Here is a 225,658-nt window from a genome sequence, read left to right on the forward strand (position 1 = left end):
TCTTCGCTGTTGACAGTCTTCGCGTCAGTGGTCCAGCGCACCGCCGTCGCCCGCGCATGCGGCGATCAGGATCCGATCGGGTGGACGTTCGGCACGATCATCGGCCGCCGCCGGTACTTCTCCGCCACCCAGCGCCCCACCACCCGGCGCACCGCCTGGGCGATCCGGTGAGTGTCGGTGATGCCCTCCGCCTCGGTGCGGGCCAGCTCCATCTCCACCAGCGGCACCACGCCGTCCAGCGCCTTCGGGTCGTCGGAGAACCCGCGCCCGGAGATCGTCGGGGAGGACACCGCCCGGCCGGTCGACGCCTCGACGGCGACCGTGATCGCGATGAACCCGCCCTCGCCCAGCACCAGCCGGTCCGACAGCGTGGACTCGCCCACGTCGCCGACCGACAGGCCGTCCACGTAGACGTGCCCCACCTCGACCCGACCGGCGACCGAGGCGATCCCGTCCAGCAGATCCACCACGACCCCGTCCTCGGCGATCACCACGCGATCCGCCGGGACCCCGGTCAGCCGCGCCAGCTCGGCGTTCGCTCGCAGGTGCCGCCACTCGCCGTGCACCGGCATCACGTTGCTCGGCCGTACCGCGTTGTAGAGGTACAGCAGCTCACCGGCCGAGGCGTGACCGGACACGTGCACCTTCGCGTGGCCCTGGTGCACCACGTTGGCACCCAACCGGACCAGGCCGTTGACCACGCTGAAAACCGCGGTCTCGTTGCCGGGGATCAGCGAACTCGCCAGCACGACGGTGTCTCCGGCTCGGATCCGGATCTGCTTGTGCTCGCCGCGCGCCATCCGCGACAGCGCCGACAGCGGCTCGCCCTGCGAACCGGTCGAGACGAACGCGACCATGTGCTCCGGCATCGACAGCGCCTCGTCGAGGTCGACCAGCAACCCGTCGGGCACGCGCAGCATGCCCAAGTCGGTCGCGATGCCCATGTTGCGCACCATCGACCGGCCAACGAAGCACACCTTGCGGCCGTGCATCTCGGCCACGTCCAGCACCTGCTGCACGCGGTGCACGTGGCTGGCGAAGCAGGCCACGATCACCCGCTGGGTCGCCTTGCCGATCACCCGGTCCAGCACCGGGCCGATCTCGCGTTCGGGCGTGACGAACCCGGGCACCTCGGCGTTCGTGGAGTCGACCAGGAACAGGTCCACGCCCTCGTCGCCGAGCCGGGAGAACCCGGCGAGGTCGGTCAGCCGGTTGTCCAGCGGCAGCTGGTCGAGCTTGATGTCACCTGTGTGCAGCACGACCCCGGCCGGGGTCCGGATGGCGACCGCCAGCGCGTCCGGGATGGAGTGGTTGACCGCGAAGAACTCCAGCTCGAAGCCGCCGTGCTGGCTGCGCTGACCCTCGGAAACCTCGACCAGCACCGGGTTGAGCCGGTGCTCGCGGCACTTCGCGGCGAGCAGGGCGAGGGTGAACTTCGACCCCACCACCGGCAGGTCCGGCCGCAGCCGCAGCAGGAACGGCACCGCCCCGATGTGGTCCTCGTGCCCGTGCGTGAGCACCAGCGCGTCGATGTCGTCGAGCCGGTTCTCGATCGCGGCGAAGTCCGGCAGGATCAGGTCCACGCCGGGGGCGTCGTCCTCGGGGAACAGCACGCCGCAGTCGACGATCAGCAACCGGCCCTCGTGCTCGAACACAGTCATGTTCCGGCCGACCTCGCCGATGCCGCCGAGCGCCACGACGCGCAGCCCACCGTCGGCCAACGGTGGGGGTGGGGCCGACGATGTCGGCGTCACCGGGTGGTACTCGGTGGCTGTCGCCTTTGCGCTCAACGCTGGTTCACCTCTGTGCGGCGTCCGGATTGACCAGTACCAGGCCAGCATCCCACAGGTCGGTGGTGATCAACCGCACCTGCTCCTCGGTGGCGGCCGGCAGCGGCAGCCGCGGCTGGCCGGTCTCGTAGCCGCAGAGCCGCAGCGCCGTCTTGGAGAAGATGACGCCGCCTACGAAGTTCATCGACCGGTACACCGGCAGGAGTCCATTGTGGACGTCCTTGGCGCCCGCTACGTCGCCCGCCTCGTAGGCGTCCAGCATCTTGCGCAGCCGGTCCCCCACCACGTGGCCGATCACGCTGACGAACCCGACCGCGCCGACCGACAACCAGGGCAGGTTCAGCGGGTCCTCGCCCGAGTAGTACGCGAGGTCCGTGCTGGCCAGCACCTCGCTGCCGGCGAATAGGTCGTGCTTGGAGTCCTTGACCGCCTTGATCCGCGGGTGCTCGGCCAGCCGCTTCAGGGTGTCGACCTGGATCGGCACGACGGAGCGCGGCGGGATGTCGTAGAGCATCACCGGCAGCTCGGTGGCGTCGGCGACCGTCCAGAAGTGCTGGAACAGCCCCTCCTGCGGCGGACGCGAGTAGTACGGCGTCACGACCAGCAGGCCGTGCGCACCGGCCCGCTCCGCGGCCTGGGCCAGTTCGACCGAGTGCTCGGTGTTGTTGGTGCCCGCGCCGGCCACCACGGTCGCGCGGTCACCCACCGCCTCGACCACGGCGTGCAGCAGCTGCTCCTTCTCGTGGTCGCTGGTCGTGGGACTCTCACCGGTGGTGCCGTTGACGACCAACCCATCATTGCCGACGCTGTCGACCAAATACGTGGCGAGCTCCTGCGCCAGCTTCAGGTCAAGCTTTCCGTCTTCGTCGAACGGCGTGACCATGGCGGTCAGGACGCGGCCGAACGGGCGGCCCGGAATGGCGGTGGGACAGACGGTCATGGCCCTGACGCTACCTGGTGAGTTCCCCGTTCAGAGCCACCGGACGGACCTCGAACCAGATCCCGGAAACCCGGCGTCCGAAGCCCCCGGAACGCCGTGTTTCTTCCTGCCGTGCGAGCATCACGCGAGCGAGTTTCCGGCGCGCCCTTAAGAGATCCCTAGAACGAACGGCGCAAGTCCTCGACCGCGAGCACGTCGGCCTCGTTGCCCTCGACGGTGACCTTCGCCGCACGGCGGCTGAAGGCGTGCAGGATCAGCTCGCTGGGCTCGCCGCTGAACCGCACCGTGCGCGGACCGCGCTTGGCCGCGATCTCGGTGCCGTCCGGGCGTCGCAGCACCACGCCCACCGGGCTGCGCCCGTAGAACATCTTCGCCACCCGGGTCAGCGACTTCCAGAGCCCTTCCTCGCGCACCGGGTCGGACGGGCGCGGCTGCCAGCCCGGCTGCGCACGGCGGACGTCCTCGTGGTGCACGTAGTACTCGGCGGCGTTCACCGCCTCGTCCACTCCGCCGAAGCTGAGCGGGTTCCACCTCGGCGGGCCCTGCCGGATCTGGTCGACCAGCTCCGGCCAGGACAGCGCGCGCAGTTCGTTCTGGATCCGCTCGCTGCGATTGACGAGCGCTTTCACGAACTTGCCTGCCACCGCGTCCGGACGCCGCTCGCGCACCACGAGGTGCACCGCGAGGTCCTTGGTGGTCCACCCTTCGCACAGCGTCGGCGCGTCGGGGCCGAGCTGCTCGAACAGGTCGCACAACTGCTGGCGTTCATCGCTGGCCACACCCATGCGACCACTCTAGCCAGACTCTAGCCACCGCCGATCGGCGCGGTGACGCAACCGATCATTTCGTCGCGGACGCCTGCAGCTTGTCGCCGGACGCGCTGTAAAGGGCGCAGTAGATATGCTGCGAACCCACCTTGCGGTCGCCTTCAGCCTGCCGGTGCGCGTTCCAGGACTGCGCCGAGGGGACGAGCGTGATGTAGCGCAACGTGGTCTGCTTGCCCGGCGTGACGACCTTGTCCGACGCGAAGTACATCGAGCAGTAGCCCTCGCCGTATACGGTCAGCGCGGCCTCCCCGGGATAGGCCGTGTCGTAGCTGGAGGAGCTGAACGCCGCTCCCGACGCGTAGAACTCGAAGTCGTGCGGGTCGGAGCAGGACGTCGTGTTGTTGACCGGCTTGCCCGGGGTGATCTTCCCGATGCCGCAGTCCTTGCCGTCCGGGTCGAATTCGTCGACGTCGCCGCCCTTGCCGAACACCAGGGTCGAATCCATAGCGGCCGGCGTACCGCCACCGACCAGCGCGAACCGTCCGATCAGGACGCCGGCGACGAACAGCACGACAGCGACGACGGCCGCAACGATGAGCCACGGACGCTTGGACCGCTTCTGCTGCGACGCCCCCTGGGCGACCCGGGTGGGCGGCCCGACCGGGTGGGTGGTCGGCTCCGGCGCACCGTTGGCGGGCGCGCTGTCCAGCAGCGCCCGGACCTGCGGCCCGGTGAACCGCGCCCGCGGGTCGCCGATCAGCAGTCCGGTGATCACCGAACCGATCACGCCGTGCGGGCGCGACAGCTGAGGCATCTCGTTGAGCACCGCGTGCAGCGTGGCTGCTGTCGTCTGCCGTTCGAACGGCACCCAGCCCTCGACCGCGAAGAACAGCGTCGCGCCGAGCGACCACAGGTCGCTGGCCGGGGACGCGTCGGCGCCCTTGATGCGCTCCGGCGCCATGAACGACGGCGAGCCGACGATCGCGCCGCTGGTGGTCAGCCGCGGATCGTCCAGGGTTTGAGCGATCCCGAAGTCGGTCAGCTTGACCCGCCCGTCGGCCACCATGATGTTGCTGGGCTTGACGTCGCGGTGCACGATTCCCGCCGCGTGCGCGGCCTCCAACGCGGACAGCACCTTGCGCGCCAAGTCCGCGGCCTGCTCGGGGCGCAGCGGACCCCACCGGACGATGTAGTCGCTGAGCGTGACCGCCTGCACGAGCTCCATCACGATGTAGGTAGTGCCGGACTCGGCCAGCACGTCGTGCACCGTGACCACCGCGGGGTCGTTCAGCCGCCCCGCGGTGCGCGCCTCGCGGAGCACGCGCGCCTCGAAGACCTCCCGTTCGGCCAGCGGCACGCCGTCGGGCAGGTGCAGCTCCTTGATCGCCACCTCTCGGCCGATAACCTGGTCCCAGGCCCGCCACACGATCCCCATGCCACCGCGCCCGAGCTCTTGGACGACCTGGTAGCGACCACCGATCACCCGAGCCTGCTGCCGCGGTCCGACCTGCTCCACCACTGCGCCGTCCTCCACCGAAGTCCCCGCGCGCGACCACGCAGCGCACACGTCCCTACGTCGCCGATCATCCAATCAGACGATTCCGACCGGCCCTTGGACTGTGCTGCCGAACGATCGGTTCCCGGCAGCGGAAAAGCCGTGCGAGCCGGCCGCGTGGCGGTGCCACCCGCGGATCTGCCGCGGCCCCGGACAACAGAACGCGGGCTTCCGGAACCCTTGACCGGGTTCGGCGGAAGCCCGCGTGCGCGCAGCTTCAGCCCTCGGTGACGTACGGGCTGGAGGCGACTTCGGTGCCGTCCTTCAATGTGGCGATCTCGAAGTCGCTGAACACGTTCGGCACGGCCTTCTGCAGTTGGCGGAGGCACTCGATGGCGAGGGCGCGAATCTCGACGTCGGCCTGCTCGGACGCGCGCATCGCGACGAAGTGCCGCCACGCCCGGTAGTTGCCGGTCACCACGATCCGGGTCTCGGTGGCGTTGGGCAGCACCGCGCGGGCCGCCTGCCGCGCCTGCTTCCGGCGCAGCGTCGCCTTCGGCTCGTCGGCGAACTTCTCCTCCAGCGCGGCGAGCAGATCGGTGTAGGCGGCGACGCTGGCCTCGGCGGCCGCCACGAACTTCTCGTGCAGCTCCGGGTCCTGGGCGATGACGTCCGGCTCGACCATCGCGGCGTTGCGCTCCGGCACGTACCGCTGGGACAGCTGCGAGTAGGAGAAGTGCCGGTGCCGGATCAGCTCGTGGGTCAGCGAGCGGGACATCCCGGACAGGTAGAAGGACACGGAGCCGTGCTCCAGCACGGACAGGTGTCCGACCTCGAGGATGTGCCGCAGGTAGCCGGCGTTGGTGGCGGTGGCCGGGTTGGGCTTGCGCCACGACTGGTAGCACGCGCGACCGGCGAACTCGGCCAGCGCCTGCCCGCCGTCGGCGTCGGTCGACCAGTCCACGTCCTCCGGCGGGAAGAACTCGGTCTTGCCGATCAGCTGCACTTTCGGCCGCACGATCTCGGTCACGACGGGCGGGCCCCTTTCCTGCTCTGCACGGCGGTCGGCGACTGCCGCGAACGACTCCCCAATGTGTGCATCGAGCGTAACCGGCGGACCTGACAAGATCCCATGACGCCAGTTGACACCATCGGGTCATTGCATGACGCCATTCATGCCGTCATAGTGGTGTCATGGATCTGAGCCCTTACATCGAACAGCTTCGCGAGGACCTGACCTCCGCGGCCTCCGCTGGCAACGAGCAGACCCGGCAGACCGCGGCGGCGCTGTCCGGCGCGATCGAGCCGGCCGCGCGGCTGGCGATCATGAACGCACTGTCCGACCTGGCAGCGGAGGTGACTACCCAGCTGGACGGCCAGGTCGTCGACATCCGCCTCGACGGCCGCGACGTCAGGGTGGTGGTCAGCGGCGGCACCACGCCACCCACGGTGGACGACGAAGCGGAGCCACCGCCACCCCCGCCGAGCGGCGAGAGCGGCGATATAAGCCGCATCACGCTGCGCCTGCTGGAAGAGATAAAGACGCAGGCCGAACAGGCCGCATCGAGCCAGGGCGTGTCGCTGAACACCTGGGTCGCCCAGGCGGTCCAGGGCGCGCTGCACACCGGGCGTCCGCGCGGCCCGTGGGACCACCCCGGGCACGGGCGCGGCCGACCATGGGGACCGCCCGGCGGCGGCCCGCGCGGGCGGTGGCGCGGCGAACCCGGCTCACGAGTGCGCGGCTGGGTGGAAGGCTGAGAGGAGGTATCGCGATGGCGAACGACGAGACAACGGGCAACGGCCCAGCAGGGCCCGAGGACCGGCCGGGCGCCGAGGAGCGGTTGGCCGAACTGGTGCGCAGCCAGGACTTCGACACCGGCGGGCCGATCCGCATCGACATCGGCAACAGCCTGGGGCCTGTCGTGGTCGAGTTGGCCGAAACCGCGACCACCCACGTCGAGGTCCGGCATGATCCCGGCGCCAGTGGGCCGGACTGGCGCAGCGGCCTGACCGGGCTGCTGAGCTGGGTCACCGAGCAGTTCGGCGAGGCGGGAATCCGCACCGGCGGCGACGCCGAGCGCGGTCGCGGGCCGCAGGAGCCGGTCTCCGAGGCCGTGCGGCGGACGCGGATCGACCTCACCGGCAACCGGCTCGCCGTCCGAACTCCGGCCAACGCGCCGCTGCGCAGCATCCCGCTGGCGGTCAAGGTGCGCGCCCCGCTGGACTCCGAGGTGGGTGTGCATTCCAGCTCCGGCGAGGTGCACGTGACCGGCGCCGCCGGGCGGGTCAGTATCCAGGCCGGTTCCGGCACCGTGTGGGTCGAGCGGGCCACGGATCGGGCCACGGTCCGGACCGGTTCCGGCCAGCTACGACTCGGCACAATGGCCGGCGGCGTGCACGCGCGCAGCGGCAGCGGCGACGTCGAGATCAGCGCGATCGAGGCGGCGTCGTCCGTCGCCACCGGCAGCGGCGACGTTTGGCTGGGAACCGTGTCCGGCGACGTGATGGTGCGTTCGGGCAGCGGCGATCTGACGGTCGCGGACGCAACTGCCGGGCAGGTCGAGCTGATCACCGGTTCCGGCGAGCTGCAGGTGTCGATTCACCGCGGAACCGCGGCGGAGGTCGACCTCACCTCGTCCACCGGCACCGCGAGCAGCGACCTGGCGGTGTCCGAAGAACCTCCCGAGAAGGAGCCGAGGTTGCAGATCTTCGGCCGCACAGGAACGGGTGATGCCGTATTGACAACCGCTACATGAGGCCGGGCGTCTGCTCCGAAGTGGTGTCGCTGGATCGGCCGGGAGCCAGCCGACCCAGCGACACCGCGAGGCCGAGCATCGAGGCCGATCAGGCCCCGGTGGCGTACTTGTGTGGAGGCAACATCGCTTGCGTGTCGACGCCGCCGAACCACAGGCCGATCAGGAACGCGGTGGTGGCTTCCAGCAGTGCCGCACGTTCAAGCCGACCGCCCTCGGCAGGTTCGCAGCCGATGTCGGTTACCAACGACCGGACGGTTGCGACCGCGTCGGGGTCGTCCCCGCACAGCGGAACGATCAGCGGTCGGCCGTCGAAAGCCGGTGAGGCCAAACGCCAAACGGACTCGTGGCAGGTATTGAAGGCCTTGACGACGTGGGCCCCGACTGCCTGGGCTGCGAGCTGTTCGGGCATCGACGTGCCAGCGGGGAGATCAAGGACGAAGCGATCGGAAACGACCGCATTCGTGCAGTCGGTCAACACCTTGCGGCGCAAGGCCTCGTCCTCGGCTCCGGCGGTGGACAGGACGTCGGCGACCGCCGAGTGCAGCACGGCGACGAGGACGACATCGCCGAACTCGACGGCTTCCGCAAAGATTCCTCTCTGCGCCGACGACCCGAGCCGCTCCGCGAGCGCACGCGTCTTCGCCTGGTCGCGACCGCTCAGCTCACCAACACTTGGTGACCGGATCGCGTCCACTATGTACCGAACGCACCGCTCACGAGGCCGCCGCCCGCACGGTCACCGATCTGCCGCGCGCGTGGTCGCGGTCAGCGGCTGGCCGCGCGGAGGGGCTTGGCCAGGTCTCCCCTGCCGCCGATGACAACGTCGTCGAGGCCCAGCCACGACGCCATGTCGCGCAGCGCGGCGGACAGTTCCGGCACCACCTCGCCCGCATCGCGGCCGGGTTCGAGGAACGCGCCGGGTACCCGGAGCACGCCTGTGGCCCGGTCTGCCTTCAGGTCGACGCGGGCCACCAGTTCGCCGTTTAGGAGGAACGGGAAGACGTAGTAGCCGTACTGCCGTTTGGGTTCGGGCACGTAGATCTCGATGCGGTAGCGGAACTCGAAAAGCCGTTCGGCGCGGGAACGTTCCCAGATCAGCGGGTCGAACGGGCAGAGCAGCGCTCGGCCGGTGATCTTCCTGGGGATGCGGGCCGCCGCGTAGCGGTACGCGGGCTGCCGCCAGCCGTGCACCGCGACCGGCTCCAGCACGCCGTCCTCGACGAGCTCGGCCACGGCCTGCTGGGACTGCGCGGGCGAGAGCCGGTAGTAGTCCCGCAGATCCGGTTCGGTGGCGACGCCGAGCGCGTGCGCGGAACGCTCCACCAGTGCGCGGATAGCTTCGTCGTCCTCCGGCTCGTGCGCGAGCACGTGCGCGGGCAGCACGCGTTCGGGTAGGTCGTAGAGCCGTTCGAAGCCGCGCCGGGTGCCGGTGGTCAGCTCGCCCATCGCGAACAGCAGCTCACAGGCCCGTTTCGTATCGGTGCGGTTCCACCAGGGGCCGCGCCCCTGGCGTTCACCGCCGCCGAGTTCGCGTTCCAGGCTGCCCGCGCCGATCGGCCCGAGTTCCTTGACCGCGATCAGCACGTCGTCGACCAGCTGCGGCGAGCGTTCCAGCAGTTCGCGGCCCCGCTGCCGCCAGGCACCGCCGTAGTCCCGCATCCGCCACCGCAGCAGCGGCCAGTCCTCGATCGGGATGAGCGAGGCTTCGTGCGCCCAGTACTCGACCAGCAGCCGCGGTTGCCGCGCCCGGTGTGACCAGGCCGCCGCGTCGAGGAGCTCCGGTGCGTAGCCGCCGAGTCGGCTGAACAGCGGCATGTAGTGGGCTCGGACTGCCACGTTGACCGAGTCGAGCTGCAGCAGTTTGGTGCGGGCCAGAGCGCGCTGCAGGTATCGGCGTGTCACCTCGCCGCGCGGCGGTGGGTCGGCGAAGCCCTGGGCTGCGACGGCGAGTCGGCGTGCGGTGTCGCGGCTCATGGTCTGCATCCGGCAGATAGTGCCAGCAATCCCCGACAGCCGGATATCCACCGAGCAACGACGCCCCGGTAGTTGGAGCGAACGGCCCATTCGCTCGCCCTATCGAATCGAACAGCCCGTTCGCCCCACCCAGATCCGGCACGGAGGCGTGCCTCGGCAACTCCTGCGGAAGGCGGGCGGCTTCCTGAACGGGTCCCACCGGCCGGTTGGGCGATCGGCCGGACACGTTAGGTTGTCGCCATGGCCGATGCCGACGTGCGGGAAGCGGTGCCTTCCGATGCCGCGGAGATCGCTCGCATCCAGCTGACGACGTGGCGCACCGCCTTCAGCGAGTTGTTGCCGGCGGAGGTGCTGGACGGGCTCGAAGGCGCGGCGACCGAGCAGGAGTGGCACCAGACCCTGACTGGCGGGCCCGCCTCGGTGCTGGTCGCGACGGAGGGCCCGTGGATCGTGGGGTTCTGCGCGGCCGGTCCCGCCCCGGAAGCCGAGGCGGCTGCGGCCAACGGCACTCCGCCGCCCGATGCGGCCACGGTCGCGCTGGTCAGCGCGCTACTGGTGGAACCGCGCTGGGGGCGACGCGGTCACGCCGGGCGGCTGCTCGGCGCGATGGCGAAGCGGCTCGCCGAGGGCGGTGCCACGCGGGGCATCACGTGGGTGCCGGAGGCCGACACCGCGTCAATGGCGTTCTTCCGCAGCGCGGGCTGGGCACCGGACGGTACGGTACGCACGTTGGACGCCGGGGGACGGCCGTTGCGGGAGTTGCGGTTGTCGGGCCCGATTGAAATGCAGTTCGAGGATCGATGAACTCGGGCGGCGCTCGCTCGTTCCCGGCGAACGCTGGTTGTTAGTCTCTCCGCCAACTGGGGTTCAAGCGCGCTGGGAGCGATCGTGCTGGCCATGATCGGTTTGCTGTCCACCACCTTCGGAGTGTCGGTGGCGTCGGCGCTGCTCCCGTTGATCAGCGTCGAACTGTTCGCGATCGGGCTGGTGCTCAACGGCACGGATCTCCCGTGGTGGCTGTTGGCGCTGGTCATCGCCGCTGGCCAGATCGCCGGAAAGTTGCTGCACTTCTACGCGGCGCGCGGCGCGATCCGGCTGCCCAGGCTGTTCCGGTGCAAGGACGGCGAGCGCGAGCAGAAGGGCCGCTGGCGCGAGTGGTTGGAGAAGTTCCGGTCGAACTGCCAGCAGCGGCCGGTGTGGACTGGCGCGGTGTTGCTGATCAGCGCGGCCGTGAGCCTGCCGCCGTTCGCCGCGATCGCGGTGATCGCGGGTTGGGCGAAGGTCCCGCTGACCATGTTCGTGGTAACGGGCTTCATCGGGCGTTTCGTCCGGTTCGGCGCGCTCGCGATCGCTCCGGGCGTCGTCATCGGTTGGCTTTGACTTCTCTCCTCCCTGAAGGAAGGAGATTCAGTCCTCGCGGACTGAGTTTCCTGCTTCAACGACCGCAGCGTCCCCACCGTGGCGGTTCGGTCTCACACGATCTCACTCAGGCGTTCGGACCGGGGTGGTCCGGGTTCCCACTCGACCAGCGGTACCCACGTACTTGCTCGGGTGCTCCCACTTGCGTGGGGGTGGTAGGTCTCACCTACCGAAATCAAGACTATCAGCGGTCGCTACGCGACCGACACGCGAGATCTGCTCCTCCCCACCCTGAAGGACGGGGCATCCGCAGATTGGAGATCAGGTAAAGCCCGACTCTGCCACCTGGAGTCGGGGCCTCGAAAGTTGAGCGCGTAGCCCTGGTCGCGGTTGGCGATATCGAGGGCTTCCGCAGCGCGCGCCCAGTCGGACACGAGGAGCAGCGCGCCTTCCGGATCGTCGCGCACCGCAAGACCACGTTGCTGCGCCTGGGAGATCATCACATCGGTGGCACCACGAAATCGCTGCTGCCGCTGGGCAGCGGAAAAGGGCAGCACGCGTCCGCGTTCACCCGAAAAGCGGTAGAGGAGTTAACACGGCCTCTCTACTTTTCCGCCGTTGCGCGCATTTCGTTCCGCAACGCAGTCTGCCCCGAAGAAAGAATGCCACAACGAGCACGTGAGGTTTGAGCGCTTTGTCCAGTTCAACTCGGGGCGCGCAAACGGGATCTTTACGCCCCGCGAGGCCTTCAGAGGAGGGAAACCCGCGTCACTCGGCGGATTCCGCGCGTTCGAGTTCGATCGCGCGGCGCATCGCCTTGCGGCCGCGGTTGCGGTCACCGGCCAGGTCGTAGGCCTGCGCCAGTGCGAACCAGCGGCGCCAATCCTGCGGCGCTGCTTCGAGTTCAGCCTGCTTCTCGTCGAAGTAAGCGTCGGCCGCCTCCCGCTCCACGCGGCCGGAGGGGCGGCGCGGCAGGTGCGAGACGTCCGGCAAGGCGTCCTCATCGTAGAGCCGCTGCGCAAGCCGCTCGGTACTCACCCCGAACCGCAACTGGTCGACGACCAGCACGGCGCCGAGCACCGGCAGCACGAAAACCGCCACCCCGAGGGCGATGAACACCGGCTGCCCGCTGGTGATCATGGTGACCGCGCGGCCGCCCATCAGCACCAGGTACACCAGCAGCACGGTCGCGACCACGAACGCGGACGTCCGCGGGTTCATCAGCTTGCGCCGCTCGGCCACTCAGATCCCCAGCAGCGCGTCGAGGCCGACGGTCAGGCCCGGCCGGGCGCCCACCTCGCGGATGGAGAGCAGCACCCCGGGCATGAACGAGCGGCGGTCGTAGGAGTCGTGCCTGATGGTCAGGGTCTCCCCCTCGGTGCCGAACAGCACCTCCTGGTGCGCGACGAGACCGGTCATCCGCACCGAGTGCACCCGGACGCCGTCGACGTCCGCGCCGCGGGCGCCGTCGAGCTCCTTGGTCGTCGCATCCGGCGCCACACCCAGGCCCGCCTCGGCGCGCGCCTGCGCGATCACCTCGGCGGTGCGCGCGGCGGTGCCCGACGGGGCGTCGGCCTTCTTCGGGTGGTGCAGTTCGACGATCTCCACGGACTCGAAGAACTTCGCGGCCAGCTCGGCGAACCGAATCGACAGGACCGCGCCGATCGCGAAGTTCGGCGCGACCAGCACGCCGACCTCAGGCCGGTCGGCCAGCCAGGAGCGAACGGTGTCCAGTTCCGGGGCACCGAGCCCGCTGGTGCCGACGACCACGTGGATACCGTGCTCGACGCAGAACCGGATGTTGTCGAGGACCGCGTCTGGGTGGGTGAGATCGACGGCGACCTGTGCGCCGCCCTTGACCAGCCCGGTCAGGCTGTCCTCGCGGTTGATCGCGGCAACCAGTTCGGTGTCGGGGGCCTCTCCGACGGCGCGAACCGCCTCGGATCCCATCCGCCCGCGGGCCCCCAGCACGCCGACCTTGATCGGGCTGTTCACGTGACGACTCCCTTCCCACCTCGACGTCGAAGCCACCTCGGAGTCTATGCAGCTCAGCTGCACAATCCGCGTCCGGGTACCGCACGCCGATGATCTGGAGCGAACGGACCAGTCGCGCCGCTAGACGAGGCAAACGGTCCGTTCGCTCCACGTCACACCCCGTCGGGCAGATCCGCCGGCGAGTCGTACGGCCCGACGATGGTGGTGGTGAGCGGGCGCCGCAGGAGCTCGGCAGCCAACTCCGCCACCTCCGCCGCGGTGACCGCCTCGATGCGCTCCAAAGTTTGCTCGACCGTGAAGTGCCTGCCGTAGTTGAGCTCGGTCTTGCCGATCCGGCTCATCCGCGAGGCGCTGTCCTCCAGACCGAGCACCAGGCCGCCGCGCAGCTGCCCGCGGCCGCGCTCCACCTCGTCCTCGGTCAACCCGTCGGCCGCGACACCGGCCAGCACGCCGCGGATAACCGTCGCGACCTCGCCGAGCCTGTCCGGGGTGCAGCCCGCGTATACCGAGAACGTCCCGGCATCGGAGTACGCGGTGGTGGTCGAGTACACCGAGTAGGCCAGGCCCCGTCGCTCGCGGACCTCCTGGAACAGCCGCGAGCTCATGCCGCCGCCCAGCGCCGCGTTGAGCACCCCTAGCGCGAACCGGCGCTCGTCGTGGCGGTTGAAGCCGCGGCAGCCCATCAGCAGATGCGCCTGCTCGGTGTCGTCCGTCTGCAGCGCCAGCGGCTGCTGCTTCGGCAACCGGGCCCGGCCCATGCGCGGCGGAGCGGGCCGCACCTCGCCGTCCAGCCGGTCACCGAGCGCCTTGCGGAGCAGCCGCAGCACGCGGCCGTGGTCGACGTTCCCGGCCGCGGCGACGACCATCTTCGGCATCTCGTAGCTGCGCCGGTAGAAGCCGTGCACCCGGGCCCGGGTCATGTTGGCGATTGAGTCCTCGGTGCCCAGCACCGAGCGGCCGAGCGGGTGGTCGCCCAGCACGGCCGAGGTGAACAGCTCGTGCAGCAGGTCCTCGGGGTCGTCGTCGCGCATCGCGATCTCCTCTAGGACCACGCTGCGCTCGACGTCCACATCGGACTTCGCGTTCAGCGCGTCGAAGACCACGTCGCAGAGCATGTCGATGGCCAGCGGCAGGTCCCGGTCCAGCACGTGTGCGTAGTAGCAGGTGTGCTCCTTGGACGTGAACGCGTTCAGCTCGCCGCCGACCGCGTCGATCTCCTGGGCGATGTCCACCGCGGTGCGCTTGGCGGTGCCCTTGAACAGGAGGTGCTCCAGGTAGTGCGCGGCGCCTGCCTGCGGCCGCCCCTCGTCGCGCGAGCCCACCGCGACCCAGATCCCGACGGAGGCCGAACGCACGCCCGGCACGGGTTCGGTGACGACCCGCAGCCCGCCAGGCAGCACCGTGCGGCGCACCGCGACGTCGCCGTTTCGACCGAGGACTCGAGTGGTTCCGGGGCGCTGAAGGTGCCCGGCGCGTGTCTGCTTTTGCTTCATGTCCCTTTAAAAGTGTGCGGTCGTTTTGCGTAGCGGTGCGGGTAGCGGCGCCCCTGCGGGAGTTACCGTCGCCCCTCGGTCCGGGATCCCCGACTCATGTATGACCAATACGCCACGCTGGGGCAGGTCCTCCCAGAGGAACCCTTCGGGGCGGGCACAGCCTGAGAACCCGCGACGGTGCCAGTTGCGTGCGTGGCAGAAAGCGGCCGACGCCGCTTGCCTGACGCCAACGTCGAAGTTGAACACGTCGCCACACCCCTGAACCGCACGAGCTCCAAACCACCCAAGACGATACGGCCCGCCCCGGGAGTCCGGGACGGGCCGCATCGAACTGTGCGTTTTCCGATCACTGCGCCGGGGTCTCGGCCTCCGGCTTGGCCTCGCCCTCGGCCTCGTCATTGACCAGCACCAGGCTGATCTTGCCGCGGCTGTCGATGTCGGCGATCTCCACGCGCAGCTTGTCTCCGACGTTCACCACGTCCTCGACCTTGCCGATGCGCTTGCCGTTGCCCAGCTTGGAGATGTGCACCAGGCCGTCCTTGCCCGGCAGCAGCGAGACGAACGCGCCGAAGGCCGCGGTCTTGACCACGGTGCCCAGGAAGCGCTCGCCGACCTTCGGCAGCTGCGGGTTCGCGATGGCGTTGATCTTGTCGATCGCGGCCTCCGCGGACGGGCCGTCGGCGGCACCGACGTAGATCGTGCCGTCGTCCTCGATGGTGATCTCCGCGCCGGTCTCCTCGGTGATCGAGTTGATCATCTTGCCCTTCGGGCCGATGACCTCGCCGATCTTGTCCACCGGGATGCTGATGGAGGTCACCCGCGGGGCGTGCGGGCTCATCTCGTCGGGCTTGCCGATCGCCTCGGCCATCACCTCGAGGATGGTGAACCGGGCGTCGCGGGCCTGGCCGAGCGCCTGGGCCAGCACCTCGGACGGGATGCCGTCGAGCTTGGTGTCCAACTGCAGGGCGGTCACGAAGTCCTTCGTGCCGGCGACCTTGAAGTCCATGTCGCCGAAGGCGTCCTCGGCACCGAGGATGTCGGTCAGCGCCACGTAGTGGGTCTGACCGTCGACCTCGTCGGAGACCAGGCCCATCGCGATGCCGGCCACCGGCGCCTTCAGCGGCACACCCGCGTTGAGCAGCGACAGCGTCGAGGCGCAAACCGAGCCCATCGAGGTTGACCCGTTGGAGCCCAGCGCCTCGGAGACCTGCCGGAGCGCGTACGGGAACTCCTCGCGCGACGGCAGCACCGGCATCAGCGCCCGCTCGGCCAGCGCACCGTGGCCGATCTCGCGCCGCTTCGGGCTGCCGACTCGGCCGGTCTCACCGGTCGAGTAGGGCGGGAAGTTGTAGTGGTGCATGTACCGCTTCGTCGTCTCTGGGGACAACGAGTCGATGGTCTGCTCCAGACGCAGCATGTTCAGCGTGGAGACGCCCAGGATCTGGGTCTCGCCGCGCTCGAACAGCGCCGAGCCGTGGGCCCGCGGGATCACGCCGACCTCGGCGGACAGGCTGCGGATGTCGGTCAGCCCGCGGCCGTCGATGCGGACCTGGTCGCGGATGATCCGCTGGCGCACCAGCTTCTTGGTCAGCGACCGGAACGCGGCGCCGATCTCCTTCTCGCGGCCCTCGAACTGCCCGCCCTCGCCGGTGCCGGCCTTCTCCAGCACCGCGGCCTTGATCTCGTCGAGGCGGTTCTCCCGCTCCTGCTTGCCGGCGATCTTCAGCGCCTCGGCGAGCTCACCGGAGACGGCCTGCTCGACGGCAGTGAAGGCGTCCTCGGCGTAGGCCGGGAACACCGGGAACTCCTGGATGGCCTTGGCCGCGGCCTGCGCGAGCTGCTGCTGCGCCTGGCACAGGGTCCGGATGAATGGCTTCGCAGCCTCCAGACCGGCGGCGACGACCTCCTCGGTCGGCGCCTGCGCACCACCGGCAACCAGCGCGACGGTCTTATCGGTGGCCTCGGCCTCGACCATCATGATCGCCACGTCGTCGCCGACGATGCGGCCCGCGACGACCATGTCGAACACGGCCCGCTCCAGCTGTTCGTGGGTCGGGAATGCCACCCACTGGCCGTCGATCAGCGCCATCCGGGTGCTGCCGATCGGGCCGGAGAACGGCAGACCGGACAGCTGGGTGGACGCCGACGCGGCGTTGATCGCCAGCACGTCGTAGAGGTCGCCCGGCGCCAGGCTCATCACCGTGACGACGACCTGGACCTCGTTGCGCAGGCCGTCCACGAAGGACGGGCGCAGCGGCCGGTCGATCAGCCGGCAGGTCAGGATCGCGTCGGTGGACGGGCGGCCCTCGCGGCGGAAGAACGAGCCGGGGATGCGGCCCGCGGCGTACATCCGCTCTTCGACGTCGACAGTCAGCGGGAAGAAGTCGAAGTGCTCCTTCGGCTGCTTGGAGGCCGTGGTGGCGGACAGCAGCATGGTGTCGTCGTCGAGGTAGGCGACGACACTGCCGGCGGCCTGCTTGGCCAGTCGGCCAGTCTCGAACCGGACGGTCCGGGTGCCGAACGCGCCGTTGTCCAGCACCGCGGTCGCCTCGTACACGCCCTCATCGATCTGGGGTTCAGTCAAGGTTGACTCCTCGGGTTCACGAGGCCCACGGCAGGAGCATCCGGATCGTGGTCCGACGAGGCCGGCCATCGATCGAAGCCCCCGGGAACGTCTGTTGCGACGACTTGCCCGGCAGCCACTACCGAGGACCGGCGGACGCCTGTCCGGTGCGTGCCACCGTGAGCGCTCTTCAGTTGCGACGGCGCCGGGCGCCGTCCGTCTTTCATGCACCGGGGGGAGCGGCCCGTTGGCCGCTCCCCCCGGTTTTCGTCAACGACGCAGACCGAGTCGCTGGATCAGCGAACGGTAGCGTTCGATGTCCACCTTGGTCAGGTAGTTGAGCAGCCGGCGGCGGCGGCCGACCATCAGCAGCAGGCCACGACGCGAGTGGTGGTCGTGCTTGTGCTGCTTGAGGTGCTCGGTCAGCCCGGTGATCCGCTTGGTCAGCAGGGCCACCTGGGCCTCCGGCGAACCGGTGTCGCCGTCCTTCAGGCCGTACTCGGCCAGGATCTGCTTCTTGTCTTCAGTGGACAACGCCACGAGTTGACTCTCCTTCGATGTCCCGTGTCAGCTGCACCAGACCAGCCGGTCGGGTAGCGGGTCGACGCGCAGTCGACCGGATTCGGCCACCACGGACTGCAGCCGTTCCACAGGCCAGGATAACAGGGAGGACTGCTACTACCGGGTTAGCCCGCGCTTAGCCCGGCGTCTCTCGCGTCACCGCGACGCGGTGCACCGTCCGGTAGTCGTGACCGCCTTCCCGCAGGTCACTGCGCACCACGGCCAGCTCGCGCGACTGCCACCAGGGGCCGGCGTAGCCGGCGAACAGCCCGGGCAGCAGCTCCCGGTCGGCGCGCCCGGCGGCCCATCGGGCGATGGTGAGGTGCGCTGTGTAACCGCGCGGATCGCCCCCGGCCGCGCGCACCAGCGCGCGCAGCGCGGCGTCGTCGGAATCGGTGCCCGGCTCGACACCGATCCACAGCACGCCGCGGAACGTTCCAGCACCGGCCAGCCGGAGCTGCGGCGGCGCCGGGTCTGCCGCCAGCAGGCGGGCGACCCGGTGGTCCAGTCTCTCGATCACGTGCTGCTGGTCGGCGTCGTCGCCGTGGAAGCGCAGCGTCAGGTGCCAGCGCTGCGAAGGCGTGAAGCGGAACTTGCGCAGTCCAGCGGTGGCCTCGGCCACTCGGTCCGGGCGGAGCCTGTCGACTGCCGACGCCAGGTGCCGCACCGCCTCTTCCGACGGCCACAATGCGGTGAACAGACGCATGTTCCCCAGTGTCCGTGCGACTTCAATGGAAATCGACCCGCCGACTTCTATTGAAATTGGACCTTCGATTTCAATGGAAATTGCGGACCGTCGGCGTGTCGCGCCACGACACGCCGACGGCTGTGGGGCCAACCTCCGCAACTTCCATGGAATTCGCACCCGGGGAAGTGGTCAGTTTTCGTCGGCGGCGCGGCGGAGCAGCTGCGCCAGCGCCGGGTAGCGACCTTCGAGCAGCGACGCCGCCGCCTCCAGTTCGCCGGGCTTGGCCACCTCGCGCAGCACCGGCCAGGCGGCTTCCTCGCCGTTGGCTGCGTGCATGACCGGGAGGTTGTCGCGCCCCACCGACGGTTGCGACTGCCGGACGTCCTCCAGGGCCTGCTTGATCGCGTCCGACTCGCCCGCGGCGACCCCGGGGATGAGCACCTTGCGCTCCAGCATCACGAGCCGGGCCAGCACCGACGGGTTGCCGATCTTGGCGCGGCGCCCGCTCATCACCTGGCTGAGCATCGGCGCGCTGATCCCGAGGACCTCGGCGAGCTGGGCCTGCGAGATGCGGAACGCAACGACCAGGCGGCGCACCCGGTCCCCCAGCGGCTCGCCGTACCACTGCCGCTGCAGCTCCAGGTTCCGCTGGACGTTGCTGCTCTCCGCCACCTTCGCTCCCCCCATGTCTGCGCCGACCCGGCCGCGGACGGCTGCTGGTCCGGCTGTGAATACTGCCAGGTCACCGGCCCGGCGCGGACGGGAATCCGAAATATGTTCCGCTCGCGGTGCGCCAGGCAGCCGACGCGACTGCCCCGTTCGGGGGACCGGACCGCCGGATCTCACCCGTTCGCCCCCAGGATGCGCCGCGTTTCGGCGACGTCCAGGTGCATCTGATCGATCAGCGCGTCGACCGTGTCGTAGCGCTCCATCGACCGCAGGCGCTGCACGAAGTCCAGGTCGACGTGCTCGCCATAGAAGTCGGCGTCGACATCCAGCACGTACGCCTCGACGGTGCGCTCGGTGCCGGAGAAGGTCGGATTGCTGCCAACCGACACCGCCGCCGGCAGGGTCTTCCCCTGCTCCTTCGAGCCGCGTCGGCGGTGCGTGAACCACGCCGCGTACACGCCGTCGGCCGGGATCGCCGCGTGCGGCGGGGTGGACAGGTTGGCGGTCGGGAAGCCGAGTTCCTTGCCACCGCGCCCGGCGCCGCGCACCACGATGCCCTCCAGCCGGTGGTTTCGGCCCAGCGCGGAGGCGGCCGCGACGACGTCGCCGGCGTCGATGCAGGAGCGGATGTAGGTCGAGGAGAAGGTCACCGAAGTTCCGTCCGCGTCATCGGAGCGCTGCACCGGCCCGGAGACCAGCGCATCGGACTCGACCTCGAAACCGAACCGCTCGCCGAGCTTGGCGAGCAACTCGATGTTGCCGGCCGCCTTGTGGCCGAAGGTGAAGTTCTCGCCGACCACGATCTCCGCCGCGTGCAACCGCTCCACCAGCATCGCGTGCACGAATTCCTCGGCCGGGATGCGCGAGACCTCGCGGGTGAACGGCAGCACGCAGAAGACATCCACGCCGAGCTGTTCGACGAGTGCGGCGCGCCGCCGCAGGGTGGTCAGCTGCGCCGGGTGACTACCAGGGCGGACCACCTCGGAGGGGTGCGGGTCGAAGGTCATCAGCACGCAGGGCACGTTGCGGCGGTGGGCCTGCTGCACGGCGTGCGTGATCAACTGCTGGTGCCCGCGGTGCACCCCGTCGAAGACGCCGATGGTGACCACGCACCGGCCCCAGCCACCGGGGATCTGCTCCAAACCACGCCATCGCTGCACGACCAGGAAGCCTACTGCGCCGCCAGCCGGTCGCTCGAACGCCACCGCCCGTGCCGCAGATCACGCGGCGCGGGCGGTCGACCGGGACGGGTTGCGCCGGGGCGCGGTGGGCGGGCTTTGCCTTCGAACTCCGGTATGGCCGGTGCTGGGTGCCGTTGCCGCAGGTCAGCTGTCGTGAGTGCGAGATCGGGTTCTTACCGGTTCTCGCACTCACGACTCCTGGTTCGCGCACACCCGCATGCTGTTGTCCGCGCCCGCGTTGACCGGCTGCTCCAGGGAGTCGTTGGCGCCGGGCAGGGTGACCGAGACCGCTCCCGGCGTGTGGCACCCGCCGTCGTCACCCGACGCCATCCAGCGGATGAGGAAGGACGCGCGCGCCTTCTCGCCGTAACCGTCTGCTAATCAAGGGGGTTCGTCCGGCTTCGATCAGTTCGCCGGAAGGATCACCAACACCGCCTTCGCGGTCCGGCCGCGGTCGCGGACCAGGGCGACCGCGCGACCGTCCGGATCGAACATCCCGTAGGTGCCCTCGACCCCGGCCGCAGGCACGACCTGGCCGTAGGAGAGGGCCCTGGCGACGGTGGAATCCACGTTGCGGCGCGGAAAAGCGGCCTCGACCGCCTGGTCAAGGCTCATCGACAACCCGGGCTCGGACTCCAACTGCTCCAGGGTGCGCGCCGTGACCAGCCCGAACGGACCGACCCGGGTGCGGCGGAGTTCGGCGAGGTGCCCGCCGACACCGAGCCCGGCGCCCAGGTCCCGCGCCAGCGCGCGCACGTAGGTGCCCGACGAGCATTCGACGAGCACGTCCAGGTCGGTCGTCCGCTCGGTGCGGCGCAGCGCCAGCACATCGAAGCGCGACACCGTGACCGGACGCGCGGCCAACTCCACGCTCTCGCCGTTGCGCGCCAGTTCGTAGGCGCGCCGGCCGTTGATCTTCACCGCGCTGACCGTGCTGGGCACCTGCTGGATGTCGCCGGTGAGTTCCGCGAGCCCGGCCCGGATCGCCTCCTCATCCACTGCGGACGCGTCCACTTCGGACACCACGTCGCCCTCGGCGTCGTCGGTGGTGGTGGCCGCGCCCAGCCGGATCGTGGCGAGGTAGGCCTTGGTGTCCAGGGCGAGGTGGCCGAGCAGCTTGGTGGCCCGCTCCAGGCCGAGAACCAGCACTCCGGTGGCCATCGGGTCCAGCGTCCCGGCGTGGCCGACGCGACGGGTGCCCATGATGCGGCGAACCCGCGACACTACGTCGTGCGAGGTCATCCCCGCCGGTTTGTCGATCACCAGCAGGCCGGGCGGAACGGTGGGACGCGTTTTGCGGGAGCGTTCGGACACGAGGCACCATCTTCCCCGACCCGGAACGGGGCGCGTCGCCAGGGTGGCGGCGCCGTGACGAGGAGGTTTCCCGGTGGCGTTCCGAACGATCAGGCGCTTCGGCGACCCGGTGCTCCGCATGGCGGCCGAGCCGATCACGGTCTTCGACCAGCGGCTGCGCACGATCGTCGCGGACCTGCTGGACACGTGGACGCGCCCGGGCACGCCGGGGTCGCCGCGCCGCAGATCGGCGTCGGGGTGCGGGCGTTCGGCTTCCGCATCGACGGTGAGATCGGGTACGTGCTCAACCCGGAGGTCGTGGAGCTCTCCGACGAGGCGCAGGACGACGTCGAGGCGTGCCTGTCGCTGCCCGGGCTCGGCTTCGAGACCCGCCGCGCCCAGCATGCCGTCGTGCGCGGCGTCGACGTGGACAACGAGCCGATCACGGTGTCGGGCAGCGGCCTGATGGCGCGCTGCCTGCAACACGAGACCGACCACCTCGACGGCGTGGTCTACATCCAGCGCCTCGACCCGGAGCACCGCCGAGAGGCCTACCGCCAGGTCCGCGAGCAGGACTGGTTCTGGCAGTGACCACCCGGCGGCCTGCGCGTTCCCGCTGGCCCCGGACCTGCGCTTACGCGGTGGCCGGTGCGGGTGTTGCGCCGACTACGGCCCAGCGGCCGGAGCGGGACCGCAGCAGCAGCGTGATCAGGCGGAGGACCATGAACAGGCTCAGGCCGGTCCAGATCCCGGCCAGGCCCCAGCCGAATGCCAGCGACAGCCAGATCAGCGGCAGGTAGCCGATGGCCGCGCTCAACAACGTCGCGGTGCGCAGGTAGGCCGCGTCGCCGGCGCCGAGGAAGACCCCGTCCAGCGCGAACACCACGCCCGCGACCGGCTGCAGGAACACGAAGAACCACCACGCGTGCGGGATTTCCGACAACACCGCGCCGTCGGTGGTGAACAACGTCGGCAGCAGACCGGACAGCGCCGTGAACACCAACCCGAGCACGGCGCCGAACACCAAGCCGTACCAGGTGACCTGCCTGGCGATCCCCTTGGCGCGCGGCGCGGAACCGGCGCCTAGCGCCGCACCGACCAGCGACTGAGCCGCGATCGCCAGCGAGTCAAGCACGAGCGCCAAGAATGTCCACAGCTGCCACACCACCTGATGCGCGGCCGCGCTCTCCGCGCCGGTCCGCGCCGCGACCGACGTCGCCGACAGGAAGCACGCCTGGAACGCCAGCGTCCGCAGCACCAGGTCACGGCCGAGCCCGAACTGGGCGCGCATCTTCGCGGGATCCGGCCTCAGCGGCGCCCGCTCGACGACCAGCGCCCGCATGAACAGCGCGGCGGCGATCGTCTGGCCGATCAGGTTCGCGACCGCCGAACCCTCCAGGCCCCAGCCGAAGGGGTAGACGAACAGCGGGCACAGCACCGCCGACACACCGTTGCCGACCAGCACGTAGCGCAGCGGACGTGCGGTGTCCTGCACGCCGCGCATCCAGCCGTTGCCCGCCATCGTGATCAGCACCATCGGCGCGCCGCAGAGCGCGATGCGCATCCAGGTGCCGGCCGCGTCGGCCACCGGCCCGGGCCCGGCGAGCAGTTCGGCCACTGGGACCGCCACCAGCTGCGCGAGCAGCAGGAGCACCACGCCGACGCAGATCCCCAACCACGTCGCCTGCACGCCTTCGGCGACGGCGTCCTTGCGGCGCCCGGCACCGTGCAGCCGCGCGGTGCGTGCCGTCGTGCCGTAGGTGAGGAACGTCAGCTGGCTCGACACCAGCGTGAACAGCGTGCCGCCGAGCGCCAGTCCGGCCAGCGGGACCGCGCCGAGGTGTCCGACGACGGCGGTGTCGACGAGCACGTAAAGCGGTTCGGCGGCGAGCACGCCCAGCGCCGGCACCGCGAGCGCCAGCAGTTTGCGCGGCGCTACGCGCTCCCCCAGATCGGACACGCTGCCTCCCGGTAAGCTGTGATCGACGGGTTCACCCCTGACGCGCCAGGGTACGGTAAGGACCGCACATGGACAACGCTGATTACGCTACGGTGGCGCTCAGGCTCGCCAGCGCCGACCTGAGCACCCTGGACTCGGTGCGCGCAGCACTCCACGACGAGCCGTGGTGGGCCGACCGGTTGCACGAACCCGACCTGCCGGTGCTGCGCGGCGTGGCCGACGGGCTGCGCCGGGCACTGGACGCGATGGTGTTCGACGATGGCGAGACCGTGCTCGCGGAGATCAACGCGCTGCTGTCGGCGCACCCGCCCCGGCCCAGGCTGTCCGGGCACGGAGGCCGCGACGGCAACCCGAACTGGCACGTCCACGTGGCCGGACCGGACGCACCCGCGGTCGACGAGGTCGCCGCGGCCGCCGCGTGGGGCTTGGCGCAGGGTGTCGTCCAGCACGGCACGACGCGCTGGGGACGCTGCGGAGCCGAGGGCTGCGGCACCTACTTCCTAGACACCTCGACGAACCAGGCCAAGCGCTTCTGCAGCCCCCGCTGCGCGAACCGGATGCACGTCGCAGCCTTCCGAGCCCGCCGCCGAGCCTGAGCTGGCGCCGATCCGGAGCCACCCACAACCGTCACCAAGTCGGGCCCCTACCTGCCGAAGTCCCGCCGGAGAAGTCCCGCCGGAGACCGCCGGAGTCCGCAATTTCCATTGAAATCGAAGCTTCGATTTCAATGGAAATTGCTCCCGAACGGGGACGCGTCAGTCCAGGAGTGGGGCTTCGTCTAGGGCTTTGCGGAGCGCCGCGATGATGTCCTCGGCCGGGCCCTGCGCCGTGAAGCCGGACGCGAGCCGGTGCCCGCCACCGCCGCAGGCAGCAGCAGCGTGACCGACGTCGACGCGACTGTCGGCGCGCAGCGACACCGACCAGTGCTGCGGCGCGGTCTCCTTGAGCACCGCCGCGACCTCTGCCTCGCTGGTCGTGCGAACCACGTCGATGACGCTGTCGACGTCCTCGCTGCGCAGGCCGTCGGATTGCGCCAGCCGGACCGTCGCGTGTACCAGCCCCAGTCCCTGCGCCGCGGCCGACTCCAGCTCGGCTTCGCCCAACACGCCGGAGAGCATGCTCAGCCAGCCGAACGGATGCGTGTCCAGCAGCGGCCGCGTCGTCGCTTCCGGGTCCACCCCGGCCTCCAACAGCCGCGCCGCCACCCGGTGCGTCCAGGCGCTGGCGTGCCGGAACGAACGGGTGTCGGTGACCAGGCCCGCGTAGAGGCACCGAGCGATAGGCAGATCGAGCTCCTCGCCGAGCTCGTCGAGCAACCGCAGCACGATCATCACCGTCGCCTCGGCGTGCTCGTCGACCACGTGCAGCGTGCCGTAGCGGGTGTTCGAAACGTGGTGGTCGATCACGATGACGTCACCGCCGGCGGCGATCGTCGCAGGCACCCGATCGGCGAGCCGACCGAGCCGCTGCAGGCTCCCGGTGTCGCAGACGACCAGTAGCGGCGGCGCGGCAGGCACCTCGTCCGCGGGCACCACCAACCCGTCGCCGTCCAGATCGCGTAGCGAGAACGGCGGCAGCTCCGGTTTCCCGAACGACACGCGGACCGTGCAGCCCCGCCGCCGCAGCACCCTACCCAGCGCCAACGCGCTGCCGAGCGCGTCGGCGTCCGGGTTGATGTGCGCGAACAAGGTCACGTCCGAGGCTTCGGCCAGCTTGCGGGCGGCCTCGGCAACGGCTGGTGCGACCGGGTCGACGCCGGCCGACGGACCGCCGCCGGAACGGCCGGATTCGGATTGCCCGCGCACAGGTTCACCTCCACGACATCGGCGGCCTTGCTGACCGCCTCTGTCCAACGCACCTGATGCTGCGTTGCGACTCAACCACTCTGTGGCCCACGACGCACATCGGCGTCGGAAAACGACTCCAGGTCTGCACCGTCGGTGGCGAACTCGTCATCGTCGGTGCTGGTGCGGTACGGGTCGGCGTCACCGGCGGGCATCGCGCCGGAAGCCAGTCGGGCCACCTCATCGTCGGCCTCCTTGGCCTTGGCGAGCAGCTCCTCCATCCGCCGCGCGTTGTCCGGCACGGTGTCCGCGACGAAGGTCAGCGTCGGGGTGAACCGGACGCCGGTCTGCTGGCCCACCCGGGACCGCAGCACCCCGGTCGCGCTGGCCAGCGCCGCGGCGGTCGAGGCGTAGTCGGCGTCGTCGCCGAACACGGTGTAGTACACAGTGGCGTCCCGCAGGTCGGGGGTGACCCGCGCGTCGGTGACCGTCACCATCGCCAGCCGCGGGTCCTTCACCTCGTGCTCCAGCCCGGATGCCACGATCTGCGCGATGCGCTTGGCGAGCCTGCGGGCGCGCGCCGTATCAGCCACAGCGCACCTCCTTCGGGGAAAGTTCAGTTCATCTGACAAGCGGTGCCAGCCGCTTGCGGTGTGGGACTCCGTTCGCACCGCCGCGGGGGCGACGGTAACTCCCGCAGGAGCCGGCACCCGCACCGCGACGCAAAACGACCGCGAAAAGCTCCTAGTCCTCCGGCCCCAGCATGCGCTGCCGGGCCGAAAGCAATTCGAGTTCGGGGCGTGCGGCGACCAGGCGCTCGCATGCGTCCAGCACATCGCGCACGTGCGCGGCGTCGCCGGAGACCGCCGCTACGCCGAACAGCGCGCGGCGGTGCAGGTCCTGGTTCCCGGCCTCGGCGACGGCAACCTCGAAGCGCCGCCGCAACTCGGCCATCACGGGCCGGACGACAGCACGCTTCTGCTTCAGGGAGTGGACATCGCCGAGCAGGACGTCCAGTTCGAGCACACCAACGTACATGGGTGGTCCTCACGCAGGAACGAACCGCTGCGCAGGGGGCCGCCGAAGTGACGACCCCCTGCGCAGTACCGGCTCAGTCGCGCGGCTTCTCGCGCATCTCGTAGGGCTCGATGACGTCCCCGACCTTGATGTCGTTGTACGACCCCAGGGTCAGACCGCATTCGAAGCCTTCGCGGACCTCGGTCGCGTCGTCCTTGAACCGCTTCAGCGAGTTGATGCTGAGGTTCTCGGCGACCACCACGTTGTCCCGCAGCAGGCGTGCCTTGGCGTTGCGCTTGATGATGCCCTCGATGACCATGCAACCTGCGATGGAACCGACCCTGGAGGACTTGAAGACCTCGCGGACCTCGGCCCTGCCCAGTTCGACTTCCTCGAACTCGGGCTTGAGCATGCCCTTGAGGGCCTGCTCGATGTCCTCGATCGCGCGGTAGATCACCGAGTAGTACCGGATCTCCACGCCCTCACGGTTGGCGACCTCGGACGCCTTGCCCTCGGCCCGGACGTTGAAGCCCAGGACGATGGTGTTCTCCGCGGTGGCGAGGTTGATGTCCGACTCGTTGATGCCACCGACCCCGCGGTGGATCACCCGGAGCTCGACCTCTTCGCCGACCTCGATCTTCATCAGGGACTCTTCGAGCGCCTCGACGGTACCCGAGTTGTCACCCTTGATGATCAGGTTCAGCTGGTTGGTCTCCTTGAGCACCTTGTCCAGGTCCTCGAGGCTGACCCGCTTGCGCTTGGCCGCGTTCTGCGCCTCGCGGATGCGGGCCCCGCGGCGGTCGGCGATCTGCCGGGCCACCCGGTCCTCGTCGACTACCAGGAAGGTGTCGCCCGCACCCGGCACCGACGTGAAGCCGATGACCTGCACCGGCCGCGACGGCAGCGCCTCGGAGACGTCCTCGTCGTTCTCGTTGATCATCCGGCGGACGCGACCGTAGGCATCGCCGGCCACCACCGAGTCGCCGACCCGCAGCGTGCCGCGTTGCACCAGCACCGTGGCCACCGGACCGCGGCCGCGGTCGAGATGGGCCTCGATCGCGACGCCCTGGGCGGGCATGTTCCGGTTGGCCCTCAGGTCCAGCGCCGCGTCCGCGGTGAGCAGGATCGCCTCAAGCAGGTTGTCGATGTTGGTGCCCTGCTTCGCCGAGATGTCGACGAACATGGTGTCGCCGCCGTACTCCTCGGCAACCAGGTTGTACTCGGTCAGTTGCTGACGGATCTTGGCCGGGTTCGCACCCTCGACGTCGATCTTGTTGACCGCGACCACGATCGGCACACCGGCCGCCTGGGCGTGGTTGATCGCCTCCACCGTCTGCGGCATGACGCCGTCATCGGCGGCCACCACCAGCACGGCGATGTCGGTCGACTTGGCACCACGGGCACGCATGGCTGTGAACGCCTCGTGACCGGGGGTGTCGATGAACGTGATCGGCCGCTTGTTGCGTTCCAGCTCGGTGATGACCTGGTAGGCACCGATGTGCTGGGTGATGCCACCGGCCTCGCCGGCCTGCACGTTCGTCTTCCGGATGGTGTCCAGCAGTCGCGTCTTACCGTGGTCGACGTGACCCATGACGGTCACCACCGGCGGACGGGCCGCCAGCTCGTCCTCGGAGCTGCCCGGGTCGCCGTAGCTGATGTCGAACGACTCCAGCAGCTCCCGGTCCTCGTCCTCCGGACTGACCATTTCGATCTGGTAGTTCATCTCCTGGCCGAGGAGCTCCAGCACCTCGTCGGAGACGGACTGGGTCGCGGTGACCATCTCACCGAGGTGGAACATCGCCTGTACCAGCGAGGCCGGGTTGGCGTTGATCTTCTCGGCGAAGTCGGTCAGCGAAGCACCGCGGCGCAGGCGAACAGTCTCGCCGTTGCCGCGCGGGAGGCGGACGCCGCCGACCGACGGCGCCTGCATGTTCTCCATGTACTCCTGGCGCTTCTGCCGCTTCGACTTGCGACCGCGCTTGGCCGGACCGCCGGGGCGACCGAACGCACCGGCCGCACCGCCGCGACCACCGGGACCGCCCGGACGGCCACCGCCGCCGCCGGGACGACCGCGGAAGCCACCGCCGGCCGGGGCGCCGCTGGGCGCACCGCCGCCGCCACCGCCACCGCCGCGGAAGCCGCCGCCCCCACCGGGACGACCGCCGCCACCGCCGGGACGACCGCCACCGCCGCCGCCCGGTCCACCACGACCGCCGCCACCGCCGCCGCCACCACCACGGCCGCCGCCGGGACCGCCACCGCTGCGCTGCGGCCGGGGCGGCATCATGCCGGGGTTCGGACGGGGCGGCATCATGCCCGGGTTCGGGCGCGAGCCACCGTCACCGCGCGGCGCGTTGCCCGCGGCCGGTGCCGTGCCGGCACCCTGACCGCCGCCCTGGCGCTGGCCGCCAGGACCACCGTGACCGCCGTGCTGGCGGCCGGGGCCCTGCCCGCCGCCCTGACGGCCACCCGGGCCCGGCCGCGGCGGCCGCTGCTGCGGCGCTCCGCTGCCGACGCCGAACGGGTTGTTGCCGACGCGCGGCTGCCGCGGGCCTGGCTTCGGCGCCTTCGAGCGCGGCGGGACCACGCCGGCGTCGCCGTCGCCGCCCGGCTTCGGGCTCGGCTTCGGGCTGGGCTTAGGGCTCGGCTTCGGACCGGGCTTCGGGCCCGATGCAGGCCTGTGCTCGGTCTTGGGGCCCGGCGCCGGTCGGGTCTCGGCCTTGGCGGCCGGGACCTGCTCGACCGGCTTGAACTCCGGCTCGGGCCTGGGGATCGGCTTCGGGCCCGGCTTGGGGCCGGGCTTGGGACGCTCACCGGCCGGCCCCTCGGGGCGCGGACCGGGCTTGGGTCCAGGCTTCGGCGCCGCCGCTTCGGCGCGGGACGGCCTGGGCTCTGCCGGAGCGGGCTTGCCGCCGCCGCTGGCGTCGCTCTTCTTCGACGCCGAGGGCTTGGCGAGCGCGTCACGGAGCCTGCGCGCCACCGGGGCTTCCACGGTGGACGACGCGGACTTCACGTACTCGCCCTGCTCGGCGAGCTTGTTCAGAACTTCCTTGCTGGTAACACCGAGCTCTTTGGCGAGCTCATGTACGCGGGCCTTGCCTGCCACTGCTCTCCTCATCTGGGTGAGGCCGGGCGGCAGTCCCGCTCGACCTCGTCCTATCGCCGATGCGCGTTCATGGCTTCAGCTTCACGGCTGATTCATGACGGGTCGACCTGCTTTCCTTCAGTTGCCTGGCGCGGGACGGATCCCGCGTCGGTCATGTCTTGAGCTGCCAGCGGCGGTTGCCCGGCACTCAGGTGAGCCTGCACGGCTGAGGTGTCCAGGGCTCCCGGCGCACGCAGTGCACGCGGAAAAGCCCGGCGCCGCTCGGCCAGACGAAGGCACGCCGGATCAGGGTGCAGCCATGCTCCCCGGCCCGGTTGCCGACGTCGTGGATCGGGAACAGCGACGGGACCCGCCCGACCGACCTTAGCCACCACTCGCAGCAGCTCCGAGGACGACGTCCGGGCACGGCACCCCACGCAAGTACGCACCGGCCCACGGCTCTCGCCGCGTTCGCCGGAGACACATGTGCGGATTGTCGCTCCCCTCGCGTCGACCTCCTGTGATTCTAACCCGACGAGGTTACTCGGCCGAACCCACGGTCGGCAGACCTTCCACCGCGGGGTCAAGCCCGGACGCCTGCGCCGGGGGCTGGCCCGCCGCACTGGTGGGTTCACCGGGGTCGGCGTCGCTGCGGATGTCGATCCGCCAGCCGGTCAGCCGCGCCGCCAGCCGGGCGTTCTGGCCTTCCTTGCCGATCGCCAGCGAGAGCTGGAAGTCCGGCACGACCACCCGAGCGGTCTTGGTCCGCTCGTCCACGACCTCCACCGAGACTACCTTGGCCGGCGACAGGGCGTTGCCGACAAAGGTGGCCGGGTCGTCCGAGTAGTCGATGATGTCGATCTTCTCGCCACCCAGCTCGCTCATCACGTTGCGCACCCGGGAGCCCATCGGCCCGATGCAGGCGCCCTTGGCGTTGACGCCGCTGACCGTCGAGCGCACCGCGATCTTGGAGCGATGCCCGGCCTCCCGCGCCACCGCGGGGATCTCCACGGTGCCGTCGGCGATCTCCGGCACCTCCAGCGCGAACAGCCGCCGCACCAGGTTCGGGTGGGTGCGCGACAGCGTGATCTGCGGTCCGCGCGAGCTCCGGGAAACCCCGACGACGTAGCACTTGATCCGGGTGCCGTGCTCGTAGTTCTCGCCGGGCACCTGCTCAGCGGAGGGAATCACACCTTCGCTGTCCCCGACCTGCACGATGACCATGCCGCGGGAGTTGGCCCGGGCGTCACGCTGGATGACGCCGCCGAGGATCTCACCTTCCTTGGCGGCGAACTCGCCGAAGGTCCGCTCGTGCTCGGCATCGCGCAGGCGCTGCAGGATGACCTGCCGCGCGGTGGTCGCCGCGATCCGCCCGAAGCCCTCCGGGGTGTCGTCCCATTCCTCCTCCACGCTTCCGTCGGCGGCCAGGGTGTGCGCGATGACCCGCACGACACCGGTCTTGCGGTCCACCTCCACCCGCGCGTGCGACTGGTGCCCTTCGGTGTGGCGGTATGCGGTGAGCAGTGCCGATTCGATCGCTTCCAGGACCGTCTCGAACGGGATGTCCTTGTCGCGTTCGATCGCACGCAGCGCCGCGATGTCGACGTTCACCTCGACTCCTCCGTGTCTTCCTGGTCGTCCCCCGCTTGGGAAACGCCGCCCGCAGCACGCTCCAGCTTGACCAAATCCTCCGCCGGTGGCTGCTGGAACTCCACCTCGACCACCGCGCGTTCGACATCACGGTAGGCCACCCGGCGCAGCTCGCCGCCGACCAGCACCGTGACGCCTTCATCATCGGCTTCCCCGACCCGCGCCACAAACTTCTCGCCGCCGGTGAACCTGATCTTGACCAGCCGGTAGCGCGCCCGCCGCCAGTGCCGCGCGCGGGTCAGCGGCCGGTCCACGCCCGGCGAGGTGACCTCCAGCGTGTAGGAGCCGGCCAGGACATGCTCGTGCGCGTCCAGCACCTCCGACACCGCGCGGCTGACGACGGAGATCTCGTCGAGGCCGACCCCGTCGTCGGAGTCGATGACGACCTTGATCAGCCGGCGGCGGCCGGCCTGCTGCACGTCGAACTCCTCCAGGTCGAAGCCCGTTCGAGCCACGGCCTCGGCTACGACGGGCTCCAGCTGCGCGGTGATCGCACCGCGCGGCGGGCTGGACACGTTGGCACTCCCTAAATTTCGATCGGGGTCTGTACAGACCTGGCAACATCGCGGCACCGGTCGCGGGGCCGGTCAGCCCGCGGTGCCGACACGACCATGCTGTCTGTGCCGGCCGCGGTCGACCAGGGTATCGCGTCCACCCGCACCCGAGCGCGGCATGGGACCCCAACGATCGGCGGATCGAGTCGGCGACCATGCGGATCCCCACCGGCGGTGCCGGGGCGTTCGGCCGGGTGATCGCCTGGCAGGATACGACGGCGTGGAATCCTCCTCGCGAGCCAGGTCGGTGCTGGGGCGGCGGAGCGTGCTGCGGCTGTTCGCGGCCGTGCCAGCAGCCGCCGCGTTGACCGCGGCGTGCAGCTCGGCACCCGACGAGCCCGACCCGTTGTTGGCACTGGCGGCGGCGGCGAAATCCGACGCCCAGCTCGCGAAGGCGATCGCGCAGTCGCATCCCGAACTGGCCGACGCCGCCAACGAGATCGCCACCGCGCGGAGCGTGCACGCCGACGCGATGCAGCGCGAAATCGACCGGCTCGCCCCGCGCGATCCGAAAGACCCGCCGTCGGTGCCTGATCCGGCGCCGAAGCAGGCCCCGGGATCGGCGAACGCAGCGGCGCAGGCGCTGCGCGATGCGCTGACCGGGGCGCAGGACGCGGCGGCCAAGCTAGTACCGGGGCTGCCGCCCTACCGGGCCGGGCTGGCGGGGTCGGTCTCGGCGAGCTGCGCGAGCCTGCGGGAGGTGCTCGGATGACGGAGCTTTCGGAGGAAGCGGGCAATGCGCTGCGAAGCGCGTTGAGCGCGGAGCACGCGGCCGTGTGGGTGTACGGGCTGGCGAGCGCGTTCGTGGGCGAACCCCGCGTGCGCAGCGCGATCGACGACGCGATGAAACAGCACCAGAGGCTGCGCGACACCGCGGAGCGGACGCTCCGCGACGCGGCGCAGACGCCGCCGGCGGCTCAGCCGGCGTACTCCGTCGGGGGGCCGGTGAGCGGCCAGGAAGCGGCGATCGGGCTGTTGGTCACGGCGGAGAACGACTGCGAGATCGGCTGGCGGTCGGTGCTGGAGAACTCCGAGGACCCCGCGCTCCGCGGCATCGCGCTCGATGGCCTCACCACCTCAGCGGTCCGGGCCACCCGCTGGCGGCTCACCATCGGCAGGCAACCGGCCGCACAACCCTTCCCCGGCCAGCCATGACCTCCCCGGCCGCCGACGCGGGTGCGCGGGTGGGCCCGTGCGCGGTTTTACGGACTCGCAGGAACTGACCAGCGGAAACGCGGCGCTACCGGGAGCGAACCGGGGCGTGTGGGACCTGCCGGGAAGTCCGGGTGTCAGCGCGGGGTCTGTTCCTGGGGCCAGCCGAGCTTCAGGACTTCGCGGGTCACGTCGAGCAGGGCCGGGTCCTTCTTCGGCGTGTTCTTGTCGTAGTAGGCCGAGTCGCCGATCACCACGAGCCGGAACTGGCGGTCCGAGGCGTAGGCGTCGTCTTCCAGCGCGGGCATGCCCTTGGTGCCGTCCCGGCCGTCGTCGACCAGGTCCCGGATGTTGCCAGTGCCGTCCTTGGTGGTCAGGTCGTTCAGCTGCTGGGCGGTCGCAGCGTCCGGCATCAGGACGGTGACCAGCGAGGTCAGCACACGGGTGCCGTCGGGCAACGTGGTGCTGTAAAGCGCCCGCGTGAGGTGCGTGCACTCCTGCTTCTGGAAGAAACTCTTGATCTTGGCGGTGGAGACGTTCTGGCAGCCCTGGAACGCCTCTTCGCGGTGGATCGGCGTGAACTGGTAGCGCGGCAGGTCCGGCGGCGGCGGCGCGGCCTCCTCGCCGCTGTCCGGCTTCAGCATCAGCCAGATCAGGCCGGACAGCACCGAGATCACCAACAACCCGAGCCCTCGCAGCAGCCAGCTCGCCGACGTGATGCGGCGCGGTTGCGACACCGGGGCGGCCCGCCGACTCGTCGGCTGGTGCACCTGCGGTCGCGGCGCATCGGGGCGTGGCGGTTCGGGGTGGGGCGGTCCGGGGTGGGGCGGCAGGTCCTGGCGGGGCGGCGCGGCGAACGCAGGCCGGGTGGCCTCTCCCGGTGGCACCGCCGACGCGCGATCAGGCCTGATCAGCGAATTGTCGCGGCGCAGCGGCGTGGTTTCACGCTGCGTGTTGTCTTGTGCTCCCGTCATCTCTTCGGGCACACCTGGTCGGTCCGGCACGAGCACCAACGGTAGCGGGCGCGGATTACAAGATGGACACCCCTGATGTTCATCGCAACGCGAGCACCGCGCGCTCGACGTCGGCACCGGTGTTGTAGAGGTGGAACGACAGCCTGGCCCGGCCCGCCCGCGCCGCGCAGGCGACCCCGGCCGCGGTCAGCTTCGACACCGCGTCGGGCACCTGCACCGAGACGATCGCCGAGCCTGCGGCGGGCAGGTCCAGGGCCGTCCGGAACTCGTCGGCCAGCCCGGCGCAGTGCTTGGCGACGGCGGTCATGTCGATCCCAGCCAGCCAGTCCATCGCCGCGGCCGCCCCGACCTGCGCCAACCACGTGGGCGAGAGGTCGAGCGCGCGGGCGCCGTCCGCCAGCCGCAGGGGCAGGCCGTAGGTGGAGCTCCACGGGTCCTGGCCCGCGTACCAGTTCGCACTGCTCGGCCGGATCTCGGGCGCATCCGGGTGGACCGCCAGCCAGGCGGCGCCGCGCGGCGACAGCAGCCACTTGTAGGCCGCGCCCACGACCCAGTCGGCCCAATCGAGCTGCAACGGCAGCCAACCGAGTGCTTGCGTGACGTCGAGCAGCACCCGCGTCGAGTTCGCCGCGGCGACCTGCCGCAGGGCGTCGAGATCGGCGATCCGGCCGTCGCTGGACTGCACGACGCTGACCGCGACCACGTCGTGATCGGCGGCGTGCTCGGCGATCTCGGACAGCTCGACCTCGGTCACCCGCACTCCCCTGTCCCGCTGCGCGGCGAAGGGGAAGACCACGCTGGTGAACTCGTTCGCGGCGACCAGCACGCGGGCCCCGGCCGGCAGGCTCGCGGCGACCAGGCCGACGAGTTGGGAGGCGGTGGATCCGATCGCCACCCGGTCCGCGGTGGTGCCGATCAGGCGGGCGAACGCGGCCCGCGCGGTGGCCACGGCCGGGTCGAAGTCCTTCGGTCCGTCGAGGCCGCTTCCCCAGCGCGCCACCGAATCGGCGACCGCGCGGGCCGCGTCGACGGGCGGGATGCCGATGCTCGCGGTGTTCAGGTAGCCGTCCGGGACGTCGAAGGTCGAACCGAATGCCTCTCGCATGCCCGCATCCTCGCACCGGCTGGGCCGATTCGATACGGCTGCCTAGTGTAGAACCCATGCACAGCGAGGAAATCGAGGTCCGGACCGGCTCCGTGGAGGTCGTCTACGACCTGGGCGCGGAGTGCGACCGGTTCCTGTGTTCGGCCGGGGCCCGCGACGGGCTGCTCAACGTCTGGGTGCCGCACGCGACCGCCGGGCTGGCGATCATCGAGACAGGCGCGGGCAGCGACGACGACCTGCTCGCCGCGCTGCGGGACCTGCTGCCTGCGGACGACCGCTGGCGGCACCGGCACGGTTCGCCGGGGCACGGCCGGGACCACGTACTGCCCGCGTTCGTCCCGCCGTACGCGACAATCCCGGTGCTGGGTGGCGAACTCGCACTGGGCACCTGGCAGTCGGTGTGCCTGGTGGACACCAATGTGGACAATCCGGTTCGCCGAGTCCGCCTGAGCTTCCTACCCGGCTGAGCTCGGACTCGCCAATTCGAGCGAAGATCTTGTGCGGGGCGTTCCCGGGCGCGCAATCTTTGCGTTCGTGACGACAACAACTGGTGGCACCCGCCGACTCGCCCGCGTGGTGTCCGCGGGCGTGGTCGGAACCACCGTCGAGTTCTACGACTTCTTCCTCTATGGGGCCGCCGCGGCCACCGTCTTCGGGCCGGTCTTCTTCCCGCACCAGGACGGGCTCCTCGCCGTGCTGCTTGCGCTGGTCACCTATGCCGTCGGGTTCGCCGCCCGACCGCTGGGCGGGCTGGTGTTCGGCCACTTCGGCGACCGCGTCGGCCGCAAGCGGCTGCTGGTGGTCAGCCTCGTCCTGATGGGCTCCGCGTCGGTGCTGATCGGCCTGCTGCCGGGTTACGAACAGATCGGGGGCGCCGCGCCGCTGTTGCTGACGTTGTTGCGGCTGGTGCAGGGCTTCGCACTCGGCGGCGAGTTCGGCGGCGCCGTGCTGCTGGTGGCCGAGCACGGTTCCCGCGACCGGCGCGGCTTCTGGACCGCTTGGCCGCAGACCGGTGGGCCGCTGGGCAACCTGCTCGCGACGGCGGCCCTGGCCGCGGTGGCAGGCAGCACGACCGGTGCGCAGTACTCGGCGTGGGGCTGGCGGATCCCGTTCCTCGCGTCGATCCTGCTGGTCGTCATCGGTTTGTGGGTGCGGCTGCGGGTCGCCGAGTCACCGCTGTTCCGCGCCGTCGCCGAGGAACGCCGGGAGGCGCGAGCGCCCGTGTTCCAGGCGCTGCGCCAGTACCCGCGGCAGGTGTTCGCGGTTTTCGCGGCACGCGTGGGGGAGAACGCGGCGTTCTACGTGTTCACGATCTTCCTGCTGGTCTACGCGGGCAACATCGGAGCGCCCACGGCGCTCACGACCACTGCCGTCACAGTCGGCTCCCTCGTGCAGGCGTTGGCGATGCTCGGCGGCGGGGCGTTGTCCGACCGGCTCGGCCGCCGCCCGGTGGCGGTCACCGCCGCCATCGGATGTGCACTGTGGACGATCACCTTCTTCCCCATGGTCGCGAGCCACGACCCGGTGCTGGTGTTCCTGGCGGTGGCGGTCGGCCTGCTGCTGCACGGCACGATGACCGGGGCGCAATCCGCCTTCTACGCCGAGCTTTTCGGCACTTCGGTGCGCTATTCAGGTGTTTCGGTGGGGTATCAGGCCGCCACGGTGTTCGCCGGTGCCGCCGCGCCGCTGGCCGGCGCGGCGCTGCTGCGGGCGACACATTCGGCGATGCCGGTGGCGATCATGCTCGTCTGCTGCCTCGCGCTGACGGTGGTGGGCATGTCGATCGTCACGGAAACGGCCCGCAGCGACCTCGCGTCCTGACACCTGGGATGGCCCGCTCCGGGCGTTCGGCTGGCAGGATGGTGCGGTGACCCGACTCGTGCTGTGGGACATCGACCTGACGCTGATCGACGCCCGGGGCTTCGGCTCCCGCTGGTACCGCCGCGCGCTCGCGGACGTGACCGGCAAGGCGCTGCACCGCATGCCGGACACCGCCGGCCGCACCGAGCTGGCGATCACCACCGACGTGCTGGAGATCCACGGCAGCACCCCCGACGAGCCCACGATCGCGGCCATGTTCGCGGCGCTGACCAGCGCGGTCGCCGAGACGCGCGACGAGCTGTCGCATCGTGGCAGCGCGCTGCCGGGAGCCGCGCGGGCGCTGACGGCGCTGGCCGCCGAGCCGAGGTTCACCCAGACGCTGGTCACCGGGAACCTCGCGGAAGTCGCCTTCCACAAGCTCGAGTCGTTCGACCTGCACCACCACATCGACTTCGAGATCGGCGGTTTCGGCGCCGCCTCGGTGCACCGCCACGACCTGATCGCCGACTCCGTCGCCAAGACCGAAGACCGCCACGGCAAGCCGATCTCCCCCGACTCCGTCGTGGTCGTCGGCGACACGCCGCACGACATCGCGGGCGCGCTGCGCTTCGGCGCCGTCGCGGTCGGCGTGGCCACCGGTTCCAGCAGCGAGGACAACCTCCGCGCCGCCGGTGCCCACGCCGTGCTGCCCACCCTCGCCGACACCGACGCGGTGCTCGCCGCGCTGTCGTGAGCTCACCGTTCACGAAACGTGTCAAAAGTCCGGGGCCCGTGAGTGGTTTTCGGCGCTATAGCACCGAAAAACGCTCACGGACCCGAGATCGTCAGCCGCGGATGACCTCGATGAGGTGCGGCACGGCGTTGCCGGCCTCGACCTCCGCGCGCTCGCCCGAACGCCGGTCGCGGACCTCGACGACGCCCTTGGTCAAGCCCTTGCCGACCACCAGGACCGTCGGCACCCCGAGGAGCTCGGAGTCGGCGAACTTCACGCCCGGCGACACCGTCCGGTCGTCCAGGATCACCTGCACGCCGGCCGCATCGAGCTCGGCCGCGATGGCCTCGCCGCGCTCCCGGATGCTCTCGTCCTTGCCCGCGATCACCACGTGCACGTCGGCGGGCGCCACCTCGCGCGGCCACACCAGGCCTTGCTCGTCGTGGCTCTGCTCGGCGATCGCGGCGACCAACCGCGAAACCCCGACGCCGTAGGAGCCCATCGTGATCCGCTTCGGCTTGCCGTCCTGGCCGAGCGCGTCCAGCGAGAACGCGTCGGCGTACTTGCGACCGAGCTGGAAGATGTGGCCGATCTCGATACCCCGCGCGGCGACCAGGGTGCCCTGGCCGTCCGGCGACGGGTCGCCCTCGCGGACCTCGGCGGCCTCGATGGTGCCGTCCGGGGTGAAGTCCCGGCCGCACAGCAGGTCCACCACGTGGTGGTCGGCCTTGTCGGCGCCGGTGACCCAAGCCGTCCCGGTCACCACGCGCGGGTCGACCAGGTAGCGAACCCCGTTGTCCCGCAGCGCCTTCGGGCCGATGTAGCCCTTGACCAGGAACGGGTTGGCGGCGAAATCGGCCTCCTCCAGCAGCGCCACCTCGGCGGGCTCCAGCGACGCCTCCAGCCGCTTCATGTCGACCTCGCGGTCCCCGGGCACGCCCACGGCCAGCAGCTCCCAGTCCTGCGAGCCCGGCTGCCGGGTCTTGACCAGCACGTTCTTCAGCGTGTCGGCCGCGGTGAACTTGCGTTCGGTGTTGGCGTTGAGAAAGTCGACCAAGGTCTCGATGGTCGGCGTGTTCGGGGTGTGGTGGACCTGGGCGGCCGCCTTGCCCTCGATCGGCTCGGCGGGCGGCGCGGGGGTGACCACGGCCTCGACGTTGGCGGCGAAGCCCGACCCGGTGCTGCGGACGAAGGTGTCCTCACCGGTCTCGCTCTCGGCGAGGAACTCCTCGGACGCCGAGCCGCCCATCGCGCCGGAGGTGGCCGCGACGATCACGTAGCGCAGCCCGACCCGGTCGAAAATCCGGATGTAGGCGTCGCGGTGCAGCTGGTAGGAGTTGGCCAGCCCCTCGTCGTCCAGGTCGAAGGAGTAGGAGTCCTTCATGACGAACTCGCGGCCGCGCAGGATGCCGGCGCGGGGCCGCTCCTCGTCCCGGTACTTGGTCTGGATCTGGTACAGCATGACCGGGTAGTCCTTGTAGGAGCTGTATTCGCCCTTGACCGTGAGCGCGAACAGCTCCTCGTGCGTCGGGCCGAGGAGGTAGTCGCCGCCCTTGCGGTCCTTCAACCGGAAAAGGTTCGGGCCGTACTCGGTCCAGCGGTTGGTGGCCTCGTATGGCTCCCTCGGCAGCAGCGCGGGGAAGTGGATCTCCTGCGCACCGATCGCGTTCATTTCCTCGCGCACGATCTCCTCGATCTTGCGCAGCACCCGCAGGCCCAGCGGCAGCCACGAGTAGATGCCCGGCGCGATCCGGCGGACGTAGCCGGCGCGGACGAGCAGCTTGTGGCTCGGCACCTCGGCGTCGGCCGGATCCTCGCGCAGGGTACGCAGGAACAACGTCGACATCCTCGTGATCACGGCTACTAGCTCCTCATCCGGCCTGATTCGTCAACGGCAGGGTAGCGACCCACCCCGGGGTCACCACCAGCGGATTACCCACGTCACCCGGCGAGTGTCGGGGTCAGCGCATATCTTCCGCGCCATGGCATTGAGTATCGGCATGGTGACGATCGACTGCGCATCACCCCGGGAGCTGGCCGAGTTCTGGACGCTGGCCTTGGACACCTCGGTCGTCTTCGACGACGATAAGTTCGTGATGCTCGCCGCGAACAAGGAGGGCGGTGTGGCGCTCGCGCTGCAGCGGGTGCCCGAGCCGCGCGCCGGGAAGAACCGGGTGCACGTGGACCTGGACACCACCGACCGGCGGGCCGAAGTGCGCCGCCTCGTCGAGCTGGGGGCGACGGAACTGGGTGAGCACGACGGGCCCGACGGCCTGCGGTGGACCGTGCTCGCGGACCCGGAGGGCAACGAATTCTGCGTCGCGAGCGGGCACTGATCCGGTTGGCCCCTCGTCGAGCCGCCGCGCCTGCGGTTACCTCGAAGTAGGTCCGTTTCGCGGAGGGGGGCCGATGTCCGTTCAACAGGCCCGCACCGCCAACAGCCGGTGGGCGGAACTCGGCCTCCGCACGCGACTGCTCGCGCCGGGGCGCGCTGACCTGGTTCTTGGCCAAGCGCGGCGAGGACATCGTAAGCGATCTGGTGGCGGCGCTCGTCGGACCACAGTTTCAATTGAAACTGTGGTTCCTGGGGGTTGGTGCACAGTTTCAATTGAAACTGTGGTTCACCTGCCCACGAGGGGATGAAGTTGTCCAAGGATTTGGCGACCGGTGTATCTGGCGGCCGAAGACCTGCCTCTTATAGATGTGATGGCAATCAGCAGCGCCCCCCTGGGCAACGAGCACAGGCTTTTCCTCCGCTCCGAGGCATTGGCCGCAGGACTGACCGACAACCACCTCCGCAGCTCGGCGTTCCTCCGCGTCTTGCACGGCGTGTACACGATCAGCGGAACACCACTCACACACGAACTCAAGTGCCTTGCCGCCGCGATGCGACTTCCCCCGACCGCAATGCTCACCGGTCTGTCGTCGGCCACCCTCCATGGAGCCGCCCTAGCCGACTTCTCGACCCCGGTAGATGTGATCGTGCCCCGCGAGTACGGCATGCATCGGCGGCAAGGACTTCGCTGCTCCGCAGTGCGGACCTACGATTTCGAGCACTCGCCCTGGCATGGCATCAGGCTGGCGGGCATCGAACGCACTGCTTTCGACCTGCTGAAACGTCGTTCGATGGCACTTTCGATCGCACACTGCGATGCCCTGCTGCACGCTAACTTGATCACCGCCGAAGGGATCGCGAAGTTTGTTTCCGGACGTGGCGACGACGGGGTCGTGCTCGCACGGCAGCGGATCCCTTACCTGGATGGCCGAGCCGAGTCGATCCCGGAATCAGTCCTACGCGTCGAACTCAATCTGCGCGGCCTGGATCCGGTTCCCCAGTTCGAGGTGATCATCCGGAGGCGTTTCGTCGCGCGCGTCGACCTGGCGTTCCCCGCGGAGCGCGTCGCTGTCGAATACGACGGACATTGGCACGCTGATCCGGACCAATTTCGCCAGGACGAGGCGCGCCGGAAACGTCTCTTCGAATCGGGGTGGATCGTCATCGTCGTGACGAACAAGCACATCCAGAGATCCATGGAACCGGTAGTCGAATCAATCCACGAGGCTCTCGCGCGCCGGAGAAACCACAGTTTCAATTGAAACTGTGGTCCAAACCGCGCAGGAGTGGAGCACCGGGCTCGTTGGCGTTGGACTGGGGGCGCTTACCCTGGTGGGGTGTTGATTCTGCTTCCTCCTTCGGAGACCAAGTCGGTCGGCGGGTCGGGCTCGCCGCTGGACCTGGACGGTCTGTCGCACCCGGAGTTGACTCCCACCAGGCGGAAGCTGATCGAGGCACTGTCCACTTTGGCCGACGACGTGCCCGCCAGCCTGGAGGCGCTCGGGCTGTCGGAGCGGCAGGGCGACGAGGTCCGGCGCAACTCCGAGCTCTGGGATTCGCCCACCGCGCCGGCCTTGGAGCGCTACACCGGGGTGCTCTACGATGCCCTCGACGTGCGTTCGCTGTCGGCGGTTGAACGCAAGCAGGCCGATGCTCGGCTCGCCGTCGCCTCGGCGCTGTTCGGCATCGTGCACGGCACGGACTCGATTCCGGCCTACCGGCTCTCCGGTGGCAGTTCGCTGCCCGGCCTGGGCACGTTGCGCAGCGCGTGGCGGCCGGCGCTGGAGCCGGTGCTGGCCGCGGCCGATGACCTCGTCGTCGACCTGAGGTCCGGCGCTTACGCCGCGTTGGCCAGGGTTCCCAGCGCCGTGGAGGTGCGCGTGCTGTCCGAGGACGCGACGGGCAAGCGCAAGGTGGTCAGCCACCACAACAAGGCGCACAAGGGGAAGCTGGCGCGGGCGCTCGCCCAGTCGCCGGACGAGCCCGCCGAGGTCGAGGACGTCATCGACGTGGTCAACGACGCCGGCCTGCGCGTGGAGCGCGAAGGCACCCGCAAGCTCTGCGTCGTCGTCCGGGCCTGATCACCGGAGGACGGGAGCACAATGGTCGGACCGCTCGCCTCGCACGCGCAGAACCCTGCGGATGCCTTTGCGATCCTCGTCGTGACCGGACCGGTGTCGGTGCTGTTTGCGGCGTGATCTGGTGGATGTTGTTGCGACGTTGGCCGAGCAGGGATTCACCCACGGCGACCTGTCTGCGTACAACGTGCTGGTGCACGACGGCCGGCTGATGTTGATCGACCTGCCGCAGGCGGTCGACCTGGCGGCGAATCCGCTGGGGCTCACCTACCTTCGACGTGACGCGGACAACATCGCCGGCTGGTTCCGCGCCCGCGGCACCGACGAGCACCGGGCAGACCCGGAGAAACTCGCGGTTCTCCTTGCCAAAGCGGGAAATCTGATGTGATCGCGGTCTCAGGGCCGGGTCTGGCCACCGCACACGCCAGCCACCGGCGACCGTGCGCGATCGGCTAGACTCGGCGCTGAACCGGCCGGGAGAACCACCGGCCCATCCGCGAGTCGACGGACTCGAAATCCACCTATCGGCGCGAACGCGCCGGGCTCGTCCTTGAGATCGCACGCGGCCCCCCGCGAAGCCTCCCCGTGACGCGCCGTCTTCCGGGAGTTTCTTCGTGTCACCAAGTTCGTTCACCACGCCCGCGCGCTCGTCCCGCCGACCCCGCCGACGCCGCCCGCAGGCGCAGCAGCCAACGCCGAAGCGAAGCCTGTTCGACGAGGTCGGCGTCACCGCCGTCGACCCGGCGCCCTTCGACCAGCTCGGGCTGCCCGACCGCCTGGTGCGCGCCCTGGCGGACAACGGGATGGTCGAGGCGTTCCCGATCCAGGCGGCGACCATCCCGGACGCGTTGACCGGCCGCGACGTGCTCGGCCGAGGCCAGACCGGGTCCGGCAAGACACTCGCCTTCGGCCTGCCCCTGCTGGCGATGCAGCAGGGCAACGCCCGCCCGCTGCACCCGCGCGGGCTGGTGCTGGTGCCCACCCGCGAACTGGCCACGCAGGTCACGGACGCGCTCAAGCCGCTGGCCAAGTCGCTCGGGCTCTACGTCCGCGAGGTCGTTGGCGGCACGTCGTTCACCCGGCAGGTCGATACCCTGCGCCGGGGCGTGGACGTGCTCGTCGCGACGCCCGGCCGCCTGGCCGACCACGTGCGCCAAGGCACGTGCGTGCTGTCCGAAGTGGAGCGGACCGCGCTCGACGAGGCCGACCAGATGGCGGACATGGGCTTCCTGCCGCAGGTCCGGGAACTGCTCGACCTGGTCCCCGCCGACGGCCAGCGCCTGCTGTTCTCCGCGACGCTGGACGGCGACGTCGACAAGCTGGTCGAGCGCTACATGACCAACCCGGTGGTGCACTCGCTCGCGCCGCCGGCGGCGAGCGTGGACAGCATGGAGCACCACCAGTTCCTGGTGTCCGCAGCCGAGAAGCAGGCTGTGCTCGCCCGCATCGCGGCCCGCGAGGGCCGCACGATCATGTTCGTGCGAACCAAGCACCATGCTGACCGCCTGGCGAAGAAGCTGCGCGCGGCCGGAATCCGCGCCGGGGCACTGCACGGCGGAAAGGCCCAGAACGCGCGAACCCGCATCCTCGACGAATTCAAGAGCGGCGAGACCGAAACCCTGGTGGCGACGAACGTCGCGGCGCGCGGCATCCACGTCGACGACGTCAGCCTCGTGGTGCACGTCGAACCCCCGACCGACCCCAAGGACTACCTGCACCGAGCGGGCCGCACGGCCCGAGCGGGCGCGACCGGCACTGTCGTCACCCTGGTCACCGACGACCAGAAGCAGGCCTTCCGAACCATGGCGAACCAAGCCGGCGTGACGGCCACGACCACCACGGTCAGCCCGGAAGACGCCGAACTGACGCGCCTGACCGGTGCCCGCGAACCCATCGGCGTCGCCATCGCCACCCCGAAACGCGAAGCACCGCGCAACCGCGGTGCGCAGCAAGGCGAAGCGCGGCGTAGCCGTGGCGCGAAGCACGGTGAAGCGTCGCGCGGGCGCGACGCGGGCAGAGCGCAGCGCTCGTCCCACGAGCCCGGCGAACGCCGGGGCGAGCCCCGCGGGCGCGGGCCGCGCCGTGCGGAGCGCGGCTTCGGCGGCCAGAGCCCCCGCGGCGGCGCCGACGGCGGACGCGCAGCGGCCGGAGGCCACAGCGAAGCCGCAGGCCGCGGCAGCGGCGGAGGCGGCCGCAACGCGCACGGCCCGTCGGGCCGGAGCGGGCGGGGAGGCCACGGCGCCCGCAACGACCGCGGCGGAATGCGACGCGACCGCACGTAGGCGCCGAGCCCGCTGCGAACCGCACCGACCTCAAGACATCGGCAGCTTGGGCGCAGTTCCACGAGGGATTGCGCCCATGCTCCCTTGAAGTGCTCTTCCAGGAGTGGCGTCGTCACGTAGACCGGGATGAACGTCGATTGCCAGCGAGACCTCGATCTCCCGGGCGATCGTGGCATCGCGGCTACGGCCGGTGGCCGAAAGCCCGGTCAAGAGCTCGGTCGCAACGCGGGACCAGCCAGCTGCCTATGCGACTGTCCGTCCACTGAGGACCAGGGGATGCCAGTCCTGGACCACCAGAACGGGCGCTTCAGCGGGCCGCATTCCCGTTTCCGCAGGCCAGGTGCCGTAAGCCTGTCGGTTGCCATAGCAGCCCAAGAGGCTCACGGGGTGCACCTGCGCAGCTAACGTCCAGGCAGGAGTCGTCGTGCTCAGCTGACCGACGTCCCGCTCACCTGGTCACCACTACCCGCCTCCACCCGATCCGAGAGCTCCCTATTTCAGGGCTGCGACCGGGCCGATGACGACCACCGCCGGGGGCTTGATGTCGTTGGCCCGGACTTCTTCGGCGACCGCTGCGAGGGTGGTTCGCAGGGAGCGCTGGGTGCTGGTCGTGCCTTCCTGGACCACCGCCACCGGGGTGTCCGCCGGGCGGCCGTTCTTGATCAAGACCTCCGCGAAGGCCTCGATGCGCTGCACCGCCATGAGCAGCACGAGGGTGCCGCGCAGCCGCGCCAGCGCCGTCCAGTCCACCAGGCAACGTTCGTTGTCGGGCGCGACGTGCCCCGAGACGACCACCACCTCGTGGGCGACTCCCCGATGCGTCACCGGCACGCCGGCGACCGCCGGGGCTGCGAAGGCGCTGGTCACACCGGGCACGACCGTGACCGGCACGCCGGCTTCGGCGCACGCCAGCAGTTCCTCGAAACCGCGACCGAAGACGTACGGGTCGCCGCCCTTCAGGCGCACCACGAACTTGCCCGCCCGCGCGTTGTCGATCAACGTGCGGTTGATGACCTCCTGGTTTGCGGCCCGGCCGTAGGGGATCTTGGAGGCGTCGACGACCTCGACGTGCGGACCCAACTCCTCCAGCAGCTCCCGCGGCGCGAGGTGATCGGTGATCACCATGTCCGCCTTGGCCAGCAGGCGGCGCCCGCGCACCGTGATCAGGTCCGGCGCCCCCGGGCCGCCGCCGACCAGCGCCACACCCGCCTCCGGCGGCTCTGCGTGCTCGTCCGCGACTCCCGCCTGCAGCGCCTCCAGCAGCGCGTCGCGCACCGCCGCGCTCCGCCGCGGCTTGCCGCCGGCGAGCACGCCGAGCAGCAGCCCGTCGTGCTCCGCCACTGCGGGCGTCACCGCACTCCCTTCGGTCGCGCGGTCCGACCGCACGCAGAACACGCGGCGCCGCTGCGCTTCCGCGCCGACCGCGGCGTTCACCGCGTCGTCGGACGCGGCTGCCACCGCGTACCAGGCTCCGTCGAGGTCGCCGTCGCGGTACCCGCGCCGGCTCCAGGTGATCTCCCCGGCGTCGGCCAGGGCCTCCACCGCCGGGGTCGCCTCCGGGGCGATCACCTCGACCGCTGCTCCGGCGCTGATCAGCCGGGGTAGTCGCCGCTGCGCGACGGTGCCCGCGCCGATCACGACGACTCGGCGCCCGGTGAGGTCGAGTCCGGCGAGGTAGTGATTATCGGGTTGTGTGGCCATGTGCGTGTCCGTGTCCGTGACCGTGTCCGGTCGGATCGTCGGGGTGGTGGTGCGGTGTCTGCGGTGCGCCCAATTTGTCCTCGAACCCCGGCAGCAGCACCCGGTAGGCGCAGGTGTCGCAGTTCATCCGGATGTCGCCGTGCAGGGCCTCGTGGTAGCGCTCCACGACGAGATCTACCAGGGCGTCGCAGTCTCCCAGGTATCCGGCGACGCGGACGTCGATGTCCGGCGCGGAGCTCGCGTACTCGCGTGCCTGGTCGACCACGCGCTGCGGAAGCACGCCGTCGAACAGGAAGTACGGGGCGACCACGATCCGCTTCGCCCCGAGCCTACGAGCCCGTTCCAGCCCACCGGCGACGTCCGGTGGTGCCAGGGAGATGAACGCGGTTTCTACCGTGTCGAAGCCGCAGGTCTCTTGCAAGAGCCGTGAGACCTTGCACACTTCGGCGTTGGCGTCGGGGTCGGTGGAGCCGCGGCCGACGAGCACCACGGCGGTGTCGGGCCAGTCGGCGCGCGGCACCACGGCCTCGATCCGTTCGGCGAGCAGTTCCAGGAGGATCGGGTGCGGTCCGAGCGGGCGGCCGAACACGAACGACGTGCCGGGGTGGCGGCGGACTTCGCGTTCCAGCGCGGCCGGGATGTCGCCCTTGCCGTGCCCGGCGGCGACGAGCACGAGCGGCACGGCGGCCATCCGGCGGTGGCCGCGGGCGGTGAGCTCGCTCCAGGCTTCGGTGACCGCGGGGGCGGACAGCTCGATGAACCCGCCTGCGGTGTCGACGCCTGCGGCCGACATCCGGGTGCGCAGGCGGTCGAGGAAGGCGTGGAACTCCGTCACACCGCCTTCGTCCACCGTGCCGTGGCCCACGACCAGCAGCGGTTCGGTCACCGGTTACCTCCAGGTTCTGCCCAGTAGAGGAGGGCGTTGATCGCGGCGGCGGCGATGGCCGCACCGCCGCGTTCGGTCAGGGTGGTCACGGCCGGTAGGCCGCTGCGCCGCAGCGCGGCCTTGGCGTCGACCGCGCCGACGAAGCCGACCGGGACGCCGACGACGAGCGCCGGGTTGAGCCGGCCGGTCTCGGCGAGGCGGATCAGCTCGAACAGCGCGGTCGGGGCGTTGCCGATGGCCCACACCGCGCCGTCGGGGTGTTCTTCGGCGGCCAGCCGGATGCCCGCCGCGGATCGGGTCAGGCCGGCGGTCGCGGCGAACTCGGCGACACCGGAGCGGTCCAGGCCGATTTCGGCCGGGCGCGCGGTGATCCCGGCCGCGACCATGCGCACGTCGGTGATCAGCGGCGCGCCGTCGAGCAGCGCCGCGCGCCCGGCCCGCAACGCGGTTTCGCCGGCGACGACCTCGCCGGTCCAGCTCGGGTCGGCGGTGGTGTGCACGACGCGCTCGACGACCGCCCTGGCCAGCGGCGGGAAGTGGGCGAAATCGGCCCTGGACCGCATGATCCGGTAGGACTCGGTCTCGATCGGGTGCACGGTGCGGTCGGCTGGAGTGCCACCGCTCTCCCCTGCTGGAGTGCCGCCGCTCTCCCCGGCTGGTGCGAAACCGCCGCTCTCCCCTGCTGGCGCGAAACCGCCGCTCATTCGACTTCCGGCTCCTTCCGGGATTTGAGGTGCCACCACAGCGCCGCCCCGCCCCAGACCGCCAGGAACAGCCCGAGCGTGATGTAGCCGAGCAGTTCGAACTGGTCGCTCACGGCCGCGATCCCGTCCAGGAACGACAACCCGTGCTCCGCCAGCAGTCCACAGAGGACGATGAAGGCGATCACGGCGGCCAGCACGACGGTCAGGGCCGTGGTGGTCACGTTCACCCACAGCCGCCGTAGGGGCCGCGCCAGCGACCAAGTGTAGGCGCGGGACATCAGCATCCCGTCCACGCTGTCCACTGTGCACATTCCGGCGGCGAACAGCAGCGGCAGGCTCAGCACCGCGATGGCGGACTGGTGTTCGGTCGGCGACACCATGGCCAGCACCGTGATCTCGGTGGCCGTCTGCATGCCGAGCCCGAACAACAGCCCGATGCCGAACAGGTGCCAGGAGCGGCCGACGCCGCGCATCCGCCCGCGCAGCAGCCGGGCGAGCAGGCCGCGCCGCCCCAGCACCAGCTCGACCTCGGTCTCGTCGACCGCGCCGCGGCGGGCGCGGCGCAGCAACCGCAGGGCGTCGCGCAGCACCAGCGCGTTGAGCACCGCCAACGAGCTCAGCACGGCAACCACGATCAGGTCCACGACGGTGGCGACCTGCACCCCGGCCTGCTCGGCCCACTGCTGCGCAGCGGGTCCGGCAATGAAGGCGATCGCGGCGGCGAGGAACAGCACGACGCTGGCGTGCCCGAGCGCGAACCACATGCCGGTCGACACCGGTCGGCGGCCGCGCTGCATCAGCAGCCTCGTCGCGTCGTCGATCACCGCGACGTGATCCGCGTCGAACCCGTGGCGCAGGCCGAGCAGGTACGCCGTCGTCCCGGCGGCGGCCAGCCCGCCGACCGCGCTGAACGATTCTTGTTGCAAAAGGTAGGCGCTCCAGCCCGCTAGGTGGAGCACTCCGACGGCGGCCAGTACGACCGCTGCTTTCCGGCGCTCGGCGGCGCCCCAACCGGCCTGCGGCCGACTCGCTTCGGCATCCCAAGACATGGGATCTCCGACCTCCTGGGTTTCCCGCCCGAGGGGCTCGGTGTCCGCGCGTCGCGGCGCGACGCGGGGCCGACGCGCAGTCTCCTGACTCCCGGATCGACGCGGTTCCCCTGCCTTCCAGCTGTTGGCAGCCGTGGCAACGAGTGAGGCCCACTCCCCGGTCACAGTGGCGGGACCGTCCCGGATTCGCACCGGGTTCCTGCACTGTCGGCGGCCGTATCTTTCCTTGCCCACCACCCAAGGTCAAACCCCGTGAGGTCGATCACCGATCCGGCCAGCGGATACCCAAATGGGTGAATTCGACTCTTTCGCCGTTCCGGTCGGCCAGCGCATGCTTGGGCTACGGCGACCTTGAGAGCCCGGTTTTCCTGGGCTTATCTGATCAAAAACGGGAGAGATCGAGTAGGCTGCCAGGCGTCGGGATGTTCCCGGCAACGGCCCGGTCAGGACCCAAGGATCACACGTATCAGCCAAGGCTGGTGCACCGTTCGTTCGGGGTCCCTGGCAAAAGATCGGGACGTAGCCATCACCGCAGCTCGCGGAACGATGGCCGATCGGCTGAGACTGCCCAGCCTGGACTCCAGCCGTGCACCAGTGGTACGGCGGCGAGCGAAATGTCCTGCTCGAACAAATAACAGCAACGAGTAGGAAGCAGGCGACCATGAACGAGACCCACACCATCACGTTGAACCTGCAGGTCGTGGAGGCGGGCGCGAAGACCACCGCAGACGTCGGTTTCACCACTCCGGGCGGTCAGGCGCTGCACGGCCACGGCACGGCGCGGCGCCACCCGGACGACCCGGAGGTACCGCAGATCGGCGACGAGATCGCGATCGCCCGCGCCCTGTTCGAGCTGGCGCACAAGCTACTGGACAACGCGGCGCAGGACATCGGCGACCGCCTGCACCGCCGCGTGCACCTGCCCGCCTGACGCACAGGTGAAGGGCACCTTCGGCGGTCCGGGGTGCCCTTCACGTCGTCCGCAGCGCGATCACGAGTGCCGCGATCGCGGGTGGGTGGCCCGCGCCGACGCACGTGTTCGTGCCGGTCGGCTACGCGCTGCTCGCGGGCAGGTCAGCCCACCGCCTCCTGGATCCGCTTCCAGGCCGCCAGCACGTGACGCCGCTCGGTCTGCGGCGAACCGACCGCGAGCCGCAGCAGCGTCCCGCCGCCCACCTTGGTGTGGGTCAGGTACAGCTCCCCCGACTCGTTCAGCGATTCCATCAGCCGGTGGACCCGATCACCAGCGTCCTCTGTGGACAGTTCGGGGAACAGCGGCCGGAAGCAGACCAGGCCCAGCGGGTGCGGCTCCAGGAGCTCGAAGCGTGGGTCGTCGCGGACCCAGCCGGCGAACTCCTGGGCGAGGCCGACGGTGGTGCGGATGTGCTCGCGCAGCCCTTCCGCGCCGTACCAGCGCAGCACCGACCACAGCTTCAACGCCCGGAACCGGCGACCCAGCGGCACCTGCCAGTCCCGGTAGTCGATCACCTCACCGGACGCGGTCGCCGGGTTGCGCAGGTACTCGGGCAGGATCGACAGCGCGTCGATCATGGGCCGCCGGTCGGCCATCCACAGCAGGCTGCAGTCGAAGTTGGTCAACAGCCACTTGTGCGCGTTGGTGCAGTAGGAATCGGCGAACTCGGCGACGCCGTCGTTGATCCAGCGCAGCTCCGGGCACACCGCGGCAACACCCGCGTACGCCGCGTCCACGTGCAGCCAGACCCCGCGCGCCCGGCACACGTCGCCGACCTCACGGACCGGATCGATCGCGGTCGTCGAGGTGGTGCCGATCGTCGCGCACACCAGTGTGGGCACCGCGCCGGCGGCGAGGTCCTCGGCGATCAGGGCGTCGAGGTGCTTCGGGTCCATGCCGAGCGAGTCCGGGTCGACGTCGACGATCCGGACGTTGTCCGCGCCGATGCCGACCATCCGCGCCGCGCGCTCCAGGGACGAATGGGTGTGCGCGGAGACATAGAGCATGTGGCGCCGGGTGATGCCCCGGCTCGCGACCTGTCCGTCGCTGACCCGCTGCAATGCCGCTAGGCAGGCGACCAGCGCAGCGCTGGAGGCGGAGTCCTGGATCACCCCGCCGCCGACGGCATCGGTCCGGAAGTGCTCGGGAAGGCCCAGCAGCTCGGCCATCCAGTCCACGACCACGGTCTCCAGCTCGGTGCACGCGGGACTGGTCGCCCAGACCATGCCCTGCACGCCGAGCCCGCTGGAGAGCAGGTCACCGAGGATCGACGGGCCGGTGGCGTTGGCCGGGAAGTAGGCGAAGAAGTTCGGGTGCTGCCAGTGCGTCACGCCCGGCATCAGCACCGCGTCGAGGTCGCTCAGCACCCGCTCGAACGGCTCGCCCTGCTCGGGCGGATGCGCCGGGAGCTGCGACCGGACCTCACCGGGCCGCACCTGCGACCGAACCGGATGCTTCTCGACACCGGCGTAGTAGTCGGCGATCCAGTCGACGACCTGCCGACCGAACGCCCGGAACTCCTCCGGCGACATGTGGCCACTCATCACAGCCAGCTAAGCACGCCCCCGCACCCGAAGCCAGGGACGAAGAAGCCGCGGCAGAGGAGGGCGAATCATCCGTCTTGGCTCAGTCTTCCTGCTCCGATTCGGACAACCGCCCGACACGCGCGTCGGTCGGGAGGCCGTAGCGGCCCGCCGCCTCGGACACCCGCACCATTTCGTCCAGCCCTGCCGCTTCGTCCAGCCCTGCCGCTTCGTCCAGCCCTGCCGCGCGGGCACGTCGAGCGCGCTCGCGGTACGCCAACAGGTCGTCCAGCCGAGTCCGGCGATGGCGGCCCGGCTGTTCGAAAGCGATCTCGCCTAAACGAACAAACGAACGCGATCAGCGGAGCAGGTCGATGGCATCCGCCGGGCAGATCTCGACGCATTCCCCGCAGACCGTGCAGCGGTCCGCCAGGACCACCGGGCGGCCCCGGGCCGGGCGGAGGGCGTGCTCCGGGCAGGTCAGGAGGCAGGCCCCGCACGCCGTGCAGGCCGTCGAGATCACCAGCGGGTCAGCGGGCATCCGCCGCCATCCACCGGTAGCCCCGGGGCGTCACCATCCGACCACCGACCACGCTGGACTGCGAGGAGCCGACGAGCACCGTGGTGAACATGTCCACCTCGGCCGGGTCGAATTCGCCGATCGGGGCGCACCACACCCGCTGCCCGGCACGGCTGGCCTGGCGGACCGCGCCGACCGGCGTGGTCACCGGGCGGTGCTCCGCCAAGATCTCCAGGGCCCGGCCGAGCTGCCAGTGCCGCTGCTCCGAACGCGGGTTGTAGAAGCACACCACCAGGTCGCCCTCGGCCGCCGCCCGGACGCGGCGCTCGATGATCTCCCACGGCGTGTGCAGGTCGGACAGGCTGATCAGCGCGTGGTCGTGGCCCAGCGGCGCGCCCAGCAGCGCGGACGCGGCCAGCGCCGCCGTCACCCCCGGCACGCCAACGACCTCGATGTCGACGTCGGCCTTCTCCAGCGCCGGGCTGGCCATCGCGTACACCCCGGCGTCACCGGAGCCGATCAGCGCCACCGCGCGGCCCGCCCGGGCCAGCTCCACCGCCTCGGCGGCGCGGGCCTCCTCGGCGCCGAGCCCGGTGGCGCGCACCTCGGTGCCGGGGCGCAGCAGGTGCCGCACCTGGTCGAGGTACTGGTCCAGACCGACGACCACGGAGGCGCGGCGAAGCTCGATGTCGGCGCGCGGGGCTCGCAGGTCGGGCGCGCCCGGGCCGATGCCGATGATGGCCAGTCGACCGCGCGGCCGGATGCGAGCGGCGGCGACGGTCACGTTGTCGCCCTTGATCTTCGGCACCACCAGCTCGACGGGCGCCCCGGCGCCCAGCCGGGCGGCCGCGTGCAGCGCGGATGCCTCCGCGACGGAGGGCGTGCCGACCTCGGCGCGCACCACCTCGCTGGGGTTGGGCACCTCGACACCGGCCAGCGCGCCCGCCGGATAGGTCAGCAGCGACAGCTCCTCGCCGCCGGCGGAGTGCCAGAAGCTCAGGTCCTGCACGGCTTCGAGGATGCCGTCCTCGTCGGCCTTCAGGTCGACGCTGGCCACCGCGCGGATCGCCCTCGGGTCCAAGCCGTGCTCGCGGTCCAGCCGGGCGACCGTCTCGGTTACCGCCGTCCGCGAGACGCCCCGCGCAGACCCGATGCCGACGACCAGCGTGCGCGGGATGAGCCGCAGCGTCCGCTCCTCGTCCTGCGTCGGCCGCCGGTCGTCGATCACGACCGTCCACAGTGGCGCTTCGGCGTCGGTGGCGACGTTGCGCGGCAGGGCGGGAAGCGGGAAGCCGTGCGGGTTGACCAGGCGTACCGGCCAGCCGTCCAGGATCGCGACGCCGCAGGCCGCCAGGTCACCGTCCACGCTGGCGTCGAGCTGGTCGACGAGTTCGTCCAGCGGGGTGGTGCCGATGCTGTCGGTGGCGGTGGTGACCACCGGGGTGCAGCCGAGCACATCGGCGACCTGCTCGGCGAGCGCGTTCGCGCCTCCGGCGTGGCCACCGGCCAGGGAGATGGCGAAGCGGCGCGCCTCGTCGACGCAGACCACACCGGGATCGGTGTGCTTGTCCCGCAACAGAGGCGCGACCAGCCGCACCGCGGCGCCGCTGGCCAGGAAGAACACCGCCGCGTCCAGGTGGTCCCAGAGCCGGCGCACGGCGGGGCCGATCGGCCCGTCGGCGACGACCGCGTCCGGCCCCAGCCGTCCGGCCAGTTCGGCGGCCGCCCGCCGTCCCGCCGCGGTCACCGCGAACAGACCGATCACTGCTGCTCCTCTACCTGGTCGACTGCTTTCATCAACGAGCGCCTTCGCATGTTGCCACCCGCGTGGTTCCCGCCTGCGTGGTCCCCGCCTGCGTGGTCCCCGCCTGCATGGGCCAGACCACGGTGACCGCAATTTCCATTGAAATCACGTCTCCGATTTCCATTGAAATTGCGGAAGTTGTCCACAGCCGTCGGCGTGTCGTGGCGCGACACGCCGACGGTCCGCAATTTCCATTGAAATCGAAGGTGCAATTTCCATTGAAGTTGCGGCCCGACGGGAGGACGGCCCGACGGGATGACGGGAGGACGGGAGGACGGGAGGACGGGAGGACGGGAGGACGGCCCGACGGGAGGACGGGATGACGGGATGATGACGGGAGGACATGGGGTCAGCGTTGTTTCCGGTATCCGGAGATCAGCACGACCGGGTTGGCCGCTTCCAGGCGGGACGCGCCGTCGGGCAGTTCCGCCAGCCTTGCCGCCGACAGCTGCACGCCCTCCACCTCGTAGTCCGCCGCCCGCAGCGCGTCGCGGGTCGGCCCGACCCGGTCCAGCGCCGCCAGCGCAACCACGACGCGGGACGCTCCGGCGTGCGCGCACGCCGTGACGACCTCGGTGCCGCCGCCGCCCACGAAGATCGCGTCGGGCCGCGGCAGGTTGCGCAGCGCTTGCGGCGCCGCGCCCTCCTCGATCCGGACGTCCACGCCGTGGCTCGCCGCGTTGGTGACCAACCGCACTACCTGGGCCTCGTTGGACTCCACCGCGATCGTCGCCGCGCCCATCCGGGCGCACTCCACCGCCACCGAACCGGATCCCGCCCCGACGTCCCAGACCAGCGTCCCCGGCCTCGGCGCGAGCTTCGCCAGCGCCACGGCCCGCACCTCGGCCTTGGTGATCATGCCGTCGCGGTGCGAGAACTCGTCCTCGGACAGCGCCCAGCCGGTCGCCGGCGGTACCGGCTCGCCGCTGGCGATCCAGCCCCGGTGCGGCACGTCGTCCAGATCCGCCAGGGAGAGCACGATGTTCGGCTCGTACCAGGTGCGCTTGGCCGCCTCGGCCGGTTCGATGGTGACCACCGACTCGTTCGGCCCGCCAAGGTCCTCGGCGACGACCATGGTCCGGCGCCAACCGGCCAGCCCGGAGGCGATCTGGGCCGGGCCGGCCTTCGGCGCGGTCAGCACCGCCACCGCCGGTCGCGCGCGGCAGACGTTGATCGCCTGGCGGAGGTCGCGGCCGTGCGCGCTGACCACCACGACGTCGTCCCAGGAGCGGCCGACGCGCGCCATCAGCTGCTGCACGCTGGAGGTCGAGGGCAGCACCGTGCACCGGATGCCGCGTTCGCGCAGCGCTCGGACCGCGCCGAAGAAGCCGGGATCACCCGAGGCCAGCACCACGCCGTGCTCGTCACCGGACAGCGACGACAAGGCGTTCAGCGCCGGATCCAGCGGCCCAAGTTCGAGCTTGCGCGCGTGTTCCGGCGCGTGCGCTTCGAGGTGCCGTCTGCCGCCGACCACGAGCCGTGCCGACTCCAGCGCTTCGGCACCGCCCTTCGGCAGATCCCCACCATCGACCCCGATCACCGTGACTGCCACGTCACCCACCTTGCCTCGGTGGCCGCCACCACGTGTTCGCCCTGGAAGTCCACCATCGCGACCCGAACACGCAGCCGACGGCCGCATTCCTCGCTGAACCGCTCCAATACTCCTGCCACCTGCCCGCAGAGCCGGTGCGCACACGCCGAGAGCAGCCCGCTGTGCTGCCACACCTCGTACGCCCGGCGCGCTGTGGCGGCCTGCTCGATCTCGGCGACCTGCTCGGGGTCGCCACCGAACTCGCCGGTCAGCCGACCGAGCAACGCCGTGTCCACTTTGGACCTCGTGTAGTGCGTCATCACCACGCCGGAGGCGAGCTTGGTCAGCTTGCCGATCATGCCGACGAACACGACCTCGTCCAGCCCGTGCTCGACGGCGCGACGCAGCGCCGCACCGGTGAAGTCGCCGACCTCGATGAACGCCACCTCGGGCTCGTCGGGCAGCAGCCGCATCGCGGCCTTCTCGGTGCGACCGCCGGTGGACAGCACCGCAACCCGGCCGCCCTGTGCGGCGAGCACGGAAACCGCCTGTTCGACGCTGGACCTCCAGGACGCGGTGGAGAACGGCCGCACGATGCCGGTGGTGCCGAGGATCGAGATGCCACCGAAGATGCCCAACCGCCGGTTGGTGGTCTTGTAGGCCATCTTCTCACCACCGGGCACGGTGATCGTGACGTCCGCGCCACGCTCGCCGAGCGCCTCGCGCACCGCGTTGGTGATCATCTCGCGGGGCACCGGGTTGATCGCCGGACCGCCGACCTCCAGGCCGAGGCCCGGCTTGGTCACGACGCCGACGCCTTCGCCGCCGTGCAGCAAGATCTCGCCGTCATCGCGGGCGGTGACCGACGCGGTCATCCGAGCGCCGTGAGTGACGTCGGGGTCGTCGCCCGCGTCCTTGACGACCACTGCGGTCGCGGGCCCGATCGACCCCGAATCCACCTGGAAGCGCCGGTACCTGCCGTCCGGGAACGGGACGTCCACGGTGGCCGGGAGGTGCCCGGTGGCGAGCAGTTGGGCCGCCGCACGCGCCGCCGCCGCGGAACACGCACCCGTGGTGAACCCGGTGCGCAGCGCCTTGGGCCGGACCTTCGCGGTGCGCGGCAGGTCCGGCTCCCGCAGCGGCGGCTGCGCCTCGTTACTCGCCCTGCTCATCCGGCTTCGCCGGGGACTTGCGCCGCCCGGCGGGCGTCGCCTTCGCCGCTGCAGTGGTAGTGGTCGCGGACTTCGTCCGCTTCGCCGCAGACTTCGTCGCCGCGCTCTTCGCCCCGGACTTCGTTCCGCCGCGCTTCGCGGGAACGGCCTTCGCCGTGGCCCGGGTAGCCGTCGTGCTGGCCGCCGAGGTCTGGCGCGGCTTCGGCTCGGGCGCATCGGAGCGAACGGACCGTTCACTCACCTCTACCGCACCAACAGGCCGATCGCTGCCAACCACATCAGCACCCGCATCGGAAGGAACGGACTGTTCACTCGCCTCTACGGCGTCAACAGGCCGTTCGCCCGCCGTCACGTCGTCGGTGAACAGCTGGGACTGCGCGGCGTCGACCCGACGGGCCGGGGACGCGCGGTTCGCCGCGACCCGCGCCGCGCCGCGGGCGCTCTCCTGCCAGTCGCGCACCGCCCACCAGGCGACGTCGGAGTCGCGTACCCGCTCCCCCGAGTCCTCGGCGCGCGGGCCGGGCTTCGAGTCGCTCTCCGCGCGGCGGCGCGCAGCGGTGGGGCGCTCGGCCCGCAGCGCGCGGCGCGCGGCCGGGTCGGCTCGGCGGTAGGTGTGGAAGTGCCCCGCGTGGTAGAGGTGCGAACGGGTTCCCGAGCTGGCGAGGCCCTTGCCGACGATGAACAGCGTGTGCCGCCACAGCTTGTGCTGCTTGACGGTCTTCTCCAGGTCGGCGAGGTTCGTGCGCAGCAGCAGCTCGTCGGGCCAGGTGACCTTGTAGGCCACCAGCACCGGGGTGTCGTCGGGGTAGCCGCCGGCCCGCAGTTCCTCGACGAGCTGACCGGTGCGCGCGGCGGAGAGGAACAGCGCCATCGTGGTGCCATGCTTGGCGAACTCGCGCACCTTCTCGCCTTCGGGCATCGGCGTCTTGCCGCCCTCCAGACGGGTCAGCACCAGCGACTGGGCGACTTCCGGCACGGTGAGCTCGCGACCGATGGCGGCCGCGGCGGCGGAGAACGCCGGAACGCCGGGCACGATCTCGACTTCCAGGTTCATCCGCGCGCACGCGTCGTGCTGTTCCTGAACCGCGCCCCACAGCGACGGGTCGCCGGAGTGCACCCGGGCGACGTTGAGCTTGTCGCGCTCGGCGCGGCGGTAGATCTCCAGCGCCTGCTCGTGGGTCAGCCGGGAGGAGTCGACCAGTTCCGCGTCGCTGCGCGCGTGCTCCTGGATGCATTCCGGCGCGACCAGGCTCGCGGCCCACACCACGATGTCGGCCTCGGCGATCCGCCGGGCACCGCGGACCGTGATCAGGTCGGCCGCGCCCGGTCCCGCACCGATGAACGAGATCCGGCCAGTCACCATTGTTCTCCTCTTCCGCCTCGGGGTGGAAGTACTACCACAGTGGACAGATAAGGCGCGTCGTCCACTTCGGACACATCGGACAACGGCAGCACCCGCGCGTCCGGCGTGCCCAGGTGCTCGGCGTAGACCGCGCGTTCCAGGGCTCCGCTCTCGGCGATCGCGGTGCGCAGTTCGCCGAGCCGCCGGCCGCCTTTGTAAGCAACGACCGTACCGCGTGCCCGCAGCGCCTCCCGCAGCGCGGTCACGTCACGCATCACCGGTATCACGGTGAGTGATTCGGTGCCTTCGGTCAGCGCTACGCCCGCTTGCGCGGCCGTGGCCTGCATCGCGGTGATCCCCGGCACAGTGGCCACTTCGACCTCGGGCAACAGCTCGGCCACGGTGGCCGCGAGGTAGCTGAAGGTCGAATACACGGCGGGGTCCCCGAGGGTGGCGAAGGCCACGGTGCCGCCCTGATCACGCAGCCGCTGCGCGACGACCGCGGCGGCCTCGTCCCAGTGCCTGCGTCGCCGGTCCTGCGGGCCGTCCACCGGATCGGCCAACGCGAAAACCAGCCGCTGCACCCGGTCGTCGTCGCCCAGGTGCGCGCGGACGATGGCTTCCGCCCGGCCCTGCTCGTCGGCGGAGAGCACCGGGACGAACACGGTGCCAGCCGCCCGGATCTCGCGCAGCGCGGCCAGGGTCAGCATTTCCGGATCCCCGGGGCCGACCCCGACACCGACCAGCCGCATCACGCGCACCTCGCCACGAACCGTTGGACCGCGCCAGGCTGCCCGGCCGGATGGGTGTGCAAGTAGGAGGCGTGTACGCCGCCCTGCACGAAGCCTTCCCGCTGGACACCGGTCGCGCCGCGCCAGATCCAGGCGGGTTGCGATCCGCTGCCGGGTTCCAGGACGGTGCGGTGGAATTCGTGCCCGCTCACTCGTGCTCCTTCGGCGAATAGGACTGAATCGGCTGAATCGGCGACGGCCACCGCGTCGCGGTAGCCGAGCACCAGCCGCGGCGACATCCGCGCCCGCGCGTCGAGCACCCCGCACAGCGGGTGGCCCTCCAGCTCCCTTGCCAGGTACAGCAGCCCGCCGCACTCGGCGTGGATCGGCGCGCCGGTGGCGGCGAACGCCGCGATTTCCTTGCGCAGAGCGGTGTTCGCCGACAGTTCGGCGGCGTGCTGCTCGGGGAAACCGCCCGGCAGCACCACGCCCGCGGTGCGTTCCGGCAGCCGCTCGTCGCCCAGCGGGTCGAGGACGACGACCTCGGCACCGGCGGCTTCGAGCAGCTCGACGTGCTCGGCGTAGGCGAAGGTGAATGCCTGCCCACCGGCGACCGCGACCACCGGCCTCGCCTGCGGTTTCACCTCGTCGCGCGGATCCCAGGCGGGGCCGGGCAGCTCGGGAGCCGAGCGCGCAAGCGCGCACACCACGTCGAGATCCACCGACCGGGCAACGACGTCGGCCATCGCGTCGACCGCGCGGACCGCCTCCCCGCCGTGCTCGGCAGCCGTGACGAGACCGAGATGGCGCGACGGAACGGCGAGGTCCTCGGTGCGCGGGATCGCGCCGAGCACCGGGAGACCCGCGTTGTCGGCGGCGTCGCGGAGCACCTCCTCGTGCCGCGGCGAGCCGACCCGGTTGAGGATGACGCCCGCGACCCGGACCTCCGGGCGGTAGCTGCGGAAACCGTGCAGCAGCGCGGCGAGGCTGTGGCTTTGCCCTTTGGCATCGACGACCAGCACGACCGGCGCGCTCAGCAGTTGAGCGACGTGCGCGGTGGAGCCGACCGCGATGCCCTCCCCGGGCCCGATGCGGCCGTCGAACAGCCCCATCACACCCTCCACGATGGACAACTCGGCCCCGGCGGCACCGTGCCGGAACAACGGCGCGATGCGATCCTCCCCGACCAGCACCGGATCGAGGTTGCGGGCCGGGCGGCCGGCGGCCAGCCGGTGGTACCCGGGGTCGATGTAATCCGGCCCGACCTTGAACGCCGCGACCGCGGTGCCCCGGCGCCGCAGCGCGCCCAGCAACCCGGTCGCCACCGTCGTCTTGCCCTGCCCCGACCCGGGAGCCGCCACGATCAACCGAGCAAGCGGAAGCGCACCGGTCACCATTCGATGCCCTTCTGGCCCTTCTGGCCGGCGTCCATCGGGTGCTTGACCTTGGTGGTCTCCATGACGAGGTCGGCAGCGTCGATCAGCGCTTGCGGGGCATAGCGGCCGGTGATCACGACGTGCTGGTGCCCGGGTCGGTCGCGCAGGGTCTCGACGACCTCGGCGATGTCGACCCAGCCCCAGTGCAGCGGATAGGTGAACTCGTCCAGCACGTAGAGGCCGTGGTGCTGCTCGCCGATCCGGCGGGCGATCTCCCGCCAGCCCTCCAGCGCGGCTGCGGCGTGGTCGTCCTCGCCGCCCTTCTTGCGGGTCCAGGACCAGCCCTCGCCCATCTTGTGCCACTCGACGGGGCCGCCCTCACCGGTTTCGTCGTGCAACCGTCCCAGTGCGCGGAAGGCCGACTCCTCGCCGACGCGCCACTTCGCGGACTTGACGAACTGGAACACGCCGATCGACCAGCCCTGGTTCCAGCCGCGGAGCGCGAGCCCGAACGCGGCGGTGGACTTGCCCTTCATCTCGCCGGTGTGCACCACGACCAGCGGCCTGTTGCGGCGCTGGCGAGTGGTCAACCCGTCGTTCGGCACGGTCGAAGGCTGTCCCTGAGGCATGCCCCGACCCTAACGGAACGGCTCGTGAGCGATAGTTCCGGTTCTTGCCGGAAAAATCACGCACGACCCCATCACCGCAGGTCGAAGACACCCCGAGCAGCAGCGGCAAGGAACGCCGACCAAGCAGGGTGACCGAACACCAACACCCAACCCTCGGGATCCTTCGAATCCCGAGCCGCCACAGACCTGTCGGGGAAAGCGACCTCGACGCAGTTACCGCCGGTGTCGCCGCTACGACTAGACTTCCGCCATAACTCCGCAGGGATTGCGGCGACTTCGACGCAGGAGCCCTGATGACCGCTGTAACTGCTCTTCCTCCAGGTCAGCTGCTGCTGGCTCGCCAGCCTGTGAATCATGAATACTCCTTCGCGATCGATTCCACCATCTTGACCGAATCATCCGGGGAGAGCGCAAGAGCACAGAGGTGCTCGAATGCAATCACATGAGCTGCGATCTCTCCCGGCCCTTCGAGGTAGACAGCACCACCGAGGTGCTCGACATACGCAACGCCAGGGTCACCGGGCCAGGGGAAGTCCAGGATCTGAAATCTGCCCACCATGCCTGGATGCGCGCCTTGCTCGAAAGGAATCATCTGCACCGTGACTTTCGGCTTCCGCATCAACTCGGCCAGATGGCGAAGTTGATCACGCATGACCTGCGGGCTGCCGACCACACGGCGCAACGCGGCCTCGTCCAGCACCACCCACAGGCGCAGTGGCTTCGCCTTGCGACACAAGGCTTCTTGACGCCCCACACGCACTTCAACATGACGCTCTATCTGCTCCTGCTCACGTTCCACCGGGCCTCGTTGCGACACTGCGTGGGCATACTCGCGTGTTTGCAGCAGCCCCGGGATCAGCTGCGCCTCGTAGACTCGTAGTTGCGAGGCGCCCTGTTCCAGTCCCACGAACAGGGAGAACCAGTCAGGCAGCGCGTCCGAGTCGTAGCTCTCCCACCAGCCCCTCTTGCGGGAATCTCGCGCTGCTTGCACGTACTTCGGCCACTTCTCCGCTGGGACGCTGTACAGCGGTAGCAGGACCTCTTCGAGGTCGCGGAGCATGATCGAACGCTCGGCGTTCTCGATGTAGGAGACCTTCGCCGTGGTGCACCGCAGGGCCTTCGCTACGTCCTTCTGTTCCAGGTTCGCCGCTTTGCGCAGGCGCGTCAGCTCGAAGGCGAGCCAGCGCCGCCACACCGTCGGACTCGACGTCTCTGCCACAGGTCCTCCTTCGTGAGTGCGGCTTAAGTCTCGCGGAGGCCGATGTTGCCCGATCAGGCGACTTGTTCCAAGTTAAGTCAAATTTTATGGTTAACAACAGTGATCGAGATTTCGATCACCGCACACACCGCAGATCAGAGCAATTTTCACGGGAGGTTCCAGCATGGTGGCACGCGGGGTTGAGCGGTCGTTTTCGGAGTGGGTGGAGGAGTTGGTGCGGGTGTCCGCTCCGCGGGTTTTCGCGCTCGTCGAGGAGATCGACGACGAGCTCGGGAAGGACGGGCAGGTCGTCGCTTGGGGAATGGAGTTCCACGACCACGCCGAGGTCGTGGCCGTGGAGGGCGGGATTCGCGGATCGTTCCGGTCAGCGCTGAGCGCTTTCGAACTGTTCTCCCGCAAGGACCCGATGCAGTTGGTCTGGGTGCCCTGAGGTGTCGTGAGTGCGTAGCCGAGCTGGAGCCCGGCTACGCACTCACGACCTCAGCGCGGGCGGAAGGTGGCGAGCTGTTCGCCGAGGTAGCGGGCCAGGCGCGTTCTGTCCGCCGGGCCGAAGGTGGTCCAGCGCTCGCCGTCGTTGTTGCGCCTCGTCGTGACGCTGTAGCGACCCTCTTCGGTGTCCCGCCAGCCGACCGCCGGGAGCCGGACCGGCTGGCCGCTGGCGTCCAGGCCGATCACCACGAAGTAGCCGACGCTCCGCACCGGTAGCGCCATGATCTTCTCCACCTTGCGCATCTCTCCGCCACCGTGGCCGGACGCGGTCGGCTGCGCCGCCCCGAGCCACGAATCCGGCTCGGCGTCGGCCGCGCGCGGTGGCTTCGGCTCACCACCATCTGCGATCGTGCCCCCTTCGAGCTTTCCCGCCGACACTTCCGGCAGCAGCCCGACGCACACACGGGCGAGCCCACGGACGTCGATGAACTCGATCCGCAAGCCCTGCTCATCCTGAACCGCGACGACTCCGGCCCGCCCGGCCACCGCCACGCGCGCCCGGTAGACGGCGTCCGACCTGCCGTCGTAGGAGGTGACCGCCACGTCGATCTCCGGCCGGTGCAACAGGTTCAGCGCCTGCTCCAGCTCCGGTTCGGCCCGGCCGCGATCGGCTAATCGGCGCTGTTCCAGCCTTCCCCAGACGTCCTTGCGAAGTCCTGCGCGTTCATCGACGGTGGCGGCGAAGTGCGGGATCTCGAACGGGAACTGCCGCAGGTTGATCCGCAGATCCTCGCCGAGGATGTCCGCCGCCTCCGCGGAAAGCGTGAACGATTCGATCATCTCTTTCCCCTTTGCGCATGCCGCTATTCCCCGAGAAGCCAGTGCTTCTCGGGGAATAGCGCGAAACTTCGAATCCGGTCGGCTACTCGCCGAACACCGGCGGCGCGACCTTCGGCAACCCGAGGTCTTCCCAGGCCTCGTCGGTGTCGAGCACGTACTTGCTCTCGTGCTCGTTGTCCTCTTCGGACTTCCCGCCCTGACCACGCCCGGCGGCACCGCCACCGGCCATCCCGGCACCGCCACGGCCACCGGCCGCACCGGTACCACCAGCACCGGCACCTCCGGCGGCGCCGAGCCCGCCGACACCGGCACGACCACCCACGCCGAGCTGTCCACCGGCACCACCGACGCCGCCGATCCGACCGGCACCGCCCATGCCACCGCCCCGACCGGCACCACCCATGCCACCCGGACGGCCACCGCCACCGACGCCCGGTCGACCCCCACCGGGCCCGGGTCGCTGCTGATTCGGCGGCAGCGGAGCCCAACGCCCGTTGTAGGGGTTCTGGCGCTCCCACTGGCCGGTCTGCGGATTCCACCGCGTGCCCGACGACGGCGTCGCCGTGGGCTGCTGCCACACCGGGGTCGTACTGTGCGGCGGCACCGACGCGGTGCTCGGAGGGCTGTACTGGGGCGTCGCGGTGTGCGGGCTCGCCCATGCCGATTGGGTCGACGAAGGCTTACTCGACGTGCTGATCGACGGGTCGATGGAACCGATCGTGTTCTGCTGCTGCTGCGGAGTGTTCGTTAGCTCCTCAGGCCCGCGCGGGGCGGGCACGAACGCGGGAGTCTGCGCTGCGGCCTGCCCGAAGTCGGTCTCCATGGTCGACATGACCTGGGCCGCCTCCTGGTGCGCGGCCTGGCTCTTCTCCTGCTTCTCCACGATGTCGTTGGCACGGCTGATGGCCGTGAACGGGTTCGGATCGGAGAAGTAGTTCTTCAGCTCCTGCTTCATGTCGAACTCGACGACCTCGGGCATCGAGTTCCGCGCCCGCTCCCCGGCCTCGGCCTGCATGCCGACCTGGTTGGCGGTCAGCTGCGCCGCGCTACCGGAGTGCGACATGTGATCGGCAAGCTGCGTGACATGCGCCCGCATGGCGTCGCCGGCCTCGCCCTGCCAGCTCTCCTGGGTCTTGGCGGCGGCCTGGCGGATGTCGTTTGCCAGATCCAGATACATCTGGCCATGCCCGTGGTAAACGCGACCGGTGTCATGAACCGCGGTCGGGTCGAAGTTCTCCCGGACGAACCTGTCCAGCTCCTTGTGCTCGAAGGACAAGTAGTGCGTGTTCCCCAACGCACCAGGCTTGTCGCGGAGCTCCTGGTCAACCGACAACGCCTGAGCCTGCTGCTGACCGTACTTCGCGGTCTCCTGCTTGGCTTTGGCCTGCGACAACGCCTCCATCAACGCATTGCCGACAAACGGCATGTTCGACACGCCCGCGTACTCCTGCTGCCCCTGCTGATACGCATCGTGCTCGTAGTCGGCTACGTACTCGTATCTACCGCCCGGCGGCGACGTCATGACTCCCCCTTACCCTTTTCAGTTCTCCAACACGGAATTCAGTTTTTCGGAAAATTCGCAGCAACCAGTGGCGCAGCCTTCTGCGCAATCTCACAGGCAGTATCAGGATTCTGTCGCGCTGGCACGGAGCCGACGACCGATATCGAGCTCGCGGAAGACGTCTCGAATGAAACACCGCATGTACCCGTGAGGACACTATCGGCAACCAGTTTCGCCCTCCGGCCGGCGACGGATGTCTCCTCGACCTTCTGGCCGGTGAAATTCAGCTCGTCAAGCGACTTGTCGTGGTTGACAACGATCTGAATTCCCCCTCCTGTCGCCAGATTCCAGTCACAGGCGGCCGCACCCGATATCCTCTTCGGCTCACCTGATCCTTTTAGGCTTAGAGCAGTCGCATCGCCCGATGTCAATGTCTGGCACGGATCGATCGCCGCAACCTGGGCGCTGCTCGAGGGGGAGCCCTCGCCGCTCTCTCCCGGTTGCGGGGTTACTCCTCCGCCCCCAGGTCCCCCGCAACCCGCCATACCCAGGACCAATACCGTGAACACGCCGCCAGCAAGCGGCCACGACCTACGCACCAACTAACCCCGTTCTCACGCCTGCACGCCGCGGAAGCCGGCGTTGCCCTCATCCAGGTCCTGGTAGAGCCGAATGCCCTTCTTGATCGCTTCAAGCACCTGCGGGAACCGCTGCTCAAACTGAAGCACCAGCTCTTCATACGACCGCCCGTCACCGCCAGCAGCGACCAGCGTGTTGAACTCAGCCATCGCCTGACCCGCAGGACTGTCCCCTAACGGGGTGCGCTGCTTCAGGGTGTACAGGTCCCTCTTGATTTCCGGCAGCTTTTCGCTCTCGAAGCCCTGGAAGATTTTGATCAGCTCGTCACCGGCCTCCGGTGCGACCTGGAACTGCCCACTGTTAGCCGCGCTAATGATGCCCTGCATGGCGTCATTCGTGGCGGCGAGCCCAGCTGCTGCCCCAACCGGCCCCGTCATCGCTTCTCCTCAAGTTCGTTTAGCCCCACAGCGCGCCCGAACCTAGCACCTGGACGTACCCCGGAACGCCGATACGAGACAAATCCGCAATACCCCGCCCTAGATCACGCCCCAATGGCCTAGCGCCGCCGACCCGATGGTGGCCGAGGTCACGGGGTTCTGGAACGGTGCGGTCGGCGAACATGAATGGGCGCCCCGACCGTTCAGGAGCCGCCCGATGCCGACCAGGCCGCCGCTGGTTTTGTCCGCCGCCACGCTGATCTCCAACTTCGACCGCTTCGCGGTCACGCCGATGCTGGTGCTGATCGCGCTCGGCCTGCAGGTGCCGCTGGGGGCGGCGGTCGCCGCTGCAAGCGGCTACTTCCTCGCTTACGGCCTCTCCCAACCGGTTTGGGGATTGCTGTCGGATCGGTTCGGGCGCGTTCCGGTCATGCGCGGCACGCTGCTCGGCGCCGCTGCGGCGGGCGTGGTCTCCGCGCTGGCGCCGAACCTGACCACACTGATCGTGGCACGCGCCATCACCGGCGCGTGCATGGGCGCGGTCGTTCCGGGTTCGCTGACCTACGTCGGCGACACCGTGCCGCAGAAGAACCGCCAGGCCGCCCTTTCAGACCTGATGGCGGCGTCGGCGATGGGCACCGCGCTGGCGACCGCCGTCGGCGGGCTGTTGGCCGGTTTCCTGGACTGGCGCGCGGTTTTCGCGGTCCCGGCCGGGTTCGCCGCGCTGTGCGCCTTCCGGCTCCGCAAGCTTCCGGAGCCGCAGCGCGCCCAGGTCGAGGGCGTGCGCAACCACCTGATGGCGGTGCTGGGGAATCGTTGGGCCCTGCTGGTCTTCGGGCTGGTGTTCGTCGAGGGCGCGGTGCTGTTGGGCACCATGACGTTCCTCCCCTCGGCATTGGTGCAGGGAGGTGTCGCCGTCGCCGTGGCGGGCCTCGCCACCGCGACCTACGGCGTTGGCGTGTGGTCGTTCTCCAGGCTGGTCAAGGTCTTGGGGCGGCGGCTGGCGGTCTGGCAGCTGATCGCGATCGGCGGCACCGCGATGGCGCTCGGATACCTGGTCGTGACGGCCGACGCCAACATCGCGACCGTCGTGGTCGCGGCGCTGCTGCTCGGTGGCGGCTGGTCGTTCATGCACTCGTCGCTGCAGACCTGGGTGACGTCGGTGGTCCCGGAGGCCAGGGGCACCGCCGTGGCGTTGTTCGCCTCGGCGCTGTTCCTCGGGAGCGCGGTCGCTTCGGCTGCTGCGGGTCCGTTCGTCGAGCGTGGTTCGTACTCACTGGTCTTCGGAATCGCCGCCGCCACCGCGGTTCCGCTGCTGATCACCGCGTCCGCGTGCCGCTACCGCTACCAGCAGCGGAACGAACCGGCACGCGCTGGCCGGGCCGGGTGAAGCTCGCGGGAACGAGCCGATCCGGCCGGCCGGGAAAAGAGCCCCCGCACTCGACCAGCCTGGGGGTCGCCGGGAGCGCGGGGGCATCTTGGAGGTCCACCCCTGGGGGTCAGGTGGACGGCAGTACCGTACCAATCAGTCAGCTAGGCCAGAAGGCAGAACGCCGAATCTCGTAATCAAAACGAGATCAAGCCGCGCGGGGCCGCTCGTCCCGGACCGCGCGGACCACGCCCGCGACGTTGTCGGCCGAAAGCTCCTCCAACCGCAGGCAGGGGCCGTCCAGCGCGGCCGCGAGCCGGGCCGCCAACCCGAGTCGGACCGGCCCGCTCTCGCAATCCACCACGACGGAGGCCACGCCCGCCTCGGCGAGCAGTCCGGCCGAACGCAGCGCGTCGTCGACGGCGCGCTGCGCCCGAAGCCGCCCGCCCTCCTCGCGGTTCACCGGCACGGTGGCTTTTCCGTCGGTCAGCAGCACGACCAGGGTCCGCCGGTTCGGGTCCCGCATCCGCTCGGTCTGCACCACGCGGCGAACCCGCAGCAGCCCGTCGGCCAGCGGCGTGCGACCGCCGGTGCGCAGTCCCCGCATCCGCGCGGCCGCGATGTCCACAGAGGACGTCGGCGGCAGCGCGAGCTCCGCGGAGTCGCCGCGGAAGGTCACCACGCCGACCTTGTCGCGCCGCTGGTAGGCGTCCCGCAGCAGCGACAGAACGGCGCCACTGACCGCCGACATCCGCTCCCTGGCGGCCATCGACCCAGACGCATCCACCGCGAACAGCACCAGGTTCCCCTCGCGCCCCTCCCGGATTGCGCGCCGCAGATCGTCGGACCGCAGCACCAGCCCGGGACCGCGGCGGCCGCGGGCGACCTGGTGCGGCGCCGCGGCGGCCAGCGTGGCCGCCAGGTGGATGCCATGTCCCTCCACAGTGGACGACCGGGTCGCTCGGCCGCTGCGCGCCCGGGACCGCGACCGCCGTCCCGGCGCCCCGTCGCCGAGCCCCGGCACCTCCAGCAGCCGCGCCCGGAACGCCGCGGCCGGCGCTGCCGGCGGCCGCTCCCCGGGCGCCCGACCGTCGCTGTGCTCCTCCGAGCCGCCACCGGCTCCGCCGTCCGGCTCGGTCGGCCCCTCCGGCGGCTGGCCGCCGCCGTCCGGGCCTTCCGGCGGCTCGTCGCCCCCGTCGTCGTCGCCGTCGTCGGCGTGCTCCGCCGCCTCCGTCAGGGCCTGCTGGAGCTGGTCTTCGGCCATGCCGGGTTCGTCGAAGGGGTCGCGGCGGCGACGGTGCGGCAGCGCGAGCCTGGCCGCCGCTTCAACGTCCGCCTCGGCGACCGCCTCGGCTCCGCGCCAGGCCGCGTGCGCGACGGCGGTGCGCGCCAGCACCAGGTCGGCTCGCATGCCGTCGACGTCGAAGGACGCGCACAGCGCGGCGATCCGGCGCAGCTCGGTATCCGGGAGGACCACCGCGTCCACCCGGGCGCGGGCGGCCACGATCCGTGCGGCGAGTTCGGCGTCGGCGTCGGCCCACCGCGCGGCGAACCCGGCCGGGTCGGCTTCGAACGCCAGGCGGCGGCGCACCACCTCGGTCCGGGTCGCCACCTCGCGCGAAGCGGCGACGTGCACGGTGAGCCCGAACCGGTCCAGCAGCTGCGGGCGCAGCTCGCCTTCCTCCGGGTTCATCGTTCCCACCAGCAGGAACGACGCCGCGTGCGAGACCGAGACGCCTTCGCGCTCGACGTGCGCGCGCCCCATCGCCGCGGCATCCAGCAGCAGGTCGACGAGGTGGTCGTGCAGCAGGTTCACCTCGTCGACGTAGAGCACGCCCCGGTGCGCGGCGGCGAGCAGGCCGGGCTGGAAGGCGCGGACGCCTTCCGTCAGGGCACGTTCCAGGTCGAGCGAGCCGATCAACCGGTCCTCGGTAGCGCCCACCGGGAGCTCAACTAGCTGGGCGGGGTGCTGCGTCGCGGCGGAGCCGTGCGGACCGTCCGGGCACTGCGGGTCCGTGGCCCGCGGATCGCACCCGAAGCGGCAATCTGCGATCACGTCCAGCGGCGGCAGCAACGACGCAAGCGCACGCACCACGGTCGACTTCGCGGTGCCCTTCTCGCCTCGGACGAGGACCCCGCCGATGCGCGGGTGAACGGCGTTGAGCAGCAGCGCCAGCCGGAGGTCGTCGTGGCCGACGACGGCGGTGAAGGGAAAGCGCGGAACAGCGGACATGCCGGGTGTTCCTTCCTCGGGGTGCGGACGCCCCGGTGGCGGGAACAAGGGGCCGCAGTGTCCTGACTCCCGGATCGTCGCACCCCTCCGGCCTTCCCAGGTCGCCCCGGTGGCTCGCGGGGGAAGGGCCGCTCCCCGGTCACAGTGGCGCCGACCGTGCCGGATTCCCACCGGCTTCCTGACGCACCCCTTGCATTCGGATCACCGTGCATCGTCGCAGAACCCGGCCGCCTGACCAACCGACCACCACCCCGAGGAGACCAGCACCACTGGAGAGCGCCCTGCTTTCCGCACCGGCGCGCGGCGTGCCGGGAGTCGGCGATTTAAGGCCTGTTTCGAAAGTGGTTTGCGTAGGGGTGCGGGTAGCGGAACCTCAGAGGCCTTCTCGCTGCGGGATCCCCGACATCATGAATGCCAATTCACCACGTCGGGGCTGTCCTCGCGAGAAGGACCCCTGAGAACCCGCGGCGGTGCCAGTTAAGTCCCACACCGCAAGCGGCTGCCGCCGCTTATAAAACACGTCCTAGCGGGACCAGCCGGCGCGAACGCACGTGCAAGCCGGGATCGCGCCGAATGGCCGGGCTGTCCCGGAAGCGGTGGAAATACGCGAGCAGGTGCTCACCGGACGACCACTACCAGCGCTGAGCTGGACGTGAGTGAACCCAGCGAGGCGCCGCGTTCGGTCGGGTCAGCAACCGTGAGTGCTTTTGGGTGCTATAGCGCCCAAAAGCACTCACGGGCTTGCGCGGGTCAGGAGGCGGGCGTAGGCGGAGCCTGCCGATGTGAAGCCATCATGAAAGCGTGCCAAAAGCTGGACCAGAACGACCGCGGTCAAGCCCGCAGTAGCGCCGATCACGCGCGGCGGCGGGGCTCGCGGCGCATGTCGACGTGCGGGATGCCGTCCTCCAGGTATTCCTCGCCGTCCTCGACGAAACCGAAGGAGCGGTAGAAGTCCGTGGCGTAGGTCTGCGCGGCCAGCACGGCCGGCGAGTGCTGCACCTCGGCGACCGCGGCGCGCATCAGCTTGCGGGCCAGGCCCAGGCCGCGCGCGCCCTTGGCGGTGCAGACCCGCCCGATGCGGAAGGTGCCTTCGGGATCTTCCAGCAGCCGGAGATAGCCGAGCACGTAGCCGTCGGCCGAGTCGATCCAGAAGTGCCGGGTGGTCTCCTCCAGGTCGCGACCGTCCAGCTCCGGGTAGGGGCATTCCTGCTCGACGACGAACACGTCGACGCGCAGGCGCAACATCCGGTAGAAGTCCTCGGCGTCCAGGTCCGCGGTGTAGGCGCGGTGGACGGCGGTCGCGAGCGGCTGGAGGGTCACTCTTACCTGGATATCACAGCCGGGTCTCGAAACCCTCATTCACCAGCGCGGGGAGTAGTCAACGCCACTCGCCGACACCCTTTCCCGCTGCTCTGTTCGGGGCAGTTCGGCGCCGCTGTTCGGGGCAGTTTGGCGCCGAAGCGCTGACCCTCCGCAGGTCCCTCGACTAGCCTGCGCGTGATCAGTGATCGATCAGTCATGGCGAGTGGCTTGGGGGGATTTGTGAGCGAACCGATCTTCGGCGGCGATGGCGCGCACACCGAGGAGAACATCAGGCGCTGGGCGGCCAACGTCGAGGCGAAAGCCGAGCGCTACCAGCAGATGCAGCAGCAGGTGACTGCGGTCAGTGCCAGCGCGGAGTCCCGCGACGGGGTGGTGCGGGTGACTGTGGACAGCGCCGGGGCGGTCACCGACCTGCAGATCACCGACGACGCGCGCCGGATGTCCGGCGCGGGGCTCACCGAAGCGGTGCTGACGACCATGCGGCAGGCCCAGGCAGGTCTCCGGGACAAGGTGGCCGAGGTCATGTCGGCCACTGTCGGCGACGACCCCGAGACCGTCAACGCGGTCCTGTCGGCGTACCAGGAGCGCTTCCCGGATCCCGAAGCCGAGGAACGCGCCGAGCAGCCGCCCGCAGACGAAGACTTCAACGGCGACACGTACCTGCGGTGACCAGGCGTCGGCTGGGGGTTGACGATGACGGACGCATTCGGCGTGTCTCCGGAGGAGCTCCGGTCGCACGCCAGCAAGCTCGACGCGCTCTCCGACCAACTGCAGACCGCGTTGGACGCGGCCAACCAGGTCACGATGGGCTCCGAGGCCTACGGGGTGATCTGCTCGTTCTTCGTGCCGATCGTGCAGGCGGTCTCGCAGCCCGGGGTCGACGCCCTGTCCACCGCGTCGGAATCCATGACCGACCAGGCCGGCAACGTCAAGGACACCGCGCAGACCTACGAGTCCGGTGACGAGGCGAACGCCGACAGCTTCTCCGGCTGGGAGGTGTAATGGCCGGCAACCCGCTGGTCGCGCCGCGGCAGGATTCGACCACCGGGGTCAGCGGCATCGGCATCCTCGAGTCCGTCGGCGACCTCCAGTCCGGCATCGAATCGGGTTCCTGGTCGGAGATCGCGCTCGGCGCGGCCGGCATGGGGCTGGAAGCGCTGTCGATGGTCATGGACCCGGTCGGCACGCTGGTCTCGTACGCGGTGTCCTGGCTGATGGAGCACGTCAAGCCGCTGTCGGACGCCCTGGACTGGCTGGCCGGCGACCCGGACCAGATCTCCGCCTACGCCCAGACCTGGGGCAACGTCGCGAAATCGGTGGAGCAGGTCGCGGCCGATTTCACCAACGAGGTCAACAACATCACCGGCACCTGGACCGGTGCGGCGGCCGACGCCTACAAGAACGCCACCACGAAGCAAGCCGAGCAGATCAAAGCGGCGGGCGGCGCGGCGAACACCATCAGCACGGTCGTCGAGATCGTCGGCGTGCTGGTCGGCGTCGTCCGCGAGCTGGTGCGCGACCTGGTCGCGGAGTGCGTGGCGGCGCTGATCACCAAAATCCCCCGCTGGATAGCGGAAATCGGCGGCACCCTCGGCGTCGGCACCCCGGCGGTGGTGGCCGAAGCGGCCGGGATGATCGCCAAGTGGGTCAGCAAGATCTCCGACGTCCTCCTGAAGCTGACCCGGTCCCTGAACAAGCTGCAACCGCTGCTGAAGAAGCTCGACGAGATCTGGGAAGGCATCAAGGACGCCCTCAAAGGCCTCCGCAAGGCCGACGGCCCAGCGAGCACCAAGCCGTCCAGCGTGGACGCGCCGTCCCCCAAACCAGACGCCCCGGACACCACCCCCGACTCCCCCGACACGTCCCCGTCGAGCACGACCTCGGACGGCACGTCGTCAACCCCGGACAGCTCCACGCCGGACAACCCCAATTCCAAGAGCGAAGACGGCAACCTCCAGAACAAGACCGACGACCCGGAGACCCCGAACCGCGACGCGACCGACCGGAAGTGCGAGAACGACCCGATCGACGTCGCCAGCGGCGAGATGATCCTCCCGCAGACCGATGTGGAGATCGCGGCGGCGCTCCCGTTAGTGCTGAAGCGGACGCATCTGTCGTCGTACCGGGTGGGCCTGCACTTCGGCCCGTCCTGGACGTCCACCCTGGACCAGCGTCTCGAGATCGGCAGCGCGGGCGTGTCGTACGCGTCCGAGGACGGAAAGCTCCTGTTCGGCTCGGATCCCGCGGTGGGCGCGACCGTCCAGTTCGAGGGCTCCCGCAATACGCTCACCCGCCACGAGGACGACGGCTATACGCTCACCGAGATCGAGTCCGGTCGGTGCCTGCACTTCGCACCGGGAAACCGGGTCCTGCCGCTGACCAGCATCACCGACCGCAACGGCAACCGGATCGAGTTCGACCACGACGCGAACGGAACCCCGGTGGAGATCCGCCACACCGGCGGCTACCGCATCCGCGTCGAATCCGAGAACGACCTGATCACGGCGCTCTACCTGCGGGAAGCCGACAACGGCGAAGACCTCCTGCTGATGCGGTACGAGTACACCGACCAGCGCCTGACCGGAGTGGTCAACGCCTCGGGCCTACCGCTGAAGTTCGACTACGACCACGCGGGCCGGATCACCAGCTGGACCGACCGCAACGGCCACTGGTACCGCTACACCTACGACCACCAGGGCCGCTGCGTCGGCACGGAAGGCTCCGGCGGCTTCCTGACGGGAACGTTCGATTACGAGGACGGGGTCACCCGCCTCACCAACTCCCTCGGCCACGTCAAGACGTTCCACCTCAACGAAAAGCGCCAGGTGGTTCGAGAAATCGACCCGCTGGGCGGCGAAACGGTGTCCGAATGGGACGCCTACGACAGACTCCTGTCCCGAACGGATCCACTCGGCCGCACGGTCCGATACACGTACGACGACGCCGAGAACCTCGTCGCGGTCACTCGCCCGGACGGCGGCCAAACCCGCTTCGAATACAACGACCTCCGCCTACCGATCATCGTCATCACCCCGGACGGCTCGATCTCCCGCCGCGAGTACGACGAACGCGGCAACCTGACCAGCGTCGTCGACCCGCTAGGCGCGGTCACGCACTACAGCTACAACGAGCACGGCCGCCTAACAGCCGTGACCGACGCGCTCGGAAGCACCCGGTTGGTCGAAACAGATTCCGCCGGGCTGCCGGCGTCGGTGACCGATCCGTTGGGCAGCACTGTGCGATACGAGCGCGACGCCTTCGGGCGGGTGATGGCCATCACCGACCCGCTGGGCGGAACCACCCGGTTCGGCTGGACCGTCGACGGGAAACCTGCGTGGCGCACGTTGCCGGACGGGGCCACCGAGCGGTGGATCTACGACGGCGAGGGAAACCTCCGCACCCACGTGGACGCCCGGGGGCAGGAGACGCACACCGAGGTCACCCACTTCGACCTGCCGTCGGCCGAGGTCAAGCCGGACGGAACCCGCCTCGAATTCGCCTACGACACCGAACTGCGCCTGGTCGGCGTCACCAACGAGCAGGGGCTGGTCTGGCGCTACGACTACGACCCGGCCGGAAACCTGGTCCGCGAGACCGACTTCAACGGCCGGATGATCACCTACCGGCACGACGCGGCCGGCCAACTCCTCCAACGCACCAACGGCGCAGGTGAGGTCACCTACTTCGCACGCGACGCGCTGGGCAACGTCATCGAGCGCCGGAACGGCTCGATGACGACGACGTACACCTACGACGAGCTGGGGCGGCTCGTCGAAGCGTTGAACCCCGACACCCGGGTCGCCTTCCACCGAGACCCGCTCGGACGAGTACAAGCCGAAACGATCAATGGCCGAACGGTCGCCTCGGCCTACGACGCACTGGGCAGGCGAACCCACCGCCGCACGCCATCAGGCGCGGAAAGCATCTGGGAGTACGACGCGAACAGCCGCCCCACTGCGCTGCACATCTCCGGCCGCACCCTCCGCTTTGGCTACGACGCGGCAGGCCACGAGATCCAACGGGTCCTGGGCCCGAACACCGTCCTGTCCCAGGCATGGGACGCCAACCACCAACTGCTCTCGCAGGAACTCAACGGACCTGGCGGCCGGTCCATCCAGCACCGGACGTACACCTACCGCGCGGACGGCTATCTGACCGGAATCGACGACCAGCTCACCGGCCCGCGCACGTTCGAACTCGACCAGGCGGGCCGGGTGACCGTCGTCCAGGGCGCGGGCTGGACCGAACGCTACGCCTACGACTCGGCGGGCAACATCGCGAACGCCTCTTGGCCGGTTCCGCAAGGCTCGCCTGATGCCGAAGCGCTAGGCGAGCGGGAGTACAGCGGAACCCTCGTGCGCCGCACGGGAAACGTCCGCTACGAACACGACGCACAGGGCCGGGTCGTGCTCCGCCAGCGCAAGCGCCTGTCCCAGAAACCCGAGACCTGGCGGTATTTCTGGGACGCCGACGACCGGTTGGTCGAAGTCCTCACCCCGGACGGCTCCCGCTGGCGATACCGCTACGACCCCCTCGGCCGCCGCGTCGCCAAGCAACGCCTGACCCCCGACGGCACGCGAGTTGTCGAGCAGACCGAGTTCATCTGGGACGGCTCGGTAGTCGCCGAACAGGCGCACACCGACGGCGTGCCGAACGGTCCCCAACTCGGCGACCGTCGCGTCACGGTCTGGAACTACGAACCCGGTTCCTTCCGGCCGATCACCCAAACCGAACGATCACCGCTGCGCCACGCCCCGCAGCAGTGGGTGGACGAGCAGTTCTATTCCATCGTCACGGACCTCGTCGGCTCCCCCACGGAACTCATCAACGACCAAGGCGGCATCGCCTGGTTCCACCGAACAACCCTGTGGGGCAACACAACGGACCAAAGCCGCACGGGCGCCTACACCCCGCTGCGCTTCCCCGGCCAGTACCACGACCAGGAAACCGGCCTCAACTACAACTACTTTCGCCACTACGACCCGGCGACCGGCCGCTACAGCAGTGCCGACCCGCTCGGGTTGCAAGGCGGATTTCAGACCCACAGCTACGTGCACAATCCGTACACCTGGGTGGACCCGTTCGGCCTTTGGTCCTGCAAAGATGACCACGTCGAGCTTTATCGTGCGGTAAAAGAAGACGAGTTGAAGGACATCCTCGATAACCGCGCCTTCTCGAACCCTCAGGGCATCGAGAGCAAGTACTTCTCACAAAGCGCCGAGGACGCGGCAGCCTACGCGAGGGAGGCGTACCGAAACTGGCCCGATGAAGGCGCGTATACTATCGTACGAACATCAATTCAGAGAGATTTGATTCCGGACGAGAGCGTCCTTCCTTATATCTCGGACGTCAAGGGCGGACTTCCAGGCGTGGCACTGCCAAGCGAACTGCTGGACAAGTTAAGCAGACCTCGCGTTCTTCCACACGCGTCCATCTAGGAACGAGACAGCATGCTTTTGATTTTCGCTACCACAACCGACGAAAAAGCCAGCCGGTTCAGAGCAACACTCGGCGATATCACAAATATCGAGTTCCGCACGGGCGCAGTCAAGGACACGGCGATCGGCTGCGATGCCATTTTGATCAAGTTCTACCTGGCACACGATCGGTACGGCGGAACCCCGAAGCCCGGAGTATCACAAGTTCTCCCAAACAACCGGAACGACGGACTCCCGGCTCTAATCGTCACAACCCCGCCATTTCCTCCGGGGGACGAGGTTGCAGACCCGAGCCAGCTGGAAGACCGCTTCTACACGATGTTCGCCGTCCCCATGACCACCTTCAATGATTTTCTCTCCAACCAGAGCGAATCGAAATCCTTGCACGTACACCGGGAGGGCCTCGGCCTGGATTCGGCGGAGGATGCGATCGTCGCAGGAGCCCTCCGGAGAGCCGTCTTGGATTTCAACGACCGAACCAGGCCGCGTTGAAATCCCACTCCAAGAGCCTTATCGGTCGCGAACTCCAGGACATTCGCCTAATCGACAACGGACCAGATCCAGCTTTCAAAGTTTCCGACAACGTCGAATTGCAGGTTTTCGGAGACACGGACTACGACCCATTTCGCTTCGGTCACAGCTCCGCCGACAGCTCCGCGGCGTAGCTGCTCAGCCGGGTGTACACCCCGGGGGTGTTGGGGCGGCCGCAGCCGGTGCCGTAGGAGACCACTCCGATCAGGCGGTTGTCCGCCACGATCGGGCCGCCCGAGTCCCCGGCGCAGGCGTCCGTGCCACCTTCCGGGACTCCGGCGCAGAACATGCTCCGGGCGTCGTAGTTCGGGTACGCGGTCCGGCAGGTTTCATCGGTGGTGACCGGGACGTCAACCGAGCGCAGGGTGTTCGACGGCGGACCGGATTCGCTGGTGCGGCCCCAGCCGTAAACCCGCGCCACCGCCCCCGGCTGGTACGGCGCGGCTTCACCCGGGCCCACGACGTTCAGCGGGCGTTGCGGCATCGGGGCGCGCAGGGTCAGCACCGCGACGTCGTCGCCGCGGGTGTAGTCCTTGAAACCGGGGTGGACCCAGATGCTCTGGATCTCCCCGACCACGCCGCGCTCCGTGCGCAGATCGGTGCGTCCCGCGATCGCGCGCAGTCCCTCCGGAGCGCGCCTGGTGCCGGTCGCCGGGTCCACCGTGCAGTGCGCCGCCGTGATGACCTTGATCGGGCTCACCAGGGTGCCGCCGCAGAACTGGCGGCCGTAGTCGTCGGTCACCGCCACGGCCCAGGGGGCGTCGTCCGTGCTGGTTTCCGAGCCGCCGAGCACGCGCGCCTCGGGTTGCTCCGCCGCGCTGGCCGCCACCGGGTGAAGTCCGGCCAGGGCCGTCACCGCGCCGGTGACCACGAGCCGCAGCAGCGCCCCCTTGCGCGCCGTTCCGGTCCTGCGCTCACTGCCACACCCCACGTCGTGCCTCCAGCTGTCGCGGATCTTGCCGACGGCACACCGTAGTCACTCCGATACGGAAACTTCACGAGGCGCAACTCACACGTTTTCGGGAAAATATTTCGTTGATATGGATTATGATGGGAAATTTTTCGGAGAGAGTCGATGATGACAGCCACTCATCCTTCCCCAACCACCACGGACCCGGAGCACGCCTCGCGCCGGGTCCGTGAACTGTGCCCGACCAGGTGATCGATTCCACACGATCAAGTGATCAGTGCTGCGCGCTGTCGCGAAGGAGGATGCCGTGCTTGCGGACCTGACCCCGTTGCCCGCGTTCTTGCTGGCCAGCGCGGTCGTCATCCTCACCCCGGGCGTTGACGTCTTCCTGCTGCTTCGCACCTCGCTGACGGCCGGCCGCCGGGCCGGGCTGCTCGCGCTCGCCGGGATGGGCTGACCGCGAGCGGCGTGCCGAAGCCCAGGTAGGCGATCGACCAAAACACCACGGTGGACTGACCAAAGTGGACGGTGCGAGACCTTCCAGCGCTACCGTTCCTAGAGTGAGTGGCCATTGTCGGTGGCGTCCTGGTGATCGCGGCACGCTACCGGCCATCACGCCTGCCGGGTGGTCCGGTGAGGCCGAAAGGGATCGTGTGCGGGCGTCCGGCCGGGTTGCCGCAGGAGTCCACGACGATGGCCGCGAGGTGATCGGCGCCTGAGATCCACGCTCGGCAGGCGTCCCCCACCAGTGGTGATCTCACTCGGTGTGGGGAGCACAATGGTCGGTGTGGACCAGGAGGCGTCGAGATACCAGCGGCCACGGTCGACGTCGAAGCTGATGTCATCACGGCAGGACCTGACCGCGACATGACGCGGCCGGGGCGCTACAGGTGCGCCCCGGCCGCGTCGATCCGCCTCAGGAACCCAGTTGTGCTTGGACGTCGTCGTGGTACGCCGACACCCGGGTGTAGATGCCGGGCGCGTTGGGCCGGGCGCAGCCGTTACCCGTCGAGACGATCCCGACCAGCTTGTTGTCGACCACCAGCGGCCCACCGGAGTCACCCTGGCAGCTGTCCACGCCGCCCTGCGGGAAACCGGCGCAGATCATCGCGTCGGACTTGTACTGCGGGTACGCCTTCTGGCATTCCTGGTCGCTGACCAGCGGCACTTCGGCCTTCTGCAGGGTCTGCGACGCCTGGCCACCTTCGGCGGTGGCGCCCCAGCCGAGCGCCGAGGACATCCTCCCAGCTTCGTAGAGCGAGCCGTCCTCCCTGCCGGCCAGCGCGAGCGGTTGCTGCGGCAGCTCCTGGTCCAGGGTCAGCACCGCGACGTCCGCGCCGCTGTTGGCGTTCTGGAAGCCCGGGTGCACCCAGATGCCGGTCACCTTGGCGACCGTGCCCTCGGTGGTCTTCTTGTCCTCCCGCCCGGCGACGACCTGGACCGACTCCGGCTTCTCCCCCGAGACGCAGTGCGCGGCGGTCACGATCTTGTTGGCCTTGGCGACCGTGCCGCCGCAGAACTGGTTGCCCTGCAGGTCGGTCAGGTACACCACCCAAGGGTGTTCGGCGATTTTGGCGGGTTGGCCGCCCACGATGGGCGGTGCTTTGGCCTCCGACGTGTCCCCACCCGCCGCGTTGGCCGTCGTTGTCAGCAAGCCCGACGACAGGGTCGCCGCCGCCAGCAGCCCGGCAATCGACCACATCCGGCGCTTCGTGTCTGTCATCACCGTTGCCTCCTCCCCCGGAGCCATCCGGCACGCCGTCGTTCGACCTGCCGCCTCCGGCTCGTCCAAGAGTGTCCATGAGAAAGAGGATCAGAACCCGCTGTTGGATACACCTGAGCTAGCCAGGGCAACCCGATCGAGTGGAAAAAGCGCACTATTACCACCCGGACGGACTAACACGACTGTCCAAATAGGACTTTGGCCACATGGCCAATTCCCTTGTCTGGAAAGAGTAATTCCACGCTTGCCGAGAGCTCAGTCCTCCAACTGCCCCTCCAGCTCCAGGTAGACCGCGCGGAGGTCGTCGAGCACCGACGCGTCCGGCTCGGCCCACAGGCCGCGCTCGGCCGCCTCCAACAGGCGTTCGGTCATGCCGCGCAACGCCCACGGGTTGGACTGCCGCAGGAACTGCTGCACCTGTTCGTCGAACACGTACGACTCGGCGAGCTTGGTGTACATCCAGTCGTCGACCACACCGGCGGTCGCGTCGAAGCCGAACAAGTAGTCCACTGTGGCCGCGAGCTCGAAAGCGCCCTTGTAGCCGTGCCGCTGCATGGCCGAAATCCACTTCGGGTTGACCACGCGGGCCCGGAAGACCCGCTTGGTCTCCTCGCCCAGCGTCCGCGTCTTGACCGCGTGCGGCACCGCCGAGTCGCCGACGTAGGCGGCCGGGTTCTGCCCGGACAGCGCGCGCACCATGGCCACCATGCCGCCGTGGTACTGGAAGTAGTCGTCGGAGTCGGCGATGTCGTGCTCGCGGGTGTCGACGTTCTTCGCCGCGACCTGGATGCGGCGGAACGCCGATTCCATGTCGGTGCGCGCCTCGCGTCCGTCCAGGCCGCGCCCGTAGGCGTAGCCGCCCCAAGTCGCGTAGACCTCGGCGAGGTCGGCGTCGCTGCGCCAATTGCGGGCATCGATCAGCGGCAGCAGACCCGCGCCGTAGGCGCCCGGCTTGGAGCCGAAGATACGCGTCGAGGCGCGCCGGTCGTCGCCGTGGTCGGCAAGGTCGGCGCGGTAGTGCGCGGCGACGTAGTTGTCCTCGTCCGGTTCGTCGAGCTTGGCCACCGTCTGCACCGCGTCGTCGAGCAGCGCCACCACGTGCGGGAAGGCATCGCGGAAGAAGCCGGAGATGCGGACCACCACGTCGATGCGCGGCCGGCCCAGCTCCGCGACCGGAACCACGTCGAAGCCGGTCACCCGGCGCGAGGCGTCGTCCCACACCGGGCGGCAGCCCAGCAACCACAGGATTTCGCCGAGGTCGTCGCCCTGGGTGCGCATCGCGGAGGTGCCCCACACGGTCAGCCCGACCGAACGCGGGTACTCACCGGTGTCCTCGCGGTGGCGCGCCAGCAGCGAATCGGCCAGTGCGGAGCCGACGTCGAAGGCGTTGCGGGACGGGATGGCCTTCGGGTCCACGGAGTAGAAGTTGCGACCGGTGGGCAGCACCGAGATCAGCCCGCGCGTCGGCGATCCGGACGGACCGGCCGGGACGAAGCCGCCGCCCAGCGCGTGCAGAACGTGCTCGACCTCCTCGGTGGTGCGCGCCAGCCGCGGCGCGACCTCCGTGCAGGCGAAGCGCAGCACCTGCGCGACCGAGTCCAGCGGCGCGGCGACAACCCCGGCGACGACCTCCTCGGCCGCCGCGGCCTGCCAGCCCGCCTCGGCCAGCGCGACGATCAGCTTGCGCGCCAAGGATTCCAGCAGGTCCACGGCGTCCGACGCCGATACCGAAGGCCCTTCGACCAGCTGCGTCAGCGCGCTCGGCACGTCGGCCCCGGCACCCGGTTCGGTCAGCAGCACCTGCTCGTCGAGTCCGAAGTGGACGGCCAGCGCGGAGCGCAGCCCGGGCAGCGCGCCGACCTTGCCGCCGAACACCTGGCGGGCGCGGAGGATCGCGAGGACGTCGTTGACCAGCTCCTCGCCCAGCGGCGCTCGGCCCAGGATGTGCAGGCCGTCGCGGATCTGCACGTCCTTGATCTCGCACAGGTACCCGTCGATGTGCATCACGAAGTCGTCGAAGGACTCCGCGTCGGGCTGGTCCTCCTGGTGCAGGTCGCGGTGCAGCTCCGCGGCGGTGACCAGCTCCCAGATCTGGTTGCGCAGCGTGGGTTTCTTCTCCGGGTCCAAGTCTGCGACCAGCGCGTACTCGTCCAGCAGCTGCTCCAGCTTGGCGATGTCGCCGTAGCTGTCCGCCCGGGCCATCGGCGGGATCATGTGGTCGACGACGACGGCGTGCCCGCGGCGCTTGGCCTGGGTGCCCTCGCCCGGGTCGTTGACGATGAACGGGTAGATCAGCGGCAGCTCGCCCAGCACCGCGTCCGGCGCGCAGTCCGCCGCCAGTCCCAGGCCCTTGCCCGGCAGCCATTCCAGGGTTCCGTGCTTGCCCAGGTGGATCACCGCGTGCGCGCCGAACTCCTCGGCCAGCCACCGGTAAGCGGCCAGGTACTGGTGCGACGGCGGCAGATCCGGGTCGTGGTAGATCGCGATCGGGTTCTCCCCGAAGCCGCGCGGCGGCTGGATCATCAGCACCACGTTGCCGAAGCGCAGCGCCGCGACGTAGATCGAGCCCTCGTCGTCGACGTACAAGCTGCCGGGCGGGGCGCCCCAGTGCTCCGTCATGGACGCCCGCAACGACTCCGGCAGCGCGTCGAACCACTCGCGGTAGCGAGTGGCGGGCACCAAGATCGCCGCCTCGGACATCTGGTCCTCGGTCAGCCACTCGACGTCGTGCCCGCCCGCGGCGATCAGCCGGTGGATGAGGCTGTCACCGTCCAGACCGGACACGTCCAGCCCGCCGAGGTCGTAGCCCGCGGCCTCCAACGCGCGCAGCAGCACGACGGCCGATGCTGGGGTGTCCAGGCCGACGGCGTTGCCGACGCGGGAATGCTTCGTCGGGTAGGACGACAGGACCACGCCGACCCGCTTGTCCTCGTTGCCGACGTGGCGCAACCGGGCCAGCGACACCGCCGTTCCCGCGACGCGGCGAGCGCGCTCCGGATCGGCGACGTAGACCGGGATGCCGTCCTCGCCGCTTTCCTTGAAGGAAAACGGGACGCTGATCAGCCGACCGTCGAACTCGGGCACCGCGACCTGCATCGCCGCGTCCATCGGCGAGAGCGCCGCGTCGCTTTCCGCCCACACCGCGCGACTGGTGGTCAGGCACAGGCCCTGCAGGACCGGGATGTCGAGCTCGGCGAGCGCGCCTGCGTCCCAGGAGTCCTCGTCGCCACCCGCGCTCGCGTCCGCCGCGACGGCACCGCCGGCGGCGAGCACCGTCGCGACCAGGGCGTCGCAGCCTTCGAGCAGTTCGCGCAAGCCTGCCGCGTCCGACAGCCCGCGCAGCGAGCCGCAGAACACCGGCACGGCGTTGGCACCGGCGTTTTCCACCTGCTCGGCCAGGGAATCCACGAAACCGGTGTTGCCCGCCAAGGCGTGGGCCCGGTAGAAGACGATGCCCACCGTGGGCCGCGCCGGGTCGTGCGGCCGGGAGCCGTGGCGGCCGAACTCGGGCGTCTTCTCCGGCGCGGCGAAGCCCTCTCCGGTCAGCAGCACCGTGTCGGAGAGGAACTGGGCCAGCTGGGCGAGGTTGTTCGGCCCGCCTTCGACGAGGTAGGCCAGCGCCTGCGTGGTCACCCCGGCGGGCACGGTGGACAGTGCCATCAGCTCGGCGTCCGGGGTGGCCTCGCCGCCGAGCGCGACGGTGGGGACGCCGGAGGCGAGGACCGCGTCGAGGCCCTCCCAGGCCCGGCGACCGCCCAGCAGGCGGACCACCACGACATCCACGCCGGCGAGCAGCTCCGGGACTTCTTCGGGGGTGACGCGGGCAGGGTTGGCGACCCGGTAGCCGGCGTCCGCGGCTCGGGCGGCCAGCAGGTCGGTGTCCGCAGTGGACAGAAGCAGGACACGGGTAGTTTCGCGGGCAGGCTCGCTCACGGTCGTCCTCTCTCGGGGTGCGCGCCCCGGTGGGGTCACGGCGGCCGGAGTGTCCTGGCTCCCGGATCGCCGCAGGTCCCCGCCTTCCCGCCCGCGGGCGGTGGCACGTGGGGCTGCTCCCCGGTCACAGTGGCGCGACCACCCCGGATTCGCACCGGGTTCCTCCGCGGCACCGCCGTTTTACTAGCCGCCATCCTAACGGCCCTCACGCACCTGCCAAGACACCTGCCAAGACACCTGCCAAGACAGCAATTTCAATGGAAATCAGAGCTCTGATTTCCATTGAAATTGCGGAAGTTGTCCACAATATCCGGCGTGTCGGATCCCGACACGCCGAACCACTACAAGTTCCATTGAAATCGAAGGTGCGATTTCAATGGAACTTGCGGAAGTTGTCCACATCCCCGGTGCGGGGTCAGTAGCCCGCGGTGCGGTCGATGACGCCGAGGAGCGGTTGGCCCGCGAGGCGGCGGCGGACGTTGTCCTCCACCCGCCGCGCCAGCGCCGGGACCAGCAAGGACTTCGGGTTCGCCGAGTGCGGCGAGATGATCGCGCGCGGGTGCTGGAACAGCGGGTGCCCGTCCGGCAGCGGCTCCGGGTCCGTCACGTCCAGCGCCGCGCCGCCGATGCGCTCCGCGTCCAGCGCCTCGACCAGCGCTTCGGTGTCGACCAGCGATCCGCGGGCGACGTTGATCAGCCACGCGCCGGCCTTCATCCGGGACAGCGCGTCGGCGTCGATCAGCTTCGCCGTCTCGGCCGTCGCGGGCGCGGCGACCACGACGAAGTCCGACTCCGCGAGCAGCCGGTCCATCCCGGCTTCGTCGTCGGCCGGCCAGGTCCAGGCCGCCCCGGCGACCGGCTTCCCGGACCGGTTCACCGCCAGCACCCGGACGCCGAAGGGCTGCAGCAAATCGATCAGCACCCGGCCGATGCCCCCGGCGCCGATGATCCCGACCGTGGCGCCGAAGAGGCTGAGCATGCCCGTCGGTCGCGCCCAGTTCTCCGCTCGTGCCATCACGTGCAGCCGCCGCGCTCCGACGAGCATCAATCCGAGCGTGTGCTCGGCGACGGTCTGGGCGTAGGTGCCCGCCGCGGAGGTGAAGGTGATCCCGTCGCGCAGCGCGTCGGCGGCGGCCCACGCTTCGATACCGGCCGATGGGAGCTGCACCCATTCCAGGCCGGGGTGGTCGAACTCGGCGAACCGCTCGGGGCCTTCGCCATACCAGACCAGCGCGGTGGCCTCCGCGGCCGGGCTGATCTCGGCACCGGCCGCCACGACGGCCGCCGTCAACTCCGGCGGGGCGATTGGACCAATGTGGACCTGCACGACTTCTCCATCTCGGCTCGGATCTGGTCGTGAGTGATCGTTCCGGTAAGAACCGGAACGATCACTCACGAGGTCTCGGCCAACTTCGCCAACTCGGGCAGCTGCTCGGCATCCTCCAACGCCGAACCGACCGCCACCACGGCGGCCCCCGCCGCGAGAAACTCCGGCGCGTTGCGCGCGTTCATCCCGCCGGTGGCCACTATTTGCAGGCCGGGGAACGGCCCGTGCATCGCCTTGAACCAACCGGCGCCCAGTTCGGCGGCCGGGAACGCCTTGACCCACGACAGCCCGAGCCGGTGGGCTTGCTGGATCTCGCTGGGCGTGGCCACGCCGGGCAGGTGCGGCACGCCGAGTTCCGCGCTCAGCCGCACCACCTCGGGGTCCAGCCCCGGCGCCACGGTGAACGCCGCGCCCAGTTCCTTGGCCGTGTGCACCTGCTCCGTGCTCACCACGGTCCCGGCCCCCACCGGCCGACCCCGCAGCACGCCCGCCTGCACGGCCGCGTGCAGCGACGGCTCGGCGCGCTGCGTCTCGATCGGCACCTCGACCACCTCGATGCCGAGGTCCCACGCCCGTTCGGCCAGTTCGACGGTCCCCTGCGGGTCCATTCCGCGCAGGATCGCCATGACCGGACCGGCGAAGAGCTCGTCGAAGAAGCCCACGATCACTCCCCTTTCCCGGATGCAACACCGCCGCCGAAGCTGAGGCTGCACCACTGCTGCTCGTCGTAGCCCGACCATTCGGCGACCGCGCTGCGATCCGGCGGTGCCATGTGGTCTTCGGTGCTGAGCAGGCTTTGCGCGGCCAGGATGTGCCCGAGCCGCAGGCAGCGGACGCCGTTTTCGCCGCGCAGCATGCCGGAGAGGTATCCGGCGGCGAACGCGTCCCCGGCGCCCACCGGCTCGACCACCTGGACCTTCGGGGCGGGCACGATCACCGTCTCGGCGCCCAGGGCGTAGGCCGCGCCGGCGCCGTCCTTGACCACGACGACGCTCGGCTGGTCCAGGAGTTTCCGCACTTCCTCGGGGGTTTCGACGCCCCAGAGGGTGGTCGCCTCGTCCAGGCCGACGAACACCACGTCGGCGAGCTGGGCAAGTTCGCGCAGCCGCGGTCCGGCCTGCTCGACCGGCCACAGCGAGGGGCGGTAGTTGACGTCGAAGGTGATCCGGGCGCGGCGTTCGCGGGTCAGCAGTCGCCGGACGAGCCGGTCGCAGCTGGCGGAGAGCGCGGGGGTGATGCCGCTGATGTGCAGCAGCCGGGGCGCGTCGAGCTGCTCGTCGCCGAGGAAATTTTCGTCCATTGTGGACGCCGCAGAGCCCGCCCGGTAGTAGTGCACCTTGGTGCCGGACGGACCGGGGTCCTTGAAGTAGACGCCGGTCAGCGCGTCCGGGCACACCTCGACCAGGCCGGTGTCGACCCCGGCGGCGGCGATGGCCGCGACCATGCGGCGCCCGAGCGGGTCGTCCCCGACCCTGCTGGCCCAGCCGACGCGGTGCCCCAGCGCGGCGAGGTGGATGGCCACATTGGACTCCGCGCCACCTGCGGAGAGGGTGAACGTCGCGGCCTGCTCCAGGGGCACCGGGGCAGCCGGGGCGACCAGCGACATCGTCTCCCCCAGGCACAGCACCTCGGGGGTGCTGCTCGGCTCCGCCACGTTCGCCTCCTCGATCCCACGGCACTCGTCGCCGGACAGCTTAACCATTCATCGCTGCGAAATGCACATCCCCGTTGCATTCCTCGCAACAAGGTTGCTGCGACGTGCGCTGCCGTGGTGGCGAACGGCAGGCCTCTAGGCTGAGAATCCGGTGATCCCGCACACCCCGATGAAAGGGAGGCTGCTCGAATGAGCTTGGAGCGCCCGATCGATCCGGACCCGTACTCGCTGCTGCCCTCGGTTCCGGCGTTCACCGTCACCTCCGACGACGTGACCGACGGTCAGCCGATGACGCAGGCCCACGCCTACGACGGCATGGGCGCCGACGGCCAGAACTACTCGCCACACCTGCGCTGGACCGGTTTTCCGGAGACCACCAAGAGCTTCGTGGTGACCTGCTTCGACCCCGACGCGCCGATCCCGGGCGGCTTCTGGCACTGGGTGCTGGTGGACGTGCCGGCCGACGTGACAGAGCTGGCCACCGACGCGGGCAACCGCAACGGGCAGGGCATCCCGGCCGGGTCCTTCCACGTCGCCAACGACCTCGGCGAACGCGCCTTCGGCGGCGCCGCCCCGCCGCCCGGCGACCGGCCGCACCGCTACTACTTCGTGGTCCACGCGGTGGACACCGAGAAGCTCGGCGTGGATGAGAACGCCAGCCCTGCGGTAGTCAGCTTCAACCTGGCCTTCCACACCGTCGCGCGCGCCGTCATCACCCCCACCTACCAGCGCTGACGGCACAAGCCGGCAACGGCAACACCCTTTCGCGAGCCGCGCCGCTCCGGGCCTTCCCGGAGCGGCGCGGCTCTTTCGCGCACCAAGATCGCCCGATCGAGATGTATCTGAAACGGCCCCTCGCTCCTCTTTAAGAACAGGGAGGTTCTCGGACGTCAGGAGATCGGGATGAGCGTGCTGCCAGGTTCGTTCGCCGCGCTGGTCGCCGCCGGGGTGGCCGCGCTGCTGTTCGCGCCCTTCGTCGCCAGCGAGCACCGGAGGCACGGCGAGCTGCGCGTGGGCGTCGCCGTGCAGCGCTTCGCCGTGCTGCTCTACGCGTTCGGGCTGGTTTCCTACGTGTTCCTGCCGTTGCCGACCGATGCGGCCTGCTTCGCGCCGCAGTGGCGGCCGCTCGCCGGGCTGACCAACCCCTCAATGCTGGGGCAGTTCGCGTCCAACATCGCACTCTTCGTCCCGCTGGGTGCGCTAGTGCGGGGCGGTTGGCCGACTGCGGCGCTGGCCGGATTGGTGACCTCGGTGCTCGTCGAGTTGACCCAACTGACCGGGTTCTGGTTCGCCTTTCCCTGCCCGTACCGGGTTTTCGACGTGGACGACATCCTCGCGAACACCACCGGCGCGCTACTCGGCGGTTTGCTCGCGCCACTCCGGCGGCGCCTGCCGACCGGCACCAGCGGACGGCCAGCGGCGGAACCTCGCCCGATCACCGCCGCCCGGCGACTGCTGGGCATGTGTTGCGACGCACTAGTGCTGTGGCTCCTCGGCGTGGCCTGCGCCCGGGCAGTGGACATCGCGCTCCGGCTGACCCGAACCGCCCCGACGCGGTGGTGGGAGGCCGCCGCGCTGTGGCTCGCACCGGCCGCGTTGTTACTGGTCGCGATGCTGATCGGACACGGCAGCTCGCTCGGCCAGCACGCGGTGATGCTGCGCGCCAGAGCGCCCGACGGGCGCCCCGCGCCGGCGGCCGTGCTGTGCCGTTGGGCGGTCGGCATCGGCGGACTGGCCGTGGCGCAAGGCGTGGTCGAGGGCTCGTTCGGGGAACCGAGTGCTGTGCTCGGCGTGTTGTGGTGCATCGCGCACGCCTGGGGTGTGACCAGCACCCGAGATCACCGCGGAATCACCGGGCTCGCTGCCGGGTTGCAGATGATCGACGCCCGACGAAGCCAAGGTGCGCCGTACTCGGCGCGCTCGATTTGAGGCAGGATGGACCAGTGCGGCACTTCGATCTAGTCATCATCGGCTCCGGCTCCGGAAACTCGATCCTCGACGACCGGTTCGCCGACTGGGACGTCGCGATGGTCGAGAAGGGTGTCGGCCCCAACGACGCCTACGGCGGCACCTGCCTCAACGTCGGCTGCATCCCGACGAAGATGTTCGTGCACACCGCCGACGTGGCCAGCGCCCCGGCCGGCGGCGCGAAGCTCGGCGTCGACCTCGAACTGCGCGACGTACGGTGGCGCGACATCCGGGACCGGATCTTCGGCCGCATCGACGAGATCTCCGCCGGTGGCCGCCGCTACCGCGCCGAGGACAACCCGAACGTCACCCTCTACGAGGGCATCGCCCGGTTCACCGGCGTCAAGCAGCTGACCGTGGACACCGCCGCGGGCCCGGAGACGATCATCGCGGACCGCTTCGTGGTGGCCGCCGGTGGCCGTCCGGCGATCCCGGACATCCCGGGCCTGGACCAGGTCGACTACTACACCAGCGACACCGTGATGAGGCTCGATGAGCTGCCCGCCCGGATGATCATCATGGGCACCGGGTTCGTCGGCGCGGAGTTCGCGCACGTGTTCTCCGCGCTGGGCGTCGAGGTGACCATGATCGGCCGGTCCGGCCGGGTGCTGCGCTCGGAAGACACCGACATCTCCGCGAGGTTCACCGAGCTCGCAGCCCAGCGCTGGGAGCTGCGGCTGAACCGCAAGGAGATCGCGGTCGAACGCGACGGCAACCTCGTCCGTCTGCACCTGGAAGGCCCGGAGGGCACCGAGGTCGTGGATGCCGAGGCGCTGCTCATCGCGGTGGGCCGGGTACCCAACGCCGACCTGCTGGAGGCGGCCGCGGGCGGCCTCGAACTCACCGCCGACGGCAAGGTCAAGGCCGACGCGACCCAGCTGACCTCGGTGGACGGCGTTTGGGCGCTGGGCGACATCAGCTCCGACCACGAGCTCAAGCACGTCGCCAACCACGAGATGCGCGTCGTCCAGCACAACCTGCTGCGCCCCGACCAGCCGATCGAGTCCGACCACCGGTTCGTGCCGCACGCGGTGTTCTCCGCCCCGCAGATCGCCTCGGTCGGCCTAACCGAGCAGGAGGCACAGCGGCGCGGAGTCGACTACGTGACTTCGATCCAGGACTACGCGGGCATTGCCTACGGCTGGGCGATGGAGGACACCACCGGCTTCGCCAAGCTCCTCGCCGATCCGGAGACCGGTCAGCTCCTCGGCGCCCACATCATCGGCCCGCAGGCTCCGACGCTGCTGCAGCCGCTGATCCAGGCGATGCAGTTCGGCCTGGACGCCCGGATGATGGCCCGCGGCCAGTACTGGATCCACCCGGGCATGCCGGAGCTGATCGAGAACGCCCTGCTCAACCTGCCGCTGAAGTGACCCCGCGGGCATCTGCCGCCCAGGACCAGGCAGCAGATGTGTTATGCGTCATCTTGAGTAATTCCAGTCAGTTGGGCAATTTGGGTGGATTGGGGCTGCCCGAAAACCCCGCCGCTGCCCGGTGAAACGGCGTGCGACAGCCCGGAACGCTCAACGGACAAAGGAGTTTGACTGTGCTTCACGAACGCCTCGAACCGGTCTACGAGAACGTGGTCCAGCGCAACCGCGGCGAAGACGAGTTCCACCAGGCAGTCCGAGAAGTGCTGGAGAGCATCGGTCCGGTCATCGACAAGCACCCCGAGTACGCCGAGCAGAAGATCATCGAGCGGATCTGCGAGCCGGAGCGGCAGATCGTCTTCCGGGTGCCGTGGGAGGACGACTGCGGCGAGGTGCAGATCAACCGCGGCTTCCGGGTGGAGTTCAACAGCGCGCTCGGCCCGTACAAGGGCGGCCTGCGATTCCACCCGTCGGTCTACCAGGGCATCGTCAAGTTCCTCGGCTTCGAGCAGATCTTCAAGAACGCCCTCACCGGGTTGCCCATCGGCGGCGGCAAGGGCGGCGCGGACTTCGATCCGAAGGGCCGCTCCGACCGGGAGGTCATGCGGTTCTGCCAGAGCTTCATGACCGAACTGCACCGGCACATCGGCGAGTACACCGACGTGCCCGCCGGTGACATCGGCGTCGGCGGCCGAGAGATCGGCTACCTGTTCGGCCAGTACAAGCGGATCACCAACCGCTACGAATCCGGGGTGCTGACCGGCAAGCACCTGTCCTTCGGCGGCGCCCGCGTGCGCACCGAGGCCACCGGCTTCGGCTGCGCGTTCTTCGTGCAGGAGATGCTGTCCGCCCGCGGCGAGTCGTTCGACGGCAAGCAGGTCGTGGTCTCCGGATCGGGCAACGTGGCCATCTACACGATGGAGAAGGTGCACCAGCTAGGCGGAACCGTGGTGGCCTGTTCGGACTCCTCCGGCTACGTCGTCGACGAGAAGGGCATCGACGTCGGGCTGATCAAGCAGATCAAGGAGATCGAGCGGGGCCGCATCAGCGCGTACGCCGGGCGCCGGCCGGGCGCGAAGTTCGTTGCGCAGCGCAGCGTCTGGGAAGTGCCGTGCGACGTGGCGATGCCGTCGGCGACCCAGAACGAGCTCACCGCGGACGATGCGGCCACCCTGATCGCCAACGGCTGCATCGCCGTTGGCGAAGGCGCGAACATGCCCACGACGCCGGATGCGGTGCGCAGTTTCCAGGAGGCCGGCGTGGCGTTCGGCCCGGGCAAGGCGGCCAACGCCGGCGGCGTGGCCACCTCCGCGCTGGAGATGCAGCAGAACGCATCCCGCGACAGCTGGAGCTTCGAGTTCACCGAGAAGCGGCTCGAGGAGATCATGAAGGACGTACACGCCCGCTGCTACGCCACCGCCGCGGAGTACGGCATGTCCGGCAACTACGTCGCGGGCGCGAACATCGCGGGCTTCACGAACGTCGCCGACGCGATGCTCCGCCTCGGCCTCGTCTGACTTCGGAGAATGCGCGACTCGCCTTGCGTAGCGGTGCGGGTAGCGGAACCTCAGACGCCTTCTCGGTCCGGGATCCCCGACTCATGTATGACCAATACACAGCGCTGGGGCTGTCCTCCCGAGAAAGACGTCTGAGAACCCGCGGCGGTGCAAGTTGCGAGGGTGGGGTAAAGAGAAAGCGGCTTCGCCGCTTGCCTGACGCCAACCTCACCACCTCAGGTGGCCTGCGGATTCTCCAAACACCTGGCGGATTCTCGTTGTACTGATGCGAACGGACCGTTCGCCTCAATAGGCGAGGTGAACGGTCCGTTCGCTCCCCCTGCCGGAAGCGTCAGATGGTGCGGGGACGTCCCGCTATTACGCCGAACACCGCCTGCACCGCGACGATCACCACGATGGCCGTCAACGAAGCCGACCAGCCGCCGGTCACGTCGTGCAGCACGCCGAACAGGAACGGCCCGAACGACGAGATCAGATAGCCGATGCTCTGCGACATCGCCGACAACGACCCGGTGTCGGCGGCGTTGGCGGTGCGCAGCGAGATGAGGACCAGCGCAAGCGGGAACGCGCTCATGCCGACGCCGATCAGGAGCGCCCACACCACCGGCATGGCCAGCGGGGCCAGCAGCAGTCCGAGCAGGCCGGTGAGGGTCAGCACCGCGAGCCCGATGGCCCACCAGGACTGGCTGCGGGTCTTGGTCACCAGCGGCGGCAGGATCATGTTGATCGGCACACCGATAAGCAGCAATAACCCGAGCAACATGCCTGCGGTCGTGCTGTCCATCCCGGCGCCCTTGAACACCTCGGGCATCCAGCCCATCACGACGTAGGCGACCAGCGACTGCAATGCGAAGTAGACGGTGATCACCCATGCCAGCGGGCTGCGCAGCAGCGAACGCCGCTGCCTCGTCGAAGCGGTGCCCGGAGCCTGACGCGTCGGGGAGCGCCGGGCCATCGCAGGCACCCACACGCACAGCGCGGCCAGCGCCACGGCCGCCCAGGTCGCCAGCGCCAACCGCCAGCTGCCGGTCGACGAGTTCAGGTACGGCGTCAGCGCCGAACCGGTCGAGCCGCCCGCCGCCATCGCCGTGGTGTAGAGCGCAGTCGCCATCCCGACGCGGGTCGGGAAGGACTCCTTGACCACCACCGGGATCAGCACGTTGCACATCGCGATCGCGGCGCAGACCAGCACGGTGCCGCCCAGCACCGTCGACGGTCCGTCGACGACCCGCAGCAGCATCGCGGCGGTCAGCACCGCCAGCGACGCGCCGATGACCTTGTTGATGCCCATCCGCCTGGCCAGCAGCGGAGCGCCGATGCCCGCGACCCCGAAGCAGAGCGTGGGCACCGAAGTCACGACGCTCGCCCACGTGCTGGAAACACCGAGCGAGTCACGCACCTCACCGAGCACCGACGCCAGGCTGGTGACCGCCGGGCGCATGTTCGCCGCCGCGAGCGCGACACCGGCCAGCAGCAGCCCTCCCCCGGCTACGGCAGCGTGCCGATTGGGGAAGACCGCCTCGCCGGCACCCTCGTTCTCGACGGCGAGGGCATCCGGGTGGTGCTGGGCGGCGAGTCGGGTGGCATCCTGGTCAGCCACGTGTTCGGGGACATGGGGTCGTGACTTCGTAGACATCGCGACCTAGTATGTCAGACGTAGGATGTTTGGACGAAAGGACCTATCAGTGCCTTTGGTCACCACCAAGCGGACCGGCCTGGTCGATCAGATCATCGCCCAGATCCGCGAGCTCGTGTCGTCCGGGGAATGGCCGATCGGCGAGAAGATCCCACCCGAGACCGATCTCGTGAGCGCACTCGGCGTCGGCCGCAACACCGTCCGCGAGGCGGTGCGCGCGCTCTCGCACGCCGGGCTGCTGGAAGTGCGGCAGGGCGACGGGACGTTTGTGCGCGCCACCAACGAGATCTCCGGGGCGGTTCGCAAGCTGTGCGGCCCCGAGCTGCGCCAGGTCCTGGAGGTCCGCCGCGCGCTTGAGGTCGAGGGCGCGCGGCTGGCCGCCGGGGCGCGGACCGACGGGGACCTGACCGGGCTGAAGGCCTGCCTGACCAGCCGGGACGAGGCGGTGCGGCGCCAGGACAGCGCGGAGGTCGTCGCCACCGATGCCGAGTTCCACCGGCTGCTGGTCGCGGCCTCGCACAACCCGGTGCTGATCTCGCTCTACGAAGGGATCCGCGAGACGGTGGCATCCAGCGTCGCGACCGCCTTCAACCGGGATGCCCAGGCGGTCTCGCACGCCGAACTGCTGGCCGCGGTGCGCGACGGCGACCCACGCCGAGCCGCGGAGGAGGCGGGCGGCTTCCTCGACGAACTGCTGAGCCAGATCGGCTCGGAGAGCGCGGCGGAGAAGCTGGATTGATCGCCGCCACGCCGAACGCGTCGGCTATCCGGCCGACGAGTCCGGCCAGTAGTCGGTCCCGACGTCGAACGCGTCGCCAGCGGTCGGCACCACCCAGGACGCCGCGATCACCCCGGCGGCGAAACCGCCCGTGGTGGAACGGGTGCGCGCGGGTTGCAGCCACACCGACGGCGAGCCGAAGCGGGTGATCACGATCTCCTCCCCCGACTCGGCGCGGTCCAGCAGCTCCACCAAAACGCTCGCGGGCTTCATCAACGTTGACTTCTCTCCTCCCTGAAGGAAGGAGATTCAGTCCTCGCGGACTGAGTTTCCTGCTTCAACGACCGCAGCGTCCCCACCGTGGCGGTTCGGTCTCACACGATCTCACTCAGGCGTTCGGACCGGGGTGGTCCGGGTTCCCACTCGACCAGCGGTACCCACGTACTTGCTCGGGTGCTCCCACTTGCGTGGGGGTGGTAGGTCTCACCTACCGAAATCAAGACTATCAGCGGTCGCTACGCGACCGACACGCGAGATCTGCTCCTCCCCACCCTGAAGGACGGGGCATCCGCAGATTGGAGATCAGGTGAACTCGGCGGCCATTCCTCGACGTTACCCGCGTCACACCGAGTGCGGGGTGAGACCGGGAACGCCGTGTTCCGCTACCCGCATGGTCCACAGTTTCAATTGAAACTGTGGACCACCGCCGGGAGCCCGGCGGGCGCGCCGTGGTCGAGCAGCCGGCGCAGAGCATCGGTGTCCAGGTGCTTTTCCACCAGGTCGCCCAGCAGATCCAGCTGCCCCGCGCGGACCTCGGCGAAGTCCGTGTCGTCGGCCGGTTCGAAACCGTCCCGCCCGGCGCGCCGCGCCGCCCACCGCAGGAAGGCCCGCCGGAACGCGTTGTTCTCGAACAATCCGTGCCAGTGGGTGCCCAGCACGGGTTCCGCGATACCGCCTTCGGCCCGTCCATCGGGCAGGGTGACCAGCGGCGTCAGGTCGCCGCGGCGCACGGCGACACCATGGTGGATCTCGTAGCCCTCGACAGGCTCGCCGAAGGCCTCGCCGCGCGGCCTGGCCAGCGTCTTGTGCGGCGCGAACTCGATCTCCAGGTCGAGCAGCCCGAGTCCGTCGACCGCGCCGGCCCCGGACTCGACCTCGTCGACGATTCGGCGGGCCAGCATCTGGAAGCCGCCGCAGATCCCGACCACCGGCAGTCCGGCGCGGGCGTGCACGCGGATCGCCTCGGCCAGCCCACTGCTCCGCAACCAGGCCAGGTCGGCGACCGTCGACTTGGATCCGGGCAGCACGACCAGGTCCGCATCGGCCAGTCGCGAAGGTTCGGTGACGAACCGGACCGCGACGCCCGGTTCTGCGGCCAGCGCCTCCACGTCGGTGGCGTTGGAGATTCGCGGCAGCCTCGGCACCGCGACCCGCAGCCACTGGCCGCCCTTCGGCGGCGCGGGGCGCCCGATCACCCCATCGGCCACGTAGGACAACGAATCCTCGGCGTCCAGCCACAGCTCCTCGGCCCACGGCAGCACGCCGTGCACCGGGCGGCCGGTCAGCGCGCGCAATTGGTCCAGCCCCGGCTCCAGCAGGGCCGGATCGCCGCGGAACTTGTTGATCAGGAATCCGGCGACCAGCGCCTGGTCCGCCGGGTCCAGCAGCGCGAGGGTGCCGAAGAGCTGGGCGAACACGCCGCCGCGGTCGATGTCGCCGACCACCAGCACGGGCAGTCCGGCGGCCTGCGCGAGGCCCATGTTGGCGATGTCGTTGGCCCGCAGGTTGATCTCGGCCGGTGATCCGGCGCCCTCGCATACGACGTAGTCGTACTCCGCGCGCAAATCCTCCAATGTGGACACTACGGTGTCCAGCAGGGTGGCCTTGCGGGCCCGGTAGGACATCGCGGTCACCTCGCCGGACACCTGCCCGAGCACGACGACCTGCGAACTGCGGTCGCTGCCTGGCTTGAGCAGCACGGGGTTGAACCGCACCGAAGGCTCGACGCCGCACGCAGCGGCCTGCACGGCCTGCGCGCGCCCGATCTCGCCGCCGTCGGGCGTGACCACGGAGTTGTTGGACATGTTCTGCGCCTTGAAGGGCGCAACCCGAGCGCCGCCGCGCGCCAGCCAACGACAGATCCCGGCGGTGACCACGCTCTTTCCGGCATCCGAGGTGGTCCCGGCAACCAACACCGCATTCACACGTAGTTCCTACCCATCAAACCGGGCCCCCGAAGCCCCGTGAGCGTTTTCCGGGGCTATAACACCCAAAACCGCTCACGGGCCACAGCCGCTAAACACAGCCGCAAGCGGCGAAGCCGCTTAGCCACCATCGCGAACCGGCAGCGCCTCTGAGTTTCCGCGACCCGCACCGCTACGCAATACGAGCCTGGAATCAGGGGAGAGTCAGGATTTCGTTGCCTTCTTCGGTGATTAGGATGGTGTGCTCGAACTGGGCCGTCCAGCTCTTGTCCTTCGTCGTCACCGTCCAGCCGTCGTCCCACATGTCGTACTCGTGGGTGCCGAGGGTGATCATCGGCTCGATGGTGAAGGTCATGCCGGGTTCCAGGACGGTCTGCACAGACGGCTCGTCGTAGTGCAGGATCACCAGTCCGCTGTGGAAAGAGCGGCCGATGCCGTGCCCGGTGAAGTCGCGGACCACGCCGTAGCCGAACCGCTTGGCGTAGGACTCGATCACCCGACCGATCACGTTGAGCTGACGTCCAGGCTTGGCGGCCTTGATACCCCGCATCAGGGCCTCGTGGGTGCGCTCCACCAGCAGCCGCGCGTCCTCGGAGACCTCGCCGGCCAGGAACGTCCCGTTGGTGTCACCGTGCACGCCGCCGATGAAGCCGGTGACGTCGACGTTGACGATGTCGCCGTCCTCGATCACCGTGGAGTCCGGGATGCCGTGGCAGATCACCTCGTTCAGCGAGGTGCAGGACGACTTCGGGAAGCCCCGGTAGCCCAGCGTCGAAGGGTAGACACCGTGGTCGCAGAAGAACTCGTGCACCACAGCGTCGACTTGGTCGGTGGTCGCGCCGGGCTGCACCGCCTTGCCGGCCTCGACCAGGGCCTGTGCGGCGAGCTTGCCCGCCACCCGCATCGCCTCGATCACCTCGGGCGGCTGCACGTAGGGGTCGCTATTGCGCTTGGGAGCCGGCTTGTCGACGTACTCGGGGCGCTCGATGTGCGCTGGGACTGGGCGACGCGGCGTCTGCACGCCTGGCTTTAACGGAGCTCGAACCGGCATGCCCCCCACTGTAACCGCGTTGCACTCCCCCACTCCGGTTGGCGGCCACGAACGCACCACACCCGTCCCCCTCGCCGTTGGACCGCAATTTCCATTGAAATTGAAGATCCAATTTCAATGGAAATTGCGGTAGTACCCGTCAGTTCGCGCCTGGTGAGGCCGTGGTCAGCCCTGCTTCTTCCGCCGCAGCCAGTAGCGCCGGATCGTAGGAGACGTAGGCATGCAGACCGTTCTTGATCTTGCACGCGGAGGCCAGGTGGATGGCGTCCACCGGGCCGACGTTGCCACGCAGCTCGGTGGCCACGTCGAGCACGTCCTGCTTCACCGGCAGCTGGTCGATCTTCGACACGATGATCGACGCCAGGTCTTCGGCGGCCGGCCCTACCTCACGGAAGGTGCGCAGCACGTCGACCTTCGACAACGCGCTGGTCACGCGGGGGTGTTCCCAGCGCTCGCGGATCCATTGGCTCAGTGCCTTGCTCTCCGGCTCGGGGGCGATCAACTTGATCAGCGCGGAGGAATCGAAATAGATCAAAACCGCTCCTGTTCACGCCTGCGCAGCAGCCGGTCGGAGACGTTCGGGGTCGGCGCTGCCGGCAACGGTTCGGGGAGCTCGCCGCCTTCGCCGGGGATGAGCTCTCCGGCGGCGACGAGTTCGTCGTACAGGGTTTGGTCACGCGTGGGCGGACTTAGCACCGCGACGGTTCGCCCCCGATCGGTCACGAGGATCGATTCGCCGGCGGCGACCCGCTTCAGGTATCGACTGGCGTTCTGCCGCAGCTCACGAACGCCGATCCGCTCCATGTGCAACAAGGTAGCACAATGATCACCACTGGTGATCACCCCGGACACGTGAAGCGATCAGGCGCCCGCAAGGAAGCGCTTCGCGGCCTCGACGGCCGGGCCCGACGAGCCCGCGTCGGTCACCAGCACCGCGAAGGCCAGGTCGCCGCGGTAGCCGACGAACCAGCCGTGCGAGTGGGTCCCGTCGCCGAACTGCGCCGTGCCGGTCTTGCCCCGGACGTCACCGGAGCCGTTCAGCGAGCTCGCGGTCCCGCTGGTGACCACCTCGCGCATCATCGCGCGGAGCTGGTCGAGGGACTGCGGCGACGGCGGCTGCGGTTCGGCGTCGGCCTTCGTCGGCACGCCCCGGACCAGCGACGGCACCGGCATCCGCCCTTGGGCGATCGAGGACGTCACCAGCGCCATGCCGAACGGGCTGGCCAGCACCGTGCCCTGACCGATGCCGTTCTCGGCGCGCTGCACCGTGCTGTCGGCCGGCGTCACCTTGCCGGTGATCGTCGTCGCGCCTGCCATGTCGAAGTCCACGCCGAGGCCCAGCTGCCGCCCCGCGTGGGTCAGCGCCTGCCCCGGCAGGTCGACCGCGAGCTGCGCGAACGACGTGTTGCAGGAACGCGCGAACGCCGTCCGCAGCGGCACCTGGCCGAGGTCGAACTCCTTGTCGTTCGGCAGCACCCGGCCGTCGAACACCTTCTTGCCCGGGCATTCGACCTGGGTGTCGATGTTGACCTTGCCGGACTCCAGCCCGGCGGTCGCGGTCACCGTCTTGAACGTCGAGCCCGGCGGGTACTGGCCGGAAAGCGCCACCAGGCCCTGCGCGTCGGCGGCGGCGTTCTGCGCCACGGCGAGTACCTCGCCGGTGGACGGCTGCATGGCGACCAGCATCGCGGCCTGCGGTACCGGGTCCACCGCCTGTTCGGCGGCCTGCTGCGTGCGGTCGCCGAGGGTCACGTTGGTCGGTGCGACCGGCTTCTCGGCAACGTCGTGCAGCGCCGCGGCCTCCTGACCGGCGGCGTCGAGCGTGACGACGCGCCACCCGGCGTTCGCCTCGACCTGCTCGTCGACCTTGCGCGCGACGCCCGCGAGCACCTGCGTGCCGTACCCGCGCGCGGTGGTGACCAGCCGCGTCTGGGCCGGGAAGCGCACGCCCGGCAGGTCGTAAATCTGCGCCTTGACCTTGTCGTAGTCGCTCTGCCGCAGCGTGACCACCGCGTACGGCTGGCCCTGCGGCGTTTTCGCCACGCCGTCCAGGATGGACTGCTGAGTGATCGCGGGCTCGACGACGCTCAGCGCGCTCGCTAGCGAAGACGCGACCGCCCGCACGTCACCGGCTTCCTGCGGGCTGAGGCTCACGGTGATCAGTTGCTCCGGGCCCATGAGCTGCTTGCCGTCGCGGTCCAGGACCGGCGCCGGATCGGGCCGTTGTTCGCGGAAGGCGATGGTCTGCCCGGCGGCGAGTTGCGGGTGGATCACCGCTGGTGCCCAGCGGACCTTCCAGTCCTGATCCTGCTCGACGAGCTTGAGCTCGTTCGGGTAATTCCAGACCTTGCCCGCGCCGAAGTCCCAGGACATGTCGAACCGGGCGGTGGGCACCCCCTGGGCGTCCTCGGTCACCTCCCGGACCGTCGCGTGCGCGGCGGTCGGCGACAGGTTCCGCCGAGCCGTCTCCAACGCCTGCCGGGCCTGGTCGGGCGCGTCGGTCTGGTTCGCCGCACCTGCTGCGTCGCCTGCCGCCACCGCGTTCACGAAGGACACGGCCACGTCCTCTTCAGAGGGTCCGGTGCTGCAAGCAGCCAACGGCAACAGCAGCAGTGCCGCCGCGCCGGCCAAGATCCGCGAGGAAACCATGACCGTGAGTATGCCGAAACCTCCCGGAACGTCCACACCTCTTTTCCGGCGGGGCACCCGCGTTCGGGCCACACCAACCAACCGATGGCAGTTTCAACTGAAACGGCCATCAACCTCCACAGTGGACGATCAGAGGAGGACGGTGCCGAAGGATCCGACCTGCTGGAAGCCGACCTTCCGGTAGGCCAGGCGGGCGGCGGTGTTGTAGCCGTTGACGTACAGGCTCGCCGTGCGGCCCAGGCCGCGCACCAGCCGGTCCGCGACCGCAGCCGTTCCCGCCGTGCCCAGTCCCGTGCTGCGCCGGTCCGGATGCACCCAGACGCCTTGGATCTGGCCCACGGTTCGGGACACCGCGCCGATCTCGGCCTTGAACACCACCTCGTTGCCCTCGAAGCGGGCGAACGCCCGGCCACCGGCGATCAGGTCGGCGACCCGCGCGCGGTAGCTCGCCGCGCCGCCGTCGCTGGACGGGTCCACCCCGACTTCCTCGGTGAACATCGCGATCGCCGCAGGCAGGTAGCGGTCCAACTCGTCCGGGCGCACCGGGCGCACCAGCGGGTCCGGGGCCACCCGCGGCGGTTCGGAGAGCGCCATGAGCGGCTGGTCGGCGCGCACCTCCCGCGCCGGGCCCCACTGCGCCGCCACCTCGTTCCAAAGCGCAAGCACCTGCTCGGCCGGGCCGACCAGCGACGAGCACACGCGGCGTCGGCGCAGCGCGCGGTCGGCGAAGGCGCGCATCGCGGCGGGACCGCCGCGCAGCGGGATCAGGTTCGCGCCCGAGAAGCACATCCCGGTGAGCTTGTTGCCGTAGCCCCACAGTTCGCCGCCGAGCCGCAACGGGTGGACGCCGACTTCCTCGACGCGCGCGGCCACCATGCAGGCCGCGACCGGGGCGGAATCCAACACGGAACGGACCAGCAGCGCGTCGCGTTCCTCCAACAGCCGTGCACCGGCGAGCTTGAGCACCTGCCAAGACTGCCAGAAACCCCGGCCGAAGAGCCTCCCCGCCCAAGATGCACCACACCCACCCGAACGTGCGCTCACCCGTTCGGAGCAATCTGATCGATGGAACACCGCCGATCCAGCGCACCGAACCGTGCGGACACCCGGTTGTGAAGACGGCCGCCCCTGAATCGGGGACGGCCGGTCCCGGCGAGATCAGCTGACGGTGACGACCGGAGCGCCGGACTCGGCGCCGGCGGGTTCCATGTCCTCGGCGATGCGCATGGCCTCCTCGATCAGGGTCTCGACGATCTGGTGCTCCGGCACCGTCTTGATCACCTCGCCCTTGACGAAGATCTGGCCCTTGCCGTTGCCCGAGGCCACGCCGAGGTCGGCTTCCCGCGCCTCGCCCGGCCCGTTGACGACGCAGCCCATGACCGCGACCCGCAACGGCACCTCCATGCCATCCAGGCCGGCGGTGACCTCCTCGGCGAGCTTGTACACGTCCACCTGCGCGCGCCCGCACGACGGGCACGACACGATCTCCAGCTTCCGCGGCCGCAGGTTCAGCGACTGCAGGATCTGGGTGCCGACCTTGATCTCCTCGACCGGCGGCGCCGACAGCGACACCCGGATCGTGTCCCCGATGCCCTGGCGCAGCAGCGCGCCGAAGGCGACCGCGGACTTGATCGTGCCCTGGAACGCCGGGCCGGCCTCGGTGACACCGAGGTGCAGCGGATAATCGCACTGCTCGGCGAGGATCTCGTAGGCGCGCACCATCACGACCGGGTCGTTGTGCTTCACCGAGATCTTCAGGTCGTGGAAGTCGTGCTCGGCGAACAGGCTCGCCTCCCACAGCGCCGACTCGGCCAGGGCCTCCGGGGTCGCCTTGCCGTATTTCTGCATCAGCCGCGGGTCCAGCGAACCGGCGTTGACGCCGATCCGGATCGGCGTGCCGTGGTCCTTGGCGGCCTGCGCGATCTCCTTGACCTTGTCGTCGAACTTCTTGATGTTGCCCGGGTTGACGCGCACCGCGGCGCAACCGGCCTCGATCGCCGCGAACACGTACTTCGGCTGGAAGTGGATGTCGGCGATGACCGGGATCTTCGACTTCTGCGCGATGGCCGGCAGCGCCTCCGCGTCGTCCGCGCTGGGGCACGCCACCCGGACGATGTCGCACCCCGCGGCGGTCAGCTCCGCGATCTGCTGCAGCGTGCTGTTGATGTCCGCAGTGACGGTCGTGGTCATGCTCTGCACGGAAATGGGGTGTTCACTGCCCACCCCGACCGCTCCGACCTGCAACTGCCGGGTCTTGCGCCGTTCCGCGAGCACCGGAGCCGGGGCCGCGGGCATGCCCAGATCGACGGTCATCGATTCCTCTCCACCTCTTCTGGTGTTCTTCGGGCGACTTGCGCCGCCTCGCTCCACGATACCGGCGCACGTTCATCCGGCCGGACGTCGTGGGGTCGACCGGATCACGTTCGGTGATCATAAGTTGCGATCATAAGTGCCCGTTCACGTCGCGTTGGGAACACCGTCACGCGCCGGTCACCACCCGATCCACTTAACCGCAGTGGCGAGCGTCGGAGCCCGTTCAACACCGCCGACACGCATCGCGCCGCCGCTCGGCCACGCGAGTGAAACCCACACCCGATGCCGTTCTTGCCGTTCGGCCCCGCCGCGCGGCTAGAACAGCTTCACCGGGTTCACGACGTCGGCGACCAGGACCAGCAGCGAGTACGCGATGAAGATCAGGCTCACCGCGTACGCCAGTGGCATCAGCCGCGCCGTGTCGAACGGCCCCGGGTCCGGCCGCCGCACCAGCTTGGCGAACCCGCGGCGGATGCCCTCCCAGATCGCGCCGGCGACGTGGCCGCCGTCCAGCGGCAGGATCGGCAGCATGTTGAACACGAACAACGACAGGTTCACGCCCGCGAGCAGGTTGAACATCATGATGATCCGGGCGTCCACGCCGAAGTCGTCCGACGCCAGCACCTCGCCCCCAAGCCGGCTCGCGCCGACGATGCCCACCGGCGAGTCCTGGTGCCGCTCACCGCCAAAAATCGCGTTGATCAGGTCTGGCACCCGCTGCGGCAACTCGACGACCTTCTGCGCGGTGAGGCTGACGAACCCACCGATGGTCTTCGCCACGCCGCCGAAGTCCTGCTTCACCAGCTGCGACGTCGGGCTCAGTCCTAGGAAGCCGACCTTCTCGTACTCGCTGGTCGAGTTCAGCTTCGGCCGGTCGGTCTGCATCAGGTTCGCCTGCAGGGTCAGCTGCTGGCCGCCGCGGTCGACGACCACCGGCACGGTGCCAGCGGAGCCGCGGATGGCCAGTTGCAACTCGTCCCACGAGGCGTAGGGCTTGCCGTTGAACTCCAGAATCCGGTCGCCGGGCCGGAAGCCGGCGGCCGCGGCCGGCGACGGCGGCGCATCCGCCGGGCACTGCTCGGTGTTCGGGGCGGTGGCGGGGAGCACGCACGCGCTGACCGACGACACCGTCGTGGTCGGCGTGTTGATGCCGTGGCCCATCAGGATCGCCGCGAAGATGCCGACCGCCAGGATCAGGTTCATCACCGGCCCGGCCAGCATCACGATGACGCGCTTCCACGGGCTGCGCTGGTAGAACTGCCGGTGCGCGTCCTCGGGGGTGATCTCCTCGGCGGACATCTGGCGGGCGTCCTCGATCATCGCCCGCCACGGCGCGGACGACGCGGTGCGCCCGTACTTCTCGTCCTTCTTCGGCGGGAACATGCCGATCATCCGGATGTAGCCGCCGAAAGGGATGAGCTTCACGCCGTACTCGGTGTCGCCCTTCTTGCGCGACCAGATAGTGCGGCCGAAGCCGACCATGTACTGGGTGACCTTGATCCCGAACAGCTTCGCCGCCGCCAGGTGCCCCAGCTCGTGCCACGCGATGGAGAACAGCAACCCGAGGAAGAAGATGACGATGCCAACGACGACCAGCATCTACTACTCCGCCTTCCCCGCGAGCTCGCGAGCCCGGGTCCGCGCCCAGTCCTCGGCCGCGAAGACCTCGTCCAAGCCCGCCGGATCGCTGCGCCACTGATCTGCGCCGGCGAGCACCTCACCCACAGTTTGCACGATTCCGGTGAAGCGAAGCCGGCCATCGACGAAGGCCGCGAGCGCTTCTTCGTTCGCCGCGTTGTAGATCGCGGGCAGGCAGCCGCCGCCGGAGCCCGCAGCTCGGGCCAGCTCGACGGCCGGGAACGCCTCGTGGTCCACCGGCTCGAAGGTCCATTCCTGCGCCTGCTCGAAGGTCAGCGCCGGGGCGGCCTTGGGCACCCGGCGCGGCCATTCCAGGCTCATCGCGATCGGGATCCGCATGTTCGGCGGGCTGGCCTGGGCGATCGTGGCGCCGTCTACGAAGGTGACCATCGAGTGCACGATCGACTGCGGGTGCACCACGACGTCGATGCGGTCGTAGTCGATGCCGAACAGCAGGTGCGCCTCGATCAGCTCCAGACCCTTGTTGACCAGCGTGGCCGAGTTGATGGTGACCACGCTGCCCATCGTCCAGGTCGGGTGGGCCAGCGCCTGCTGCACCGTGACGTCCACGAGCTCGTCGCGCTTGCGGCCCCGGAACGGGCCGCCGGAGGCGGTCAGCACCAGCCGTTCCACCTCGTCGGAACGACCCCCGAACAGGCACTGCGCCAGCGCGGAGTGCTCGGAGTCGACCGGCACGATCTGGCCGGGCGCGGCGCTGCCCAGCACCAGCGCACCACCCGCGATCAGCGACTCCTTGTTGGCCAGCGCCAGCTGCGCGCCGGTCGCCAGCGCGGTCAGCGTCGGCTTGAGACCGCGCGAGCCGTCGACGCCGTTGAGCACCACGTCGACGGGGGTGGACTCGATGAGATCGGTGACCGCCTCCGGCCCGGCCAGCAGCCTGGGGAGGCGGAACTCACCGGCCGCGTAGCCGCGCTGCTGGGCCTCGGCGTAGAGGGCGAGCTGGACGTCTTCGACGGCGGTGCCCTTGGCGACCGCGACGGCCGGGACGTCGAACTCCAGCGCCTGTTCCGCCAGCGCCTGCGGGTCGCTGCCGCCCGCGGCCAGCCCGGCGACCCGGAACCGGTCGGGGTTGTGCCTGATCACGTCCAGGGCCTGGGTACCGATCGAACCGGTCGAGCCGAGCACCAGCACGGTGCGGGGGTCGCCGGGTGCGCTCTGATTCGGGGTGTCGGCGTGCATCACGGTCATTGTCCCCGAAGAAGGTGAGCACCCGTCGCTCGCGGTACGCAAATCACTTCCGGGGCTCACCATCAGGCGGCAGGCCCGGCCGGAAGCAGAACAGCCGGGCATCCCCGCCTGGGGTGTTGCGGAAATCGCTTCTGCCACACCCTTTTCCCTGATCGCAGTGGGCGGGTGCGCGCTCGGGTGCCGGGGGCGTGTGCGAGGATGGGGCAATGTGGATCGCCGGACGGCGGTCTGCGCACCTAGCAAGTCTTCCGGCCTCGCGGCCGGCGTGGCACAGGAGGGGAACGTGGCGAGCACCGAGCTGGAGAAGAAGCCCAGCCAGGCCATCGACCCGGCCGAGGAACCGTCGGTCGAGTGGGGCTGGCACGGCGGTTTCTCGAAGGGCACCCAGTTCATGGGCTGGTTCTCGGTCGTCGCGTGCCTGGCCATGCTGATCGGCAACCACCAGGGCATCTTCAGCGGTGGCGGGCACTTCAAGACCGAGGACGGCTACCTGGTCTTCATCGCGGCGGTCTTGGTCATCGGCCTGCTGATCGACCTGCGCAAGAAGCGGACCGCCTGGCGCCGCTGACGCGCCGAAAGCATGAAAGAACGCCGCCCCGGTCACCGGGGCGGCGTTCTTTCATTACTGCGCTGGTTCTCGACCCGGCCCGATCAGGTTTCCTGGTGTTCTGGAGCGGCGCAGCCGCTCAGCCCACCCGCGCGGCCGGCACCGCCGCGGGACGGCGCCCACCCCGTTGGGTTTCCCCGACGCTCGTGTTCGGTCCGCACGTGCGTCGGGGAACCCGCAGCGAGCAGGCGTCCGGGGTTCCGCTACCCGCACCGCCGCGCAGAAGGAGCCTGGAAGCAGCGGTTCACGGGTTGATGCCGGTGAGGACTGTGACGTGCTCCTCGGTGAGATCCGTCATCGCGGCCCGCACGCCTTCCCGGCCGACGCCCGACTCCTTCACCCCGCCGTAGGGCATCTGGTCGGCGCGGAAGCTCGGCACGTCGCCGATGATCACGCCGCCGACTTCCAGCTCCGACGACGCGCGGAAGGCCAGCCGCAGGTCGCGGGTGAACACCCCGGCCTGCAGGCCGTAGCGGGAGGCGTTGACCTTCTCGAACGCCTCGTCCACCGAGTCGACCGGCGCGATGACCAGCACCGGCCCGAAGACCTCCTCGCAGGAGACCTTCGCGTCCTCCGGCGCGTCGGCCAGCACCGTCGGCGCGTAGGTCGTGCCCTCGCGGGTGCCGCCGGTGAGCACCCGGGCGCCCGCCGCGACGGCTTCGCCGACCCACTGCTCGACCCGCTCCGCGGCCGCCAGGTCGATCAGCGGCCCGACCTTGGTGGCCGGGTCCTTCGGGTCCCCGGTGCCCTGCGCCTCTACGGCCTTGACCACGCGGGCGGTCAGGTCGTCGACGATGTCGCGGTGGGCGTAGACGCGCTGCACCGAAATGCAGGACTGGCCGCCCTGGTACACCGCGAAGGTGGCGATGCGCTCGGCGGCGTAGTCGAGGTCCGCCCAGTCCGAGTTGACGATCACCGCGGCGTTGCCGCCGAGTTCGAGGGTGACGTGCTTGCGCGGGGCCGAGTCGCGGATGCCCCAGCCGACCGGCCCGGAACCAGTGAACGACACCACCGGCAGCCGCGGGTCCGCGACGAGCTCGGCGGCCTTCTCGTTGGTGGTCGTCACCACCGACCAGGACCCGGCGGGCAGTTCGGTCTCGGCCAGGATCTCGCCGAGCAGCAGCGCGGACAGCGGGGTCTTCGGTGCGGGCTTGAGCACGATCGGGGTGCCGACGGCGAGCGCCGGGGCGACCTTGTGTGCCACCAGGTTGAGCGGGAAGTTGAACGGCGAGATACCGAGCACCGGGCCGCGCGGGATCCGGCGGATCAGCGCCATCCGGCCCGTCGCCCCCGCATCGGTGTCGAGCCGCTGCAGCTCGCCGGAGAAGCGGCGGGCTTCTTCCGCGCCCCAGCGGAAGGTGGAGACGGCGCGGGCGACCTCGCCTCGCGCCCAGGTGATCGGCTTGCCGTTCTCGGCGGTGATCAGCTGCGCGATCTCCTCGGCCCGCTCGGTGAGGCGGCGGCTCACGTGGTCCAGCGCCGCCGCGCGCGCGTGCGCGGGCAGTTCGGCGAACTCGCGGCGGACCGCGTGCGCGGCGGCGACGGCCCGCTCCACATCGGCGTCGGTGGCGTAGCACGTGGTGGCGACCGCCACGCCGTCGTAGGGATGACGCACCTCGAAGGTCGCGTCGCTGGTGACCCGCTCGCCAGCGACCCAGTACCCGGTGACCGATGACATCGGCTGCCTCCTGTCGATTTTCGTCCTCGCCGCGACGCTACGGCCGCGCCCCGAGCCACCGGCACTGCCAATCCGTCCACCGCCGCCCACGACCATGTCCAAACCGTCGCCCCTCCCCGCTTGGCTAGCGCAGCGTCGGCGGAAACCACGAAGGGACTCGTGAGTGCTCGTTCCGGCAAGAACCGGACTCAGGACTCACGAGCCTTGGGCGCGAAATGGCCGCGTCAGGACTGGCGGAGGGCTTGGAGGGCGAGGTAGAGGCCCACCCGGTCCGCCGTGCTGGAGAGGCTGCGGCCCGTGAGCTCCTCGACCCTGCTCATCCGGTGCCGCACGGTGTTGATGTGCATGTGGAGGCGTTGCGCCGCCTCCTGCCGGCGGCCGCCCGCGTCGAGGAACACCGCCAAGGACGGCAGCAGGTCGCTGCCCCGGCGTTCGTCGTGGTCCAGCACCGGCCCGGGCAGCGCCCGGGAGGTGGCCCCGTCACTCGCCGGGCCGGTCCAGGACTTGCAGCGCCAGCCACAGCTCGGCGCGCACGCCGGGCTGGTCCAGGCCGCGCCCGAGCAGCTCCTCCACCTTGCGCACCCGGTTTCGCAGGGTGTGCCGGTGCACGCCCAGCCGGTTGGCCGCCGGATCCCACTGCCCGTGGTGCGCCAACCAGGTCTGCAACGACTCGATCAGCGCGTCCTGCCCGCGCAGCGGGGCGAGCAGGGCCTCGGCGAACGCCTGCGCATCGGTGCCGGGCACCAGGTTCAGCAGGCCGTATCCGGCGAGGTCTCCGAAGTGCACCGCGGTGCCGCTGCGCTTCGCCGCACGCGCCGCCTGCTGCGCCTGGCGGAGGCCTTCGGCGAGCCCGGCTACCTCGCACGGCTCGGACACGCCGACGGCCACGCCAGGCTGACCGGTGAGCCAATCGAGCGCGCCGCCATCGACGAGCCCCACCACGGAGTCTCCGTGTTCGGCCAAGTAGGCGGGGGCGCTCGGCTGGTCCGCCGCCAGCCGGGTCAGCAGTTCGTCGCGGTCGCGGGCACCGGCCAGCGCCACCACCCGGAACGGCTCGGGCGGCAGCTCGGCGTGCAGATCGGGGAGCACGTCCTGCACCGGCTCGCCGCGGAGCATCAGGTCCAGGAACCCGGCGCGCAGCCGACGGCGGGCAGTGGCGAGGGCCTCGACCTGTTCCAGCGCCAAGGTCAGCAGCGAGGCGGCCGAGTTGATCACGTGGTGGTCGGTGGTGGCGAACGGCCCGCCGCGGCCGACGGCCAGGAAGCCGCGCGCCCGGCCGCCCAGCGCCTGCATGCTCACTTCCTGATCGCCGAGCGAGAACCCGGCGGCGGCCAGGCCGCGCTTCGCGCGCACCTTCGCCACTTCCGGCTCCAGCTGCGGCAGCCGGGAACCGGCCGCCGCCGGGGCGCTGTGCAGGAGCCGGCCGCCGGCGTCGAGCAGCAGCACCCACGCGTCCAAGAGCGTCGCGAGCTTGCGGACCAGCGCGGCCACGCCGTTGGTGGTGCCGGCCGCCTGCGCGAGTTCGTGCTGGGCGCGGCTGGTGCGGCGCAGGCTCGCGTACTCGTCGGCCGCGACGGCGCGCGAAACGGCCTTACTGATCGCGATGAACGGCGTCGGGCGGGGCACTTCGAGCAGCGGCAGCCCGGCGGATTCCGCAGCTTTCACGAGCTCGGCAGGGATCTCCCGGTGGCTGAGCCCGACACCGAAACCCAGCCCCGCGACGCCGACCGCGGTGAGCCGCTCGACCAACCCCGCGCAGTCCTCCGGGCGCAGCGCCAGACCGGTCGTCAGCAGCAGTTCGCCGCCCTCCAGGAACGGTGCCGGATCCGCCAGCTCGCTGGTGTGCACCCACGCGATCGGGCGGTCGAGCTCCCGTGCACCGGCCCGCGCGGCAAGCCCCAGCTCGGCAGCGGCGACCAGGTCGCGCACCGTCAACGGCACCGGCCACCTCCTGACATTGTGTCGAATCCTGAAATCCGAGTTAACCAGATCGTCCCCTGTTCGGTTCAGGGTGCCGGGGTGACTCTGGTCGCAGGACGAATGCGACCGGAGCCTGCTCCAAGCGGAGATAACCGCTTGCGATGCGGGCTCAATCTCACGCAGGCCACTTTCGAAACGGTTCTCAGGAGGTCCCCACCGTGACGGTTTCCCCGGCCCAGGCGGCACTGCCGCAGGCGCGCGTGCTGCGCACCGAAATCCCCGGCCCGAACTCCCGCGAACTCCAGCGACGCCGCACCGCGGTGGTGTCGACCGGCGTGGCCAGCGTGCTGCCGGTCTTCATCGCCGAGGCAGCCGGCGGCGTGCTGCACGACGTCGACGGGAACTCGCTGATCGACCTCGGTTCGGGCATCGCCGTCACGAACGTCGGCAACGCCGCGCCGGAGGTCGCCGAGCCCGTGCGCCGCCAGGTCGGCGAGTTCACCCACACCTGCTTCATGGTGACGCCGTACGAGAACTACCTGCAGGTCTGCGAGGAACTCGCGGCGCTCACCCCGGGCAACCACGAGAAGCGCAGCGCGCTGTTCAACTCGGGCGCAGAAGCGGTGGAGAACGCCGTCAAGATCGCGCGGCGGGCCACCGGGCGGCAGGCGATCGTGGTGTTCGACCACGCCTACCACGGGCGTACCAACCTGACCATGGCGCTGACCGCGAAGTCCGTGCCGTACAAGCACGGTTTCGGCCCGTTCGCGCCGGAGATCTACCGGGTACCGATGTCGTACCCGGCGCGGGATTCGCGCACCGGCGAGCAGGTGGCGCGGGAAGCGATCGACCGGATCGAGAAGCAGCTCGGCGCCGACTCCGTCGCGGCCGTGCTGATCGAACCGATCCAGGGAGAAGGCGGATTCATCGAACCAGCGGCCGGATTCCTGCCCGCGATCTCGCGGTGGTGCACCGACAACGGCGTGCTGTTCATCGCCGACGAAATCCAGACCGGCTTCTGCCGCACCGGCGCGTGGTTCGCCTGCGACCACGAGAACGTGGTACCCGACCTGATCACCACGGCGAAGGGCATGGCCGGCGGCCTGCCGCTGGCCGCGGTGACGGGCCGCGCGGAGCTGATGAACGCGATGCCGCCGAGCAGCCTGGGCGGCACCTACGGCGGCAACCCGGTCGCGTGCGCGGCCGCGCTCGGCGCGATCCGCGCGATGCGCGAACGAGACCTGGCCACGGCCGCGCGCGACATCGGCGACCTGGTGTTCCCCCGCCTGCGTGAGCTCGCCGAGACCACCGACGCGATTCTCGACGTGCGCGGCCGGGGCGCCATGATCGGCATCGAGTTCGTCAAACCGGGCACCATCGATCCGGACCCCGAGGTGACCGCGAAGATCGCGAAGGCCTGCCACGCCCAGGGCGTCGTGATTCTCACCTGCGGCACCTACGGCAACGTGATCCGGCTGCTGCCGCCGCTGGTCATCGACCACGCCCTCCTCGAAGAAGGCCTGGCGGTCCTGGAAGAAGCCATCCGCGAGCACACGCGGTGATCGGCCGGGCCGGGGCGGTCTGCCGGGTAACAGCCGCCCGCGGCCCATCTTCCACGCAGGCCACGCGACGGAAGCGGAAACGCCAGCCGACGAATGTCCCGGCAGGAGCCGGAACAACCGCTCACGACCGCATGGGGAGCTCGGCCCGGTGCGTGCCGTTCGGGGGGGGTTGGGCAGCGCGCACCGGGCCGTGCACGGGTCGGGGCTGGTTCATCCGGCCCCGGCCCGGGTCTTTCAGCGCAGCTGGTGCCGGGCGAAGAACTGCATGATGATCGGCGTCGCGTCGATGACCGCCGGCTCGTCGGAGTCCGGATTAGAATGCGTGCTCGGCCAGTCGTGCCCGAGCCCCTCGATCTTGTAATGCACCACGTCGCCGCCGCGGCCGCACCCGGCCCACCGGCTGACCTGCACGCCGTTGCCCTCGTCTCGGACGATCGGCCCGTCGTGGCAGTCGTTGCGGTCGGCCCAGCCCGCCAGCCATTCCGGGATCGGCGGCAGGCCCTTGTCCGGGTTCCCGGGGTACGGGATCGTCGCGTCCGCGTTCCCGTGGAAGTCCAGGATCGGCGCAGCGCGCTCCGGCTCGCACGCGCCGCCCTGCGGGTAGAAGGCGCCGGACACCGGCGCGAACGCGGCGATCCGGCCGCTCATCCGGCAGGCGAGCACACCGGTGAAGCCACCGCCGTTGGACTTCCCGGCGGCGTAGATCCGCTTGGGATCGACGCAGAAGTCCCGCTGCAACTCGTCGAGCAGATCGCCGGTGAACAGCACGTCGTCGGCATCCGCCGAGTACGGCGCGCCCTGCCAAGCGGTTTCGCCGTCAGTGCCGACGAGCCCCTGCGGGTAGACCGCGATGGCGTCGGTGGCCGAGAACTCGGAGAGTTCCGCCTGGTACGCCGAGGTCCGCTTGTGGCCGTGGAAGGACAGCACCAGTGAGATCGGCGTGGCCTGCCGGTAGTTCTCCGGCACGTGCACCAGGTAGCTGCGGGTGATACCACCGGAGACGATCGTCCGGGTCTGCGAGGAGCCGGGCGCCACCGCGGACGCCTTGCCACAGCCGGTGGAGGGCACGGGGTGGTCGGTCACGCGAGCCGGTTCGGCCTGCGCGGGCAAGCCACCCAGCGTCATGGCCACGCCGACCGCGACCAGTAACCGTCCACTTCGGATCAGACGGGACGAGTGGCGGGCGAACACCCGCTTCGCGCGGCCAGGCACCATTGCCTCCCACCTCGATCAACTCGGGTGCAAGGTTGACGTCCTCCCCACGGCTAAAGCCGGGGGATTCCAACCAGCGCTAACGCCGGTTGAGGTTCCTGCTTCACGGACCGCCTAACGGCGAGGTCTCCACAGGCTGTCCCCGCCCGTCCGGCGGCGAGAATGTTCTTCGCCGCGTTCACGTCAGCGTGCGCGGTGTGGCCGCACTGGGTACACCGAAAAACCGCTTGGCACTCACGGCTTTCCGGGTCCACAGCACGGCACACCGCGCACGTCTGCGACGTGTACGCAGCAGGCACCTTCACGATCTCGCTGCCGCTATAGCGGGCAGCGTTACGCAGGGCCAGTTCAAGCTTGTGCCAGCCTTTGCCGAGGATGGCGCGGTTCAGGCCGGACTTGTGGGCGACGTTCCGGCCGGGTTCTTCGGCGGTTCCGCTCGCCGACCGGGTCATGTTCCGGGTACGGAGGTCTTCCAGCACGACCAGCGCGTTGCGGTCGGTGAGCCCGGCCGCGACCTGCGAGCAGAAGTCCGCTCGCCGGTCGCGTTCGCGCCGCTTCAACCGGCGCATCTTGCCGAGCGTCTTCTTACGGTTTGCGCTGCCCCGCTTCTGCCGGGAAAGCTTCTGCTGCAACCCGCGGTAACGCTCATCCTCGCCAGGCGAGACGAAATCGCGGTCAATGAGCTTGCCGTCACTGGTAGCTACCGCTGCCGCGACTCCACGGTCGACACCGACGCCGCTGTGGGGTGCGGCGTGCCGTTCTGGGGTGCTGGCGCCGTCGTCGACGAACAACGACACGAACCAGTCCCGGCCGTCGCGGGACACTGTCGCGGACCGCACGGCACCGCCGAGCTGGCGGGTCATGCGGAACCGCACCCACCCCAGCTTCGGGAGCTTCGCCCGGCCCCACCGCTTGTTCAGCCGCTCGACCCCGATGAGCTTGCCCATCGGGAACCGGAACGACGGGTTCCAACGCTGCTTACCGCGCCACTTAACCCGGAACGTGCCGTGGTCGCGGCACCCCTCCAGATCCTTCAACGCCTGCTGAAGGATGTGCGACGGCGCGGTCTGCAACCAGTCGTGCTCGGTTTTCGCGTCGGCGAGCTCTCCGGCTTGCTCGTTGTAGTTCATCCACACCCCGCGCCGCCGGTACTCGCGGCGTTGTTCCAGGGCGGTGTTCCACACTGCCCGGCAGATATTGCCGAACTCCTCACACTGGGCGGCCTGCGCGGTGGTGAGCTTCAAACGGTAGCGACGTCCCGTCAGCATCGACTCACCGGGCCTTCTGCTGTTCGACGTAGCGCTTGATGACCGACAGCGGTGCGCCGCCGACCGTCGCGACGAAGTAGCTGTTGGTCCACAGCGTCGGAAGCTTCGACCGCAACCACGGGAACTCTTCCCGCAACACGCGCGACGAACGCCCCTTCATCGCTTTGACCAGCTTGTGCACCCCGTACTGCGGGTCGACTTCGACGAGAAGGTGAACGTGGTCCGGCATCGTTTCCAGCTCCACCAGCCACGCCCCCTTCTCCTCGACAACTTCCCGGATGAGCTGCTTCAAGCGTTCTTCCATCCGGCCACCGATGACCCGGCGCCGGTATTTCGGGCACCACACGACGTGGAACGCGCACTGAAAGGTGATGTTCGCGTTCGATCGCAACGTGACGACCATACCCAACACTATACAGCACCGAACTATCTAACGTTGGCAGGATTACCGCTGGGCGCGTCAGGATCGGACTTGACGCGCTAACCCCACGGACAAATCCGGGGGTCTGCGCACTACATCTACCTGATCAGGTCGGGCGGGGTCTGACGCTTGATTCGTACGGTCGGTTGTCGTGGAAGCCGGGGACAAAGGAGCTGGAGAAGATCAGTACCCAGTTCGTCGATAACCGGAAGGTGATTGACCGGGAGGGGGCGAGGATCGGGGAGGCCCGGTGGGGCCGATGCGGCTGGTGTCGATGCGGCTGGTGTCAATCTGGGTGGCCAGTGTGTTGGTGCTGTTACCTGATGCCTCTCTGGAGGGCACCTTTGGGTAGGTGCTGGGTTCCATGCGAACTTTTTCGTTTATGTCACCGATCCCGCGCGGGTATGCTTGCTCCGTGACAGGGATCAACGACTTCGCCGTGCAAGTTCCATCGCCTCTCATCGAGTTGCGAGACATCACGTTAGAGCGACGCGGGATTCACTTGTACATCAAGCGTGACGATCTTATTCACCCAGATATTCCTGGCAACAAGTGGCGCAAGCTTAAGTATAATATTGCGGCCGCCAAAGAACAGAATGCAGCGAGCTTGCTTACCTTCGGCGGAGCGTATTCGAATCACATTCGCGCCACGGCGGCGGCTGGACATTATTTTGGTTTCCGCACTATCGGTATCATTCGCGGCGAAGAACATCTTCCACTTAATCCTTCACTGAATTATGCCGCTAGCGTGGGGATGTGTCTCTCGTATCTAGATCGGGCAAGCTATCGAAATAAGACTTCCCCGAAAGTACTCGATGAACTTCGCGCAAAGTTTGGTAAATTCTATTTAATACCAGAAGGGGGTAGCAACGAGCTTGCATTGGCCGGCTGCAAGGAGCTACCACAAGAGATAGACGTTAATTTCGATGTGATATGTTGCGCGTGCGGCACGGGTGGCACATTAGCGGGTATAGCGGGAGGCCTTAAACGGGGGCAGCATGCGCTAGGTTTCTCGGCCCTAAAAGGCGGGGACTTCTTGCGCAATGATATTGCTAGTCTCCAAAGGAGAGCGTTTGGCAAAGAAACGAACAACTGGTCGATAGCGTGCGATTTTCACATGGGCGGTTATGCTCGCCGCACTCATGAGCTGGATAGTTTTATTGAGTCTTTCGAACGTCAACACGCGTTGCACCTTGACTGGGTATATGTCGCAAAGATGATGTACGGGATCTTTTCCTTAGTAGAACAGGGTAAGTTTCCGCAGGGCACGACGTTGATTGCGGTGGTCACAGGCTAGCTAGCAAGGTTGTAGCCGTGCCGTCTCATGCCCGTTGACGATAAGCGCGTTGTGCGCTTTTTCCCGTAGCCGACTCTTGCCAGCTCAGTTCCCACTCACCGCAATTGACTGAAAAGTCACGACCGAATCCGAGCCACATTCCGCGCATTTGTCGTCCACTAGGGTCGATGATGAGTTGTAAAGTGCCATAATATGAGGCTCCCTTATAGTACCCCGTGGGCGACGTCGTTTCGTGCCAGGTCCCGGTGGCTACGTGATTTTTTAAAGCTAGGTCAAGCTGAAGGCGTGACCCGGTGCTGTGTGGCACGCTCTGACCAATAAGCCTGTTCCCTTCTTGCCGCAACACTACGTAGTGTTCGCCGGTAAATTCTCCATTGCGGCCGGTACTCGGGTAGACGTAGCGACTGTGCCAGATACCACTAAACCCTTCTTCCCTGGATACAAATGGCGTTTGCGCATCTGCCTCCGGTTCGCCATTAAGGATTGCCGTAGACGCTGCGGCGAGAGATAGGCTTGCACTCAACTTGAGCAGCAGTGAACGCCTATTGATGTTGCGTCCGATCCTATCCGTCCAGGCGGCTGTTAGTCGAGCAAGTTCGTGCACGTCAGTTGACCCCAATTTTTCAACTAATCCAATGATATTGGTCGCTTGCCCATTGAGCACATCCAAGCCCGGTTGGGCAGTATGATTATTTGTCATCAGCACTGACAATTCACCCAGCTGTTTGGCGTCTTGATAGGCGGTGTCGCGAGATCGAAAATCGGCGCAATCGATAAGTACATCGGGGATGCTGCATTCATATAGTTCCGCCAGTTTCGCGAGAACATCCAGAGAGGGAGCGTGCCCGGTTGACGCTGGCCACAGTTCCCAATATGAGAAATTCTTGAACGTCTTCGGGTCCGCAGGCCAGCGGTGATTCCATTGATCTGCCGCATCACGTTGACTCCAGCCGCGTGCCAGCCGCAACGCCGCGCGGATGTTCACCTGGTACCGCTCGCAGAACACGGATGCAATCTGGCTCTTCGCAGTGGAGCGGATCCTGTATCCGAGTGATCACTTGTGGTGATAGCTGATTGTTGCGTTCTGTAGCCGCGCCCGCGGCTTGTGTAGGGCGGGGACGAGGTGCGCCCACCGAACCTGTGATGATCTTTGTCGACCAAGAGCAAGGATCATCGGTAGAGGCGGGTGGGCGCGTGTCACAGACTACGGTGCCGGCGCAGTTGCTGGGACTGGACGGGGTCGAGATCGATGTGATCGAGCGGGAGGCGGATGGTTCCTGGACGGTGCATGTGACGACCGCGGCCCCGCGGGCGGCGTGCTGTCCGGGCTGTGGGCACGCCGCGGAGCGGGTCAGAGAGTCCACGGTGCATACCGTCAAGCACGTGACGATGGTCGCGATGCGGGTGAGCTGGCACAAGTCTCGATTCTGGTGTGGGAACGCCGAGTGCGGTAACGCGAGCTTCGTCGAGACGGGGCCGCTGGCCGATCGGCGAGCCGGGATCTCGTCGCACGCCAGGACGGTGACGGGGCATCTGGTCGGGGACTGGCTGGTGCCGGTGTCCCGGGTGGCCGCCGGGGTCGGGATGGCCTGGCACACCGTGCATGACGCGTTCGTCGGGGTGGCCGCCCAGGCGGGGATCGTGGTCACCGACACCACCACGACCACCGACCGTGGGGCCGGTGTGGCCTGCGACGCCGGGCCCGATCGTCAGGACGGGGAGACCGCCGGCGGCGGTGACCCGAGGGTGGCCGACGCGGATCCCGGTGCTGTCGGCACCGATCTGGCCGCCCGCCCCCAGAGGTCGGTGGGCGGCGGGGTGTTGCCGCCGGTGGCGGTGCTGGGCATCGACGATCATCGCCGTGGCAAGCCCCTGTATCACCGTGACCGGTCCACCGGGGAGTGGGTGGCCGATGCCGACCGCTGGCAGACGGTGTTCGTGGACTCCGCCGGGGGACACGGGCTGCTGGGGCAGGTCGAAGGTCGGGCCGGGGTGGACGCCGCGGCGTGGCTGGCCGCCCAGGATCCGGCCTGGCGGGCGGGTATCACCCACGTCACCATCGATATGTCCACTGTGTACAAGTCGGTGGTCACCACCAGCGGGCTGCTACCACACGCGGCCTTGATCGTGGATGCCTTCCACGCGGTGCAGCTGGCCAACACGATGGTCGGTGACGTGCGGCGCCGGGTCACCTTCGAGCACTACGGGCGTCGTGGCCGCGCCACCGATCCCGAATACACGATCAAGAACCAGTTGGTGCGCGGCAAGGAGAAGCTCTCCGAGCGGGCACGGAACAAGCTGTTGTGTGTCCTGGCCGATCTGGGCGGGTACGGCCGGCAGATCGGTGCGGCGTGGCGGGCCAAGGAACTGCTCCGCGCGGTGATCGGCCTCTCGCCCAACCAGACCGGCGTGGCAACCACCGGCCACCGGCTACGCCGGGCATTCCACGCGTTTTTCACCTTCTGCGGCACGATCGGCGCCAGCGTCCCGGAGATCGTGACCCTAGCCCAGACCATCTCCACCTGGCGTACCGAGATCGCCCGGGGCGTGCTCACCGGCCACAGCAACGCCGCCGCCGAGGGCGTCAACCGTCTGGTCAAGCTCGTCTACCGGGGTGCGTTCGGGTTCACCAACGTCACCCATCAACAACGCCGCTCCCGCTACACCGCGTCCCGGTCCACCCGCCCCGAATGGCTACACACCGTCAACACCTCTGCTGCACCATGCGTAGTCACATGATTACAAGATCCCGCCAGATGCGAAGAGCCTGCAATCTCCACCCAAGTCTTGTGTTGTCCACGTAGTTCGGCTGACAGTTGTCGTTGCTCTTGCCGAATGCTGCGCACTGGTGACGGCATCGCGGGGGCTCCTCTCGGGACGGGACGGACCGTAGCGCTAAATCTCCAATCTACAGAATGTACCTGTTGAACAGGGAAGAACCGTCCCACAAGATCACAACTGTACGGGGTGTATTTGCCTCGTGACCTGCGGTTTCCTTGGTCTCGTCCTGCTGATCGAACTTGTCGATGAGCACCCAAGGGAGGGACCGGTGGACGCAGATCCAGCAGCGCCGCACGTGTCCCATTCGACGATGGGGAGGCGAGGGTGCCGCAACGTGTGAACATGCCGGGAACGCAGCTTGCCCAGGATGTACCCGAATGGGTCTGTGATCGTGGACGGAGCGCGCAACGCGGTAAGCAGAAACCCGTTCCGCACCAACGAGATGAGCATCCCACGCGGATCTCCTGCACCTGGAAAGGAGCGGACAAGTCTGTCGGCCAGGACATCGAACCGGATCGGCGAAGTGGCCGCGTCCCGGACCTTCAACACCGCGCCGGATTTGCGGACGCTGATCTTGTCTTGGCCAGGCAGCTCCAGCCGCGCGCCGCGCAACTCAGTCGAGCTGTTGAAGATGACATCGAGTCGTCCTAACAGCTCCACGCAGCCTTCGAGGCGTTCGATCACCTGGTGCAGCCATCGGTTATCCGCGTGCGCTACCGGCCTGTGGCTCGCTCCCCACTGCGCCTTCGTCGTTGCTCCCACCGAGGCGGTGCTGACCCCGGCGAACATCCCGAACGGCGTCGACCGACCTGTGAATCGCAGTGCGTAGCGGACCACCGCCAGAGCCGCCCGTTGAACGTTCCGTGCCGAAACGCTCTCTTCGGCAAGGATGGACTCGGTCTGAGCGGCAAGAACGGGGCTCGCATGCCGGATTGCAGGAGCCAATCCAGGCAGAGTCCATGTCTGTCTCAGCCATTCCCGACACTCTTGCTCGTCAGCCGGATTGGGCCACCAGTGGGGTTCTGCAATCCCAGCTGCCGCCCTCAGCAGCCCGGTCCCGTGGTGTTGGTAGTCCTCTCGGGCAGGCATGCCCGCACCTCCGACGGATATAGCCTGGGGCCGGGTTCGTACCCGGCCCCAGGTCTGAGTCACCTCTGGGAGAGACAAGCCGATATCTCGCAGGTGTGCCCACAACCGTCGTCGGTCTGGCACGCTGCTTCCTGCGGTCGCACCTGCTCCGTCTCGACCTGAAGATCAAGGTCGAAGACGTCCTCCGAGGTGTCGCCAATAGCCTGCTGGGGGCCGAGAATGGCAGTCATCGCTCGCTTTACCTCCTTCCTATTCAACAATTGGTCTCACTGGTTCCCGCCGGGCATGGTACGGGTTTGCCCGGTGGTCTCTCGGGTTCATGCCGTGAGTTCGTCCTCCTGCTCGTTGGAGGGCCACTCGATCGGCTCAGGTTCCCGGAGCGCTAGGCACGTTGGCGCGTGGAAGCGCCGACTGGAAGCTCAAAAACTCGCGATCAGCGTTTGGATCAGTATCTTGCCAGCGACTGAGAAAATCACCGTGGTCCTCGCACGAAGGACAGGTGCCGGATTAGGCTGCGGGTTCCGGCTAGCTCGAACGCTTCAGCCAGCCCGAGCGCTATTGCCACACTGCGGTCGTGGCCTCCTTGGCACCCTAGCGCGACGGTGACCAACGGATTGCCTTGTTTCTCAGCGGACCATCGGACCGAGGACATTGAGCAGGTCTTCAAACCAACTCCGCACATTCTCCTGCGCAAACACCCAGTCCTGCACCGGCTTGTCCAGCCCGGACAAGTCGTGCAGTTCCGGACGATGCCACGGATTGGGAATCCACCGCACATCAACCGCGAGGTTCGCCGACGGGACCGGTGTGCGGTTGAAGCCCCACGTGAGCACCTGCAACACAGTCATCCGATCACCCGCCAGACCCCGGAGACCCAGCCGTTGAAATCGGCCATCATGTAGTAAACGGCCTGGTCAATTCTTCCGTACCGCATTCGTGCTTCCACGACCGGAATCGCAAGTAAGACCCCAGTGATGAGAATAGCGAGTGTTTTGACGCGCACAGTTCCCCTACAGCATATTCTTGTACTTATCCAATTTTTCGCGGCATGGCCAAATGTTTCCGTGAAGCCGCTTTATTTGCTCGATGATGTCCTCGTATGTGGTTGCCACATACCCGATTTCGTCGTTTTGGCTGCCCTGCGTCGTCTGGATCAGCGAGTGCAGCGCTTCCGAAAGGTGGTCAGCGGCCTGTGCCAGGGCTTGCTGGGTGTCCTGCGCCAGTTGATCGGCGGTGGTGATACCTGCCTGGATGTCTCCCACGGCCGACACGTGCTACATCCGGCCCGCGTAGCTCTCGGTAGTGGAAACCAGCGCCTGCTGCGCCTCGTCGAACACCAGGTTCGTGTGCTGACGGGCGGTGCCCTCCTGCATTTTCTGGTTGGCCTGCGCGATTCTTGCACGGACCTCTTCCATTCCTGGCATCGGTTTTCTTTCTGTTGTGGTGCGGACCGACGGTGCCCCGGCGCGCGGAGCCCGGTTGCGGCGCGTCTGCCGCGCGTCGAACCTCACCAGCCACCAAAGGTGAGTCGGCCGGCTGGCTGACGCGCGCCGGGGCCCTGGGAGCTGGCCGGGCAGTTGGAACGTCACTCGACCTGCCCTGCCAGCGGGTTACAGTTGCGGCCCGACCCCTGGCCAGTGCGCCACGCAGTTCGAGTCGTAGTAGGGCGTCATGTCCTCGCCGCTGTCTTCCTGGTTGTCGGTTTCGGGCTCGGGGTTGTCCGGCATCAGTCGCCTCCTTTCGATGTCCACAGTGGTCACTGGACCCGCAGCGTCGTTGATGCGGGGAGTTGGAACCCGCCGGGGTGATGCACCGAGGGGCGGCGCACCATCCCGGACGGGGACGGCTCGGTGCCGGTCGGGGGTCACGACACCGAGCCGGGTCTACAGGCGTTGCAGGGCGTCAAGAAGCCGCCGAAGCATCCCGGGGTGGCGGGCCAACGCCTCGCGATCGCCGACCGGTAGACCGGACTCGACCACCGGCAGAAACCGGGTTTCCTCGACAGCGAGCGCATCGGCCAAGTCCCCGCGCAGCTGCACCGTCCGCGGCTCCCGCAAGCAGTGCCGACCGCCGCTGGTCTCTGCCTCGACCCGCGCAACCAGGTGCGCCACCGTCAGCGCACCTTCACCGCCACCAGCGTGCCGTGCTGGCGCGTAGTAGAACGTCGCCGACAGCGCCAACGCGCCGACACAGAGCAGCCCAGCCGCGATCCACGCCGCGATCACGTTCCCACCTCGTTTCGGGCCATCGGCCTTACCTCGGTCTGATTGAGGGGCGGCAGGCGGCGCGCGGAGCCTGGGAGTCTCGCCAGCTCCGTTGTGCTCGACGCTGCGCCGCCCGCCCCATGTGCCCGCCCCCAAAGCCGTCGTCACCGGCCGACGGCTTTGCCGTGCTAGGGGCGGGGAAGGTCACTGGGCAGTGCTCAAAATCGCATAGTGAGCGCGAAATAGAGCACGCATAAATGAAAAATAAGCAAAGCACCGGACGCCCACGCGACGAGAATTCTCAGCAGACCCCGCAGCCCTGCGGCTATGACGCATCCGCCGACCGAGGCGGTGATGCCGTATACCGCGAGGGCGGCTGCGGTGAGCGCCAACGCAAACCGTTCAGCGCCGCCGCGATTCATTCGGCCCAAAGCACCGCCAACGAACCTGCTGGCCTCGACCCAGCCCAGGATTCCCAGCAGCACCAGCGGCCAGCCGATGACCTGGGAACCTACACGGAGCCATACCGCGCTTTGAGCGCTGCTTGCCTTTTCAGGCATGCTCACGCGGCCCCGCCTTGTGACGAGCGGTTTGAACGGCGGCGATGTGCACGCCGAGCGCGAGGTACAGCTTTTGCGCCTGGGTCTCGTCGAGCAACCGCTCCTCTGGGCCGACCCGCAGCCACACCGCCGTTGAGGCGTGACTGACCACGACGTCGCAGCCTCGCGAGGCTCGATCACGACACGGCACTGTCGTTAGCGTTGTCATGCTTTCCTCCCTGGAAACGGCCGGGATGCCAGACGGGGCACGGCACCCGGCCGAGGTTTGGACCTTCCCGCGCCGCGACGGACCAGAAGACGACGCGGGGAGGCTGCTCGGCCGGCGGCTGCGCCCCGGCACCCTGTGAGGTCCGACCGGAACCACCAGCCGAGCGGTCGTGGAAGCTCAGATCCGCCCCTAACTGGTCAGTTCCGGCGCTTCCCATGATCGCAAGGTTATGGATCAATCACACGGTGTGACTGGTACTGAACTGGTACTCGTACACTCGGGATGGCCTGATGTAGATCAGCCCCGTGGAAGGGGAACAACATGAGCGCGACCACCCCCGCCATCGGCCAGCGCATCGCCACCGCGCGCAAGCTCGCTGGCCTGACCCAGTTCCAACTCGCCGAGAAAGCGAATTACTCCGAGGCGATGGTGCAGGCCGTTGAGCAGGGCAAGAAGCCAGCAAGCCCCCGGTTCATCGCCTCGGCGGCCAAGGCGTTGAGCATCGAGCCGGAGCTTCTGACCGGGCAGCCATACCACTTCGACGACGAGAAGCCGCTGGAGGGACTGCCCGAACTACGGGCGCTGATCGCCGAGGGGACAGAAGTGATCGTCGCGCCACCAGCACCGCTGAGCGAACTCGAAGCCGACCTGGCGCAGATCTCGAAGTGGTACTGGGACGACAAGGGCGCGAAGTCGCTCGCGGCGATCCCAACGTTCCTACGGCAGGTCTACGGCGCGGCGCACGCGGCGAACTCGGTCCACGACAGGGGGCGGGCCTACACTCTGCTGTCCGCCGGGTGGGCTCAGGCCGAGCAGTTGAGTCGCCGGTTCGGGGCACTGACTCTCTCGGTGCCATGCCTGGACCGACTGGACGCGGTGGCCCAGCACGCCGACGACCCGGTGTACGCAGCAAAGGCCACACAGAAGCGGGCACGGGTGCTCATGTACTACGGCACGTTCGACTCCGGCCGTGCCGCTCGGTCCGCTGAACGCCTGGCGGAGCTGCCGGACAGCGAGCCGATCCTGGCGGCGCGAGGCTCGGCGCATCTATGCACCGCGATCGTCGCGGCGCGCGGCGGGGATCGGCCGACCGCCCGGGCCCACCTTCGGGAGGCGCGCGAACTCGGCGCGCGGGTTGGGCACGAGTCGCCACACTACGGTACAAAGTTCGGACCGGGGAACGTGACCATCCACGAGGTCGCAGTGGCGCTGGAGGCGGGCGACCCAGAGCAGGCCGCACGCCTCGGCTCGTCGACCCGGCTCCCGGCCGACGTCTCCAGTCCGCGGCTTGCCCACCACTGGCAGGACGTGGCGCGGGCGTGGCTGCTGTCGGGTGATCCGGCACGATCGCTGCAAGCGCTGAACATGGCGCGGAAGGTGGCACCCCAGCAGACGCGACGGCTTTTCCGGACTAATGATCGACGGGCAGGGTTCAGCACCTTGTGGGTATCGACATCGCGGCACCAGTGTGATGTTGGGGCCGTGTTGGCGAGGTCGGTCATTGTGGGTCGCGGATGATGGGGATGCCGAGGTTGACTGGGCCGGTGGGCTGTCGATCACGCATGCGATCCAGGCGGACGAGCTTCTTTGTGGCCTCGTTCAGGCTGACTTCGAGTCCTTGGACCTCGCCGAGCCACCCGTTCAGCTTCGCTTCTTGGATGCGATCTTTGAGATTGCCGATGATTTCGACCAGGCGGGGCCGTTCTTTGGGAGAAATCCGAAGCATGGCGCACCGCAAACACGCGTGCTCGTGCTGACACGGCGTCCCATATGGACGGCCGCAGTCTCCCAACGCCACCTTGCGAAGCTGGAAGTGCTGCTGGAACTCGCGCCACTCTTCTGCGGTCGGTTCGCGGTACTCGGCCTGCGGCCGCATGGCTCGCCGCTTGTCGAGGAAGGCGCGGTAAGAGCGCACCAAGTCCTCTTGGAAAACAGCCAGGTAGGTTTCCGTTGTGGCCACGGTCTTGTGACCAAGCAACCTTGCTGCGATGTGAACCGGAAGCCCGCCGGTCACCGCGTCCGTGGTGAACATCCTGCGGAAGTCGTGCGGCGTGTAGATCAGCGGCTGGCCTGTTGCATCCCGCAGACCGGTAGCGGCCAGCACTGTGTTGATGAGCTTGTAGACCGTGGTGACGCTGATAGTCATGTGGCGGGAGCCCAACGCTCGCTGGAAGAGGTGCGGCAGGGGCGGGCCAGTGACTCGCTCATACGGGTCGTAGCGGGCGACGAGCGGGACCGCTCCATCATTGTCCTTGCGCAGCCGGGTGATGACGGTGGCCAGGACACTGGCCAACTCGGGACTGACTAGCAGCAGCCGTTCCTCATTTCCTTTGGACGGCACGATTTGCAGCAGGGGAACGATTTCACCGGTATCCGGCAGCTGGTAGGACACCAACGCTAGATGGGTGATCTCCAGTAGTTCCTCGAGGCGGATGCCGGTATGGCGGAGCGTTTCGACGACCGCCCAGGCCCAGAACGCCTCGTCTTCGCGGCGGGTCAGGTTGGTCGTCTCATCGGTGGCCAGGTTCTGCGCTTCGATAGGAAGGTTCGCCTGTTGGCGGGCTGTCCTGGTCAGCGCTTTGGGGGCTGTCCGGCGGTAGCGAGTGCCTGCGTGGTCGAACACTTCACCCGGATCGTGCTCGCCGGCGGCTTCCAGCAACGCCGCTGTCTCGGCCCGGAGGCGTTCGGCGACGTCGGCCAACAGCGGAAGATGAGGAAGTCGCTCTCGGACGCGCTGGTGCATCTCGGAGATAATCCTCTTGCGGGACTTGATATATCCCTGGGTATCGATCTTGCGCACTGGGCTGGGAACCGCCCATGGCGCCCAGCTGGGGTCCTCCAGCGCCCATTCCTGGATGTCGAGATAGAAGGCCCTCACTCGCATGAAGAGGCGGTGGAAGTCCTTGCTCTCCCTGGTTTGTCCGTCCTTGGTGACGAACAATCGCGCCCGTTCTTTCCATGCCTGGGCCGCCTCGTCTGGCAGGTGCAGGGTGTCGATACCCGGATGGTGCTGCTCGATGTTGGCCCAGAAACGCCCGGCCAGGTGGCTGGCCAGGCTGCGGAACGAGCCGTAGTCCATCGCCGGCCGACGCTCGTCGAGATAGCGGACGAGGACATCGCGGACAGGCCGGCACTGGATATCGAAGTCGTCGACCAACTCCCCGGTGCGAAGTTGCCCTCGTTTCAGGGCCGCCCGCAGAGTGACGCCTTCCGGGGTGATTCCGAGCACGCTGAGCAGATCCCAAGCCAGGTGCAGCCCCCGGACCGCTCTGCCGCAGTGGCGATGGCTCCAGGCGTGCAACTCCAGCACGTCCTCCGCGGTCACCTGGTCGAGGTCCTTGCCGGTGCGCAGCACGATCTTGCTGCACACGCTCAACGCCTCACCGCGCTCGCGGGCGCTGAGTCCCCGTTCGATCGCGGCGCGCTCGACGCGGGCGAACGACTTCGGCGAGATGACCATCCGTGTCCGGTCGAACAGGTTGTTGGACCGGTAGCGGGTAAGAAAGTCGTAGTTAGGCACGATCACTCGACACAGCACCAAGGCAGCCAGCCCGACAAGGTGTTGATACCGCTTGGTGTGAGGCTGACGTGTGTCCTCCGGCGCGAGCCCGTCAAGCCAATCCGGGCCGCCGTCGGCCCCGGCCGATACCCATCTGTCCTGCCAGCCTGAACCGGGGTGTTCAAGCAGCCAGTTCAAGATCACACGGGCACCCTTGGTGATCCGGTTCTGGTGCTCGGCGCGGCCTGGCCAGTCCGGTAGCTGGCGCAGCAACCGCAGGACATCCTCGATTGGCAGATGGTCGGCGGAGCCGGTTCGCCGCTGATCGAGCAGATGGAAGTGGTCGTTGGTGATGCGTCGGCCTTGGCGGCTGCGGAGGTTCAGCTGGACTGTCGCGGTGGTCATTGTGGGTTCCTCCCGAACAACACCGAGAGGTCTGCGTCGTCATATCCGACCGCCACCGGCGGTGGTTGCTGCGGCTGCTGCCGGTCGGTCAGATGCTGCTGGACCCGACGGACCACCTGTGCCTCGTCCTCCACGAGATACACATCCGACGTGGTACTCAGGTGCGCGTGGCCTAGGATTGTCTGCACGTCCCGCATGGACAGTGACTCATCCCGGCTCATCCGGATCGCCGCAGTGTGCCTGAGATCGTGCATGGACCAGTTCGTTCCCAAGACGGCGTTAACGCGACGGAAAACCGCACGCAGAGCCTCGTAGTTCATCGGCTGACGCCGCAGTCCGGTGCCCCGGTCACGGCGGCGGAGGGTCAGCCAAAGCGGCTCGTCTCGATCCAGCAGGTCGCCGATATCGGCCAAATACAGGCGAATCCACACAAACGCCTCTGAACTGGCGGGCAGCCACTGCTCTGTGCGGGTGCCCTTACGGATCACGCGGACCAGTTGATCTCCCCAGTCCAAATCGACGCCTCGAACGCCGAGCAGTTCCGACGCTCGGGCGCCGTTGCTGACCGCCACCGCAAGGATCGCCCGGTCCCGATTGGAGCGCATAGCCGAGAACAGCTCGTTCCACCGTTCGTCGGGCATCGCCCGAGGTTTCCGTTTGGGAACCCTGGGGTTGTAGCGCAGACGGCCCTCAGCCCGGAACGGCTCCAGAGGGTTGTGATGGGAGTTGGGCCGACGCCCCTTGACCCGCTCCTGCGGCACCGGGTTGATCAGCGGGCCCGCACCTATGTCCTCGATCCAGAACTGGTAGAAGCTCCGCAGCACCGCGTTCGAGTGCCGGATTGTTCGCGGCTCGTACTGGTCTCCCTGATGGCGCTTGCCAGTGATCGGGTTGACACAGCCCGCAGTGCCTGCCGATTTCGTCCGCGGCCTCTGTCCGGGCTTGGCAGCCTGCTTGAGCCACAGCACCAGATCCCGAACCTCAGCCGGGGTGGCCTTGTCCCAGTCCACCCCAACGGCCCGCAGCCACCGCCACCACCGCAGAAGATCATAGGCATAACTGCGCACCGAGCCCGGCCGGTTGTCCCGGGCCACGAACTCAACCAGGAACCGACGCACCGGTTCCACCGGCACACCATCGGGATCGACCACCAGCCACGGCACCGACCCCGCAGCCGACACAACTCGTCCCCACCGCGGAAGCCGGATCGAGCCGACATTACGTTCAACCTCGTCAAACACCCTCGTCCACCTCTCCGATCAAGGTGGACCAGATCTACCGACTACCCAGTGACAAGCAGCCCCATCTAGACGGCGTGTCGCCCAGTAATCCGGTCAACAGAACACCCGCAGGTGCGCGAGACGGTACGCATGATCGCTGAGGCAGAGCGGTGGAAGACCGACAGCCTGACCGCGTTTACCAGTTGGCTTGGAACCCCTGCGTAGGCATCTTGTTCACACGTCCCCGCTGCAACGGGTGTGACGATCAGCAAGCACAGCTCACATCATTGGCGCACAAAGAAAATCCCCGGTCTGTCCAACCTGGCCAGACCGGGGATTCTTGGTCCCTTACGGAATGATCGCCATAGAGGGAGCGTAGGAGCGCTGTCAGGGCAGCGGGTCATCCGATTCCGCCGCAGGGGCGGGAATGAAGTGCCTGTCGGTGTTGTCGCGCGGGTCGGCGACCGGGGTTAGCTGTGGCTCGGCGTTGTCGAGCACGTGGAACTGCGCGACGGCGGAGGTAGCGAAGGTGATCAGTGTGACCACCGCAGCCACAAGGTTGTCGAGCGCGGTCGCCTGTCCGGTGTTGAGCACGCCGAAGGACACGGCAGCCGTGAGCAGGGTGCCGAGGAGTGTCTTCCACCCGCCACCGCGGATTGTACGCGACAAGATCATCCACACCGGCCCTGACCAGCAGCGAAACGTGACGAGACCGTTTGGAGCGAAAGGTGCCCTTCACTTCAAAGCGCGCTGCCATACGCTGCGCAAACGTTGTTTGTGCTGGTCACAGGGGGTCTGTTGACCCTGCTTGGTATAGCACTCGGCCGGTGGTTGATCGGTATCTATTTGTGCTGGTGAGGGCCTTGCTCCTGCGTTTCTGCTACACGGCTGCTACACACAAGATCACAAACGTGAACGCCCTGATCAGCTGAACCCCCGACGCAGGCGCGTGCTGGGGGTTCAGCTGCGGAGGGTATCGACGCGGACGCACGCCACTGGTCGATCAACGTCAATCAGCTCCGGGGGTTAGGGTGAGCGTGGCCAGGATCTCGTCACGCTTGTTGATGTAGTCGTAGCCCTCGACGGGGACCGGGTACATGGCGAGCAGGTCGGCCAAGGCGTCCCGCTCATCCTTAGTAACTGGGACGTTCCTTTTAACCAGCACGGCGCACATGATGTCCACCATCTCGTTCCACTCGCCGCCCTTGCCGGATTCCCGGCACATTCTCAGTTGATCGGGCGGAAAACGATCCGCCAGCCGTTCGAGCAGTGCCTGTGAGTCTCGGCTCAGCTTGACCAGGTCCATTGTTCGCTATCACCATTCTCGGCTTAGCTGGGGATGGGGTTGCCGTGCTCATCGTTGCGGATGACTCGCTCGCCGCCAACAGGATGCGCCGTGCGGACCCGCCCAGACTTGTCCACAACCACCCTGATGTCCACGCCGCCTCTCGTGCCTTCAACTCGCCAGCGTCCGTTCTCCTGAAGTTCGGGCGGACGGTCTGGGTTTTTCGCCACGTCCTCGATCGAGTTGGTGATCTGGTCATCGTCCCAAATCTCGGGGAACTCCATCTTGTTCGGCAGACCGGTGCCTGCGACGTGGCCGCCACCGCCGAGGCCGTCACCGTCCAGGATGTAGCGCCTACGGCTTTCCGCGCTGATGTCGGCGAGGTTCGGCTTCTCGCCTTCGACGTTGTACCAGGCATGCCGTGGAACGGTTGATCGCGTTCTGCCAGGTCGGGTGGCCGGCTCTCGTGGCGGGGTACTTGGCGCTGGGTTCGTCGCTACGCGGGGCTGGTATTGCTTGATCTGTTCGGTACAGCGGCGCAGGACGTGTTGGGCGTGGGGGAGCTGGTCGCCGCTTTCCTTGTGGTACGCAAGGGCTTGTTGCACTTCGTCGTCGTTGGTGCCGTTGAGCACCAAGAGGCCGGTGTCGCTCTCCGCCAGTGCGGCCTGTGCCGTGCTGAGCTGTTCTGTCGCTTCGGCGAGCTTGCCCAGCACGAAGCTCAGTGCCTTGTCTACGTCTTCCACGTCAGACATGGACGTGATCGTGCCCGAAATCCCCGACGCCAACGTGCTCCTTTACGTCCAGACTCGCGTTTTGTTGCAGTTCCTTGTTCCGTGGCGATCGGGAGGTTTCCGTTGGGATCAAGACACACAGAAGTACGCGTGTGGTGGCTAGCCGTAACCGGTCATCACGCCGCACTGATACGTTCACTGCATGGCCGACACCACCACTCCAGTCGCCACGGCTGCACCTGTGCTGACCAGGGACCTGCGGAAGCAGCCGATCGAAGACCTGATCGCCCGCGTCGAACGCGGTCTCGGTGTGGCGCTTGACCCGGAAACGGTCGTGCGCAAGCGTCGGTCGGTGGGCGCGCGAAGCGGCCGGGGAACCTGGGTCCGCATTGAAGCTCGGCCGCTTGCCAAGATCGTTGCGCAGGGGCAAGCGGGCAACGGCGTGGAGGCTTCCGAGCTGCTGCGCGATATCGCCAAGCCGGCGTGGTATGGCGCGCTGTCCTGGTATGACGATGCGGCGATGGCGGTTTGGCGCGCTGACGAGGTTGAACTTGTCGGTGCGGCTCCGGTTCAGCGCGGGCCGCTTCGGGCGGACGTGTCCCTCTCCGATGCCTGGTGCCACCCTGGAGTTCGAGCTGCTCAGCACGCGCCGTTTCACCACCCGAGGGCAGGCTCGGCCGGCGGTGGCTGCGTGGATCGACGAGTACAACACCGTCCGCCGCCACTCCACCAACGGCATGCTCAGCCCCATCGCCTACGAACACGCACGAACCACTGAGGCGAACGCACCCCAGGCACCGCCGGACCGGAGGACGGCGGCATGAAATACCAACGGAGGCGGCTTCGCCGCCACTGTCCACACCAAACAGCGCCGCGCAAGGCTACGGGGCCGCGGCACGGGCAGGCCCCACGGCCCCGCACGCCCCAGCAGCGCGGCGCTGACCACAACCAACAACATCCCTACAAATCAACCCTTTACGGTTTCAGGGGATTGCCACGCCTCGGATGCGCCGCGCAGGACAGCCGAATCGGGTGCGGAATCCGGCCATTCGCGTCGTGAGGAGAGCTATGGGCGTGTCGTATGATCACACTGTAGTGTTGCCTCGGTTCGGTTCTGGTCGTCCCGAGGAGGCTGCTGCCCGATGGAGAAGTTCGCCCTGCTGTGCGACGCCGTCGCCCACATACACGCCGGCCGCCCCGCGCAGGCCCGTCCCGCGCTGGAGACCTTGCGGAAACTAATCGGGCCCGAGGTGCGGCCGCAGGACGCGGCGTACGAGCTCTACCGTGCCGCACTGGTCAACCGTGTCGAGGAGCACGGCAGCCCCTCGGAGACCAACCTGTACACACAGGCCTACGACCAGCCGCAGATCGATCTGTACTACCTGCTCACCACCCACCTGCCGTTCATGGACACGAGCCGGGTCGTCAACGAGCTGCTCGCCGGGCAGGTGGGCGCCGCGGACGACTTCGCCCTGATGTCGGTCGGCATTGGGCACGGCCGCCAGGAGAGCGCGCTGCTGCACGGTCTCGCGGCCGGAAACCCGGGATTGCGTCACTGCACGGTCATCGGTGTCGACCCCGACCGGGAAAGCCTGGCCACAGCCGAGCGCACCCTGCGGCAGGCCACGGCCGAGCACGGTGTCGATCTGGACTTCCTCCCCGTGGCGAAGGTGGCTGAGGAACTTGACGATGACGACTGGATGAGCCTGTCCCGTATTGACGTCCCGTTGGTGGTCAACGCCTCTTTGGCGCTCCACCACATGCAGGACCCGAGTCCCGGTCACGACGCCCGGGATGAGTTCTTCCAGCGGTTGCGCATGCTGGTCCCGTGCGGGGTGGTGCTGAACGAGTTCGACACCGACCACCATGAGGTGTCCTTCCCGCAGCGGTTCTTCAACTCATGGCGGTTCTTCGGCACCATCCTTCGCGCCATCGAGGCCGCGCCTGCCACCCGGCAGGAGAAGGACCACATGAAGACGTTCTTCGCCCGCGAGATCATGAACATCGTCGGCTCGCGCACCGACGACCAGCGTTTCGAGCGGCACGAGGCGGCCGCTACCTGGATTAACCGGCTGCGCCGCTGCGGCTTCGAGCCTTACGGTGACGCCCCGGGGCTTCCGGTACCCTCGCTCCCCGCGGACTTCACGGTTCGCGTCCTGCCCGAGCAGGTCCGGCTCGGTTATCGCGACGCCACGGTCTGCTCAGTCATCGGCGCGCGTCCTGCCGGATGAGGCATCCCGGGGGCCTGCGCGGTTGACCGCACCTGCCGAGCACCTGTCTGTGCTCTCCGCGGTTGCTTATCCATACCTCAAGTGGCGCTCGCGGCCTTCGGACAACCGAACGCGCGGCCTTGCTTGGTGAACACGCAGGAGGCGACGAACAGCGGGATGTCAGCTCCGGGTTCCGGCCGGGCCGTGCCGTTGTCGGCACTCTTTATGGCTGGGTGAGATCCGGGTATGCAGGAGCGGCTGGAAGCGCGCACGGCTGTACATGTGTCGACGGTCAGCCAATTCCCCACCCGGAACGTCACGTAATGGGCCAGGGGGACGCTGACGCCGCAACCGTCGAGGACCAGGGGACGATGACCGTGCGTCGAGATCCCCAGGGCGGGGGAGGTTCCCGGGCCGCCCGATAGCCAGACCGTCGTTCAGGAGGGACGCCATCCGGTCCTGACGGAGACCGGTCGGCTCCAGCAACGACTGCGCCTGCTTGTCAGCTGCCACGAACTAGGACCACTGAAGCGGGTGTTTTGCCATGGTCATGGGCTCTGTCGCAATTTGCGTGATCAACTATTGCCTGGGTGATCGGCGCTGGACTGGTTTTGCGATCATGGTTCGTGTGTGATGATCACGGTGTTGGCGTGCTGCTTCCGCATCTGGCCGGGGTGGTGGTTGAGCGGGTGGAGCAGGAAGACGCGGGGGTGCGGATCTGGGCATCGGCCAGGGCCTCCTCGGCGGCGTGCCCGGCCTGCGGCAACTGTTCGGCGCGGGTGCATAGTCGGTACGACCGCACAGTGGCGGACGTGGCGGTGGCAGGTCGGCCGGTGGTGTTGTGGCTGCGGGTGCGGCGGTTTTTCTGCACTCACCAGGACTGTTCGGTGCGGACGTTCGCCGAGCAGGTAGAGGGCCTGACCATGCGCCATGCCCGGCGGAGCCTGCCGCTGCGCGGGATGCTGGAGTCGATCGGGCTGGCGCTGGCCGGCCGTGCGGGAGCCCGACTGGCCAATCGTCTGGGGCTGCGGGCGGGACGGGACACGCTGTTGCGGCTGGTGCGAGCCGTGCCCGACCCGCCGGTGGAAGCGGTAACCGTGCTCGGGGTGGATGACTTCGCGATCAGACGTGGGCAGAACTACGCCACTATCTTGCTGGACATGGCCACCCATCGACCCGTCGATGTTTCTCCGGGGGTTCAGAGTCTGAGGCGAGGCTCCGCGACGGAGTCTCAGCAGCTCAGCGGCTATGTCTGGGAAGAGTAGTGATCGCAACAGGTGTCGTGCAAGCGGGCAGCCTGATCGTCAGTCGACTGGGTGAGGATCAAGCGTGAGACGACGTGAGCAGGCTCGGCGCTGAGCATGAAAACGGTTGTGGGCATGAGGACCGTGGTCTTCATGCCCACAACCGTGTGGATGGGTCAGGCTCGTCGGTTCAGGTTGGCGATGAGTTCCCGGTTGGCCGCGCGGGCTGCGGCGAGTTCATCGTCGCGGCGCTCGAGTTGATCGGTGAGGTCGACGACTTGCTGCTCGAGGGTGGTGACGCGGTGCTGGAGTTGGTCGATGTCGGCGGGTGCGCCGAGTCCGGACTCGTGCCAGGCTTGCTCGCCGAGGACCGCGGTGAGTCTCTTCTCCAGTTGCCGGATGTGGGAGGCCTGCCGGGTCAGGCGGCCTTGGGCGTTGGCGAGGTCGGCTTGGAGTGAGGCCCGGCTGACCAGGGGGCCGTGGCCCTCGGCGGCTGGTGGGTTGGCTTGGGCGGTGTGGATCTGGGCCAGTAGGTCGTGGTGACGGTAGAGGAACGTGCGGTCAACGCTCGCGGCGCGGGCGATGGCCGACACGCTGATCTCCCCATCATGGGCGGTGGCCTCGTTGAGGGCCTTGATTACCCGTTGGCGGCGGCGGGCCGAGTCCGCTCGCCGGCCCTCGATCATCTGGTTGCTGGTGCTCATGCGCTCCGGTCCGGTCGGATGTCGGGAAGGGGTTGGCGGACGCGGGGCATGCCCAGGCCGACGACCCGGCTGCGGGTGCGGCGGACGAGGGCGATGGCGTCCTCGATCTGGGAGCGTTCCTCGTCGCTGAGGTCGGCGAGGTCGGCGTTCATGCGGTTGATCAGGCGCCGGATCCGGGTGATCTCCTCGTCGGAGGGCATGGCCTCGGATTTGGCCCAGTCGTCGGCGTCGAGTGCGGCGAGCAGCCGTTCGCGGTTGCGCAGCAGGTCATCGTGATATGCCTGCAGATCCGGCAGGAATGACACGTCGCTGGAGAAGTGGCCGCACCCGATGCAGCGGAATCTGACGGGGCAGTCGTGGCCGCCCGCGGCGACGTTGCTGGGCTCGGAGCATCCTCCATAAGGGACGGCGACCTCGCCGACCGCGCGGCGGGCGTGCTCGGAGTCCAGCATGGCCTTGGCCTGCCGCCAAACACGATTGCCATGCCGGTCGAACTGCATCGTGGTGACGCGCTCCACCGCCTCCCGGCGACGCTCTTCCCCGACCCGGTAATACCGTTGCGCCGTCAGGATTTGACGATGATCCATCAACTCGCGCAGGACGTCGACCGGAACCCCGGCGTCGGCGTGCCGTTGCGCGTAGGTATGCCGGAAGGCATAGGGGAAGATCCTTCTCTTGTCGAATGGCAGCATCTTCGTCGTCGTTCTGCTATCGACCGTGACAGCTATCGGGACCAGGATGTCGGGTAGCGCGTCGACCCACTTCCGGTGTCGGCTGGTGACACCGTTATCGGTGATCGAGCGCCGCCCGTGTGGGTTCCGGGCTGGGGCGGGCAGGAGCTTGAGGAGGTCGGTGGGCTCGGCGGGGAACCGCAGCCGGACACACTGCTGTTGCGCGGCGATCGCCGCGGCGGTCGCCTCGGGGATCGGAAGCCGGCGACCATGCCGGTGGGTTTTGATGTTGTCGTAGACGAGCATGGGCTTGCCGTCGGCGTCGCGTTCCAGGCAGTCGAGGGCGAGTTGGCAGATCTCATCCGGCCGGCGCCCGGTGTCGATCAGCAATTCGACGGCGACGCGGATCTCTGTGCAGCTGGTGTCTTCCAGGAGTTGGAGGTGGGCGCAGAGGTGCCGCATGACCTCGGGCGGGAGGTCTCTGCCGGCTTCGGCGTCCTCGGGCTCGTCTGGGATGTCGTCTGGGCCCAGGGTGAATTCGTCGGGCATCCCGGACATGGGCTCGCCTTGCCGGGTCAGCCCCATCGCCCGCATCCGAGACAGCAGGAGCCGGACGTCGCGGCAGAACACGATCCTGCGGTAGGCGCTGATCGTGCCCTGCTGCGTGAGGTAGGCGAGCCGGTTGCAGAAGGCGGTGATGTCGGCGCGGAGCAGGAGCGCGGGCAGGCTGCCGTGATCCTCGCGCTGCAGCCGCAGGCTCGTGGATAGCTGCGCTATCGAGTTGATCCGGGACTGCAGGATCCCTCTGATCGAGGTGCCCCGGTGTCGTGGGAGATCGTCGAACGCCCATTTCTTGGTGGCCTCCCGCAGCCAGGGCTGGCTGATCTCTGTGAACCGCAGCGTTCCGCGCATCCCGAACACGGACAGCTCCCAGACGTCCTTGTGGCGTTCGGATTCTGGGGTGAGCCTTCGCCGAACAGCATGGTGGACGATGCTTTTGTGAAGCCCGCGATGGCTGTTCGGCATAGCTTCGGGATCGAGGTCGCCCAGCGACGCCACCTGCTGCGAACGGGCCAGGTCGCATAGCGGCCGCAGCCGCGTGAGGTTGTTCTTGATGCCCTGCTTGGTGCGTTCCTGCAGCCCATGGATCACCTCGGCGACAACGCGCGGCGGCAGCCCGCGAAGGCTCACCGTGTTGTTCTCCGCGACGGCGGACGTCGTCCGCCGCCAGTGGCCTTCCTCCGGCGCGTTCCCTCGCTGTTGCGCCACTTTCCACCGATACTTGTGGGCAGAACAGTAGGGGGCCGCGCCGCCGCGATCACGGGTGCAGGCCTCCACCAGGCACTGGCCGTAGGCGGGCAGGGCCACCACGTCGGGGTGCGCCAGGAACTCGGCCAGCGGCAGTCGCAGAGAGCCGTGTTGGGCGTAGTGGGTGCCGCAAAGTAGGAGCCGCGCGCTCTTCCACGGACGTGGACATGAGGGAACGGAGCAGCGGCCCGCGCCTATCGAGCGCCAGTGCCGTCTCGCGGTGACGAGGAACTCCTCCCACGGCGTCTCTTCGGCTGCCTGCCAGCGGTTGTGGCAGGCAGCGCACAGGTGCTTGGACGACCTGCCGATCTTCTCGCAGCCCTCGACCAGGCACTCCTTCCACCCCAGCAGGGGATGCTCCTGCGGAAAGGACAGGATCCTCACCGCGGGATCCCAGCCCAGCAACGTCACGAATTCCGGCTCGATCGCCTCCCACAGACCCGCGGTGATCTCCTCGTCGCCCTTGGCCTCCAGCGCAGCCGCCGCCGCTGTCACCGGGAGATCCCCTCGACCAGCGCGCGGGGCGTGGGCACCCGGTCAACGGCGGCCCGCAGGCGGGAGGGATCCGGGTGCAGATATGGCTGCGAGGATGAGGGGCTGGCATGCCGCATCAGGTTTTGAATCTCATCGAGCGCGGCGCCGGAGTCGGCGAGATTGCTGCCGAACGCGTGCCGGCACATATGCGGCGAGACCGCCCTGGCCAGCTCAGCGCGCACGCTCAGGGCCCCGAACAGCTCGTTGATCGCGTCCGGTGGGACCGGGCCACCCAGCGGCTCCCGGAAGAGGTTGACGAGCAGGAAGTCGCTGTCAGCTGCCGCCGGGCACTGCTCCCGCTCGGCGACGTACTGGTCGATGGCGCGCACGACTAGGAAGTCCGCCGGCGCCGAATGAGTGCGCCGCGACTTCGCCCACGCCCCGTTGATGTTGTCCCGGCGGACCACATGCAGATGCGCTCCCCGGACCTCGCACCCCACGGATCGGTTGTCCGGCAACAGATGCAGGTCGCTGCGACGCAGGCCTGCCACTTCGCTGCGACGCAGCCCGACGCGGGCCAGCAACAGCACGATCAGCCGGTCGCGAGCCGATCGGCACGCCAAGAGCAAGGCGACGATCTCCTCGTCGCTGGCACGGTCCACCGCGGTGTCCGGTTCGCTCAGCCGGTGCCGGGCACGCAACCGGTGGGACAGCCCGCCGTCCTCGCCCTGCGCCTCCAGAGGCAGATCACGGGCGTCGGCCAGCTCGTAGATCTGCCCGAGGACGCACTGCGGAACCTCCTTGCTGGCCACCGCGAACGACAAGAAGCCCCGTACGGCCACCAGCACCCGGTTGATCCGCCCCTCGCTGCGCGCTGGCATGGCGCCAGGGCCCAGCACGACTCGGTCATCGCCGGCCGGGGTGTACTTCAGCCACGTCATGAACAGGCCCATATCGGCCGCGGCCGTCCGCCAGTCCCGGCCAGTCTTTGCGCACCAACGGGCGAACAACGCCACGCCACCCGCGTACGCCTTCGTCGTGGACTCGGCCCGATCCCGGCCAAACCGCAACTCCCGCAGGAACCGGTCGGCGACTGGCATCACCTCCAACTCCTCGTCAAGCACCGTCCAATACCGGCCACCCGAGGGCATCTGCACTGGAAACACACGCACTGGCTACCCCTGCTCGTTCTTGATTGGCAACAAGGAGCCACAGAGCTACACCCCGAGAGAACCGTCGCAGGACGCGCCACGCGGGCGATCAACGCAACGTCACACCACAGACTGAAGAACCCGAGAGAACGATGTGCTGGAGGGCCGGGAGGCCCGACGCCCTCGCCGAGTGGCTCAAGAAGCATCCCGAGGTCCAGGTGATTACACGCGATAGGTCCGGAGCCTATGCCGAGGGCGCTACCCGCGGTGCGCCTCAGAGACTGTTGGGTAACTGGGACGACACCGAGCGTGGCGTGATGTTGATCACGGTCGGTGTGTCGAGATGACAAAGAGATCATCCCCGCCGTGATCTTGTTGTGTGTGCAACTGCGATACCGGCGGGGATGATCGCCGCCCATGTTATCCGTCCAGTCTGACCGATGAGGTGTGGGCGGTCCTGGAGCCGTTGATGCCGGTACGAGACCGCCGAAAGGGCGGTATGGCAAGGAAATACGACGATCGCCTGGTGCTGGACGGGATCTTCTACGTGCTGCGTTCGGGTTGTCAGTGGCGGATGAATCCCCGTGATCTGCTGCCCTGGGACGCGGCCTATCGCTGGTTTCGGGACTGGAGTGCCGACGGCACGATCGACCGTGTCCACGACGCGCTGCGCGATCAGGTTCGGCGCCAGGCCGGACGCACGGCGGACCCGTCGGCGGCCGTGCTCGACGCCCAGTCCATCAAAAGCAGCGAGGGAGGGCAGGAACGCGGGTTCGATATGGGCAAGAAAACGACAGGCCGCAAACGGCACCTGGTCGTGGACACCCTCGGCCTGCTGCTGGTCGTCATGGTCACCTCCGCATCGGTGCAGGACCGCGCGGAGCGCGGCGGGCGCGAGATCCTGCGACGCCTGGCGGCCCGGTTCCCCTCGATCGCTCTGGTGTGGGCCGATGGCGGATACGCCAACTCCGTCGTCAACGGCCTGCTGGCCTGGGCGAAGGAAAAACTCGGACTGGTACTGGAAATCGTCAAACGCAGCGACGATGTCAAGGGGTTCCAGGTGCTACCACGTATTCTGTGGAATCTGATTTGTCAAGTTTATTCCTGTTTGCCCTGGTTGACGGCGACGATCGGCAGCAGGGTCGCCGTCGCGGGGACGCCTATCTCCCGTGGGCTGGCCCCGGCTGGTGTGGGGACGTCGGCCAGCCTCTCCAGGAGGCTGTCCAGGGCGTCCTGGCCCTCGTCGACTGCCGCTCGTTCGTCGTCGGTGAGCGGGACGCTGGCTAGCATCCGCTGTAGGTTTTCCTTTGCCTCCAACAGTTGCGCTTTGCTGGAGTCTTTCGGCGCGTAGAAATCGCAGCGGGCGCAAGCCATCCGATGTGGACACTGCTCGAAGAACGTGTAGTGCAGTAGCCGTGCCCGAGGTCGTAGTACTGCCACGGCTCGCCGGCGGCGGCCTGCCCGGAGGCGACCGCGTCGCGGTCGACGAGCACCTCGATGGTGCGGACGTTGCGGGCGAAGTAGCCGGCGTCGTTGTAGGCCCTGGCCAGCGTGTTCGGGGTGATCCTGGCGTACCGCGGCGTCGCCTCCGGCGTCCGGTGTCCAAGCCATTCCTGCAGCTCGAACAGTGTCATGGGCTCCTTGGCGTTGTAGAGCTGGCTGGCGATCGTCGATCGCGCCCGGTGACTGGTGATGTTGCCGCGGACGTCGGCGGCCGGGACGCCGGCTTTGCGGCAGAGCATCGGGATGATCGTCTCATTGATGTAGTGCTTGCTGACCCGCCGTGCTCGGTTGGCGAACAGGAAATCGACCCGTTCACCGGTCTTGCGATCCACCAGGGCGGGCTGGTTCGGCCGCGCGGCCTCCCATACCTCGATTGCCTTGCCCAGCAAGGGATCAATGGGTTTGGTGAACGCCGTGCCGGTCTTGTGGGTAGGGATATCCAGCAGACAGACTAAGTCCTCAGCGAGGATCTCGTGTGAGTCACCAGGAATGGGAAATCCGTCGTGCTGCCAACGGATGCAACCGACCCGCAGGCGGACGATCTCGTCACTGCGCTGGCCGCTGAACAACCAAGCCAGGGCAACGGCGCGCAGGAGCTCGATCGGGTAGCGCAGGCTGTTGTAGCTGGTCGGCAAGTCTTCGGGCTGGATGTTTAGCCCGGCCCAGAGCAGCTTGGCCCAGATCTCGTCGGCGATGACCCGGGGATCGGGTCCGAGCATCGCCAGGACCGTTCTGGGAGTGGCGAGAGCCCGAACAGGGTCGAAGCGGCGCGGAATCCACTCCCATTCCTGGCAGTCGCGGAAGAACGCCCTGGTCGCGGTCAGGTATCCGGACTTGGTCTCTGCCGAGATCGGCTGCCCCGCCCTGTCGCCGAGCCCGCCGCGCCGCTGGTTGTAGTCCCCGATGCTCATCCGGTCCAGCGCGGCGATCCAGGACGCGCAGGTTTGCCGGGTCCAGTAGGCAGGCTCGGTAATCTCCGGGTGCTGCTCGGCGAGCCATCGCCCGATCTTGGACAGCACGGTGCGGGCGGTCGCGCGGGCCTTGGGCGAGAGCGTGGAAGTGTCGTGCCACCGCTCGACCCAGTCCGCCCACGACGGCGCGGTCCCCTCGATCTCGGGCATCCGCCCCCGGAACGGGGAGGGCGGAGGTTCGCAGAAACCAAGCGAGGCCACCGCGCGTTGGATGGCATGAAGAGCGCCGACGTGCGGGCGTCGCATGGCCGGATGCTGGCGCAGCCAGGCGAACGCCTCGGTGGTCAGGTCCTCCAGCAACGGGCTGCGGTTAAGCAGCAGGGCTTGGCAGAGGACCGGAGAAACTCGCGCGTCCGCACCGGACTCGATTCGGTAGCCCCATCCGTTGAGCACCCGATTGACCTGCTCTTGGGCGCGGTCGACGAGTTCCTTGCCGAACACGCGCCAGCTCAAGGGGAGGCGCTGGAATCCGCCGAGACGGTCAAAGGCGGTGAAGCCACCGAGTAGATAGGCGTATGCGGCGAGGGTCGATCGTGCGGTCCCGTCGACCCAGCCCGGAGCGGACGTACTGAACGTTGCGGCGCTGGTGCCGATCAGCTGGAGCCAGTCCTCGGCGGTCCAGCACCAGAATGTCCTGCTCTGCTGAGCGCAGCGCAACAGAACGATGGCGATGGCGTCGTTCACGCCTTGGCGGTGGTATGAGCTGTCCGGGCACCACAGTGACGCCCGGACGTCGTCCAACGGGCGGAGCAGCCACCTGATGGCCGTCCATGCCGGAATCTGCGGGTCATGGCGCCCAGAACGGCGGCGAAGATCCGTGCCCAACTGCTGCAGTGCCGCCACTTCCTGGGATGTGAGTTCGGCGCGCTGCTGGTAGCGCGAACGGTCAAATGGCCATGTCCAGGTGAGGTCCGCGGCCGTCGTGGTGACGGCCGCCGAGGGAGAAGTGGTCACCGCAGCGCGGCTCCCGTCTCCTGCCCGCCGAGGCGGGCGAGCATGTCGATGCGCCAGGAGTGGATCTGCTCCATGCCCTTGGCGAGCTTGTCGGCCAGATCGCGGCCGGACAGGTGGATGTACGCAAGCGTGGACTCGGTTGAGCGGTGGCCGGCGAACGTGGCGATGGCGTGCAATTCCCATCCCATCCGGGCCAGGTCGGTCAGGCAGAGGTGTCGGGTGGTGTGAGTAGCGAAGCGCGGGATCCCGGCGGCCAGCGCGATCCTGCGGATGACTTTCGACCAGGTCCACAGACTCAGCGGCTGGGCGTGGTTGCGGCGGGACTCAGACAGGAACAGCGGCCCGCGCGCCCGGCTGATCGTGGCGCGGTGGGCGAGGTAACCGGACAGCAGCACCCCGGTCGGCGCGGAGTACGGCACGACGCGCTCCAGCCGGTTCTTCGTCGTCTCCGCCCGCACCCGTAATGTTCGGTGAGCTGGGTCGAGGTCGTCGGTGCGCAGCGAGCACAACTCCTCGCGGCGCAGTGCGGCGTCATAGGCCAAGGCGAGCATCACGCGGTTGCGGACCGGCTCTTTCGCCGCCACAGCAAGGATTTCCGCCCACTGCTGCTCTGTGGGGATCCACGGCAGTTTGGTCATCCTGGGTACTAGGCCGCGCTGGTGCCCGCCCCGCCGACGTCCGGGCGTGTAGCGTCCTCGGCCGACCGGGTTGGACTCCCGCACCCCTTCTTCCATCAGGTAGTCGTAGAACAACCGGACAGGGACTACCACTCAACATTACGCCAAGATCAATCCGACCACGCTCGCGAAGGCATACAGCGACGCGGGCTACTTCGCCCGCAACGTCCGCACCATCGAAGTCCTCGTCGACCGCGACGCGGTCACCTCCGGGGCCGCAGCGTCAGGTGAGCCATGGCAGCACTACGACCTGGGCCATGGCTACTGCACCTACACCTTCTTCGAGCAATGCCCGCACCGGATGGCCTGCGCCCGCTGCGACTTCTACACCCCGAAGGCCTCGTCAAAGGGACAACTGTTGGAGGCCAAGGAAAATCTGCAGAGGATGCTGGTCAACATCCCGCTCACCGAGGACGAACAAGCCGCCGTCGACGATGGCCAAGCCGCGCTCGACCAACTGCTGAAACTGCTCGTCGACGTCCCCACACCAGACGGGGCGACACCACGCGAGATCGGCGTCCCGGCGACCGCGACCCTGCTGCCGATCGTCGCTGTCAACCAGGGAAAACAGGAATGAACTTGACAAATCAGATTCCACATAAGGACTAATCGCTGCTGGATGGTGGCATTGGCCAGACCCGAACCCGAGTCGATCGCCACCACGTTCGCGCCGCGGCGGCTGGGTCGCTCGTTCAACTCCCGCACGTAGACGGCGACGTGAGCCCGGTTCGCGGTGACCGGGTCGACGCCCGCGCGATCGCACATCTCCAGGTACTCGGCCAGGCCGCGGGCGTAGGCGTCGATCGTCCGGAGCGCTCGCCCGAGGTCGGTCCACACCCGCAGCCACTCGGCCGCCCGCGCGTGCCTGCCCAGCACCGGCCACTTCTCCTCCAGCACCACCGTGCTGCCCAACTTGTCTCCCTAGTCCGTGGTCACTCCGCAGGGAGATGATCTTCCCTGCGGTCAGATTCCACGTAACTAGTAGGTGGGTGGTCGAACGAACTTTTGGGTGGCTGATCCGCAACCGTCGCCTCGCCCGCGACTACGAACGCCTGACCGCGAACTCCGAAAACATGATCAAACTCGCGATGATCCGCCTCATGGCCACCCGGCTCGCCGGCCAGAGCATCCGGTGGCCCAACGCCACCGAACGCGAAGCCGCCCGCCGACTCACCGCCGAAACCAACATCGCTGCGTAACCACCCAGTTACCCAACAGTCTCTCAGGCGGTGCAATGCGCGGACCGGTGGCATCTGTGGAAGAACCTGAGCGAGGCAGTGGAGAAGACCGTGCTCGGGCACCGCGGCTGCCTAACCGAGCCCGCCGTCGACGATGTACGCGGCGAAGGCGACATCGTCGCCGACGGCGCGGCCGAGGTGTCGCCGAGCCCAACACCGGTCGCAGAGCCAGCCGTCTCTGGCGAGGCCACCGAATCCGGCCTGGCGGCGCGGACCCGCCAGCGGTACGCAGCCGTGCAATCCTTACGTGCCCAGGGCAAGGGCATCCGTGCGGTGGCACGCGAGCTCGACCTCGACCGCAAGACCGCGCGCCGATACTTCCAGGCCGGCAGCGTCGAAGAACTCCTCGCCAAGTCCGCCTCCCGTGCGTCCTTATTGGACGAATACAAGCCCTACCTGCACCAGCGGTGCAACGAGGGCTGCGTCAACGTCTCCCAGTTGGTCCGCGAGATCCGCGAGCAGGGCTACGGTGGCAGCGCTCAGACCGTCTATCGCTACCTGCGTCCCTTCCGCTCCACCGGCAAAGCCCCCGAGTCTGCGCCGAGGCCGCCGAAGATCCGGGAGGTCGTCGGCTGGATCATGCGCGACCCCGACAACCTCCCGGACGACGACGGGCAACGACTCAAGGCCGTCCTGGCCCGCTGCCCCGAGTTGGAGGCCACCCGCCGCCACGTCGGCGCGTTCGCCAGCATGATCCGCGACCTGCGCGGCGATCTGCTGCCCGACTGGATGGACCGCGTCCGCACTGACGACCTGCCCGCTCTACGCTCGTTCGTCAACGGCCTCCGCCAAGATCTGGCCGCGGTCACCGCCGGGCTCACCCTCACCTGGAGCAACGGCCCAACGGAAGGGGCCGTGAACAGGGCGAAATACCTGAAAAGGCAGTCCTTCGGGCGGGCCAAACTGGACCTACTACGCAAGCGCATCCTGCTCACGACATGATCCCCAAGATCCGGCCACCAGAAAGTTGATCACGCAAATTGCGACAGAGCCCTAGTTCGTGGCAGCTGACAGCCGAAAGCTGACTGACCGGACCAGCCGCACACTCAGTCCTTCGACGGGATCACTGTCGTCACCAGCGGCATCCGAATGCCGTGAATGAACTCCTTCATGGAGCACTGGATACAAACCTGCCGGCCCGACCGCTGGACCGCACCTCATAGGGGACCGGCGCCACCTGCTCCACGCGACTACGGGCGCACGCTCGGCCCGCCGCCGGGGACCAAGTGGGTGCATAGGCAGCGATCACTTCCCCGGCACCCGCAGTCGTATGCCGAGGAGTGGGCTGCGGACGCCGTGCTCCGGCTGCCGCGCCGCGCGTGGAGGCCCCCCTGTCAGGTCGGGGGCTCGCACGCCTTCTTTGGCGCGTCCTCGTCGCCTTCGGTACCGGCCGCGAGGGCGGCTGGTGTCTCCAGTGCTTGTTTGAGGTCGCCAAGGAAGGCCATCGCGTCGCGGCCGTTGACCACGCGATGGTCGTAGACCAGACCGAGGTACGTGAACCGGCGGACTTCCGGCCTGCCCCGCTGGTCCAGGACGAGCTGTTCGTCGATGCCGCCCAGGGAGAGCGCGCAGGTCTGGCCGGGGAAGACGATGGGGGTGGCGAAGACCACACCTTCGGCGGTGTGCGGAGCGATCAAGATGTTGGCGCCGGTGAGCTCGTCGGTTCGGAAAGTGCCGCGGACGGCTTTGTCGCGGAATCCTGTTATCACGTCGGCGATCCGGGCGACGCTCAGCGCGGCGGTGTTGTGTACGACCGGGGTGTACAGGCCCTTTCCGGCGTCCACGGCCACCGCGACGTGTGCGCAGGGGGCGGGCTGGATGGTGCCGTCGTCGAGGAGCCGGGTGAACAGGCTTGGGTGCGCCGGGAGTTGGTCTGCCACCGACTTGATGAGGAGGCCGAGCAGGGAGACGAAGCTGCCGGTGCGCTGGCGCAGTTGCCGGGCGAGGTCCTGAGCCTGGCCGACGTCGACCTTGGCGTAGGCGGAGGCGGCCGGGATGGTGCGCATCGACTCGGTGACCACGGCGCCCACCGCCCGCTGCTGCGCCGACAGTTGCCGGTCGGTGGGGGCACCGGCTTGCGCGGGGCGTGGCAGCAGCGCTTCGATGTCGGCTGCGCGGATCACGGTGCGGCCCAGTCCGCGCAGTTCGTTGTCGGTCAGGCCGTGCTGGTCCGCGAGGGCGCGCGCCGCGTTGGTGAGCGTCAGGCCGGCATCGGTTGCCGACTCCGGCCGTGCGGTGGGGTCGACGGCCGGTGCGGAGAGGTAGGCATGGCGTTCGTCCTCCGAGGCGAAGAGGTGGGCGACGGTCTGACCGGGGCGGCAGTCAGCGCCGCCTGCGAGGAGGGTGTGCAGGATGCCGTCGGCGGTGCTGTCGATCTCTTCCTGGGCCTTGGAGGTCTCGATCACCACCAGCGGCTGCCCTTTCTTGATGCGTGCGCCGTGTTCGGCGAGCCATTCGACCAAGACGTAGCTGGCGTCGTTGGTGTTGAGGGTGGGCAGCTTGACGCTGATCACTGGGAAGCCTCCGTGAGGGCGCGGCGGAGTGCGGTCGCCTGGAGCAGGACGGTGTGCTCCAGGTGGGCGGCGGTGGGGATGACGCTCGGTTGGGCACTGAGCAGCAGTACGGGGCGAGCCAGCCGTCGCCACAGGTGCTCATGCAGCTGCTGGGCGAGCATTTCGCCCCAGGTGCCGTCTGCCGCGCTGTCCTCTGCGACACAGATGCGGCGGGCGCGGGACACCGTCGCGAGCAGCGGTTCGACGGTGAACGGGTAGAGCCGGGAGGGCACCAGGAGTTCGCAGGTGACTTCCTCCTCCAGCAGCAGGGTGCGCATGGCGGCGACGGCTCGCTCGACCAGGCCCCCGGGGGCCAGGATGATCCAGTCTGGGTCAGCGCAGTCCACGGGGAACACGCGCGCGGTCCGGCTCGGGTCGTCGAGCAGCTCGTACCGGAAGAGGTCGTCGACGACCCCGCCCTGGTGCATCGTGCGGGTGTAGAGCGTCTTGTCCTCGAACAGCACGCACGGCTGCTCGCGGGAGAGCATGGTGGTGAGGACGTCCGCGTTGTCGTGGAACGGCGATATCTCGTGCAGGCTGAGCGCGGGGATGCCGATGAAGTGCTTCTGCAGGCTCTGGCTGTGGGTCGGCCCGTAGCCCCGGTTGCCGCCGGTGGGGCAGCGGACCACCATGCTCATCGGAACGGTGCGGCCGTACATCGACACGGACTTGCTGGCGAAGTTCAGGAGTTGGTCGAAGGCGAGGGCGGCGAAGTCGGAGAACATCATTTCCACGACCGGGTGGTTGCCGGTCAGGGCGAGCCCGGCGGCGACGCCCACGATGCCGCCCTCGCTGATCGGCGAGGAGATCACCCGTTCCGGGTGGCGGTCCGACAGGCCCCGGGCGGCCTTGAAGGCGCCGCCGTACGGGTCGGCGATGTCCTCGCCGATGACGTAGGCGCGGGGATCGTTGTCGAGGAGCGTGTGCAGGGCCCGGTTGAGGTTGCCGATCACCCGCTCCGGCCTGGTCATGAGTGCTCCCAGCGGGACGCGGGGCGGGCCTGGACCTCGCGCACGACCTCGGCGATCGCCAGTCGCTGGCTCCGGTCCGCCACGGCGAAATGCTCTGGGTGCTGCTCCTCGTACCGGTGGTACCAGTCGTGCACGGCCGCGTGCCGTATCACCTCGGCGGGGCGGGAGTCGTCTCCCTTGCTGTGTGGGCCCACGCGGTTCGTGGTGAACTCCACCACCAAGGGCTGGTGTTGGGTGCGGATGTCGTCGATCACGCCGGACAACTCCCGGCGCACCCGGGCGACATCATGAGAGGTGACGTGGTGGTGCCGGATGCCGAAGGCCGCCGCGCGCGCCTGGATGGTGCCGGCCATCTGCCGCTCGGTCGGAGTGGACTGGGCGATCTTGTTGTTCTCGACCACGACCAGCAGGGGCAGCCGCCACAACTGGGCCATGTTGAGCGCCTCGTACACCGCGCCTTCGCCCCACGTGCCGTCGCCGATGTGCACCACCGCGATCCGTCCGGGCTCGGCCCGTCGCAGGTGCAGGGCGACACCCGCGGCCACCGGCAGGCTCTCGCCCTGTACGCCGGTGGACAGGTAGCGGTCGCGGTAGATGTGCTGGCTGCCGCCCACCCCGTGGCACACGGCGCCCTCGCGCCCCATGATCTCCGCCAGCAGGCCGTGCGGGTCCCGGAAGCGGGCCAGGTAGTGGCCGTGCCCGCGGTGGTTGCTGAAGACGTAGTCGCCCTCGTCCAGCAGTGCGTAGAGCGCGACGGGAATGTACTCCTGTCCGAGGCAGGTGTGCGTGGTGCCGTGCAGCAGACCCTGCGAGAACAGTTCCAGCACGGCCAGTTCGAAGTGACGGATCATCAGCAGGGTGTCGAGGTCCTCGGCCGGTAGCCGCGACAGGGGCTCCACACCTTGTTCGACCTGACCCTGGCGCTTGATTCGAGGGTGCGGTAGCGGACGTAAGTCTTCCAACGAGTCGGTTGATTCCACTACGTCAGCCACGGTCGTTCTCCTCTTCTCCGGCGCGTATCTGCACGTTCCCGCCCGCGGCGCGGTGTCCGAGACCGGCAGAAACTATCTCCACTGTGGATTCCGCCGTCGATCTAGATGATTTCCCTCACGCTCGGGGCGGTTGCGGTGAAAAGCTATGCGGCGGACTCAAGGAGAAGAAGGGTGGATCTCTCGGTCTACCCGAAAGTGCCTTCGCGGATTGCCTGAATCTCCCGTTGCTGGCGAGAGGATTGCCTCTGCCGCTGTAGCCTAGCCCTTCATCAAGCGTGTCGGGTGGGTAGATCCGGCCTGAGATAAGGCAAAGGCCTTATCCTGCTTGGGTTTGCGACTCCAACGCAGCCCAAGAGGAAAGGCCTTTGTAATGAAGAAGATACCGCACGAGCAGAGTCGGCGGAACGCGGCACGCCGACGGCGCAAGGTGGCGGCCCGGCATGCACGTGCGGGACACTGGGGCGCGCAGTCCAAGCCGATGCTGCACTCGGGCACGGTGAGCTACGAGATCGGCGGGAACGTCGACGCCACGTGCTTCGGCGGGATCGCGGCGGTGCACCGACTGGTGACCAAGCTCGGTTTGGCGGATCAACAACAGTCTGGCGTTGTTGAAAGTGCACCTGCCCTACCAGGGAATCTGGGGGTATGCGCCGCTGATCGTGTCATCCGCTGCCGCCGTCGCGGGTGACGACCGGCTCGGGCCAGGCTGCGGGATGGAGGCGCATCCGGCGTCGATCGCCGCGCGGCGGGTGGACTTGCAGCGGGCCAGGAACTGCGCGCCGGTGGCGGCGACCTGTGCGAGGAAGGCGTTGCTGTCGAAGCCCCGGTCGACCAGTAGCAGGTGCTCGCGGTTCAGCAGGGGCAGCAGACGCTTGGCGTAGGCGGTCTCGCCCCTGCCGACGGGACCGAAGCAGGCACCGAGCAGGCCGCACGCCCATGCAGGAGCGTGCGGTGTTGTCGCACTGCGGGGCGGCGCGGGTGGCCTACAACTGGGCGTTGGCTGGGGTGAAGGCGAACCTGGACCAGCGCACCGCCGAACGCACCTACGGCATCGGCGAAGATCAGCTCACGCCGTCGTTGAACTGGTCCCTGGCTGGTCTTCGGCGCGCCTGGAACGCCACCAAGGACGAGGTGGCTCCGTGGTGGCCGGAAAACTCCAAAGAGTCCTACAACACCGGACTGGACAACCTGGCTCGTGCGTTGAAGAACTGGAACGACTCCCGCAGCGGCAAGCGCGTGGGCCGAAAGGTCGGGTTTCCGCGGTTCAAGTCCAAGCACCGGTCAGCATTGTCAGTGCGGTTCACCACCGGAACCATCCGCATCGAACCGGACCGGCACCACGTCACACTTCCCAGGCTGGGGACGCTCAAGACGCACGAGTCCACCCGCAAGCTCGCCCGGCGTATCGAAACGGGAACCGCACGCATCTTGTCGGCCACTGTGCGGTTCGAGGGTGGACGCTGGTTCGTCGCTTTCACCTGCGAAGTCCAACGCAGCGAGACGAAACCCGCTGATCCTGCCGCGACCGTGGGAGTGGATCTCGGGATCTCGCACCTCGCGGTGTGCTCGCGACCAGTTCCGGGTGTCACCGACGAGCAGGGGTCCGTGGGCAACCCGGAACACCTGCGCAAGGCTCAGAAAAAGCTGCGCAGGTGGTCTCGCGCGGTGTCGCGTCGGCAAGGACCGGGCAAACGTACGGGACAGAAGGCGTCGAATCGGTGGAAACGTGCCAACCGGCGTCGCAACCGAATCCACCACCGCGTGACCAACCTGCGGCGCGACGGGATCCACAAGCTCACTACCGGACTCGCCGCCCACATCGGCACCGTGGTGGTCGAAGACCTGGGCGTGTCAGGGATGTTGGCCAACCGGAAGTGAGCGCGCGCCATCAGCGATGCCGGGTTCGCCGAGATCAGGAGGCAACTCGACTACAAAACCAGCTGGCACGGCGGCCGGCTGGTTGTCGCTGACCGGTGGTTTCCGTCCAGCAAAACATGTTCGGCCTGTGGTGTGGTGAAAGCCAAGCTACGCCTCTCGGACCGGGTGTTTCGCTGCGACACACCGCGTGCGGCCTGGTCATCGACCGTGACCTGAATGCCGCACACAACCTCGCCACACTGGCCGAGGACATCATGATGGGTGCCGGAGTGGCCGGAAACCCAGACCCGAATGGGTCGAAAGGACGTGGAGCGGACCGGAAGACCCGCGCAGGCGGGCAGGTGGCTGGGAAGCGTCCACCCCGCACTGCGTCCACGCGGGCAAGACGGGGACCGTCCGCCGGTAACGGTGGACTCCTAGAGATTCACTGAAACTTTAGGAACGGTTGAGCACGCCGAAGGACACGGCAGCTGTGAGCAGGGTGCCGAGGAGTTTCTTCCACCCGCCACCGCGAATTGTACGCGACAAGACCATCCACACCCGGCTCTGACCAGCAGCGAAACGTGACGAGACCGTTTGGAATGAAAGGTGCCCTTCACTCCGGAAGAATCAGCCTTCGGCGGCGAGTTGGCCGCAGGCCGCCGCGATCTCCTGGCCTCGGGTGTCCCGGACCGTGCACGGGACACCCGCTTCACGAACCCGGCGGACGAACTCCCGCTCCACCGGCTTCGGGCTGGCGTCCCACTTGCTGCCCGGCGTCGGGTTCAGCGGGATCAGGTTGACGTGCGCGAACGACCCGAGGTGGCGGTGCAGCAGCTTGCCGAGGAGATCCGCGCGCCACGGCTGGTCGTTGATGTCGCGGATCAGCGCATACTCGATCGACACCCGGCGCCCGGTGTGGTCGGCGTAGCCGCGGGCCGCCTCCAGCACCTCCGCGACCTTCCAGCGGTTGTTCACCGGCACCAGCGTGTCGCGCAGCTCGTCGTCCGGGGTGTGCAGCGACACCGCGAGCGTGACGTGCAGGTTCTCAGCGGTCATCTTCTTGATGGCGGGCGCCAGCCCGACCGTGGACACGGTGACCGACCGCTGCGAGAGGCCCAGCCCCTCCGGCGCCGGGTCGCAGATCCGGTGCACCGCGTTGATCACCCGTCGGTAGTTGGCCAGCGGCTCGCCCATGCCCATGAACACGACGTTGGACAGCCGACCGGGCCCGCCCTGGACCTCGCCGTCGCGCATCGCCGCCGCGGCCGAACGCACCTGGTCGACGATCTCCGCGGTCGACAGGTTGCGCTGCAGCCCGCCCTGTCCGGTGGCGCAGAACGGGCACGCCATCCCGCAGCCGGCCTGGCTCGAAATGCACACGGTCGCGCGGTCCGGGTACCGCATCAGCACGCTTTCCAGCAGCGTGCCGTCGTGCGCGCGCCAGAGCGTCTTGCGGGTGGTGCCGTCATCGGTGTTCAGGTGCCGGACCGGGTTCAGCAGCGGCGGCAGCAGGTGTTCGGCGAGCTTCGCGCGGCTGGCCGCCGGGATGTCGGTCATCGACTCCACGTCGGCGTTGAGCCTGCCGAAGTAGTGGTGCGCGAGCTGCTTGGCGCGGAACGGCTTCTCCCCCAGCTCGGTCACCGCGGCGCGCCGTTCGTCGGCGGAGAGGTCGGCGAGGTGCCGCGGCGGCATGCCACGGCGCGGGGCATCGAAGACGAGTGGAAGGGAAGTCGCAGACATAGCGCCCACCAGTGTCCCACGGCGCGGAACGACCTTGGCGGCCGGGCGATGCCATGCGGACACGCGAGGCACACGCTTCGTTCATCGGCTGGCGGTCGCCCGTATCGTGAAAGTATGACGAGTATGGCCGAGCGCCCCTCGCCGTCCGTCGAGGACTACCTCCGGGCGATCTACGGGCTCAGCGAACGGGGCGTGCCCGTCACGAACGCCACCCTGACCCAGCGGCTCGGCCTGAGCCCTTCGTCGGTGTCCGGGATGATCAACAAGCTGGCGCAGCTCGGCCTGGTCACCCACGTCCGCTACCGCAGCGTCGAGCTGACCCCGGAGGGCCGGCGGCTGGCCTGCGACGTGCTGCGCCGGCACCGGCTGATCGAGCTGTTCCTGGTCGTGGAGCTCGACTACAGCTGGGACGAGGTGCACCGGGAAGCCGACGCGCTGGAGCACGCGGTGTCCGACGAACTGGTCGCGCACATCGCCGCCAAGCTCGGCAACCCCACCCGTGATCCGCACGGCGACCCGATCCCGACCGCCGAAGGCACCGTGGAGAAACCCGCGACGCTGCTGCTGGACCAGGTCGAGCCCGGCACGATCGGCACCATCGCGCGGGTTTGGGACACCGATTCGGAGCTGCTGCGCTACCTCACCGAACACAGCATGACACTGGGCTCGCGGATCGAGATCGTGGAGCGCAAGCCCTTCGGCGGGCCGCTGGTGGTGCGCGTCGGCGAGCCGCCGCAGGACGAAACCCACTTCGTGGGCAACGAGATCGCGGCGGCGCTATCGATCAGCGTGCACCGGTGACCGTTCACGAAACGTGTGAAAGCGTGTCGTGAGTCGGCACCTTGCGGTGTCGACGTTGGCCCGCGCTGTTCGGTGCGGGTCTTCCCGTGGCGATATCCGCTGCCCGCGTGGTGCGGGTCTTGTGTGGGTTTCCATCGGGCTCGTTTTCCGTCGCCCCGCAACTCGGGGAGGACGTCGTGGCGTCAACCAGGTTGGCGAGGTTGTGGGCCGCGTTGAGGTCGCGATCCATGCTCATCCCGCAGGACGGGCAGGTGAAGATACGGTCGGACAGGTGCAGCTTGGTTCTCACCGCACCACAGTCCGAGCACGTTTTAGAGCTGGGATACCACCGGTACGCGATGTGCACGCGCAGCCCGGCCCAGGAGGCTTTGTACTCGACCTGGCGTCGGAGTTCGGCCATGCCGACACCCGCGACCTGCCGCGTCAGGCGGCGGTTGCGGGTCATGCCCGCAACGTTGAGGTCTTCCAGCACGATCGCACCGAAGGTCCGCACCAGCCAGGTGGTGAGCTTATGCAGCCCATCGCGGCGCGCATTGGCGACTGTGGTGTGCAGCGTGGCGATGCGGGCTTGGGTTTTGCGCCACCGGTTCGACGGCTTCTTTCCGCTACGGTGGTCTGGGCCAGTGCGCCGGGAGGCTTGCCGCTGCAACCTCCGCAACTCACGCAGGGCGACTTCGAGGTGTTTCGGGTTGTCGATCACTTCACCGGTCGAGAGCACGGCCAGGGACTTGATCCCGAGATCCACACCCACCGTCACACCGGGCTGGGCGGGGGCGGGATCGTTGCGGGTGATCTCCACCGAGAACGACACAAACCACCGTCCGGCCCGATACGACACCGTCGCCGAGCGGATCCGCGCGGCACCCGTGTCGACGCGCCGCGCGAGTTTCCGGGTGGACTCGTGGGTGCGCACCACCCCGATGCGGGGCAGCTTCACATGGCGCCGGTCGTGGTCAGCGAGACCGAAGCTGCCGGTGGTGAACCGGCACGACAACCCGCTGCGCTTGCCCTTGAACCTCGGGAACCCGAGCTTGCGGCCCTTGCGCTTGCCCTTCTTCGAGTCGCCCCAGTTCTTCAGCGCCGTCGCGAGGTTCGACAGCCCGGACGAGTACGCTTCCTTCGAATTCTCCTGCCACCACGGCGCAACCGTGTCCTTGGCCTGGTTCCAGTCTTTACGCAGGCCGTAGGCCGACCAGCCCACCGGTGGCGTCAACTCGTCACCGTCCAGGCCGTACGAGGCTTCAGCTTTCCGCTGCTCACAGTTGGCTTTTACCTTGCCCAGCCCCCAGTTGAACGCGAACCGCTGCGCACCACAATGCGACCGCAACCCGGCCTCTTGCACAGGGTTCGGGTCCAACGCGAACCGGTATGCCTGCAACACCACGCTCATCACCGGGCACAGTATCGGCGGGCACCGACAATCCCCGCGATCTACCGAACCAGCACATTCCCCAACGCTTTGACACATTCCACCGAACAGTTCACAACCCCTCGGTGGTGAGCCGGGAGGCGACCGTGCGGGATGCGACCGCTCGCGACGCCGGCCGCTCCAGCGGATCCGCGGGCGGATCGTCGCCGTAGATCTGCTCGGTCACCAGTCGGCCGTGCAGCTCGTCGGTGTGGTGTGCGCCCAGCACCGCCAGCAGCAGGTCGAACCGGCTGTCGGTGAGAGCCACCGCGACGTAGCAGAACCCGGCGAGACCGGCGAACACGAGACCGGACACCCACCACACGGAAGCGCCCTGGACCAGGAACATCACCGCGAGGGCGAGCATCAGTCCGGACGCGAAGGCCACCCCGCGGGCGATGGTCACCTGCCTCAGCATCGACCGGAACGCCGGGTACTGGTGGCAGAGCTGCTGGATGATGCGGGCCCGCTCGTGGCGGTCGATTTGCGCAAGCCGGCTCAGGCCCGCGGTGACCGGCTTCGCCGCGCGGTTGGCCATGGCTGCTCCTGTAACCCTGGTGCGTGCTTCGATCGGGTTCTCCGGCATGCGATTACGCACGCTGAGTCACCGCCACTAGTCGATCACGCGGACCGTCCAGTATCAAGCCGTCATTCGGGGGTGTTCGCATTGCGGAAAAGGCACCGAACAATAACGCCCCCGCGCGGCCGAACCGGCTTGATCCGCCACGCGGGTTTTCCGGACCGGCGCAACGGTCACCCTGAGGTAACCGACCATTGACCGCCTCTGCGGCGTGCGCTTCGAAGGAGCAGCGATGGCCATCGCATTGGGTGAGCCTGCCTGGGTGGATCTGGCCACCCACGACGTCGCCGACACCAGGGACTTCTACACCGGCCTGCTCGGCTGGCGCTGGATCCAGCGCCCGGACTACAACATCGCGCTGAAGGAGCACAAGCCGGTCGCCGGGTTGCTGCTGCCGGAGACCGATGAGCCGACCGCCTGGACGCTGTACCTGGAGTGCGGCTCGGCGCGCCGAGCGGTGGAGCGCATCCGCGCGCTCGGCGGAAAGGTGCTGGTCCCGCCGACGGAAACGCCCGCCGACGAGACGTTCCTGGTCGCCGAGGATCCATCCGGCGCGACCATCGGACTGTGGGAAGCGCCGCCCAACGGCACCTTCGGCCGCGACCACGCGGGCATGCTCTGCTGGGCGGAGCTGCACACCCGTGACGGTTCTACCGCCGATCCCTTCTACGCCGAACTACTGGGCTACCGGCAGGAGCAGATCGGCGAGCCGGGCGACGGCTTCGACTACACGGTCTGGTACGTCGGCGACCTGCCGACCGTGGGCCGCTTCGAGACCAGCTCGGCACTGCCCGCGGACGTGCCCGCGCACTGGCAGCTGTACTTCCAGGTCAACCCCGACAACGACACCGACGCCGCAGCGGCGAAAGCGGTGGAGCTGGGCGGCAAGGTGCTGCGCGAACCGTCCGATTCCCCGTACGGCCGGCTCGCCCTGCTCCAGGACGTCGTGGGAGCCACGTTCTTCATCATGGACACCGCCCAGCGCACCGGGGAGTGACCCGCGCACCTGCTCACCTCGACGCGAACTCGCGAGCCCACCGCTCAGCGCCTGTTGGTGAATGGTCTGGGTGGGTGGTCGCTTAGCGGAACCTGAGAGCGGTTCCCTGGACTGCGGGTGCCCCTCCTGATGTATGTCCAATACGCGGCGGAGGGGCCGTCCTCGCCAGAAAACCTCTCAGAACCCGCCGATGGTCGTCTTGGCAAGGTGAATGCAAGCGGCTACGCCGCTTCCAAAGGCGCGGACGGCTTCGCCGACAGGCTCTCAGGCGCGCAACAGGCCCGTCGGCTTGCGGCGGGTGCGGAGGCGGTAACCGACCGGGATCGTTCGGCCGGGCGTCTCACGGGCCGCGCGGGCGGCGACCTCCGCCGAGAACTCGATGCCCAGCACCGCTTCGAGGGTTTGCCGGTCGTCGAAGCGCCACAGGGTGTCCACCGGGGTGCTGTCGAAGTCGTGGCGCTGGAAGAACGACTCGATCGCAGCCGGATCGATCTGCGGAGCATCCGCCCGCATCCAGTCCCCGTACGGCGGGCGGGACGCGTCGAGATCGACGATCGCGATGATCCCGCCCGGGCGGAGCACCCGCTCCGCCTCCGCCAGGCCCGGCTCGCAGCCGGGACCGAAGAAGTACGCGGTGCGGGCGTGCACCAGGTCGACGCTGGCGTCGGCGAGCGGCAACTGCTGGGCAGGCGCGACCCTGACATCCACACCAGGGGTTCCGGCCAGTCGGCCGCGGGCCCGTTCGGCCAGCGGCGGATGCGGTTCGACGCCGATCACCGTCCGGGCCGTGGCCGCGAACAACGGCAGGTGAAAGCCGTCGCCGCAGCCGATGTCGACCACGTCGCGACCGGCCCACTCGCAGCGCTCCCGCAACGCCCGCCACAGCGCGCCGGTGGAGTCCTGTGCTCGGTTCTCGATCTCGAAGAGCTCCGGCCAATGCCAGATGTTCGGGCTCGGCCTCACCTGCGGCCGGGCCGGCTTACGCCAGGTTCGCATCACTGTCCTTGAACCGGTTAGTCCGTCGTCTTCGAAGCGGCGCAACCGACCGCCCCCAGGTACCCGGCACCGAGCGTTGACGCAATTTCAATGGAAATCGAAGGTCAAGGTCCGATTTCCATTGAAATTGCGCACCCCTGAGCCGTGCAGCGGGTTCCTCAGGTCGGGATCAGCCAGAAGAGCATCATCCAGGCGGGCGCGGCCGACGGCAGCAGGGAATCCATCCGGTCCATCAGGCCGCCGTGCCCGGGCAGGAGGTTGCCCATGTCCTTGATGCCGAGATCGCGCTTGATCAGCGACTCCATCAGATCGCCCAGCGTCGCAGTGCATACCAGGGCAGCCCCGAACAGCGCGCCCTGCCACCACTGACCGTCGAGCATCAACGTCACCGAGAGGACGCCGGCCACTACACCGACCAGCATCGAGCCGCCGAAGCCCTCCCAGGACTTCTTCGGGCTGATCTTCGGTGCCATCGGATGCTTGCCGAACAGCACGCCGAACGCGTAGCCGCCGGTGTCCGAAGCGACGACACCGATCATGAAGCACAAGGCCCGGAACGCGCCGTCCTCCGGCCGCACCAGCATCGCCGCGAACGCGGCGAACAGCGGTACGTAGGCCGCGGTGAACACCGATGCGGTCACGTCCCGAACGTAGCCGTCCACGCCGTGCCGGAACCGCCACGCCAGGCATGCCAGCACGGTTATCACGAACGCCACCAGCGTCCCGCGCAGCCCGAAGGGCCACGACAGCCACAGCATGGCCTGCCCACCAACCAGCACCGGGACAAGCGAGATGCGGATGTCGGCCCCGCGTTTGAGCGCGCTGGCCAACTCGACGGTGGACACCGCCACCGCGGCGGCCACAATGCCGATGAAGACGAACCGCACCATCAGCAGGGAAAGGATGATCGCGGCACCGAGCACTACCCCGACGCCGATGGCGGCACGGAGATCGCGTCCGGCCCGGGAAGCACGCGAAGGCGGGTCCGGGCTGCCAGCGGACATTCCGGACTCACCTTCGCATTGGCCGGCCGTCACCACTCAGACCTCTAGCAGCTCTGCTTCCTTGTGCTTGACCAGCTCGTCGATCTGGGCGACATAGCGGTGCGTGAGGTTCTCCAACTCCTTCTCACCGCGAGTGCCCTCGTCCTCGCCGGCCTCGCCGTCCTTGACAATCCGGTCGATCTCTTCCTTCACCTTGCGGCGGATGCCCCGCAGGGTGATCTTGCCTTCCTCGCCCTTGTGCTTGGCGAGCTTGACCATCTCCTTGCGACGTTCCTCGGTCATCTGCGGGATCGCCACCCGGATGAGCTGGCCGTCGTTGGACGGGTTCACGCCGAGGTCGGAGTCGCGGATGGCCTTCTCCATGGCCGCCAGCTGACTGGCATCGTAGGGCTTGATGACCACCAGCCGCGCCTCCGGCACGGAGACGCTGGCGAGCTGGTTCAACGGCGTCGGCGAACCGTAGTAGTCGACGACGATGCCCGAGAACATCGCGGGGTTCGCGCGGCCGGTGCGGACGGTGGCCAGCTCGTCCTTGGCCACCTCCACCGCTTTTTGCATCTTCTCCTCGCCTTCGAGAAGAGCTTCGTCGATCACGGCTGCTCCTTAAGTCTGCCGACCGGTGGACATTCGTAGTGTCGCCTGCTGCGCAGCGTCGCCCCAGTGCGGGCCCGCCGCAGATCAGGATCCAGCACCCTCAGGCCGACGGAGCGTCCGGGGTGCTGACCAGCGTGCCGATCTTCTCACCGCCGACAGCGCGGGCGATGTTGCCTTCTTCCAGCAGGTTGAACACCAGGATCGGCATGTGGTTGTCCATGCACAGGCTGAAGGCGGTCGCGTCGGCGACCTTCAGCCCGCGTTCCAGCACCTCGCGGTGCGTGATGCTGTCGAACAGCTTCGCGTCCGGGGTGGTCTTCGGGTCGGCGGTGTAGACGCCGTCGACCGCCTTGGCCATCAGCACCACCTCGCAGCCGATCTCCAACGCCCGCTGCGCCGCGGTGGTGTCGGTGGAGAAGTACGGCATGCCGGTGCCGGCACCGAAGATGACCACGCGGCCCTTCTCCATGTGCCGCATCGCGCGCCGTGGGATGTACGGCTCGGCGACTTGCCCCATGGTGATCGCGGTCATCACCCGGGTGTCGATGCCGTGCTCGCGCTCCAGGAAGTCCTGCAGCGCCAGGCAGTTCATCACGGTGCCCAGCATCGCCATGTAGTCACCGCGCGCGCGTTCCATGCCGCGCTGCTGCAGTTCGGCGCCGCGGAAGAAGTTGCCGCCGCCGATCACGATGGCCACCTCGACCCCGCCGGCGACGATCTCGGCGATCTGCCGGGCGACCGTGCCGACGACGTCCGGGTCGATCCCGACGCTGCCCCCGCCGAACATCTCGCCGCCCAATTTGAGCAGCACCCGGCTGTAGCCGCGCTTCGCTGGGCCGTCGGTCACTGGTTCCTCCCGCGAGGTTCGATGTGGCTTGAAGTTTGCGCGGATTGGTCCGCCCGCCGGCAACGACGCCGCGCTAGGCGCCGCGATCTTGCGAAAGCGCCCCGCCTTGCGAATGAAGGCGGGGCGCTGGTGCCGTGGCTGGCGACCGCGACTGGTTCAGCTCAGCCGGTGAACCTGCGATGCCGCCCGGCGTGCCGCCGAACAGCGACCGGTCAGGCCTGGCCGACCTCGAACCGGGCGAATCCGGTGACGGTCACGCCGGCCTCGTCGAGCAGGGCCTTGACGGTCTTCTTGCTCTCCTGCACGGACGGCTGGTCGAGCAGGGCGTTCTCCTTGAAGAACCCGTTCAGGCGACCCTCGACGATCTTCGGCAGCGCCTTCTCCGGCTTGCCCTCGGCCTTCGCGGTCTCCTCGGCGATGCGCCGCTCGTTGGCGACGATGTCCTCCGGGACGTCGTCGCGGCTGAGGTACTTCGGCTTGAGCGCGGCGATCTGCATCGCGGCACCCCGCGCAGCGTCGGCGTTGTCACCGGTGTACTCGACCAGCACGCCGACCGCCGGGGGCAGGTCCGCGGACCGGCGGTGCAGGTAGGTGGCCACCTCGCCGTCGAACTTGGCGACGCGGCGCAGCTCCAGCTTCTCGCCGATCTTGGCGGACAGCTCCTGGATGACCTCGGAGACGGTCTTGCCGTCCAGCGGGGCCGCCAGGGCGGCTTCCAGGTCGGCGGCACCGGCGGCCTGGACCGCGGCGACTACCTTGCTGGCCAGCTCGATGAACTCGTCGTTCTTGGCGACGAAGTCGGTCTCGCTGTTCAGCTCGATCAGCACGCCGCCATCGGCGGCGACCAGGCCCTCGGCGGTGGCGCGCTCGGCGCGCTTGCCCACGTCCTTGGCGCCCTTGATGCGCAGGCTCTCGACGGCCTTGTCGAAGTCGCCGTCGGCCTGCTCAAGAGCCTTCTTGCAGTCCATCATGCCGGCGCCGGTCAGCTCGCGAAGACGCTTGACGTCGGCCGCACTGAAGTTCGCCATCGTGCGTTATCCGTCCCTCTTAGTACGCAGCTTCGAAGGTCTTGCAGACATCGGCCGGGCCGCGTCCTGTGGCTTTCAACCAGCTCAGTGGGGATGCGAACCCGGCCCGGATGGCACCCACCAGGTTGCCTGGCGGGTAGCCGGACCGCGCCGCGCGCCGACCGCGTGACCGGCGCGCGGCAAGCGGACTCAGGACTGCGCGGCCTGCTCGCCGCCCTCGGTGGCCTCGGTGGCCTCGGTGGCCTGACCGGAGCCGGCCAGCAGTTCCTTCTCCCACTCGGCCAGCGGCTCGCCACCGGCCGGCTTCTCCTCGCCCTCCGGGGCACCGTTGGTGCGGCCACTGCGGGCCATCAGGCCCTGGGCGACACCGTCGGCGACCACGCGGGTCAGCAGGGCGGCGGAGCGGATCGCGTCGTCGTTGCCCGGGATCGGGTAGTCGACCTCGTCCGGGTCGCAGTTGGTGTCCAGGATCGCGACGACCGGGATGCCCAGCTTCCGGGCCTCGCCGACGGCGATGTGTTCCTTCTTGGTGTCCACGATCCACACGGCGCTGGGCACCTTGCTCATGTCGCGGATACCGCCGAGGGTCTTCTCGAGCTTGTCCTTCTCGCGGGTCAGCATCAAGATTTCCTTCTTGGTGCGACCCTCGAAGCCCCCGGTCTGCTCCATGGTCTCGAGTTCCTTGAGACGCTGCAGACGCTTGTGGACGGTCTGGAAGTTGGTGAGCATGCCACCCAGCCAACGCTGGTTGACGAACGGCATGCCGACCCGCAGAGCCTGCTCGGCGATCGCTTCCTGCGCCTGCTTCTTGGTGCCGACGAACAGGATCGTCCCGCCGTGCGCGACCGTCTGCTTGACGAAGTCGAAGGCCCCGTCGATGTAGGTCAGCGTCTGCTGCAGGTCGATGATGTAGATGCCGTTGCGCTCGGTGAAGATGTAGCGCTTCATCTTCGGGTTCCAGCGCCGGGTCTGGTGCCCGAAGTGCACGCCGCTATCGAGCAGCTGCTTCATGGTGACGACGGCCATGGCCAGATTCGCACCTCTTGAGTCGGGCGCGCCGGTAGGCGCGCGATTCGGTTGCCGCGACGGACCGGGTGGCCCGTCGCCCTGGCACCCGCCCGGCCTCCCCCGCCCGGGCTCGTCGAAGAGCTCGGGACCGCGAGGGCGCCGGTACCCTGCCGGGAGCAGCAGCGTCCGAAGCGTCGAACTCGATGCTGTTCCAACCGGTGGCCGACCCGAAGTCGGCCTACCTGCGCAAGCTGGGCGTGCGGGCACGCGAAGTCGGTCCGTGCGGACACGAAACCGCGCTGACAGTGTACTGGACGCCCCGGCTGACCCGATCGTGGACTGCGAGTTGTCCACAGCCGCCGGGTTTATCCACAGATCTTGATTTCCCCCTGTTCACCGGGGCCACCCTCGGCCACGGTTGCACCATGCGTCTGTTGATCTCCGCCCTCATCTGCTGCAGTGCCGCCGGGCCCCTGGGCCTCACCGCAACGCTCGCCGAGCCGCCACCCGCGGTGTCAGCACGACCGCGTGCTGCGCCGGAGCCAGCGCCGCCGGTAGCCGCGCGGTTCGGCTGGCCGCTGGCACCGCCGCCTGCCGTCGCGCGACCGTTCGAGGCCCCGGAGCACACCTTCGGCCCAGGTCACCGGGGGGTCGACCTCGCAGGAGAGGTCGGCCAGCCGGTGTTGGCGGCTGGGGACGGCATGGTCGTCTACGCGGGCTGGATGGTGGACCGCAACCTGGTGTCGATCGAGCACGCCGGAGGCCTGCGCACTACCTACGAGCCGGTCGCGCCGGGGGTCGCGGTCGGCGACCAGGTCACCCGGGGACAGCCCATCGGGCATCTGGAGCCAGGCCACCCGGGGTGCACCACCGAACCGCCCCGGGCCTGCCTGCACTGGGGCGCCCGGCAGCGCCTGGACTACCTCGACCCGCTACGCCTGCTCGGCTTCGGCCACGTCCGGCTGAAACCGTGGCGGTGACGTCGCATCCGTGGTGATTCCGGGGGAGGACGAAACGTCGATTTTCCCCTGGTATCACCCGGGGAGCCGCTGCGGTGAGAAGTGACCTTGATGTCCCGCCACCCGCACCGCCGCGCAGAACGAGCCCCAAAACGGCCTGCAGCAGGTCAGGCCTGTTCGGTGAGCTTGGTGCGGAGGCGGAGGACCGCGCGGGTGTGCAGCTGGCAGACCCGCGATTCGGTCACGCCGAGCACCTTGCCGATCTCGGCCAGGGTCAGGTTCTCGAAGTAGTAGAGGGTGACCACCACGCGGTCCCGCTCGCTGAGCCGCTCCACCGCCTCGGCCAGCTGGCGCCGGCTGTCCCGGTCCACCAGCGCCGCCACCGGGTCCTCGGCCCGGTCGTCGGGCAGCGTCTCGGCCAGCGAAGCCTGCGCCGGACCCGCGCCGATCAGGTCGTCGAGCGCGATCACGCTGGTCATCTGCAGCTGCGCGAACAGGTCCCGTAGCTCATCGAGGGACAGCTCCAACTCGCCGGCCAACTCGGCATCGGTCGCGGTGCGCTGCAGCTTCGCCTCGAGGCGCTCCAGCGCCCGCTCCACATCGCGGGCCCGGCTGCGCACCGACCTCGGAACCCAGTCCTGGGCGCGCAGGTCGTCGAGGATGGCGCCGCGGATGCGCTGCATCGCGTAGGTCTCGAACTTCAGACCGCGTTCCGGTTCGAACTTCTCTATCGCGTCGACCAGCCCGAATATGCCGGACTGGATCAGGTCGGAGACGTCGACGTGCGACGGCAGCCCGGTGCCCACCCGGCCGGCCACGTACTTGACCAACGGGGCGTAGTGCAGCACCAGCCGGTCCCGCAGTTCCTGGTCGCGACGCTTGCCGAACGCCTGCCACAACGCGACTATCCCGGCCTCGACCTCGTCGCCGCTGCGGTGCTCCCCGCCGGTGGCAGGCCCGGCGGACGCGGCGGACGCGGCGGACGCGGCGGACGCGGCGGATCCGGTGGGATCGGCGGACGCGGCGGACGCGGCGGGATCGGCGGGATCGGCGGATGCGGCGGGCTCAGCGGTCGCCACGGACAGCCTCCGCCACGATGCGCGGTCGCCGACATGGCCGTTGGTCGAGCCGCCTTGGTCACGGGCGGTCACCGATACCGAGGTCGATCTCGCGGCCACCGTGTCGGCGTCGCCCCCGGCTTGGTCAGGAACGGGGGTGAGTTCGGTCATGGATCGCCTTCAGCCGTTCAACGGTCACGTGGGTGTAAAGCTGGGTCGTTGCGAGCGTAGCGTGACCAAGCAACTCCTGAACGCTACGGAGGTCAGCGCCGCCCTCCAACAAATGGGTCGCAGCCGAGTGACGCAGCCCATGTGGCCCGACGTCGGGCGCACCGGAAACCACGCCGACCGCGTCGTGCACGGTGCGTCGCACCGCGCGCGGGTCGAGCCGTCCACCTCGGACACCCAGGAACAATGCGGCACCGGACGATTCTCGGGCCAGTTTCGGCCGGCCATCGGAAAGCCAGCGCCCGATCGACTGATCCGCAGGTACGCCGAAGGGCACGGCGCGTTCTTTGTCTCCTTTACCGATCACCCGGATCAGCCGGCGCTCGCGGTCGACGTCGTCGACGTCCAGTCCGCAGAGCTCGGCGACGCGAACCCCGGTGGCATACAGCAGTTCGAGCACCGCGTGGTCCCGCAATGCCACCGGATCCCCCTGTTCCGCGCCCACCGCAGAAGCCTGCATCGCCGAACCCGCTTGGTCAACGCGCAGCACCGCGGGCAGCTTCCGCCGCTTCGACGGCACCGCCAGCCGCGGCCCCGGGTCGACCGGCAACAGCCCGCCGCGGAACGCCCACACAGTGAAGGTACGGGCCGAGGCGGTCCGCCGGGCGAGCGTCGCCCGGCTCACGCCACGCGCGTGCTGCACAGAAAGCCATTCCCGCAGGACCGAAATATCCAGCACAGCAAGGGTTCCGCCGTCCTCCGAGGCAGCCAGGTACGCCAGCAACGAGACAACATCACCGATGTATCCACGAACGGTGTGCGCCGACAACCCACGTTCCGCAGCGAGATGTCGTTCGAACCCGTCGACCACGGCGCCGAGCGACTCGGGCAGCTTCGCCCGAGCCACCCGTAGATCCGGTCTTCGCGGTTCGGCGGAGCGTGAGCGGGCCATACCTCGAAGCTGGCCCTCGCACCGGCATCGGTCAAGCATCGCCACGCCGAATCATGATCACTTGAATGGTGTGCGATTCGGCTTGCGCCGCAGAAGTTCAGCTGTCAGCACGTGATCACGTAATCACTCCGTCGCCGCACTACTGGAGGTGGTGACCCAAACGCCGGCGATAATCCCAAAGGAAGCGCCCGCTCGGTACAACCGGGGCGCTCGCCGTCATGGATGACGCACGCGGCGTTCCGGTAGCGTTCCGCTCCGTGGCGAACGAGACGAACGCACCCGCGCTGGCGACCTGGACCATCCATGGCGAACGACTCATCGACGACACCCGACGGCTCAAGCTGAGCATCGCGTCCGTCGAGCTACCAGACGGGATCAAGTTCGAGCAGTACGTGTTGCGCATGCCCAAAGCAGCGATGACGGTGGTCGTCGACTCAAATCACGTGCTGATGATCTACCGGCACCGGTTCATCCTCAATCGATGGGTGTGGGAACTCCCGGGCGGCTACGTCGACCCAAACGAAGATCCAGCGCTGACCGCAGCCCGGGAGGTCGAGGAAGAAACCGGTTGGCGTCCTCGGTCCATCCGGCCGTTCGGCACGTTCCAGCCCATAACAGGCACCGCCGACTTCGAGAACCTGCTGTTCCTCGCCGAGGGCGCCGAAGACACCGGCAAGCCAGCCGACATCAACGAGACCGCATGCGTCCAGTGGGTGCCCCTCGCCGAGATCCCCGAGCGCATCGAGCAGGGCGAGATCCCGGGCGCAGCCGCACAGGTCGCGTTGTTCAAGCTGTTGGCGCAGCGTCGAAGCTGATCCCCATCGCGGCAAGCTCGTCGCCCAGCTCGGCCACTGCGGGCACGGCCTGGTGCCGACGGAGCCGAGTGGCGAAGTCCTGCAAGTAGAGCCGGGTCCGCGCTGACTGCATCTTGCTGCCGAGTCGTAGGGCTTCGCGTCCGACCTCGCACGCTTCGCCGATCTCCCATAGGTCGGCGAGGATTGAAGCGAGCAATGCGGTGTTGAACAGCTTCCCGCGGTCGTACCCGGCGCTCATTTCAAGGGACCGGCGGGCGAAACGTTCTGCGGCGCGGAGGTCTCCGAGCTCGCGCATGCAGTGGGCCATCTTGGCGGCGAGGTAAGCGGCGTCGTAGTAACTGAGCCACGGCGGATGGTCAGTCTCCTCCGCCCGACTGAACGCCTCCTCAGCGTCCCGGAGCGCGGCGACGCTGCCGCGTTTGTCGCGCACCAGGGCCCAGGCCGTGCGCTTCCATCACTGCAGTCTCGGATTCCAGGGCGGCGAACCCAGTGCCGGCTGCCGCATCACGGGCGGCTTGTGCCAGTCCGACCGAGACCGTGCCGTTGCGGGCGTGCGCGGCCTGGTGGCTCATGCCAGCAAGCATCTCGGCGGCGAGTGCTTGATCGCCGATCCGTTGGCACAGCTGCAATGCGTGTTGCAGGTGGCGCCGACCTGACAGCGCGTCGCCGACGTCGTAGGCCATCCAACCGGCCAACTGGTTGACTTCGGCGACAGCTGAGACGAACTCGACCTGGTCGCGGCCGGGGCGATGATCGTACATGGCGGGAGCGATCTCGGCGGCGAGGTAGGAGCCGACCATGCCTCGGGCATGGCCACCGCCGAATCGGTTGTCGAGCCCACGGAACATCGCTGTGGTCTCCCTGATCGAGTCCACCGTGAGGGGCGCCTGCACACCGGTGTTCAGGACTGGGGCTCGTCTGCGTCCACCGAACCACCCGAAGTCGACCTTGTGGGGCGGTGTGGCCAGCGCCGAGGTCTTACGAGCCGGGAGCTTGAACCACAGCAACGACTCGGGGATATGGAGCACCAAGGCCCACCTGGCGAGTTTGTCGAGGTCGCTCGGGGGCTTCGGGCCGCGCTCCAAACGGCTGACCTGTGCCTGCGTCATATTGAGCCACCGCCCCAACTCCGCCTGGGTGATCACCGGTCGATGCTCGTAGCGATAGGCATACATGACGAGGCCGAAGTTGCGCGACTGGAGCGCTTCGCGCACGGCGCGGCGCTGCCAGAACTCCTCGTTCTTCGGTCCGGGGCCCGATTCAACCGGGGTGGCCCTCCGCTGGCACGGGCTGCACAGCACACCCCGGTTGTCCCCGCTGAGAGACTGTTGGGTAACTGGGGCGACACTGAGCGTGGCGTGATGTTGATCACGGTCGGTGTGTCGAGATGACAAAGAGATCATCCCCGCCGTGATCTTGTTGTGTGTGCAACTGCGATACCGGCGGGGATGATCGCCGCCCATGTTATCCGTCCAGTCTGACCGATGAGGTGTGGGCGGTCCTGGAGCCGTTGATGCCGGTACGAGACCGCCGAAAGGGCGGTATGGCAAGGAAATACGACGATCGCCTGGTGCTGGACGGGATCTTCTACGTGCTGCGTTCGGGTTGTCAGTGGCGGATGATTCCCCGTGATCTGCTGCCCTGGGACGCGGCCTATCGCTGGTTTCGGGACTGGAGTGCCGACGGCACGATCGACCGTGTCCACGACGCGCTGCGCGATCAGGTTCGGCGCCAGGCCGGACGCACGGCGGACCCGTCGGCGGCCGTGCTCGACGCCCAGTCCATCAAAAGCAGCGAGGGAGGGCAGGAACGCGGGTTCGATATGGGCAAGAAAACGACAGGCCGCAAACGGCACCTGGTCGTGGACACCCTCGGCCTGCTGCTGGTCGTCATGGTCACCTCCGCATCGGTGCAGGACCGCGCGGAGCGCGGCGGGCGCGAGATCCTGCGACGCCTGGCGGCCCGGTTCCCCTCGATCGCTCTGGTGTGGGCCGATGGCGGATACGCCAACTCCGTCGTCAACGGCCTGCTGGCCTGGGCGAAGGAAAAACTCGGACTGGTACTGGAAATCGTCAAACGCAGCGACGATGTCAAGGGGTTCCAGGTGCTACCACGTAGGTGGGTGGTCGAACGAACTTTTGGGTGGCTGATCCGCAACCGTCGCCTCGCCCGCGACTACGAACGCCTGACCGCGAACTCCGAAAACATGATCAAACTCGCGATGATCCGCCTCATGGCCACCCGGCTCGCCGGCCAGAGCATCCGGTGGTCCAACGCCACCGAACGCGAAGCCGCCCGCCGACTCACCGCCGAAACCAACATCGCTGCGTAACCACCCAGTTACCCAACAGTCTCTGAGGCGGGTACAGCAGGTGCGGCACGAACGGTTGTCGCTGCTGGCGCCCATTGTCACCCCATCAGTCCAATCTCACGATCAGTATAAGGATCACGACAGTCTGTCACGTGCAGGTATACGCGGGATGTATATCGCACACCGCTCTGTCGTTTTCTCCCGCGCCCGCAGCCGCGAAAGTCGCTCCGTCAACAGGGAAATCCTCGGAGACAGGAAGGCATGGCCAATGACGACGCAGATGCTCGTCCTCGGGTTGCTCGCCTACGCGCGGTTCTTCGGCCCGCTGTTCTTGCTGTGGCCGCTGCCCGATACCACTTCGGTGAAGGCGGTCCGCTGATGTACCGCCCTCACCCGTTCAGTTGGGTTCCGGCCGACGGCGCGCGGCACGCGAGCAGCGACACCAAGCCAACCAGCGGCTACCCCACCGGAATATGCGTGGCGACGCTGTGCGGCCACCAGCTGATCGCCGATAACACCGAACTCGCGTGGCTGTGGGACACGTGCCCAGACTGCAACACGGCGGCGCACGTGCTCGCCGAGGTCCCGATGCCGCCGGCGGTGGGTGCGCGATGAGCGCCGAGCACGCCCGCATCGGGCGCATGATCCGCGCAACGGTGTTGATGCTCGGCTATGCCGCCGACGACGTTGAGCGCGGTCGATGGAGCGACGCCGGAATCCGGCGACTCGGTGACCAGCTCGCGACGGTGGCCGGTGCACTGCGCGGTGAAGGAAAGGCGCCGGAGCCGCTTGTTATCGACCTATCGGAGGCAAAGCGATGATCGCCGCGTTGATCGCAAGCGGCCTGCTCGGCGTTGGCGGGCTCGCGCTGTGGGCGACGTTCTACTACGCCCCGGCACAGCACGCCGGTAGCGGCGAGGGTGCGCTGACGGTTGCCTATCTGGTCGCGCGGGTGGAGGCCGAGGCGCGCGGACATGGCCGGCATCGGCTCCGCGAGCCGGTCGTAATGCGCGGCGACCTGGCCGATGCGCTCGCCCTCGAGGAAACCCGGCACCTGCCACTAACGCCGATTCTCGCGCAGCGGATTCGACCCCAGTTTGATCACTCGTACTCGTAGCGGAGGCGTCGGCCGCCCCACCAGGGGACCTCGACGGTGGGGAGGTCGGCTTGGCGGAGAACGGGTGAGTAAGCGCGTCGATCGAGGCGGGCGATGATCTCATTGTCGCGGTTTTCGATGGTGCCGCCGGTGGAGAGGAATCGGCGTTGGAGGGTGTCGGGTGTGGCGGTGGCGTAGCCGGGAAGGCGTCGGCGTAGCGCGGCGCAGACGGTGTGGGCGAGCACGGAGAGCACGACGTCGAGGTCGATGTTGAGTGGGACCGCGCCGGAGAGGGCGTCCAGGCCGAAGGAGCGGATGGCTTCGGCGAGGCGTTGCTCGATGGCCATCCGCCGGGCGTAGGCCTCGATCACGTGTTTGGTGGGGGTGTCGGGCTGGTTGGTGATCAGGATGGTGGGTTCGTCGTGGCCGAGCCCGGTGATGGCGAGTTGGCGCAGCGTGCCGGGGTAGGCCGAGAGTGTGGCTGCGGGGTCTTCGATCACGCGGACCCGGCGGGTTTTCCCGCCCGCGCGAGTGACGGTGAGAGGTGTCCAGTCCTTGGCGGGCAGGGAATGCAGGTGCTCGGTGAGTTTTGGGGTGCGGGCGCGCAGGGTGATGAAGCCGATGCCGCGGGCGTCGAGTTCGGCGAGTTGGGCCTGGGTGGTGACCTTGGAATCGAAGATCAATAGTTTCGGGTCCGCTGCGGAGACCTCGCGCCAGTGGTCGGCGAAGGCGACGATTTCCCTGTTCTGGCTGGCTTTGGCCAGATCGGCGTTGGCGTAGAGCAGGGTGTGGGTGGCGGCGTCTTCGGCGAAGAAGGTCAACACCGAGCGGGTGCGCTGTGAACGTCGTGGCACGTAGTGCTTTTCCGGCGCGGGATCGTCGCCCCAGTGCATGACGGCGTGGAAGTCGAGGTTGATTGTCTCGCCGTGCGCGAGCCCGGCAGTGAGGCTGGCTTTGTCCAGCGCGGCAAGGAATCGTTGCTGCCGGGCGTGATCAAGCCGGTAGGAGTAGGTGGTCAGCGCGGTGGCTTTGGGCAGGCTGGTCAGCCCGGCGAACAGTGCCGCACCAGCATCGGTGGCGATGTCGTCGACGTGGGAGACCCGGCGAGTGGTGGTGAGTTTGATCGCCAGCAGCGACAGTATTAAGGCTTCCCGCGCCTACTCCTCCGCACCGCAACCGACCGCCCGGCACGGGCCCCGCTCCGCGACGAACCCGGCCAGCGCCGGGGCCGGCGGCTCGGCAACCGCAGCCAGGAAAGCCCTAGCAGCAAGCAACTCCCGCTTCGCCCTCTCCGCCATCGCGGTCCACCTCGCCATCACGCCGCCCTCCTGTCCCGGAACTCCAAGGCCGCCGCCACGTGCTCCGCATCCGGTTGATCACGCCCATCGAGGTCGGCCAGCGTCCACGCCACCCGCAGGCACCGGTCGGCGCCCCGCGCCGTGATCGCGCCGACCTCCAGCCCCCGGTCCAGCAGTCCCGTCGCCTCGACCGGCAACGTGAACTCCCGCCGCAGCACCGGCCCCGGGACCTCGGTGTTGGTCTGCCACCCGTGCGCGGCCCACCGCTCCCGCGCCGCCGCCCGCGCGTCCTCCACCCGCTTGCGCACCGCCGCTGTGCCCTCCGGCTCGGCGCCGCTGCGCACGGTCATCGCGGTGATGGGGCGCATCCGAACCCGCAGATCGACCCGATCCAGCAGCGGTCCGGACAACTTGCCGAGGTAGCGCCGCCGGACCTGCGGCGCGCACTGGCAGTCCAGGTCGCGAGCCGGCGCGCACGGACACGGATTCGTGGCCAGGACCAGCTGGAACCGCGCCGGGTAGCGCAGCGTGCCGTCACGCCGGGCCAGCCGGACCTCGCCTTCCTCCAACGCCGTTCGCAAAGCCTCCAATCGTTTCGGCCCGAGCTCGCAAGCCTCATCGTGTCAACACAAATCACTCCGCGCCTCGCGCGCGTAGAGAAGGTAGAGGGAAGCAAAAACGCCCCCACCCGGAGGCAGGGACGCCTCACCGGAGGCTCAGTCGCCATAGCATCATCTTCTCCGCAGAGCAACTCGGCTGTACCGTGGCCACATGAGTAACCAACGGTCACTAGGTGACCGCATACGGGAGCTGCGTGGGTCGATCTACACACAACAGGAGCTAGCAGACAGGGCGGGTCTGTCTGTTGTCCTGATCCGCAAGCTAGAACAGGGTGCGAGGCAGACAACGAGCGTCGCAAGCCTCCACAAAATCGCCCGCGCCCTTGATGTGACACTCGCGGATCTACTGGTACCGGTCTCGATACCGGAACACGACCAGGATCAAGGGGTGACGGCGCTACGCCACGCCGTAAGTCTGTCAACCCCCCCGAAGGACGACCCTGCAACGATTCAAGAAGCACGCTTTGTCGAAATAGCGACGTGGCGCACGTATTGGAGTGGGCAGCATGACGACGCTGTGCGCGCGCTACCAGAACGAATCAGGCGACTAGAGTCGGGGCTTGCTGCGTCAGCCGACGCCGATCGACCGGTTTACGTCCATTCCTTGTCACGGGTTCTGTGGGCTGCTGCCCGGACGCTCACGGTACTACGGCATCCTGACGCGGCACATATAGCCGCGCAGAGGGCTATTAGCCTATCCACTGAGCTAAACGACCCCGTAATGACGGCATCCGTAACGGGGTCTTTGGCCTGGCAGCTCATGGTTTCCGGCAGGTACGAGGAATCACGAGATCTGTCTGTTTCAACCGCCGTAGCGATCGAACCGGGAAGGACTCACACCACTCCCCAAATGAGCGTGTACGGATCTCTGTTGCTTCAGGCGGGTAACGCGCAAGCACGCGCGGGTAACGCTGTGGCTGCGAAGCATTTCTTGGACGAGGCGCGAGAAATAGCCGCAAAGGTCCCTGACGGACAGTGCCACCACAGCAGTATCTTCGGTCCGTCATCGATCGCTATGCAGCACACAGACATAGCGATCAATCTAGGTGAGTTCGGCGACGCTCTAACGGCGTCAAAAACCATGCCAGGGGGTAGCTCAGCCCTACCCATCTTAAGTAAATGCAGGCACGATACAGATCGCGCATTGGTATACCTCAGAACCGGGGATAAGGACAGGGCAGTTGCACTGCTATCGGCAACCGCTGCCGCCGTACCCTTCTGGTTTAAAAATCAGCGCCTGCCGAAATCCATTGTCAGGGACCTACTACACACCCCGGCATCGAAATCACCACAACTGCGCAATCTCGCTAGGGCGTTGAACGTTCACTAGCCCAATCGGGTAGTGATACGTCGCGTATCACCTGCACTCGTCCTGCGCCGACAAACTTTCTCCCGGGCGGTCCCCGTTGATCGGGTGCTCGCGAAGTGCCCCCCGACCGAACGGCGGGGACTGCCCTACCAGAACAAGGAGGAGGAGCCAGTTGTGGGAACGAGTTCGCCGATGGCAGCTGGTCCGCCCGACCAGACGTCCGAGGGTAGCAACGTGCGGTGGTTCCGCTACAAAAATGGCGTCGTCCGTGAGTCGAAACGTGTCCTGCACTGTGCGGAAGAATCTCGGGATGGCACGGTGACGTCCGTGTCCGGGGAGAAGTTCCCACGCGTGCAGGTGGAGGTGTGCGAGGAAGGTGAGGGGGCAGCGTGCGTTCCCTGCCTGCTGGTCGTCATTGGCAGAGCTGATCGACTGGCCGATATTCCACCCGTGGTGAGTCAGGTTCCGGCCGATACGCTTGCTGTGATGCTTGCCGAAGTCCAATGGGCAATCAGCGATGCGCAGTTCAATATCGTGCGGGGGGACTACCCCCTAGAGAATCAGGTAGTGCTAGCGGACAAATTGCGGCGACTCTCCCATGTACTTCACGTTCGGGCGCATGCCATGAGATCAGGCGGGGGCACAGAGTGAGCGAATCGGTCGTATTCGGACCAGTGCCCGCGATGGAAGGGTACGCGTGTCTGCCTGGGGTCCGGGTGGTTTGGACTGACCACCTCGGGTATGCGCACGAACGCCAGCCCGGCACCGTCGCGACGTCGCGATGCGGGCTCAACATGGGTAGGTCCAATGCGCCACCCCTCGTGAGACCGTGCCGAGACTGCATTGAGGAAGCGATGCGGGAAGAGCCACCCGCCGAAGTGGCTATCGGACGTCATAGACGTACCGCATGACCCCCAGACACGGCCCGGTGCCGGTCGGCACTGGATATCCAAGTGTCGTGCCCCCCGGCCCGGCATCGATCCGTCGCTAACCGGCCGCACCCACGTGATTCCGTCATTTTCAAACTAGTACGAACGGTTTTAATGTAGTGAGAACGGCGCCGCAAAAATTTAGCATCGACGAGTTGATGAATCTCACTAAGGGAGAGAGGGATGTCATATATTGCATCGCCTGCGAACTTACGGACAATGAAATTGCGATGCGGTTGTTCATCTCGAAAGATACCGTCAAGTCCCGATTGTGTAGTATCTACCGCAAGTTTAATCTGCGCAACCGTGTCGGTGCTGTGATTCTGGGATACGAGCTCGGCATCCTCAAGCCGTCAAATGTTGAGCAATTCAGAAATGTCGAAAATTCGACGAGTGACCATACGTCCCGCATATGTCTGCCGGTCCGCCAACAAGACATGAAAGAAATCGAAGCTTTGGTGGATCTTCTTGCCAGGCGCATGAAAAAATATCTCCTCACTGAGGCCATGTAGACGCGGCAGTAGCAGGCGCCCGAGAACGGCGCGATCGGGAGCGTGCGCGCCGGAGGGTGTACCTCTACTAGGGCTGCCGTTGGCGGAGGTGTGGACAGATCACACCGGAACGGCCCATGAACGTCAGCCAGGCACCGCGAAAACCCGATGCGGGCTGAACATGGGCGCGGTTTCAAACCGATTAGGAGCTGCCCGCGCGTGCACCTCCTGCGTGGATCTGAACTTGTCGGAATATTGAGTGCCGCGCTGCTCGCCGTTGTTGCGGCGGATCAGGCGCGGATCATTGCGGCGGTGGCCGGGTGGACCCTCGCCGTTGGTATGGGCACCGGAGCGCTGCTGCTGCTCCGCGCATTCGGTGGTGTGCGATGAGCCGCCGGTTTCGCGAGCCAGAGCCGCAGCACGTCACCGCCAATGGTTGGGCGGCCGCGCGCATCCGCGGCCGTGACTTCCAGCACGGCTACCTCCTGATGTACCGCGGCCAGTACGCCGGGTGGCTCATGCACCAGTCGGACGAGTGGCGTTGGCTGCTCACCTGGCAACCGAGCACCGCGGACCGACCGCCGCGGTTCGGCATCGAGCGCGTCAGCCGCCGCGCATACCCGACGTGGCAAGCCGCAGCAGGCCACCTCGCGCGCACCAATGTCGGGCGTCTGATCGCCGGTATCGGAAACGGCCCGCGAGTCACGGCATGGGAGCCGATCGCCGGTGAGCCATGGGTGCCGCGCCCGGCGGTGCTCCTCGACCAATCGCCGGGGCATGCCTCATGAGGGCGGCGCGGACACTCGGGCGGATGCTCCTGGTGGTGGGCGCCCCGCTGGCCGGGACGCCTACGGCCAGCGCAGCCACGGCCGAGACGTATGCGGACTACTCGATGGCCGGCACGCGATCGGCCGGACAATTCTGGTCGGAAGACGCGAACATGCACGATGCTGCCGGGTGGCGGAATCAGTGGACATGGGAACCGCAGAGCAGCGGCGTTGACTCACGCATCGCGTGGGGTGACCCGGCCACGTGGCCGCCCGACGTTTCCGAGCGGTTCATCAGCTCCGGCGAGTGGGTGCTGTTGGACGGGTGGTCGGACAACGGAACGTACTACCGGCAGCGCGTCGACTCGGAGATGATCGGCAATGGGCTCGACTGCACGAACCGGCGCCCGCTGCCATCGGACAGCGACCGGCAGCACTACGTGCCGTGGCAGGTGCCGACGTCGATCGTGTGCCTGATCGCCGAGGGCACGATCACGGAAGAGTCCACCGGCACCGTGATCCATTTCCGGCACGAACAGCTCTGGTTCCCGCCCGCCCCGTGCTCGAACCCGTACCACTCCAATCAGCCGTGCCTACAGCAGTACGAACGGTGGCTCGACGACAACGGGCACTACGACGGCGTGTTGCGGGAGAAGCTGCGCCGCGACCAGTTCATCGCCAAAGGCAAGGGCATGGCCTTCCACATCTCCCAGTACGCCCCAACCAAATGGACAGCGCACGGCCGCTACTACTGGCGGTGGTGACCGCAAAAACGGAAGCGCCCGCCCGGTACCAGGACTACCGGGCGGGCGCTTCTTTGTTGTTGGTCAGGCGTCGAACTTGCCGCCCTTGATCGCGGCGACGAACGACAACCAGCGCTCGTTGGTGAAGCTGAGCAGGCCACCGTCGAGATCCTTTGTGTCGCGCACGCCGGTCATGTTGGGGGCGGTGCCGACCTCGACGCACTGTTCGGGGTTGTGCAGGCTCTTAGTGGACTTGCGCCAGTAGGTGAACACGGTCAGTCCTTCGTCGCCGGTGGATCGGGTAGCCGGGCGATATCCGTGGAGATCTGCACGAGCAGACGCCGTGCGTCGTCGCCTTCGACCGCGGCCTGCCACAGGCTGTCGGCGAGCCGGTTATAGAGGGTGACGTCGTCGGGATCGTCGGTGTTGATCTCGGTGTTGACGGTCTCAACGAATACGGTGTCGCCGATGATCCAGAACCCGCTTGCCGGGATGTGCGGCCACCGGGTATTGAGCGGGATGATGCCGAACCGGACGGTCGCCAGCCCGCACAGGGCAATCAGGCGGTCGATCTGCGCCACCATCGTCTGCGGCGGGCAGGCGAAGTACCGCAAGGCAGATTCGGCGACGAGTAGTTCGACGTGTTTGGCCGAGTCGTAGAGCGCGTGCTGTCGTTCCAGGCGTACTTGCACGGCGGCATCGGTGTCGTTCGGCACCTGCTGTAGGGCGGCGGCCGAGCTGAGCACCTGGCGTGCGTAGTCGGCGGTCTGGACGAGTCCGGGCACGACGACGAGTTCGAACGCGCGGATCGTGGTTGCTTCGGCCTCGATACCGCGGCTGTGCTCTTGCCGTCGCCGGTGCCCGGTCCGCAGCTGCCGTTTCCAGTTGGAGGATTCCAGCCGGATCGTCCGCAACTCGTCGCGGAGCTCGGTCGCCGCCGGTTCTGGAACCTTGGTGAGCCGCACCCAGGTCAGCAGATCGGCATCCGTCGCGAGCTGCTTGCCGTTCTCGATCTTGGAGATCTTGGACGGCTGCCAACCGGCGGCGCTGGCGAACTCCCTGCCGGAGTAGCCGGCGCTTTCCCGGAGTTCGCGCAGTCGATCGCCGAATTCGAGCTTGTGCCGTTCGGGTGTGCTCACAGGTTCATCTCGTCGGGTCAGGGTGTCAGGACCGTCTCAAAGGGTGCCGCATGACTCCACGCGATCCCGCGCCACCTCCTGTGCCTTGCCACCGTGTCGGCGTCGTCGACGAGTTCGGCGGCGATCATGCCGTGCGTGTCGAAGTGCATGATCGCGACCAACTCGTCGTCGAACAACCAGAAATCGTGATCGGGTAGGTTGTACTCGGCTGCGGCGGCGGTCGACATGACGCGGATGTCCTCGCCCGCGGCAGCGTTGTCCGATGCCGCGAACATCTCGAACCGCAGGTAGTCGGTCAGTGGCTCGGTGAGCACCCGCACCCGCTCGAAGCGCCGCCCCGCTGCGGTTGCCTGCCGGACGTTGGCCAGCCATTCCGTCGTGAAAGACATGTCGGGCGTTTCGCTTGCGAGGAACTGCCGGAACGCTTCCGCCTCGTGCGGCTCCCGGTATTCGGCCTGGCATTCCCAGCGCCAGGCCGAGCGCGTGAAGGTCTCAAACAGCCGCCCGAAGTCCTCGCCTCGTACGAGCCGGGTCATCACGTGTCCTTCGGCGCGAACGACAGCAGCTCGGCGGGAATCTCAACGGCGGTTTCCGTCTCCGGCATCCCCCGGTCGTAGAGCGCCGCAAGAGCTTCTGGGTCATCGATCTTGTAGCCCTGCACGACGTAGGTGCCCCGGTCCGTGGCGTACAGATTCGGGCACGAGCCGTTGATGCTGGTAGTCCCCAAGAACGTGAGCTTCATAGCCCCTCCAGATCGTCGAAACACCGAGCATCCTGCAAGCAACTTCAGCAATCGTCAATGCCCAGCCGGGCGCTTAACCCCGCTCGGCGTAGCGTAGCTACCCCGGACGGGCGTAGTTGCTCTGAAATTTCTCGAATTTCTTGTGTTATTGCTCGGATGGGCGTCACAGTCATTGCCATGACCAGCATTGGTGCGACGTACCGGCCGCACCCCTTTCATTGGGTTCCAGCCGCCGGGCAGCGGCACGCGAGCGCTGACGAGCACCCGCCAGGCGCGTCGATCTACCCGGACGGCACCAAGGTCACGACGCTGTGCGAGCGGACCGTCAGGGCTGCAACCGGCGACATGGCCTGGCTGTGGGAGACGTGCCCGGACTGCAATGCGGCGGCGCACGTGCTCGCACTCTGCCCCATGCCGCCGGCGGTGGGTGCGCGATGAACGCGCAGGTCCAACCGCAGTCGCACGAGTTGTTGGTGCGTGCCTCGGCCGTGCTGGAAGGCCTCGCCGACGACGTGCGCGAGCAGACCGTGAACGACGAGCAGTACACCGAAACCGCCGCGCTGATGCACGAAATCGCCGAGCTTCTGCAAGACCAGAGCGCGACCTATGTTCCGCCGCACGTGATCGACGGCGAGAGGAAAGGCCGATGATCGCCGCGATGGTCGCAAGCGGCCTGCTCGGGGTCGGCGGGCTCGCCCTGTGGGCGACGTTCTACTACGCCCCGGCGCGCCACGCTGGTAGCGGCGCGGGTGCGCTGACGGTTGCCTATCTGGTCGCGCGGGTGGAGGCCGAGGCGCGCGGACATGGCCGGCACCAGCTGCGCGAGCCGCGCACCGTGCAGATGCGCGGCGATCTGGCCGATGCGCTCGCCCTCGAGGAAACCCGGCACCTGCCACTGATCGAGTCTGGTTTGCCGGTCGATGACCGGGAAGCGATGGCGCGGCACCCCGGAATGCTGCGACGGCTGCTCGCCGCCCTGCAAAGCCTGTAGACCCGGCCCGGTGCCGTAAATCCCTGCCCCCGACCGGCACCGGGTCGCCCGGCCTGCCCAGCGCGTTCCGCAGCGCGCTGGGCGGCCGGTTCCAACTTCCCGCACCAGCGACGTTGCGGGCTGAAGTGGCCACTGTGGACAACGAGAGGGGGTGACCAATGCCGGACAATCCCGGGCCCGAATCCGACTCCGCCACCGAGTAGGACGACAACAGTGAAGGCGAGCCGTACTACGACGCGAACGGCGTAGCGCACTGGCCGGGAGTCGCGCCGCAGCTGTGACTCGGCGACCGGGCGCCACTGACCGCGTCGGTCCGTTGACCAACTTCTCGCACGAACGACAGCTCCACCTCTCCACATCCAGGAGGCATGATGCGCACGTTCGTCCCCCTTCTCAGCAAAGAAAAGATCGACCAGCTGCCCGAGCGGGCACGCGAGGTCGTCGAGTACCGCAAGTCGGGCTTGTCGCTGAACCACATCCAGGGATGTCCGGCCGACTGCTCGTACTGCATCCGCCACACCTACGGCATGTGGGACCAGCGGACGCCGATGGCGCTCATGTCCGACGCCGAGGCGGTCGAGGCGCTGGTGGGGCACGGCTATTTTCAGCCGCACGTGACGCCGATCCAGATTTTCAACCGCGCCACCGACCCGTTCTTGCCGAAGGTCAAGCACCACTTGTGCGCTGTGCTTGAAGACCTCGATGCCCGCGGCCTGACCAACCACGTGCTGGTGATCACCCGCTATCCCGTCCTGCCGGAGGACTGCGACCGGCTGAACAAATTGCGCAACGTCAAGCTGACGATGCTGTTCACCTACTCCGGGATCGATGACCGCCGTGTCGAACCCATCAACAGCGACATCGCCGCCAGCTCACTCCGGCTTGCCTACGAGAAAGCGGATCGTTACCGCACTGTTCTGTACTGGCGGCCCCTGGTGCCGGGCCTCAATGACACCGACGAGCACCTGAGCACGGCGGTCGAGCTGAGCCGGTCGGCGCACGCGACCGTGTTCACGGGCCTGTTCTACCGCAACGAGATCCAGCAGTACTTCCGCGATAACGGCATTCCCGAACCGTACGAAGACACCGCCCGGCGCAAGATCGTCCCGGAGACGTTGGAGCAACGGGTGCTCGCCGCCTTCCGCGACGGTGATGGTGGCGCGCTGTTCCGCAAGACCTCGTGCGCGGTCGCCTACGGCTGGAATGTCCCCGACTACAACGGCCACTACGGCATCCGGGATCTGTGCGACATCTGCCCGGTGCAGCAACTCAACCTGTGCGCCTCGGCGCACCAAGTCCCTACGGAAGAGACCATCCGAGCGACTGCGGCGCACCTGCCCAACAAGGAACACTGCGACATCGTGGAGATCACCGAGCGCGCCGCCGTGCTGCGAGGACTGGATGAACAGCCCCGCTACTACCTCCAGCACGCGCTCGGTTTCCAGATGCACGACCAGCGACACCCGCACCGACTTCAACTGCACGGGCGGGCCGATACCGGATGGGCAGACCGCAATGACTGACACCGCGCCGTGGACCGAGCAGACCTTCGTGGTCGTCGATGTCGAGGGCAACGGCCAGCGTCCGCCAGACCTTGTTGAGCTAGGCATCGTCCCGATCGAGGCGGGCATAGCGGGCGATCCGGTCTCCTGGCTGGTTCGCCCGCACGGCAAGATCACCTGGCAGGCGCGGAAGATCCACGGGATTTCCGACAAGGACGTCGCCGACCAACCTACGTTCGAGGAAGTCACCGACGACGTACGGCAAGCCCTGGGCAACGCCATCCCCATCGGACACAACGTCAAGATCGACCTCGGCGTGCTGACCCGCGAACTCCCCGAATGGCGGCCGCTCGCCGCGCTGGACACGTTGCGCATGGCCCGCAAGGCGTGGCCCGCTCTGCCAACGCACAAGCTCGGCGCGCTGGTCGAGCAGCACAAGCTCGACACAGACATTCCCGACGGCCTGCATCCGCACAGGGTGGATTGGGACGTGCTGGTCACGGCCCGCCTGTTCTCCTTACTCGTCACCGAACTCGGCATCACCACGTTCGGCGACCTCCAAGCCGCTGGCGGGATCACGCTGGCGGCACCACCACAGCCCGAACCCAGCCTTTTCGACTGATGTGCAAGGAGGGAGCACGATGCACGAACAACGCGGCCTGTTCGTCACCGTCGATGGCCCAAGCGGGGTGGGGAAATCGACCCTCGTACGGCTGCTCGCGCAGCGCCTGCGGTCCACCGGAACACCAACCCACCTCACCGCCGAACCCACCGACAGCGACATCGGCCAGTTAGCTCGGGCGAAGGTCGAGGACTCCGGCGGCGCGGTGCTGGCGTGCCTATTCACCGCCGACCGGTACCAGCACCTCACCGACGAGGTGCGCCCGCGTCTGGCCCAGGGCTACAACGTCGTCTCCGATCGCTACATCGCCTCGGGCATGGTGATGCAGCGTCTCGACCAGCTGGATCTGCGGTTTCTCCAGGTCATCAATGCCTACGCCGACAATCCCGATCTCGTAGTCATCCTCACCGCTTCCCCCGGCGTCGTCCGTGAACGGCTGGTCGGGCGTGGTCAGCACAACCGTTATCAGTTCGAGCGGGACTCCAGCCAGCTGGAGAGCCAGTTCTACGAGGATGCGGCCGACTACCTCGAGGCCCGTGGCACGCGGGTAATGCAAGTCGACACGACCGGCGTGGCCCCCGAGGTGATCGCCGCACAGGTCCACGACGAACTCGCCACACTCATGCGGCCGACCGTCCCGTCGGGGGCCACCGTTTCGGCAAAGGAGCAGCAGCAGGGATGACGGCAACTAAATCAGCCTCCGGGGTTTTCCACATCGGCGGTGAGCTTCCCGTCCGCAGGATCGGGTTTGGTGCGATGCAGTTGACGGGGCCGGGGCACTGGTACCACCCGACCGACATGGACGCCGCCTTGGCGGTGCTCCGTCGAGCTGTTGAGCTAGGGGTCAACCACATCGACACCGCGGACGCCTACGGCCCCGAGACCAGCGAACACCTGATCCGCAAAGCCCTGCGCCCATACCCGGACGATCTCGTGATCGCCACCAAGGGCGGGATGACCCGGCAAGGCCCGAACCGGTGGGCACCGGTCGGACGCCCGGAGTACCTGCGGCAATGCGTCGAGATAAGCCTGCGACGGCTGGCGCTGGAACAGCTCGACCTGTACTACCTGCATCGCATCGACCCGCACGTGCCGCTAGCCGACCAACTCGGCGTGCTGACCGAGATGCGCGACGAGGGCAAGATCAGGCACATCGGCCTGTCGAAAGTCACGATCGACCAGATCAACCAGGCGTTGAGCTTCACGCCGATCGCCGCGGTTCAAAACAGGTTCAACGCCAACGAGAGCGACCGCAAGATGCTGGACCACTGCACACGCACGGGCACGGCGTTCGTACCGTATGCCCCGCTCGATCAGGGCAATCTCGCCCAACCGACAACCGACGCCGACGGCACGGGCCAACTCTCACCTGCGCAACGGACACTGGCGTGGTTGCTCGGGCTCTCGCCAGTGGTGTTGCCGATACCCGGCACGACATCGCTCGACCACCTGACGGAGAACCTGGACACGCCGATTCCGCTGGCCGACGTAGTGCGTGGGTAAGCCGTTAAACGCAATGAGCGCCCCGCACCCGTTGATCGGGTGCGGGGCGCGTTCTCATCCACGAGGGGCGTGCGGCCTGCTGCGGAGTCCGCAGCATCACCCGCCATCGTGGCCGGGGCGTAGGTGGGTGGGGTGTTGGAGCCGAGTAGTAGCCGGGTCAGCCATGCGGGCAATCTCGGTTCGGCCCAGCGCAGCGAGGCGTAGACGGCGGCGGGCACCACGGTCCGCAGCCACGAACGGAACTGGTCAGACATTGGCGTCCCTCCGCGCCACGTTCACGTCCACCTGCACAGTGGCGTCTGCAATGGTGGTGCGTACGGTTTCGCTGATGCGCGCGATCAGCTCGTCAGCGTCGAATTCGCTTCCGGTGATTGCGGCGGCCAGCGCGCGGATCGTCTCGGCCTGCGCAGCGAGCAGGGCACAGGCCTGAAACCCATAGGCGTCGCCGTTGAGGGCTGCGTCCGCGATGCTGAGCTTGACCTCGGATCCGGCTACGCGCGACGCGTGCCGTTCGCGCCACAGCACGCGGAAGTTCAGCTGTCAGCACGTGATCACGTAATCACTCCGTCGCCGACCACCCCCCTTCCGACCTGGCAACGAACCCGCCCAGTTCCAACTCCGGCAGCAGCGCCCGGACCCTGCCCAACGACAGCCCCGAATCCCGCGCCAACTCCTCCGCACCGGCACAATCCACACCGGTCAAAGCATCATGCAAACGCCGCGCATCCGGATGCAGCCCATCGGTACGGCGGTGCTGGGCAGGGATTTCGACCGCCGGCAACGCGCCGAGCGGACTCAGCGCCTCCAGGACCTCCTGGGTACGGGTGACCAGCACAGCCTGACCGGACCGGACCATCCCATGGCAACCCACCGAATTCTTCGACATCACCGACCCGGGCACAGCCAACACGGGCCGTCCCAACGCATCAGCAGTGTTCGCGGTGTTGGCCGCGCCACTACGGGCACTGGCCTCGACCACGACGGTGGCCTGGCCCACCGACGCGATCAACCTGTTCCGGACCAGAAAACGATGCTTCCGAGGCGGAGTACCCAGCGGATACTCACTCACCACGACACCCTGATCGGCGATAGCACGCAGTAACCTACCGTGCCCCGCCGGGTAATCGACATCGACACCGCACGCGAGGAACGCAACCGTCAACCCTCCCGCCGCGAGCGCACCCCGATGCGCGGCTCCATCAATGCCGTACGCAGCCCCAGAGACCACAGTGAACCCCGCGGTCGCCAGCCCGTGACCGAACTCCGCCGCCACGTGCTCGCCATAGCCGGATGCGGCTCTGGCACCGACCACGGCCACCGCCCGCTCCGCCGCTTCCGACAGCACCGCCTTGCCACGAACCCACAACGCGATCGGCTCGGCCATCCCCGGCAGGTCAACCGATCTCGCCCCGAACAGACCATCGAACGCCTCACGCGGCCATTCCGGGTCCTCCGGCACGACCAGCCGAACACCAGCGGACTCGGCGGCCACCAACAGCTGCTCGCCCGAGACATGCCATCGCCGCGCCTCGACCTCCGCCACAACAGCCGGCGGCGCCTTCTCCCGCCGGATCAAACCGACCGCCCGGCACGGGCCCCGCTCCGCGACGAACCCGGCCAGCGCCGGGGCCGGCGGCTCGGCAACCGCAGCCAGGAAAGCCCTAGCAGCCAGCAACTCCCGCTTCGCCCTCTCCGCCATCGCGGTCCACCTCGCCATCACGCCGCCCTCCTGTCCCGGAACTCCAAGGCCGCCGCCACGTGCTCCGCATCCGGTTGATCACGCCCATCGAGGTCGGCCAGCGTCCACGCCACCCGCAGGCACCGGTCGGCGCCCCGCGCCGTGATCGCGCCGACCTCCAGCCCCCGGTCCAGCAGTCCCGTCGCCTCGACCGGCAACGTGAACTCCCGCCGCAGCACCGGCCCCGGGACCTCGGTGTTGGTCTGCCACCCGTGCGCGGCCCACCGCTCCCGCGCCGCCGCCCGCGCGTCCTCCACCCGCTTGCGCACCGCCGCTGTGCCCTCCGGCTCGGCGCCGCTGCGCACGGTCATCGCGGTGATGGGGCGCATCCGAACCCGCAGATCGACCCGATCCAGCAGCGGTCCGGACAACTTGCCGAGGTAGCGCCGCCGGACCTGCGGCGCGCACTGGCAGTCCAGGTCGCGAGCCGGCGCGCACGGACACGGATTCGTGGCCAGGACCAGCTGGAACCGCGCCGGGTAGCGCAGCGTGCCGTCACGCCGGGCCAGCCGGACCTCGCCTTCCTCCAACGCCGTTCGCAAAGCCTCCAATCGTTTCGGCCCGAGCTCGCAAGCCTCATCCAGAAGCAGCACCCCTCGATGAGCGCTGCTGACCGCGCCCGGCCTCGCCAGCCCGGTGCCGCCGCCGATCAGGGCCGGGATCGACAGCGTGGGATGCGGCGCCACGAACGGCGGAGTCCGGATCAGCGCAGCCGTCCCCGGCAGGTCGCCGGCCACCGAGCGGATCGCCGTGACCTCCAGCGCCTCGGACGCGGTCAGGCTCGGCAACAGCCCGCACAGCCGCTTGGCCAGCATCGTCTTGCCGGTGCCCGGCGGCCCGACCATCAACAGGTGGTGGCCGCCCGCCGCGGCGACCTCCAGGGCCCACCTCGCCTCGGGTTGCCCCAGCACGTCGGAGAGATCCGGCACGTCCTCGGTCGGCGGCTGGTCGACCGGCGGCGGCCGGCGATCGAGCTCGCCGAGTTCGCGCAGCCAGGCGACGACGTCCCGCAGATGCCCGGCGCCGAGCACCTCGATGTCTTCCACCAAGTGCGCCTCGGCCAGTGCCTCGGCGGGTACCACCGCGCGGCGCATGCCCGCCCGGCGAGCGGCCAGGAGCGCGGGCAGCAGGCCGCGAACCGGCCGGATGCGCCCGTCCAGGGCCAACTCGCCGAACAGCACCGTGCCCGCCAGCCGGTGCGGCGGGACCAGTTCCGCCCCGGCCAGCACCGCGCAGGCCAGCGCCAGGTCGTACGACGTACCGGTCTTGGGCAGCGCGGCCGGTGACAGCGCCAACGTCACGCAGCTCGCCGGCCAGTCCTCCTTGCAGTTCTGGATCGCCGCGCGCACCCGGTTCTTCGACTCCTGCAGGGCCGTGTCGGGCAGGCCGAGGAGCTGCACAGATGGCAACCCACCTTTGCGCACGTCGGCTTCTACCTCGACGAGCACGCCGTCCACTCCGAACAGCGCGACCGCCCAGGTCCGTCGCAGTGCCATCTAGAACACCCCTTCCATGTGCTTGATGCGCGGCCGCTTGCCTGGCGGCCACAGCACCGCGACGACGTCGAACCGCACCCGGCAACCCACCAGGCCACGCGCGGCCAGCCAGGACTGCGCCACGCTGCGGATCCGGTTGATCTTCTCCGGCGCGATCGCGTAGCTCGGTCCGCCGTAGTCCGTGCCGGAGCGCGCCTTGACCTCGCAGCACACCACGGTGTCGCCGTCGGTGGCGACGATGTCGAGTTCTCCTTGCGGGCATTGCCAATTCCGGTCCAGCACGGTCAGGCCGCGGCGTTCCAGGAGCGCGGCCGCCAGCCGCTCGCCCTCGGCGCCCAACGCATGTCTGCGGCCCCTGGTGTCGTCATCGGACAGCTGACCCACGACCTTCTTCCGGTCCACGGCTTCCTCCTCGATTCGTGTTCGGGGTTTCCGTGCCGGTATCCGGAAGCGCACATGAGCGAGTTTCACCAAGTACGCCAAGGGGTTCGGGCACGTCGATGTATCCAAGGTGCCCGGATTCGGAACCGATCTCCAGTTATTTTCAAAATCTGTGGATAAATCCGTCTGCTGTGGACAACTCTCCTTACCCGGAGGAGTGAGAACAGTTGTCGTTTAAGCAAAAATCGCTTCCCATACTGCGAAATTTGCAGAATCCGCCGATACGGGAATTGGGGTCACGCAGCATTTGCACAAAGGCTTGCAGAAAGAAGAAGCCCGGGCGGTCGGATTCGACCACCCGGGCTGCGAGATCGGGATCAGGAACCGAACGGGCCGCTCTCCGGCAGCCGGAGGTCCGGTTTGTCCAGCTCTTCGACATTGACGTCCTTGAACGTGATCACCCGCACGTTCTTCACGAACCGCGCCGGCCGGTACATGTCCCACACCCACGCGTCCGACATCGCCACCTCGAAGTAGACCTCCGAGTCGGAGTTACGCACCTGGACGTCCACGACGTTGGCCAGGTAGAAGCGCCGTTCCGTCTCCACGACGTAGGTGAATTGCCCGACGATGTCGCGGTACTCCTTGTAGAGCTGCAGCTCCATCTCGGTCTCGTACTTCTCGAGATCCTCGGCGCTCATCGCTGTACGAGCCCTTCTGCATTGCCGTTCGGACTACAACGCCTCATTGTCCACCACATCCCCCTCCGAAGCATCGAACAACCCGGGCTTGCTGGTCACGGTGCGCGGCGAGCGCATCCCGTGCCGCTGCGCCGCGGCCACCACGTTCGCGTAGGACCACCGGTGCTCGGCGCAGGGGCCGAACCGCGTCAGCCGGGCCGAGTGCACGGGCGTGCTGTACCCCTTGTGCTCGTCGAACCCGTAGTCGGGGAACTCGACGTGGAGCTGCGCAGTCATCAACCGGTCCCGGGTCACCTTCGCCAGCACCGACGCCGCGGCCACGCAGGCCGCGACCAGATCGCCCTTCACCACGGCCACGCTGGGCGTCGCCAGTCCCGGCACGCGGAAGCCATCGGTCAGCACGTAACCCGGATGGGGAGTCAGCTGAGCGACCGCACGCCGCATGCCCTCCAGGTTCGCCACGTGGATGCCGAGCGCATCGACGTCCTCGGCCGGGATCACGATGGTGGACCAGCTCAGCGCCCGCTCGGTCACGCGGTCGTACAGGCGCTCCCGGTCGGCCTCCGAGAGCACCTTCGAGTCCGTCAGCCCATCGAACCGCCGCGCGTCCCCAGGGCGGAGCGCGCACCCGGCCACCACGAGCGGACCCGCGCACGCGCCACGCCCGGCCTCGTCCACTCCTGCCACCGGCCCGAGGCCCCTGCGGTCCAACGCGCTCTGGAGAGCCCAGTTACCACTGCTGCGCCGGATCACCGACCTCGGCGGCCGGAACGCCGCCACCGTCACGTCGACGTCACTCCGACGACCGTCTCTTGTTGACCACACCGACGAGCCTACGACCCAGCCACAGCGTCGGGAACGCCGCGGCGAACCCGACGCCCATCGGCACCCCGGTCTGCCAGGACGGTGCGCCCAGCGCGGTGGTCTGCGGGTTCGGTTCCGGGATGCTCTGCCAGCGGGTCGGCGGCAGCACGATCAGCTGGGCCTTGCCGATCACGTTCTCGACCGGCACGGCACCGTTGATACCGCCACCGCCCTGCACCCGCGAGTCCGCCGAGTCGTTGCGGTTGTCGCCCATCACCCACAGGTGCCCCGGCGGCACCGTCACCGGCTTGAACTCGTCCTGACCGACGCCGCGTCCGGGCTCCCAGTACAGGTACGGCTCGTTGAGCGGCTTGCCGTCGACCAGCATCCGGTTCTGCGCGTCACAGCACTCCACGGTCTGGCCGCCGACGGCGATCACCCGCTTGACGAAGTCCTTCTCGTCCGGAGCGCCGAAGCCCAGCAGCGACGCCGCGCCCTGGAAGAAGCCGGCGACGGGATTGGACGGCTCATCCGCCTCAAACTCGTTCTGCACCCAGGGCTGCGGGCCGCGGAACACCACCACGTCGCCAGGTTCCGGATCGCTGAACCGGTAGGTGACCTTGTCCACCAGCACCCGGTCGTTGTTGCAGCCGGTGCACCCGTGCAGGGTCTGCTCCATCGACTGCGACGGGATCACGTACACCCTGGCCAGGAACGCCTGGATGAGCACCGTCAGGACGAGTGCCGTGACGATCAGGATCGGCAGCTCGCGCCAGAACGAGCCCTTCTTCTTGCCCTTGGGCTTGCGGCGGCGGGAACCATCCCCCGGCTCGTCCGGGGCACCGCCGGGGTGCTCCGCACCGTTGGGGTCTTCCGCTGATCCGCTGCGCATGACGTCGGCCACCGGGCCAGGCTACTGGAACCGCGGCGGCCGCCGACGCGCTCCCCCGCCTCAGACACCTGATTCGAACGCCCAGCGGCACGGCTTTGACGTGCGCTTTTCCGGTACATCCGATTCGAGGGAACGGGACGACACCACGCGGACCAGCCGGTGACCACTCGAAGGTGGAACACCCGACCGCCACCGGTACACGACCGCCACCGGGCAAAACGCCTATCCACGGCACGCGAAACGGCCCAGGCGCTTGCACCTGGGCCGTTCGGTGGTTCCGAGTGGAACGCCGATCAGGAAGCCGGCGCGGTCTCGCGCTTCTCCTTGATCTTGGCCTTCTTGCCGCGCAGCTCGCGCAGGTAGTACAGCTTCGCCCGCCGAACGTCACCGCGCGCCACGACCTCGATCTGCGCGATGTTCGGGGTGTGCACCGGGAACGTCCGCTCCACACCGACACCGAAGGAAATCTTGCGCACGGTGAAGGTCTCCCGGACGCCACCGCCGTGCCGGCGGATGACCACGCCCTGGAAGACCTGGATCCGCTCGCGCGAACCCTCGATGACGCGGACGTGGACCTTCAGCGTGTCGCCAGGCCGGAAGGCCGGAATGTCGGAACGCAACGACTGGGCGTCCAGCGCGTCCAGGGTGTTCATCGGTGGTCCGTCCTCATCCGTGTCGAAGGCACCCGTGTTCTCGCATGTCGATGACCCGACCTACTGGTGGGCACCGCCTGACACGGGGTGAACTTGCTTGTGAGCCCGCCGAACCTGACGTTCGGCTGCATCAACCGTTCCAGTGTGCCAGATCCGCATTTCGGCGTCTGAACCGGCCCCACCGACGCGGGGTCAGCGCGGCGCGTCTCCGGCATTCCGGGACTCGTCGGAATGCTCCGACTCCCGCAGCTTATCGAGTTGCTCGCGGTCGGCCGCGTCCAGGGTCCCCACCGGCAGCGCGGCCAGCAGATCCGGGCGCCGCCGGTAGGTCCGGGCCAGCGCCTGATCGCGCCGCCAGCGGGCGATCGCGGCGTGGTTACCGGAACGCAGCACGTCCGGCACGGCGTGCCCACGCCACACCTCGGGGCGGGTGTAGCAGGGTCCTTCCAGCAGGCCGTCGGAGAACGAGTCCTGCTCGGCCGACAGGGGGTTGCCCAGCACGCCTGGCAGCAGCCGGGCCACCGCCTCGATCATGACCAGCGCGGCGACCTCGCCGCCGACCAGCACGTAGTCGCCGATGGAGACCTCCTCCACCGGCATCCGGGTGGCGGCGTCGTCGATCACCCGCTGGTCGATGCCTTCGTAGCGACCGCAGGCGAACACCAGCCAGGGCTCGGCGGACCAGCGGATGGCGGTGCGCTGGTCGAACGGCCGCCCGGCCGGGGTCGGCACCACCAGCCGCGGCGTGGGGGAGTCAGCGGATGCCGCAGCAGCTCCACAAACATCGTCCAGCGCTTCGCCCCAGACGTCCGGCTTCATCACCATGCCGGGGCCGCCGCCGTAGGGGCTGTCGTCCACGGCCCGGTGCACGTCGTGCGTCCAGTCCCGCAGGTCGTGCACGCCGACCGCGATCCGCTCGCGTTCGATGGCCTTGCCCAGCAGCGCTTCCCGCAGCGGGGCCAGGTAGTCGGGGAAGATCGTGATGACGTCGATGCGCATGGGGCGGTACTTGTCTCCGAACTCGTCTTGCTTAGCGGTGCCGGTAGCGGCCCCTTGAGGGAGTTACCGTCGCCTTCTCGACTCCGGGGTCCCCCGGCTTACGTATGTCCAAATACGCGGCGCTGGGGCTTTCCTCGCGAGATAGCTCGGGGTGTGTCCCCGCAGGATACTGTTGCGAACCTGCGGCGGTGCGAGTCGCGTAGGCGGGCCAAGCGGCTGCGCCGCTTCAAGAGACGAGACCAGATCGCGTTCAAAGGCGGGCTCTGAAACACCCCCACCGGACGGCGAGGGCGGTTTTGGCTTGCTGTAGCCGGTGCGGCGTCACTCCGCGTCGAGCAGGCCTTCCGGCGGGTCTACGACGAGGCGACCGGCGGCGAGATCGACCTCGGGCACGATCTCGGCCACGAACGGCACCAGGACCTCCCGGCCGTCGGGGGTGCGCACGGCCAGCAGCTCGCCAGCAGGCGTGTGCAGCACTTCGCTCACCGCGCCCACCTCGTCGCCGGAGACCAGTTCGACCCGCAGGCCGGTCAGCTCGCGGTCGTGGAACTCGTCCGGATCACCGGTCGGTTCGAGGACGTCGGAGCGGACCGTGAGCAGCACACCGCGCAGGTCCTCGGCGGCATCCCGGCCCTCGACGCCCTCCGCGCGCACGAGCAGCCGCCCGGCGTGCTGCCGGGCGGCTGTCACCGTGAGGTTCTGCGCGCGGACCACCCCGCGCCGCTGGACCCCGAGCACCGAGCCGGGAGCGAACCGCAGCTCCGGACTGTCGGTGAGCACCTCGACGACGAGTTCTCCCCGGATGCCGTGCGGTCGCACGACGCGGCCGACGGCCAGGATTTCCAGCTCGGGCTCGTTCATGGTCGTGCTCAGCGGTCGGTGTCGACCACGTCGACCCGGATGCCGCGCCCGCCGATGCCGGACATCACGGTCCGGAGCGCCGTCGCGGTGCGCCCACCGCGACCGATGACCTTGCCCAGGTCGTCCGGGTTCACGTGCACCTCGAGGGTGCGACCGCGCCGGGTCGTGAGCAGCTGGACGTGGACATCGTCGGGGTTGTCGACGATGCCGCGCACCAGGTGTTCAAGCGCGTCCGCGAGGACCGTCACGCCTGACCTTCCTCGGACTTCTGCTCTTCGGCCTTGTCCTCAGCCTTGTCCTCGGCCTTCTTCGCACCCTTCTTCTTCGGGGTGGTGGCCTCGGTGGTGGGCTCCTCGCCGGCGGCGGCCAGTGCAGCTTCGAACAGCGCCTGCTTGCTCGGCTTCGGCTCGGCGACCTTCAGCCGACCCTCGGCACCCGGCAGGCCCTTGAACTTCTGCCAGTCGCCGGTGATCTCCAGGATGTTCTGCACCGGTTCGGTCGGCTGCGCGCCGACACCCAGCCAGTACTGCACCCGCTCCGAGTTGACGATGATGCCGCTGGGGTTCTGCTTCGGGTGGTACTGCCCGATCGTCTCGATGGCCCGGCCGTTGCGGCGGGTCCGGGCGTCGGCGACGACGATGCGGTAGTGCGGCTCGCGGATCTTGCCGATCCGCGCGAGCTTGATCTTCACAGCCACGGGTGCTGGTGCTCCTCAGACTCTCGTTCGTGCTCCGGTGAGCATGCCCAAGCCGCGTGGGGCAGCGGAGTGGAATGCTCGTACGTCAATGGGCCACAAGCGGTGAGAGGGACCCCTCGCGGCGAACAGCATCTCATTGTGCCAGATACCGCGGCCGCCGTTGCCACGGACCCGGGCCAGCAGGCACCGCTAGGCCGGGAGCAGGCCGAGGGAGATTAGCAGCAAGCCGAGCGCGGGCAGGAAGTTGTTCACCTGGTGCGCGACCACGCTCGCCGTCAGCCGCCCGGTGACTAGCCGGGCCACGCCGATCGGGATGGCGATCACCAGCAGCAGCACGGTGCGCTCCGGCTCCAGGTGGCCGATCGCGAAGACCGCGGTGCTGAGCACGAACACGTTCAGCTGGCTCCAACGCAACCGTTCCATCGCGCCCCAGAGCAGCCCGCGGTAGAGCAGCTCCTCGCACAGCGGCGCCACCAGCCAGATGTGCAGGAAGATCACCACCGCCAGCGCCGGTGGCAGCTGCACCCCGTCGACCAGGCTGCTCACCGTGGACTGCCCTTCGCCCGGGCCCATCCACTTCATCCACAGCATCGAGGCGATGGTCGTCGTGACCAGGCCGACGCTCCCGATGGCCAGGCCGGTGGTGACGTCCGACCAGTGCCATTCGAGGCCGAAGTCGAGTCGCGGGCCGTTGCCGCGCACCACGGTGATCACCACCGCCACCGCCCCGGCCAGCACCGTCGGCAGCACCAGCATCACGACCAGCGTCACGCTGTCGGGGCTGCCCAGCGCGGCGGCGAGCGTCACCGAGACCAGCACGAAGATCGCCTGCGCGAAGAAGAACGCTCCGAGCCCCCACCGGTGGGTCCGAGCCGACTCGGGCTCCGGCGGGGTGGGCGGCAGCGATGCGTTCGCAGCGGGCTCGGGCTGCTTCGGTGTGTTCACGGGAGCCTCCGTGGTGCCGATCGGCGGCCGCTTGCCTGATCATGTCGGCGTACGGACGCCGGCGGAGTCGCCAGGCTATACCCGCCGGTACCGCCGACGGCAGCGAATTTCAGCCGGCGACGGCGAACAGCAGCAAGGCGGGCAGGAAGTTGTTCGTGGCGTGCGCGATCATGCTCGCCACCACCCGGCCGGTGATCATCCGCGCGGCCCCGATTGCCAGGCCGCCGACGAACAGCACCGGCGTGCGCCACACTTCCTGGTGAATAAGCGCGAAGATCAACGAGGTCAGCACCAGGATCGCGTACCTCGGGATGCGGTACTGCTCCAGGGCGCCCCAGAGCGCACCGCGCATGAGCAGCTCCTCGGTCAGCGGGGCGCCGAGGAAGGCGAACAACGCGAACAGGAACAGCCAAACGGTCCGCTCGCCCTGCATCAGCCGGGTCAGATCGGTCTCCGGGGGCGGCCCGGAGATGGCGATTATCACCACTGCCAGCACCCAGGAACCGAGCAGCGCGATGGCCCCGCAGGCCAGCCCCACCTTGAAATCGCGCCGTTTCGGCAGGATGCCGAAGTCCGAGCGCAGCCCGTTGCCGCGCCACCAGGAAAACGCCGCGGGCACCAGGCCGAGCAGGATGTTCGGGGCGAAGGCCAGCAGCAACAGCGGCCCGGTGTTGGGCGGCGCTGTCGGGTCGAACCCGTTGGCCCGCGACGGCCGGAGCGCGTGGAGGATCAGCACGACCAGGTAGTAGCCGCCGTAGCCGATGAAGAACGCCGCGAAACCCCAAGCCAGGGAGCCGCGGCGGGCAGCCTCCAGCTGCGCCTCCCAGAACCGCGGGTGCAGGTCCGCGTCGGTGGTGTCCTCAGCCGGGGGCATCGGCCGCGCGGCCGGCGTCGACGGCGGCTGGGCCGGTTCCTCAGGCGGCTTCGGGAACTCCCGCTCTTCCCGCTCGGGCAGCTCATCCACATTGGCTCCCTCGACGATTTCACCCTAGGTGCTCGACGAACGCGCTGCGCCGCGCACTCCACGATGACCCGGTGAATCGGAGATCGAACCCGGAAGCAACCGCTGGCGTGAAGGATGACCGGCACCCTCGCCCGGCCACGCCGGCCAAAGGTGCCGTTCACTGAGCCAGAATCGCCCGTTGGGCGAGGGGTTCATGCGCCGACGATGTTGCCGCGCAGGACGATCCGCTTCGGGTAGCGCAGGGCCGTCAGGTCCTTGCGCGGGTCCTCGTCGTAGCAGACCAGGTCGGCCGGGGCGCCATGCTCCAGCCCGGACCAGCCCAGCCACTCGCGGGCGGCCCACGACGCCGCACCCAGCGCCTGCTCGGTGGACATCCCGACCCGGTGCAGCGCGAGCACCTCGTCGGCCAGCATGCCGTGCGCGATGCCGCCGCCGGCATCGGTGCCCGCGTACACCGGGATGCCCGCCTCGATCGCCTTCGCGACCGTTCGATCGGCCCGCTCGTAGAGGTCGGTCATGTGCGCCGCGTAGGTCGGGTACTTGGTCGCGGCCGCCGCGAAGGACGGGAAGTTCTCGACGTTGACCAGCGTCGGCACCAGCGCCGTGCCGTGCCGGGCCATCAGCTCGACCGACTCGTCGGTGAGCCCGGTGCCGTGCTCGACGCAGTCGATGCCGGCCTCGATCAGGCCGGGCAGCGCCGCCTCGCCGAAGACGTGCGCGGTGACCCGGGCACCCAGCCGGTGCGCCGTCGAGATCGCCTCGGCCAGCACCTCGTCGCTCCACAGCGGCGCGAGGTCGCCCACCGACCGGTCGATCCAGTCGCCGACGAGCTTGATCCAGCCGTCGCCGCAGGCGACCTGCTCGGCGACCGCGGCGGGCAGCTGCTCCTCGTGCTCCAGCTGGTCGGCCAGGTACGGGATGTAGCGCTTGGGCCGTGCCAGGTGCCTGCCGGCGCGGATGATCCTGGGCAGGTCCTCGCGTTCCTGCAGCGGCCGGGTGTCGATCGGCGCGCCGCAGTCGCGGATCAGCAGCGTCCCGGCGTCCCGGTCCGCTTCCGCCTGCGCCGCGGCCTCGTCGAGCTCCACCGGGCCGTGGGTGCTTATGCCGACGTGGCAGTGCGCGTCGACCAGGCCGGGCAGCACGAAACCGCCGTCGAACACCGTCTCGGCGCCGGGCACCGGATCCAGGCTGATCAGCCCGTCCTGCACCCAAAGCTCCCGGTGCGCGCCGTCGGGCAGCACGACGGCGCGCAGGTGCAGGACGGTCAATTCTTCTTGCCGAAGTTCAGCTTTGACGGGTCGAAGCCCGGCGGCAGGTCGTTCATGCCGCCTTCCAGCTTGGACAGGTCCGGGCCCGCGCCGGGCATGCCCAGGCCGCCCGGGGGCAGGCCGGGGAAGCCACCGGGCAGGCCGCGCATGCCCTTGGGCTGCGTCGGACCGCGCCCCTTCTTGCCCTTCTTCCCCTTCTTGGCCTTGCGGTTCTTGCTCCCGCCACCGCCGCCGAAGCCGAAGCCGCCCGCCATTTGCTGCATCATCTTGCGGGCCTCGAAGAAGCGGTTGACCAGGTCGTTGATCTCGCTGATGGCCACCCCGGAGCCACGCGCGATGCGCTGCCGGCGGGAGGCGTTGATGATCTTCGGGTCGGCCCGCTCGGCGGGCGTCATGCCGCGGATGATCGCCTGGATGCGGTCCAGGCTCTTCTCGTCGAAGTTGGCCAGCTGCTCCTTCATCTGGCCCGCGCCCGGCAGCATGCCCAGCAGGTTCTGCAGCGGGCCCATCCGACGGATCGCCTGCATCTGCTCCAGGAAGTCCTCCAGGGTGAGCTGGCCGGTGCCCAGCTTCTGCGCGGCCTGCTCGGCCTGCTCCTGGTCGAATGCTTGCTCGGCCTGCTCGATGAGGGTGAGCAGGTCGCCCATGCCCAGGATCCGGTTGGCCATCCGGTCCGGGTGGAAGACGTCGAAGTCCGCCAACTGCTCGCCGCTGGAGGCGAACATGATCGGCTGCCCGGTGACCTCGCGGACCGACAGCGCGGCACCACCGCGGGCGTCGCCGTCGAGTTTGGTCAGCACCACGCCGGAGAACCCGACGCCGTCGCGGAAGGCCTCGGCGGTGTTCACCGCGTCCTGGCCGATCATCGCGTCCAGCACGAACAGGATCTCGTCCGGGGTGATCGCGTCCCGGATGTCGGCGGCCTGCTTCATCATCTCTTCGTCGATGCCCAGCCGGCCGGCGGTGTCGACGATGACGATGTCGTGCTGCGCCCGGCGGGCCTCGTCGATGCTGCGGCGGGACACCTCGACGGGGTCGCCGACGCCGTTGCCGGGTTCTGGCGCGAACACCGGTACCCCGGCGCGCTCCCCGACCACCTGCAGCTGGTTCACCGCGTTCGGGCGCTGCAGGTCGCAGGCCACGAGCAGCGGGGTGTGGCCCTGCCCGGCGAGCCACTTGGCGAGCTTGCCGGCCAGCGTGGTCTTACCGGAACCCTGCAGACCGGCCAGCATGATCACGGTCGGCGGCGTCTTGGCGAACTCCAGCCGACGGGTCTCGCCGCCGAGGATGGTGACCAGTTCCTCGCTGACGATCTTGATGACCTGCTGGGCCGGGTTCAGCGCCTGCGAGACGTCGGCACCCTTGGCGCGATCCTTGACACCCTTGATAAAACCGCGCACCACGGGAAGCGCCACGTCGGCTTCGAGGAGGGCGATGCGGATCTCCCGCGCGGTGGCGTCGATGTCCGCGTCGGACAGCCGCCCCTTGCCGCGCAAGTTCGTCAGGACCGAGGTGAGCCGGTCGGAGAGAGTGTCGAACACGGGTTCACGGGCTCCAGAGTCGATGGATGTGCCTGGGTACCTATGCGAGGGTAACCGGCCGGGCCAGTGGCCCGGTGTGGGCCGGGGAGCGCGATTTCGCGTGAAATCGCCGCGCCCGCCTCAGCCGGGGTGGCGATTTCGCGCGAAATCGCCACCTCCGCCGCTCCCGAGTGGCGCTTACGCGCCGCTGTGCCTCAAATCGCGCTTGCCCGTCGAGCGGGACTGCGGCGAGCGCTGGCCCTTGCGGTGCGGCCGCGGCTTGTCCCGATCCCGATCCCGGTCCCGGCCAGGGCGGCGCGGGCGGCGGTTGATGAACTCGCCGTCGGCGCGGCTGATCCGCAGGCCACGCCCGGCAACCTGGGTGGTGCGCAGCTTGCTGAGCAGCTCTTCCGGCAGGTCGGCGGGCAGCTCGATCAGGGTGTGCTCGTTGCGGATGTCGATGTGCCCGATGTACTTGCTGGGCACGCCGCCCTCGTTGGCCAGCGCCCCGACCAGGGCCCGCGGGGTGACGCGGTTGCGGCGGCCTACCTCGACCCGGTAGGTCTCGGTCTCCGAGTTGGTCGTCTCGAAGGACGAGCCGTCGCGGCGGGCCGGCGGCTCGACGGGCTCCGGGTCCAGCAGCAGCGGCCGGTCGCCCTGCGCCATGGCGGCCAGCGCCGCGGCGATCTCCGTGGCCGGCACGTCGTGGGTCCGCTCATACTCCGACACCAGGTCCTGGAAAACCTCCAGTCCGCCGCTGGCCAGGGTGTCGGTGATGCTCTGGGCGAACTTCGCCAGCCGCCGGTCGTTGACCGCATCGATGCTGGGCAGCTCCATCTGCTGGATGTTTTGGCGGGTGGCCCGCTCGATGGACCGCAGCAGGTGGCGCTCGCGCGGCGAGACGAACAGGATCGCCTCCCCGCTGCGTCCGGCCCGGCCGGTGCGGCCGACGCGGTGCACGTACGACTCGGTGTCGTGCGGGATGTCGTAGTTGAGCACGTGGGAGATGCGCTCGACGTCGAGGCCGCGCGCGGCGACGTCGGTGGCCACCAGGATGTCGATCTTGCCGTCCCGGAGGTGGCCGATCGTGCGCTCCCGCTGCGCCTGCGCGATGTCGCCGTTGATCGCGGCCGCGCTGAAGCCGCGAGCCTGCAGCTTCTCGGCGAGCTCCTCGGTGAGCTGCTTGGTGCGGACGAACACGATCATCGCGTCGAAGGTCTCGACTTCGAGGATCCGGGTCAGTGCGTCCAGCTTGTTCGCCGCGCGCACCGGCACGTGCCGCTGGTTGATGTTGGTCGCGGTGCTGGTCTTGGTCTTGACCGAGATCTCGACCGGCTCGTTGAGGTAGTTCTGGCTGATCTTGCGGATCGCGCCGGGCATGGTCGCGGAGAACAGCGCCACCTGCCGGCTGGCCGGCACGGACTGCAGGATTTTCTCCACGTCCTCGATGAAGCCCATCCGTAGCATCTCGTCGGCCTCGTCGAGCACCAGGTTCTTGAGCCCGGTCAGGTCGAGCGAGCCCTTCTCCAGGTGGTCGATCAGCCGACCGGGGGTGCCGACGACGACGTGCGCGCCGCGGCGCAGGCCGGCGAGCTGCGGGCCGTAGCTGGTGCCGCCGTAGATCGGCAGCACGTGAAAGCCTGGGATGTGCGCGGCGTAGCGCTGGAACGCCTCGGCGACCTGGATGGCCAGCTCGCGGGTGGGCGCGAGCACCAGGGCCTGCGGGCCGGTGGCGTCCAGGTCCAGGCGGGACAGGATGGGCAGCGCGAACGCGGCGGTCTTGCCGGTGCCGGTCTGGGCCAGGCCGAGCACGTCGCGGCCCTCCAGCAGCAGCGGGATGGTCTTCTCCTGGATCGGCGACGGGTTCTCGTAGCCGATCTCGGTCAGCGTCTGGCAGACGCGCGGGTCGAGATCAAGTTCGTCGAAGTTCGGCATGCTGAACGCGGGTCTCCTCGGTGGACTCGGCAAGGGCTGATGGATTGCGGAAACGGCCCTGCACTGCCCGCCCGGGAGGTCCGGGGGATCGGCTAGGCGTCGGCTCGGAAGCTCAGATCGCCGCGGGGCGTCGCTTGCGCATTTCGAACCGCGCGCTCAGCTGGACGCACACCCTGTTGCCAGTCACCCGCAGCTCGATCGTTCTCAGCCTGGCGCGACGACCTCCTGCCGCAGCGCCAGACACCCAGCCTAGCGATCGGGATCTGGGCACGCGGCGGTGGCCCGGCCCAACGGGACGTAGGTCACGCCACCACGTCCAACCGGAGGCCGTCCTCGACCTGCTTCCGGGTGAACAGGTGCACCTGGTACCAGCCGTACGGCGCAACGCCGCCGCACAGCCGATAGTGCATCCGGTCGGCCCGCAGCACGTGCCGTTGGAACGACCTGGAGCGGACCAGCCGTCCGCGTGCCTGCTGCCCGGCCAACGCCTCGCGCGCATCCGCGTGCAGCCACACCAGCACACGCTGCCGACCGGTAAGCCAACCGAACATCAGCAGCAGCACGCGGGTCGTGGCGCGGGTGGCGGGTTCGTGCGCGACGACCGGACCGGACGCGCGCAGGCACTTCCAGGCGATGCGACTGCGGTGCACCAAATGCACCAGCGGGCGGTAGTACCGGTAGGGCAGGCGGGCCGGGAGGACCTTGCGCAGCCGAGCGCGGACCTGGTCGGAGTCCAGCGTCGAGATGTCCTTGCCGCCGTGCAGCTTCCGGAGCACCGTGCTTTTGCCCGCGCCCGGCAGGCCGGCCAGGACGACGAGCGAGCGGCGGCCGACGCGCACCGTCGGCGGCGGGCTGGCTGGCGAAGGAAGTACGTCCGGTATGTCCACGACGACATCGAGGTTACGCGTTGATCAATCTCGGGCGGCCGCCCGAGTGCGCAACGCCACCGAACGCGGAGAAGCGGGAGGCGGCCCGTTCCCCCCGGACGAGCCGCCTCCCGCACCATCACCATCCCCCTGGTGCGCTACGGGATATCGCACCCGGCCCGCGTGGGCGACCGTGTCCCCCCGGCCACCCACGCGACCCCAACGCGACCGCGAAGCCCGGTTTTTCCGCCCGACCCCCAGTACGGGCGGGGCCCCCTCCGGTTTTCTCCTCTACCGCGTCGCACTTGGAAGTCTGCCGCCTGGCGGGGCCCCGCGAGACCGTGAAGCCCCCTGAGTGCGGCTGCGTAGTGTTACGCACTCGCCACCGCCCGATCCGCGAAATCCACTCACCCGACGCCGACGGACCGGACGTTTGGCCTGTTCAGGCCCCGTGAGTGCTACTGGGCGCCATAGCACCGGAAACCACTCACGGGTCGGACACCGGAGGCCAGTCGGCGCCTGAGGGCCTTTAGCAGGCGAAATGCGAAGGGCACCGCCGACCCGTTGGATCGGTGGTGCCCCTCGACTCGGCCCGGAACGGATCAGATCGCCTCGACCCCGGTTTCTCCGGTGCGCACCCGGACCACGGTGTCCACCGAGGTCACCCAGACCTTGCCGTCGCCGACCCGGCCGGTGCGCGCGGCGGAAACGATCCCGTCGACCACCTTGTCCACGTTGGACTCGTCGACGAGGACCTCGACCCGCAGCTTCTCGATGAAGTCCACCGCGTACTCGGCGCCCCGGTACACCTCCGTGTGGCCCTTCTGGCGGCCGTAGCCCTGCGTCTGGCTGACGGTCATGCCCAACACCCCGAGCCGCTCCAGCGCGTCCTTCACGTCGTCCAGTTTGGACGGTTGAACGATCGCGGTCACCAGTTTCATGCGCGGCTGCCCTCCAGCTTGCGTTCGACCTCGTCGGCCGGCACCGCGGAGCGCCGCGTGGAACGCTCGGCGCCGAAGTGGTACGCGGTCTCGGCGTGCTCAGTCTCGTCGATGCCCACGGCCTCGTCCTCGGCGCTCACCCGGAACCCGACGATCGCCTTGACCAGCAGCGCCAGCACCAGGCTGAGCACGAAGGAGTAGGCGAGCACCGCGACCGCGCCGACGGCCTGCCGCCAGAGCTGGTCGAACCCGCCGCCGTAGAACAGCCCATCGACCCCGGCCGGGGCGGCCGACGAGGCGAACAGACCGACCAGCAGGGTGCCCATCAGGCCGCCGACCAGGTGCACGCCGACGACGTCCAGCGAGTCGTCGTAGCCGACCTTGTACTTGAGGCTCACGGCCAGCGCGCACACCACGCCGGTGATCGCTCCGACGGCGATCGCGCCCAGCGGGGTCACCGATGAGCAGGCCGGGGTGATCGCCACGAGGCCCGCGACGATGCCGGAGGCGGCGCCGAGCGTGGTGGCGTGACCGTCGCGGATGCGTTCCGCGAGCAGCCAGCCGAGCATCGCGGCGCTGGTCGCCACCAGGGTGTTCACCAGCGTGACCGCGGCGGTGGTGTTGGCCGCCAGCGCCGATCCGGCATTGAACCCGAACCAGCCGAACCACAGCAGGCCCGCACCGAGCACCACGAACGGCAGGTTGTGCGGCTTGCCCGGGTCCTTCGGCCAGCTCCGGCGCTTGCCGAGCACCAGGGCCAGCGCCAGCGCGGCGGCACCCGCGTTGATGTGCACCGCGGTGCCACCGGCGAAGTCGATCGCGGCCAACCGGTTGGCGATCCAGCCGCCGACGGCGGTCACGTTGCCCGCATCGTCCTTCGTGTCGAAGGCGAAGACCCAGTGCGCGACCGGGAAGTACACGATCACGGCCCACAGCCCGGCGAACAGCAGCCAGGGGCCGAAGCGGGCCCGGTCGGCGATCGCGCCGGAGATCAGCGCGACGGTGATGATCGCGAACATCGCCTGGAAGCCGACGAACGCCAGCGTCGGGATGGTGCCGGAGACCTGGTCCTCGCCGAGCAGCGAGCTGAGCCCGAAGAACTCCGCCGGGTTGCCTAGCAGCCCGGCGCCGCCGATGTCGGAGCCGAACGCGGTGGAGTAGCCGATGAGCACCCACAGCACGCCCACCACGCCGATGCTGCCGAGGCTCATCATCAGCATGTTGAGCACGCCGCGCGAACGCACCATGCCGCCGTAGAAGAACGCCAGACCAGGGGTCATGAGCAGGACGAGCGCCGCGCTCACGAGCACCCATGCGGTGTCGCCTGAATTCACATTGCCTCCCGATGCGGACCGAGTTGGCCCGCATCCTGTGGAATGCCTGTTTCAGGGGACTCGTTTCGCTGTAACGCGGCCGTGAATTCCGGCTCACCGCGCGTTACAGCCGTGCTGTGAGATCACCGCCGTGTTTCGTCGCCGATCACCGAAGGCACCTGGACCGGCCGCCCGGCCAGCAGGCCCATGCAGAGCCAGACCGCCGAACAGGCCAGCAGCAGCACCAGCGGCGCGATCCAGCCACCGGTCACGTCGTGCAGCAGCCCGATCAGGAGCGGGCCGGCCGCGGCGATGAGATACCCGCCGCCCTGCGCCATCCCGGACAGCGCCGTGGTGGTGTCGCTGTCCGGCGAGCGCAGCCCGAACAGCGTCAGCGCCAAGCCGAACGCCGCGCCCTGCGCCAGGCCGAGCACGACCACCGCCGGCCACAGCGCGGCGGTCGGGCCGACGAGGATGCCGGTGAAGCCGAGCATGAGCAGCGCCGCCAGCACCACGGCGATCAAGCGCTGGTCGCGGAGCCGGTGGCACAGCACGGGCACGCTCATCGATCCGATAGCCTGCACCGCCGCCTGGATGCCCAGCGCCAGACCGGCGAGCTCGGGGCTCATGCCCCGGCTCTGCAGCATCGTCGGCAGCCAGCCGAACGTGACGTAGGCCATCGCCGACTGCATCCCCATGAAGACGGTGACCTGCCAGGCCAGCGGGTTGCGCCACAACCGGCCGCCGCTCGACGGCAGCGGCGGTGCGCCAGAGCTGCGCCGCAGCGCAAAGAGGCTGATCACCAGGGCCAGCAGGACGGGAAGGGCCAGCAATCCGAGCGGAGCGCGCCAGGCGGAGGCCATGGCGGCGCCGATCGGCACGACCACGCTGGCCGCGATCGCGCCGCCCAGCGTCAGGCACATCGTGTAGACCGCCGTGATCACCGGCACCTTGTGCGGGAAGTCCCGCTTGATCAGGCCCGGCAGCGCCACGTTCGCCACGGCGATCCCGGCCCCGACCACGACCGTGCCGGCCAGCAGCGTCCAGATCGACCCCAGCGCGCGCAGCGAGTTGCCGACCAGTAGCACCAGCAGGCAGCCGACCAGCACCTTCTCGTCGCCGAACCGCTGCCGGAGCTTCGACGTGACGAACGCGAACACCCCCAGGCACACCACGGGCAACGTGGTCAGCACGCCGCCGAAGGTGTTCGACACCCCCAGGTCCTGCTGGATCTGTTCCAACAGTGGTGCGACGGCGGTGAACGGCGGTCGCAGCGCCAGCGCCACCAGCACGACCAGGACCAGGGGGGCCGCCGCGGCGGTGCCCACCGGAGTGGCCGTCGGCTGCTGGACTCGGGTGCTCACTGCTCGTTTCCCCTCTCGTCGAGAACGCCCGCGAGGGACGTCAGGCTCGGCTGGATCACGGCATGCGCGGCCGCTGCGGCGGCCTCCGGGTCGCCCTCGACGATCGCGTCCAGCAGCGCCCGGTGCGTGATCGGCCCGCCTTCGGTCAGCGCGGAGTCCGCGCGGATCGTCTTCAGGCTTTCCTGGAGGCGTTCGCCCAGGTAGCGGTACATCTCCGAGAGCAGCGGGTTGCGCGCCGCCGCCACGATCGCGACGTGGAAGTCGACATCGGCAGCGGCGAAGGTGTCGGGCGAGTCCGCGCGGTCGCGCAGGTCGAGCAGCTCGCGCAGCCGACGGACGTCGGCGTCGTCGCGACGCACCGCGGCCAGCCGCGCGGCCTGCACGTCGTAGGCGAGCTGAACCTCGAAGACGTCCCGCACCTCGGCCAGCCGCAACTGCCGAAGCATCGGCGCCGGGTCGGCGGTGGACACGACGAAGGTGCCGGCGCCCTGCCGGGCCTCCAACCGCCCGAGGTGCACCAGAGCCCGCACGGCTTCCCGGACCACCGTCCGGCTCACCCCGAGCTCGGCGACCAGTTCCAGCTCGGTCGGAATCCGCTCGCCGGGAGCCCAAGCACCACCGACCAGCTGCTCGTTGAGAGCGGCGATGACCTCGTCCACGGAAGACCGATGCCCAACCATCCGCATGCCAACACCTCCGGCAGAACCGTATGCCAGACGTCAGTCGTCAGACAATCCGAAGAGTGGAACCGGTCACCGACACCGCACGAGCAGGGCTGCCAGGAACGCGGGAAACCAGACAGAGGCCTGGCTGAACTGCGGACAGCAGACGGCCCCCGCACCGAAGGGGTGGTGCGGGGGCCGCGGTGTCGGTGGGTCAGCCCAGGAGGGCGTCCACGAAGGCTCCTGGTTCGAAGGGCGCCAGGTCGTCCGGGCCTTCTCCGAGGCCCACCAGCTTCACCGGGACACCAAGCTCCCGCTGGACCTGGAAGACGATGCCGCCCTTGGCCGTGCCGTCCAGCTTGGTCAGCGCGATGCCCGTCACGGCGACGACGTCGGAGAACACCCGCGCCTGCGTCAGGCCGTTCTGGCCCGTCGTCGCGTCCAGCACCAGAAGCACCTCGTCGACCTGGGCCTTCTTCTCCACGACGCGCTTGACCTTGCCCAGCTCGTCCATCAGGCCCGTCTTCGTGTGCAGCCGGCCCGCGGTGTCGACCAGGACCGCGTCCACCGCGGTGTCGCTGCCGCGGCTGACCGCCTCGAACGCCACGCTCGCCGGGTCGGCGCCTTCCTTTCCGCGCACCACCTCGGCACCCACCCGGTGCCCCCAGGTGGCGAGCTGCTCGACGGCCGCGGCGCGGAACGTGTCGGCCGCGCCGAGCAGCACCGTCCGCCCGTCCGCGACCAGCACCCGCGCCAGCTTGCCGGTGGTGGTGGTCTTGCCGGTGCCGTTGACCCCGACGACCAGCACCACGGCCGGTTTCCCGCCGTCGGCCGGGTTGCCGTGCGGCAGCGCCTGGACCGCGCGCTCCATATCCGGGCCGAGGGCGTCCACCAGGACCTCGCGCAGCAGTGCGCGCGCCTCGTCCGGGGTCCGGATGCCGCGCGTGGCGATCTCGGTGCGCAGCCGCTCGGTGATCTCCGTGGTGGTCGCCGCGCCCAGGTCGGCCAGCAGGAGGGTGTCCTCGATCTCCTCCCAGGAGTCCTCGTCGAGGTCGCCCGCGCCGAGCAGGCCCAGCAGGCCCTGGCCGAAGGTCGACCGGGAGCGGGAGAGCCGGCCGCGCAGCCGCTCCAGCCGCCCCGAGGTCGGCTCGATCTCCTCGATCTCCTCGGGCACCGCGGGCGCCGGCTCCGGCACCGGCTCGACGCGTTCCTGCTCCGGGACCTCGACCGGCGGGACCTCGACCGGCGGTTCCTTCGCCGGAGGCTCCTCGACCGGTGCCTCTTCGGTCGCCGTCGAGCCGTCCGGCAGCTGCACATCCACGATGCCGCGGCGCTCGCTGTCGCGGGGCACCGCCGCGTCGTCGCCTACCCCGGGCTGGCCCTCCATCTCGGTGCGCTCGCCTGCAGGATGCTCCGGCGGAGCCGCCGTGGTGGTGCCGCCGCTGGACAGGCTGATTCCGCCGTCGGCGCGATATCCGCCGCCCTTGACGGCCTCGGTCGGGCCGGCGTTTTCGTCCCGTTCGCTCAGGCTGATCCGCCGCCGGCGGTTGAGCACGACACCGGCGACCACGGCGATCGCCAGCACCACCACGACGGCGACGATGATCAGAATCAGGGTTGAGGTGGTCACGGACCCATCCTCCCACCTGGTCATACCGGCCCCTGAACGCGCCCAGCGCACGAGGCGAGTCGCAGCCACCGCCCACCGCGCCGGGGGCGGAATCGGGCACCGGAAAATTCCGGCACACTAAGTGAGCAATTCACCAACAATGCCCGCGATACGCTTGCGTTTACCGGCCGGTGTGGAATACACCACATACGTGGCTTGGTGGCGGGTAATCGGACTGCTCTCCGGCACGTCGATGGACGGCGTCGACGTGGCAGCTGCCGAACTGCGGCTGGACGGCGACACCGTGGAGCTCCGCCCGCTGGGAGCCACCGTTGTTCCCTACCCGGAAGTCCTGCGCGAGAAGTTGCCCGCCGTGCTTCCGCCCGCCGCTTGCAGCGCCGAAGACCTGTGCCGGCTCGACACCTACGTGGGCCAGCAGCTGGCGGCGGCGGCCCGCCTCGGGGTGGAGCTCGCGGGAGGCCGCGCGGACCTCGTCGGGTCGCTGGGCCAGACGATCTACCACTGGGTCCAAGGCAGCGGACGGGTCCGCGGCACCTTGCAGATCGGGCAGCCAGCGTGGATCTCCGAGGCCACCGGGCTGCCCGTGGTGTCCGACCTGCGCGCCCGGGACGTCGCCGCCGGCGGCCAGGGCGCCCCGCTGGCGGGCATGTTCGACGCGCTGTGGCTGGCCGACGAGCCCGGCACGACCATCGCCCTGAACATCGGCGGCATCGCCAATATCACCGTCGTCGGCGGCCGGCGCCCGCTGGCCTACGACACCGGCCCGGGCAACGCGCTGATCGACCTCGCGGCCGGGCAGATCACCGGTACCCCGCAGGACACCGACGGGCGCATCGCGGCCACCGGCACCGTGCACCCCGAACTGCTCGAACTGCTGCTCTCCGACGGCTACTACCGGCGGTCGGCACCGAAGTCCACCGGCAAGGAGCACTTCAACGCCGATTACCTGGCCCGGACGCTGGACAAGCTGCCCGCCGAGGTCGGCGATGGCGACCTGGTGGCGACGCTGACCGAGCTCACCGCGCGCACCATCGCCGACGCCTGCCGCACCGAGCACGCGGCGAAGGTCGTCGCGTCCGGCGGCGGGGTGCGCAATCCCGTCCTGCTGGCCGCCTTGCGCCGTCGGCTGGACGCTCCGCTCGTCGTCAGCGACGACCTCGGGCTGCCCGCCGACAGCAAGGAAGCGCACCTGACGGCGCTGCTCGGATTCCTGACCTGGCACGGCATCACCGGCAACACGCCGGGCACCACCGGCGCCGCCGGACCGCGGCTGCTGGGGAGCATCACCCCGGGCTCCGGTCCCCTGCGGTTGCCCGAACCCGCCATCCAGCAGCCGAGGCGGCTGCGACTGCAGCCCGGCCACACCGCCTAGGAGGCTCCAATGCGATCTGTCGACCTCATCGTGATCGGGTTGTACCTGGTCGCGATGCCGGTACTCGGGTTGCTTCTCAGCGGGCGGCAGCGCAGCTCGCGGGACTACTTCATCGGCAGCCGCCAGCTGCCCTGGTGGGCGGTGTGCTTCTCGGTGGTCGCCACCGAGACCTCGACGCTGACGGTGATCAGCGTTCCGACGGTGGCGTACCTCGGCAGCTTCACCTACCTGCAGCTCGCGATCGGGTACCTGATCGGCCGGATCGTGGTGGCGTTCGTGCTGCTGCCCAAGTACTACGCCGGAAACCTGGTCAGCGCCTACGAGTTCCTCGGCCGGCGGTTCGGTTCCGGTTTGCAGGGCACCGCCTCGGTGACGTTCCTGGTGACCCGGCTGCTGGCCGACGGACTGCGGCTGTTCGCCACCGCGATCCCGGTGAAGGTGATGCTGGCCGCGTTCGGCGTGCACATGGCGTACTGGCAGATCGTGCTGATCCTGTCGGTGTTGACGGTGATCTACACCTACCTCGGCGGCATCAAGGCCGTGGTGTGGGTCGACGCCATCCAGATGGCGGTCTACATCGGCGGCTCGGTCCTCGCCGCAGTGGTGCTCGCCGGCCGGTTGCCCGGGGACTGGATGTCGACCGCGTTCGCCTCGGGCAAGTTCGAGCTACTGGACTTCGGCTCGTCGATCATCACGAACCAGTACGCGTTCTTCACCGCCGTGATCGGCGGGGCCGTGTTCGCGATGGCCTCGCACGGCGCCGACCAGCTGATGGTGCAGCGGCTGCTCGCCTGCCGGAACCTCCGGGACAGCCAGCGAGCGCTGATCGCCAGTGGCGTCGTGGTGTTCCTGCAGTTCGCCCTGTTCCTGTTCATCGGCACGATGCTGTGGTCGTTCTTCAACGGTGCCAAGCCCGCCGCGCTCGGAATGGCCAGCAAGGACGAGCTGTTCCCGCAGTTCATCGTCAACGATCTCCCGCCCGGGCTTTCCGGGCTGATGATCGCCGGCATCCTGGCCGCCGCGATGAGCACCCTGGCATCCTCGTTGAACTCGCTGTCCACGTCCACGGTCAGCGACCTCTACCAGCGGATTTCGAAGCGCAAGCTCGACGACTCGACGATCCTGCGGATGGGCAAGGGCTGGACGCTCGTCTGGGCCGTGGTGTTCGTGGTCTTCGCGTCGATGTTCAGCAGCACCGAGAACCCGGTGGTCGAGGTCGGCCTGAGCATCGCCAGCTACACCTACGGCGCGCTGCTGGGCGCTTTCCTGCTGGGGCTGCTGGTGAAGCGGGCCCGGCAGTCGGATGCGGTGATCGCATTCGTGGCGACGATCGTGGTGGTGTTGTTCTTCGTGCTCGGGGTGACCTTCCCCGACGGCGAGGGCGGCGAGAAGGCGCTGGCCTTCCCCTGGTACACGCCACTCGGCGTCATCGTGACGCTCGTGGTGGGCGGGCTCCGGTCGCTGCGCCACCCCCGGCCGGCGCCCGAAGCCGCCATGCAGCGGGTCGAAGAACGCCCGTGAGTGTTTTTGGGTGTCATAGGACCCAAAAACACTCACGGCAGTCAGGCGCTCGGCTCAGCTGGCCGCGATCGAGATGATCGACAGCAGGGTGATCAGGAAGCACAGCGCCAGGCTGCCGCCCATGACCCCCAGGGCCAGGGCCACGCCCGGCGCCTTCTGCGGGGTCGGGCCGATGGCACCGTTCATGAAGACGATCACCGGAGCCGCATAGTGGACGTCGACCTGCTGGCCGGCGTTGACCGGGATGACCGCGGTCGCCTCGCCGACCCGCCACAGGTAGTTGACGTGGATCCCGATCTGGTACTGGCCGGGCGGCAGGTCGACCGGCGTCTTGCCCCAGGTCAAGATCGGCCCCGGCTGCCCGTTGATGGTGACCTGCGGCTTGAAGAACATCAGCATGAACGCGAGCCAGAAGTACGAGCAGTCGATCACGATGCGCCCCATGCCGGGCGGGGGCGGCGCCATCGGTTGGCCCTGCGGCGCGGCCGGAGCCGGCGGCTGCGGCGGGTACCCGCCCTGCTGCGGCATGGGCTGCTGCATTCCCGGCTGCATCTGGGGCTGCGGGTAGCCGCCCAGCTGCGGCATCGGGCCGGACGGCGGGCCATAACCACCGGGCTGTGGCATCGGCTGGCCCTGCGGCGGATATGGCTGCTGCCCCGGCGGGGGGCCGTACGGGTTGGTCATGGAAGCCTCCTGTACCTGGTGGGACCCCGCACTCGGGGTGATGCGGGAACATCCGCGCCCGGTGTCCGGTCGACATCTGCCCCCGAGGATCGATGCCGGACCGCGGAAACATCGTCCCGCATCCGGATCCGGGCGTTGAAACCGAGGTGGCCGACCACACTGAGAGCCTGACTCGTGAATGGTCTGGGTGGGTGGTCGCTTAGCGGAACCTGAGAGGTTCCCTGGACTGCGGGTGCCCCTCCTGATGTATGTCCAATACACGGCGGAGGGGCCGTCCTCGCCAGAAAACCTCTCAGAGACTGTTGGGTAACTGGGTGGTTACGCAGCGATGTTGGTTTCGGCGGTGAGTCGGCGGGCGGCTTCGCGTTCGGTGGCGTTGGACCACCGGATGCTCTGGCCGGCGAGCCGGGTGGCCATGAGGCGGATCATCGCGAGTTTGATCATGTTTTCGGAGTTCGCGGTCAGGCGTTCGTAGTCGCGGGCGAGGCGACGGTTGCGGATCAGCCACCCAAAAGTTCGTTCGACCACCCACCTACGTGGTAGCACCTGGAACCCCTTGACATCGTCGCTGCGTTTGACGATTTCCAGTACCAGTCCGAGTTTTTCCTTCGCCCAGGCCAGCAGGCCGTTGACGACGGAGTTGGCGTATCCGCCATCGGCCCACACCAGAGCGATCGAGGGGAACCGGGCCGCCAGGCGTCGCAGGATCTCGCGCCCGCCGCGCTCCGCGCGGTCCTGCACCGATGCGGAGGTGACCATGACGACCAGCAGCAGGCCGAGGGTGTCCACGACCAGGTGCCGTTTGCGGCCTGTCGTTTTCTTGCCCATATCGAACCCGCGTTCCTGCCCTCCCTCGCTGCTTTTGATGGACTGGGCGTCGAGCACGGCCGCCGACGGGTCCGCCGTGCGTCCGGCCTGGCGCCGAACCTGATCGCGCAGCGCGTCGTGGACACGGTCGATCGTGCCGTCGGCACTCCAGTCCCGAAACCAGCGATAGGCCGCGTCCCAGGGCAGCAGATCACGGGGAATCATCCGCCACTGACAACCCGAACGCAGCACGTAGAAGATCCCGTCCAGCACCAGGCGATCGTCGTATTTCCTTGCCATACCGCCCTTTCGGCGGTCTCGTACCGGCATCAACGGCTCCAGGACCGCCCACACCTCATCGGTCAGACTGGACGGATAACATGGGCGGCGATCATCCCCGCCGGTATCGCAGTTGCACACACAACAAGATCACGGCGGGGATGATCTCTTTGTCATCTCGACACACCGACCGTGATCAACATCACGCCACGCTCAGTGTCGCCCCAGTTACCCAACAGTCTCTCAGAACCCGCCGATGGTCGTCTTGGCAAGCTGAATGCAAGCGGCTACGCCGCTTCCAAGGCGCGTACGGCATTCGCCGACAGGCTCTAATACCCGGCCCTGGCCTTCAGCGGCAGTCCCGCCAGGTCGATGATCTACCCAAACGATCAGCGTGGCTGCGGATGGGGGCTGCGGTGCAGAACATCGATCATGCGGATCTCCGGGCAAAGCTCGGCGCGTATTCGGCGGACGCGTTAGGCGACGTCGAGTGGCTCATGGTGCGCACCCATCTGTGGGAGTGCGCGCCCTGCCAGGCCGAGCTGGGGCGGCCGGAGTTGTGGAATCGCGCTGCGCCGCAGCGGATTTCACCGTCAAAGCCGTCGCGGGACCGTCGGCCGCAGGCGCAGCCGGGCTGGTCGGTGGCGTTCGGCCTCGCACTGGTCGCGGCGCTCGTCGCCTTCGGCGTCGGCTACGCCCTCGGCACCACCGGCTGACCGGTTCCTGGCGGCGGCACGACTACTCTGTGCCGGGACCCGGTTCTCGCGCAGCACTTTCCGACGCCGCAACAGCGCCGCCGTCGGTGCCACCTGACGTCACACCCGGCGCGTCCAGCACCGCTGCGACGTCGCCTTCGGCGGGCTCATCTGGGGCGCCGTCCTTGCGCTTCTTGCCAGAATTGCCGCGCAGGCGTTGGGAAATCACCTGCGTAATGCCGTCGCCGCGCATTGTCACGCCGTACAGGGCGTCGGCGATCTCCATCGTCGGCTTCTGGTGGGTGATGATGATCAGCTGGGAGGTCGTGCGCAGCTGGTCGAGGAGCGTGATCAGGCGCCGCAGGTTGGTGTCGTCGAGCGCCGCCTCGACCTCGTCCATCACGTAGAACGGCGACGGGCGGGCGCGGAAGATCGACACCAGCATGGCCACCGCGGTCAGCGACTTCTCGCCACCGGACAGCAGCGACAGGCGCTTGACCTTCTTGCCCGGCGGCCGGGCCTCGACCTCGACGCCGGTGGTCAGCAGGTCGTTCTCGTCGGTGAGGAGCAGCCGCCCGTCGCCGCCGGGGAACAGCACCTTGAAGACCGTCTCGAATTCCCTCGCCACGTCGTAGAAGGCCGAGGTGAAGACCTCGAGGATCTTGTCGTCGACCTCCTTGACCACGCTGAGCAGGTCGCGGCGGCTGTCCTTGAGGTCTTCGAGCTGGGTGGACAGGAACTTGTAGCGCTCCTCCAGCGCGGCGAACTCCTCCAGCGCCAGCGGGTTCACCTTGCCCAGCAGGGAGAGGTCCTTCTCGGCGCGCTTGGCCCGGCGCTCCTGGGTGGCCCGGTCGAACGGCACCGGCGGCGGCGCGCTGACCTCCTCGCCGCGTTCCTTGGCAGCCTCGTACTCGGCGATCTCGGCGGGTCCCGGCGGAATCGGCACGGTGGGGCCGTATTCGTCGACCAGGTCGTCCAGCCCGATTCCGAAGTCCTCGATGATCTTGGTTTCCAGCTGCTCGATCCGCAACCGCTGCTCCGCACGCACGACTTCGTCGCGGTGCACCGCATCGGTTAGCTTCTCCAGCTCCCCGCTGAGCACTCGCACTCGCGCTCGCACGGCGCCGAGCGCCTGCTCGTGCTCGCTCTGCTTCGCCTGCGCGACGTCCCGCTCCTCCGTCGCGGCGCTCAGCGACAGCGCGATGCGCTCCAGCGCTGTCTCGCAGCCGGTGACAACGGCCTGCGTCACGCGCGCTGCGCGTTCCCGCGCCTTGCGCGCCGCTTCCGCGCGGGAACGCGCTTCGCGCTCGTGGCGGGCCGCGCGGCGCAGTTGATCGGCGCGTCCCTGCACGGCGCGCGCCCGCTCTTCGGCGGTGCGCTGGGTGAGGCGGGCTTCCATTTCCTGTTGCCGCGCCGCATTCAGCTCGGTGCTGAGCCGGTCGCGTTCGCCGGTGTCGGGTTCCGCCGCTTCGTCTTGTTCCGTTTTGACGATGCTCAGGCGCTCTTCGAGTTCCGCGAGCTTGACGAGGGATTGTTCGCGGGACTGCTCGATCTTCACCCGCTGCTGCCGGATCCGGTCGACCTCGGCGGTGGCGGCGCGGGCCGCGCGTTGCAGGCTGGACAGCCGTTCGGTGCTGCGGGCCCGCCGCACCTTGGCGTCGTTGATCTGCTCCTGCACGGCGCGGACTTCGGCACGCCGCGCTTCTTCTTCGGCTCGCGCGCCTTCCAACGCCGCGGAGTGCTGTTCCAGGCGTCGCCCGGCGGCTGCGAGCTCGCGTTCGGCTTCGTCGACGGCGGCTTGCACCTCGATGGTGCTCTGCCGGTCGTCGGAGCCGCCAGCGGCCCAGTGCGCGCCGAGGACATCGCCGCTGGTGGTGACGGCGCGGATTTCGGGGTGCCGCCGCACGAGTTCCTGGGCGTCGGCCAGCGTGTCCACGACCGCGACCTTGTCGAGCGCCTTCGCCACGGCGCCGCGCAACCCGCCCGGGGCGCTGACCAGGTCGGCAGCCCAGCGCGCCGAGCCAGCGAGCGGCGGCCAACCCGACCGATCCATGTCCACAGCGGATTCGATGAGCAGCCCCGCGCGGCCCGCTTCGTCCGCCCTCAGCAGTTCAAGGGCCGTCACAGCGTCGGTGACGCCGCGAACCGCGACGGCGTCGGCGACGGCGCCCAGCGCCGCGGCGAGCGCGGCCTCCGCGCCGGGTTCGACGGTGAGCAGCGCCGCCACCGAGCCGAGCAGGCCCGGCACCCGGTCCCCTGCCGACATGAGCGCGCCCGCGCCGTCCTTGCGCTGCAAGCCCATCGACAGCGCCTCGACGCGCGCCTTCCAGGACGCGATCTCGCGCTCCGCGGTCCGCTCGGCCTTCACCAACTCCTCGACGCGGGCCCGCGCGGCGTCGCGCGCTTCGGCCGCGCCTTCGCGGCGTTCCTGCAGCCCAGCGTCGTCGGAGTCGTAGCCGCCGCTCTCCTCTTCGGCGTCGGCCAGCGCGCGCTCGGCTTCTTCGGCCCGCCCGGTGGCTTCGTCCAGCGAGTCCGACAGTCGCTCGATCTCCTCCGCGGTGTCGCTGACCTTGCCGCGCAACGACTCGACCTGCCCCGACAACCGGGCGGCACCTTCGCGGCGGTCGGCGATCGCCCGCACCGCGGCCAGGTGCGCGTGCTCGGCCTGCTTCAACGCGGATTCCAGCTCCGACCGGCGCTGCACCACCTCGTGGAGCGCCTCGCGGGCCTCTTCGACCTGCTCGCGGAGCTCGACCTCCTGCTCGGCGGCCTCTTCGGCCTCGGCGTCGAGCTGGTCCGGGTCGCGGCCCGGGCGGTGCTCCTCGGTCTGGGAGGTGAGGTGCCGGTGGCGTTCCGCGGCCAGCCGCAGCGTGCCGTGCAAGCGTTCTTCCAGCGCGGATAGCCGGTACCATGTCTCCTGCGCCCGGGACAGCCGCGGCGCGTCGGCGGCGACCTGCTCTTCGAGGGTTTTCTCCTCGGACTGCGCGAACTGCAGCGCGCGCTCGACCTCGGTGCGCTTGGCCCGCGCGGCTTCCTGGTCTGCCTCGTCGCGGGCCAGGTCGGCGCGGGCGGTGACCAGGTCATCGGCGATGAGGCGCAGCCGGGCGTCCCGCAGGTCGGCCTGGACGGTCTGCGCCTTGCGCGCGATCTCGGCCTGCTTGCCGAGCGGCTTGAGCTGGCGGCGCAGCTCGCTGGTCAGGTCGGTCAACCGGGTCAGGTTGGCCTGCATCGCGTCGAGCTTGCGCAGCGCTTTCTCTTTGCGCTTGCGGTGTTTCAGCACGCCCGCGGCCTCTTCGATGAGCCTGCGGTGCTCGTCGGGCTTGGCCTGCAGAATCGTGGCAAGCTGGCCCTGCCCGACGATGACGTGCATCTCGCGGCCGATCCCGGAGTCCGACAGCAGTTCCTGCACGTCCATCAGCCGGCACGAGTTGCCGTTGATCTCGTACTCGCTGGCGCCGTCGCGGAACATCCGGCGGGTGATGGACACCTCGGTGTACTCGATCGGCAGCGCGCCGTCGGAGTTGTCGATGGTCAGCGTGACCTCGGCGCGGCCCAGCGGGGCGCGGCCCGCGGTGCCCGCGAAGATCACGTCCTCCATCTTGCCGCCGCGCAGCGCCTTCGCACCCTGCTCGCCCATCACCCAGGTCAGCGCGTCGAGCACGTTGGACTTGCCCGAGCCGTTCGGGCCGACGACGCAGGTGATGCCGGGTTCGAAGCGCAGCGTGGTGGCCGAGGCGAAGGACTTGAACCCCTTCAGCGTCAGGCTCTTCAGGTGCACGGCTACGATCGGCCTTCCCGTGGTTCGTCTGGTTGACCGGCGGTCACATCCGGCAGAGCCTACCGCTGCGGCCGTCCGCAACCGCGCAGAACCGCTGGTGAGCGGAAACGAAAGCGTTCAGCGCTCCATGAAACCGGTCAGGCCGCCCTTGGGGTCGGACCACTGCTCCGCGACGTGGTCGACGTGGCCCGGGGTCTCGCCAGAGCGCAGCGCGGTCAGCAGCTTCTCGCAAGCTTCCCGGGGACCTTCGGCAACCACCTCGACCCGGCTGCCGGGCCGGTTCGTGGCGCTGCCGACCAGGCCCAGCTCCAGCGCCCGGGCACGCGTCCACCAGCGGAAGCCGACGCCCTGCACCCGCCCGTGCACCCATGCGGTCAGCCGCGCCTGCTGCGAATCCGTCACGCCTGGCATGATGCCGCACGGCCACCGACCGCGCGTCCGGCACCTCCGGCGGCTTGCGCCTACCGCCACGGCCGCCCGGGACGCCGGTATGATCCGCCCGATTCTGGTGGCGGCCGGGTGTTTCGGGGCAGGCCGCCCGGCGAGACGAGTGGGGACCCATGGACCCGATGTTGCTGGAAGACCCGGACGCCCGGCCGAAGCGCCTGGTGATGCTCGCCGTGTCGGGCATTGCGGTGGCCACCGTCTTCGCGACGACCGCCGCGGCGGTCGTCAGCGCGCAGCAGCACGACGCGGCGACGCCGGACTTCACGCTGAAGCCGACCACCACGTCCCGGCCGGCGGAGACGTTCGCCACGCCGCCGCTGCTGCCCCCGCCGGAGATGAGCAGCATCGAAGCTTCGGAGACGTCCAAGAGCAGGAGCAAGTCCGCGTCGTCGTCCACGTTGCCCGTGCCCAGCAGCGAAACCCCCACGGATGTCCCGGCGCCGATGCCGCCGGAGCCGCACCCCACGCCGTCTCCTACGCCGCGGCCGACGCCGACGATCACCGAGCCCACGACCCCGACCAAACCGCCCACGCCGACGACCGAGCCGCCCACTACGTCGGATCCCACCGACTCGCAGACGTTCGATGGTGACGACTGATGACGCTGGCCGTGCACTCCTGCCGGTCGCTGTGCTCGTGGCACCGGACTCCCAAGCAGCTCAACGGGTTTCCGTTGCTGGCCTGCCGCGGCTGCGGGTCGCAGTGGATCCGCAGCGAGCCGTGGACGCCCATCGACCACACCGGCCGCATCCCCGGCGACGTGCGGGCGGAACTCGCCGAACGCTGACGCAGACCCTCGCCGGGAGATCACTGCGGATCGCCGACAACAACGAGATCGGCCCGCTCCCGACTCGCCGCGACGACCGCGGCATTCCGCTCGTCGCTCCCGTAAACCCACTCCTCGGCCTCGTCCGGCGTCCGCCCGTAACTGATGTGCCGCGCGATAAGCCGCTGCACCCGGACATCGTCATCAGGCGCGAGGAACCAGGCTTCGTCGAGCAAATCCCGAACCGCCGACCAGGGCGGCATGTCCAGCAGCAGGTAGTTGCCTTCGGTGATCACCAGCGGAACACCGGGCTCGATAGGAATCGCCCCCGCATACGATTCCTCGATCTCCCGGCGGAATTCGGGGGCGTAAACGCTGTCCGGGCCGCATTCCCGAATCCGCCGCAGCAGCGCGACGTACCCGGCAGCGTCGAAGGTGTCGGGAGCACCCTTCCGGTCCGCCCGCCCAAGCCGCCGCAACTGGGCATTGGCCAGGTGGAACCCGTCCATCGGCACGAGAACGGCGGAGCCGCCGAGCTCCCGTAGAACCCGCTCGGCCACGGTCCCCTTCCCGGCACCGGGAGCCCCGGCGATCCCCAAGATCTTCCGCTGCCCACTCGCGGCCAACTCCCGAGCCCGCTTGACCAGCTCCACGTACCCGACCAACCCACACCTCCGCGCAACGGACCTGGCGAACCGCCCGTGAGTACTTCTGGGCGCTCTGGCACCCAAAAGTACTCACGGCCTTCAGTCTTGCCAGAGTTCCGCGAGTAGCTCTCTAGTGTATTCCGCTATTCTCGCGTTGTCCGCCGGGGCTATCGTGCTCCAGCGGCGGCCGTCTCCGCTGGGCCGGACCACGTGGCTGTAGCGGCCCCGGTCCGTATCGTGGAACGCCACGACCCTGTTGGCCCGTTCCGGTTTGCCGCCTCGGTTCGGGCAGGCCTCCACGCCGAACTGGCCGCGGATTCCCATGCCGTCGGCCATGTTCGCGACGTCGGCGGCGTCGTCCGGGGCGATGCCCAGGGCTCGGAGTTCGTCGGTGAACAGCAGTGGGCTGTTCGGGCCCGCGTGGTCGCTGGCTTCCCGGAGGATGTCGTTGGGCAGGCTCACCGCGCGGCCCGGGCCGGGCGGGACCTCGCCCGCCACCGACACCGCCGCCGCCGCCAGCGAACTCCCCCGGACCGGGGTGAGCTCGACGATGTCACCGTCCACAATGGTCAACAGGCCGGCGGCGCCGTTCGCCGAGGCCAGGGCGCGGATCGGCCGGTCGGCCCAGATCCGCACGTCGATGCTGCGCTGCGGCCGGTTCAGCAGGCCGAGCAGGTCGGCGACGTCGACGTCGACGCGGTCGCGGTTGGTCTCGGCGAGGCGGCGCCGGCGAAGCCCGGCCCACACGTCCGCGACGAGTTGGGCGCGCTCGGTGAAGGTCGTTCCCGGGCTCGGCACGTTGAGGATGATGTGCCGGCGCTCCGTGAGTTTCTCCGCCTCGCACACCACGTCGAATTCCAACGCGGAGAGCACGATCGGGTCGGCTTCTGCTCCAGGGCGCAACGTCAGTCCCGCTTCTTCGGCTCGTCGTCGTCGGATTCTTCGTCGGATTCGGTGCCCGGCTCGAAGTGCCCCAGCACCGGCGGGGCGACCAGCCGCTCGTCGTCGAACGGGGTTTCCTCGGCTACGTACTTGTTCTCGTGCTCCGCATCCTCGCTGCGCTTCTCGCCGCGAGTCGCCGCCGGACCCATCAGCGAACCGGCGCCCGGACGGCTGCCCGGGGTGCTGCCTGCGGCCCGCCCGGCCACCGTGTCGCCAGGTCCGCCGCCGATGCCGGACGAACCGCCCCGGCCCAGCCCGGTGGTTCCGCCACCGGCGCCCGCGCCGGCCGGGGTGCGGCCGCCGAGCATTCGGCTCGCCGCGTAGGCGCCGACACCGGCAACCGCCGCGCCACCGGCCGCGATGCCGAGCACCGTGCCGGTGTTGATGCCGCCGCTCGTCCCGGCAGCCTCCGGCGTCTGGTCCGCCTCGCCGCCGGTGTCGCGCTTGTCCGGGTGCCGGTCGCTGCCGCTCCGGTCGCCAGGCACCGGCGGAGCCGTGCGGTCACCGCGCGGGGTCCCGCCGCCGGCGTTGCCCCCGCCGACGACCCCGCCCAGCACACCGGCATCGCTCGCGCCGCCGCCGTAGTAGCCGCCGACCGAACCCACGCCCGCGCCGATTCCCGGCATGCCCGTCCCTGACGCCGACTGCGCCGCCACCGTGGCCGGCGGCATCTCGGGCAACGGCTGGTAGGAATCCGCCTGGTTGACGGAAGTGTTGCGGTACGAGACGAGAGCCGCCTGCGCGGCCTGCTTCTGTGCCTCGATCTGCCTGGCTTCTTTGTCGTAGTCGCTCTCGTAGCCGAAGGCTCCGCCAGCCCATTCGAGCACGTTCTCCGACTGCTTGTGCTTGAGCTCGTCGTTGTTCGGCAGCCCGTTGCGGGCCGACTCGTAGCCCCGCCCCTGCGCGTCGACGCTGTCCGCCGAAGTCTTCAGGGGATCCGGGGCGTCGGCCATGAAGACGGATTGCTGCTGCACCGCGGCCGCCGCGAGGCTCCCGGCGTTGCCCTCCCAGGCGATCTGCAGCTTCCCGAGCTCGCGGCGCAGCGTCTCGTCGAGGTCGACGACCACCTGCACGCACTCGTCCAGCGCCCGCACCGCGCCCTGCATCGACTCCGCGCCGCGCCCCTGCTTGATCTGCGTGATCCATTCCTGTAGCTGGGGGATGTCCATCCCCTCGAACCGGATATCGCGGATCGGATCGATGCTGGTCACGACTTCCCCCTAGCTCCCCTGCAAGGTCGTCACGGCCGCCTCGGCGGCCTGCTTCGCCCGCTCGCACAGCTGCTCGTTGTTCATGCCGCCGGGGGTGGTAAGGCTCAGGTCCACGTAGAGCGTCTGCCCTTCGGCGGCGTCGACGAATACCGCACAACCGAGGTTCTCGGCACCCGGAACCTGCCCTTGTACGGCACCGAAGCCGTTGACCGCATACGTCGTCGCGGTCTTCGCCTTCACGGCCGAAATTTTCTGCGCGAAACTGTCCAGGCCCTCGGGCACCACCCGAAGCGAGATCCCGAACTGGGCCTTTCCTGCGGCACCAGCGAAAGAACACCCGTTGTAGTTGTTCCCGTTTTTGACCACCGGGCGGCCGCCACCCACCTGGAGCGGCGCCTTCTGCTCAGGAGACAACCAAGTGCAGATCTCCGCGTTCTGCTTACCCGCAATCGCTAGGTCTTTCGGGCGCTGCGGAAGGTCCAGCGAAGAAGACGGCGCCGCCTCCGAAGCGGGAGCTGAACTCGTCGGCTCCGGATCCGGGCCGTTCACCGTGCAACCAGCAAGGGTGAAGACCGCAGCCAATCCGATCAAGCCATGCCCGAAGCGCAACCGCACGGGACTCCCCTCACACCTGGTTCTGCTGCAGCTGGAACGACGCAGCGATCTCATCGTCTGCGAAGCCGTACTGCTTGGCGGCTTCTTCGAGTTGTCTTCCCAGTTCAAAGACATTGTCCACGTACTGTACGAGACGCGCGTAATGAGAGTCGGGGTTGCCCAGCAGGTTCGCCGTCCAAACCGCCGCAGCGGTCGCGCTGATCTCATCGTCGGCGGGAGCGCCTACAGCCAGGTTGTGCGCGAGGCTGAACAGCTTGAACTGCGCGTCCTCAGCCGCCGAGAGGACGATTTTGCGCACCTCAAGGACGTTGTCCTTGTTGACGGTGATGGTTTGACCGGCGCCGCCGGGAACCGGAGGCGGAGGTGGTGCTGGCGTCGTCATCGCGGGAAACCCCCAGGTCGCGGCGTCTGATCACCCGGTCGAAAGCCGACCCTAGCAGCGCGCCTTCCCGCCACGCACCAACTCCCGGAAACTTCACACCAACCCAACGCTCCTATGCGCGAACCCGCATGAGCCCACCGACGAAGTTGGCCCACCGCACAGCGGAAAACACCAGCACACCCCCGCCGGGATCCTTCGAGTCCCGAACCCCGACGACAGCATCCCGCCTGGCGACCTCGACACAGTTGGAACCGGAGACACTGCGACCGGACTTCCGCCAGGCGTCCCCGACAAAGGCGACTTCCACGCAGTTGGAACTCGCGGTGCTGCGGCTCGACTTTCGCCAGACGGCAGCATATAGGCCACTGGGACTCATATCTGCATGATGACACGTGCCGATCAAGCGATGAGGGCTTGAATGAACTTGATCGAGTCATCCGGCTCTTTCGCCTTGCTGGCAAGTTCATCCCACGCTGAGGAGTACACCTCCAGCTGGTCATCCTCGTCCATGAACAAGTTGACCGTCTTGTGCTCAAGCAGCACCAAGCTCGCTTCGGAGCCGTACTCCAAGATCACGAAGGGACCGTTCAACCCCGGGTGCAGCCCAACATCATGAGGCATCACCTGGATCGCGATGTGCGGCCGCGATGCCGCATCAACCAGGTGTCGAAGCTGCCGTTCGAATGCGCCATCTGGGCCGATCGGACGGGTCAGGGCAGTCTCTTCGATGATCGCGTGCAGGTGAACCGGTTCCTCCTTGTTGAGCAGACCTTGTCGAGCCATCCGCGCAGAAACCAGCGAATCAACTTCCCGTGAGCTCAACTGGCCAGTCGCGTCAATGATCGCCCTCGTGTACTCCGGCGTTTGTAGCAGACCAGGAACAACCAGCGGCTCGTAGTTCAACAGCGCGCTCGCTTCGTCTTCAAAATCTGTCCAGGTCTGCCAATCTTCCGGCAGATTCGCATTGCTCAACCGCAGCCAGCCGCGCTCCTCTGCGTGGCGGGCGATGTCCAGCAGCTCCACGCGACGCTTCTTCGACAGCCGGTAGAAGTCGAGCAGCTTCTCCAGGTCATCCAGGTAGATCCCGCTCTCGCAGTTCTCGAAGCGACTGACCTTGCTCGCTGACATACCGGTCGCTTTCGAAAGCTCCGCCGCCGTCAAGCCGGCCGCGATGCGCTGCTTGCGCAACACATGCGCCAACCGACGGGAGCGAACCGAAGGGCCTGCACGACGCGCCACTGAAACCTCCTTTGATCGGACGGAAAAACGGTATCGCCAGGACCCCTGAGTGATCCATCACCGAATCGTGTACTTGAGAGAAGAAATGAACGCGACCGATTATTTCCAGTGTCCACCGGACAACATCGGGAGGTAGAGATGGCGGCTAGTGCTGGGGAGTCTCCGATCCGGGAGTCGGATCCGAGGCGGGAGTGGTTGTTGCGGTGCCGGGATTTCGCATGGCGAGCTCGCGGTGTGCTCGATCGGCGTCGGGGCGGGCGAGCTGGAGGTGTGCGGGCCGGACGACATGGAGCCCTTCCGCCTGCACCCGTGGGAGATAGCGGCCTTCCGGCGCGCCTTCGACGAGGCCATCGCCCAGGTCGAAGCCGACCTCGCGACCCGCTGACCAGGCGCTCCGTGGGTCGTGAGTGCGAAAGCGGGCTGGAGCCCGCTTTCGCACTCACGAGGCCTTCGTGCGCACCACCGCCCGCGTCGAGTGGTGGCCGGTCAACGGCGAGGTACCGGCATCAGCACTCACGACGAGGTTGAACCTGTGGTGAACAGCGGGTGATCGAGCCCTTCGGGGCTCGATTCCGCGCTTACGCTCCTTGATCATCGGTGGGCGCGGGGAGGCGTTGCAGGTGGTCAGCTGGGGAGAGACCGTTCAGGCGTTAGCCGCCTTGTTCGGCGAGCACGTCAGCAGTTGGGTGCTCGGCGTGCTGGCCGCCGCGACCATCGCCGCTCCCGTGGTCGACCGGTTCGTCATCCGGCGCAAGCGGATCCATTACCGCGTGCTCTACAACTCCAAGATCGGGTTGAGCCCCATCGAGCTGCACGACGGCGAGGTTCCGCCCGCCGATCCGCAGCTGATCAGGATCGCGCGGCTGGTGGACCGGATGAGCATCGTGATCATCCGCGTCCGCAACACCGGCAGCTTCGACATCGAAGCCGACGACTTCGCCGAGGACATCTCGTTCACCTTCGGCAAGCGGATCGTCTGGGACGCGCGGATCTCCGAGGCACCGACCAAGACCATCCGGCAGCGGATCCGCAACAACCTGGTCTTTTTCACCGACAAGCAGGATGCCGGTTCCGCCCCGAATCCGCCGAGCCTCGGCACCCTCCGGGAACGGCTCGGCCAGCGGCTGGCCAACTGGGTCGCCGCGCAGCCCGCGGCGGCCGTCGAGATCGGGCCGCAATGGCACGGGGTCCGGCTCTCGGAGCTCAGCCTGCAGCGCGGCCAGAAGTTCAAGCTCGTCGTGGTGCTGCGGGAACCGGACGACGAACCGGCGACCGGCGACGACTCCACCAGCAAGGAAATCGGCTTCGCGGGCCGGATCTCCAACGGGCGCATCAAGGACGAGAAGCAGCAGCGGCGGATCACCTGGCCGCTGGCCGTCACCGGGATCGGTGCGCTGCTGACCGTAGCGCTGGTCACCACGTTGATCACCGGGATCTTCCGGCAGGACAGCGACGTCGCGTGCGCCACCGGCTCGCTGCGCATAGAGGGCTCCAGCGCCTTCGCCCCGATCATGAGCAACGTCGCCACCGCGTACTCGCAGGCCTGCGGCGGCGCGAACGTCATCGCACAACCCACCGGCAGCCTCGACGGCGTGCGGGCGCTTTCCGCGCCAGGGCCGCAGAACGACCTCGCGGTGCTGTCCGACGGCCCGGCCCTGGAACCCTCGCCGGACCTCGTCGCGCAGCCACTGGCACTGGTCGTCTACGGCGTGGTCGTCAACGATTCGACGGGCATCGACCGGCTCACCACCGAGCAACTCCAGGGCATCTTCGCGGGCCGGTACCGGGACTGGAGCCAGCTCCGCGACGGCGCCTCGCTGCCCATCCGCATCGTGGGGCGCGGGCAGGAATCCGGCACGAGGCAAGTCTTCGAGACGCGGGTGCTGCACGGTTCCGAGGGGCTGCTCACCTCGGACAGCTGCGAAGCGCCCGAACGAATACCGCAGGCGCAGACCACGCGGTGCGAACGCAGTTCGACGGCGCAGGTCGTCGACGAGATCGCCACCACGCCGGGCGCGATCGGCTACACCGACACGCCGGCCGCGAACATCGCCGTGGCTCAGGGCAAACCGGTCAAGATCGCGCAGCTGGACGGGCGCTACCCGGACGTCAGCAGCGCCCACCAGGGCTACCGGTTCTGGACGGTCGAATACCTCTACACGAAGGGCTTCCCGGCGAACGACTCGGTGCTCAAGCACTTCATCGACTACCTGCGCAGCGACACGGCCCGAGCGGAGCTCCGCGACGCGGGCTACACCCCGTGCATCGAACGCACCGGCCTCCCCCACCCCCTCTGCCGGAGTTCGTGAGTGCACAATGGACGTCCGCACGCCGGTCAGGGGAAGCGCGACGCTCACGGTTCGAACCGGTAGCCCATGCCTGCTTCCGTGATCAGGTGGCGGGGGTGGCTGGGATCCAGTTCCAGCTTGCGGCGGAGTTGGGCCAGGTAGACGCGCAGGTAGTGGGTTTCGTTCGCGTACTGGGGGCCCCAGACCTCCTTGAGGAGCTGCTTCTGCGCCACCAGGCGGCCCTGGTGGCGGGCCAGGACCTCCAGCATTCCCCACTCCGTCGGCGTCAGGTGGACCTCCATCCCCTCGCGCAGGACCTTCTTCGCCGACAGGTCCACCGTGAACGTCGCCGTCACCACCACCGGTTGGTCGACGGCTTCGCTGGTGTTCGCCCGCCGGACCGCCGCGCGCAGGCGGGCCAGCAGCTCGTCCATGCCGAACGGCTTCGTGACGTAGTCGTCCGCACCCGCGTCGAGGGCCTGCACCTTGTCGGCGGAGTCAGTGCGCGCCGACAGCACGATGATCGGCACCGTCGTCCAGCCGCGCAGGCCCGCGATCACCTCGCTGCCGTCCATGTCCGGCAGCCCGAGGTCGAGCACCACCACGTCGGGTTTGCCGTCGATGGCCGCGCGCATGGCGGACGAGCCGTCCACGGCCGTCAGCACCCCGTAACCGCGCGCCGTCAGGTTGATCCGCAATGCGCGCAGCAGCTGCGGCTCGTCGTCGACAACCAGCACCCTCGTCATCGTTTCCCCTGCCCGTCCGCGGTGACCGCCGAAAGTGAGAGCACGATTGTCAACCCGCCGCCGGGGGTGTCCTCGGCGCGGATCGTGCCGTGCATCGCCGTCATGAAACCTTGTGCCACGCTCAACCCGAGCCCGACGCCGGCGACCCCGGTGTCGCCGCGCTCGCCGTGCTCGCCGAGCCGCTCGAACGGCGCGAACACGGATTCGGCCGCGTCCTCCGGCAGCCCCGGCCCGTGGTCGACGACCCGCAGCTCGACCCGCGCCGCATGCTCGCTGGCCCGCACGCTGATCCGGGCCCCGTCGGGCCGCCCGTACTTCAGGGCGTTCTGCACCACGTTGGCCACCACGCGCTCCAGCAGCCCGGTGTCGGCGAGCACCGCCGGCAGGCTCTCGTCGATGTCGACGTCGATGTGCTGCCGCCCGTCCAGCCCGGCCAGCGCGCGCGCCACCACTTCGTAGTAGCTCACCGGGCGCAGCCTCGGCGCGATCGCGCCGGTCGCCAGCCGGGAGGAGTCCAGCAGGTTGTCCACCAGTTCGGTCAGCCGGTCCGCGGACTCCTCCACCCCGCCGAGCAGCTCGGCGGTGTCCTCTTCGGACAACTGCAGGTCGGGTGCCCGCAGGCTGCTCACCGAGGCCTTGATGGACGCCAGCGGGGTGCGCAGGTCGTGGCCGACCGCCGAAAGCAGCGCCGTGCGCAGCTGGGTCGCGTCCGCGCGACGCTGGGCTTCCTGCGTGTCCGCGGCCATCCGTTGCTGGCGCAGCGCGACCAGAGCCTGCCCGGCCGCGCCTTCCAGGACCGTGCGGTCGGCCGCCGGCAGCGGCCTGCGGCCGGGTCGTTTGAACACCAGGTGCACGTCCGGGTTGACCTCGATGTCCACATCGGACTGTTCGGGCTTCGTGCAGGGTTGCTTGGCCGTGGAGGCCGCCACCTGCCAGCCGTCCTTGGTGCGCTCCAGCAGCGTCGCCGAGGTCAGGCCGAAGTTCTCCACCACCTTCTCCAGCAGCCGCGCCAGCGGGTCGGGGTGGGTTAGCACGGTGCGGGCATAGGAGGTCAGCAGCGCCGCTTCGGTGCGCGCGCTGGTGGCCTGCTCTGCCAACCTCGCCGCCCGGTCGACCATGAACGCGACCAGCATGCCGACGATCATCATCGCGATCACCGTCACGAGGTTCTGCGGCTCGGCCACGGTCAACGTGTAAAGCGGCGGGGTAAGGAAGAAGTTCAGCAGCCCGCCGGAGAGCAGCGCCGCGACGATCGCCGGCGCCATCCCGCCGACCAGCGCGACTATGACGGTGACCAAAAAGTAGCCGACGACATCCGTGGACAGCGCGACGTCGCCGAAGTAGTAGGCCACCGCCGTGACCGCGCTCGGCAGCAGCACCGACAGCACCCAGCCCCACAGCTGGCGGGCCGACGACAGCGGATTCCGGGTGATCTTCTTGAGAAAACGCCGCCCACCGGCCTCGGGGTGGGTGACCATGTGCACGTCGATCGCGCCGGATTTCTGCACCGTGACGGCCCCGATGCCCTCGTCGAACAGCCGGGCCCAGCGGGAGCGTCGCGAGGTGCCGATCACCAGCTGCGTGGCGTCCGCAGCGCGGGCGAACTCCAGCAGCGCCTCGGGCACGTCGTCGCCGACTACGGTGTGGAAGCTGGCGCCGACGGCGTCGGCCAGCTTCCGGGCGCGGGCGATGCCGCTCGGCGACGCCCCCGCGAGCCCATCGCCGCGCAACACGTGCACGACCTGCAGTTCCGCGCCCGCGCGGGCCGCGATCCGGCGGGCCCGGCGGATCAGCGTCTCGCTCTCGCTGCCTCCGGTGACGGCGACCACGACCCGTTCGCGGGCTTCCCAGGTGGCTGTGATCTTCTTCTCCGCGCGGTAGCGACGCAGCGCCACATCGACCTGGTCTGCCAACCACAGGAGCGCGAGCTCGCGCAGCGCCGTCAGGTTGCCGGTGCGGAAGTAGTTGCCCAGCGCGGCGTCGACCTTGTCCGCCGCGTAGACGTTGCCGTGCGCCAGGCGGCGGCGCAGTGCTTCGGGGGTGATGTCGGCGAGTTCGATCTGTCCGGCGCGGCGCACCACCTCGTCCGGCACGGTTTCCTGCTGCCGCACACCGGTGATCGTCTCCACCACGTCGTTGAGGCTCTCCAGGTGCTGCACGTTCACGGTGGACAGCACGTTGATCCCGGCGTCGAGCAGCTCGTCGATGTCCTGCCAGCGCTTCTCGTTGCGGGAACCGGGGACGTTGGTGTGCGCGAGCTCGTCGACGACGGCTATCTCCGGTTTCCGGGCCAGTAGCGCGTCGAGGTCCATCTCGGTCAGTTCGACCCCGCGGTGGCTGACGCGCCGGCGCGACACGACCTCCAAGCCGTCGAGCAGCGCCGCGGTCTTGGCACGGCCGTGGTCCTCGACGAAGCCGGCCACCACGTCCGTGCCGCGCTCCAGGCGTCGGTGCGCCTCGTTGAGCATCGCGTAGGTCTTGCCGACCCCTGGTGCCGCACCGAGGTAGATCCGCAGCTCGCCGCGCCGTGGTCCCTTCTCCGCCACGCTCTCAGCCTCCTACGAGCCGCTGTTATTAGCGGACAGTCCCATCCGCTGCTGCCGCAAGGCACGCACCGTGATCAATAGACCTCCACCAATGTTGGAACCGCCAACTCCGCAACGAGCTGCACGAATGCTCCGTCGTCACCCGGGTGGGGCGCAATTTCGCGAGAAATTGACGTTCACCCGGGTGACCGCACAATTCTCGCGAAATTGTGCACCCACCAGGTGACGGGCCCGGTTGATGGCGACGTTGAGGGTCGTCACGTTCACCACGCGCTCGGCGATCACCCCACCGCTGGTGTGCTCGGCGACCAGACGCCGCACCTCGTCCAGCGGGAGGCCGGTGACGCGCGCCACCCGAGGCACCTGCAGCTCCGCGTAGGCCGGGCTGATATCCGGGTCGACGCCGCTGGCCGACGCCGTGACCGCGTCGGTCGGCACCTGCTCGGGCCGGACACCCTCGCGGGCGGCGATCGCGCCGCGCCGCTCCTGCACGGCCGCCAGCAGGTCCGCGCTGGCTCCGCCGTAGTTGGAGCCGCCGGTGCTGGCCGGGTCGCCGGGGCCGAGGTTGCCTTCGGCGGAAGCCGCCGGGCGGGTGTGGAAGTACGGGTCGTTGGCCGGGTCGGCCGGGACCGGGTCGATGCCGATCAGCGATGAGCCGACGACCCGGCCGTCCACCACGATCTGCGAGCCCTCGGCGTTGGCCTGCAGCCCCGGGATCCGGCTGATGCCCCAGATCGCCAGCGGATAAGCCACGCCCAGCACGACCGTCGCCACCAGCAGCAGCCGCAGCCCTGCCAGGGCCTGGCGCAGCAGTGTGTTCTTCATCAGTGCCTCTCGGGTTCAGTCGGTCGGGGGGCCCGCAATTTCAATGGAAATCGAAGGTCCGATTTCCATTGAAATTGCGGAAGTTGTCCACAGCCTTCGGCGTGTCGTGGTCCGACACGCCGGAGATCCGCAACTTCCATTGAAATTGCGGACCAACGGGATCTCGGCACGTCTGGGACCTCCTCAGCCGATGCCCGGGATGAAGCGGATGACCAGGTCGGTCAGCCAGATGCCGAGGAACGGCGTGACGATGCCGCCGAGGCCGTAGACCAGCAGGTTCCGGCGCAGCAGCGCGCTCGCCGAGGTCGGCCGGTAGCGGACCCCGCGCAGCGCCAGCGGGATCAGCGCGATGATGATCAGGGCGTTGAAGATCACCGCGGACAGGATCGCCGAGGTCGGGGTGGCCAGCCGCATGATGTTCAGCGCGTCCAGCTGCGGGTAGATCGCCACGAACATCGCGGGCAGGATCGCGAAGTACTTGGCCAGGTCGTTGGCGATGCTGAAGGTGGTCAGCGCGCCGCGGGTGATCAGCAGCTGCTTGCCGATCTCGACGATCTCGATCAGCTTCGTCGGGTCGGAGTCGAGGTCGACCATGTTGCCGGCCTCTTTGGCCGCCGCGGTGCCGGTGTTCATCGCGACGCCGACGTCGGCCTGCGCGAGCGCGGGCGCGTCGTTGGTGCCGTCACCAGTCATCGCGACCAGTCGGCCGCCTTCCTGCTCGGCCTTGATGAGCGCCATCTTGTCTTCCGGCTTGGCCTCGGCGAGGTAGTCGTCGACGCCCGCCTCGGCGGCGATGGCCTTGGCGGTGAGCTCGTTGTCGCCGGTGACCATCACGGTGCGGATGCCCATCGCGCGCAGCTCGGCGAACCGCTCCTTCATGCCCGGTTTGACCACATCGGACAGTCGGATCACGCCGACCACACGGGTGATCCCGCCGCTGCGCTCGGCCACCACCAGCGGCGTGCCGCCCTGCGAGGCGATGTGGCCGGTCAGTTCTTCCACTTCGGATGAGATGCCGCCGGCCCACCCGCGCACCGCGCTGGTGGCGCCCTTGCGGATCTCGCGGCCGTCGATGTCGATGCCGCTCATCCGGGTCTGCGCGGTGAAGGCGACCTCTTCGGCGTGCAGTTCCGGGCCCTGCGGCTTCGCCGGAAGCCCGTACTGCTCGGCGCAGTAGGCCACGATGCTGGTGCCTTCGGGGGTCTGGTCGGCGAGGCTGGAAAGCCGGGCCACCTCGGCCAGCTCGCCGAGCGTCACGCCGCCGACGGGCAGCAGCTCGGTGCAGCGCCGGTTCCCGAAGGTGATGGTGCCGGTCTTGTCCAGCAGCAGCGTGTCCACGTCCCCGGCGGCTTCTACGGCGCGACCGGACTTGGCGAGCACGTTGCGCTGCACCAACCGGTCCATGCCCGCGATGCCGATCGCCGACAGCAACGCCCCGATCGTGGTCGGGATCAGGCAGACCAGCAGCGCGGTCAACGTGATCACCGACAGCAGCGAGCCGGAGTAGCCGGCCATCGGCTGCAGCGCGACCACCGCGAGCAGGAAGATGATCGTCAGCGTGGACAACAGGATCGTCAGCGCGATCTCGTTCGGCGTCTTCTGCCGCTGCGCGCCCTCGACCAGCGCGATCATCCGGTCGACGAAGGTTTCGCCGGGTTTTGTGGTGATCTGCACGACGATCCGGTCGGACAGCACCGTGGTGCCCGCCGTGACCGCCGAGCGGTCGCCGCCGGACTCCCGGATCACCGGGGCGGATTCCCCGGTGATCGCCGACTCGTCGACGGTCGCGATGCCTTCCACCACGTCGCCGTCGCCGGGAATGACCTCGCCGGCCTCGACCACGACGCGGTCGCCGATGCGCAGAGCCGTGCCCGGTACCCGCTCCTCGACGCCGTCGACCAGCCGCCGCGCGACGGCTTCGGTCTTGGTGCGGCGCAACGATTCCGCTTGCGCCCGCCCGCGGCCTTCGGCGACCGCTTCGGCGAGGTTGGCGAACAGCACGGTGAACCACAGCCAGCCGGCCACCGCGATGCTGAACACGTCCGGTTCGGTCACGGCCAGCACGGTGGTCAGCACCGAGCCCGCCCACACCACGAACATGACCGGGTTGGCCAGCTGGTGTTTCGGGTTGAGCTTGCGCAGCGCTTCCGGCAGCGACGTCCACAGCTGGCGCGGGCTGAACGCGCCCGCGGACATCTTCCGCGGGCCGGTTTCCGCTTGGGCCTGCTGGGGTTTCTCGAGGATGGTGGTCATGCGAGGGCCTCCGCGATCGGACCGAGGGCGAGCACCGGGAGAAAGGTCAGCGCCGCGACGAGGACGACGGTGCCGCCGAGCAACCCGGCGAACAGCGGGCCGGTGGTGGGCAGCGTGCCTGCGGTGGCGGGCACCCGCTGCTGCTGGGCCACCGCGCCGGCGAGCATCAGCACCGCGAGGATCGGCACGAACCGGCCGAAGAGCATCGCGAGACCGAGCGTGATCTGGAAGAAGTCGCTGGTCACGGTGAGCCCGGCGAAGGCGCTGCCGTTGTTGTTGCCCGCCGAGGCGAAGGCGTAGAGGACCTCCGACAGCCCGTGCGCGCCGATGTTGTTCAGGGCGTCGTCAGTGGACGGCAGCGCGAGCGCGGTACCGGCACCGAGCAGAACCATCGTGGGCATCACGAGGATCGAGATCGCCGCCGCGGTGACCTCCCGCCGCCCGAGCTTCTTGCCCAGGTACTCCGGCGTCCGCCCGACCATCAGACCGGCCAGGAACACCGCGATCACGGCCAGCACGAGGATCCCGTACAGGCCCGCGCCGACACCGCCGGGCGCGACCTCGCCGAGCAGCATGTTCAGCAGCGGCACCAGACCCCCGAGCCCGGTGAAGCTGTCGTGCATCGCGTTGACGGCACCGGTGGATGTTCCAGTCGTGGCAACCGCGAACAGCCCGGACAGGAACAGGCCGAAGCGGGCCTCCTTGCCTTCCAGCGCACCGCCGGCGGCCAGCGTGGCCGGGCCGTTCGGGTGGCTCTCGGCCCACCAGACGGCCGCGGTCATCACGGTCATGATGGCAACCATCACCGACAGCAGCACCCGGCCCTGGCGGCGGTCGCCGACCATCG

At 68.6% G+C, this 225,658-nt stretch carries 225 protein-coding genes, 3 pseudogenes and 3 riboswitches (1 of these 231 cut by a window edge); of the genes and pseudogenes, 73 read left to right on the plus strand and 155 right to left on the minus strand.

Annotation, left to right across the window (positions count from 1 at the left end):
• Positions 1 to 65: 65 nt before the first annotated feature.
• The 5 genes from ACRXBZ_RS11340 to thyX all read right to left on the minus strand — a co-directional run bounded on the left by ACRXBZ_RS11340 (position 66) and on the right by thyX (position 6,022).
• Positions 66 to 1,790: a ribonuclease J gene (locus ACRXBZ_RS11340; RefSeq protein WP_433879086.1), complete on the minus strand. Its 1,725-nt coding sequence runs from the start codon at positions 1,788 to 1,790 to the stop codon at positions 66 to 68.
• 7 nt (positions 1,791 to 1,797) lie between these two features.
• Complete coding sequence (gene dapA, locus ACRXBZ_RS11345) at positions 1,798 to 2,730, minus strand: 4-hydroxy-tetrahydrodipicolinate synthase (RefSeq protein ID WP_433879087.1); 933 nt, start codon at positions 2,728 to 2,730, stop codon at positions 1,798 to 1,800.
• 158 nt (positions 2,731 to 2,888) lie between these two features.
• Positions 2,889 to 3,515, minus strand: coding sequence for a TIGR03085 family metal-binding protein (locus tag ACRXBZ_RS11350; RefSeq protein ID WP_433879088.1), 627 nt, complete (start codon positions 3,513 to 3,515; stop codon positions 2,889 to 2,891).
• Between the two features lie 55 nt (positions 3,516 to 3,570).
• The gene (locus ACRXBZ_RS11355) at positions 3,571 to 5,016 is read right to left on the minus strand and encodes a serine/threonine-protein kinase (protein WP_433879089.1); all 1,446 of its coding nucleotides are present in this window, start codon (positions 5,014 to 5,016) and stop codon (positions 3,571 to 3,573) included.
• Positions 5,017 to 5,269: 253 nt separating this feature from the next.
• Positions 5,270 to 6,022, minus strand: coding sequence for an FAD-dependent thymidylate synthase (gene thyX, locus ACRXBZ_RS11360; protein WP_433879090.1), 753 nt, complete (start codon positions 6,020 to 6,022; stop codon positions 5,270 to 5,272).
• Between the two features lie 164 nt (positions 6,023 to 6,186).
• Here thyX and ACRXBZ_RS11365 point away from each other — a divergent pair, with 164 nt between their 5' ends.
• Complete coding sequence (locus ACRXBZ_RS11365) at positions 6,187 to 6,750, plus strand: toxin-antitoxin system HicB family antitoxin (protein WP_433879091.1); 564 nt, start codon at positions 6,187 to 6,189, stop codon at positions 6,748 to 6,750.
• Between the two features lie 14 nt (positions 6,751 to 6,764).
• The gene (locus tag ACRXBZ_RS11370) at positions 6,765 to 7,748 is read left to right on the plus strand and encodes a DUF4097 family beta strand repeat-containing protein (protein WP_433879092.1); all 984 of its coding nucleotides are present in this window, start codon (positions 6,765 to 6,767) and stop codon (positions 7,746 to 7,748) included.
• A gap of 88 nt (positions 7,749 to 7,836) precedes the next feature.
• Here ACRXBZ_RS11370 and ACRXBZ_RS11375 read toward each other — a convergent pair whose 3' ends face one another.
• On the minus strand, positions 7,837 to 8,442 hold the full coding sequence (locus ACRXBZ_RS11375; RefSeq protein ID WP_433879093.1) for an NADPH-dependent F420 reductase: 606 nt from the start codon (positions 8,440 to 8,442) through the stop codon (positions 7,837 to 7,839).
• Between the two features lie 71 nt (positions 8,443 to 8,513).
• A complete protein-coding gene (locus ACRXBZ_RS11380) occupies positions 8,514 to 9,731 on the minus strand; it encodes a winged helix-turn-helix domain-containing protein (protein WP_433883851.1) in 1,218 nt (405 codons plus the stop codon).
• 231 nt (positions 9,732 to 9,962) lie between these two features.
• Between ACRXBZ_RS11380 and ACRXBZ_RS11385 the strand changes: the two genes are divergently transcribed.
• Together ACRXBZ_RS11385 and ACRXBZ_RS11390 are read left to right on the plus strand one after the other, a co-directional pair.
• Positions 9,963 to 10,526 (plus strand): GNAT family N-acetyltransferase, encoded by a 564-nt coding sequence (locus tag ACRXBZ_RS11385; RefSeq protein ID WP_433879094.1) that lies wholly within the window; start codon positions 9,963 to 9,965, stop codon positions 10,524 to 10,526.
• Positions 10,527 to 10,619: 93 nt separating this feature from the next.
• A complete protein-coding gene (locus tag ACRXBZ_RS11390; RefSeq protein WP_433883852.1) occupies positions 10,620 to 11,102 on the plus strand; it encodes a YqaA family protein in 483 nt (160 codons plus the stop codon).
• A 747-nt stretch (positions 11,103 to 11,849) separates the two neighbouring features.
• On the opposite strand, the gene ACRXBZ_RS11395 is transcribed toward ACRXBZ_RS11390, so the two are convergent.
• The 10 genes from ACRXBZ_RS11395 to truB all read right to left on the minus strand — a co-directional run bounded on the left by ACRXBZ_RS11395 (position 11,850) and on the right by truB (position 21,545).
• Positions 11,850 to 12,302, minus strand: a complete 453-nt coding sequence (locus ACRXBZ_RS11395; RefSeq protein WP_190824477.1) for a hypothetical protein — start codon at positions 12,300 to 12,302, stop codon at positions 11,850 to 11,852.
• 21 nt (positions 12,303 to 12,323) lie between these two features.
• A complete protein-coding gene (dapB, locus tag ACRXBZ_RS11400) occupies positions 12,324 to 13,076 on the minus strand; it encodes a 4-hydroxy-tetrahydrodipicolinate reductase (protein WP_433879095.1) in 753 nt (250 codons plus the stop codon).
• A 152-nt stretch (positions 13,077 to 13,228) separates the two neighbouring features.
• Positions 13,229 to 14,569 (minus strand): M16 family metallopeptidase, encoded by a 1,341-nt coding sequence (locus ACRXBZ_RS11405; RefSeq protein WP_433879096.1) that lies wholly within the window; start codon positions 14,567 to 14,569, stop codon positions 13,229 to 13,231.
• A 346-nt stretch (positions 14,570 to 14,915) separates the two neighbouring features.
• Positions 14,916 to 17,153, minus strand: a complete 2,238-nt coding sequence (locus ACRXBZ_RS11410) for a polyribonucleotide nucleotidyltransferase (RefSeq protein WP_168584853.1) — start codon at positions 17,151 to 17,153, stop codon at positions 14,916 to 14,918.
• Positions 17,154 to 17,402: 249 nt separating this feature from the next.
• Positions 17,403 to 17,672, minus strand: coding sequence for a 30S ribosomal protein S15 (gene rpsO / locus ACRXBZ_RS11415; RefSeq protein WP_168584854.1), 270 nt, complete (start codon positions 17,670 to 17,672; stop codon positions 17,403 to 17,405).
• 157 nt (positions 17,673 to 17,829) lie between these two features.
• Positions 17,830 to 18,399, minus strand: coding sequence for an RNA 2',3'-cyclic phosphodiesterase (thpR, locus tag ACRXBZ_RS11420; protein ID WP_433879097.1), 570 nt, complete (start codon positions 18,397 to 18,399; stop codon positions 17,830 to 17,832).
• Between the two features lie 171 nt (positions 18,400 to 18,570).
• On the minus strand, positions 18,571 to 19,053 hold the full coding sequence (locus ACRXBZ_RS11425) for a helix-turn-helix domain-containing protein (protein ID WP_433879098.1): 483 nt from the start codon (positions 19,051 to 19,053) through the stop codon (positions 18,571 to 18,573).
• A gap of 170 nt (positions 19,054 to 19,223) precedes the next feature.
• A complete protein-coding gene (locus ACRXBZ_RS11430; protein WP_433883853.1) occupies positions 19,224 to 20,210 on the minus strand; it encodes a bifunctional riboflavin kinase/FAD synthetase in 987 nt (328 codons plus the stop codon).
• 210 nt (positions 20,211 to 20,420) lie between these two features.
• Positions 20,421 to 20,561 (minus strand): hypothetical protein, encoded by a 141-nt coding sequence (locus ACRXBZ_RS11435; protein ID WP_433879099.1) that lies wholly within the window; start codon positions 20,559 to 20,561, stop codon positions 20,421 to 20,423.
• Between the two features lie 75 nt (positions 20,562 to 20,636).
• The gene (gene truB / locus ACRXBZ_RS11440) at positions 20,637 to 21,545 is read right to left on the minus strand and encodes a tRNA pseudouridine(55) synthase TruB (RefSeq protein WP_168584857.1); all 909 of its coding nucleotides are present in this window, start codon (positions 21,543 to 21,545) and stop codon (positions 20,637 to 20,639) included.
• Between the two features lie 73 nt (positions 21,546 to 21,618).
• On the opposite strand from truB, the pseudogene def reads away from it, so the two are divergent.
• A pseudogene (gene def / locus ACRXBZ_RS11445) lies at positions 21,619 to 22,115 on the plus strand (peptide deformylase).
• Positions 22,116 to 22,158: 43 nt separating this feature from the next.
• Here def and ACRXBZ_RS11450 read toward each other — a convergent pair.
• Complete coding sequence (locus ACRXBZ_RS11450) at positions 22,159 to 23,484, minus strand: MATE family efflux transporter (RefSeq protein WP_433879100.1); 1,326 nt, start codon at positions 23,482 to 23,484, stop codon at positions 22,159 to 22,161.
• 68 nt (positions 23,485 to 23,552) lie between these two features.
• Between ACRXBZ_RS11450 and ACRXBZ_RS11455 the strand changes: the two genes are divergently transcribed.
• A complete protein-coding gene (locus ACRXBZ_RS11455; RefSeq protein ID WP_433879101.1) occupies positions 23,553 to 24,080 on the plus strand; it encodes a CGNR zinc finger domain-containing protein in 528 nt (175 codons plus the stop codon).
• A 159-nt stretch (positions 24,081 to 24,239) separates the two neighbouring features.
• Here the strand turns inward: ACRXBZ_RS11455 and ACRXBZ_RS11460 are convergent, their stop codons facing one another.
• The 7 genes from ACRXBZ_RS11460 to rimP form a co-directional block, all read right to left on the minus strand.
• On the minus strand, positions 24,240 to 25,289 hold the full coding sequence (locus tag ACRXBZ_RS11460; protein WP_433879102.1) for a DHH family phosphoesterase: 1,050 nt from the start codon (positions 25,287 to 25,289) through the stop codon (positions 24,240 to 24,242).
• Positions 25,290 to 25,360: 71 nt separating this feature from the next.
• Positions 25,361 to 25,861, minus strand: a complete 501-nt coding sequence (gene rbfA / locus ACRXBZ_RS11465; protein ID WP_168584860.1) for a 30S ribosome-binding factor RbfA — start codon at positions 25,859 to 25,861, stop codon at positions 25,361 to 25,363.
• A gap of 151 nt (positions 25,862 to 26,012) precedes the next feature.
• Positions 26,013 to 26,306: a DUF503 domain-containing protein gene (locus tag ACRXBZ_RS11470; protein WP_433879103.1), complete on the minus strand. Its 294-nt coding sequence runs from the start codon at positions 26,304 to 26,306 to the stop codon at positions 26,013 to 26,015.
• Between the two features lie 73 nt (positions 26,307 to 26,379).
• Entirely contained in the window at positions 26,380 to 29,391 is a 3,012-nt protein-coding gene (gene infB, locus ACRXBZ_RS11475; RefSeq protein ID WP_433879104.1) for a translation initiation factor IF-2, read from the minus strand.
• Between the two features lie 92 nt (positions 29,392 to 29,483).
• Complete coding sequence (locus tag ACRXBZ_RS11480; protein WP_433879105.1) at positions 29,484 to 30,005, minus strand: YlxR family protein; 522 nt, start codon at positions 30,003 to 30,005, stop codon at positions 29,484 to 29,486.
• Positions 29,911 to 30,981, minus strand: a complete 1,071-nt coding sequence (gene nusA, locus ACRXBZ_RS11485; protein ID WP_433879106.1) for a transcription termination factor NusA — start codon at positions 30,979 to 30,981, stop codon at positions 29,911 to 29,913. The genes ACRXBZ_RS11480 and nusA overlap by 95 nt, the downstream gene beginning before the upstream one ends.
• Entirely contained in the window at positions 30,978 to 31,535 is a 558-nt protein-coding gene (gene rimP, locus ACRXBZ_RS11490) for a ribosome maturation factor RimP (protein ID WP_168584863.1), read from the minus strand. The genes nusA and rimP overlap by 4 nt, the downstream gene beginning before the upstream one ends.
• A 259-nt stretch (positions 31,536 to 31,794) precedes the next feature.
• On the opposite strand from rimP, the gene ACRXBZ_RS11495 reads away from it, so the two are divergent.
• Both ACRXBZ_RS11495 and ACRXBZ_RS11500 read left to right on the plus strand, forming a co-directional pair.
• Positions 31,795 to 32,286 carry a hypothetical protein gene (locus tag ACRXBZ_RS11495; protein WP_433879107.1) on the plus strand — a complete coding sequence of 164 codons (492 nt, stop codon included), beginning with the start codon at positions 31,795 to 31,797 and terminating at the stop codon, positions 32,284 to 32,286.
• On the plus strand, positions 32,283 to 32,729 hold the full coding sequence (locus tag ACRXBZ_RS11500; protein ID WP_433879108.1) for a ferritin-like domain-containing protein: 447 nt from the start codon (positions 32,283 to 32,285) through the stop codon (positions 32,727 to 32,729). The genes ACRXBZ_RS11495 and ACRXBZ_RS11500 overlap by 4 nt, the downstream gene beginning before the upstream one ends.
• Positions 32,730 to 32,863: 134 nt before the next feature.
• Here the strand turns inward: ACRXBZ_RS11500 and ACRXBZ_RS11505 are convergent, their stop codons facing one another.
• Positions 32,864 to 33,700, minus strand: coding sequence for a hypothetical protein (locus tag ACRXBZ_RS11505; RefSeq protein WP_433879109.1), 837 nt, complete (start codon positions 33,698 to 33,700; stop codon positions 32,864 to 32,866).
• Positions 33,701 to 33,779: 79 nt separating this feature from the next.
• The gene (locus tag ACRXBZ_RS11510) at positions 33,780 to 34,805 is read right to left on the minus strand and encodes an aminotransferase class V-fold PLP-dependent enzyme (protein ID WP_433879110.1); all 1,026 of its coding nucleotides are present in this window, start codon (positions 34,803 to 34,805) and stop codon (positions 33,780 to 33,782) included.
• Between the two features lie 56 nt (positions 34,806 to 34,861).
• Between ACRXBZ_RS11510 and ACRXBZ_RS11515 the strand changes: the two genes are divergently transcribed.
• From ACRXBZ_RS11515 to ACRXBZ_RS11525, 3 genes are all read left to right on the plus strand, one after another.
• The gene (locus tag ACRXBZ_RS11515; RefSeq protein ID WP_433879111.1) at positions 34,862 to 35,272 is read left to right on the plus strand and encodes a YjbQ family protein; all 411 of its coding nucleotides are present in this window, start codon (positions 34,862 to 34,864) and stop codon (positions 35,270 to 35,272) included.
• Between the two features lie 121 nt (positions 35,273 to 35,393).
• Entirely contained in the window at positions 35,394 to 36,626 is a 1,233-nt protein-coding gene (locus ACRXBZ_RS11520; protein ID WP_433883854.1) for an MFS transporter, read from the plus strand.
• Between the two features lie 46 nt (positions 36,627 to 36,672).
• A complete protein-coding gene (locus tag ACRXBZ_RS11525) occupies positions 36,673 to 37,359 on the plus strand; it encodes an HAD family hydrolase (RefSeq protein ID WP_433879112.1) in 687 nt (228 codons plus the stop codon).
• A 91-nt stretch (positions 37,360 to 37,450) separates the two neighbouring features.
• On the opposite strand, the gene ACRXBZ_RS11530 is transcribed toward ACRXBZ_RS11525, so the two are convergent.
• Entirely contained in the window at positions 37,451 to 39,196 is a 1,746-nt protein-coding gene (locus ACRXBZ_RS11530) for a proline--tRNA ligase (protein ID WP_433879113.1), read from the minus strand.
• Between the two features lie 124 nt (positions 39,197 to 39,320).
• Between ACRXBZ_RS11530 and ACRXBZ_RS11535 the strand changes: the two genes are divergently transcribed.
• The 5 genes from ACRXBZ_RS11535 to ACRXBZ_RS11555 all read left to right on the plus strand — a co-directional run bounded on the left by ACRXBZ_RS11535 (position 39,321) and on the right by ACRXBZ_RS11555 (position 44,033).
• Positions 39,321 to 39,674 carry a VOC family protein gene (locus ACRXBZ_RS11535; RefSeq protein WP_433879114.1) on the plus strand — a complete coding sequence of 118 codons (354 nt, stop codon included), beginning with the start codon at positions 39,321 to 39,323 and terminating at the stop codon, positions 39,672 to 39,674.
• A gap of 493 nt (positions 39,675 to 40,167) precedes the next feature.
• On the plus strand, positions 40,168 to 40,935 hold the full coding sequence (locus ACRXBZ_RS11540; RefSeq protein WP_433879115.1) for an endonuclease domain-containing protein: 768 nt from the start codon (positions 40,168 to 40,170) through the stop codon (positions 40,933 to 40,935).
• Between the two features lie 75 nt (positions 40,936 to 41,010).
• Entirely contained in the window at positions 41,011 to 41,754 is a 744-nt protein-coding gene (gene yaaA, locus ACRXBZ_RS11545) for a peroxide stress protein YaaA (RefSeq protein ID WP_168584872.1), read from the plus strand.
• A gap of 121 nt (positions 41,755 to 41,875) precedes the next feature.
• Positions 41,876 to 42,139 carry an RIO1 family regulatory kinase/ATPase domain-containing protein gene (locus ACRXBZ_RS11550; RefSeq protein WP_433879116.1) on the plus strand — a complete coding sequence of 88 codons (264 nt, stop codon included), beginning with the start codon at positions 41,876 to 41,878 and terminating at the stop codon, positions 42,137 to 42,139.
• Between the two features lie 226 nt (positions 42,140 to 42,365).
• Entirely contained in the window at positions 42,366 to 44,033 is a 1,668-nt protein-coding gene (locus ACRXBZ_RS11555; protein ID WP_433879117.1) for a DEAD/DEAH box helicase, read from the plus strand.
• A 492-nt stretch (positions 44,034 to 44,525) separates the two neighbouring features.
• Here ACRXBZ_RS11555 and cobA read toward each other — a convergent pair whose 3' ends face one another.
• The 4 genes from cobA to ACRXBZ_RS11575 are packed head-to-tail and all read right to left on the minus strand — an operon-like array spanning position 44,526 to position 48,373.
• The gene (gene cobA / locus ACRXBZ_RS11560; RefSeq protein ID WP_433879118.1) at positions 44,526 to 45,734 is read right to left on the minus strand and encodes a uroporphyrinogen-III C-methyltransferase; all 1,209 of its coding nucleotides are present in this window, start codon (positions 45,732 to 45,734) and stop codon (positions 44,526 to 44,528) included.
• Positions 45,715 to 46,620, minus strand: coding sequence for a sirohydrochlorin chelatase (locus ACRXBZ_RS11565; RefSeq protein ID WP_433879119.1), 906 nt, complete (start codon positions 46,618 to 46,620; stop codon positions 45,715 to 45,717). The genes cobA and ACRXBZ_RS11565 overlap by 20 nt, the downstream gene beginning before the upstream one ends.
• On the minus strand, positions 46,617 to 47,324 hold the full coding sequence (locus ACRXBZ_RS11570; protein WP_433879120.1) for a precorrin-8X methylmutase: 708 nt from the start codon (positions 47,322 to 47,324) through the stop codon (positions 46,617 to 46,619). The genes ACRXBZ_RS11565 and ACRXBZ_RS11570 overlap by 4 nt, the downstream gene beginning before the upstream one ends.
• Positions 47,321 to 48,373, minus strand: a complete 1,053-nt coding sequence (locus ACRXBZ_RS11575; protein WP_433879121.1) for a HoxN/HupN/NixA family nickel/cobalt transporter — start codon at positions 48,371 to 48,373, stop codon at positions 47,321 to 47,323. Before ACRXBZ_RS11575 ends, ACRXBZ_RS11570 begins: the two co-directional genes overlap by 4 nt.
• Before the next feature lie 77 nt (positions 48,374 to 48,450).
• Positions 48,451 to 48,575: riboswitch (cobalamin riboswitch) on the minus strand.
• A gap of 459 nt (positions 48,576 to 49,034) precedes the next feature.
• On the opposite strand from ACRXBZ_RS11575, the gene ACRXBZ_RS11580 reads away from it, so the two are divergent.
• Positions 49,035 to 49,304, plus strand: coding sequence for a DUF1876 domain-containing protein (locus ACRXBZ_RS11580; RefSeq protein ID WP_168584877.1), 270 nt, complete (start codon positions 49,035 to 49,037; stop codon positions 49,302 to 49,304).
• A gap of 143 nt (positions 49,305 to 49,447) precedes the next feature.
• On the opposite strand, the gene ACRXBZ_RS11585 is transcribed toward ACRXBZ_RS11580, so the two are convergent.
• From ACRXBZ_RS11585 to ACRXBZ_RS11640, 12 genes are all read right to left on the minus strand, one after another.
• Entirely contained in the window at positions 49,448 to 50,878 is a 1,431-nt protein-coding gene (locus ACRXBZ_RS11585) for a pyridoxal-dependent decarboxylase (protein WP_433883855.1), read from the minus strand.
• Positions 50,879 to 50,972: 94 nt separating this feature from the next.
• The gene (locus ACRXBZ_RS11590; RefSeq protein WP_433879122.1) at positions 50,973 to 51,149 is read right to left on the minus strand and encodes a hypothetical protein; all 177 of its coding nucleotides are present in this window, start codon (positions 51,147 to 51,149) and stop codon (positions 50,973 to 50,975) included.
• Between the two features lie 78 nt (positions 51,150 to 51,227).
• Positions 51,228 to 51,410, minus strand: a complete 183-nt coding sequence (locus ACRXBZ_RS11595) for a DUF362 domain-containing protein (protein ID WP_433879123.1) — start codon at positions 51,408 to 51,410, stop codon at positions 51,228 to 51,230.
• Positions 51,400 to 53,154 carry a precorrin-3B C(17)-methyltransferase gene (gene cobJ, locus ACRXBZ_RS11600; protein WP_433879124.1) on the minus strand — a complete coding sequence of 585 codons (1,755 nt, stop codon included), beginning with the start codon at positions 53,152 to 53,154 and terminating at the stop codon, positions 51,400 to 51,402. The genes ACRXBZ_RS11595 and cobJ overlap by 11 nt, the downstream gene beginning before the upstream one ends.
• A 388-nt stretch (positions 53,155 to 53,542) precedes the next feature.
• Positions 53,543 to 54,745, minus strand: a complete 1,203-nt coding sequence (gene cbiE, locus ACRXBZ_RS11605) for a precorrin-6y C5,15-methyltransferase (decarboxylating) subunit CbiE (RefSeq protein WP_433879125.1) — start codon at positions 54,743 to 54,745, stop codon at positions 53,543 to 53,545.
• Positions 54,730 to 55,896 carry a cobalt-precorrin-5B (C(1))-methyltransferase gene (locus ACRXBZ_RS11610; protein WP_433879126.1) on the minus strand — a complete coding sequence of 389 codons (1,167 nt, stop codon included), beginning with the start codon at positions 55,894 to 55,896 and terminating at the stop codon, positions 54,730 to 54,732. The genes cbiE and ACRXBZ_RS11610 overlap by 16 nt, the downstream gene beginning before the upstream one ends.
• Positions 55,880 to 57,259, minus strand: coding sequence for a precorrin-4 C(11)-methyltransferase (gene cobM / locus ACRXBZ_RS11615; RefSeq protein ID WP_433879127.1), 1,380 nt, complete (start codon positions 57,257 to 57,259; stop codon positions 55,880 to 55,882). Before cobM ends, ACRXBZ_RS11610 begins: the two co-directional genes overlap by 17 nt.
• On the minus strand, positions 57,253 to 57,990 hold the full coding sequence (gene cobI, locus ACRXBZ_RS11620; RefSeq protein ID WP_433879128.1) for a precorrin-2 C(20)-methyltransferase: 738 nt from the start codon (positions 57,988 to 57,990) through the stop codon (positions 57,253 to 57,255). The genes cobM and cobI overlap by 7 nt, the downstream gene beginning before the upstream one ends.
• Positions 57,990 to 59,366 (minus strand): cobyrinic acid a,c-diamide synthase CobB, encoded by a 1,377-nt coding sequence (locus tag ACRXBZ_RS11625; protein ID WP_433879129.1) that lies wholly within the window; start codon positions 59,364 to 59,366, stop codon positions 57,990 to 57,992. The genes cobI and ACRXBZ_RS11625 overlap by 1 nt, the downstream gene beginning before the upstream one ends.
• The gene (gene cobO / locus ACRXBZ_RS11630; RefSeq protein WP_433879130.1) at positions 59,360 to 59,974 is read right to left on the minus strand and encodes a cob(I)yrinic acid a,c-diamide adenosyltransferase; all 615 of its coding nucleotides are present in this window, start codon (positions 59,972 to 59,974) and stop codon (positions 59,360 to 59,362) included. The genes ACRXBZ_RS11625 and cobO overlap by 7 nt, the downstream gene beginning before the upstream one ends.
• A 71-nt stretch (positions 59,975 to 60,045) precedes the next feature.
• Positions 60,046 to 60,330 (minus strand): DUF397 domain-containing protein, encoded by a 285-nt coding sequence (locus ACRXBZ_RS11635; RefSeq protein ID WP_433879131.1) that lies wholly within the window; start codon positions 60,328 to 60,330, stop codon positions 60,046 to 60,048.
• Positions 60,327 to 61,169, minus strand: coding sequence for a helix-turn-helix domain-containing protein (locus ACRXBZ_RS11640; protein ID WP_433879132.1), 843 nt, complete (start codon positions 61,167 to 61,169; stop codon positions 60,327 to 60,329). The genes ACRXBZ_RS11635 and ACRXBZ_RS11640 overlap by 4 nt, the downstream gene beginning before the upstream one ends.
• A 187-nt stretch (positions 61,170 to 61,356) precedes the next feature.
• Here ACRXBZ_RS11640 and ACRXBZ_RS11645 point away from each other — a divergent pair, with 187 nt between their 5' ends.
• Positions 61,357 to 61,623 carry a hypothetical protein gene (locus ACRXBZ_RS11645; protein ID WP_433879133.1) on the plus strand — a complete coding sequence of 89 codons (267 nt, stop codon included), beginning with the start codon at positions 61,357 to 61,359 and terminating at the stop codon, positions 61,621 to 61,623.
• A gap of 50 nt (positions 61,624 to 61,673) precedes the next feature.
• On the opposite strand, the gene ACRXBZ_RS11650 is transcribed toward ACRXBZ_RS11645, so the two are convergent.
• The 4 genes from ACRXBZ_RS11650 to ACRXBZ_RS11665 form a co-directional block, all read right to left on the minus strand.
• Positions 61,674 to 62,462, minus strand: coding sequence for an ESX secretion-associated protein EspG (locus ACRXBZ_RS11650; RefSeq protein ID WP_433879134.1), 789 nt, complete (start codon positions 62,460 to 62,462; stop codon positions 61,674 to 61,676).
• An 82-nt stretch (positions 62,463 to 62,544) separates the two neighbouring features.
• Positions 62,545 to 63,984 (minus strand): hypothetical protein, encoded by a 1,440-nt coding sequence (locus tag ACRXBZ_RS11655; protein ID WP_433879135.1) that lies wholly within the window; start codon positions 63,982 to 63,984, stop codon positions 62,545 to 62,547.
• Between the two features lie 38 nt (positions 63,985 to 64,022).
• Positions 64,023 to 64,508: a DUF3558 family protein gene (locus tag ACRXBZ_RS11660; protein ID WP_433883856.1), complete on the minus strand. Its 486-nt coding sequence runs from the start codon at positions 64,506 to 64,508 to the stop codon at positions 64,023 to 64,025.
• A gap of 69 nt (positions 64,509 to 64,577) precedes the next feature.
• Positions 64,578 to 64,979, minus strand: a complete 402-nt coding sequence (locus ACRXBZ_RS11665; RefSeq protein WP_433879136.1) for a hypothetical protein — start codon at positions 64,977 to 64,979, stop codon at positions 64,578 to 64,580.
• Positions 64,980 to 65,196: 217 nt separating this feature from the next.
• On the opposite strand from ACRXBZ_RS11665, the gene ACRXBZ_RS11670 reads away from it, so the two are divergent.
• Entirely contained in the window at positions 65,197 to 66,369 is a 1,173-nt protein-coding gene (locus tag ACRXBZ_RS11670; protein ID WP_433879137.1) for an MFS transporter, read from the plus strand.
• A 187-nt stretch (positions 66,370 to 66,556) separates the two neighbouring features.
• Here ACRXBZ_RS11670 and ACRXBZ_RS11675 read toward each other — a convergent pair whose 3' ends face one another.
• Entirely contained in the window at positions 66,557 to 68,581 is a 2,025-nt protein-coding gene (locus tag ACRXBZ_RS11675; protein ID WP_433879138.1) for a putative cobaltochelatase, read from the minus strand.
• A 55-nt stretch (positions 68,582 to 68,636) separates the two neighbouring features.
• Positions 68,637 to 68,762, minus strand: a riboswitch (cobalamin riboswitch).
• Between the two features lie 671 nt (positions 68,763 to 69,433).
• Complete coding sequence (locus tag ACRXBZ_RS11680; RefSeq protein ID WP_433879139.1) at positions 69,434 to 69,901, minus strand: GNAT family N-acetyltransferase; 468 nt, start codon at positions 69,899 to 69,901, stop codon at positions 69,434 to 69,436.
• Between the two features lie 222 nt (positions 69,902 to 70,123).
• Between ACRXBZ_RS11680 and ACRXBZ_RS11685 the strand changes: the two genes are divergently transcribed.
• The 4 genes from ACRXBZ_RS11685 to ACRXBZ_RS11700 are packed head-to-tail and all read left to right on the plus strand — an operon-like array spanning position 70,124 to position 75,834.
• On the plus strand, positions 70,124 to 70,573 hold the full coding sequence (locus ACRXBZ_RS11685; protein WP_433879140.1) for a YbaB/EbfC family nucleoid-associated protein: 450 nt from the start codon (positions 70,124 to 70,126) through the stop codon (positions 70,571 to 70,573).
• Positions 70,574 to 70,597: 24 nt separating this feature from the next.
• A complete protein-coding gene (locus tag ACRXBZ_RS11690; protein ID WP_433879141.1) occupies positions 70,598 to 70,906 on the plus strand; it encodes a type VII secretion target in 309 nt (102 codons plus the stop codon).
• Complete coding sequence (locus ACRXBZ_RS11695) at positions 70,906 to 75,342, plus strand: RHS repeat-associated core domain-containing protein (protein ID WP_433879142.1); 4,437 nt, start codon at positions 70,906 to 70,908, stop codon at positions 75,340 to 75,342. Before ACRXBZ_RS11690 ends, ACRXBZ_RS11695 begins: the two co-directional genes overlap by 1 nt.
• A gap of 12 nt (positions 75,343 to 75,354) precedes the next feature.
• On the plus strand, positions 75,355 to 75,834 hold the full coding sequence (locus ACRXBZ_RS11700) for a hypothetical protein (RefSeq protein ID WP_433879143.1): 480 nt from the start codon (positions 75,355 to 75,357) through the stop codon (positions 75,832 to 75,834).
• Between the two features lie 142 nt (positions 75,835 to 75,976).
• Here ACRXBZ_RS11700 and ACRXBZ_RS11705 read toward each other — a convergent pair whose 3' ends face one another.
• The gene (locus ACRXBZ_RS11705) at positions 75,977 to 76,804 is read right to left on the minus strand and encodes a S1 family peptidase (RefSeq protein ID WP_168584901.1); all 828 of its coding nucleotides are present in this window, start codon (positions 76,802 to 76,804) and stop codon (positions 75,977 to 75,979) included.
• Positions 76,805 to 77,090: 286 nt separating this feature from the next.
• On the opposite strand from ACRXBZ_RS11705, the gene ACRXBZ_RS11710 reads away from it, so the two are divergent.
• Positions 77,091 to 77,240: a hypothetical protein gene (locus tag ACRXBZ_RS11710; RefSeq protein ID WP_246868799.1), complete on the plus strand. Its 150-nt coding sequence runs from the start codon at positions 77,091 to 77,093 to the stop codon at positions 77,238 to 77,240.
• A 459-nt stretch (positions 77,241 to 77,699) separates the two neighbouring features.
• Here the strand turns inward: ACRXBZ_RS11710 and ACRXBZ_RS11715 are convergent, their stop codons facing one another.
• From ACRXBZ_RS11715 to ACRXBZ_RS11735, 5 genes are all read right to left on the minus strand, one after another.
• Positions 77,700 to 78,506, minus strand: a complete 807-nt coding sequence (locus tag ACRXBZ_RS11715) for a S1 family peptidase (RefSeq protein WP_433879144.1) — start codon at positions 78,504 to 78,506, stop codon at positions 77,700 to 77,702.
• Between the two features lie 255 nt (positions 78,507 to 78,761).
• Complete coding sequence (gene cobN / locus ACRXBZ_RS11720; RefSeq protein ID WP_433879145.1) at positions 78,762 to 82,439, minus strand: cobaltochelatase subunit CobN; 3,678 nt, start codon at positions 82,437 to 82,439, stop codon at positions 78,762 to 78,764.
• A 48-nt stretch (positions 82,440 to 82,487) separates the two neighbouring features.
• A riboswitch (cobalamin riboswitch) is annotated at positions 82,488 to 82,603 on the minus strand.
• 251 nt (positions 82,604 to 82,854) lie between these two features.
• Positions 82,855 to 83,766, minus strand: a complete 912-nt coding sequence (locus ACRXBZ_RS11725; protein ID WP_433879146.1) for a D-isomer specific 2-hydroxyacid dehydrogenase family protein — start codon at positions 83,764 to 83,766, stop codon at positions 82,855 to 82,857.
• A 65-nt stretch (positions 83,767 to 83,831) separates the two neighbouring features.
• On the minus strand, positions 83,832 to 84,428 hold the full coding sequence (locus tag ACRXBZ_RS11730) for a bifunctional 4-hydroxy-2-oxoglutarate aldolase/2-dehydro-3-deoxy-phosphogluconate aldolase (RefSeq protein ID WP_433879147.1): 597 nt from the start codon (positions 84,426 to 84,428) through the stop codon (positions 83,832 to 83,834).
• A 2-nt stretch (positions 84,429 to 84,430) separates the two neighbouring features.
• The gene (locus tag ACRXBZ_RS11735; protein WP_433879148.1) at positions 84,431 to 85,420 is read right to left on the minus strand and encodes a sugar kinase; all 990 of its coding nucleotides are present in this window, start codon (positions 85,418 to 85,420) and stop codon (positions 84,431 to 84,433) included.
• Positions 85,421 to 85,609: 189 nt separating this feature from the next.
• Here ACRXBZ_RS11735 and ACRXBZ_RS11740 point away from each other — a divergent pair, with 189 nt between their 5' ends.
• From ACRXBZ_RS11740 to gdhA, 4 genes are all read left to right on the plus strand, one after another.
• A complete protein-coding gene (locus ACRXBZ_RS11740; protein WP_433879149.1) occupies positions 85,610 to 86,155 on the plus strand; it encodes a YbhB/YbcL family Raf kinase inhibitor-like protein in 546 nt (181 codons plus the stop codon).
• A 168-nt stretch (positions 86,156 to 86,323) separates the two neighbouring features.
• Positions 86,324 to 87,349: a VanZ family protein gene (locus tag ACRXBZ_RS11745; protein ID WP_433879150.1), complete on the plus strand. Its 1,026-nt coding sequence runs from the start codon at positions 86,324 to 86,326 to the stop codon at positions 87,347 to 87,349.
• 14 nt (positions 87,350 to 87,363) lie between these two features.
• Positions 87,364 to 88,761, plus strand: coding sequence for a mycothione reductase (locus ACRXBZ_RS11750; protein WP_433879151.1), 1,398 nt, complete (start codon positions 87,364 to 87,366; stop codon positions 88,759 to 88,761).
• 173 nt (positions 88,762 to 88,934) lie between these two features.
• On the plus strand, positions 88,935 to 90,275 hold the full coding sequence (gene gdhA / locus ACRXBZ_RS11755) for an NADP-specific glutamate dehydrogenase (RefSeq protein ID WP_433879152.1): 1,341 nt from the start codon (positions 88,935 to 88,937) through the stop codon (positions 90,273 to 90,275).
• A 331-nt stretch (positions 90,276 to 90,606) separates the two neighbouring features.
• Here gdhA and ACRXBZ_RS11760 read toward each other — a convergent pair whose 3' ends face one another.
• Entirely contained in the window at positions 90,607 to 91,875 is a 1,269-nt protein-coding gene (locus ACRXBZ_RS11760; RefSeq protein ID WP_433879153.1) for a CynX/NimT family MFS transporter, read from the minus strand.
• Between the two features lie 85 nt (positions 91,876 to 91,960).
• Between ACRXBZ_RS11760 and ACRXBZ_RS11765 the strand changes: the two genes are divergently transcribed.
• Positions 91,961 to 92,650, plus strand: coding sequence for a FadR/GntR family transcriptional regulator (locus tag ACRXBZ_RS11765; RefSeq protein ID WP_433879154.1), 690 nt, complete (start codon positions 91,961 to 91,963; stop codon positions 92,648 to 92,650).
• 24 nt (positions 92,651 to 92,674) lie between these two features.
• Here ACRXBZ_RS11765 and ACRXBZ_RS11770 read toward each other — a convergent pair whose 3' ends face one another.
• The 10 genes from ACRXBZ_RS11770 to dxr form a co-directional block, all read right to left on the minus strand.
• On the minus strand, positions 92,675 to 92,902 hold the full coding sequence (locus tag ACRXBZ_RS11770; protein WP_433879155.1) for a type II toxin-antitoxin system Phd/YefM family antitoxin: 228 nt from the start codon (positions 92,900 to 92,902) through the stop codon (positions 92,675 to 92,677).
• 410 nt (positions 92,903 to 93,312) lie between these two features.
• Positions 93,313 to 94,833 carry a cobyric acid synthase gene (locus tag ACRXBZ_RS11775; protein ID WP_433879156.1) on the minus strand — a complete coding sequence of 507 codons (1,521 nt, stop codon included), beginning with the start codon at positions 94,831 to 94,833 and terminating at the stop codon, positions 93,313 to 93,315.
• A 193-nt stretch (positions 94,834 to 95,026) separates the two neighbouring features.
• Positions 95,027 to 95,884 (minus strand): type I methionyl aminopeptidase, encoded by an 858-nt coding sequence (map, locus tag ACRXBZ_RS11780; protein ID WP_168584912.1) that lies wholly within the window; start codon positions 95,882 to 95,884, stop codon positions 95,027 to 95,029.
• A 139-nt stretch (positions 95,885 to 96,023) separates the two neighbouring features.
• The gene (locus ACRXBZ_RS11785) at positions 96,024 to 96,419 is read right to left on the minus strand and encodes a type II toxin-antitoxin system VapC family toxin (protein WP_168584913.1); all 396 of its coding nucleotides are present in this window, start codon (positions 96,417 to 96,419) and stop codon (positions 96,024 to 96,026) included.
• The gene (locus tag ACRXBZ_RS11790; protein ID WP_168589814.1) at positions 96,416 to 96,688 is read right to left on the minus strand and encodes a type II toxin-antitoxin system Phd/YefM family antitoxin; all 273 of its coding nucleotides are present in this window, start codon (positions 96,686 to 96,688) and stop codon (positions 96,416 to 96,418) included. The genes ACRXBZ_RS11785 and ACRXBZ_RS11790 overlap by 4 nt, the downstream gene beginning before the upstream one ends.
• Before the next feature lie 57 nt (positions 96,689 to 96,745).
• Entirely contained in the window at positions 96,746 to 98,533 is a 1,788-nt protein-coding gene (locus ACRXBZ_RS11795) for a penicillin-binding transpeptidase domain-containing protein (RefSeq protein ID WP_433883857.1), read from the minus strand.
• A 129-nt stretch (positions 98,534 to 98,662) separates the two neighbouring features.
• Positions 98,663 to 99,499 (minus strand): GNAT family N-acetyltransferase, encoded by an 837-nt coding sequence (locus ACRXBZ_RS11800; protein WP_168589815.1) that lies wholly within the window; start codon positions 99,497 to 99,499, stop codon positions 98,663 to 98,665.
• A gap of 192 nt (positions 99,500 to 99,691) precedes the next feature.
• Positions 99,692 to 100,846 carry a flavodoxin-dependent (E)-4-hydroxy-3-methylbut-2-enyl-diphosphate synthase gene (gene ispG / locus ACRXBZ_RS11805; protein ID WP_433879157.1) on the minus strand — a complete coding sequence of 385 codons (1,155 nt, stop codon included), beginning with the start codon at positions 100,844 to 100,846 and terminating at the stop codon, positions 99,692 to 99,694.
• A gap of 315 nt (positions 100,847 to 101,161) precedes the next feature.
• A complete protein-coding gene (locus ACRXBZ_RS11810) occupies positions 101,162 to 102,445 on the minus strand; it encodes a M50 family metallopeptidase (RefSeq protein WP_433879158.1) in 1,284 nt (427 codons plus the stop codon).
• 3 nt (positions 102,446 to 102,448) lie between these two features.
• Positions 102,449 to 103,693, minus strand: coding sequence for a 1-deoxy-D-xylulose-5-phosphate reductoisomerase (gene dxr / locus ACRXBZ_RS11815; protein WP_433879159.1), 1,245 nt, complete (start codon positions 103,691 to 103,693; stop codon positions 102,449 to 102,451).
• 283 nt (positions 103,694 to 103,976) lie between these two features.
• Between dxr and ACRXBZ_RS11820 the strand changes: the two genes are divergently transcribed.
• Complete coding sequence (locus ACRXBZ_RS11820; protein WP_433879160.1) at positions 103,977 to 104,261, plus strand: DUF2631 domain-containing protein; 285 nt, start codon at positions 103,977 to 103,979, stop codon at positions 104,259 to 104,261.
• A gap of 283 nt (positions 104,262 to 104,544) precedes the next feature.
• On the opposite strand, the gene ACRXBZ_RS11825 is transcribed toward ACRXBZ_RS11820, so the two are convergent.
• The 3 genes from ACRXBZ_RS11825 to ACRXBZ_RS11835 all read right to left on the minus strand — a co-directional run bounded on the left by ACRXBZ_RS11825 (position 104,545) and on the right by ACRXBZ_RS11835 (position 107,919).
• Positions 104,545 to 105,978, minus strand: coding sequence for an aldehyde dehydrogenase family protein (locus ACRXBZ_RS11825; protein ID WP_433879161.1), 1,434 nt, complete (start codon positions 105,976 to 105,978; stop codon positions 104,545 to 104,547).
• A 224-nt stretch (positions 105,979 to 106,202) separates the two neighbouring features.
• The gene (locus ACRXBZ_RS11830) at positions 106,203 to 106,427 is read right to left on the minus strand and encodes a PucR family transcriptional regulator (protein ID WP_433879162.1); all 225 of its coding nucleotides are present in this window, start codon (positions 106,425 to 106,427) and stop codon (positions 106,203 to 106,205) included.
• Positions 106,428 to 106,458: 31 nt separating this feature from the next.
• Positions 106,459 to 107,919, minus strand: a complete 1,461-nt coding sequence (locus ACRXBZ_RS11835; RefSeq protein WP_433879163.1) for a PucR family transcriptional regulator — start codon at positions 107,917 to 107,919, stop codon at positions 106,459 to 106,461.
• A 197-nt stretch (positions 107,920 to 108,116) separates the two neighbouring features.
• Here ACRXBZ_RS11835 and gabT point away from each other — a divergent pair, with 197 nt between their 5' ends.
• Positions 108,117 to 109,460: a 4-aminobutyrate--2-oxoglutarate transaminase gene (gene gabT, locus ACRXBZ_RS11840; protein WP_433879164.1), complete on the plus strand. Its 1,344-nt coding sequence runs from the start codon at positions 108,117 to 108,119 to the stop codon at positions 109,458 to 109,460.
• 234 nt (positions 109,461 to 109,694) lie between these two features.
• On the opposite strand, the gene ACRXBZ_RS11845 is transcribed toward gabT, so the two are convergent.
• The 3 genes from ACRXBZ_RS11845 to tnpA are packed head-to-tail and all read right to left on the minus strand — an operon-like array spanning position 109,695 to position 112,343.
• Positions 109,695 to 110,675, minus strand: a complete 981-nt coding sequence (locus ACRXBZ_RS11845) for a CE1 family esterase (RefSeq protein WP_433879165.1) — start codon at positions 110,673 to 110,675, stop codon at positions 109,695 to 109,697.
• 50 nt (positions 110,676 to 110,725) lie between these two features.
• The gene (locus ACRXBZ_RS11850; protein ID WP_433879166.1) at positions 110,726 to 111,940 is read right to left on the minus strand and encodes an RNA-guided endonuclease InsQ/TnpB family protein; all 1,215 of its coding nucleotides are present in this window, start codon (positions 111,938 to 111,940) and stop codon (positions 110,726 to 110,728) included.
• Between the two features lie 4 nt (positions 111,941 to 111,944).
• Positions 111,945 to 112,343, minus strand: a complete 399-nt coding sequence (tnpA, locus tag ACRXBZ_RS11855; protein WP_433879167.1) for an IS200/IS605 family transposase — start codon at positions 112,341 to 112,343, stop codon at positions 111,945 to 111,947.
• A 433-nt stretch (positions 112,344 to 112,776) separates the two neighbouring features.
• Between tnpA and ACRXBZ_RS11860 the strand changes: the two genes are divergently transcribed.
• On the plus strand, positions 112,777 to 113,658 hold the full coding sequence (locus ACRXBZ_RS11860; protein WP_433879168.1) for a 1-aminocyclopropane-1-carboxylate deaminase/D-cysteine desulfhydrase: 882 nt from the start codon (positions 112,777 to 112,779) through the stop codon (positions 113,656 to 113,658).
• A 25-nt stretch (positions 113,659 to 113,683) separates the two neighbouring features.
• Here ACRXBZ_RS11860 and ACRXBZ_RS11865 read toward each other — a convergent pair whose 3' ends face one another.
• Complete coding sequence (locus tag ACRXBZ_RS11865; RefSeq protein WP_433879169.1) at positions 113,684 to 114,643, minus strand: hypothetical protein; 960 nt, start codon at positions 114,641 to 114,643, stop codon at positions 113,684 to 113,686.
• Between the two features lie 209 nt (positions 114,644 to 114,852).
• Here ACRXBZ_RS11865 and ACRXBZ_RS11870 point away from each other — a divergent pair, with 209 nt between their 5' ends.
• Positions 114,853 to 116,397, plus strand: a complete 1,545-nt coding sequence (locus ACRXBZ_RS11870; protein ID WP_433879170.1) for a transposase — start codon at positions 114,853 to 114,855, stop codon at positions 116,395 to 116,397.
• 213 nt (positions 116,398 to 116,610) lie between these two features.
• Here the strand turns inward: ACRXBZ_RS11870 and ACRXBZ_RS11875 are convergent, their stop codons facing one another.
• The 9 genes from ACRXBZ_RS11875 to ACRXBZ_RS11915 all read right to left on the minus strand — a co-directional run bounded on the left by ACRXBZ_RS11875 (position 116,611) and on the right by ACRXBZ_RS11915 (position 120,500).
• Complete coding sequence (locus ACRXBZ_RS11875; protein ID WP_433879171.1) at positions 116,611 to 117,528, minus strand: lantibiotic dehydratase; 918 nt, start codon at positions 117,526 to 117,528, stop codon at positions 116,611 to 116,613.
• 59 nt (positions 117,529 to 117,587) lie between these two features.
• Positions 117,588 to 117,758: an FxLD family lanthipeptide gene (locus tag ACRXBZ_RS11880; RefSeq protein ID WP_168584922.1), complete on the minus strand. Its 171-nt coding sequence runs from the start codon at positions 117,756 to 117,758 to the stop codon at positions 117,588 to 117,590.
• A gap of 242 nt (positions 117,759 to 118,000) precedes the next feature.
• Complete coding sequence (locus ACRXBZ_RS11885; protein ID WP_433879172.1) at positions 118,001 to 118,210, minus strand: RapZ C-terminal domain-containing protein; 210 nt, start codon at positions 118,208 to 118,210, stop codon at positions 118,001 to 118,003.
• Positions 118,155 to 118,376: a RapZ C-terminal domain-containing protein gene (locus ACRXBZ_RS11890; protein WP_433879173.1), complete on the minus strand. Its 222-nt coding sequence runs from the start codon at positions 118,374 to 118,376 to the stop codon at positions 118,155 to 118,157. Before ACRXBZ_RS11890 ends, ACRXBZ_RS11885 begins: the two co-directional genes overlap by 56 nt.
• Before the next feature lie 162 nt (positions 118,377 to 118,538).
• Positions 118,539 to 118,790, minus strand: a complete 252-nt coding sequence (locus ACRXBZ_RS11895) for a hypothetical protein (RefSeq protein WP_433879174.1) — start codon at positions 118,788 to 118,790, stop codon at positions 118,539 to 118,541.
• 12 nt (positions 118,791 to 118,802) lie between these two features.
• Positions 118,803 to 118,952, minus strand: a complete 150-nt coding sequence (locus ACRXBZ_RS11900; protein WP_433879175.1) for a hypothetical protein — start codon at positions 118,950 to 118,952, stop codon at positions 118,803 to 118,805.
• Between the two features lie 459 nt (positions 118,953 to 119,411).
• Complete coding sequence (locus ACRXBZ_RS11905; protein WP_168584926.1) at positions 119,412 to 119,753, minus strand: hypothetical protein; 342 nt, start codon at positions 119,751 to 119,753, stop codon at positions 119,412 to 119,414.
• Positions 119,754 to 119,950: 197 nt separating this feature from the next.
• On the minus strand, positions 119,951 to 120,298 hold the full coding sequence (locus ACRXBZ_RS11910) for a hypothetical protein (RefSeq protein ID WP_433879176.1): 348 nt from the start codon (positions 120,296 to 120,298) through the stop codon (positions 119,951 to 119,953).
• A complete protein-coding gene (locus tag ACRXBZ_RS11915; RefSeq protein ID WP_433879177.1) occupies positions 120,285 to 120,500 on the minus strand; it encodes a hypothetical protein in 216 nt (71 codons plus the stop codon). The genes ACRXBZ_RS11910 and ACRXBZ_RS11915 overlap by 14 nt, the downstream gene beginning before the upstream one ends.
• Between ACRXBZ_RS11915 and ACRXBZ_RS11920 the strand changes: the two genes are divergently transcribed.
• Positions 120,499 to 120,639, plus strand: a complete 141-nt coding sequence (locus ACRXBZ_RS11920; protein ID WP_433879178.1) for a hypothetical protein — start codon at positions 120,499 to 120,501, stop codon at positions 120,637 to 120,639. The genes ACRXBZ_RS11915 and ACRXBZ_RS11920 overlap by 2 nt on opposite strands.
• A 182-nt stretch (positions 120,640 to 120,821) precedes the next feature.
• Positions 120,822 to 122,018: a helix-turn-helix domain-containing protein gene (locus tag ACRXBZ_RS11925; protein WP_433879179.1), complete on the plus strand. Its 1,197-nt coding sequence runs from the start codon at positions 120,822 to 120,824 to the stop codon at positions 122,016 to 122,018.
• On the opposite strand, the gene ACRXBZ_RS11930 is transcribed toward ACRXBZ_RS11925, so the two are convergent.
• The 5 genes from ACRXBZ_RS11930 to ACRXBZ_RS11950 form a co-directional block, all read right to left on the minus strand.
• Entirely contained in the window at positions 121,999 to 124,404 is a 2,406-nt protein-coding gene (locus ACRXBZ_RS11930; protein ID WP_433877551.1) for a tyrosine-type recombinase/integrase, read from the minus strand. The genes ACRXBZ_RS11925 and ACRXBZ_RS11930 overlap by 20 nt on opposite strands.
• Entirely contained in the window at positions 124,401 to 125,645 is a 1,245-nt protein-coding gene (locus ACRXBZ_RS11935; RefSeq protein ID WP_433877550.1) for a tyrosine-type recombinase/integrase, read from the minus strand. The genes ACRXBZ_RS11930 and ACRXBZ_RS11935 overlap by 4 nt, the downstream gene beginning before the upstream one ends.
• Positions 125,646 to 126,011: 366 nt before the next feature.
• Positions 126,012 to 126,293 (minus strand): hypothetical protein, encoded by a 282-nt coding sequence (locus ACRXBZ_RS11940; protein WP_433879180.1) that lies wholly within the window; start codon positions 126,291 to 126,293, stop codon positions 126,012 to 126,014.
• 340 nt (positions 126,294 to 126,633) lie between these two features.
• Positions 126,634 to 126,930, minus strand: coding sequence for a hypothetical protein (locus tag ACRXBZ_RS11945; protein ID WP_433879181.1), 297 nt, complete (start codon positions 126,928 to 126,930; stop codon positions 126,634 to 126,636).
• A 23-nt stretch (positions 126,931 to 126,953) separates the two neighbouring features.
• The gene (locus tag ACRXBZ_RS11950) at positions 126,954 to 127,661 is read right to left on the minus strand and encodes an EndoU domain-containing protein (protein WP_433879182.1); all 708 of its coding nucleotides are present in this window, start codon (positions 127,659 to 127,661) and stop codon (positions 126,954 to 126,956) included.
• A 587-nt stretch (positions 127,662 to 128,248) separates the two neighbouring features.
• Between ACRXBZ_RS11950 and ACRXBZ_RS11955 the strand changes: the two genes are divergently transcribed.
• The 3 genes from ACRXBZ_RS11955 (at position 128,249) to ACRXBZ_RS11965 (ending at position 131,115) form a co-directional block, all read left to right on the plus strand.
• A complete protein-coding gene (locus ACRXBZ_RS11955; RefSeq protein WP_433879183.1) occupies positions 128,249 to 128,464 on the plus strand; it encodes an integrase core domain-containing protein in 216 nt (71 codons plus the stop codon).
• A 318-nt stretch (positions 128,465 to 128,782) separates the two neighbouring features.
• A complete protein-coding gene (locus ACRXBZ_RS11960; RefSeq protein ID WP_433879184.1) occupies positions 128,783 to 129,871 on the plus strand; it encodes a GRAS family protein in 1,089 nt (362 codons plus the stop codon).
• Between the two features lie 629 nt (positions 129,872 to 130,500).
• Positions 130,501 to 131,115, plus strand: a complete 615-nt coding sequence (locus ACRXBZ_RS11965; RefSeq protein ID WP_433879185.1) for a transposase family protein — start codon at positions 130,501 to 130,503, stop codon at positions 131,113 to 131,115.
• Positions 131,116 to 131,270: 155 nt separating this feature from the next.
• On the opposite strand, the gene ACRXBZ_RS11970 is transcribed toward ACRXBZ_RS11965, so the two are convergent.
• The 3 genes from ACRXBZ_RS11970 to ACRXBZ_RS11980 are packed head-to-tail and all read right to left on the minus strand — an operon-like array spanning position 131,271 to position 135,423.
• Positions 131,271 to 131,798 carry a DUF6262 family protein gene (locus ACRXBZ_RS11970; protein ID WP_433879186.1) on the minus strand — a complete coding sequence of 176 codons (528 nt, stop codon included), beginning with the start codon at positions 131,796 to 131,798 and terminating at the stop codon, positions 131,271 to 131,273.
• Entirely contained in the window at positions 131,795 to 134,272 is a 2,478-nt protein-coding gene (locus tag ACRXBZ_RS11975; RefSeq protein WP_433879187.1) for a site-specific integrase, read from the minus strand. Before ACRXBZ_RS11975 ends, ACRXBZ_RS11970 begins: the two co-directional genes overlap by 4 nt.
• Positions 134,269 to 135,423: a tyrosine-type recombinase/integrase gene (locus ACRXBZ_RS11980; RefSeq protein WP_433879188.1), complete on the minus strand. Its 1,155-nt coding sequence runs from the start codon at positions 135,421 to 135,423 to the stop codon at positions 134,269 to 134,271. The genes ACRXBZ_RS11975 and ACRXBZ_RS11980 overlap by 4 nt, the downstream gene beginning before the upstream one ends.
• 358 nt (positions 135,424 to 135,781) lie before the next feature.
• Here ACRXBZ_RS11980 and ACRXBZ_RS11985 point away from each other — a divergent pair, with 358 nt between their 5' ends.
• Positions 135,782 to 136,753, plus strand: coding sequence for an IS5 family transposase (locus ACRXBZ_RS11985; protein ID WP_433879189.1), 972 nt, complete (start codon positions 135,782 to 135,784; stop codon positions 136,751 to 136,753).
• On the opposite strand, the gene ACRXBZ_RS11990 is transcribed toward ACRXBZ_RS11985, so the two are convergent.
• Together ACRXBZ_RS11990 and ACRXBZ_RS11995 are read right to left on the minus strand one after the other, a co-directional pair.
• Positions 136,686 to 138,830: a tyrosine-type recombinase/integrase gene (locus ACRXBZ_RS11990; RefSeq protein ID WP_433879190.1), complete on the minus strand. Its 2,145-nt coding sequence runs from the start codon at positions 138,828 to 138,830 to the stop codon at positions 136,686 to 136,688. The genes ACRXBZ_RS11985 and ACRXBZ_RS11990 overlap by 68 nt on opposite strands.
• Positions 138,827 to 139,600 (minus strand): tyrosine-type recombinase/integrase, encoded by a 774-nt coding sequence (locus ACRXBZ_RS11995; protein ID WP_433879191.1) that lies wholly within the window; start codon positions 139,598 to 139,600, stop codon positions 138,827 to 138,829. Before ACRXBZ_RS11995 ends, ACRXBZ_RS11990 begins: the two co-directional genes overlap by 4 nt.
• Positions 139,601 to 139,808: 208 nt before the next feature.
• Here ACRXBZ_RS11995 and ACRXBZ_RS12000 point away from each other — a divergent pair, with 208 nt between their 5' ends.
• The 3 genes and pseudogenes from ACRXBZ_RS12000 to ACRXBZ_RS12010 all read left to right on the plus strand — a co-directional run bounded on the left by ACRXBZ_RS12000 (position 139,809) and on the right by ACRXBZ_RS12010 (position 141,687).
• Positions 139,809 to 140,084, plus strand: coding sequence for a hypothetical protein (locus ACRXBZ_RS12000; RefSeq protein WP_433879192.1), 276 nt, complete (start codon positions 139,809 to 139,811; stop codon positions 140,082 to 140,084).
• A gap of 406 nt (positions 140,085 to 140,490) precedes the next feature.
• Positions 140,491 to 140,706 (plus strand): annotated as a pseudogene (locus ACRXBZ_RS12005) (transposase); the annotation flags it as partial.
• 78 nt (positions 140,707 to 140,784) lie between these two features.
• Positions 140,785 to 141,687 (plus strand): transposase, encoded by a 903-nt coding sequence (locus ACRXBZ_RS12010; RefSeq protein ID WP_433879193.1) that lies wholly within the window; start codon positions 140,785 to 140,787, stop codon positions 141,685 to 141,687.
• A gap of 392 nt (positions 141,688 to 142,079) precedes the next feature.
• Here ACRXBZ_RS12010 and ACRXBZ_RS12015 read toward each other — a convergent pair whose 3' ends face one another.
• The 3 genes from ACRXBZ_RS12015 to ACRXBZ_RS12025 are packed head-to-tail and all read right to left on the minus strand — an operon-like array spanning position 142,080 to position 145,260.
• Positions 142,080 to 143,258 carry a 2-oxo acid dehydrogenase subunit E2 gene (locus ACRXBZ_RS12015; RefSeq protein ID WP_433879194.1) on the minus strand — a complete coding sequence of 393 codons (1,179 nt, stop codon included), beginning with the start codon at positions 143,256 to 143,258 and terminating at the stop codon, positions 142,080 to 142,082.
• On the minus strand, positions 143,255 to 144,268 hold the full coding sequence (locus tag ACRXBZ_RS12020) for an alpha-ketoacid dehydrogenase subunit beta (protein WP_433879195.1): 1,014 nt from the start codon (positions 144,266 to 144,268) through the stop codon (positions 143,255 to 143,257). The genes ACRXBZ_RS12015 and ACRXBZ_RS12020 overlap by 4 nt, the downstream gene beginning before the upstream one ends.
• Entirely contained in the window at positions 144,265 to 145,260 is a 996-nt protein-coding gene (locus tag ACRXBZ_RS12025; RefSeq protein ID WP_433879196.1) for a thiamine pyrophosphate-dependent dehydrogenase E1 component subunit alpha, read from the minus strand. Before ACRXBZ_RS12025 ends, ACRXBZ_RS12020 begins: the two co-directional genes overlap by 4 nt.
• Before the next feature lie 370 nt (positions 145,261 to 145,630).
• Between ACRXBZ_RS12025 and ACRXBZ_RS12030 the strand changes: the two genes are divergently transcribed.
• The 3 genes from ACRXBZ_RS12030 to ACRXBZ_RS12040 all read left to right on the plus strand — a co-directional run bounded on the left by ACRXBZ_RS12030 (position 145,631) and on the right by ACRXBZ_RS12040 (position 147,354).
• Positions 145,631 to 145,948 carry a hypothetical protein gene (locus tag ACRXBZ_RS12030; protein ID WP_433879197.1) on the plus strand — a complete coding sequence of 106 codons (318 nt, stop codon included), beginning with the start codon at positions 145,631 to 145,633 and terminating at the stop codon, positions 145,946 to 145,948.
• A 248-nt stretch (positions 145,949 to 146,196) separates the two neighbouring features.
• Entirely contained in the window at positions 146,197 to 147,138 is a 942-nt protein-coding gene (gene tnpB / locus ACRXBZ_RS12035; protein WP_433879198.1) for an IS607 family element RNA-guided endonuclease TnpB, read from the plus strand.
• Positions 147,139 to 147,216: 78 nt separating this feature from the next.
• The gene (locus ACRXBZ_RS12040) at positions 147,217 to 147,354 is read left to right on the plus strand and encodes a zinc ribbon domain-containing protein (protein WP_433883858.1); all 138 of its coding nucleotides are present in this window, start codon (positions 147,217 to 147,219) and stop codon (positions 147,352 to 147,354) included.
• A gap of 393 nt (positions 147,355 to 147,747) precedes the next feature.
• On the opposite strand, the gene rlmN is transcribed toward ACRXBZ_RS12040, so the two are convergent.
• Positions 147,748 to 148,860 (minus strand): dual-specificity RNA methyltransferase RlmN, encoded by a 1,113-nt coding sequence (rlmN, locus tag ACRXBZ_RS12045; protein ID WP_433879199.1) that lies wholly within the window; start codon positions 148,858 to 148,860, stop codon positions 147,748 to 147,750.
• Positions 148,861 to 148,983: 123 nt separating this feature from the next.
• Here rlmN and ACRXBZ_RS12050 point away from each other — a divergent pair, with 123 nt between their 5' ends.
• Positions 148,984 to 149,661, plus strand: a complete 678-nt coding sequence (locus tag ACRXBZ_RS12050; protein ID WP_371812785.1) for a metal-dependent transcriptional regulator — start codon at positions 148,984 to 148,986, stop codon at positions 149,659 to 149,661.
• A gap of 4 nt (positions 149,662 to 149,665) precedes the next feature.
• Here the strand turns inward: ACRXBZ_RS12050 and tnpB (ACRXBZ_RS12055) are convergent, their stop codons facing one another.
• Both tnpB (ACRXBZ_RS12055) and ACRXBZ_RS12060 read right to left on the minus strand, forming a co-directional pair.
• Complete coding sequence (gene tnpB, locus ACRXBZ_RS12055; protein ID WP_433879200.1) at positions 149,666 to 151,051, minus strand: IS607 family element RNA-guided endonuclease TnpB; 1,386 nt, start codon at positions 151,049 to 151,051, stop codon at positions 149,666 to 149,668.
• A gap of 91 nt (positions 151,052 to 151,142) precedes the next feature.
• Positions 151,143 to 151,607 (minus strand): hypothetical protein, encoded by a 465-nt coding sequence (locus ACRXBZ_RS12060; RefSeq protein ID WP_168584935.1) that lies wholly within the window; start codon positions 151,605 to 151,607, stop codon positions 151,143 to 151,145.
• Between the two features lie 274 nt (positions 151,608 to 151,881).
• On the opposite strand from ACRXBZ_RS12060, the gene ACRXBZ_RS12065 reads away from it, so the two are divergent.
• Positions 151,882 to 152,646 carry a VOC family protein gene (locus ACRXBZ_RS12065; protein ID WP_433879201.1) on the plus strand — a complete coding sequence of 255 codons (765 nt, stop codon included), beginning with the start codon at positions 151,882 to 151,884 and terminating at the stop codon, positions 152,644 to 152,646.
• Between the two features lie 264 nt (positions 152,647 to 152,910).
• Here ACRXBZ_RS12065 and ACRXBZ_RS12070 read toward each other — a convergent pair whose 3' ends face one another.
• From ACRXBZ_RS12070 to rpsB, 6 genes are all read right to left on the minus strand, one after another.
• Complete coding sequence (locus ACRXBZ_RS12070; protein ID WP_433879202.1) at positions 152,911 to 153,642, minus strand: class I SAM-dependent methyltransferase; 732 nt, start codon at positions 153,640 to 153,642, stop codon at positions 152,911 to 152,913.
• Positions 153,643 to 153,800: 158 nt separating this feature from the next.
• On the minus strand, positions 153,801 to 154,646 hold the full coding sequence (locus tag ACRXBZ_RS12075) for a phosphatidate cytidylyltransferase (protein WP_433879203.1): 846 nt from the start codon (positions 154,644 to 154,646) through the stop codon (positions 153,801 to 153,803).
• Between the two features lie 36 nt (positions 154,647 to 154,682).
• A complete protein-coding gene (gene frr, locus ACRXBZ_RS12080) occupies positions 154,683 to 155,240 on the minus strand; it encodes a ribosome recycling factor (protein ID WP_010306009.1) in 558 nt (185 codons plus the stop codon).
• Positions 155,241 to 155,340: 100 nt separating this feature from the next.
• The gene (gene pyrH, locus ACRXBZ_RS12085; protein WP_433879204.1) at positions 155,341 to 156,087 is read right to left on the minus strand and encodes a UMP kinase; all 747 of its coding nucleotides are present in this window, start codon (positions 156,085 to 156,087) and stop codon (positions 155,341 to 155,343) included.
• Positions 156,088 to 156,299: 212 nt separating this feature from the next.
• Entirely contained in the window at positions 156,300 to 157,115 is an 816-nt protein-coding gene (gene tsf, locus ACRXBZ_RS12090) for a translation elongation factor Ts (protein ID WP_433879205.1), read from the minus strand.
• A 189-nt stretch (positions 157,116 to 157,304) separates the two neighbouring features.
• A complete protein-coding gene (gene rpsB / locus ACRXBZ_RS12095) occupies positions 157,305 to 158,141 on the minus strand; it encodes a 30S ribosomal protein S2 (protein WP_433879206.1) in 837 nt (278 codons plus the stop codon).
• Between the two features lie 407 nt (positions 158,142 to 158,548).
• On the opposite strand from rpsB, the gene ACRXBZ_RS12100 reads away from it, so the two are divergent.
• On the plus strand, positions 158,549 to 159,103 hold the full coding sequence (locus ACRXBZ_RS12100) for a M23 family metallopeptidase (RefSeq protein ID WP_168584941.1): 555 nt from the start codon (positions 158,549 to 158,551) through the stop codon (positions 159,101 to 159,103).
• A 146-nt stretch (positions 159,104 to 159,249) separates the two neighbouring features.
• On the opposite strand, the gene ACRXBZ_RS12105 is transcribed toward ACRXBZ_RS12100, so the two are convergent.
• Positions 159,250 to 160,311: a FliA/WhiG family RNA polymerase sigma factor gene (locus ACRXBZ_RS12105; RefSeq protein ID WP_433879207.1), complete on the minus strand. Its 1,062-nt coding sequence runs from the start codon at positions 160,309 to 160,311 to the stop codon at positions 159,250 to 159,252.
• On the minus strand, positions 160,286 to 161,260 hold the full coding sequence (locus tag ACRXBZ_RS12110; RefSeq protein ID WP_433879208.1) for a tyrosine recombinase XerC: 975 nt from the start codon (positions 161,258 to 161,260) through the stop codon (positions 160,286 to 160,288). Before ACRXBZ_RS12110 ends, ACRXBZ_RS12105 begins: the two co-directional genes overlap by 26 nt.
• Before the next feature lie 218 nt (positions 161,261 to 161,478).
• Between ACRXBZ_RS12110 and ACRXBZ_RS12115 the strand changes: the two genes are divergently transcribed.
• Positions 161,479 to 162,075, plus strand: coding sequence for an NUDIX hydrolase (locus ACRXBZ_RS12115; protein ID WP_433879209.1), 597 nt, complete (start codon positions 161,479 to 161,481; stop codon positions 162,073 to 162,075).
• Here the strand turns inward: ACRXBZ_RS12115 and ACRXBZ_RS12120 are convergent.
• Together ACRXBZ_RS12120 and ACRXBZ_RS12125 are read right to left on the minus strand one after the other, a co-directional pair.
• Positions 162,047 to 162,505: an NsdA family TPR-like regulatory protein gene (locus ACRXBZ_RS12120; protein WP_433879210.1), complete on the minus strand. Its 459-nt coding sequence runs from the start codon at positions 162,503 to 162,505 to the stop codon at positions 162,047 to 162,049. The genes ACRXBZ_RS12115 and ACRXBZ_RS12120 overlap by 29 nt on opposite strands.
• Complete coding sequence (locus tag ACRXBZ_RS12125; RefSeq protein ID WP_433879211.1) at positions 162,462 to 163,289, minus strand: helix-turn-helix domain-containing protein; 828 nt, start codon at positions 163,287 to 163,289, stop codon at positions 162,462 to 162,464. Before ACRXBZ_RS12125 ends, ACRXBZ_RS12120 begins: the two co-directional genes overlap by 44 nt.
• 209 nt (positions 163,290 to 163,498) lie before the next feature.
• On the opposite strand from ACRXBZ_RS12125, the gene ACRXBZ_RS12130 reads away from it, so the two are divergent.
• The 4 genes from ACRXBZ_RS12130 (at position 163,499) to ACRXBZ_RS12145 (ending at position 165,503) form a co-directional block, all read left to right on the plus strand.
• Positions 163,499 to 164,407, plus strand: coding sequence for an IS5 family transposase (locus tag ACRXBZ_RS12130; protein ID WP_433877464.1), 909 nt, complete (start codon positions 163,499 to 163,501; stop codon positions 164,405 to 164,407).
• Between the two features lie 357 nt (positions 164,408 to 164,764).
• The gene (locus ACRXBZ_RS12135) at positions 164,765 to 165,001 is read left to right on the plus strand and encodes an HC3 family zinc finger protein (protein WP_433879212.1); all 237 of its coding nucleotides are present in this window, start codon (positions 164,765 to 164,767) and stop codon (positions 164,999 to 165,001) included.
• A complete protein-coding gene (locus tag ACRXBZ_RS12140) occupies positions 164,998 to 165,207 on the plus strand; it encodes a hypothetical protein (RefSeq protein WP_433879213.1) in 210 nt (69 codons plus the stop codon). Before ACRXBZ_RS12135 ends, ACRXBZ_RS12140 begins: the two co-directional genes overlap by 4 nt.
• Positions 165,204 to 165,503 (plus strand): hypothetical protein, encoded by a 300-nt coding sequence (locus ACRXBZ_RS12145; RefSeq protein ID WP_433879214.1) that lies wholly within the window; start codon positions 165,204 to 165,206, stop codon positions 165,501 to 165,503. Before ACRXBZ_RS12140 ends, ACRXBZ_RS12145 begins: the two co-directional genes overlap by 4 nt.
• Here the strand turns inward: ACRXBZ_RS12145 and ACRXBZ_RS12150 are convergent.
• Positions 165,488 to 166,336, minus strand: coding sequence for a transposase (locus ACRXBZ_RS12150; RefSeq protein ID WP_433879215.1), 849 nt, complete (start codon positions 166,334 to 166,336; stop codon positions 165,488 to 165,490). The two genes, ACRXBZ_RS12145 and ACRXBZ_RS12150, sit on opposite strands and share 16 nt — an antisense overlap.
• 45 nt (positions 166,337 to 166,381) lie before the next feature.
• On the opposite strand from ACRXBZ_RS12150, the gene ACRXBZ_RS12155 reads away from it, so the two are divergent.
• Positions 166,382 to 166,627: a hypothetical protein gene (locus tag ACRXBZ_RS12155; protein ID WP_433879216.1), complete on the plus strand. Its 246-nt coding sequence runs from the start codon at positions 166,382 to 166,384 to the stop codon at positions 166,625 to 166,627.
• Positions 166,628 to 166,639: 12 nt separating this feature from the next.
• Here ACRXBZ_RS12155 and ACRXBZ_RS12160 read toward each other — a convergent pair whose 3' ends face one another.
• Positions 166,640 to 166,798: a hypothetical protein gene (locus ACRXBZ_RS12160; RefSeq protein ID WP_433879217.1), complete on the minus strand. Its 159-nt coding sequence runs from the start codon at positions 166,796 to 166,798 to the stop codon at positions 166,640 to 166,642.
• Positions 166,798 to 167,400 (minus strand): annotated as a pseudogene (locus ACRXBZ_RS12165) (ATP-binding protein); the annotation flags it as partial. The gene ACRXBZ_RS12160 and the pseudogene ACRXBZ_RS12165, both read right to left, overlap by 1 nt.
• A 151-nt stretch (positions 167,401 to 167,551) precedes the next feature.
• Here ACRXBZ_RS12165 and ACRXBZ_RS12170 point away from each other — a divergent pair.
• From ACRXBZ_RS12170 to ACRXBZ_RS12190, 5 genes are all read left to right on the plus strand, one after another.
• Positions 167,552 to 168,730, plus strand: a complete 1,179-nt coding sequence (locus ACRXBZ_RS12170; RefSeq protein ID WP_433879218.1) for a helix-turn-helix domain-containing protein — start codon at positions 167,552 to 167,554, stop codon at positions 168,728 to 168,730.
• Positions 168,731 to 169,757: 1,027 nt separating this feature from the next.
• Complete coding sequence (locus ACRXBZ_RS12175; RefSeq protein WP_433879219.1) at positions 169,758 to 170,150, plus strand: LuxR C-terminal-related transcriptional regulator; 393 nt, start codon at positions 169,758 to 169,760, stop codon at positions 170,148 to 170,150.
• Between the two features lie 198 nt (positions 170,151 to 170,348).
• The gene (locus tag ACRXBZ_RS12180) at positions 170,349 to 170,519 is read left to right on the plus strand and encodes a hypothetical protein (RefSeq protein ID WP_433879220.1); all 171 of its coding nucleotides are present in this window, start codon (positions 170,349 to 170,351) and stop codon (positions 170,517 to 170,519) included.
• Positions 170,516 to 170,917, plus strand: a complete 402-nt coding sequence (locus ACRXBZ_RS12185; protein ID WP_433879221.1) for a hypothetical protein — start codon at positions 170,516 to 170,518, stop codon at positions 170,915 to 170,917. The genes ACRXBZ_RS12180 and ACRXBZ_RS12185 overlap by 4 nt, the downstream gene beginning before the upstream one ends.
• The gene (locus ACRXBZ_RS12190; RefSeq protein WP_433879222.1) at positions 170,914 to 171,660 is read left to right on the plus strand and encodes a hypothetical protein; all 747 of its coding nucleotides are present in this window, start codon (positions 170,914 to 170,916) and stop codon (positions 171,658 to 171,660) included. The genes ACRXBZ_RS12185 and ACRXBZ_RS12190 overlap by 4 nt, the downstream gene beginning before the upstream one ends.
• A gap of 63 nt (positions 171,661 to 171,723) precedes the next feature.
• On the opposite strand, the gene ACRXBZ_RS12195 is transcribed toward ACRXBZ_RS12190, so the two are convergent.
• The 4 genes from ACRXBZ_RS12195 to ACRXBZ_RS12210 are packed head-to-tail and all read right to left on the minus strand — an operon-like array spanning position 171,724 to position 173,520.
• Positions 171,724 to 171,912 (minus strand): DUF397 domain-containing protein, encoded by a 189-nt coding sequence (locus tag ACRXBZ_RS12195; protein WP_433879223.1) that lies wholly within the window; start codon positions 171,910 to 171,912, stop codon positions 171,724 to 171,726.
• Between the two features lie 2 nt (positions 171,913 to 171,914).
• Positions 171,915 to 172,778 carry a helix-turn-helix domain-containing protein gene (locus ACRXBZ_RS12200; protein WP_433879224.1) on the minus strand — a complete coding sequence of 288 codons (864 nt, stop codon included), beginning with the start codon at positions 172,776 to 172,778 and terminating at the stop codon, positions 171,915 to 171,917.
• 17 nt (positions 172,779 to 172,795) lie between these two features.
• Positions 172,796 to 173,314 (minus strand): DUF6879 family protein, encoded by a 519-nt coding sequence (locus ACRXBZ_RS12205; protein ID WP_433879225.1) that lies wholly within the window; start codon positions 173,312 to 173,314, stop codon positions 172,796 to 172,798.
• Positions 173,314 to 173,520, minus strand: coding sequence for a hypothetical protein (locus tag ACRXBZ_RS12210; RefSeq protein ID WP_168585293.1), 207 nt, complete (start codon positions 173,518 to 173,520; stop codon positions 173,314 to 173,316). Before ACRXBZ_RS12210 ends, ACRXBZ_RS12205 begins: the two co-directional genes overlap by 1 nt.
• A 177-nt stretch (positions 173,521 to 173,697) precedes the next feature.
• Between ACRXBZ_RS12210 and ACRXBZ_RS12215 the strand changes: the two genes are divergently transcribed.
• The 7 genes from ACRXBZ_RS12215 to ACRXBZ_RS12245 all read left to right on the plus strand — a co-directional run bounded on the left by ACRXBZ_RS12215 (position 173,698) and on the right by ACRXBZ_RS12245 (position 178,138).
• Positions 173,698 to 173,958, plus strand: a complete 261-nt coding sequence (locus ACRXBZ_RS12215) for an HC3 family zinc finger protein (RefSeq protein WP_433879226.1) — start codon at positions 173,698 to 173,700, stop codon at positions 173,956 to 173,958.
• Positions 173,955 to 174,170, plus strand: coding sequence for a hypothetical protein (locus tag ACRXBZ_RS12220; RefSeq protein ID WP_433879227.1), 216 nt, complete (start codon positions 173,955 to 173,957; stop codon positions 174,168 to 174,170). Before ACRXBZ_RS12215 ends, ACRXBZ_RS12220 begins: the two co-directional genes overlap by 4 nt.
• Entirely contained in the window at positions 174,167 to 174,511 is a 345-nt protein-coding gene (locus ACRXBZ_RS12225) for a hypothetical protein (protein ID WP_433879228.1), read from the plus strand. Before ACRXBZ_RS12220 ends, ACRXBZ_RS12225 begins: the two co-directional genes overlap by 4 nt.
• 371 nt (positions 174,512 to 174,882) lie before the next feature.
• A complete protein-coding gene (locus ACRXBZ_RS12230) occupies positions 174,883 to 176,034 on the plus strand; it encodes a radical SAM family protein (protein ID WP_433879229.1) in 1,152 nt (383 codons plus the stop codon).
• Positions 176,027 to 176,635, plus strand: a complete 609-nt coding sequence (locus tag ACRXBZ_RS12235) for a 3'-5' exonuclease (RefSeq protein ID WP_433879230.1) — start codon at positions 176,027 to 176,029, stop codon at positions 176,633 to 176,635. The genes ACRXBZ_RS12230 and ACRXBZ_RS12235 overlap by 8 nt, the downstream gene beginning before the upstream one ends.
• 19 nt (positions 176,636 to 176,654) lie before the next feature.
• Entirely contained in the window at positions 176,655 to 177,317 is a 663-nt protein-coding gene (gene tmk / locus ACRXBZ_RS12240) for a dTMP kinase (RefSeq protein WP_433879231.1), read from the plus strand.
• Positions 177,314 to 178,138: an aldo/keto reductase gene (locus tag ACRXBZ_RS12245; RefSeq protein WP_433879232.1), complete on the plus strand. Its 825-nt coding sequence runs from the start codon at positions 177,314 to 177,316 to the stop codon at positions 178,136 to 178,138. Before tmk ends, ACRXBZ_RS12245 begins: the two co-directional genes overlap by 4 nt.
• A 246-nt stretch (positions 178,139 to 178,384) precedes the next feature.
• On the opposite strand, the gene ACRXBZ_RS12250 is transcribed toward ACRXBZ_RS12245, so the two are convergent.
• The 23 genes from ACRXBZ_RS12250 to ftsY form a co-directional block, all read right to left on the minus strand.
• Entirely contained in the window at positions 178,385 to 178,663 is a 279-nt protein-coding gene (locus tag ACRXBZ_RS12250) for a hypothetical protein (RefSeq protein ID WP_433879233.1), read from the minus strand.
• Positions 178,664 to 178,697: 34 nt separating this feature from the next.
• Positions 178,698 to 179,855, minus strand: coding sequence for a DNA-processing protein DprA (gene dprA / locus ACRXBZ_RS12255; protein ID WP_433879234.1), 1,158 nt, complete (start codon positions 179,853 to 179,855; stop codon positions 178,698 to 178,700).
• Complete coding sequence (locus ACRXBZ_RS12260; RefSeq protein WP_433879235.1) at positions 179,855 to 181,372, minus strand: YifB family Mg chelatase-like AAA ATPase; 1,518 nt, start codon at positions 181,370 to 181,372, stop codon at positions 179,855 to 179,857. Before ACRXBZ_RS12260 ends, dprA begins: the two co-directional genes overlap by 1 nt.
• Positions 181,373 to 181,774, minus strand: coding sequence for a YraN family protein (locus ACRXBZ_RS12265; protein ID WP_433879236.1), 402 nt, complete (start codon positions 181,772 to 181,774; stop codon positions 181,373 to 181,375). It lies immediately after the preceding gene.
• A 356-nt stretch (positions 181,775 to 182,130) separates the two neighbouring features.
• On the minus strand, positions 182,131 to 182,454 hold the full coding sequence (locus ACRXBZ_RS12270) for a DUF2469 domain-containing protein (RefSeq protein ID WP_010305976.1): 324 nt from the start codon (positions 182,452 to 182,454) through the stop codon (positions 182,131 to 182,133).
• Positions 182,455 to 182,487: 33 nt separating this feature from the next.
• Positions 182,488 to 183,240, minus strand: a complete 753-nt coding sequence (locus ACRXBZ_RS12275; protein ID WP_433879237.1) for a ribonuclease HII — start codon at positions 183,238 to 183,240, stop codon at positions 182,488 to 182,490.
• 7 nt (positions 183,241 to 183,247) lie between these two features.
• Positions 183,248 to 184,150, minus strand: coding sequence for a signal peptidase I (gene lepB, locus ACRXBZ_RS12280; protein ID WP_223840006.1), 903 nt, complete (start codon positions 184,148 to 184,150; stop codon positions 183,248 to 183,250).
• A 293-nt stretch (positions 184,151 to 184,443) separates the two neighbouring features.
• The gene (rplS, locus tag ACRXBZ_RS12285; protein ID WP_168584954.1) at positions 184,444 to 184,803 is read right to left on the minus strand and encodes a 50S ribosomal protein L19; all 360 of its coding nucleotides are present in this window, start codon (positions 184,801 to 184,803) and stop codon (positions 184,444 to 184,446) included.
• Between the two features lie 192 nt (positions 184,804 to 184,995).
• Entirely contained in the window at positions 184,996 to 185,802 is an 807-nt protein-coding gene (gene trmD / locus ACRXBZ_RS12290; RefSeq protein ID WP_433879238.1) for a tRNA (guanosine(37)-N1)-methyltransferase TrmD, read from the minus strand.
• 321 nt (positions 185,803 to 186,123) lie between these two features.
• Positions 186,124 to 186,663 (minus strand): ribosome maturation factor RimM, encoded by a 540-nt coding sequence (gene rimM / locus ACRXBZ_RS12295; protein WP_433879239.1) that lies wholly within the window; start codon positions 186,661 to 186,663, stop codon positions 186,124 to 186,126.
• A gap of 8 nt (positions 186,664 to 186,671) precedes the next feature.
• Entirely contained in the window at positions 186,672 to 186,911 is a 240-nt protein-coding gene (locus ACRXBZ_RS12300) for an RNA-binding protein (protein WP_168584956.1), read from the minus strand.
• The gene (gene rpsP, locus ACRXBZ_RS12305; RefSeq protein ID WP_168584957.1) at positions 186,908 to 187,360 is read right to left on the minus strand and encodes a 30S ribosomal protein S16; all 453 of its coding nucleotides are present in this window, start codon (positions 187,358 to 187,360) and stop codon (positions 186,908 to 186,910) included. Before rpsP ends, ACRXBZ_RS12300 begins: the two co-directional genes overlap by 4 nt.
• Before the next feature lie 189 nt (positions 187,361 to 187,549).
• Positions 187,550 to 188,305 carry a CPBP family intramembrane glutamic endopeptidase gene (locus ACRXBZ_RS12310; protein WP_168584958.1) on the minus strand — a complete coding sequence of 252 codons (756 nt, stop codon included), beginning with the start codon at positions 188,303 to 188,305 and terminating at the stop codon, positions 187,550 to 187,552.
• Between the two features lie 109 nt (positions 188,306 to 188,414).
• Positions 188,415 to 189,269: a CPBP family intramembrane glutamic endopeptidase gene (locus ACRXBZ_RS12315; protein WP_433879240.1), complete on the minus strand. Its 855-nt coding sequence runs from the start codon at positions 189,267 to 189,269 to the stop codon at positions 188,415 to 188,417.
• 191 nt (positions 189,270 to 189,460) lie between these two features.
• Positions 189,461 to 190,537: a metal-dependent hydrolase family protein gene (locus ACRXBZ_RS12320; protein WP_433879241.1), complete on the minus strand. Its 1,077-nt coding sequence runs from the start codon at positions 190,535 to 190,537 to the stop codon at positions 189,461 to 189,463.
• Positions 190,534 to 192,078: a signal recognition particle protein gene (gene ffh, locus ACRXBZ_RS12325; protein ID WP_433879242.1), complete on the minus strand. Its 1,545-nt coding sequence runs from the start codon at positions 192,076 to 192,078 to the stop codon at positions 190,534 to 190,536. Before ffh ends, ACRXBZ_RS12320 begins: the two co-directional genes overlap by 4 nt.
• A gap of 177 nt (positions 192,079 to 192,255) precedes the next feature.
• The gene (locus tag ACRXBZ_RS12330) at positions 192,256 to 193,992 is read right to left on the minus strand and encodes a DEAD/DEAH box helicase (protein WP_433879243.1); all 1,737 of its coding nucleotides are present in this window, start codon (positions 193,990 to 193,992) and stop codon (positions 192,256 to 192,258) included.
• Between the two features lie 302 nt (positions 193,993 to 194,294).
• Entirely contained in the window at positions 194,295 to 194,879 is a 585-nt protein-coding gene (locus tag ACRXBZ_RS12335) for an AAA family ATPase (RefSeq protein WP_433879244.1), read from the minus strand.
• A 581-nt stretch (positions 194,880 to 195,460) separates the two neighbouring features.
• Positions 195,461 to 195,799, minus strand: coding sequence for a P-II family nitrogen regulator (locus tag ACRXBZ_RS12340; protein ID WP_433879245.1), 339 nt, complete (start codon positions 195,797 to 195,799; stop codon positions 195,461 to 195,463).
• Positions 195,796 to 197,133 (minus strand): ammonium transporter, encoded by a 1,338-nt coding sequence (locus ACRXBZ_RS12345; protein WP_433879246.1) that lies wholly within the window; start codon positions 197,131 to 197,133, stop codon positions 195,796 to 195,798. Before ACRXBZ_RS12345 ends, ACRXBZ_RS12340 begins: the two co-directional genes overlap by 4 nt.
• Before the next feature lie 122 nt (positions 197,134 to 197,255).
• Positions 197,256 to 198,476: a CynX/NimT family MFS transporter gene (locus tag ACRXBZ_RS12350; protein ID WP_433879247.1), complete on the minus strand. Its 1,221-nt coding sequence runs from the start codon at positions 198,474 to 198,476 to the stop codon at positions 197,256 to 197,258.
• Positions 198,473 to 199,162 (minus strand): FadR/GntR family transcriptional regulator, encoded by a 690-nt coding sequence (locus ACRXBZ_RS12355; protein ID WP_433879248.1) that lies wholly within the window; start codon positions 199,160 to 199,162, stop codon positions 198,473 to 198,475. Before ACRXBZ_RS12355 ends, ACRXBZ_RS12350 begins: the two co-directional genes overlap by 4 nt.
• A gap of 190 nt (positions 199,163 to 199,352) precedes the next feature.
• A complete protein-coding gene (ftsY, locus tag ACRXBZ_RS12360) occupies positions 199,353 to 200,768 on the minus strand; it encodes a signal recognition particle-docking protein FtsY (protein WP_433879249.1) in 1,416 nt (471 codons plus the stop codon).
• Positions 200,769 to 200,907: 139 nt separating this feature from the next.
• Here ftsY and ACRXBZ_RS12365 point away from each other — a divergent pair, with 139 nt between their 5' ends.
• Together ACRXBZ_RS12365 and ACRXBZ_RS12370 are read left to right on the plus strand one after the other, a co-directional pair.
• Positions 200,908 to 202,140 (plus strand): anhydro-N-acetylmuramic acid kinase, encoded by a 1,233-nt coding sequence (locus ACRXBZ_RS12365; RefSeq protein WP_433879250.1) that lies wholly within the window; start codon positions 200,908 to 200,910, stop codon positions 202,138 to 202,140.
• 9 nt (positions 202,141 to 202,149) lie between these two features.
• Positions 202,150 to 203,661, plus strand: coding sequence for a sodium:solute symporter (locus ACRXBZ_RS12370; RefSeq protein WP_433879251.1), 1,512 nt, complete (start codon positions 202,150 to 202,152; stop codon positions 203,659 to 203,661).
• A gap of 54 nt (positions 203,662 to 203,715) precedes the next feature.
• On the opposite strand, the gene ACRXBZ_RS12375 is transcribed toward ACRXBZ_RS12370, so the two are convergent.
• Positions 203,716 to 204,345, minus strand: a complete 630-nt coding sequence (locus ACRXBZ_RS12375; RefSeq protein ID WP_433879252.1) for a hypothetical protein — start codon at positions 204,343 to 204,345, stop codon at positions 203,716 to 203,718.
• A 318-nt stretch (positions 204,346 to 204,663) separates the two neighbouring features.
• Positions 204,664 to 205,572 (minus strand): IS5 family transposase, encoded by a 909-nt coding sequence (locus ACRXBZ_RS12380; RefSeq protein WP_433877464.1) that lies wholly within the window; start codon positions 205,570 to 205,572, stop codon positions 204,664 to 204,666.
• A gap of 275 nt (positions 205,573 to 205,847) precedes the next feature.
• Here ACRXBZ_RS12380 and ACRXBZ_RS12385 point away from each other — a divergent pair, with 275 nt between their 5' ends.
• A complete protein-coding gene (locus ACRXBZ_RS12385) occupies positions 205,848 to 206,147 on the plus strand; it encodes a hypothetical protein (protein ID WP_168584969.1) in 300 nt (99 codons plus the stop codon).
• Between the two features lie 22 nt (positions 206,148 to 206,169).
• On the opposite strand, the gene smc is transcribed toward ACRXBZ_RS12385, so the two are convergent.
• Both smc and ACRXBZ_RS12395 read right to left on the minus strand, forming a co-directional pair.
• The gene (gene smc, locus ACRXBZ_RS12390) at positions 206,170 to 209,904 is read right to left on the minus strand and encodes a chromosome segregation protein SMC (RefSeq protein ID WP_433879253.1); all 3,735 of its coding nucleotides are present in this window, start codon (positions 209,902 to 209,904) and stop codon (positions 206,170 to 206,172) included.
• A gap of 117 nt (positions 209,905 to 210,021) precedes the next feature.
• Entirely contained in the window at positions 210,022 to 210,315 is a 294-nt protein-coding gene (locus ACRXBZ_RS12395) for an acylphosphatase (RefSeq protein ID WP_433879254.1), read from the minus strand.
• A 149-nt stretch (positions 210,316 to 210,464) separates the two neighbouring features.
• Between ACRXBZ_RS12395 and ACRXBZ_RS12400 the strand changes: the two genes are divergently transcribed.
• On the plus strand, positions 210,465 to 210,950 hold the full coding sequence (locus ACRXBZ_RS12400) for a hypothetical protein (RefSeq protein ID WP_433879255.1): 486 nt from the start codon (positions 210,465 to 210,467) through the stop codon (positions 210,948 to 210,950).
• Positions 210,950 to 211,138, plus strand: a complete 189-nt coding sequence (locus ACRXBZ_RS12405) for a hypothetical protein (RefSeq protein ID WP_433879256.1) — start codon at positions 210,950 to 210,952, stop codon at positions 211,136 to 211,138. The genes ACRXBZ_RS12400 and ACRXBZ_RS12405 overlap by 1 nt, the downstream gene beginning before the upstream one ends.
• A gap of 20 nt (positions 211,139 to 211,158) precedes the next feature.
• On the opposite strand, the gene ACRXBZ_RS12410 is transcribed toward ACRXBZ_RS12405, so the two are convergent.
• The 7 genes from ACRXBZ_RS12410 to ACRXBZ_RS12440 all read right to left on the minus strand — a co-directional run bounded on the left by ACRXBZ_RS12410 (position 211,159) and on the right by ACRXBZ_RS12440 (position 216,105).
• On the minus strand, positions 211,159 to 211,782 hold the full coding sequence (locus ACRXBZ_RS12410; RefSeq protein ID WP_433879257.1) for a nucleoside/nucleotide kinase family protein: 624 nt from the start codon (positions 211,780 to 211,782) through the stop codon (positions 211,159 to 211,161).
• A gap of 81 nt (positions 211,783 to 211,863) precedes the next feature.
• Positions 211,864 to 212,667, minus strand: a complete 804-nt coding sequence (locus tag ACRXBZ_RS12415) for an ESX secretion-associated protein EspG (protein ID WP_433879258.1) — start codon at positions 212,665 to 212,667, stop codon at positions 211,864 to 211,866.
• Between the two features lie 2 nt (positions 212,668 to 212,669).
• The gene (locus ACRXBZ_RS12420) at positions 212,670 to 213,917 is read right to left on the minus strand and encodes a PPE domain-containing protein (protein ID WP_433879259.1); all 1,248 of its coding nucleotides are present in this window, start codon (positions 213,915 to 213,917) and stop codon (positions 212,670 to 212,672) included.
• Positions 213,918 to 213,926: 9 nt separating this feature from the next.
• Positions 213,927 to 214,532 carry a DUF3558 domain-containing protein gene (locus ACRXBZ_RS12425; RefSeq protein ID WP_433879260.1) on the minus strand — a complete coding sequence of 202 codons (606 nt, stop codon included), beginning with the start codon at positions 214,530 to 214,532 and terminating at the stop codon, positions 213,927 to 213,929.
• A 10-nt stretch (positions 214,533 to 214,542) separates the two neighbouring features.
• Positions 214,543 to 214,914, minus strand: coding sequence for a hypothetical protein (locus tag ACRXBZ_RS12430; RefSeq protein ID WP_433879261.1), 372 nt, complete (start codon positions 214,912 to 214,914; stop codon positions 214,543 to 214,545).
• A gap of 112 nt (positions 214,915 to 215,026) precedes the next feature.
• Positions 215,027 to 215,290: a DUF397 domain-containing protein gene (locus tag ACRXBZ_RS12435; RefSeq protein ID WP_433879262.1), complete on the minus strand. Its 264-nt coding sequence runs from the start codon at positions 215,288 to 215,290 to the stop codon at positions 215,027 to 215,029.
• A 23-nt stretch (positions 215,291 to 215,313) separates the two neighbouring features.
• Positions 215,314 to 216,105, minus strand: coding sequence for a helix-turn-helix domain-containing protein (locus tag ACRXBZ_RS12440; RefSeq protein WP_433879263.1), 792 nt, complete (start codon positions 216,103 to 216,105; stop codon positions 215,314 to 215,316).
• Between the two features lie 280 nt (positions 216,106 to 216,385).
• Here ACRXBZ_RS12440 and ACRXBZ_RS12445 point away from each other — a divergent pair, with 280 nt between their 5' ends.
• Positions 216,386 to 216,538: a hypothetical protein gene (locus tag ACRXBZ_RS12445; RefSeq protein ID WP_433879264.1), complete on the plus strand. Its 153-nt coding sequence runs from the start codon at positions 216,386 to 216,388 to the stop codon at positions 216,536 to 216,538.
• A gap of 235 nt (positions 216,539 to 216,773) precedes the next feature.
• Positions 216,774 to 218,462, plus strand: a complete 1,689-nt coding sequence (locus tag ACRXBZ_RS12450) for a PstS family phosphate ABC transporter substrate-binding protein (protein WP_433879265.1) — start codon at positions 216,774 to 216,776, stop codon at positions 218,460 to 218,462.
• A gap of 44 nt (positions 218,463 to 218,506) precedes the next feature.
• On the opposite strand, the gene ACRXBZ_RS12455 is transcribed toward ACRXBZ_RS12450, so the two are convergent.
• The 5 genes from ACRXBZ_RS12455 to kdpA all read right to left on the minus strand — a co-directional run.
• Positions 218,507 to 219,187 carry a response regulator gene (locus tag ACRXBZ_RS12455; protein WP_433879266.1) on the minus strand — a complete coding sequence of 227 codons (681 nt, stop codon included), beginning with the start codon at positions 219,185 to 219,187 and terminating at the stop codon, positions 218,507 to 218,509.
• The gene (locus ACRXBZ_RS12460) at positions 219,184 to 221,733 is read right to left on the minus strand and encodes a DUF4118 domain-containing protein (protein ID WP_433879267.1); all 2,550 of its coding nucleotides are present in this window, start codon (positions 221,731 to 221,733) and stop codon (positions 219,184 to 219,186) included. Before ACRXBZ_RS12460 ends, ACRXBZ_RS12455 begins: the two co-directional genes overlap by 4 nt.
• A 138-nt stretch (positions 221,734 to 221,871) precedes the next feature.
• Positions 221,872 to 222,558 (minus strand): potassium-transporting ATPase subunit C, encoded by a 687-nt coding sequence (locus tag ACRXBZ_RS12465; protein ID WP_433879268.1) that lies wholly within the window; start codon positions 222,556 to 222,558, stop codon positions 221,872 to 221,874.
• A gap of 183 nt (positions 222,559 to 222,741) precedes the next feature.
• The gene (gene kdpB, locus ACRXBZ_RS12470; protein ID WP_433879269.1) at positions 222,742 to 224,811 is read right to left on the minus strand and encodes a potassium-transporting ATPase subunit KdpB; all 2,070 of its coding nucleotides are present in this window, start codon (positions 224,809 to 224,811) and stop codon (positions 222,742 to 222,744) included.
• Positions 224,808 to 225,658 carry the 3' portion of a potassium-transporting ATPase subunit KdpA gene (gene kdpA / locus ACRXBZ_RS12475; protein ID WP_433879270.1) on the minus strand. The gene runs 811 nt beyond the window's last position, so 851 of the gene's 1,662 nt are visible here — the last part of the coding sequence; its start codon lies off the right edge, out of view — the gene reads right to left on this strand; the stop codon is at positions 224,808 to 224,810. The genes kdpB and kdpA overlap by 4 nt, the downstream gene beginning before the upstream one ends.

Origin of the sequence: Saccharopolyspora hattusasensis, assembly GCF_050972075.1 — a bacterium.
Classification (GTDB): domain Bacteria; phylum Actinomycetota; class Actinomycetes; order Mycobacteriales; family Pseudonocardiaceae; genus Saccharopolyspora; species Saccharopolyspora hattusasensis.

Coding starts and splice junctions, on each gene's coding strand:
- dapA (WP_433879087.1), bottom strand. CDS start 2,730: ATGACCGTCTGTCCCACCGCCATTCCGGGCCGCCCGTTCGGCCGCGTC.
- ACRXBZ_RS11350 (WP_433879088.1), bottom strand. CDS start 3,515: ATGGGTGTGGCCAGCGATGAACGCCAGCAGTTGTGCGACCTGTTCGAG.
- ACRXBZ_RS11365 (WP_433879091.1), top strand. CDS start 6,187: ATGGATCTGAGCCCTTACATCGAACAGCTTCGCGAGGACCTGACCTCC.
- ACRXBZ_RS11370 (WP_433879092.1), top strand. CDS start 6,765: ATGGCGAACGACGAGACAACGGGCAACGGCCCAGCAGGGCCCGAGGAC.
- ACRXBZ_RS11380 (WP_433883851.1), bottom strand. CDS start 9,731: ATGCAGACCATGAGCCGCGACACCGCACGCCGACTCGCCGTCGCAGCC.
- ACRXBZ_RS11385 (WP_433879094.1), top strand. CDS start 9,963: ATGGCCGATGCCGACGTGCGGGAAGCGGTGCCTTCCGATGCCGCGGAG.
- ACRXBZ_RS11390 (WP_433883852.1), top strand. CDS start 10,620: ATGATCGGTTTGCTGTCCACCACCTTCGGAGTGTCGGTGGCGTCGGCG.
- ACRXBZ_RS11395 (WP_190824477.1), bottom strand. CDS start 12,302: ATGAACCCGCGGACGTCCGCGTTCGTGGTCGCGACCGTGCTGCTGGTG.
- ACRXBZ_RS11405 (WP_433879096.1), bottom strand. CDS start 14,569: ATGAAGCAAAAGCAGACACGCGCCGGGCACCTTCAGCGCCCCGGAACC.
- thpR (WP_433879097.1), bottom strand. CDS start 18,399: ATGCGTCTGTTCACCGCATTGTGGCCGTCGGAAGAGGCGGTGCGGCAC.
- ACRXBZ_RS11435 (WP_433879099.1), bottom strand. CDS start 20,561: ATGGCGTCGGGTGACGACGGCGGGTGCCACACGCCGGGAGCGGTCTCG.
- ACRXBZ_RS11455 (WP_433879101.1), top strand. CDS start 23,553: ATGGACAACGCTGATTACGCTACGGTGGCGCTCAGGCTCGCCAGCGCC.
- ACRXBZ_RS11470 (WP_433879103.1), bottom strand. CDS start 26,306: ATGTACGTTGGTGTGCTCGAACTGGACGTCCTGCTCGGCGATGTCCAC.
- ACRXBZ_RS11500 (WP_433879108.1), top strand. CDS start 32,283: ATGACGGAGCTTTCGGAGGAAGCGGGCAATGCGCTGCGAAGCGCGTTG.
- ACRXBZ_RS11505 (WP_433879109.1), bottom strand. CDS start 33,700: ATGACGGGAGCACAAGACAACACGCAGCGTGAAACCACGCCGCTGCGC.
- ACRXBZ_RS11510 (WP_433879110.1), bottom strand. CDS start 34,805: ATGCGAGAGGCATTCGGTTCGACCTTCGACGTCCCGGACGGCTACCTG.
- ACRXBZ_RS11515 (WP_433879111.1), top strand. CDS start 34,862: ATGCACAGCGAGGAAATCGAGGTCCGGACCGGCTCCGTGGAGGTCGTC.
- ACRXBZ_RS11535 (WP_433879114.1), top strand. CDS start 39,321: ATGGCATTGAGTATCGGCATGGTGACGATCGACTGCGCATCACCCCGG.
- cobA (WP_433879118.1), bottom strand. CDS start 45,734: ATGGCCACACAACCCGATAATCACTACCTCGCCGGACTCGACCTCACC.
- ACRXBZ_RS11570 (WP_433879120.1), bottom strand. CDS start 47,324: ATGAGCGGCGGTTTCGCGCCAGCAGGGGAGAGCGGCGGTTTCGCACCA.
- ACRXBZ_RS11575 (WP_433879121.1), bottom strand. CDS start 48,373: ATGTCTTGGGATGCCGAAGCGAGTCGGCCGCAGGCCGGTTGGGGCGCC.
- ACRXBZ_RS11580 (WP_168584877.1), top strand. CDS start 49,035: ATGAACGAGACCCACACCATCACGTTGAACCTGCAGGTCGTGGAGGCG.
- ACRXBZ_RS11585 (WP_433883855.1), bottom strand. CDS start 50,878: ATGTCGCCGGAGGAGTTCCGGGCGTTCGGTCGGCAGGTCGTCGACTGG.
- ACRXBZ_RS11595 (WP_433879123.1), bottom strand. CDS start 51,410: ATGCCCGCTGACCCGCTGGTGATCTCGACGGCCTGCACGGCGTGCGGG.
- ACRXBZ_RS11610 (WP_433879126.1), bottom strand. CDS start 55,896: ATGAGCAGGGCGAGTAACGAGGCGCAGCCGCCGCTGCGGGAGCCGGAC.
- cobM (WP_433879127.1), bottom strand. CDS start 57,259: ATGGTGACTGGCCGGATCTCGTTCATCGGTGCGGGACCGGGCGCGGCC.
- cobI (WP_433879128.1), bottom strand. CDS start 57,990: ATGCGGCTGGTCGGTGTCGGGGTCGGCCCCGGGGATCCGGAAATGCTG.
- ACRXBZ_RS11625 (WP_433879129.1), bottom strand. CDS start 59,366: ATGGTGACCGGTGCGCTTCCGCTTGCTCGGTTGATCGTGGCGGCTCCC.
- cobO (WP_433879130.1), bottom strand. CDS start 59,974: ATGCCTCAGGGACAGCCTTCGACCGTGCCGAACGACGGGTTGACCACT.
- ACRXBZ_RS11635 (WP_433879131.1), bottom strand. CDS start 60,330: ATGATTCACAGGCTGGCGAGCCAGCAGCAGCTGACCTGGAGGAAGAGC.
- ACRXBZ_RS11645 (WP_433879133.1), top strand. CDS start 61,357: ATGGTGGCACGCGGGGTTGAGCGGTCGTTTTCGGAGTGGGTGGAGGAG.
- ACRXBZ_RS11650 (WP_433879134.1), bottom strand. CDS start 62,462: ATGATCGAATCGTTCACGCTTTCCGCGGAGGCGGCGGACATCCTCGGC.
- ACRXBZ_RS11655 (WP_433879135.1), bottom strand. CDS start 63,984: ATGACGTCGCCGCCGGGCGGTAGATACGAGTACGTAGCCGACTACGAG.
- ACRXBZ_RS11660 (WP_433883856.1), bottom strand. CDS start 64,508: ATGGCGGGTTGCGGGGGACCTGGGGGCGGAGGAGTAACCCCGCAACCG.
- ACRXBZ_RS11665 (WP_433879136.1), bottom strand. CDS start 64,979: ATGACGGGGCCGGTTGGGGCAGCAGCTGGGCTCGCCGCCACGAATGAC.
- ACRXBZ_RS11670 (WP_433879137.1), top strand. CDS start 65,197: ATGCCGACCAGGCCGCCGCTGGTTTTGTCCGCCGCCACGCTGATCTCC.
- ACRXBZ_RS11675 (WP_433879138.1), bottom strand. CDS start 68,581: ATGTCCGCTGTTCCGCGCTTTCCCTTCACCGCCGTCGTCGGCCACGAC.
- ACRXBZ_RS11690 (WP_433879141.1), top strand. CDS start 70,598: ATGACGGACGCATTCGGCGTGTCTCCGGAGGAGCTCCGGTCGCACGCC.
- ACRXBZ_RS11695 (WP_433879142.1), top strand. CDS start 70,906: ATGGCCGGCAACCCGCTGGTCGCGCCGCGGCAGGATTCGACCACCGGG.
- ACRXBZ_RS11700 (WP_433879143.1), top strand. CDS start 75,355: ATGCTTTTGATTTTCGCTACCACAACCGACGAAAAAGCCAGCCGGTTC.
- ACRXBZ_RS11715 (WP_433879144.1), bottom strand. CDS start 78,506: ATGACAGACACGAAGCGCCGGATGTGGTCGATTGCCGGGCTGCTGGCG.
- ACRXBZ_RS11740 (WP_433879149.1), top strand. CDS start 85,610: ATGAGCTTGGAGCGCCCGATCGATCCGGACCCGTACTCGCTGCTGCCC.
- ACRXBZ_RS11745 (WP_433879150.1), top strand. CDS start 86,324: ATGAGCGTGCTGCCAGGTTCGTTCGCCGCGCTGGTCGCCGCCGGGGTG.
- ACRXBZ_RS11770 (WP_433879155.1), bottom strand. CDS start 92,902: ATGAAGCCCGCGAGCGTTTTGGTGGAGCTGCTGGACCGCGCCGAGTCG.
- map (WP_168584912.1), bottom strand. CDS start 95,884: ATGCCGGTTCGAGCTCCGTTAAAGCCAGGCGTGCAGACGCCGCGTCGC.
- ACRXBZ_RS11790 (WP_168589814.1), bottom strand. CDS start 96,688: ATGGAGCGGATCGGCGTTCGTGAGCTGCGGCAGAACGCCAGTCGATAC.
- ACRXBZ_RS11795 (WP_433883857.1), bottom strand. CDS start 98,533: ATGGTTTCCTCGCGGATCTTGGCCGGCGCGGCGGCACTGCTGCTGTTG.
- ispG (WP_433879157.1), bottom strand. CDS start 100,846: ATGACCGTCGATCTGGGCATGCCCGCGGCCCCGGCTCCGGTGCTCGCG.
- ACRXBZ_RS11810 (WP_433879158.1), bottom strand. CDS start 102,445: ATGCTGGTCGTCGTTGGCATCGTCATCTTCTTCCTCGGGTTGCTGTTC.
- dxr (WP_433879159.1), bottom strand. CDS start 103,693: ATGACCGTGATGCACGCCGACACCCCGAATCAGAGCGCACCCGGCGAC.
- ACRXBZ_RS11825 (WP_433879161.1), bottom strand. CDS start 105,978: ATGTCATCGGTCACCGGGTACTGGGTCGCTGGCGAGCGGGTCACCAGC.
- ACRXBZ_RS11845 (WP_433879165.1), bottom strand. CDS start 110,675: ATGGTGCCTGGCCGCGCGAAGCGGGTGTTCGCCCGCCACTCGTCCCGT.
- ACRXBZ_RS11850 (WP_433879166.1), bottom strand. CDS start 111,940: ATGCTGACGGGACGTCGCTACCGTTTGAAGCTCACCACCGCGCAGGCC.
- tnpA (WP_433879167.1), bottom strand. CDS start 112,343: ATGGTCGTCACGTTGCGATCGAACGCGAACATCACCTTTCAGTGCGCG.
- ACRXBZ_RS11875 (WP_433879171.1), bottom strand. CDS start 117,528: ATGCCTGCCCGAGAGGACTACCAACACCACGGGACCGGGCTGCTGAGG.
- ACRXBZ_RS11880 (WP_168584922.1), bottom strand. CDS start 117,758: ATGACTGCCATTCTCGGCCCCCAGCAGGCTATTGGCGACACCTCGGAG.
- ACRXBZ_RS11885 (WP_433879172.1), bottom strand. CDS start 118,210: ATGTGCGGAGTTGGTTTGAAGACCTGCTCAATGTCCTCGGTCCGATGG.
- ACRXBZ_RS11890 (WP_433879173.1), bottom strand. CDS start 118,376: ATGACTGTGTTGCAGGTGCTCACGTGGGGCTTCAACCGCACACCGGTC.
- ACRXBZ_RS11900 (WP_433879175.1), bottom strand. CDS start 118,952: ATGCCAGGAATGGAAGAGGTCCGTGCAAGAATCGCGCAGGCCAACCAG.
- ACRXBZ_RS11920 (WP_433879178.1), top strand. CDS start 120,499: ATGCTTTCCTCCCTGGAAACGGCCGGGATGCCAGACGGGGCACGGCAC.
- ACRXBZ_RS11915 (WP_433879177.1), bottom strand. CDS start 120,500: ATGACAACGCTAACGACAGTGCCGTGTCGTGATCGAGCCTCGCGAGGC.
- ACRXBZ_RS11925 (WP_433879179.1), top strand. CDS start 120,822: ATGAGCGCGACCACCCCCGCCATCGGCCAGCGCATCGCCACCGCGCGC.
- ACRXBZ_RS11930 (WP_433877551.1), bottom strand. CDS start 124,404: ATGACCACCGCGACAGTCCAGCTGAACCTCCGCAGCCGCCAAGGCCGA.
- ACRXBZ_RS11945 (WP_433879181.1), bottom strand. CDS start 126,930: ATGGACCTGGTCAAGCTGAGCCGAGACTCACAGGCACTGCTCGAACGG.
- ACRXBZ_RS11950 (WP_433879182.1), bottom strand. CDS start 127,661: ATGTCTGACGTGGAAGACGTAGACAAGGCACTGAGCTTCGTGCTGGGC.
- ACRXBZ_RS11955 (WP_433879183.1), top strand. CDS start 128,249: ATGCCTGGTGCCACCCTGGAGTTCGAGCTGCTCAGCACGCGCCGTTTC.
- ACRXBZ_RS11960 (WP_433879184.1), top strand. CDS start 128,783: ATGGAGAAGTTCGCCCTGCTGTGCGACGCCGTCGCCCACATACACGCC.
- ACRXBZ_RS11970 (WP_433879186.1), bottom strand. CDS start 131,798: ATGAGCACCAGCAACCAGATGATCGAGGGCCGGCGAGCGGACTCGGCC.
- ACRXBZ_RS12000 (WP_433879192.1), top strand. CDS start 139,809: ATGGCCTGCGCCCGCTGCGACTTCTACACCCCGAAGGCCTCGTCAAAG.
- ACRXBZ_RS12020 (WP_433879195.1), bottom strand. CDS start 144,268: ATGACCAGGCCGGAGCGGGTGATCGGCAACCTCAACCGGGCCCTGCAC.
- ACRXBZ_RS12030 (WP_433879197.1), top strand. CDS start 145,631: ATGAAGAAGATACCGCACGAGCAGAGTCGGCGGAACGCGGCACGCCGA.
- tnpB (WP_433879198.1), top strand. CDS start 146,197: ATGCAGGAGCGTGCGGTGTTGTCGCACTGCGGGGCGGCGCGGGTGGCC.
- rlmN (WP_433879199.1), bottom strand. CDS start 148,860: ATGTCTGCGACTTCCCTTCCACTCGTCTTCGATGCCCCGCGCCGTGGC.
- ACRXBZ_RS12050 (WP_371812785.1), top strand. CDS start 148,984: ATGGCCGAGCGCCCCTCGCCGTCCGTCGAGGACTACCTCCGGGCGATC.
- tnpB (WP_433879200.1), bottom strand. CDS start 151,051: ATGAGCGTGGTGTTGCAGGCATACCGGTTCGCGTTGGACCCGAACCCT.
- ACRXBZ_RS12060 (WP_168584935.1), bottom strand. CDS start 151,607: ATGGCCAACCGCGCGGCGAAGCCGGTCACCGCGGGCCTGAGCCGGCTT.
- ACRXBZ_RS12065 (WP_433879201.1), top strand. CDS start 151,882: ATGGCCATCGCATTGGGTGAGCCTGCCTGGGTGGATCTGGCCACCCAC.
- ACRXBZ_RS12070 (WP_433879202.1), bottom strand. CDS start 153,642: ATGCGAACCTGGCGTAAGCCGGCCCGGCCGCAGGTGAGGCCGAGCCCG.
- ACRXBZ_RS12075 (WP_433879203.1), bottom strand. CDS start 154,646: ATGTCCGCTGGCAGCCCGGACCCGCCTTCGCGTGCTTCCCGGGCCGGA.
- tsf (WP_433879205.1), bottom strand. CDS start 157,115: ATGGCGAACTTCAGTGCGGCCGACGTCAAGCGTCTTCGCGAGCTGACC.
- rpsB (WP_433879206.1), bottom strand. CDS start 158,141: ATGGCCGTCGTCACCATGAAGCAGCTGCTCGATAGCGGCGTGCACTTC.
- ACRXBZ_RS12100 (WP_168584941.1), top strand. CDS start 158,549: ATGCGTCTGTTGATCTCCGCCCTCATCTGCTGCAGTGCCGCCGGGCCC.
- ACRXBZ_RS12105 (WP_433879207.1), bottom strand. CDS start 160,311: ATGACCGAACTCACCCCCGTTCCTGACCAAGCCGGGGGCGACGCCGAC.
- ACRXBZ_RS12110 (WP_433879208.1), bottom strand. CDS start 161,260: ATGGCCCGCTCACGCTCCGCCGAACCGCGAAGACCGGATCTACGGGTG.
- ACRXBZ_RS12115 (WP_433879209.1), top strand. CDS start 161,479: ATGGATGACGCACGCGGCGTTCCGGTAGCGTTCCGCTCCGTGGCGAAC.
- ACRXBZ_RS12135 (WP_433879212.1), top strand. CDS start 164,765: ATGTACCGCCCTCACCCGTTCAGTTGGGTTCCGGCCGACGGCGCGCGG.
- ACRXBZ_RS12140 (WP_433879213.1), top strand. CDS start 164,998: ATGAGCGCCGAGCACGCCCGCATCGGGCGCATGATCCGCGCAACGGTG.
- ACRXBZ_RS12145 (WP_433879214.1), top strand. CDS start 165,204: ATGATCGCCGCGTTGATCGCAAGCGGCCTGCTCGGCGTTGGCGGGCTC.
- ACRXBZ_RS12160 (WP_433879217.1), bottom strand. CDS start 166,798: ATGGCGAGGTGGACCGCGATGGCGGAGAGGGCGAAGCGGGAGTTGCTT.
- ACRXBZ_RS12170 (WP_433879218.1), top strand. CDS start 167,552: ATGAGTAACCAACGGTCACTAGGTGACCGCATACGGGAGCTGCGTGGG.
- ACRXBZ_RS12185 (WP_433879221.1), top strand. CDS start 170,516: ATGAGCCGCCGGTTTCGCGAGCCAGAGCCGCAGCACGTCACCGCCAAT.
- ACRXBZ_RS12190 (WP_433879222.1), top strand. CDS start 170,914: ATGAGGGCGGCGCGGACACTCGGGCGGATGCTCCTGGTGGTGGGCGCC.
- ACRXBZ_RS12205 (WP_433879225.1), bottom strand. CDS start 173,314: ATGACCCGGCTCGTACGAGGCGAGGACTTCGGGCGGCTGTTTGAGACC.
- ACRXBZ_RS12210 (WP_168585293.1), bottom strand. CDS start 173,520: ATGAAGCTCACGTTCTTGGGGACTACCAGCATCAACGGCTCGTGCCCG.
- ACRXBZ_RS12215 (WP_433879226.1), top strand. CDS start 173,698: ATGACCAGCATTGGTGCGACGTACCGGCCGCACCCCTTTCATTGGGTT.
- ACRXBZ_RS12220 (WP_433879227.1), top strand. CDS start 173,955: ATGAACGCGCAGGTCCAACCGCAGTCGCACGAGTTGTTGGTGCGTGCC.
- ACRXBZ_RS12225 (WP_433879228.1), top strand. CDS start 174,167: ATGATCGCCGCGATGGTCGCAAGCGGCCTGCTCGGGGTCGGCGGGCTC.
- ACRXBZ_RS12230 (WP_433879229.1), top strand. CDS start 174,883: ATGCGCACGTTCGTCCCCCTTCTCAGCAAAGAAAAGATCGACCAGCTG.
- ACRXBZ_RS12235 (WP_433879230.1), top strand. CDS start 176,027: ATGACTGACACCGCGCCGTGGACCGAGCAGACCTTCGTGGTCGTCGAT.
- tmk (WP_433879231.1), top strand. CDS start 176,655: ATGCACGAACAACGCGGCCTGTTCGTCACCGTCGATGGCCCAAGCGGG.
- ACRXBZ_RS12245 (WP_433879232.1), top strand. CDS start 177,314: ATGACGGCAACTAAATCAGCCTCCGGGGTTTTCCACATCGGCGGTGAG.
- dprA (WP_433879234.1), bottom strand. CDS start 179,855: ATGGCGAGGTGGACCGCGATGGCGGAGAGGGCGAAGCGGGAGTTGCTG.
- ACRXBZ_RS12260 (WP_433879235.1), bottom strand. CDS start 181,372: ATGGCACTGCGACGGACCTGGGCGGTCGCGCTGTTCGGAGTGGACGGC.
- ACRXBZ_RS12270 (WP_010305976.1), bottom strand. CDS start 182,454: ATGAGCGCCGAGGATCTCGAGAAGTACGAGACCGAGATGGAGCTGCAG.
- lepB (WP_223840006.1), bottom strand. CDS start 184,150: ATGCGCAGCGGATCAGCGGAAGACCCCAACGGTGCGGAGCACCCCGGC.
- rplS (WP_168584954.1), bottom strand. CDS start 184,803: ATGAACACCCTGGACGCGCTGGACGCCCAGTCGTTGCGTTCCGACATT.
- trmD (WP_433879238.1), bottom strand. CDS start 185,802: ATGCGCATCGACGTCATCACGATCTTCCCCGACTACCTGGCCCCGCTG.
- rimM (WP_433879239.1), bottom strand. CDS start 186,663: ATGAACGAGCCCGAGCTGGAAATCCTGGCCGTCGGCCGCGTCGTGCGA.
- ACRXBZ_RS12330 (WP_433879243.1), bottom strand. CDS start 193,992: ATGCCGAACTTCGACGAACTTGATCTCGACCCGCGCGTCTGCCAGACG.
- ACRXBZ_RS12340 (WP_433879245.1), bottom strand. CDS start 195,799: ATGAAACTGGTGACCGCGATCGTTCAACCGTCCAAACTGGACGACGTG.
- ACRXBZ_RS12355 (WP_433879248.1), bottom strand. CDS start 199,162: ATGCGGATGGTTGGGCATCGGTCTTCCGTGGACGAGGTCATCGCCGCT.
- ACRXBZ_RS12365 (WP_433879250.1), top strand. CDS start 200,908: ATGCCCGCGATACGCTTGCGTTTACCGGCCGGTGTGGAATACACCACA.
- ACRXBZ_RS12370 (WP_433879251.1), top strand. CDS start 202,150: ATGCGATCTGTCGACCTCATCGTGATCGGGTTGTACCTGGTCGCGATG.
- ACRXBZ_RS12375 (WP_433879252.1), bottom strand. CDS start 204,345: ATGACCAACCCGTACGGCCCCCCGCCGGGGCAGCAGCCATATCCGCCG.
- ACRXBZ_RS12395 (WP_433879254.1), bottom strand. CDS start 210,315: ATGCCAGGCGTGACGGATTCGCAGCAGGCGCGGCTGACCGCATGGGTG.
- ACRXBZ_RS12400 (WP_433879255.1), top strand. CDS start 210,465: ATGGACCCGATGTTGCTGGAAGACCCGGACGCCCGGCCGAAGCGCCTG.
- ACRXBZ_RS12405 (WP_433879256.1), top strand. CDS start 210,950: ATGACGCTGGCCGTGCACTCCTGCCGGTCGCTGTGCTCGTGGCACCGG.
- ACRXBZ_RS12430 (WP_433879261.1), bottom strand. CDS start 214,914: ATGACGACGCCAGCACCACCTCCGCCTCCGGTTCCCGGCGGCGCCGGT.
- ACRXBZ_RS12435 (WP_433879262.1), bottom strand. CDS start 215,290: ATGAGTCCCAGTGGCCTATATGCTGCCGTCTGGCGAAAGTCGAGCCGC.
- ACRXBZ_RS12455 (WP_433879266.1), bottom strand. CDS start 219,187: ATGACGAGGGTGCTGGTTGTCGACGACGAGCCGCAGCTGCTGCGCGCA.
- ACRXBZ_RS12465 (WP_433879268.1), bottom strand. CDS start 222,558: ATGAAGAACACACTGCTGCGCCAGGCCCTGGCAGGGCTGCGGCTGCTG.
- kdpB (WP_433879269.1), bottom strand. CDS start 224,811: ATGACCACCATCCTCGAGAAACCCCAGCAGGCCCAAGCGGAAACCGGC.